This window comes from Mucilaginibacter antarcticus (assembly GCF_042686155.1).
Lineage (GTDB): Bacteria > Bacteroidota > Bacteroidia > Sphingobacteriales > Sphingobacteriaceae > Mucilaginibacter > Mucilaginibacter antarcticus.
On sequence record NZ_JBHUON010000004.1, the window covers coordinates 1 to 196,100 of the forward strand.

171 protein-coding genes, 1 tRNA gene and 1 pseudogene are annotated in these 196,100 nt (G+C 43.4%); 74 read left to right on the forward strand and 99 right to left on the reverse strand.

What is annotated here, in order from left to right; genetic code table 11:
• Positions 1-231 precede the first annotated feature (231 nt).
• From ACFSYC_RS04830 to ACFSYC_RS04860, 7 genes are all read right to left on the reverse strand, one after another.
• Positions 232-993 (reverse strand): YqjF family protein, encoded by a 762-nt coding sequence (locus tag ACFSYC_RS04830; RefSeq protein ID WP_377124101.1) that lies wholly within the window; start codon positions 991-993, stop codon positions 232-234.
• Positions 994-996: 3 nt separating this feature from the next.
• Complete coding sequence (locus tag ACFSYC_RS04835) at positions 997-1,800, reverse strand: M48 family metallopeptidase (RefSeq protein ID WP_377124103.1); 804 nt, start codon at positions 1,798-1,800, stop codon at positions 997-999.
• A gap of 79 nt (positions 1,801-1,879) precedes the next feature.
• Entirely contained in the window at positions 1,880-2,524 is a 645-nt protein-coding gene (plsY, locus tag ACFSYC_RS04840) for a glycerol-3-phosphate 1-O-acyltransferase PlsY (RefSeq protein WP_377124105.1), read from the reverse strand.
• A gap of 94 nt (positions 2,525-2,618) precedes the next feature.
• Positions 2,619-3,464: a carboxylating nicotinate-nucleotide diphosphorylase gene (nadC, locus tag ACFSYC_RS04845; RefSeq protein ID WP_377124107.1), complete on the reverse strand. Its 846-nt coding sequence runs from the start codon at positions 3,462-3,464 to the stop codon at positions 2,619-2,621.
• 150 nt (positions 3,465-3,614) lie between these two features.
• Positions 3,615-4,934: a hypothetical protein gene (locus tag ACFSYC_RS04850; protein ID WP_377124109.1), complete on the reverse strand. Its 1,320-nt coding sequence runs from the start codon at positions 4,932-4,934 to the stop codon at positions 3,615-3,617.
• Positions 4,924-5,523 (reverse strand): RNA polymerase sigma factor, encoded by a 600-nt coding sequence (locus tag ACFSYC_RS04855; protein ID WP_377124111.1) that lies wholly within the window; start codon positions 5,521-5,523, stop codon positions 4,924-4,926. The genes ACFSYC_RS04850 and ACFSYC_RS04855 overlap by 11 nt, the downstream gene beginning before the upstream one ends.
• A 141-nt stretch (positions 5,524-5,664) precedes the next feature.
• Complete coding sequence (locus ACFSYC_RS04860; protein WP_377124113.1) at positions 5,665-6,342, reverse strand: DUF4397 domain-containing protein; 678 nt, start codon at positions 6,340-6,342, stop codon at positions 5,665-5,667.
• A gap of 186 nt (positions 6,343-6,528) precedes the next feature.
• On the opposite strand from ACFSYC_RS04860, the gene gpmI reads away from it, so the two are divergent.
• Both gpmI and ACFSYC_RS04870 read left to right on the forward strand, forming a co-directional pair.
• Positions 6,529-8,049: a 2,3-bisphosphoglycerate-independent phosphoglycerate mutase gene (gene gpmI / locus ACFSYC_RS04865; protein ID WP_377124115.1), complete on the forward strand. Its 1,521-nt coding sequence runs from the start codon at positions 6,529-6,531 to the stop codon at positions 8,047-8,049.
• A complete protein-coding gene (locus ACFSYC_RS04870) occupies positions 8,036-8,629 on the forward strand; it encodes a hypothetical protein (protein ID WP_377124117.1) in 594 nt (197 codons plus the stop codon). Before gpmI ends, ACFSYC_RS04870 begins: the two co-directional genes overlap by 14 nt.
• Here ACFSYC_RS04870 and ACFSYC_RS04875 read toward each other — a convergent pair.
• On the reverse strand, positions 8,626-9,267 hold the full coding sequence (locus tag ACFSYC_RS04875) for a tetratricopeptide repeat protein (RefSeq protein ID WP_377124119.1): 642 nt from the start codon (positions 9,265-9,267) through the stop codon (positions 8,626-8,628). The genes ACFSYC_RS04870 and ACFSYC_RS04875 overlap by 4 nt on opposite strands.
• Positions 9,268-9,631: 364 nt before the next feature.
• Between ACFSYC_RS04875 and lon the strand changes: the two genes are divergently transcribed.
• Positions 9,632-12,109 carry an endopeptidase La gene (lon, locus tag ACFSYC_RS04880; RefSeq protein ID WP_377124121.1) on the forward strand — a complete coding sequence of 826 codons (2,478 nt, stop codon included), beginning with the start codon at positions 9,632-9,634 and terminating at the stop codon, positions 12,107-12,109.
• 120 nt (positions 12,110-12,229) lie between these two features.
• Positions 12,230-13,204 carry a lipid A deacylase LpxR family protein gene (locus tag ACFSYC_RS04885; RefSeq protein WP_377124123.1) on the forward strand — a complete coding sequence of 325 codons (975 nt, stop codon included), beginning with the start codon at positions 12,230-12,232 and terminating at the stop codon, positions 13,202-13,204.
• On the opposite strand, the gene arfB is transcribed toward ACFSYC_RS04885, so the two are convergent.
• Positions 13,201-13,611, reverse strand: a complete 411-nt coding sequence (gene arfB / locus ACFSYC_RS04890; RefSeq protein WP_377124125.1) for an alternative ribosome rescue aminoacyl-tRNA hydrolase ArfB — start codon at positions 13,609-13,611, stop codon at positions 13,201-13,203. The two genes, ACFSYC_RS04885 and arfB, sit on opposite strands and share 4 nt — an antisense overlap.
• A 96-nt stretch (positions 13,612-13,707) precedes the next feature.
• Between arfB and cmk the strand changes: the two genes are divergently transcribed.
• Positions 13,708-14,382 carry a (d)CMP kinase gene (gene cmk / locus ACFSYC_RS04895; protein ID WP_377124127.1) on the forward strand — a complete coding sequence of 225 codons (675 nt, stop codon included), beginning with the start codon at positions 13,708-13,710 and terminating at the stop codon, positions 14,380-14,382.
• 91 nt (positions 14,383-14,473) lie between these two features.
• On the opposite strand, the gene ACFSYC_RS04900 is transcribed toward cmk, so the two are convergent.
• Both ACFSYC_RS04900 and ACFSYC_RS04905 read right to left on the reverse strand, forming a co-directional pair.
• Entirely contained in the window at positions 14,474-14,938 is a 465-nt protein-coding gene (locus tag ACFSYC_RS04900; RefSeq protein ID WP_377124129.1) for a deoxycytidylate deaminase, read from the reverse strand.
• Positions 14,939-15,013: 75 nt separating this feature from the next.
• On the reverse strand, positions 15,014-16,666 hold the full coding sequence (locus ACFSYC_RS04905; protein ID WP_377124131.1) for an MFS transporter: 1,653 nt from the start codon (positions 16,664-16,666) through the stop codon (positions 15,014-15,016).
• Positions 16,667-16,828: 162 nt separating this feature from the next.
• Between ACFSYC_RS04905 and ACFSYC_RS04910 the strand changes: the two genes are divergently transcribed.
• The gene (locus ACFSYC_RS04910; RefSeq protein WP_377124133.1) at positions 16,829-17,485 is read left to right on the forward strand and encodes a LysE family translocator; all 657 of its coding nucleotides are present in this window, start codon (positions 16,829-16,831) and stop codon (positions 17,483-17,485) included.
• 98 nt (positions 17,486-17,583) lie between these two features.
• Here the strand turns inward: ACFSYC_RS04910 and ACFSYC_RS04915 are convergent, their stop codons facing one another.
• The 28 genes from ACFSYC_RS04915 to ACFSYC_RS05050 all read right to left on the reverse strand — a co-directional run bounded on the left by ACFSYC_RS04915 (position 17,584) and on the right by ACFSYC_RS05050 (position 50,909).
• Positions 17,584-19,491 carry an amidophosphoribosyltransferase gene (locus ACFSYC_RS04915; RefSeq protein ID WP_377124135.1) on the reverse strand — a complete coding sequence of 636 codons (1,908 nt, stop codon included), beginning with the start codon at positions 19,489-19,491 and terminating at the stop codon, positions 17,584-17,586.
• Between the two features lie 182 nt (positions 19,492-19,673).
• Entirely contained in the window at positions 19,674-20,981 is a 1,308-nt protein-coding gene (locus ACFSYC_RS04920; RefSeq protein WP_377124137.1) for an ammonium transporter, read from the reverse strand.
• Positions 20,982-21,306: 325 nt separating this feature from the next.
• A complete protein-coding gene (locus ACFSYC_RS04925) occupies positions 21,307-22,800 on the reverse strand; it encodes an NADH-quinone oxidoreductase subunit N (protein ID WP_377124139.1) in 1,494 nt (497 codons plus the stop codon).
• Positions 22,801-22,802: 2 nt separating this feature from the next.
• A complete protein-coding gene (locus ACFSYC_RS04930; RefSeq protein ID WP_377124141.1) occupies positions 22,803-24,410 on the reverse strand; it encodes a complex I subunit 4 family protein in 1,608 nt (535 codons plus the stop codon).
• Positions 24,411-26,468, reverse strand: coding sequence for an NADH-quinone oxidoreductase subunit 5 family protein (locus ACFSYC_RS04935; RefSeq protein WP_377124143.1), 2,058 nt, complete (start codon positions 26,466-26,468; stop codon positions 24,411-24,413).
• Positions 26,469-26,471: 3 nt separating this feature from the next.
• The gene (gene nuoK / locus ACFSYC_RS04940; RefSeq protein ID WP_377124145.1) at positions 26,472-26,777 is read right to left on the reverse strand and encodes an NADH-quinone oxidoreductase subunit NuoK; all 306 of its coding nucleotides are present in this window, start codon (positions 26,775-26,777) and stop codon (positions 26,472-26,474) included.
• Positions 26,774-27,319 carry an NADH-quinone oxidoreductase subunit J family protein gene (locus ACFSYC_RS04945; protein WP_377124147.1) on the reverse strand — a complete coding sequence of 182 codons (546 nt, stop codon included), beginning with the start codon at positions 27,317-27,319 and terminating at the stop codon, positions 26,774-26,776. Before ACFSYC_RS04945 ends, nuoK begins: the two co-directional genes overlap by 4 nt.
• Positions 27,316-27,906 (reverse strand): NuoI/complex I 23 kDa subunit family protein, encoded by a 591-nt coding sequence (locus ACFSYC_RS04950; RefSeq protein ID WP_377124149.1) that lies wholly within the window; start codon positions 27,904-27,906, stop codon positions 27,316-27,318. Before ACFSYC_RS04950 ends, ACFSYC_RS04945 begins: the two co-directional genes overlap by 4 nt.
• 115 nt (positions 27,907-28,021) lie before the next feature.
• Positions 28,022-29,092, reverse strand: coding sequence for an NADH-quinone oxidoreductase subunit NuoH (nuoH, locus tag ACFSYC_RS04955; protein WP_377124151.1), 1,071 nt, complete (start codon positions 29,090-29,092; stop codon positions 28,022-28,024).
• 124 nt (positions 29,093-29,216) lie between these two features.
• Positions 29,217-30,053 carry a glutamate racemase gene (gene murI / locus ACFSYC_RS04960; protein WP_377124153.1) on the reverse strand — a complete coding sequence of 279 codons (837 nt, stop codon included), beginning with the start codon at positions 30,051-30,053 and terminating at the stop codon, positions 29,217-29,219.
• Positions 30,054-30,181: 128 nt separating this feature from the next.
• The gene (locus ACFSYC_RS04965) at positions 30,182-30,694 is read right to left on the reverse strand and encodes an OmpH family outer membrane protein (protein WP_377124155.1); all 513 of its coding nucleotides are present in this window, start codon (positions 30,692-30,694) and stop codon (positions 30,182-30,184) included.
• A gap of 48 nt (positions 30,695-30,742) precedes the next feature.
• Positions 30,743-31,273, reverse strand: coding sequence for an OmpH family outer membrane protein (locus tag ACFSYC_RS04970; protein WP_377124438.1), 531 nt, complete (start codon positions 31,271-31,273; stop codon positions 30,743-30,745).
• Between the two features lie 11 nt (positions 31,274-31,284).
• Positions 31,285-33,834 (reverse strand): outer membrane protein assembly factor BamA, encoded by a 2,550-nt coding sequence (gene bamA, locus ACFSYC_RS04975; protein ID WP_377124157.1) that lies wholly within the window; start codon positions 33,832-33,834, stop codon positions 31,285-31,287.
• 63 nt (positions 33,835-33,897) lie between these two features.
• Entirely contained in the window at positions 33,898-34,638 is a 741-nt protein-coding gene (locus ACFSYC_RS04980; protein WP_377124159.1) for an isoprenyl transferase, read from the reverse strand.
• Between the two features lie 193 nt (positions 34,639-34,831).
• On the reverse strand, positions 34,832-35,599 hold the full coding sequence (gene porG / locus ACFSYC_RS04985) for a type IX secretion system protein PorG (protein ID WP_377124161.1): 768 nt from the start codon (positions 35,597-35,599) through the stop codon (positions 34,832-34,834).
• Between the two features lie 9 nt (positions 35,600-35,608).
• The gene (locus ACFSYC_RS04990; RefSeq protein ID WP_377124163.1) at positions 35,609-36,490 is read right to left on the reverse strand and encodes an NAD kinase; all 882 of its coding nucleotides are present in this window, start codon (positions 36,488-36,490) and stop codon (positions 35,609-35,611) included.
• A gap of 81 nt (positions 36,491-36,571) precedes the next feature.
• A complete protein-coding gene (locus tag ACFSYC_RS04995) occupies positions 36,572-37,234 on the reverse strand; it encodes a CBS domain-containing protein (protein ID WP_377124165.1) in 663 nt (220 codons plus the stop codon).
• On the reverse strand, positions 37,235-37,996 hold the full coding sequence (locus ACFSYC_RS05000; RefSeq protein ID WP_377124167.1) for an alpha/beta fold hydrolase: 762 nt from the start codon (positions 37,994-37,996) through the stop codon (positions 37,235-37,237). It abuts the gene before it with no gap.
• Positions 37,997-38,098: 102 nt separating this feature from the next.
• A complete protein-coding gene (locus ACFSYC_RS05005; RefSeq protein WP_377124169.1) occupies positions 38,099-38,548 on the reverse strand; it encodes a GatB/YqeY domain-containing protein in 450 nt (149 codons plus the stop codon).
• Positions 38,549-38,629: 81 nt separating this feature from the next.
• Positions 38,630-39,388 (reverse strand): SDR family oxidoreductase, encoded by a 759-nt coding sequence (locus ACFSYC_RS05010; protein ID WP_377124171.1) that lies wholly within the window; start codon positions 39,386-39,388, stop codon positions 38,630-38,632.
• An 84-nt stretch (positions 39,389-39,472) separates the two neighbouring features.
• Entirely contained in the window at positions 39,473-40,207 is a 735-nt protein-coding gene (porT, locus tag ACFSYC_RS05015; RefSeq protein WP_377124173.1) for a type IX secretion/gliding motility protein PorT/SprT, read from the reverse strand.
• The gene (gene ubiE, locus ACFSYC_RS05020; protein WP_377124175.1) at positions 40,204-40,935 is read right to left on the reverse strand and encodes a bifunctional demethylmenaquinone methyltransferase/2-methoxy-6-polyprenyl-1,4-benzoquinol methylase UbiE; all 732 of its coding nucleotides are present in this window, start codon (positions 40,933-40,935) and stop codon (positions 40,204-40,206) included. Before ubiE ends, porT begins: the two co-directional genes overlap by 4 nt.
• 376 nt (positions 40,936-41,311) lie before the next feature.
• Entirely contained in the window at positions 41,312-45,106 is a 3,795-nt protein-coding gene (locus tag ACFSYC_RS05025; protein ID WP_377124177.1) for a carboxypeptidase regulatory-like domain-containing protein, read from the reverse strand.
• 61 nt (positions 45,107-45,167) lie between these two features.
• Complete coding sequence (locus ACFSYC_RS05030) at positions 45,168-48,728, reverse strand: carboxypeptidase regulatory-like domain-containing protein (protein WP_377124179.1); 3,561 nt, start codon at positions 48,726-48,728, stop codon at positions 45,168-45,170.
• A 123-nt stretch (positions 48,729-48,851) separates the two neighbouring features.
• Positions 48,852-49,337, reverse strand: a complete 486-nt coding sequence (locus tag ACFSYC_RS05035) for a GNAT family N-acetyltransferase (protein ID WP_377124181.1) — start codon at positions 49,335-49,337, stop codon at positions 48,852-48,854.
• Between the two features lies 1 nt (position 49,338).
• A complete protein-coding gene (locus ACFSYC_RS05040) occupies positions 49,339-49,830 on the reverse strand; it encodes a MarR family winged helix-turn-helix transcriptional regulator (protein WP_377124183.1) in 492 nt (163 codons plus the stop codon).
• A gap of 4 nt (positions 49,831-49,834) precedes the next feature.
• Positions 49,835-50,332: a GNAT family N-acetyltransferase gene (locus ACFSYC_RS05045; RefSeq protein WP_377124185.1), complete on the reverse strand. Its 498-nt coding sequence runs from the start codon at positions 50,330-50,332 to the stop codon at positions 49,835-49,837.
• 82 nt (positions 50,333-50,414) lie between these two features.
• Complete coding sequence (locus ACFSYC_RS05050; protein WP_377124187.1) at positions 50,415-50,909, reverse strand: VOC family protein; 495 nt, start codon at positions 50,907-50,909, stop codon at positions 50,415-50,417.
• Between the two features lie 156 nt (positions 50,910-51,065).
• Here ACFSYC_RS05050 and yihA point away from each other — a divergent pair, with 156 nt between their 5' ends.
• The 6 genes from yihA (at position 51,066) to ACFSYC_RS05080 (ending at position 56,842) form a co-directional block, all read left to right on the forward strand.
• The gene (gene yihA / locus ACFSYC_RS05055) at positions 51,066-51,689 is read left to right on the forward strand and encodes a ribosome biogenesis GTP-binding protein YihA/YsxC (RefSeq protein ID WP_377124189.1); all 624 of its coding nucleotides are present in this window, start codon (positions 51,066-51,068) and stop codon (positions 51,687-51,689) included.
• A gap of 6 nt (positions 51,690-51,695) precedes the next feature.
• On the forward strand, positions 51,696-52,577 hold the full coding sequence (locus ACFSYC_RS05060) for a UbiA-like polyprenyltransferase (RefSeq protein ID WP_377124191.1): 882 nt from the start codon (positions 51,696-51,698) through the stop codon (positions 52,575-52,577).
• Positions 52,578-52,589: 12 nt separating this feature from the next.
• Positions 52,590-53,192 (forward strand): Crp/Fnr family transcriptional regulator, encoded by a 603-nt coding sequence (locus ACFSYC_RS05065; protein WP_377124193.1) that lies wholly within the window; start codon positions 52,590-52,592, stop codon positions 53,190-53,192.
• A gap of 96 nt (positions 53,193-53,288) precedes the next feature.
• Entirely contained in the window at positions 53,289-54,215 is a 927-nt protein-coding gene (locus ACFSYC_RS05070) for an NAD-dependent epimerase/dehydratase family protein (protein WP_377124195.1), read from the forward strand.
• Between the two features lie 126 nt (positions 54,216-54,341).
• The gene (locus tag ACFSYC_RS05075) at positions 54,342-56,042 is read left to right on the forward strand and encodes a M3 family oligoendopeptidase (RefSeq protein WP_377124197.1); all 1,701 of its coding nucleotides are present in this window, start codon (positions 54,342-54,344) and stop codon (positions 56,040-56,042) included.
• Positions 56,043-56,185: 143 nt separating this feature from the next.
• A complete protein-coding gene (locus ACFSYC_RS05080; RefSeq protein ID WP_377124199.1) occupies positions 56,186-56,842 on the forward strand; it encodes a hypothetical protein in 657 nt (218 codons plus the stop codon).
• Between the two features lie 40 nt (positions 56,843-56,882).
• Here the strand turns inward: ACFSYC_RS05080 and ACFSYC_RS05085 are convergent, their stop codons facing one another.
• Positions 56,883-57,569 (reverse strand): phosphatase PAP2 family protein, encoded by a 687-nt coding sequence (locus ACFSYC_RS05085; protein ID WP_377124201.1) that lies wholly within the window; start codon positions 57,567-57,569, stop codon positions 56,883-56,885.
• A gap of 77 nt (positions 57,570-57,646) precedes the next feature.
• On the opposite strand from ACFSYC_RS05085, the gene ACFSYC_RS05090 reads away from it, so the two are divergent.
• Together ACFSYC_RS05090 and ACFSYC_RS05095 are read left to right on the forward strand one after the other, a co-directional pair.
• Positions 57,647-59,338, forward strand: a complete 1,692-nt coding sequence (locus tag ACFSYC_RS05090) for an amino acid permease (RefSeq protein ID WP_377124203.1) — start codon at positions 57,647-57,649, stop codon at positions 59,336-59,338.
• Positions 59,339-59,496: 158 nt separating this feature from the next.
• Complete coding sequence (locus ACFSYC_RS05095) at positions 59,497-59,751, forward strand: SemiSWEET transporter (protein WP_377124205.1); 255 nt, start codon at positions 59,497-59,499, stop codon at positions 59,749-59,751.
• Here ACFSYC_RS05095 and ACFSYC_RS05100 read toward each other — a convergent pair whose 3' ends face one another.
• The gene (locus ACFSYC_RS05100; RefSeq protein ID WP_377124207.1) at positions 59,752-60,552 is read right to left on the reverse strand and encodes a phosphatase PAP2 family protein; all 801 of its coding nucleotides are present in this window, start codon (positions 60,550-60,552) and stop codon (positions 59,752-59,754) included.
• Between the two features lie 80 nt (positions 60,553-60,632).
• On the reverse strand, positions 60,633-62,594 hold the full coding sequence (locus tag ACFSYC_RS05105; protein WP_377124209.1) for a KUP/HAK/KT family potassium transporter: 1,962 nt from the start codon (positions 62,592-62,594) through the stop codon (positions 60,633-60,635).
• A gap of 204 nt (positions 62,595-62,798) precedes the next feature.
• Between ACFSYC_RS05105 and ACFSYC_RS05110 the strand changes: the two genes are divergently transcribed.
• The 10 genes from ACFSYC_RS05110 to ACFSYC_RS05155 all read left to right on the forward strand — a co-directional run bounded on the left by ACFSYC_RS05110 (position 62,799) and on the right by ACFSYC_RS05155 (position 73,496).
• A complete protein-coding gene (locus tag ACFSYC_RS05110; protein ID WP_377124211.1) occupies positions 62,799-63,287 on the forward strand; it encodes a T9SS type A sorting domain-containing protein in 489 nt (162 codons plus the stop codon).
• A gap of 136 nt (positions 63,288-63,423) precedes the next feature.
• A complete protein-coding gene (locus ACFSYC_RS05115) occupies positions 63,424-64,035 on the forward strand; it encodes a fumarylacetoacetate hydrolase family protein (RefSeq protein ID WP_377124213.1) in 612 nt (203 codons plus the stop codon).
• A gap of 124 nt (positions 64,036-64,159) precedes the next feature.
• Positions 64,160-65,875 (forward strand): M23 family metallopeptidase, encoded by a 1,716-nt coding sequence (locus ACFSYC_RS05120; RefSeq protein WP_377124215.1) that lies wholly within the window; start codon positions 64,160-64,162, stop codon positions 65,873-65,875.
• Complete coding sequence (bcp, locus tag ACFSYC_RS05125; RefSeq protein WP_377124217.1) at positions 65,875-66,339, forward strand: thioredoxin-dependent thiol peroxidase; 465 nt, start codon at positions 65,875-65,877, stop codon at positions 66,337-66,339. The genes ACFSYC_RS05120 and bcp overlap by 1 nt, the downstream gene beginning before the upstream one ends.
• Positions 66,340-66,473: 134 nt before the next feature.
• On the forward strand, positions 66,474-67,028 hold the full coding sequence (locus tag ACFSYC_RS05130; RefSeq protein WP_377124219.1) for an RNA polymerase sigma factor: 555 nt from the start codon (positions 66,474-66,476) through the stop codon (positions 67,026-67,028).
• 53 nt (positions 67,029-67,081) lie between these two features.
• Entirely contained in the window at positions 67,082-68,182 is a 1,101-nt protein-coding gene (locus ACFSYC_RS05135; protein ID WP_377124221.1) for a hypothetical protein, read from the forward strand.
• Positions 68,183-68,191: 9 nt separating this feature from the next.
• A complete protein-coding gene (locus ACFSYC_RS05140; RefSeq protein WP_377124223.1) occupies positions 68,192-68,695 on the forward strand; it encodes a hypothetical protein in 504 nt (167 codons plus the stop codon).
• 68 nt (positions 68,696-68,763) lie between these two features.
• Complete coding sequence (locus ACFSYC_RS05145; protein ID WP_377124225.1) at positions 68,764-69,954, forward strand: aspartate aminotransferase family protein; 1,191 nt, start codon at positions 68,764-68,766, stop codon at positions 69,952-69,954.
• Between the two features lie 256 nt (positions 69,955-70,210).
• Positions 70,211-72,490: a glycosyltransferase family 4 protein gene (locus ACFSYC_RS05150; protein WP_377124227.1), complete on the forward strand. Its 2,280-nt coding sequence runs from the start codon at positions 70,211-70,213 to the stop codon at positions 72,488-72,490.
• 1 nt (position 72,491) lies between these two features.
• The gene (locus tag ACFSYC_RS05155) at positions 72,492-73,496 is read left to right on the forward strand and encodes a glycosyltransferase family 4 protein (protein WP_377124229.1); all 1,005 of its coding nucleotides are present in this window, start codon (positions 72,492-72,494) and stop codon (positions 73,494-73,496) included.
• A 57-nt stretch (positions 73,497-73,553) separates the two neighbouring features.
• Here the strand turns inward: ACFSYC_RS05155 and ACFSYC_RS05160 are convergent, their stop codons facing one another.
• From ACFSYC_RS05160 to trxA, 4 genes are all read right to left on the reverse strand, one after another.
• Entirely contained in the window at positions 73,554-73,985 is a 432-nt protein-coding gene (locus ACFSYC_RS05160) for a hypothetical protein (protein WP_377124231.1), read from the reverse strand.
• A 194-nt stretch (positions 73,986-74,179) separates the two neighbouring features.
• Complete coding sequence (locus ACFSYC_RS05165; protein ID WP_377124233.1) at positions 74,180-75,670, reverse strand: glycoside hydrolase family 130 protein; 1,491 nt, start codon at positions 75,668-75,670, stop codon at positions 74,180-74,182.
• A gap of 156 nt (positions 75,671-75,826) precedes the next feature.
• Complete coding sequence (locus ACFSYC_RS05170; RefSeq protein ID WP_377124235.1) at positions 75,827-76,747, reverse strand: DUF58 domain-containing protein; 921 nt, start codon at positions 76,745-76,747, stop codon at positions 75,827-75,829.
• Positions 76,748-76,829: 82 nt separating this feature from the next.
• Positions 76,830-77,150 (reverse strand): thioredoxin, encoded by a 321-nt coding sequence (gene trxA, locus ACFSYC_RS05175; protein WP_377124237.1) that lies wholly within the window; start codon positions 77,148-77,150, stop codon positions 76,830-76,832.
• Positions 77,151-77,366: 216 nt separating this feature from the next.
• Between trxA and ACFSYC_RS05180 the strand changes: the two genes are divergently transcribed.
• Entirely contained in the window at positions 77,367-77,777 is a 411-nt protein-coding gene (locus ACFSYC_RS05180; RefSeq protein ID WP_377124239.1) for an RNA-binding S4 domain-containing protein, read from the forward strand.
• Positions 77,778-77,865: 88 nt separating this feature from the next.
• Here ACFSYC_RS05180 and ACFSYC_RS05185 read toward each other — a convergent pair whose 3' ends face one another.
• Entirely contained in the window at positions 77,866-78,339 is a 474-nt protein-coding gene (locus ACFSYC_RS05185) for a nucleoside deaminase (protein WP_377124241.1), read from the reverse strand.
• Between the two features lie 141 nt (positions 78,340-78,480).
• On the reverse strand, positions 78,481-79,080 hold the full coding sequence (locus ACFSYC_RS05190; protein WP_377124243.1) for an OmpH family outer membrane protein: 600 nt from the start codon (positions 79,078-79,080) through the stop codon (positions 78,481-78,483).
• Positions 79,081-79,338: 258 nt separating this feature from the next.
• On the opposite strand from ACFSYC_RS05190, the gene gyrB reads away from it, so the two are divergent.
• Positions 79,339-81,297: a DNA topoisomerase (ATP-hydrolyzing) subunit B gene (gene gyrB / locus ACFSYC_RS05195; RefSeq protein WP_377124245.1), complete on the forward strand. Its 1,959-nt coding sequence runs from the start codon at positions 79,339-79,341 to the stop codon at positions 81,295-81,297.
• Between the two features lie 86 nt (positions 81,298-81,383).
• Here the strand turns inward: gyrB and ACFSYC_RS05200 are convergent, their stop codons facing one another.
• The gene (locus ACFSYC_RS05200; protein ID WP_377124247.1) at positions 81,384-81,833 is read right to left on the reverse strand and encodes a DUF2059 domain-containing protein; all 450 of its coding nucleotides are present in this window, start codon (positions 81,831-81,833) and stop codon (positions 81,384-81,386) included.
• Between the two features lie 136 nt (positions 81,834-81,969).
• A complete protein-coding gene (locus ACFSYC_RS05205) occupies positions 81,970-83,454 on the reverse strand; it encodes a phytoene desaturase family protein (RefSeq protein ID WP_377124249.1) in 1,485 nt (494 codons plus the stop codon).
• Positions 83,455-83,538: 84 nt separating this feature from the next.
• Here ACFSYC_RS05205 and ACFSYC_RS05210 point away from each other — a divergent pair, with 84 nt between their 5' ends.
• Both ACFSYC_RS05210 and ACFSYC_RS05215 read left to right on the forward strand, forming a co-directional pair.
• A complete protein-coding gene (locus ACFSYC_RS05210) occupies positions 83,539-84,363 on the forward strand; it encodes a phytoene/squalene synthase family protein (protein WP_377124251.1) in 825 nt (274 codons plus the stop codon).
• A gap of 1 nt (position 84,364) precedes the next feature.
• A complete protein-coding gene (locus ACFSYC_RS05215; protein WP_377124253.1) occupies positions 84,365-84,601 on the forward strand; it encodes a cytochrome b5 domain-containing protein in 237 nt (78 codons plus the stop codon).
• A gap of 57 nt (positions 84,602-84,658) precedes the next feature.
• Here ACFSYC_RS05215 and ACFSYC_RS05220 read toward each other — a convergent pair whose 3' ends face one another.
• Together ACFSYC_RS05220 and ACFSYC_RS05225 are read right to left on the reverse strand one after the other, a co-directional pair.
• Positions 84,659-85,576, reverse strand: coding sequence for a PfkB family carbohydrate kinase (locus tag ACFSYC_RS05220; protein ID WP_377124255.1), 918 nt, complete (start codon positions 85,574-85,576; stop codon positions 84,659-84,661).
• A 335-nt stretch (positions 85,577-85,911) separates the two neighbouring features.
• Positions 85,912-86,940, reverse strand: coding sequence for a chemotaxis protein CheB (locus ACFSYC_RS05225; RefSeq protein ID WP_377124257.1), 1,029 nt, complete (start codon positions 86,938-86,940; stop codon positions 85,912-85,914).
• Between the two features lie 286 nt (positions 86,941-87,226).
• Between ACFSYC_RS05225 and ACFSYC_RS05230 the strand changes: the two genes are divergently transcribed.
• Positions 87,227-87,856 (forward strand): MEDS domain-containing protein, encoded by a 630-nt coding sequence (locus ACFSYC_RS05230; protein WP_377124259.1) that lies wholly within the window; start codon positions 87,227-87,229, stop codon positions 87,854-87,856.
• A gap of 15 nt (positions 87,857-87,871) precedes the next feature.
• Here ACFSYC_RS05230 and ACFSYC_RS05235 read toward each other — a convergent pair whose 3' ends face one another.
• The gene (locus ACFSYC_RS05235; protein WP_377124261.1) at positions 87,872-91,297 is read right to left on the reverse strand and encodes a PAS domain S-box protein; all 3,426 of its coding nucleotides are present in this window, start codon (positions 91,295-91,297) and stop codon (positions 87,872-87,874) included.
• Between the two features lie 226 nt (positions 91,298-91,523).
• On the opposite strand from ACFSYC_RS05235, the gene ACFSYC_RS05240 reads away from it, so the two are divergent.
• The 5 genes from ACFSYC_RS05240 (at position 91,524) to ACFSYC_RS05260 (ending at position 96,811) form a co-directional block, all read left to right on the forward strand.
• Positions 91,524-94,550 (forward strand): PAS domain-containing protein, encoded by a 3,027-nt coding sequence (locus ACFSYC_RS05240; protein ID WP_377124263.1) that lies wholly within the window; start codon positions 91,524-91,526, stop codon positions 94,548-94,550.
• A gap of 85 nt (positions 94,551-94,635) precedes the next feature.
• Entirely contained in the window at positions 94,636-95,508 is an 873-nt protein-coding gene (locus tag ACFSYC_RS05245; protein WP_377124265.1) for a glycoside hydrolase family 25 protein, read from the forward strand.
• Positions 95,509-95,651: 143 nt separating this feature from the next.
• Entirely contained in the window at positions 95,652-95,993 is a 342-nt protein-coding gene (locus tag ACFSYC_RS05250; RefSeq protein WP_377124267.1) for a hypothetical protein, read from the forward strand.
• Between the two features lies 1 nt (position 95,994).
• Entirely contained in the window at positions 95,995-96,411 is a 417-nt protein-coding gene (locus ACFSYC_RS05255) for an SH3 domain-containing protein (protein ID WP_377124269.1), read from the forward strand.
• A gap of 1 nt (position 96,412) precedes the next feature.
• Positions 96,413-96,811: a hypothetical protein gene (locus ACFSYC_RS05260; RefSeq protein WP_377124271.1), complete on the forward strand. Its 399-nt coding sequence runs from the start codon at positions 96,413-96,415 to the stop codon at positions 96,809-96,811.
• 178 nt (positions 96,812-96,989) lie between these two features.
• Here the strand turns inward: ACFSYC_RS05260 and ACFSYC_RS05265 are convergent, their stop codons facing one another.
• Positions 96,990-97,187, reverse strand: a complete 198-nt coding sequence (locus tag ACFSYC_RS05265; RefSeq protein WP_377124273.1) for a YtxH domain-containing protein — start codon at positions 97,185-97,187, stop codon at positions 96,990-96,992.
• 291 nt (positions 97,188-97,478) lie between these two features.
• Positions 97,479-97,552, reverse strand: a tRNA-Asn gene (locus tag ACFSYC_RS05270).
• 180 nt (positions 97,553-97,732) lie between these two features.
• Between ACFSYC_RS05270 and ACFSYC_RS05275 the strand changes: the two genes are divergently transcribed.
• From ACFSYC_RS05275 to ACFSYC_RS05290, 4 genes are all read left to right on the forward strand, one after another.
• Positions 97,733-99,187: a TlpA family protein disulfide reductase gene (locus ACFSYC_RS05275; protein WP_377124275.1), complete on the forward strand. Its 1,455-nt coding sequence runs from the start codon at positions 97,733-97,735 to the stop codon at positions 99,185-99,187.
• Between the two features lie 95 nt (positions 99,188-99,282).
• On the forward strand, positions 99,283-99,741 hold the full coding sequence (locus ACFSYC_RS05280) for a GyrI-like domain-containing protein (protein ID WP_377124277.1): 459 nt from the start codon (positions 99,283-99,285) through the stop codon (positions 99,739-99,741).
• A gap of 89 nt (positions 99,742-99,830) precedes the next feature.
• Positions 99,831-100,421, forward strand: a complete 591-nt coding sequence (locus tag ACFSYC_RS05285) for a GDSL-type esterase/lipase family protein (RefSeq protein ID WP_377124279.1) — start codon at positions 99,831-99,833, stop codon at positions 100,419-100,421.
• Positions 100,422-100,532: 111 nt separating this feature from the next.
• Positions 100,533-101,213 (forward strand): esterase family protein, encoded by a 681-nt coding sequence (locus tag ACFSYC_RS05290; RefSeq protein ID WP_377124281.1) that lies wholly within the window; start codon positions 100,533-100,535, stop codon positions 101,211-101,213.
• Between the two features lie 20 nt (positions 101,214-101,233).
• Here the strand turns inward: ACFSYC_RS05290 and ACFSYC_RS05295 are convergent, their stop codons facing one another.
• The 3 genes from ACFSYC_RS05295 to ACFSYC_RS05305 are packed head-to-tail and all read right to left on the reverse strand — an operon-like array spanning position 101,234 to position 103,930.
• Positions 101,234-101,899, reverse strand: a complete 666-nt coding sequence (locus tag ACFSYC_RS05295) for a DNA alkylation repair protein (RefSeq protein ID WP_377124283.1) — start codon at positions 101,897-101,899, stop codon at positions 101,234-101,236.
• Positions 101,899-102,321 (reverse strand): VOC family protein, encoded by a 423-nt coding sequence (locus tag ACFSYC_RS05300; protein WP_377124285.1) that lies wholly within the window; start codon positions 102,319-102,321, stop codon positions 101,899-101,901. The genes ACFSYC_RS05295 and ACFSYC_RS05300 overlap by 1 nt, the downstream gene beginning before the upstream one ends.
• A gap of 37 nt (positions 102,322-102,358) precedes the next feature.
• The gene (locus tag ACFSYC_RS05305; RefSeq protein WP_377124287.1) at positions 102,359-103,930 is read right to left on the reverse strand and encodes a CotH kinase family protein; all 1,572 of its coding nucleotides are present in this window, start codon (positions 103,928-103,930) and stop codon (positions 102,359-102,361) included.
• A gap of 192 nt (positions 103,931-104,122) precedes the next feature.
• On the opposite strand from ACFSYC_RS05305, the gene ACFSYC_RS05310 reads away from it, so the two are divergent.
• Positions 104,123-106,642, forward strand: coding sequence for a beta-L-arabinofuranosidase domain-containing protein (locus ACFSYC_RS05310; protein WP_377124289.1), 2,520 nt, complete (start codon positions 104,123-104,125; stop codon positions 106,640-106,642).
• Positions 106,643-106,736: 94 nt separating this feature from the next.
• Here ACFSYC_RS05310 and ACFSYC_RS05315 read toward each other — a convergent pair whose 3' ends face one another.
• Entirely contained in the window at positions 106,737-109,625 is a 2,889-nt protein-coding gene (locus ACFSYC_RS05315; protein WP_377124291.1) for a glycoside hydrolase family 38 N-terminal domain-containing protein, read from the reverse strand.
• Between the two features lie 234 nt (positions 109,626-109,859).
• Here ACFSYC_RS05315 and ACFSYC_RS05320 point away from each other — a divergent pair, with 234 nt between their 5' ends.
• Positions 109,860-110,009 (forward strand): hypothetical protein, encoded by a 150-nt coding sequence (locus tag ACFSYC_RS05320; protein WP_377124293.1) that lies wholly within the window; start codon positions 109,860-109,862, stop codon positions 110,007-110,009.
• Positions 110,010-110,021: 12 nt separating this feature from the next.
• A complete protein-coding gene (locus tag ACFSYC_RS05325) occupies positions 110,022-110,312 on the forward strand; it encodes a hypothetical protein (protein WP_377124295.1) in 291 nt (96 codons plus the stop codon).
• Positions 110,313-110,376: 64 nt separating this feature from the next.
• Here the strand turns inward: ACFSYC_RS05325 and ACFSYC_RS05330 are convergent, their stop codons facing one another.
• Positions 110,377-110,649, reverse strand: coding sequence for a hypothetical protein (locus tag ACFSYC_RS05330; RefSeq protein WP_377124297.1), 273 nt, complete (start codon positions 110,647-110,649; stop codon positions 110,377-110,379).
• A 170-nt stretch (positions 110,650-110,819) separates the two neighbouring features.
• On the opposite strand from ACFSYC_RS05330, the gene ACFSYC_RS05335 reads away from it, so the two are divergent.
• From ACFSYC_RS05335 to ACFSYC_RS05360, 6 genes are all read left to right on the forward strand, one after another.
• Complete coding sequence (locus ACFSYC_RS05335; protein WP_377124299.1) at positions 110,820-112,019, forward strand: hypothetical protein; 1,200 nt, start codon at positions 110,820-110,822, stop codon at positions 112,017-112,019.
• Positions 112,020-112,025: 6 nt separating this feature from the next.
• A complete protein-coding gene (locus ACFSYC_RS05340; protein ID WP_377124301.1) occupies positions 112,026-113,669 on the forward strand; it encodes a hypothetical protein in 1,644 nt (547 codons plus the stop codon).
• Positions 113,670-114,053: 384 nt separating this feature from the next.
• On the forward strand, positions 114,054-114,671 hold the full coding sequence (locus tag ACFSYC_RS05345) for a DUF1349 domain-containing protein (protein WP_377124303.1): 618 nt from the start codon (positions 114,054-114,056) through the stop codon (positions 114,669-114,671).
• Positions 114,672-115,014: 343 nt separating this feature from the next.
• Positions 115,015-116,967 carry a TonB-dependent receptor plug domain-containing protein gene (locus ACFSYC_RS05350; RefSeq protein ID WP_377124305.1) on the forward strand — a complete coding sequence of 651 codons (1,953 nt, stop codon included), beginning with the start codon at positions 115,015-115,017 and terminating at the stop codon, positions 116,965-116,967.
• Positions 116,967-117,542, forward strand: coding sequence for a YfiR family protein (locus ACFSYC_RS05355; protein WP_377124307.1), 576 nt, complete (start codon positions 116,967-116,969; stop codon positions 117,540-117,542). The genes ACFSYC_RS05350 and ACFSYC_RS05355 overlap by 1 nt, the downstream gene beginning before the upstream one ends.
• 2 nt (positions 117,543-117,544) lie before the next feature.
• On the forward strand, positions 117,545-119,302 hold the full coding sequence (locus ACFSYC_RS05360) for an ATP-binding protein (RefSeq protein WP_377124308.1): 1,758 nt from the start codon (positions 117,545-117,547) through the stop codon (positions 119,300-119,302).
• Between the two features lie 134 nt (positions 119,303-119,436).
• On the opposite strand, the gene ACFSYC_RS05365 is transcribed toward ACFSYC_RS05360, so the two are convergent.
• Complete coding sequence (locus tag ACFSYC_RS05365) at positions 119,437-120,618, reverse strand: glycoside hydrolase family 172 protein (protein ID WP_377124310.1); 1,182 nt, start codon at positions 120,616-120,618, stop codon at positions 119,437-119,439.
• A 221-nt stretch (positions 120,619-120,839) separates the two neighbouring features.
• On the opposite strand from ACFSYC_RS05365, the gene ACFSYC_RS05370 reads away from it, so the two are divergent.
• Together ACFSYC_RS05370 and ACFSYC_RS05375 are read left to right on the forward strand one after the other, a co-directional pair.
• A complete protein-coding gene (locus ACFSYC_RS05370; protein WP_377124312.1) occupies positions 120,840-122,297 on the forward strand; it encodes an arylsulfatase B in 1,458 nt (485 codons plus the stop codon).
• A gap of 43 nt (positions 122,298-122,340) precedes the next feature.
• A complete protein-coding gene (locus ACFSYC_RS05375) occupies positions 122,341-123,168 on the forward strand; it encodes an SGNH/GDSL hydrolase family protein (protein WP_377124314.1) in 828 nt (275 codons plus the stop codon).
• On the opposite strand, the gene ACFSYC_RS05380 is transcribed toward ACFSYC_RS05375, so the two are convergent.
• Positions 123,165-124,727: a glycoside hydrolase gene (locus ACFSYC_RS05380; RefSeq protein WP_377124316.1), complete on the reverse strand. Its 1,563-nt coding sequence runs from the start codon at positions 124,725-124,727 to the stop codon at positions 123,165-123,167. The two genes, ACFSYC_RS05375 and ACFSYC_RS05380, sit on opposite strands and share 4 nt — an antisense overlap.
• A gap of 184 nt (positions 124,728-124,911) precedes the next feature.
• Here ACFSYC_RS05380 and ACFSYC_RS05385 point away from each other — a divergent pair, with 184 nt between their 5' ends.
• The 4 genes from ACFSYC_RS05385 (at position 124,912) to ACFSYC_RS05400 (ending at position 129,498) form a co-directional block, all read left to right on the forward strand.
• Positions 124,912-125,355, forward strand: a complete 444-nt coding sequence (locus ACFSYC_RS05385) for a DUF4395 domain-containing protein (RefSeq protein WP_377124318.1) — start codon at positions 124,912-124,914, stop codon at positions 125,353-125,355.
• A gap of 65 nt (positions 125,356-125,420) precedes the next feature.
• Complete coding sequence (locus ACFSYC_RS05390) at positions 125,421-127,436, forward strand: beta-L-arabinofuranosidase domain-containing protein (RefSeq protein WP_377124320.1); 2,016 nt, start codon at positions 125,421-125,423, stop codon at positions 127,434-127,436.
• A 44-nt stretch (positions 127,437-127,480) separates the two neighbouring features.
• Positions 127,481-128,305, forward strand: coding sequence for an SGNH/GDSL hydrolase family protein (locus tag ACFSYC_RS05395; RefSeq protein ID WP_377124322.1), 825 nt, complete (start codon positions 127,481-127,483; stop codon positions 128,303-128,305).
• 11 nt (positions 128,306-128,316) lie between these two features.
• Positions 128,317-129,498, forward strand: coding sequence for a glycoside hydrolase family 27 protein (locus ACFSYC_RS05400; protein WP_377124324.1), 1,182 nt, complete (start codon positions 128,317-128,319; stop codon positions 129,496-129,498).
• Between the two features lie 11 nt (positions 129,499-129,509).
• On the opposite strand, the gene ACFSYC_RS05405 is transcribed toward ACFSYC_RS05400, so the two are convergent.
• Together ACFSYC_RS05405 and ACFSYC_RS05410 are read right to left on the reverse strand one after the other, a co-directional pair.
• On the reverse strand, positions 129,510-129,746 hold the full coding sequence (locus ACFSYC_RS05405; RefSeq protein WP_377124326.1) for a hypothetical protein: 237 nt from the start codon (positions 129,744-129,746) through the stop codon (positions 129,510-129,512).
• A 46-nt stretch (positions 129,747-129,792) separates the two neighbouring features.
• Entirely contained in the window at positions 129,793-130,446 is a 654-nt protein-coding gene (locus ACFSYC_RS05410; protein ID WP_377124328.1) for a metal-dependent transcriptional regulator, read from the reverse strand.
• A gap of 120 nt (positions 130,447-130,566) precedes the next feature.
• Here ACFSYC_RS05410 and ACFSYC_RS05415 point away from each other — a divergent pair, with 120 nt between their 5' ends.
• Positions 130,567-133,026, forward strand: coding sequence for a TonB-dependent receptor (locus ACFSYC_RS05415; RefSeq protein WP_377124330.1), 2,460 nt, complete (start codon positions 130,567-130,569; stop codon positions 133,024-133,026).
• A 99-nt stretch (positions 133,027-133,125) separates the two neighbouring features.
• On the opposite strand, the gene ACFSYC_RS05420 is transcribed toward ACFSYC_RS05415, so the two are convergent.
• The 7 genes from ACFSYC_RS05420 to ACFSYC_RS05450 form a co-directional block, all read right to left on the reverse strand.
• Positions 133,126-133,587, reverse strand: coding sequence for an SGNH/GDSL hydrolase family protein (locus tag ACFSYC_RS05420; protein WP_377124440.1), 462 nt, complete (start codon positions 133,585-133,587; stop codon positions 133,126-133,128).
• Positions 133,562-133,915 (reverse strand): hypothetical protein, encoded by a 354-nt coding sequence (locus ACFSYC_RS05425; protein ID WP_377124332.1) that lies wholly within the window; start codon positions 133,913-133,915, stop codon positions 133,562-133,564. Before ACFSYC_RS05425 ends, ACFSYC_RS05420 begins: the two co-directional genes overlap by 26 nt.
• A 128-nt stretch (positions 133,916-134,043) precedes the next feature.
• Positions 134,044-136,500 (reverse strand): glutaminase family protein, encoded by a 2,457-nt coding sequence (locus tag ACFSYC_RS05430; protein ID WP_377124334.1) that lies wholly within the window; start codon positions 136,498-136,500, stop codon positions 134,044-134,046.
• A 295-nt stretch (positions 136,501-136,795) separates the two neighbouring features.
• Positions 136,796-138,496 (reverse strand): sialate O-acetylesterase, encoded by a 1,701-nt coding sequence (locus ACFSYC_RS05435; protein WP_377124336.1) that lies wholly within the window; start codon positions 138,494-138,496, stop codon positions 136,796-136,798.
• Positions 138,497-138,575: 79 nt separating this feature from the next.
• Complete coding sequence (locus ACFSYC_RS05440; RefSeq protein WP_377124338.1) at positions 138,576-140,912, reverse strand: GH92 family glycosyl hydrolase; 2,337 nt, start codon at positions 140,910-140,912, stop codon at positions 138,576-138,578.
• 180 nt (positions 140,913-141,092) lie between these two features.
• The gene (gene rpiA, locus ACFSYC_RS05445; protein WP_377124340.1) at positions 141,093-141,773 is read right to left on the reverse strand and encodes a ribose 5-phosphate isomerase A; all 681 of its coding nucleotides are present in this window, start codon (positions 141,771-141,773) and stop codon (positions 141,093-141,095) included.
• An 18-nt stretch (positions 141,774-141,791) separates the two neighbouring features.
• A complete protein-coding gene (locus ACFSYC_RS05450; RefSeq protein ID WP_377124342.1) occupies positions 141,792-142,970 on the reverse strand; it encodes an MFS transporter in 1,179 nt (392 codons plus the stop codon).
• Between the two features lie 119 nt (positions 142,971-143,089).
• On the opposite strand from ACFSYC_RS05450, the gene ACFSYC_RS05455 reads away from it, so the two are divergent.
• The 4 genes from ACFSYC_RS05455 (at position 143,090) to ACFSYC_RS05470 (ending at position 146,946) form a co-directional block, all read left to right on the forward strand.
• Positions 143,090-143,479 carry a VOC family protein gene (locus ACFSYC_RS05455; protein ID WP_377124344.1) on the forward strand — a complete coding sequence of 130 codons (390 nt, stop codon included), beginning with the start codon at positions 143,090-143,092 and terminating at the stop codon, positions 143,477-143,479.
• A gap of 59 nt (positions 143,480-143,538) precedes the next feature.
• Positions 143,539-144,333, forward strand: coding sequence for a carbon-nitrogen hydrolase family protein (locus tag ACFSYC_RS05460; protein ID WP_377124346.1), 795 nt, complete (start codon positions 143,539-143,541; stop codon positions 144,331-144,333).
• A 124-nt stretch (positions 144,334-144,457) separates the two neighbouring features.
• Positions 144,458-146,164 carry a TlpA family protein disulfide reductase gene (locus tag ACFSYC_RS05465; RefSeq protein WP_377124348.1) on the forward strand — a complete coding sequence of 569 codons (1,707 nt, stop codon included), beginning with the start codon at positions 144,458-144,460 and terminating at the stop codon, positions 146,162-146,164.
• A gap of 35 nt (positions 146,165-146,199) precedes the next feature.
• A complete protein-coding gene (locus tag ACFSYC_RS05470; protein ID WP_377124350.1) occupies positions 146,200-146,946 on the forward strand; it encodes a ThuA domain-containing protein in 747 nt (248 codons plus the stop codon).
• A gap of 69 nt (positions 146,947-147,015) precedes the next feature.
• Here the strand turns inward: ACFSYC_RS05470 and ACFSYC_RS05475 are convergent, their stop codons facing one another.
• A complete protein-coding gene (locus ACFSYC_RS05475) occupies positions 147,016-147,552 on the reverse strand; it encodes an RNA polymerase sigma factor (protein WP_377124352.1) in 537 nt (178 codons plus the stop codon).
• Between the two features lie 219 nt (positions 147,553-147,771).
• The gene (murB, locus tag ACFSYC_RS05480; RefSeq protein ID WP_377124354.1) at positions 147,772-148,791 is read right to left on the reverse strand and encodes a UDP-N-acetylmuramate dehydrogenase; all 1,020 of its coding nucleotides are present in this window, start codon (positions 148,789-148,791) and stop codon (positions 147,772-147,774) included.
• Positions 148,792-149,139: 348 nt separating this feature from the next.
• Between murB and ACFSYC_RS05485 the strand changes: the two genes are divergently transcribed.
• A complete protein-coding gene (locus ACFSYC_RS05485) occupies positions 149,140-150,096 on the forward strand; it encodes a sugar phosphate isomerase/epimerase family protein (protein ID WP_377124356.1) in 957 nt (318 codons plus the stop codon).
• A gap of 67 nt (positions 150,097-150,163) precedes the next feature.
• Here ACFSYC_RS05485 and lpdA read toward each other — a convergent pair whose 3' ends face one another.
• Positions 150,164-151,567, reverse strand: coding sequence for a dihydrolipoyl dehydrogenase (gene lpdA / locus ACFSYC_RS05490; RefSeq protein WP_377124358.1), 1,404 nt, complete (start codon positions 151,565-151,567; stop codon positions 150,164-150,166).
• A gap of 147 nt (positions 151,568-151,714) precedes the next feature.
• Between lpdA and ACFSYC_RS05495 the strand changes: the two genes are divergently transcribed.
• The 3 genes from ACFSYC_RS05495 to ACFSYC_RS05505 all read left to right on the forward strand — a co-directional run bounded on the left by ACFSYC_RS05495 (position 151,715) and on the right by ACFSYC_RS05505 (position 156,060).
• Entirely contained in the window at positions 151,715-153,604 is a 1,890-nt protein-coding gene (locus tag ACFSYC_RS05495) for a CocE/NonD family hydrolase (RefSeq protein ID WP_377124360.1), read from the forward strand.
• 35 nt (positions 153,605-153,639) lie between these two features.
• Positions 153,640-155,292 carry a M1 family metallopeptidase gene (locus ACFSYC_RS05500; RefSeq protein WP_377124362.1) on the forward strand — a complete coding sequence of 551 codons (1,653 nt, stop codon included), beginning with the start codon at positions 153,640-153,642 and terminating at the stop codon, positions 155,290-155,292.
• Positions 155,293-155,358: 66 nt separating this feature from the next.
• Positions 155,359-156,060 (forward strand): head GIN domain-containing protein, encoded by a 702-nt coding sequence (locus tag ACFSYC_RS05505; protein WP_377124364.1) that lies wholly within the window; start codon positions 155,359-155,361, stop codon positions 156,058-156,060.
• 68 nt (positions 156,061-156,128) lie between these two features.
• Here the strand turns inward: ACFSYC_RS05505 and ACFSYC_RS05510 are convergent, their stop codons facing one another.
• Together ACFSYC_RS05510 and ACFSYC_RS05515 are read right to left on the reverse strand one after the other, a co-directional pair.
• Entirely contained in the window at positions 156,129-157,166 is a 1,038-nt protein-coding gene (locus tag ACFSYC_RS05510) for a hypothetical protein (protein ID WP_377124366.1), read from the reverse strand.
• An 11-nt stretch (positions 157,167-157,177) separates the two neighbouring features.
• Positions 157,178-158,893: a glycosyltransferase family 39 protein gene (locus ACFSYC_RS05515; RefSeq protein WP_377124368.1), complete on the reverse strand. Its 1,716-nt coding sequence runs from the start codon at positions 158,891-158,893 to the stop codon at positions 157,178-157,180.
• A gap of 98 nt (positions 158,894-158,991) precedes the next feature.
• Here ACFSYC_RS05515 and ACFSYC_RS05520 point away from each other — a divergent pair, with 98 nt between their 5' ends.
• The gene (locus ACFSYC_RS05520) at positions 158,992-159,447 is read left to right on the forward strand and encodes a DinB family protein (RefSeq protein ID WP_377124370.1); all 456 of its coding nucleotides are present in this window, start codon (positions 158,992-158,994) and stop codon (positions 159,445-159,447) included.
• A 110-nt stretch (positions 159,448-159,557) separates the two neighbouring features.
• Here the strand turns inward: ACFSYC_RS05520 and odhB are convergent, their stop codons facing one another.
• From odhB to ACFSYC_RS05540, 4 genes are all read right to left on the reverse strand, one after another.
• Entirely contained in the window at positions 159,558-160,784 is a 1,227-nt protein-coding gene (gene odhB, locus ACFSYC_RS05525) for a 2-oxoglutarate dehydrogenase complex dihydrolipoyllysine-residue succinyltransferase (protein ID WP_377124372.1), read from the reverse strand.
• 15 nt (positions 160,785-160,799) lie between these two features.
• Complete coding sequence (locus ACFSYC_RS05530) at positions 160,800-161,492, reverse strand: hypothetical protein (protein ID WP_377124374.1); 693 nt, start codon at positions 161,490-161,492, stop codon at positions 160,800-160,802.
• Positions 161,493-161,494: 2 nt separating this feature from the next.
• Entirely contained in the window at positions 161,495-164,296 is a 2,802-nt protein-coding gene (locus tag ACFSYC_RS05535; protein WP_377124376.1) for a 2-oxoglutarate dehydrogenase E1 component, read from the reverse strand.
• A gap of 344 nt (positions 164,297-164,640) precedes the next feature.
• Positions 164,641-165,936 (reverse strand): DASH family cryptochrome, encoded by a 1,296-nt coding sequence (locus ACFSYC_RS05540; protein ID WP_377124378.1) that lies wholly within the window; start codon positions 165,934-165,936, stop codon positions 164,641-164,643.
• Between the two features lie 189 nt (positions 165,937-166,125).
• On the opposite strand from ACFSYC_RS05540, the gene ACFSYC_RS05545 reads away from it, so the two are divergent.
• The 4 genes from ACFSYC_RS05545 (at position 166,126) to ACFSYC_RS05560 (ending at position 169,434) form a co-directional block, all read left to right on the forward strand.
• Complete coding sequence (locus ACFSYC_RS05545; RefSeq protein ID WP_377124380.1) at positions 166,126-166,785, forward strand: TetR family transcriptional regulator C-terminal domain-containing protein; 660 nt, start codon at positions 166,126-166,128, stop codon at positions 166,783-166,785.
• The gene (locus ACFSYC_RS05550) at positions 166,775-167,443 is read left to right on the forward strand and encodes an HAD family hydrolase (RefSeq protein WP_377124382.1); all 669 of its coding nucleotides are present in this window, start codon (positions 166,775-166,777) and stop codon (positions 167,441-167,443) included. The genes ACFSYC_RS05545 and ACFSYC_RS05550 overlap by 11 nt, the downstream gene beginning before the upstream one ends.
• A 2-nt stretch (positions 167,444-167,445) precedes the next feature.
• Positions 167,446-168,783 carry an ABC1 kinase family protein gene (locus tag ACFSYC_RS05555; RefSeq protein WP_377124384.1) on the forward strand — a complete coding sequence of 446 codons (1,338 nt, stop codon included), beginning with the start codon at positions 167,446-167,448 and terminating at the stop codon, positions 168,781-168,783.
• A 336-nt stretch (positions 168,784-169,119) separates the two neighbouring features.
• On the forward strand, positions 169,120-169,434 hold the full coding sequence (locus tag ACFSYC_RS05560; protein WP_377124386.1) for a Dabb family protein: 315 nt from the start codon (positions 169,120-169,122) through the stop codon (positions 169,432-169,434).
• A 4-nt stretch (positions 169,435-169,438) separates the two neighbouring features.
• Here the strand turns inward: ACFSYC_RS05560 and ACFSYC_RS05565 are convergent, their stop codons facing one another.
• Both ACFSYC_RS05565 and ACFSYC_RS05570 read right to left on the reverse strand, forming a co-directional pair.
• Complete coding sequence (locus ACFSYC_RS05565) at positions 169,439-170,587, reverse strand: DUF3095 domain-containing protein (protein ID WP_377124388.1); 1,149 nt, start codon at positions 170,585-170,587, stop codon at positions 169,439-169,441.
• Positions 170,588-170,704: 117 nt separating this feature from the next.
• A complete protein-coding gene (locus ACFSYC_RS05570; RefSeq protein ID WP_377124390.1) occupies positions 170,705-172,018 on the reverse strand; it encodes an FAD-dependent oxidoreductase in 1,314 nt (437 codons plus the stop codon).
• A 51-nt stretch (positions 172,019-172,069) separates the two neighbouring features.
• Between ACFSYC_RS05570 and ACFSYC_RS05575 the strand changes: the two genes are divergently transcribed.
• Together ACFSYC_RS05575 and ACFSYC_RS05580 are read left to right on the forward strand one after the other, a co-directional pair.
• On the forward strand, positions 172,070-173,746 hold the full coding sequence (locus ACFSYC_RS05575) for an amidase (RefSeq protein WP_377124392.1): 1,677 nt from the start codon (positions 172,070-172,072) through the stop codon (positions 173,744-173,746).
• Between the two features lie 14 nt (positions 173,747-173,760).
• Positions 173,761-174,297 carry a YfiT family bacillithiol transferase gene (locus tag ACFSYC_RS05580; protein ID WP_377124394.1) on the forward strand — a complete coding sequence of 179 codons (537 nt, stop codon included), beginning with the start codon at positions 173,761-173,763 and terminating at the stop codon, positions 174,295-174,297.
• Between the two features lie 126 nt (positions 174,298-174,423).
• Here ACFSYC_RS05580 and ACFSYC_RS05585 read toward each other — a convergent pair whose 3' ends face one another.
• The 3 genes from ACFSYC_RS05585 to ACFSYC_RS05595 all read right to left on the reverse strand — a co-directional run bounded on the left by ACFSYC_RS05585 (position 174,424) and on the right by ACFSYC_RS05595 (position 177,184).
• On the reverse strand, positions 174,424-175,437 hold the full coding sequence (locus tag ACFSYC_RS05585) for a 2Fe-2S iron-sulfur cluster-binding protein (RefSeq protein WP_377124396.1): 1,014 nt from the start codon (positions 175,435-175,437) through the stop codon (positions 174,424-174,426).
• 6 nt (positions 175,438-175,443) lie between these two features.
• Positions 175,444-176,439: a zinc-binding dehydrogenase gene (locus ACFSYC_RS05590; protein ID WP_377124398.1), complete on the reverse strand. Its 996-nt coding sequence runs from the start codon at positions 176,437-176,439 to the stop codon at positions 175,444-175,446.
• A 133-nt stretch (positions 176,440-176,572) separates the two neighbouring features.
• Positions 176,573-177,184, reverse strand: a complete 612-nt coding sequence (locus tag ACFSYC_RS05595; RefSeq protein WP_377124400.1) for a superoxide dismutase — start codon at positions 177,182-177,184, stop codon at positions 176,573-176,575.
• A 255-nt stretch (positions 177,185-177,439) separates the two neighbouring features.
• Here ACFSYC_RS05595 and ACFSYC_RS05600 point away from each other — a divergent pair, with 255 nt between their 5' ends.
• The gene (locus ACFSYC_RS05600; RefSeq protein WP_377124402.1) at positions 177,440-179,662 is read left to right on the forward strand and encodes an ATP-binding protein; all 2,223 of its coding nucleotides are present in this window, start codon (positions 177,440-177,442) and stop codon (positions 179,660-179,662) included.
• 4 nt (positions 179,663-179,666) lie between these two features.
• Here the strand turns inward: ACFSYC_RS05600 and ACFSYC_RS05605 are convergent, their stop codons facing one another.
• From ACFSYC_RS05605 to ACFSYC_RS05620, 4 genes are all read right to left on the reverse strand, one after another.
• Positions 179,667-180,227 carry a biliverdin-producing heme oxygenase gene (locus ACFSYC_RS05605; RefSeq protein ID WP_377124404.1) on the reverse strand — a complete coding sequence of 187 codons (561 nt, stop codon included), beginning with the start codon at positions 180,225-180,227 and terminating at the stop codon, positions 179,667-179,669.
• Between the two features lie 66 nt (positions 180,228-180,293).
• Complete coding sequence (locus tag ACFSYC_RS05610) at positions 180,294-180,761, reverse strand: nucleoside deaminase (RefSeq protein ID WP_377124406.1); 468 nt, start codon at positions 180,759-180,761, stop codon at positions 180,294-180,296.
• Between the two features lie 4 nt (positions 180,762-180,765).
• Positions 180,766-181,137: an SdpI family protein gene (locus ACFSYC_RS05615; protein ID WP_377124408.1), complete on the reverse strand. Its 372-nt coding sequence runs from the start codon at positions 181,135-181,137 to the stop codon at positions 180,766-180,768.
• Positions 181,134-181,469, reverse strand: a complete 336-nt coding sequence (locus ACFSYC_RS05620; protein ID WP_377124410.1) for a tRNA-binding protein — start codon at positions 181,467-181,469, stop codon at positions 181,134-181,136. Before ACFSYC_RS05620 ends, ACFSYC_RS05615 begins: the two co-directional genes overlap by 4 nt.
• A gap of 113 nt (positions 181,470-181,582) precedes the next feature.
• Here ACFSYC_RS05620 and ACFSYC_RS05625 point away from each other — a divergent pair, with 113 nt between their 5' ends.
• A complete protein-coding gene (locus tag ACFSYC_RS05625; RefSeq protein ID WP_377124412.1) occupies positions 181,583-181,990 on the forward strand; it encodes a hypothetical protein in 408 nt (135 codons plus the stop codon).
• Here the strand turns inward: ACFSYC_RS05625 and serS are convergent.
• Positions 181,987-183,258, reverse strand: coding sequence for a serine--tRNA ligase (serS, locus tag ACFSYC_RS05630; RefSeq protein ID WP_377124414.1), 1,272 nt, complete (start codon positions 183,256-183,258; stop codon positions 181,987-181,989). The two genes, ACFSYC_RS05625 and serS, sit on opposite strands and share 4 nt — an antisense overlap.
• Positions 183,259-183,360: 102 nt before the next feature.
• On the opposite strand from serS, the gene rsmI reads away from it, so the two are divergent.
• Complete coding sequence (gene rsmI, locus ACFSYC_RS05635) at positions 183,361-184,095, forward strand: 16S rRNA (cytidine(1402)-2'-O)-methyltransferase (protein ID WP_377124416.1); 735 nt, start codon at positions 183,361-183,363, stop codon at positions 184,093-184,095.
• A gap of 18 nt (positions 184,096-184,113) precedes the next feature.
• On the opposite strand, the gene ACFSYC_RS05640 is transcribed toward rsmI, so the two are convergent.
• Both ACFSYC_RS05640 and vapB read right to left on the reverse strand, forming a co-directional pair.
• Positions 184,114-184,497, reverse strand: coding sequence for a type II toxin-antitoxin system VapC family toxin (locus ACFSYC_RS05640; protein ID WP_377124418.1), 384 nt, complete (start codon positions 184,495-184,497; stop codon positions 184,114-184,116).
• 2 nt (positions 184,498-184,499) lie between these two features.
• Complete coding sequence (gene vapB, locus ACFSYC_RS05645) at positions 184,500-184,703, reverse strand: type II toxin-antitoxin system VapB family antitoxin (protein WP_377124420.1); 204 nt, start codon at positions 184,701-184,703, stop codon at positions 184,500-184,502.
• Positions 184,704-184,767: 64 nt separating this feature from the next.
• On the opposite strand from vapB, the gene lnt reads away from it, so the two are divergent.
• Entirely contained in the window at positions 184,768-186,390 is a 1,623-nt protein-coding gene (lnt, locus tag ACFSYC_RS05650; protein WP_377124422.1) for an apolipoprotein N-acyltransferase, read from the forward strand.
• 34 nt (positions 186,391-186,424) lie between these two features.
• Here lnt and ACFSYC_RS05655 read toward each other — a convergent pair whose 3' ends face one another.
• The 6 genes and pseudogenes from ACFSYC_RS05655 to ACFSYC_RS05680 all read right to left on the reverse strand — a co-directional run bounded on the left by ACFSYC_RS05655 (position 186,425) and on the right by ACFSYC_RS05680 (position 193,706).
• Complete coding sequence (locus ACFSYC_RS05655) at positions 186,425-187,282, reverse strand: N-acetylglucosamine kinase (RefSeq protein WP_377124424.1); 858 nt, start codon at positions 187,280-187,282, stop codon at positions 186,425-186,427.
• Positions 187,279-187,656 carry a response regulator gene (locus tag ACFSYC_RS05660; RefSeq protein WP_377124426.1) on the reverse strand — a complete coding sequence of 126 codons (378 nt, stop codon included), beginning with the start codon at positions 187,654-187,656 and terminating at the stop codon, positions 187,279-187,281. Before ACFSYC_RS05660 ends, ACFSYC_RS05655 begins: the two co-directional genes overlap by 4 nt.
• Before the next feature lie 29 nt (positions 187,657-187,685).
• Complete coding sequence (locus ACFSYC_RS05665) at positions 187,686-189,008, reverse strand: TolC family protein (protein WP_377124428.1); 1,323 nt, start codon at positions 189,006-189,008, stop codon at positions 187,686-187,688.
• A gap of 3 nt (positions 189,009-189,011) precedes the next feature.
• Positions 189,012-192,134: an efflux RND transporter permease subunit gene (locus ACFSYC_RS05670; RefSeq protein ID WP_377124430.1), complete on the reverse strand. Its 3,123-nt coding sequence runs from the start codon at positions 192,132-192,134 to the stop codon at positions 189,012-189,014.
• Positions 192,135-192,143: 9 nt separating this feature from the next.
• Positions 192,144-193,228 (reverse strand): annotated as a pseudogene (locus ACFSYC_RS05675) (efflux RND transporter periplasmic adaptor subunit).
• Position 193,229: 1 nt separating this feature from the next.
• Positions 193,230-193,706: a MarR family winged helix-turn-helix transcriptional regulator gene (locus ACFSYC_RS05680; RefSeq protein ID WP_377124432.1), complete on the reverse strand. Its 477-nt coding sequence runs from the start codon at positions 193,704-193,706 to the stop codon at positions 193,230-193,232.
• Positions 193,707-193,813: 107 nt separating this feature from the next.
• Here ACFSYC_RS05680 and ACFSYC_RS05685 point away from each other — a divergent pair, with 107 nt between their 5' ends.
• On the forward strand, positions 193,814-195,616 hold the full coding sequence (locus ACFSYC_RS05685) for a M61 family metallopeptidase (RefSeq protein WP_377124434.1): 1,803 nt from the start codon (positions 193,814-193,816) through the stop codon (positions 195,614-195,616).
• 69 nt (positions 195,617-195,685) lie between these two features.
• Here the strand turns inward: ACFSYC_RS05685 and ACFSYC_RS05690 are convergent, their stop codons facing one another.
• Positions 195,686-195,841 (reverse strand): lmo0937 family membrane protein, encoded by a 156-nt coding sequence (locus ACFSYC_RS05690; RefSeq protein ID WP_377124436.1) that lies wholly within the window; start codon positions 195,839-195,841, stop codon positions 195,686-195,688.
• Positions 195,842-196,100 lie beyond the last annotated feature (259 nt).

Below are 196,100 nucleotides of genomic sequence, written 5' to 3' on the forward strand. Positions count from 1 at the left end.
TGGACAACGCTACGCGTTCCCAACATCCTGACACGACAAACAAACAATAATTAATAACTTTATAAAAATAACTGTCAACCTTTTTCAGGACGGGTCAGACGCCAATTTAGGATATATAAAGACAGAAAAATAACCACCACCCTGTTTATCAGGACCTTAACATAATAAACACGAATAAAAATAACAATTTGCTAAATATCTGATTTTCAATTATATACGATAATACCTTAATTATCTCTCACGGATTACCTGCTTTCCTACATCCTGCTTGAACGATAATTTATCGCCCATGCGTACTCCTATTTCAGATCCCCTTGCAAAAAAAACGGAGACCGGCTTACCCGTTAAGTATGGTGTAAACGCATCGCCGTAGAGGCTAGCTATATCGGCCTCAAAAACATAATCGCTTACTTTACTTATCTGCCAGCTAATATGTTCTACCTGGTATTCCATCGTAGTGGTATCGCTCCATGAATTGTAACCCCAGTAATGTTCTAAAATAAATTCCTCGGCGCTACCCGGTTGTATAGGCGTAAGCTTATTGCTTACCGTAGCGCCTAGCTTGTTCCACCGGTTATTAAGTTTCCACTCGTATAAAAAACTGGTTCGGTTATCGCCCAAGTGTTTAACACTGTGTCGCATGGGCAACCTGCGATAATGCTCTTTATAAAGCGCATTCGCTATCACCGCAATAACATGCTTAGGTACTATTTCGCTGATAAAAACCGCGCCACGCTTATGCGCCATACCGTCAAAATATCGGACGTAAAAACGAAGGTTTACCTCTTCAAAATCGACATGAAAGGGCCATTTTATGCCTAAAACCCGGGTGTTATTAAACAAAAAACCCACCATGCTTACCAATGCTTTACCTTCATAAAGGTCAAGCTCGGTGCCGGCGGGTAAGTATGGCTTTAAAATGAATGGATCAACCTCGTAATTTAACATTACCAGGTTGTTCCATTCGGCTTTTAAAAATATGCCTTTAGTCACGTATTACTTTTTGTAATACTTCATAGCCTCAGGTATTGCCTTTTGTATGTTAGCTATACGGGTAGCATCGGCGGGGTGAGTGCTCAAAAACTCTGGCTGAGCGCCTCCTTTGCTTTGCGCGGCCATACGTTGCCAAAAAGTAATAGCTTCGTTAGGGTTAAAACCGGCCATTGCCATAAATGTTAAGCCCAAACGGTCGGCTTCCGACTCCTGATCGCGGGAATATTTCAACATCGCCAACTGGCCTCCAACACCATATAATTGATTAAAGATAGCTTGTGTAGCAGCAGATTTACCACTGGTTGCTGCGCCTACCGCGGCACCACCTGCCTGTGCAGCTAACTGCTGAGACATACGCTCGGCTGAGTGACGCGCAATAGCGTGTGCAATCTCGTGGCCCATTACGGTTGCCAAACCTGCATCTGTTGCTGTAACCGGTAATATGCCCGAATATATGGCCACTTTACCACCCGGCATACACCAGGCATTAACCTCGGCGCTTTGTATTAAATTAAACTCCCACTTAAACTGGTATTGATCGGCATAGCCGTTTTGCTGCAGATACCTTTCAATAACTACGGCTAACTGATTACCTATACGTTTAACACGTTGCGACTCGGTACCGCTGGCTACAACTTTTGTTTTGGGATCAGACAGTAACTGAGAGTAACTGGCGGCTGCTGATTGATTGATCTCTGCATCGCCTACAAGGCTTAGCTGCCTGCGGCCGGTTAAGGGCACTGTTGCGCACGAATATATGACTAAAGCTATAGCCGATACTGCGATTAATGGTTTTGTGAGTTTCATAAAATATTTGTTATAAAGGGGTACAAAAAACTTGTTATAATGACATAACCCGTTAATTGCAAAAATGTTTACAAGCTGTTTAAGCAGTTTTTTTCTTAAAGAGGTTAACCTTAGATTCGGTGCCCTTTAATAAACGCTCAATATTTTTTTGGTGGGTAACCAATATCAGCAAAAACATGCACATGCCATATATAACAACCGAGCGGTTGCTGGGGAAAACAAATGCAACACCTATTAAATAAGTAAAACCGGCACATATAGACCCTAGCGATACATATTTAAATATCAACAACATAGCTATAAACATACATACACAAAGCAGTGCTGCGTGCAGGTGTATAGCCAGCACCATACCAAATAGCGTGGCAATGCCCTTACCGCCCCTAAAGCCCGCAAAAACAGGAAACAGGTGACCCATTACCGCGGCAATGCCTAAGGCTAACATATAATTAGTGTAAGGGATAGAGTTTACACCCCCGGTAGTGGTAACGCCAATAAAAAAAGCAAGATTTGTGGCTGTCCATCCTTTAAGAATATCCAGCAGCATTACCGGGATACCGGCCTTTTTGCCAAGCACCCTAAAGGTGTTTGTGGCGCCGGCATTACCGCTGCCATACTCGCGCACATCAACCCCGTAAAACGCCTGACCTATCCACACCGCGGTAGGTATTGAACCGCATAAGTAAGCCACAATAAGCGCTGCAATTGAATAAGGGGTGATCATATCAACGCAATATTAAAGATTGAATGTTGTACTAACAAGTTTAATACTATTTAAACACTATTAGTGTATATAATTTTTACTTAGTAAAATCGCCTTACTTTACAGCTTTTAAGCTCAAATCTAAACAAGTAACAGAGTGGGTTAAGGCGCCTATTGACACATAATCAACACCGCAATTGGCGTAATCTCTCACATTATCAACGTTAATGCCGCCGGATGCTTCGGTGATGTATCTGCCTTCAATCATGTTTACCGCTTGTTTTAAATCGGCAAAATTAAAGTTGTCTAACAAAATACGATCTACACCGCCGGTACGAATAACTTCCTCTAATTCGTCAAAGTTGCGTACTTCTATCTCTACTGCTAACTTTTTGCCCGTAGTTTCCAGGTACTGATGCGCGTTTTGAATAGCGTTAGCTATACCGCCCGAGTAATCGACATGGTTGTCTTTGATCAGTATCATATCATATAAACCAAAACGATGGTTAACGCCGCCGCCTATGCGCACCGCCCATTTTTCAAGATATCGCATACCCGGGGTGGTTTTGCGGGTATCCAATACCTGGGTATTAGTGCCTTTCAATAAATCAACCACATGGTCTGTATTAGTAGCAATGCCAGACATGCGCTGCATACAGTTTAACACCAAACGTTCGGCTGTTAATATACTTATGGCGTCGCCCTCAACCTCAAAAACAATGTCTTTAGGCTTAACTTCGGTACCATCCTGTATAAACACCTCGACCTTAAGGTTAGGATTAACCCGCTCAAAAATGTATTGAGCAAGCTCGACACCCGCAATGATGCCACGATCTTTCACTAAAAGTTTTGCTTTGCCGGTAGTACCTGTAGGTATAGTTGCTAATGATGTATGGTCGCCATCGCCAACATCTTCCGCAAGGGAATTATCTATAAAAGCGCGTAGTAGTTCTTTGTCCAAATCAGTTATCAGTTTTGAAGCTCCAAAAGTAATAACATTTTTTAGATGTGATAGTTTGGCGATAAGGAAATCTATTGTGAACGTATAAACCTTACATCAGTAAAGAGGAGATTTAATTACTGCCCGCGGTAGCCAGGTAACAAGCAGGCGCTAAAAACCAAACCCGACAGTTACGCCCCCTTGCAGCAATCGTATTTTTTCTGATGATACGGCGCCGAATGGCACACGCAAAAAAGGCCCAAAAATGATATTATTCTTTTTACCTATAGGTTGTTTTTTACCTGCCGATATAATGTAGAAACCCAGGTAGTTGGCAAATTTTTCTTTAACATCTTCGGTTTTTTGTTCTGCAGCAACGCTTAGGTTGCTGTATGCCGATCCCTGTTTATCTATCATAGTGGTGGCCACAGTGCCTTGAGAGATGTAGCTGTACTGCATACTATTGCTTGTTACCGACATACCCATTACACCTGCCGATACATAATAGCCTTTACCAGTTTTGTACTGAACACCTAAAGGTATTTCTACCCCGGACACAGCCAGATTTACGTTTTGCACATTGCCGAGCCTTGTAGATGCTGCAGTGCCCGGGCCTGTAGCGCTCAACGATGAATAACTAACCCCACTGGTGATTGAAAACTTATCGTTTAACTTGTAGGCTACCTGCACACCGGTACCCATATTTATCTTTTGATTGCCAATGCCGGGCTGCACAACTACCGAATAACTTAAGGTTCTATCCTTATCACTTTTCTCAACAGCTGCTACTGCATTATTTGCCCTGCTTTTAACCAAATTATCATAAACAGAATTATTTAAAATTGCTGGTTTGCTGATGGGATTGCCGGCAACCGCTTTGTCCGGCACAGACCCATTTACAGATATACCCGTAGGATCTTTTTGAATTAGCGGGTTTTGAATTACACCATTTATAGCATCCCGTTTTACCGGCGGGAAGGCGTTATTAGCTATCAATGCGCTATCGGGTTTAACTACACCCGTATAATCAAACTTAGCGCGGGTATTAACCGAAGGTACTGGTTTCGCTGTCGCGATGATGGCATTTGTGGGGTCAATTAATTGGATGCCGGTATGAGATGATTGTTTTGTAATTATTTTATTGGCAGCAGCAATTTGCACATGTTGTGTCGATGGCGTTACAGTATTAATTACGGATGGTTGCCCATTTTGTGGCACAGATAAGGGTGAAGATTTGGTTACCGGTTGTTGCACAGGTTTTTTATTTCCGGCAAGCTCAACAGGTGCTGGCGTTTTGGCCCAAAACATAAAGGCAGCATATGACACCAGCAGCAATACAGCCGCGGCGCTGCCAATTTTAAGAAATAGTATACCCAGGGGCTTACGGTCGCGTTTCTTCTGAAAAGCTTCCCAGGCACCAGGTACATACGCGTCCTCATAGGCGTGTAGCGTATCCTCTATCCCCTTAAAAAAATCCTTCTCATTTCTCATAATACGTCATCATGCTTTTTTGGTAAAGCTCAATCAGCTTTACCCTTGCTCTGGTTAAATATACCCTGCTTGTGCTTGCGGGTATCTCAAACTTTTGCGCTATCTCTTCATGCGAAAAACCTTCTATCTGGTGCATATTAAAAATGGTTTGCTGCAAAGGCGGCAACTCATCCAACAGCTTCAAAATTTCATTGTATGATAGGTTATCCGGGGTTTCAACCGCAATGTTCATGGCTATTTCATCGCCTATATCGTCTACATACAGCATCACGCGTTTTGCTCTTATGTTATCAATGGCGGCGTTAGCGGTTACGCGGCCTATCCAGCCTTTAAATACCTTTGGCAGCTCATCAGCGGGGCCGTCAAATTCAAAATCGCCTATCTTTTTAAAAATTTTTACAAAGGCATCATTTACTATGTCGTTAATGGTATTGCGGTCTTTAACATACCTAAAAGCAACGCCGCACAGGTAACCATAAAAGGTTTTGTACAAACGCTCTTCGCACTTGTAGTCCCTTTTTGCGCATCCCTCAATAAGTTGATTTAACGACGGCTCTTTTTTTAGCACCTTTAATAAATTATTAACCATTGCCCTGGTGTTGGGCAATGGCTATAAGTATGTCCTATTATATTGCGGCTGCATAACCGCTTTTACCTCTCCGAAGTAAACCGCTGTTAATCATCTAATAATTATATGATTGTGATGGCTTAAATTGCAGGTGTTGATGCTTTAATAGTTTAAACTAATCTCTGCACCCACAGCTGCACCGTCTGTAGCCGTATAAATACCACGGGTCCAGATAGTATAACTATGGCCAGCCATCAAACCTACCGATGGTAAAGCTATTTTATTAACTGTTGAGCCGGTTTCTCTAATAACAAAAGAGTATTGTTTGTCACCGTCGATAGATAAGTATTTGCTGTTAGCTTTATAAGCACGACCGGTAATAACGTTGGTACCTGTATTCAAAGCCAGATCAAGCGATGGCGCACCGATGCTCATGTTTACAAACCTGATATTTACTTTACCCGCTGCAGGCGAAGTTAAGCTATCCTGTAGTAAAGCAACGTCGGCAGTGCTGTAATTACCTGTTAAAAATGCCGAATAAAATTTGCCCTCGGTAATTGTAATTGGCTTATCAATAGCTTTGGTACCGCCCTTGTAAGCAATGAGCTGGCGGTTACCGGCAGCAGCAGTTACATAAGGGACCTCACCTTTGTATAAAAGCGAATCCGCCTGGATTTTGCTGGTGTTTAAATAAATACTTAAAGGTGGCGCGTCTGGCACAGCGTTATAAACTGCCAAAGCAGCAATGGCAGGTAACGGATCATTCTGAACTTCTTTTTTACACCCCACAGCGCCTAACACGAGTAATCCGGCTGCAGCTAATAGTTTTAAATGTTTCATAGTAATTGATAATGTGTATACTAATTATTTTACTGATAAAACGCAAGCAAGCGGTTATGCGCTACAACGGGCGGTAATTTTAATTGTTAACCTTGTTGGACCTTATGTAGAAGAATTGTTTTTAAGATAACATCGCTACTAACAAATTAATTATAATCTATCCCCCAACCCGGTTATATTTGCGTTGTGGAAAATAACAAGAAAGTAGCACTATTAATATTAGACGGCTGGGGTTACGGCCGTAACGACAATTCAAATGCAATACTGGCCGCAAATACGCCATTTTTTGATTCACTGATAGCTAATTACCCAAACTCAAAGCTTGAAGCATCAGGCATGGCAGTTGGTTTGCCTAACGGCCAAATGGGCAACTCGGAAGTTGGCCACATGAACCTGGGTGCCGGTCGTGTGGTATACCAGGAGCTTGGCCGCATTAACAAAGCTGTTGATGATAATGAGCTGATAAGCAACCCAACCATAAAAACCGCTTTTGAGTATGCTAAGCAAAACGGTAAAGACGTACACTTTATAGGCCTTGTGTCTGACGGTGGTGTACACTCCCATATAAAACATTTAAAAGGTTTATGCGATGCCGCCGTTAACTCGGGCTTAAGCAATGTATTCGTTCACGCTTTTTTAGATGGACGTGATACTGATCCAAAATCAGGCCTTGGTTTCATAACGGAGCTGGAAGAGCATATCGCCGGCGGACCGGTTAAAGTGGCATCCGTTATTGGCCGTTACTTCGCCATGGACCGCGACAATCGCTGGGAACGTGTTAAAAAAGCTTACGATGTGATGGTACATGGCGTTGGCGAAGCTACAACAGACGTGTTGCAATCAATCAAACAATCTTATCTTAAGGAGATTACCGACGAGTTTGTTGAGCCGATAGTTAATACAATTGATGGCCGCCCTGTAGCTATTATTAAAGAGGGAGATGTAGTGTTGTGCTTTAACTTCCGTACAGACCGTGGCCGCGAGATTAGCCTGGCGCTTACGCAAAAAGCATTCCCGGAGTACAACCTGCACCCGCTGAATCTGTACTATGTAACCATGACCACTTATGATGAAACCTTTAACAACGTTAAAGTTGTTTTCACTAAAGATGACCTGACCAAAACGCTCGGCGAAATATTACAGGATGCCGGGAAAAACCAAATCCGGATTGCCGAAACTGAAAAATATCCGCACGTAACGTTTTTCTTCTCGGGCGGCAGAGAAAAGGAATTTATTAACGAGCGGCGCCTGATGGTACCATCGCCGAAGGTGGCTACGTATGACCTGCAACCCGAAATGAGTGCAGCCGGTATTCGCGACGCGATCATTCCTGAACTTAAAAGCGGGTGGCCGGATGTTGTGGTACTTAACTTTGCTAATACGGACATGGTAGGCCACACCGGCGTATTTGAAGCCGTAATTAAGGCTGCCGAGACGGTTGACCAATGCACCCGGGCGGTTGTTGAAACAGGCTTGGCAAACGGTTATTCGTTCATTATCCTGGCAGACCACGGCAATGCTGATTTTATGGTCAACGACGACGGCTCACCAAATACAGCGCATACGACCAACCTGGTACCCTGCATTGTTATTGATAAGGATGTAACCCATGTTAAAGACGGTAAACTTGGTGATGTTGCCCCAACAATATTGCACATTCTGGGAGTAGAAATTCCGCAGGCAATGAGCGGCAATGTACTGGTATAAACAGGTATTCAACAAGACGGTTAACCCTCTTTTCCATTATGGCGAAAGAGGGTTAACTTTGTTATTTTTTGTGGGCGTGTTTGTTTCCCTCCTTCCCTCTTGCAAACCAGACAATCTGCAAAACGGTGCCACTCCCAAACATTTCGATATTAAAGGATATTTTGAGGCCGAGGCCGCGCGTTTAAAAAAGCGTAATCCACTGATCACCAAAACCGTTACTCATAACGGCTTTACAGAAGTTAAAAAGCTAAACATCACTAATTGGAATGCAGAATTAGGGCTTTTCATTCAATCAGACATCAATAAACCAGCCTGGCGAGATAGTTATAATACAGACAGTAGCGCGACGAGCATTATTTACAAAGCAAAAACCTCTGACCTTAAAACGCAGCTGGTAATCATTACTAAAAATGAGGGCAAAATAAAGTGGATAATGATTTATAATACCGGCAACAATAAATTATACCACACCAGGGAAAAATTAAGCTATTTTCCTGACTCTTTATATATGATAGAAAAAGTTCAAAAAGTGCGTCTGCTTAACGAAAACAGCTATTTGATAAAAGGGAAGTTAAATTAGCGGGGAATAGTTGCCGTTGCGGCAGCAATGGATAATTTTTGCTTTGACAATTCAATTAACGCAGCAATATCATCTCTTGACCTGTCAACATCATAGATTTTTTGCAAATCGTTAACCGAGGCTTTCAAAGCGTTGAGACCGCGTGCCCTATCGAAAAACCTCTGATTACTTTGCAACCTGAAAAGGCCGTATTCTCTGTAAGCAATGCCCCTATTTTGGTAAAATACAGCAAGCTTAGCGTTTGATGGGTTAATGCTGATAGCTTTGGTTAGGTCGATGATAGCGCCTAATAAAAATTTCTCCTTTTCGGCTGGTATTTGGCTTTCAATGCCTAAACGATACTGTGCCCGGGCACGGTAATAGTAAGCATGTGCATCGGCAGGCTCAAGTGCTAGCTCCTTAGTAAATGCGGCTATAGATTTTTGATAGTTATCGCTGTGATAATACGAGTATCCAAGCATCCAAAGCGCATTGGCGTTGGTAGAGTCTATCAAACGCCCTTTCTCTAACTGCTTTATGGCAGCCTTAAAATTACCATCGATATAAGCTTGCTGCCCCAATTTGATATAGGCATTTTGCGACACCGCATGCTCAACAGATGATAGAACCAGGAAAGAGACTAAGACCGATAACCTCATTTAAAGTTTAATACGTTAACAAATAAGTATCTAAATAACTCTGTTAAGTGTAATTTATTATGCCGGCCAGTACATTTGTCAAAAAAATACTACCAAACGGTACCATGGCAAGGGTATGACTTTTTTTCATCTTTAGCAATATTTTTAACCACATTTAACAAAAAAGCCTGTAAATTTGTAATCGCCAATAAATCAGTTGTATAACTAACTCCGTCGATTGATATAGTGGCATCGGCCCATGTTGGCATAAGTCTTGAAATATTAAAACAACTAAGTAGTAGCCGCTATTTGGGGCATGTTTAAGCTATGGTTTTATACTATGGGCTGACAACATGGCGTTTATTTTTATTTAAAAAAGGTATTAATGAGTTTTGACCCGTTCGATTTTAGAAATGTTATGCCCGTGATTAACGAAGATTCTGAATTTTTTCCACTGATGTCGTCAGAGGATGAAGAGGAGATGAACAATGAGCTGGTGCCAGAGATTTTACCTATATTACCATTACGCAATACCGTGTTATTTCCGGGTGTTGTTATTCCTATCACCGTTGGTAGAGATAAATCCATAAAACTGATTCGCGATGCCAATAAAGGCAGCCGCATGATAGGCGTGGTTTCGCAAAAAGATGTCGCTGTAGAAGATCCTGCTTTTGGCCAGTTAAATAAAGTTGGTACCGTAGCGCTCATTATAAAAATGCTGCAAATGCCCGACGGTAATACCACTGTAATTCTGCAAGGCAAGAAACGCTTTTATTTAAAAGAAGAGGTACAAAGCGAGCCTTATATAAAAGCCAGCATTGAGCCGTTTCAAGAGCCTAAAAGCACTAAAGAAGATAAAGAATTTAAAGCCATGATATCCTCTATTAAGGATATGGCAATGAATATTATACAGTTATCGCCAAACATCCCCAGCGAGGCTGGTATTGCTATCCGTAATATTGAAAGCACATCGTTTTTGATGAATTTTATTTCATCAAACATGAATGCCGATATGTCGGCTAAGCAAAAATTGCTGGAGATAACCAACCGCCGCAATATGGCGAACGAGGTATTGCAACACTTAACCACCGAGTTGCAGTTACTTGAACTTAAAAATCAGATCCAAACACGCGTACGTATTGATCTGGATAAGCAACAACGTGATTATTTCCTTAATCAGCAGATAAAAACCATACAGGAAGAACTTGGAGGCAGTACACCCGATCTTGAGCTCGAGAACCTGCGCCACCGTGCTATCAAAAAGAAATGGACCATTGAGGTAAAAAAGCATTTTGATAAAGAGATAGAAAAGCTTGCCCGCACTAACCCTGCCGCTGCCGACTACTCGGTGCAAATGAACTATCTTGAGTTAATGCTTGACCTGCCATGGAACGAGTTTACAAAAGACAACTTTGACCTTAAGCGCGCTCAAAAAGTGCTGGATAAAGATCATTTTGGACTTGATAAGGTTAAAAACCGAATTATTGAGTATCTGGCTGTATTAAAGCTTAAACATAACATGAAAGCGCCGATACTTTGCCTGGTTGGCCCTCCCGGAGTTGGAAAAACGTCGTTGGGTAAATCAATAGCAAAAGCTTTGGGGCGTAAATATGTACGTATGGCCTTAGGCGGCATACGCGACGAGGCCGAGATTCGCGGTCACCGTAAAACGTACATTGGCGCTATGCCGGGCCGTATTATCCAGTCGGTTAAAAAAGCCGGCGCGGCCAACCCTGTATTTATTTTGGACGAGATTGATAAAGTGGGCAACGATTTTAGGGGCGATCCGTCATCAGCTTTACTTGAAGTTCTTGACCCTGAACAGAACAGCAGTTTTTATGATCATTATGTGGAGATGGATTTTGATCTGTCGAACGTTATGTTTATCGCGACAGCAAACTCGTTAAGCAACATCCAGCCTGCCCTGCTTGACCGTATGGAGATCATTGAGGTTAATGGATATACTATTGAGGAAAAGATTGAAATAGCTAAACAGCACCTGGTGCCAAAACAGCGCGAGGCCCACGGTTTAAAAACTAAAGACATTACGCTTAAGCCAGAGGTAATTGAGAAAATAATTGAGGATTATACCCGTGAGTCGGGCGTGCGTGGTTTAGAGAAAAAAATAGGTTCTGTAGTGCGTGGCACAGCTAAAAACATAGCTATGGAAGAGCCTTACAACACCTTAGTAAGTAAAAAAGATGTTGAAACCATATTAGGCGCGCCAATTTTCGATAAAGACCTTTATGAAAACAATGACGTTGCCGGGGTAGTAACAGGCCTCGCCTGGACATCCGTAGGCGGCGATATTCTGTTTATTGAAGCAAGCTTAAGCCCGGGTAAAGGCAGGGTTACCTTAACCGGCAGTTTAGGCGATGTTATGAAAGAGTCGGCTACCATTGCGTTAGCTTACCTGCGTGCGCACGCAAGCTATTTTAACATTAATCAAAAATTGTTTGAGCAGTGGGATATCCATGTGCACGTGCCTGCCGGCGCCACACCTAAGGATGGCCCATCAGCCGGTGTCACCATGCTAACGGCCTTAACATCTGCATTTACACAACGCAAAATAAAACCACATTTGGCTATGACCGGCGAGATAACCCTGCGAGGCCGGGTGTTACCTGTCGGTGGTATTAAAGAAAAAATCCTGGCTGCTAAGCGGGCTAATATTAAAGAGATTATTCTTTGTAAATCAAACCAAAAAGATATCTTAGAGATAAAAGAAGGCTATATTAAGGACCTGCAATTTCATTACGTAACAGAAATGCGCGAGGTTATAAACCTGGCCCTGTTAGATGAAAAGGTTAGTGATGCGCTTGACCTGACAGTGAAAGAAGATGTTAAACCAGTTTTAAACTAAAAGATATACTTAACTATTGTTATTTTATTACAAGGGAGAAATCTATATATCTAAGGCAGCCATCTGCAAGGTATAGTTTTCTCCCTTTCATGTAAAGGAGCTTAGTAAATCACCTAACCTATGAGAAAATTACTTTTACCTCTACTACTATTTTCTGTTGTAGCAATCTCAGCGCTGGCGCAAAACCACAGCAGTGAGTTTGGAGCACAGTCTGACAACGACTCTTATCTTGGAGGAGGTTCTGATAGATATTACACCGATGGGTTGTTTCTTTTTTACCGCCATGCTTTGGATGTTAAAACTAGCGCCACATTAAAAAACAAGGTATTGGGTTTTGAAGTCGGTCAGAAAATCTTTAATCCATACGGGGGCAATATTGTATCTGTTTTACAGGTCGACCGGCCTTTTGCCGGATATTTATATGCCGGCGCTAACCTTAACTTTCTACACACAGACGAGAGTAACTTAAAAGTAGGCGTTCAGGTGGGTATTATTGGCCCTGCATCGGGTGCTAAAGAAGCACAGACCTGGGTACACAAAAACTTTGGCTTTTACACACCATCAGGATGGGAGTATCAGATCAGGAACAATCTCCAACTTAACTTATCGGCAGACTATAATAAGCTGTTAGGCCGCGGCGATTTCTTTATCGAAAATACCAAAGCCGACGCTACTTTGGCCACTTATGCTAATTTAGGCACCGGCTTTGCAGGCGTTGGTATTGGCGCATTGCTTCGTGCTGGTAAAGTAAACCAGCTATTTAACAGCGCCAGCACACAAAGCACCACCATTGCTGATAAAAACTTTACCCCGGCCAACAAGCACGAATTTTTTGTATACTTAAAGCCTATGCTAAATGTGGTAGCCTATGATGCTACCATACAGGGTGGTTTGTTTCAAGGCACTGACCCAACTGGCGTAGAGATCAGAAAAACGCCCGAACGCATTATAGCGAGCAGCATGGTCGGCTTAACCTATACCACTAACCGTTGGGTGTTTGATGCAGCCGCGACTTTCCGCAGTAAGGATATTGATCAATTGGCATACAGGCGACACCAATGGGGATCTGTAACGGCGTTGTACCGTTTCAATTAATCCTCGTAGTTTTTTCGGCGACCTTCTTTTTTTACTGACTGGAGCTTTTTGCTGTCCAAACGTTCCGCCTTCGAGCTTCTACTTGGCTTGGTAGCCTTGCGCTTTTTAGGCACGTGCAGCGCTTGTAACAGCAAACTCATTAAACGCTCTACCGCTTTTTCTTTATTCAGATATTGGCTGCGCTCCTCATCACAAATCACCTGCACTAAGCTGTCTTTATTAAAGCGCGATTGTAATTTCTGGTTGATCCTCGTTTTCTCCTCGTCAGTAAACAAAGTCGATTCATCAACAGAAAACAATAACTCAACCTTACTAGAGACCTTATTGACATTTTGCCCACCCTTGCCCCCGCTGCGCGATGTTTTGTACCTGAGTTCTTTTTGCAGGTCGGCTTTATTAATATTCATTGCAATGATAGTATTAGATATTGGATGACAAATTTAACAATATCAAAATCACTCAGCTTATTAAGCACTCACAATAATTTGTACCTTTACAACACAATGAACAACAACATCGTAGTAGCTATTGACGGCTATTCGTCATGCGGTAAAAGTACCCTGGCGAAGGCGCTTGCAAAGAAACTTCATTTCATCTATGCTGATAGCGGGGCTATGTACCGATCGGTTGCCTTATATTTTATACGCAACAACGTAGATATCAGTAACCATAACGAAGTTGTTAAAGCATTAAAAAACATTCACCTTAATTTTCACTCGCGCGATTATCAAACACACATCACGCTGAACGATGAGGATGTATCTGCAGAGATACGCCAAATGCACGTAGCCGACAGCGTAAGCGCTGTAGCCGCCCTGCATGATGTGCGGGTAGAAATGGTACGCCAGCAGCAACGCATGGGCAAATCAAAAAACGTGGTGATGGATGGACGCGACATTGGCACCGTGGTTTTCCCACATGCGCAGGTAAAACTGTTTATGACTGCCGACCCAAAGATCCGGGCCGAGCGCCGCTACAAAGAGTTGCTCCCTACCAACCCTAGTATTACACTCGAAGAAGTTTTTGAAAGCCTTGCGCACCGCGATTACGCCGATACTACCCGTAAAGAAAGCCCCTTGATACGCGCCGAAGATGCTATTATTTTAGACAATACAGATTTGAGCCCCGAGCAGCAATTGGATTTTGCTTTGAATCTGGTGAAGCCATTGATTATCTGATTTTAAAGATTGATTGGTTCTAATATACTGATGTAAAGATACTTAGTAATATTTACCACGGCCAGTTCGGCAATACTACAATCCTAAAATCTTAGTCCAAACTTTCTTCCAACATCACCGTTGGCACCCCAAACTTATTTAAAAAGTCAACACCTTCATCGCTGGGTATCCCTTTGTATTTAGCGTAAGATTTATGATAAAAGACCTGTTTAATCCCGGCCGAAAATATTAGCCTGGCGCAAGCTATACAAGGTGATAATGTGGTGTATAAAGTAGCTCCCTCTAAACGTGCGCCACTTTTAACAGCATATAGTATGGCGTTTTCCTCCGCGTGCAGGGCAAGCGAACAACTGCCTTTCGAATCGCGCGGACAACCGGCTTCGGGCCATTCTTCGTCGCAGTTATGCGTGCCTGCCGGCGGGCCATTGTAGCCTATAGATATAATACGGGTATCCTGTGTTAAAACCGCCCCGACATGAGCCTTAACGCAATGCGAGCGCAAAGCCAGGTCAGTAGCCAGTTTCATGAAAATAGTATCGAAAGATGGTTTGCTCATGGTTATTAAAGATTGAAGATTAAAGATTGGTAAAATCAGACCCATCTTTAACCTTCAATAACTAATCTTTAAAATTTAGTGGCCTCCGCTTTTTTCTACCTGAACATGATCGATATTGATGCCTTGTTTTGCCAGCTCTTGTCTAACTTTCCAGGCGAAGAATACGATATAACCGAAGCCTATAACCGGAACAATATATGACTGGTGGATACCAATAGTATCTGCCAATAAACCATGTACGGGCGGGATGATAGCGCCACCCAGGATCATCATAATTAAGAACGCTGAGCCCTGACCTGTATATTTACCTAAACCGGTAATTGCCAATGAGAAGATTGATGGCCACATAATTGAGCAGCAAAGTCCGCCGCTGATGAAAGCGAAAAGGGCAACGGTACCGGTAGTAAATAAACCTACCAACATAAATATCATACCCAAAACACCTAGTGATACCAGGGTACGTACCGGTTTTTGCTGGCCTATGTAAAAAGCGCCTATCATTACAAATATGCTGATAGCATAAATGTACAAGTTGCTTACATCAACACCTGTAGCACGATTTACAGCCAGTACAATAGCAAACGCTACAAACGGAACCACAAACGTTAAAATGTTTTTGGTTGAGTTAGATAGGTTGAACGCTCCGATAGCACCAGTCCAGCGGCCTATCATTAAGCTACCCCAATAAAGAGAAATATATGGTGACATTTGCGACTCGCTTAAACCACCAAAATCTGGCAGCTTAAGTAAGGCACCCAAGTTACTTTGTATAGTTACCTCAGTACCTACGTAAGTAAAAATAGCTATCATACCTAATATCAACTGTGGAAACTGCATTGCACCCCAACCCTCTTTATTTTTCTTTGCTGATGTTAACGAACCTATTAAGGTTAGCACTATAATAGCCAGGGATGCATATACAATTGTTGCTTTGCTTAAATGGGCAAAAGGTATAAGCTGCGCCAGATATTTATACGCACTTGATACGGCTATCTGGTCTGCCACCATAATTAAGCAAAACGCCAGGAACATAATCAAAATAGGCAATGTTGGTTTGTTGCTGGCTTCAATCTTTTCGTCATTAGTTACAACGGGTAATTTGGCAATGTATAAATATATTGCTACCACTATAAACAATCCCGCCAGGATATAATATAAGTTATTAATGGTTGATAATTGAACAGGCACGCTGCCAGATGCAGAGGTAGCAGAACCGAACAGAATTAAACTTACTGCAATGGGGCCGGTAATACCACCAATATTATTGATAGCGCCCGCAAAGTTTAAACGATTGGCACCGGTCTCTGGTGGGCCCAAAGCAATAACAAACGGGTTAGCCGCTGTTTGTTGCAAAGAGAAACCCAATGCTATGATAAATAACGAACCTAAAATAAAAGCAAACGCGCCGGTAGCCACGGCCGGGATCATAGCCAACGCACCGGCTGCCGATATCACTAAACCTAATACAATACCATTTTTATAGCCCAGCTTATTCAATATATCAACCTTAGTAGCTAACGAAGCAAAGTATAAAATTACAGAACCAATAAAATAACCACCGTAAAAAGTAAAATCAATTAACTGTGATTCGAATTGTGTGAGGTGAAAATGCGCCTTACAAAAGGGTATAAATATACCGTTTGACGCCGCCAAAAATCCCCAGAAAAAGAATACGGTTACCAGCGTATAAAGCGCCGAAGCATAGCTTTTGGTGTTGTTTTGTTTCATTTTATATCGGTTGTATTGTAATTGGTTTTTAAAGCACTAACATAACCATTTTTTTAAATTTCATGGAGGTTATTTAATCAATACACAACATTAAGTTTGTTTAATTAAGAGATAAAAATCGCATCTTCGCATACTTTAAACTAAAGCATCAGCTAAAGATTAATGATAGAAGCTATTATTTCGGGCATTGGTATTGGTATAGTACTTACGTTTTTAACAGGCCCTGTATTTTTTGCTTTGATAAAAACCAGCATCGAGCGTGGCTTTCAAGCGGGCGTATACCTGGCGGCAGGTGTTGTTAGCAGTGATGTGGTTTTTGTAGGCGCAATACTTTTTGGCTCACAATTGTTTGAAGTATCAACCCAAACTAAAACCATAGCTGGGGTTGTGGGCAGCATTATCTTGTTTGTTGTAGGCGTGCGCTATATTGTAAAAAAGGCTAAGCTAAATTACTCCAACGACGCACCTACCGGCCTTAAACGGACCGGCTATTTTCTGAAGGGATTTTTGCTTTGCATATTCAATCCGGCCATATTATTTCATTGGATAACTGTAATCGGCACGGCCAGCACCATATATCATAATGGCGTACATCACCGGGTAGCCAAAATAGCAATCATGTTTTTAACTATACTTGTCGTGCAATTTGGCTTGGATACTATTAAGGCTTTCTACGCTGATAAACTACGTGATAAGATCTCTGAAAAACTGGTACACCGCGTAAACCAATTGGCAGGCATCGCGCTTATTATTGCCTCGATCATCCTTTTAGACAGGTTAGTTACACACTACGTGTTTGAAGCTCCTGCTACTACATAGTAAAAGAAAGCTACCACAACAATTCTAGTTATAGCATAAAACAAAAAAGGGCGAAAGATTTCATCTTTCGCCCTTAAGCTTTGTCCTTCCAATTTAAATTACATGTAAGCTCTTTGGTTTTTTCCTTCCATCCAGTTAACAAAGGCGCGGTTAACCACCTTGTTACCGCCGGGCGTAGGGAAATCGCCTGAGAAATACCAGTCGCCGGTATGATCCGGGCAAGCTTTATGCAGATTATCTAGCGTTTGATAAATAACCTTCACCTCGCACTTAATTTCTTTTGGTGTTATGATCTGCGCAATACGGTCAGATACTTCCTGATCTGTAAATGGCGCATATATTGCCTTTACATAATTAACTACCTCTTCTTTAGGTAGCACCGCGCTGGCCTTGCATTTTTTGTAAACTTCTGCAATAATATCTTCTTTACCTTGCTCTTTTAATAAGCTGATAGCAGCTTCAAAAGCAACAAACTCGCCCATCCGCGACATGTCAATGCCGTAGCAGTCAGGGTAACGTATTTGCGGAGCAGATGAAACTACCACAACTTTTTTAGGCCCTAAGCGATCAAGGATTTTCAGGATACTTTGCTTTAAAGTAGTACCCCGTACAATAGAATCATCTAATACAACCAAAGTATCGGTATCACGTTTAATCAAACCATAAGTGGTGTCGTATACGTGGGCAACCATTTCGCTACGGTCAGCATCCTGCGTTATAAAAGTACGCAGTTTAACGTCTTTGATCGCTATTTTCTCAACCCGTGGCGCCATTGCTAGCACTTCGGTTAATTCCTCTTCGCTGATCTTGTCGTCGCGGTTAAGCAACTTATCCCGCTGGTATTTTTTAATGTACTTGTGTATACCTTCAACCATACCATAAAACGCAACTTCGGCTGTGTTAGGGATGTATGAAAATACAGTATTTTTTACGTCGTTATTTACCGCGTCTAAAATTTGCGGGCATAACAGTCGGCCTAGTTGTTTACGTTCTCGGTAAATAGATGCGTCGCTACCTCTTGAAAAATAAATACGCTCAAAAGAACATGCTTTCTTTTCAGCTGGTTCGCTAAACATATCCTCGGTTACCTTGCCGTTTTTCTTAATAATAAGCGCATGACCGGGCTTTACCTCTTTAATATCTTCAATAGGGATATTAAATGCGGTTTGTATTGCCGGCCGTTCAGACGCAGCAACTACAATCTCGTCGTTACAATAATAAAAAGCGGGGCGGATACCGGCGGGGTCGCGCATAATAAAGGCATCGCCGTGGCCAAGCATGCCGGCAATGGTGTAACCACCATCCCAGTTACGTGCAGATTTGCGCAGTATCTTAGCCACATCCATATCATTGGCTATAAGCTTACTTATCTCCGCGTTATCGTCTAAGCCTTCGCGTTTATATTGATCAAATAAGCCCTGTACTTCGGTATCAATAAAGTGGCCCATTTTTTCTAACACAGTAACTGTATCAGCTTGCTCTTTAGGGTGTTGCCCCAAATCATAAAGCTGCTCCAGCAACTCGTCAACATTGGTCATGTTAAAGTTACCGGCGATAACCAGGTTACGGGTCATCCAGTTATTTTGACGCAAAAACGGGTGACAGCTTTCAATACTGTTTTTACCGTGCGTGCCGTAACGTAAATGTCCTAATAATACTTCGCCTGTAAAACTTACATGCTCCTTGAGCCATTCGGTATCAGCCATTTTTTCAGGCGATTCCTTTTGGATGTCAGCAAACTTTTTCTGGATATACTCAAAAATATCAGCAACAGCATTAGATGCCATTGATCGGTGTCTGCTGATGTAACGCTTACCCGGAGCAATATCCAGCTTAATGGTAGCAACGCCGGCGCCATCCTGGCCACGGTTGTGTTGTTTTTCCATTAAAAGATAAAGCTTGTTTAAGCCATACAGTGCAGTACCGTATTTTTGTTGATAAAAAGACAGTGGCTTTAAAAGGCGGATAAATGCCACACCGCATTCATGTTTAATCTGATCGCTCATGATTTGGAATGAGCCGCAAAGTTATCATTTTAATAAGAAGTATGTTAAATGATTTGTCATTAAATATTAACAATGTTTAAACACATTTATGACGGTTGCAAGCATGAATTTGCGTATTTAAATGCCCTAAAAGGGCCGGTTGCCCGCGCCCTGATTGTATAACAGTATGCTGAATGATTTAACTACAAGCGTTCGCCATGCTGGCTGATATCGAGCCCTATCACTTCATCTTCAGCAGATACGCGTAAAGGGGATATCATATCGGTGATTCTTAATAATATCCATGATCCGCCGAAAGCAAATATGGACGTAACTACCAACGCAAATAATTGGATCAGGAACAGGTGAGTTTCGCCAAAAAACAGACCGTTACCATTTGTAATGGCAGGGTTAACGTTTTTGTGAGCAAAAACCCCGGTTAATAACATACCAACCATACCACCTACACCATGGCAAGGGAACACGTCTAAAGTATCATCAATTGATGTACCGGTCCTCCACTCAACAACCAGGTTGCTTATTACTGATGATATGATACCGATGGCTAATGAGTGTGGTATAGATACATAACCCGCAGCCGGAGTAATAGCAACTAAACCTACCACAGCGCCTATACAAGTACCCATGGCCGATGGTTTACGACCGCGCAGCATATCAAAAAATATCCAAGTAATACCACCAGCTGCCGATGCGGTTGTACTGGTAGCTAAAGCAATAACCGCTAAATGATTCGCCCCCATAGCCGAGCCTGCATTAAAGCCAAACCAACCGAACCATAACAAACCGGTACCAATTAACACATAAGTGATACGTGCCGGTGAGTGGCTTGGCTCGTTACGCTTCTTTAAGTACAAAGCTGATGCTAAAGCCGCCCAGCCTGCAGACATGTGCACTACCGTGCCACCTGCAAAATCTAACACGCCTAATTTGGCTAATAAGCCATTAGGATGCCATGTTGCATGCGCCAAAGGAGAGAATATAAAGATGCTAAACAGCACCAGGAATATGATATAAGAATTAAAGCGGATCCGTTCGGCAAACGCACCGGTGATAAGAGCGGGTGTGATAATTGCGAACTTTAACTGGTACATGGCAAATAACAACAACGGAATGGTTGGCGCATTAACCCAGGTAGAGTCGCCCAGCATGCCTTTCATCATAAAATAGGTTGATGGGTTGCCTATAATACCGCCAATGCTATCACCAAAGGCTAAACTAAAGCCAAATATGCCCCATAATACGGTAATAATTACCATACATACCACACTTTGGAGCATAGTTGAGATAACGTTCTTTTTATTCACCATACCACCATAGAAAAATGCCAATCCCGGGGTCATAATCAAGACCAAGGCTGTTGACATTAGCATCCACGCAATATCGCCGGTATTAAAATGCGATTTCCCTGTGTTTTTAAATTCGACTGAAGGGAACATGAAAGTTAATGCCAATATAAAAACGACCAACAAAAAAGGAAAATAACGTTTCATATGATTTTATAGATGATAATTTTAAAAAACGGCTGAATTTATGATTAAAATCATAAATAAGTGAAATAAATGTTCATTTTTTGTTAAAATAAAGCATAAATCATTTCAAAAAACCTAAAATAAATTTAATGCAAGCCATTTTTTTCGTTAATCTTAAAATCAATGGTGCTTAGGCGCTTATTTTTAACATTTTCGCAAAAGCACAAATGGAATTAGCTGAACAATTGTTCAATTAAATGGCGGCAAACGCTAACAGAAAAATACAAATTGCACTAATTACCGTCTAGATTAACTGGGATCGCTAACCCTTAAAAGAACGGGTTGACTAATGAATTAGAAATTGAGGGAAGATGCCCAGGAAGATTACCAACACGGCAATAATCAGTGCGGTAATTAAAAGCTTTTTAGAAGTATCGACAGTTTCAATTACATTATCAGTACGCCTTAAAAACAGATTAAGCGGGATTTTAATATAGTAAAATAGGGCCACCACGGTGGTAAGTGCGCCGGTTATGGTTAGTAACAACAACCAAATATTGTGATTTGCCTGATAAACGCTGTAAACAGCCGAAAACACAAAAACTTTACCCGTAAAGCCCGCGCTAATAGGCAAACCTGTTAGGGATATGAGGATAATTACGAAGCTTATTGATGCAGTTGGATATTTCAAACCCAAACCTTTGTAGGTATTTACATCGGCAGAGCCGGTTATGTCTTCAAAATAAGTTACGAGCATAAGGGCACCAATATTAGCCAGTACGTATACAGCAAGGTAGTACTCCAGGGCTTTAATACCTTCGGCACTAAAAGTAACTACAGCCATTAAGGCAAAACCCGTATGGCCTATGCTTGAGTAGGCCAGCATACGCTTGGCATTGTTTTGCATCACTGCGGCGAAATTACCTACTATCATAGTGATAATACCTATTACAGACAGGTAGGTCCCCAGGTTTAAAGCTTTCCACTCGGGGCTGATAATAAAAGGCGTCAGGAAATTAATCAGCAACGCAAAAGCAGCTACCTTCGGTACGGTTGATAGAAAAGCGGTAATGGGTGTCGGCGCGCCCTCGTATACATCGGGTACCCAAAAATGCATGGGTACAAATGATAGTTTGAAACCTATCCCTATAAATATCAGCGTTAACGCTAAAGCAGATGCCCCCGAATTAACCTGATTTAGTCCATCAATAAATTGGATGGTAAATATACTGAGCGTGCCCGTAAATCCATAAAGTAGCGATATTCCATAGAGCATCATGGCTGATGCCGCCGCGCCGAACAGGACATATTTCAATCCGGCTTCGGTACTAAAGGCGTTTTCTGAGCGGTAGGCCACCAATAGATACGAGGCCAGTGACACCATTTCAATAGCCAGATAAACGGATAGCAAATTAGCCGCCATGGTCATTAAATGCAGACCGAAAATTGCGGCGATGCTTATAGAATATAAATCTGATAACCTTTTGCTGTGCGATTTAAGCTGCTTATCCCAGGCAAAATACAGCAATAATAAAAATGCCGTACAATCAATAATCAGCCTGAATATTAATGATGTATGATTTTGTAGCAGCATGCCGCTAAATAGAAAGGTCAACTTATCGCCAGTAATTGGCAACAGCTGCAAATCGGCACCGATAATAAGTACTATGCCAACGCAAGCCACAATACGGCAAAACTTCTCAGAGTTTCTGGCAAATAGTAAATCGGTAACTATAACCAAAATAAACAGCGCGGCAAGGTATAGCTCGGGGATAAAATATTTGATATCGCCAATGATGCCGGTTAATTGCTGACTTATGTTTGGGATTAAATAATGCATGGCTATTTGGCGATAGATAAAAACTGCACCAAGGCAAGGACAGAATCATTGATCTTGCCAAACACAAGTGATGGCATGATACCTAATATAAGCACCAATACTGCCAATGGCACAAGGGTGATGATCTCGCGGGTGTTTAGATCTGTCATAGCGGCCTTCCAGGCTTCGCCGCCTTTTAGTGATAACGTACCGAAGAACACGCGCTGCAAAGTCCACAAAAAGTAGCAGGCACTCATTAATATACCAACAGCTCCGCAAACCGCCATCCAGTAAGGCAACAGTCCGTTAGTAGTTGGCGATTTAAACGCGCCGGCCAATGAAAAGGCTTCGGCGATAAAGGCCGAGAAGCCCGGCAAACCCAATGAAGCAAAAAATGCTATCATGATAAATACGGTGTACTTAGGCATAATGGAAGCTAAACCGCGGAAATTGTACAGATCCCGGTCATGCACCCTATTGTAAACAACACCTACCAGGAAGAACAACATGGCGGATAAGAAGCCGTGGCTTACCATCTGGAAGATACCGCCACTTATACCTTCCGCAGTATGCGATGCTATACCCAGCAACATAAAGCCCATTTGCGAAACGGATGAATAGGCAATGATCTTTTTAAGATCGCGCTGTGCCAAAGCATTCAATGCGCCGTACAAAATAGATATTACGCCCAACAACCCTAACCAGAAAGCGCTGCTGGCAGCAGCATCGGGGAATATGCTTAAACAAATTCTAATGATGCCATAGCCACCTATTTTTAATAGTATAGCCGCAAGTATGATAGATACCGGCGTCGGCGCTTCAACGTGCGCATCGGGCAGCCAGGTATGTAGCGGGAACACCGGTACTTTAATAGCGAAAGCGATAAATAAAATAACAAAACCTAAAATACGGGCGGGTACGCCAAACAGCGTGTAATTACTGGCAGCTGCAAATATCGAACCTGTGGTGTAGTTGGCCGGATTCATCATGTGTATCATGTTGAAGGTATGGCTGCCTGTTGTTGGATCTATTACAGACAGATACAAACCTATCATCACCAGCAACATAAACACCGAACCAAACAGGGTATATAAAAAGAATTTAATAGCCGCGTATTCTCTGCGTACACCGCCCCACATCCCTATCAGGAAGTACAAAGGCAGCAACATCAGCTCGTAGAAGATGTAAAACAAAAAGAAATCCAGCGAACAGAACACGCCCATTACGGCCATATCCAGTATCAAAAACAAAACGAAGTACCCTTTAAAATTGCTCTTTATTTCCCATGATGCCAGCGTGGCTATTACCATTACTAATGATGACATAACCAGCAGGGTGATGGATATACCATCTATCCCCACAAAATAATCCATCTGCATGCGACCCATACTGCCAAGATCAAGGTTTATCCAGGGCAGTTTTTGCACAAACTGAAACTGGTTTTCGGTAATTACGCCCGCGTAATCTGCGCCGGTTTTAAAATTAATGTACAACCACACGCTTATGCACAATTGCACCAGCGTTGCCGCCAGCGTAATGTATTTAAAACTACCGCGAGCGCTGGCAGGCATCAGTGCAATGATGAGCCCAAAGAATAACGGGATAAAAATGAGTATGGTTAAACTGTTCATTTAAACTGTTAAATAAATAATTAGCACCAGCACTACGGCCAGCATGCTAAACAAATAATATTGAATTTTGCCACTCTGAAAACGGCGCACAAAATTACCGGTAATTTTAACGATAAAAGTAAGCAGGCGCGATATACCGTCGATAACATAATAATCAAACCAGGCCACGATTTTTGATACCGATATCATCAGGCTTGACAAGCCATTAACCACGCCATCTATAACTTTACGGTCAAACCATGACAGCGCCCGGCTCAGCATCATCACGCCACCAACAATTATCTTGTTGTAAAACCTGTCAATATACCACTCGTGGTAAGACAACCTGAACAAAAAGCCCGTTTGCGAAAAAACCAACAACTTACGACCGGTGTACGTGGCCCATGCCCAATACATTAAAAACAAGCTCAATATGTTTACCCCTACCGGGATGATGGTATGAAAAACGTTTACCCTGCTCAGGTGAGTAGCACCAAAGCCCTCGAACACCCAGGCATGCTCGTAAAGCGCCGGGGTTAAGGAGAAGATTGGAAACAAGGAACACGCAGCCAAAAACACTAATGGCAATTTATACTGTAGGCCACCATCGTGGATATGGCATATCGCATCCGGGTGGAATTCAGTCAGCCTGAATTTACCGAAGAATACTTTGGCAATTAAGCGGCTTACATAAAACGCCGTAAGTAATGTGGTAATGAGCGCCATTATGGGCACAAGCTTAAACGCTGGCGATTTGGTTTCGGACCAATCTACCGCCTGGATCAGAATACCGTCTTTGGACAGGTAACCCGATGTAAATATGATACCTATCAGTGCCAAACTGGCAATAACAGCCACCGCAAAAGTAATCGGCAACCTTTTACGCAGGCCGCCCATATATAGTATATTTTGCGGGTCTATGTCGAGCTTATTCTCTTCTTTAACATGCTGCATCTCGTGTATTACCACACCTGCCACCAAAAACAAGGCACATTTAAAAAACGCGTGCGTAACCAAATGGAACAACGACGAAGCGTACGCCCCTACCCCCATAGCCATCACCATAAAACCTAATTGCGATATGGTTGAATAAGCTAGTATACGTTTCAAGTCGTTTTGTGTAAGCGCTATGGTTGCGCCCATAAAAGCGGTAAAGCAACCTATAATGGCTAATACATCTAATTCTGCCGTAGTAAATAATGGATAAACCCTGCCTAGCAAAAATACACCGGCAGCCACCATGGTAGCAGCATGAATTAATGCAGATACGGACGTCGGACCTTCCATAGCGTCGGGCAACCAGGTATGTAACGGAAACTGTGCCGACTTAGCTGCCACACCTAAAAATATCCCCGCGCAGGCTACATATTGCCATAAAACCGGCATAGTATTATTAGGCGATAGCCATTGTCCGTTTTGTATGGTAGATTGGCTGATTAAGCCGTTTTCGCCGAATAGCTGAACCAAGTCGAAAGTGCGGTACTGCGCGAAGAGAATAATCATGGCGGTTAGTAAGCCAACGTCGCCAATACGGTTCATCAAAAATGCTTTTTTGTTGGCAAACACTGCTTTGTCGCGCGTGAACCAAAAACCTATAAGCAGGTATGATGAAAAACCGACCAACTCCCAAAAAGCATACAGCAAAACCATGCTGTCTACCACCACAAGGGCAAGCATGCTAAAACAAAACAAACTGAGGTAAATGAAATAACGATCGTAATTCTCGTCATGCTTCATATAAGCGGTGGAGTATATATGCACCGGCAAGGCAATTGCTGTTACCAGCAACAACAATATCGCCGACAGGTTATTTAGCAATACACCGGCATATAACTCTGTAGCGCCAATGGTAAACCATAATTGCTGCACATGTACCTGCGGAGCGTTCCAGGTTTTGACAAACACCATAGTGGCCAACACTGTGCTTAGTAAAATTGCACCGGTAGCTATCCAGCCCGACAATAAGTTACGCTTACCCGGCAAACAGCAGTTTACCACACAAGCAAGCAGCGGCAATAATACTGCTGCTATGGCGTAGTAAACGGTTGTTAACCCTTGATATGGTAATACAGCTTCCAAGTATTAATCTTTCAACTGATTGATCTTACCCGGATCAATCGTTTTGTATTTTTTGTAAACGTTCAATATAATGGCCAACGCCACAGCGGTTGTAGCAGCAGCCAGCACTATGGCAAACAGCGCGAAGATCTGTCCGCCATTATTTATCTTATCATATTTGCCAAATGCCACCAGGTTTAATATGGCTGCATTAAGCATCAGCTCAATACCTATTAAAATTTGTATGGCGTTTTGCTTAACTACAATCATATACAAGCCAATGCAAAATAGGGCTGTGCTTACCAATAAAAAGTCTGTTAGTGATATCATACCGTACCACGCTCCTTTCTGGCTAAATGTGCCGCGCCCACCAGCGCCATCATTAATAAAATTGATATAGCCTCGAACGGTAACAGGTAACGGGTCATTAAATTAATGCCTATGTTGTCCGTCATCAGGTCGGTCGGCTGTATGGTATTGTTTGTAGCTTGTCTTATCCAGGTCAGTCCGTCCGCGTTGGTTTTTAGGATGACGTTTACCATCACCACAAAAAACAATAGGGCCAATGCTACAGCGGGCAGGTTACTAAGGCTTATAAATTTGCTTTTTTGGTGTTGTATCACATCTAATGTTTCTTTGCCCGATAGCATAAAGGCAAACAATATCAGCACCAATACACCACCTACATAGATCACTATTTGCGTTACGGCCACAAAATCGGCAAGCGCTAAAACGTACAGGCCGGCCAGTGCAAACAAGGTGATAAAGAACATAAAAACAGAGCGCACCAAGTTTTTAGAGTAAGCTACAAACAAAGCCGACCCAACCACTATGGTAGCCATTATATAAAAAAGCACCTGGGCTAAGCTCATGCGTCGCCCTCCTTTTTGTTCATGGCAGCTAGTTTAGCCGCTTGCCTTTCGGCTAACTGGTTCTCTAATAGCTGACGTTTTTCGGCAGCGTCCTCGGTTGTCATTTCTCCAAACTCGTAGTTCAGGTCTTTTAGCTCGAATACGGTCCTGTCGTACTGGTTAGTCATCACAATGCATTCAGTAGGGCAAACTATGGTACATAAGCCGCAATACATGCACTTGGCCATGTCTATATCAAACTGTGCCGCGTACAATAGTTTCTTTGAACCGTCAGATGTTTCGCCAATGGAACCGGTGGTAGATTTTATTGATTCGATAGTGATACAATCCACCGGGCAGATTTTGGCGCACAAGTCGCACACAATACAGTCATCAATTTCCACATCCAGCTGGTAGCGGCCCACTTCGGGCACAGGCAACTCCTGGTGCGGATACTGAATAGTATTGGTGCTCTCTAAGTTTTTAAAGTAGTTATCATTACTTACAGACACAACCTCGCGCTTCGCGTTTGACGCAAAGAGGTGCCCAAGGGTGATGCTTAACCCTTTCCATGCAGTTGTAAATCCGTTTAACGCTTTATCTAACACTCGTTTTTATTTCACTGATTTTTTGTTTGGTTTTACAGATCCTCTTGACACTAATCTTAAACCTTAACACCCCAACTATAAACTAATCTTTAATCTCAATCACTAACCTTTAAAGCTACATCAACCACAAACGCCATACACCCGATATCAACATACAGAAAAAGGCCAGCGGGGTTAAAACCTTCCAGCATAAGTTCATTAACTGATCTACACGCAGGCGTGGCAATGTCCAGCGTATCCACATTTGTACGGCTATAAGGCTTAATGTTTTGGTTGCTATCCAAAATATGCCCCAGGCTGTTCCGGTTGTCCACACGGCCAATTGCGCTGCTCCAATGTTGGGCAGCGGTGTATTCCAGGCACCTAAAAACAATAGAGCGCCTACCATTGATACTAAAAACATCATAGCATATTCTGCTAAAAACACTAAGGCAAATTGTAAGCCCGTAAACTCGGTATGAAAACCGGCAACCAACTCTGATTCTGCTTCGGGGATATCAAACGGCGCACGGTTACTTTCGGCTAATGACGCTATAAAATAAATCCCAAAAGCAATGATCAGGTGCGGTGCTCTAAAAATGTTCCATGACAGTATGCCGCCGGTTGTCGACACATCCCAAAAACCTAAAAATTTTGTTTTTTCTGGCGATAAAATGCCTTGCTGTGTAGCTATGGTTTGCAGATCAAGTGTCTGTGCTATCATTACTACCGCTATTAAAGCAAAACCAGCCGGTATCTCATACGATATGATCTGAGCTGCCGAACGCATAGCACCTAATATAGAATATTTGTTATTGGAACCCCAGCCTGCCATCAAGATACCCAGCGTCTCGATAGAAATAATGGCGAGGATGTAATATAGGCCGATATTGATCTTTGCCGGTACTAAGCCAGGCGCCCAGGGCAGGGCAGCAAAACCTAAGTAAACCGCTATAAAAATGATTGCAGGCGCCATCAAAAATAACACTTTATCAGCAGCGGCCGGAATAATCAGTTCTTTTTGGACCAGCTTTATCACGTCGGCCAGCGTTTGCAGCAAACCAAACTTACCTACCTCGGTAGGGCCCAATCTATCTTGTATAAAGGCTGACAACTTGCGCTCTGCATACACGCCAAATAGCGTAAACACAGCTACGAAAGTAAATAAGCCTACTGCAACAAGTATATATGTAAGATAAAAGTTCAACCGGTTTGCTTTAGCTGCAAACTTAATAAATTTAGAGATAATAGAATGGGACTACCGCAACAAAGTTGACCAAAACAGTAGGATTTATTAAAAATGAGATGAAGCTGAAGAATCAACTTTAACGCTATTTGCAACTAAACTCGGTAACTGACACATAGGACGATGTTACCGGCGCCGAAAAAAACCGCGAAGCGTGATGATCAAAATCTTTAGTGTCATCGGTAGTGGTAAAAAACCTGCGTGAGCCTTGTTGGCTTAGGTTCTGCTCCAATTCCGGATGCCGTTGCAGATAATTAGCCAGGCTTTTGGCAACTATATCGCCTTGGGTAACTACGTTGATGTTGGCGGGCAGATGCGCTTTGATCTTGTCCTGTAATAAAGGGTAATGCGTGCAAGCCAATAGTAAGGTGTCAATATGTTCAGACTGTGCCATAATCTGATCCAGATATTCCTGGATAAAATAATCAGACCCGGGTTTTTCGTATTCGCCGCTCTCAACCAATGGCACCCAAAGCGGGCAAGCCTGTTGATATACTTTCAAATCAGGAAAAAACTTTTGTATCTCCAGCAAATAAGATTGCGACTGCACAGTGCCGGTTGTGCCCAACACGCCTATTTCCTTCGTAGTTGAATACTCACCGATTACCTCGGCCGTTGGCCTGATAACGCCCAGCACCCTTTTAGCAGGCTCTAAGCCCTGCATATCCTTTTGTTGAATGGTGCGCAACGCTTTAGCCGATGCCGTGTTACAAGCTAGTATAACAAGCGGACAATCCTGCTTGAATAACCATTGCACACACTCCCAGGTATACTGATGGATAGTATTAAAAGACCGGTTACCATATGGTGCGCGGCTATTATCGCCAAGGTATACATAGTCGTACTGGGGCAAAACTTCCGCAATTGCCCTGAAAACGGTTAGCCCGCCTATGCCAGAATCAAATATACCTATGGGTTGCATCTTGGTGATTAGTTAATGGGTGATTAGCCTGACAGCAGTAAAATTCAAAGATAAGCAGTGAAATCATATAAAAACAAAAAGCGCCCTGTTTTACAGAGCGCTTCCTGAAATTATTATTTAAGGCTATATTATTTTACGCCTAATTTAACTTTTACAGCAGCTAACAAATCGTCAGCGGGCGGAGCAACTAATAATGCAGTAGTTGATGAGTCGATTACATAAGTGTAACCTTTTTCTTTAGCAACTGCACTGATAGCGCCGTTAACTTTGTCAATTAATGGTTTCATTAATTCAGCACCTTTAGCCTCAACTTTTTGAGAAGCCTCTGTTTGATAGGTCTGAGCACGTTTTTGTATGTCGCTCAATTCGCCTTGTGCAGCAAGTTTTGCGGCATCTGTCATCGTAGCTTGTTTACCCTGGTAGCCGGCTGCTTTATCTTGCAACTCTTTATCCATCCCTTGTAATACATCAAGAAATTGTTTCTTGAAAGCATCTATAGCAGTGTTAACAGTTTTGTAGTCTGGTAATTGTGGTATAAGCTCGTTGGTGTTAATATATCCAATTTTTGTTTGCGCGTTGGCAAAGTTGCCCATAAATACCATGCATAATGCAACTAAAGCAACTTTCATCAATTTTTTCATTGTTCTTTATCCTGTTTTTAATTTTGTACGATTATATATATAAAATTTTTATTTAGCAAATACTCCGGGTTTCAAACCCAGGCGGGTTATCACATCCGCGCTTTTATCATAACGTGGATTTGCGTATAACATTATCACCTCGCTATTTTTATCAAATATCATATCCATGTTTTCGGCTTCGGCAACTGCCTGCACGGCTTTTGCTACTCTATCCTGTATTGGTTTCATAACCGCGCTGCTTTTAGTCTCCAGCTCGCCGGCCGGGCCAAACTTTTGACGCTGAAAATCTTTCGCCGCCTTTTCTTTGGTGACTACCTCTTCTTCACGGCGTTTTTTAACATCGGCCGACATTAAAACCTGGTCTGCCTGGTAAGCCTTGTACATACGGTCAATTTCTTGAAAGCGGCCGTCAACCTCTTTTTGCCATTGATCAGACAAAGCGCCCAACTGCTTTTGCGCCGAAACATAATCGGGCATGTGTTTTAAAATGTAATCAGAATCGACATATGCAAAACGTTGTGCAAATGACGCCGTGAAAGCTAGGAACGTAAAAGCTAGTACTAAAATTACCTTTTTCATCATTTTTATGTTTATTGGAAGCCACCGCTTAAGCTTTGTGCTATAGAGAAGTGGAACTGTCCTTTGTTAGCTGATGGTATACCCGGGATAGGATCATAACCGTAACCGTAGTCAAGACCAAGCATACCAAAAATAGGTAAAAATATCCTTGCACCAATACCTGTTGAACGACGTACGTTATATGGATTAAATTGCGAGAACTTATCCCAAACATTTCCGCCCTCTGCAAATGCAAGCAAGAATACGGTTGCTGTACCGCTGGCTATTACCGGGTGGCGCAATTCTAGAGTGAACTTATTGTAGATAGCACTGCCCGGGTTGTTGGTAGCATTGTAGTTTGATCCTACCGGAACTATCGAGAAGTTTTCATAACCACGTAAGCCTATGATATCACTACCCTGTAAAAACTGGTAACTCTGCATACCGTCGCCGCCCAGTTTGAAGCGCTCAAAGGGTGAAGCTGGGGCTGCTGAATTGTATCTACCCAAAAACCCAAACCTAACCTGCGACATAACGGTAAACTTGCCGGCTAAGTGTATAAACCACTGTGCATCAAATTTAACCTTAAAGTACTCTACAAAATGGTAAAGCTCTTGCTGCGTTGGTGGCAATTTGTAGTTAAGGCCATTAAATAACGAGTATGGCGGCGTGCCCTGCAACGTAAACTTAATGTTTGAACCACCGGTAGGGAAAATTGGCGAACCGTCTAACGAGTTACGCGAAAGCTCCTGGGTTAACTTAATATTGTATGACGTACCGTTAGAGAACAAATAACCCGGATAGTTATCCAAATTGTAATGGTCAAGGTTTAACGAGTAATTTAACTGGAAGCGATTATCCGGCCAGCCCAAACGTCTGCCCAACGTAACGCCAATACCGTTTATGCGTAAGAAGTTATAGTTAGGATCTGTTTTAGCAAAATACTGACCAGAAGAACTTAACTGCGTATAAGCAGAAACCGAGAAATAGATAGGTTTTTTACCACCCAACCACGGCTCAGAGAAAGTGAAAGAGTAGTTTTGATAAGTACGACCGCTTGACTGCCCCCTGATGCTCAGCTTTTCGCCATCGCCTTTAGGTAAGGGTTTGTAATCTTTTAAATGGAAAATATTACGGATAGCAAAGTTATTGAAGGTTAAACCTAAGGTACCAACAAACTGGCCACCACCAAAGCCACCCGAAAGCTCAACCTGGTCGGAAGGTTTTTCAACAACCTGATAGATCAAATCAACCGTACCGTCGGCAGCATTTATGTTAACCGGCTTAGGCTCTGTCTTAGTGTCATCAAAGTTACCCAACTGGCCTATAATACGTGTACTTTCAATCAAAGCAGCTTTGTTGAATTTCTGTCCCGGCAGGGTTTGTAATTCACGTAAAACCACTCTGTCATTTGTCACATCGTTACCCTTAACAGTAACGCGGTTTATGGTATACTGAGGGCCCTCATAAATCCTGATATTAAGATCAACAGTATCGCCATGTATACCAGTTTGCACAGGGTCTGAATTATAAGTCAGGTAACCATCGTTTAAGTATAACGAAGAGATATCATCGCCACTTGGCCCGCCACCGCTTAAACGTTTGTTTAACAGGTCCTCGCTAAATATGTCGCCTTTTTTTATGCGTAATATTCTATCCAGGTAATCATTAGGATATTTGGCGTTGCCAGTCCATTTTATATCACCAAAATAGTACTTACGGCCTTCAAAAACATTGATCTTAATATCAACAGTTTGATAATCATGACGCATAACCGTATCGCTTATGACCTTAGCATCACGGTAGCCCCGCTCCTGCATCTGATCAACCATGGCTTGCTTGTCCTCAATAAACTGAGTTTCCTTAAACTTTTTTGAGCCAAACACATTGTAAAACTTACGGGTACGCGTTTTAGGTAAAAGCTTTTTAAGCTTTGCGTTTGAGAAATCTTTATTGCCTTCAAAAGTGATGTCATTGATCATCACCTTGGTTTTTTTGTCAATAACAGCATCCAATATCAAACTGTTAGGATCACCCGGATCCGGCCTTTGTTTGATATCAATAGTGGTATTTAAATAACCTTTCTCGGCAAAGTATTTTTTAATGATAGACGTAGTACGGTTTATTAAATTGGTGTTTACAATTTTACCTTTATCATCTAATTTTTTATTAAGGTCTTCTATTTCGCTTTTGCGTATGCCCACTAAACGAAGGTTTGACAACCTGGGTAACTCTTTAATAGCTATCTCCAGGTAAACGGTATCCATGTTTAACCGGGTAACATATATCTGTACATCGTCAAACAGGTTCTCTTTGTAAAGATTTTTAACAATGTTAGCGCTGGCTTCGCCCGGCAACAACAATCTGTCGCCTTTATTAACCTTTGTAATTTGCAGCAACACTTCTTTGTCTAAATGCTGTGTGCCTGTAATATCAATACCACCAATAATATATTCTTTTGGATTTAAGTAGCTTAAGGTATCAGTGCTTGACGGCCTAAACGAAGGCTGGCCCTGCCTTATCTGGGCAACGGCAGAAACACTTATTACAGAGAAAATTATAGCAAACAGAAATTTATTCATTCGGATATTTTAGTGGGCTAAAAATAATTTATACAGTTGTTAAAAAGTGTTAAACGGAAAAATTTAGTTCACCTGCTCGCTTGTTTTACCAAAACGGCGCTCACGTTTTTGGTAATCCAAAATCGCTTCGTACAAATCTTCTCTCCTGAAATCAGGCCATAGTTTAGCTGTAAAATACAGCTCGGCATAGGCAATTTGCCATAACAGGTAATTGCTTATACGGTACTCGCCACTGGTTCTTATCAACAACTCCGGATCTGGCATATCGCCGGTATACAAGTTACTTTCAAACAGTTTTTCGTCAATGTCATTTATATCAATTTCGCCATTTTTTACTTTCAGCGCTATGCTTTTAGCAGCGTGCACAATTTCGCGGCGCGAACTATAGCTTAATGCAAGTGTGAGCACCAAACCAGTGTTTTGCGCTGTAGTTTCCATGGCTTTAGTTAATTCTTTGTGGCAACGATCGGGTAGCTGATCAAGATCGCCAATAGCGTTAAGCCGGATGTTGTTATCCATAAAGGTTTTTATTTCCTTGTGGATAGTAGCAACCATCAGCTCCATAATAGCGGTAACTTCTAATTTTGGGCGGTTCCAGTTTTCTGATGAGAAGGTGTATAGTGTAAGATATTTTACCCCTATTGCTGTAGCAGCTTCAACTACATCCCGTACGGCAACAACGCCGTTATGATGACCAAATATTCTTAATTTGCCCAGGCCCTTCGCCCACCTGCCATTACCATCCATAGTAATGGCGACGTGCTGCGGTAACTTTGACAAATCAATCTGATCCTTATAACTCATTTTATTTACCGGCCAACAAAAGCTTTTTGCATAGTGCAAAAGGCGCCTTTATTACATAAAGCCTACTTTTTTTCAGGTGACAAAGGTAAAACTTCCTTTGTACTTTTTTAGTATGCTGACAAAAGAAAGTTTGCACAAAAAATGGTTAAGCTTAGCCTATCGTTTTGAGTACCTGTAAATTGATTTTGCAATGTTAGTAATAACACTTCGGGCTGATGAAAGTATAAGAGATGGTAAAGCCGGCAAACATATAAGTATCGCGCGGGCGCAGATCGCCACGCTGGGCACCGGCCACCCCGCTGCCTACCAAAGACCGATCGGAAAAGGCGACAGACAGTGGCGACGATAAGCTAGTTTTATCGGCATATAAACCGCTTACGTCATCTAAATAATCTGTAAATGCTACGCGATAGCCCAACTCTAAACCAAGCGAAATCCTACCCGCCACGTTATATTTCATCCCAATGCCAAAAGGTGCGGCAATGGTACTGCTTTTGTATGCTTTGCCTTCGGTTTCTAGCGTTCTTAGCTCATAAGTTTGGCCCTGGTAGGTAGCTTTAGGGGTATATTCTGTAAACGCAATTCCAGCAAAAATATAGGGCGTAAACATATTTTTTGATACAGAGGGCACATACTCCAAAAAGTTAAATTCGCCCATAAGGCTCGCTTCAGTCATAGATGTCTTGAAACTCAGGTTGCGGTTTCTGTCTTGAGCGTTGCTTGAAAGACTATCGGCACCTTGGATTATGCTATAATTATAAGCAGCTTTTAGCCCCCAATAAGGATTAAAATTTCGCTTGACAAAAATACCGCCGCCAAGCCCCGAAAATTTGAATGGATTATGTTGATTAAGATCGCCCATGTAGCCTGCACCGCCAAAGTTGCCGCCAATCTCCCAGGTTTGGGCCCGGGCGCTTAAGCACAGTAAGGTTAAAAGTATAGCCGCTAAATATTTAGCCATCCGTAAAAATTAGTAATTGCGGGCATCAAGGCCCCACATTAGTTTGTTTCTTAACGTTGATAAATAGCTTTCATTATTTAGGCGAATAAGATTAAGCTCAAAAGGGGCCTTTTGTACTTTAAAACGCATCAGCTTATTGATAACCTCGGTACGCGAATCGCAGGAAAGGATATAATTTGAGCTGCGCGATTCGACTTCGAAAGATAACAAGGTGGTATCAGGCAAAATGATTGGTCTTACGTTTAAATTATGCGGCGCTACGGGTGTAATCACTATACTGTTTGCGTGCGGAAATATAATTGGACCACCACAGCTTAAAGAGTAGGCTGTAGAGCCTGTTGCTGTTGCGATTATAATCCCGTCGCCCCAGTACGAATTCAGGAACTCGCCGTCAATAAACATGTTGGTGGTAATCATTGCCGAATCATCGCGCTTGTGGATGGTAATATCGTTTAAAGCAAAGTTATGAAGCCCAAGAATATTAAGCTCAGATTCTACCTTCAACAACCCCCGTCCGTCTAACGTATATTGGCCATAAACAACTGCCTGAATAGCCGCTGCTATATCGCTTTTATTAACACTGGCCAAAAAGCCCAACCTTCCGAAGTTGATACCGATAACAGGCACGCCAGAGTCGCCTATAACGCTTACCATGTCCAGCAGTGTGCCATCGCCACCTAAAGTGATAAAGGCATCAATTAAACCTCTAATGGGTTCTTTTTCCTGCAATACATTAAATGCGTTGGTATCTATCTTGTCTCGCAGGTAATCAAAAAGCTGATGATGAACAAACACCTGCACCATGTGAGATGATAAGCTATCAAACACCTCTTGTATAAAAGGTATCACTGCCTCATCATTAAAGGGCCTGCCGTATACTGCTATATTCATTTAGTTGTTGGTTCATGGTTATTAGTTCATGGGCTGAAACGGTGATAGCTATGAACTATCAACTATGACCTATGAGCCAAACTACAAATTAAGATAATTCATTAGCGACGCATAACGGTCCATTGCGCCGTCATCGTGTTCACTGTGGTTAAAGCTGGCTTTAACGTCGTAATCATAACGCATAAAGGTGGCCACTATGTTTGATATGTCTTGCTTATTTACCTTTAATGTAACCTCCATCCGAGTCGAATCCGGGAAGGTGCGTACATATGAGCTTAAAATCTGCGCATTGTCCGACTCGACCACTTGCGCCATGTGCGCCAGCGAGTTATTTTTATTACTGATATCTAACACGATGATACCGCCGGGCTGCGCTACCGACGTGATAGTGGCAAAGTACTCGTTCATGCGGTTGAGGGGTATCAATCCTAAATAATTCTTTTTAAGATCCAATACCGGCACAACGCTCAACTGCTGCTCAAAAAACAGGCGAATGACGTCGTAGACATGCTGGTCTTCGCGCACATACGGATTTACCAAAGAAAGTCCCAGCGCGCCTATTGGCGTTTGCGGATCAACCTCTGCCTGAATATCAGTTTCGGACAGCAGGCCTAAAAACTGGTCTTCGTTTACAATGGGCAAATGGCGCACACGAAATTCTACCATACGATCAAGCACTTTCTGAACAGTGTCAGAAGTGTGTACCGGCGGTATCGCGTCAGCTATCAGCTCAAATGCAACCATTTATGCTCCTATTTTTTGTAAAAATATTTTCAACAACCTGTTAAACTCCTGCGGGTGCTCCATCATAGCAGCATGCCCACAATTATCAATCCAATGTAGTTCAGAATCTGGCAATAACTCATTAAACTCCTCGGCCACCTCGGGCGGAGTAATTTTATCATTACGACCCCATAATAAAGAAACCGGCATGTGTATTTTATGCAGATCTTTTTTCATGTTATGGCGTATGGCCGATTTTGCCATGGCCAGCAGGCGAATAACACTATGGCGGTCATTCACTAATTTATAAACCTCGTCCACCAACTCTGGCGTAGCAATTTTTGGGTCGTAAAAAGTGTACTCAACTTTCTCTTTTACAAAATCCATACTTTCCCGGCGGGGGAAAGAGCCGCCAAAAGCGTTTTCGTATAAACCAGAGCTACCGCTTAATACCAGCGCCCGTAACTTTTCGGGATGCGTCAGCGCGTATATTAATCCAACATGACCACCCAGCGAATTACCCAACAAAATGACATTTTGGAGCTGTTTGTACTTAATAAACTTATGTACAAACTTTGATAACGTTTTAACACCGGTTGTTATTACAGGCAGTTCATAAACCGGCAATAAAGGTAATATCACCCTATACTTGTGTCTAAACTCTTCAATAACCTCTTCCCAGTTGCTAAGGCCGCCCATTAAACCGTGCAGCAGCAACAAAACCTGTCCTTCGCCCTCATCGATGTACTTAAAACCACGTTCTTCTTTAAGCGCGAAACTCATATATATCTTTAGTAAATTTTATCTTCATAAGGGTTTTACCCTCGACTATCTGCCTATAAAAATAGGTTATTGTGATGTACCTGCAACAATAAAACAAATAAATTATCCTAGAAGTTGTTTTACTACTTCTGATATTGTCTTACCATCGGCCTGCCCGGCAAGCTCTTTATTAGCCAAGCCCATAACGCGACCCATGTCTTGCATAGAGGTTGCGCCAATTCGGCCTATAAGCTCCTGCACAAAACCTTCTACCTCAAAACGAGTCATTTGCTGTGGCAAATATGGTTCTATGATCGCTATCTCACCAATCTCTATCTGGTAAAGGTCATCACGTCCCTGAGTTTTGTAAATATCAGCCGACTCCTTGCGTTGCTTTACCAGCCTTTGTAAAACCTTTATTTCGGCATCCTGCGTTATTTCTTCTGCAGCACCTTTTTCTGTTTTGGCTAATAGCAAAGCCGATTTGATAGCACGCAGGCCCGCTAAACGCTCAGCTTGCTTAGCCAGCATGGCTAGTTTTATATCCTGATCTATTTGAGTTATAAGAGACATACGGTTTAATTTCTGGTATCGAATTTAATTAATTGATATTTATCATTTGTGCAGCCGCATAATGCACCTCTGCACATTAACTTACTTTCTTACAATATTGGTTGCCGTTGCCTGCGCGGTCGGCATAATCACCAGGTCATTAATGTTAACATGCTTGGGGCGCGACACTACGAACATAATGGTTTCGGCAACATCATTGGCTACCAAAGGTTCAAAACCAACGTAAACCTTTTTGGCCCGCTCTTTATCGCCTTTAAAGCGCACTTCAGAGAACTCTGTTTCAACTGCGCCGGGGTGTATTGCCGTAACCTTTATGCCATGCTGTACCAAGTCGATACGCAGACCCTGATTCAGCGCGTCAACAGCGTGTTTGGTGGCGCAGTACACGTTACCATTTGGATAAACCTCTTTACCTGCTATTGAGCCTATATTAACAATATGGCCTCTGCCATTGGCAATCATCCAGTTCGACACCACCTTGCTTACATACAGAAAACCTTTAACATTGGTATCTATCATCGTATCCCAATCGTCCACATTGCCGCTTTGTATAGGGTCAAGGCCCTGGCTAAGGCCGGCATTGTTTATTAGCACGTCAACCTTTTTCCACTTGGCAGGCAGGTTTTCAAAGTTGCTGATCACTTGCTCGCGGTCGCGCACATCAAAGGCGCATACGGCAACTTCGGTGTCGTACTTCTTGTTTAAACTGGCAGCTAGCTTTTCAAGCCTGTCAAGCCTGCGGCCGGTTAGTATCAGGTTGTATTTTGCGCTGGCAAACAGTTTAGCGCATGCCTCGCCGATGCCTGCGGTAGCGCCCGTTATTAATGCAATTTTAGCCATATCTATAGTGTAAAATCGCCACGAAATTAGGGTTTTTGATTGGTAATTGCAGGTTTTAACAACAAAAGCCTGATAAAACTCATATCACTCAAATACAAGGCTGAAAGTAAGCGTATGCAAACCCAGCTTGTTAATAGGCGATGAGTAGGCGTTGTTTTCATGTCGCATTACATCGCCGAAGGAGTTTGACAACTTCACCTCGGGCGATAGTTTAAAGAACTCGAAATAGATATCGCAACCAAAGGCGGCCTCGTACGATGCAAACCCGCCGATGTTCTTCACCAGTTTGTCTATTGGCGCCTTGTCAATGTCGGCATTGGCTTTGCCTGATATGGCTTTTGAGTATTTGACGCCACCCAGCACGTACAGCCTGATGTCATGTATCCGGTCTGACTTGAGCTTTAGCGACAGCGGCAAATCAAACTGGGTTGCCTGTACAGATTTTGTAACGTTTAGCGAGGAGTTCGAATAGGTATAGGTGATCTGCCTGTCGGCGAAGAGCAGGCCAGGGTTTACGCGTGCCTCCAAATGTTCTGTAAGCATACGGCGGTACAGAAAACCAACGGCAAATCCCTGTGAGTTGGGCGAATTGATGCTGTTCAGGCTATCGGTAACTTTAGTACCATCGGTATCATAAAATGGATTGCGCCAGTTGGCGTTCTTGTCTATCTTGAAGTAGCTGCTAACGTAACTGAAGCTAAACCCAAAGCTGTAGTCTTTTTGGTCTGCGCCCCCACCCCATTTAGGTGCCGATTGCGCGAATATGGTATCGGCACAAAGCAGCAGACTTAAGGTAAGCAGGTAACGGGTTTTGATCATTTAACGCCGGTGTATATGGAACAGATACCAAACGCCAAAGGGCGGCATTTGGTATGCGTAAAGCCTACCTTATCCATTACGGCTACAAAATCCTGGCCTGCCGGGAAAGCGGCCACAGACTCCGGCAAATACGAGTAAGCTCTTGAGTCTTTAGAGAACAGCTTGCCTATGCCCGGGGTTACGTAGTTGAAGTAAAACTGATACAGCTGCTTTACGGGGAATACCTTAGGTTTAGAGAACTCTAACACGACCACCTTGCCACCCGGTTTAAGCACGCGGTTAATGTCGGCAAGGCCCTGCTCCAGGTTCTCAAAGTTGCGTACGCCGTAGGCTACGGTTACGGCGTCAAACTCATCCGCTTCGAAGGGCAGTTTCTCCGAGTCGCCCAGCTTAACCTCAAACTTGTGGCCCAGGTTGCGTTTGGCTATCTTTTGCTTCGCTATGTCCAGCATGCCCTGCGAGATATCAACACCTACTATCTTATCCGGATTAAGGATAGACAGCGCTTCAAAAGCGAAGTCGCCGGTGCCGGTGGCTACGTCCAGGATCAGTTTTGGCTGATGTTGCTTTAACTCGTTGATAGCTATCTTGCGCCAGATGATATCGATACCTAACGACATGAAATGGTTCAAAAAGTCATAGGTTTTTGAGATGTTGTTAAACATATCGGCCACCTGCTCTTTTTTGGTGCCCTGCTCTTGGCTGTACGGTATTACGGTTTTGCTCATAGTGTCAAGGGCAAAGATAGGTATTGAAGATTGGTTATGGAAGATTGCCGGCTAAAGATTAAAGGTTAGTGTTTAACCGTCAATGAAGTACTGCATGTTTGTTTCACGCGTGTGTGACACAAATGAAACAGATGAAACAAGATTTTAACCTAAGCAACTAATTATAAGTAGTTTACAAAAAACGCGTGAAACAAAATAAAACACGAATTACCTTTAAACTGCTGATAGTAAGCTCATTATAAATATCATTTTTTGTAAAAATTGAAACAACTTTAAAGTCAGTATTTTTATACATAAAATTACTTTAATAAATTGATTATCAAAAACATACAGATACATCGACTTTCGCCGAACAAAAGGATATTTGACCATAAAACTACTCCACCTTATAACGATATACCTGCCTGCCCAACTCGCCATCGGCATTGATTCCTTCAACAATAACTTTATAGTTGCCCGGGCCGTCGGCATTGTAAAAGTCAAGTGTGGCCTTACCATTAGCATCTGTTTTTAGGTACGGATTCCAGTAAATAGTGCTGCGTAGATCGGGTAATTTCGTGTCATTTCCGGGTTGATCGTATTTGGGATGATAAAACTCGCGCACTTTATTAAAACCTTTTGGGCTGATATTAGCTAAGTTAGGAGTATAAAATTTCTTATTCATGCCACGCGTGGTATGTATCATTATTGCCGCCCCCCCTATAACGCTTATTGCAGCGGTGTTGGTAGTAACCACCTCTATCTTTAACACATCCTGCGGATCAAGTATATTGTTATCAAAAATGTCACCGATCTGCATCGGATCACTAATTAGTGTTCCATCCACAATGAGTTTCATAGGGCGCAAACCATTTGCCTGCCTGCAATAGGGATAATAATAGTAGTGGTATTCTATACTGTCATTGTCGCTCCGCCTAACCTTGTAAACAAATTCCTTAAAAACTACCCCCGGCAGTTTGCCTTGTAAACAATTACCCAAATTGGCGCATTTGTCGGCCTCCGGAATAACATAGGAATGATCAACACTCACATCCCGAATCTGGATGCCATAATTTGGTTGTCCTATATCCTTTTTCCGTGCTCTAATCCTCACCTCCCTCAGTCTATGTACCTTATCCAGTAGCCCTGCTTTCTCATAAATATCATCTAATTTTTTACCGTTGTCTATATAAGTTTTAAGTGTTTGAGCAATATTGGTACTCACATCACCCAGGTTTGGGTTCTTGTTTACTTTTAATGTAGGTATGGTGTCTAGCATTAGCCTTACCTTATCGCTGGCCTTGCTGCGTGCCGCTATGGTAAGTTTGACACTATCCGTTAGGAACATGCCGTCAAAGCTAAAATTTCCATTCGCATCGGTATTGGTTACTTTGGCCAGTTTAGCCCTTGGCGATATCAGGTTAACAGTAGCGTTGGGCAATAACTTGTTTGCTAGCGTGGTTACTTTACCTGTAATGTTTGTACCCAAACCCTCGGCTTTAAACTTAGGTTTAGTGTTTACGGTAGTTGACAGGTCCTTCCAGGCAAACCTGCGGTAGCCCTGTGTCAGCATCAGGTTATCTAATGCTTTATTTACTTCTTCGGTTGCTGCGGTAAAATAATAGTTAGGCTGTTCTACGTAGCCTTTCAAATCTGACGTTAACAGTATATTGGTGAAAATAGTACTTTCCTTGTTTTCATTCACCGGCAGCTTACTTTCATCAATTACCGACACCGAGAAATTACCAAAGGTAGGCTGGCCGTCGCTGTCTCTGGCGTCAAGGCCTACTTGTATCTTTTCTTTGCTTCCATAGGTGGTTTTATTGGTTTTTAAAACCAACTGCATTTGATCGTTATTCTTGATAAATGCAATTCTTTCACTCAAGGGTTCGCCATTAATGTTAAACAGCGTAAACTGGGTTATACCCGTACGGAAATCTTTTTTATCCAGCCATATCGCGCCATCTTTAACAGGCGAAGCAAAGATGATCTCGCCATTGGTTTGCGCTATGAGGTATACCGGCATTTTTAGCAGGGAAGCCGACGCGCTGATCCTCACCAGTAAACTGTCTTTATTGGGTTGATAAACACTTAGGGTATATCCCTCATCGGCTGCCTTGGGTAAATCAATAGTTTTGATGGTGCCATCTGCAAAAGTAATGTTGGCTTTATAGGTTTTACCTGTTTGCGGCCGTAACGTAAAACTGCCCATACCTGCCTGCAGGGTCTCTATAGCTGTTATTTCATTATTTTCATTATCTGTTATCTTCCCCTTAATGTTTACGCCTAAACCATCTACGCCAACAGCCTTAAAGGCTATCCTCGAAGTAATGCCATTTACCAGGTTGCCGCCTTCGGGGAAAAACTGCACATCGCTTTGCGACAAGGCAGCCTTGATAGCAAAATCTCGCACCACAGGGTATTTGTCTGCTCCCTCTAACGTGGTATGGATGTAGGCCCCGGCAAGGTTAACCTTGTTGTCATTGTTTATGTTTATGCTGATACTGCCCAGGGCATCTGTCTTAACGTTTTGTGACCATACTATTTTTTTATCGATCACAATCTGGTACCTGACATTCTGCCCGGCTACCGCCTTCCCTTCGTCGTTGGTAAAGTTGAGCAGGGCGGTGAGCACCTGTTTGCCATCTATATCCTTATACCGGTAATCGGCCCTGGTAACTACATCCCGATTGCCAATATCGCCAACGGTAAATGTATGGTCAAAAAAATAGACGGGCCCGGCATTACGCATCCATTGGGTATACGCCCTGATACGATAATTGCCCTCGGTATATTCATCGCCTAAAATAAAATTGCCCATCGCCATGCCAGAGGTTACCGGCAACTTTAAATTTTTCACTACCGAGTCTCTTTCATTGATCAGATCGACATGAACTGCGCCGCTTATGGCGGATAGCTGATGACTGCTGCCGGTAGTTAAATACCCCTTAAACCATATCGTGTCGCCCAGGGCGTAATAAGGCTTGTCCATGTGCAGGTATACTTTTTCCTGCGGAATGCTGTCTGTCCACTTTTGAAAAGCAACAACTAAGGGATTGACAGGTACGCTTCCACGCGGAATATCGGGCACCGGTGGTTTGTATTCCACCGGTAATTGGTCGCCTACCCGGGCCCTTGCCCAGTTACCATGAATGTAAAAATCGCGGTAATCAGTGTAACTGCCCTTTTCGTCGATGATGGCCTGTTCTGTGGCCAGTTTTAAAATGGATGTTTTACTGTCGCTATACTTATTCTTCTTAGCATCAGATCTATTTAAAGCGAAGGTAGCGGCCTTTTGAGGTGCATAATTAACGTACAGCATGCTAAATTTAAACGACATAAAACCCGTATCAATGACAGTGATCAGCGAATCAAACTGTACGAGCCGATCCTTTATCACGGCCATATCCGGGTCTATGGTATAGCCATCTACCTTAAGCCGTTTGTAACCATACATTGGGCGGACGATGAAACCATTCTCTAATGTATTGTTTGCATATACGGAGCGTAAAAAGTGCATAAAGGAACCCTGGTAGGTTTGCAGGCGGTTTTTGGCCCATTGGCTTTTTTGCTCGCCGGTACCCTCCATTTCTTCAAAACTAAATTCGCCATGGTATAAGGCAATATCCTCGGCTTTGTTATAACCAAAATCCTGAAGAAGGTAGTGTATGCGGTACCCTAAACTGCGATTTTCTATAATCAAAAAAGCGTCGGCATCGGCCAATAAAAGGTTTTTTTTGGTGCTGAAGTTGATGACCTGGGGATTAAGGATGACACATTGCCTGGCATTGTCTGAGGTACCCAGAAAGTTCTGTTTAAACAACTCCAGGTTAGCATCCGTTTTAGATCGCTTTCCGATAGTTACCTTGGCAAGGGCTATATATTTTGGCTGTAGTATAAACCCAACCTTTACGGTTGCGTTGTTTACAATAATGTTTTGTGTAAGCGACTCATAACCCAGCATCTGCGCGGAAAGCTTAAATGTACCCTGGGGGACGGATGCAAAATTGAACAGACCGTTTTCATCAGTTAAGGTTACGCGTTCTGAGCCGCCTATAAATACAGTAGCGCTGTTAAGCGGTTGGCCTTTATCATCAGTAACGCTTCCGGACAGATTATAAGTCTGCCCGGCAACCATAGTTGGCAAAAGCAGTACCGTCCAAAATAGCAACAATTGTAAAAAAGGTTTCATTAAACGGTATTGGTTTTCTAAAGATAATACTTTGTGGTAGAAAACATTTACGCTGTTACCTCTACTCCACTTTATATCTATACACCTGCCTGCCCAGTTCACCATCGGCATTAATACCTTCAACCACTACGCGATAAGTGCCTGCGCCATCGCCGTTGTAAAAGTCAAATTTTACTTCGCCGTTAGCATCGGTATTTACGTACGGGTTCCAGTAAATGGTGGTGCGTAGGTCTGGTATGCGCGCGTTAACCTTAGGATTATCATACTTTGGCGAATAAAACTGGCGCATTTTATTATACCCTTTTGGCATTATATTGGCCACATTAGAATTGTACTGTTTACGTAGTGATGGGGCTTTAAGGATGATGTTGATATAGCCAGCCGGCGGCGGACCATCACCAGTTCGGGCGATGCGCGATTTGGCAGGTAAGCTTGTACGGATCACTTGTATCCTGTCTACGTCTTGAGGCAAAAACACATTGCCGTTTAATATCTCGTCCACCGTGTAACTTCCAAGTCCTCCATTTACCATAACTGATATTGTTCTACCGTCGGGCGTAGACCCGCCTGCAACGGATATTGATGGCCGCATGTCGACTAATTGTGTAACACCCGTTGGGCCAACCTCAACGGTAACGCCTGGTACCCTGGCTAATAAAAATGTCCCGATATCTTGAAACTGCTCAGGATCTTCAATCCTGATTACCTTATCAACAGAGATGTCTCTTTGAGTGCCCATCCCCTGCATCATGGCATTCTTATTTTCATTCTCGATAACCTTCACAGCATTAACCTTTACCTCTTTCAGATTATGTAAACCGGTAAGCTTGGCAGGTTTACCTTCTTCAGCAGCATCTTGCAATTTATTTGCGATGAGCTGCACCTCGGCCAAATTTGTTTTTTGGTTGATCGCTAGCTCAGGAATAGTATCAATGGTGATGATTGTCCCGTTAGTACTTTCAGGGATTTTAGAACTAACTGCAAACCTGGCGCTGTCTGCAAATACCAAACTATCAAACCTAAAGCGGCCATTGGCATCGGTATGTGTCATTTTATAATTTATCCGCGCGTTTAACGAAACCAGTATTACCGCAGCACCATCCACTGGTTTACGCTGCAAGTTTGTTACAGTGCCTGATATGACCGTGCCTTTCTTCTCGGCCGCAAAAGCGGGAGGATTACCTATGGAATTTTGCAAGGTCTTCCACTCAAACCGGCGGTAACCCTGGGTTAGCATCAGGTTGTCAAGCGCCCGGTTAGTATGGCTTGTATCAGCAGTTGCTGTAAAATAATAATTAGGCCGCTCTACATAGCCTTTAATATCTGATGTAAGCAGCAGGTGCGACAAGATGGTACTTTCGGCACTTTCATCAACCGGCACCTTGTTTTCGTCTATTACGGCTACCGAGAAGTTTGCCGCGGCAGCGGCACCGTCGCTGTCTTTAGCCTTTAATTTTAACTGCACCCGGCCCCGACGGTTGTAAATGGTACTATCGGCGTTTACGGTCAGCTGCATCTGATCTTGATTTCTGATAAAGGCTATCCGCTCAAGCAAAGGTTCGTTTTTAGTATTAAATATAGTGAATTGCGCTATCCCGCTTGGAAACAAGGCCTTGTTAAGCCACACATTTGTAATAGGTGTTTTTATGGATATTGGCGATGAAAATAATACGCGACCGCTGCTATGCGCCACCAAATTAATATTTGACGGCTGCAACAGATCTGAGGCATTGATACGCACCAATATGCTGTCTTTACTGGTTTGGTAAACACCTAATACATAACCCTCTCTTGAAGCCGTGGGCAGCGGGATACGCTTGATCGTACTATCAGCAAACTTAATGTTAGCGGTATACGTTTTGCCCCGCTCGGGCATCAACAAAAAGTTACCCATGCCGGCGTGGCGGGTAAAAATTGGGGCCACTTGCTTATTGTCGCTATCTGTTACGTAGCCGCCAACAGGCACACCAAGGCCATCTGTACCGGTGGCCTTAAAGGCCACACGCGACGCTACGCCGGTAATAAGGTTACCACTCTCCGGAAAAAACTGAATGTCGGTTTGCTGCAGATTGGCCTTTGTCAGGCCACCCTCAGGTACAGCTTTATTTTTATCATTCAGCGGATCGCCGACGGTGATGGTTTTATCAAAAAAGTACGCCTCGCCTGCGTTACGCATCCACTGGGTGTAGGCGCGCACGCGGTAATTGCCTGTTTTAACTGTATCGTTTAAAACCAGATCGCCGGCAATGGTGCCTTGGTTTACGGGTAGTTTCAGCCTTTGCACCAACCGGGCCTGGTCATCAACTAACTCTACATAAGCGGCGCCGCTTAATAGCGACAGCTCATGATCGGCGCCACTGGTAATGTATCCCTTAAACCACATGGTATCGCCCTGCGCGTAATAAGGTTTGTCCATGTGCAAGTGTATTTTTTCTTGCGGCAGGCTGTCTGTCCAGTTATGCAGCAAAGCCAGCAGTTGGTTAGTGGGTACAGCCTTACGCGGTATTTCAGGCAAAGGTGCTTTATACTCTATTGGCAGCTGGTCGCCCACGCGTAATGAGCCCCATTTACCGGTGATAAAGAAGCTTTCATAATCTACATAACTGCCCCGGCTGTCAATAACGGCCTGCTGGTTTGCCAGCACTAAGATAGACTCGTTGACACCTAAAGACATGGTTGATTCAAACGTCGCAGGCTTTTTATTGGCAAATTTTATGGCCCTTTTAGGATCATAAGTTACCACCATTTTCTTAAACTTAAACGATGTCAGGCTGGTATCAATAGCAGATATAAGCGAATCGAATTTTATAGGGCTGTCTTTTATGGTGACCCTATCCGGATCAACCAAACGGTTATTTACAGTAAACCTGCGGTAACCATACAATGGCCGGGCTAAAAAGCCGTTTTCGGCGACGGTATTAGCATAAACAGATCGTAAAAAATGCCTGAACGAACCCTGGTAAGCCTGCAAACGCATTTTAGCCCAATAATCCTGCATCTCAAATGTTCCCTCTATCTCTTCAAAGGTAAACTCGCCGTCGTGCAGCTCTAACCTTTGCGCTTTATCATAGCTAAAGTGTTTAAGCATGTAACGGATACGATAGCCGAGGCGCTTGTTTTCGATCACCAAAAACTCGTCAGCATCTGCAAATAACACACCTTGCCGGGTAGAAAAATTTAACACGCCGGGATTAACAATAACACATTGTTTGCCGTTAGCTGTGGTACCCAAAAAATTGTCTTTAAAAATATTGTAATTAGCTTCCCAGGCTTTATTGTTACCTATAGTTACCTCGGCAAGGCCTATGGCTTTGGGGCTTAATTTAAGTTCAACTTTTATGGCTGCGTCTTTTACGATAATGTTTTGCACCAGCGGGGCATAGCCCAGCATTTGTACCGAAAGTTGAAAGGTCCCGGCCGGAACTTTAGCGAAATGGAAGCGCCCATCGTCATTGGTAGCCATAACACGTTGCGAACCACCAATAAAAACGGTAGCGCTTTTAACAGGTTGGCCCTTTTCGTTACTTACTACACCAGACACGTCATACCCATTCTGCGCAAACGCAGTGACATATAGCAGCAACAAGGCTACAGAAAGCAATAATTGGCGAAGGCTCCTCATCAGAATATTTTAGGTGTAGTAAATATATTGATTTAAAATGAGTTGCCTAATAAATGGACAAGTTTCTGACGAAGAAGTAAGTATAGGCGAAATTGGTATCGGAAAGCTAATAGCAGTAACCTTCTAAACCTCCTTCACCATCCAAATAGTGCAGGCAAAGTGCCCCGAATTGCCCAGGGCGCCATCAAGGTGTTTGTAGCCGGCTTTTTCATACATACTAACCGCCTTAGCCAATTGCGGAAAAGACTCAAGATACAAATGCGTATAGCCCATTTGCTGAGCGGCTTCGTTGCATTTATCCATCAGCAATTTGCCAATGCCGCGGCCGCGCGTGGCGGCGGTTAGGTAAAGTTTTACCAGTTCGGCATACCCGATGGGCAGGCCATCGGTAGGAAAGATGCCGCAGCCGCCAATGAGTTTTCCATCCTCTTCGGCTACAAAATAGCAGCTGCCCGGGGTTTCGGCAAATAGCTGGTACAAGCGGTCGGTATCAGGGTCTGAGTATACCGTGCCTTGCTTAGGTACATCAAATTCAACCAGCGCCTGGCGGATGATGTGGGCCAATTGTTCGTTATCTTCTGGTTTTATGTTGCGGATGTTGATAGCCATATTAGTTATTGGGTTGGGTAGCGGCCATAATTACCTTGGCGCGCTGGTAAAAGCTCTGTAATTCCATTTGCTGTTCTACTTCGGCAATGGCTTTCATCAGGTTGTTTTGGGTGTTGATAAGGTCTGTCGCGGCGGTAATCATAATTTGCCAAACGGGTTTCATTTGTTCTATCAGCGCTTTACCCTTGTCGGTTAATTGTACCCGCCGTTTGCGTTCGTCGGTTTTGTCTTTTGATGATTTTACCAACTTCAGCTTTTCAAGTTCCTTTAACAAACCTATTGTTGATGGGTGCGTGTAGCCAATTTCGGTAGCCAGCTCAACCACGCTTAATAGCGGCTTAAGGTGTAGCGTATAGATAACCGGGAACCACTTGGGCTCAAAGTCGATACCGTGGGCCTTGTATATCAGTAAGCCGTCCTTGCGCATTTGCTCGCTCAAGCGTTGCAGCCGGGTGGCAAGAGCCAGTATGCCCGATTCGTCAATTACGCCCATGTGGCTATTTATTTAAGTGTAAGCGATAAAACATACTGTCGGCCGCCATTCGCGGGAAATGCAACGGCAGATCATCAGCGCGGGTTGATAAAAAACCGTTACGCTCATAAAACCTGTGCGCTGCCTTTAATGGCGGCACCGTGCCCAGGTAAAAATCGGTAAAGTTATTATCCCCGCTGTATTGCAGCAATGTATTTAACAACTGCTGTGCAACGCTTAGCGCTTTGCCCCGGTATGCCTGTTTTACAAACATCTTGCGGATAGCACCTAAGCCCTGCCCGCCATTGATGAGCGCTATGGTGCCTATCAATTCATCGTCTAAAAAAGCGCCCCAGAAATTACCCCCACCCTGATGATAATTTGCTTCAATATCGCGCAGATCCGGCTGATCTTCAATAGTTATTGGCAGGCTAAACTCCACCTGTTGTATGGTTAAAACAATGTCTATCACCTGTGGGCAATAATCATTGTTAATGGGCCTTATGGTTACTATATTTTGCATAGCTAATAATTTATATACAATAATACGTAGCTGACTACATATATTTCATCTATTTATCAAAAACTGACAAATAGATGAAATATTATTGTTCTGAATTTAGCGCCAGCAAACCTTCCATATCAAGCCTGCGGGTGTACATTTCTATCTCGCCGTTAGCGTCTATCGGCCACTCTTCGCGCGGTCTGTCCCAGTATAATTCTACACCGTTATGGTCGGGGTCGTCAAGGTATATCGCTTCTGATACGCCATGATCAGATGCGCCGGTAATAGAATATTTAGCTCCTATCAAACGCTTTACTATCGCCGCCAGGTCTTTACGCTCGGGATATAAAATGGCGGAATGAAACAAGCCCGGCGTGTTTTGCGGTGCGGGTGGCGCACCCTTGCTTTGCCAGGTGTTTAAACCAATATGATGATGATACCCGCCTGCCGATATAAACGCGGCCTGGTCGCCATACATTTGCATCACCTCGAAACCCAGCAGGCCGCAGTAAAAGTCCAGCGACTGCTGGATATCACTTACTTTTAAATGGATGTGTCCAATACGGGTCTGCGCGGGGATTTTATAATCACTCATAACAAAATGTTTAAACATCAAATTTACGGATTTTTGTAATTTACCGCAATTTACCTGTTTAATTGTGGCAATATGCTGATAGTTTAGCGTACGGTAGCTGCGTTTTCACTACGCTGTTACTACTAATTACCCCTTACTAATTCCTATCTTTGCAGCATGATTATTAAATCAGCAGATTTTATTTGCAGTAACACGCAGGTATCTAAATTACCACCACCGGTTAAGCCAGAGTATGCTTTTATTGGTCGCTCAAATGTGGGCAAGTCATCGTTGATCAATATGCTTACGGGTAAAAAGGGCTTGGCTAAAACTTCGCAAACTCCAGGTAAAACGCAACTGATCAACCACTTTTTGGTGAACGAGAACTGGTACATTGTAGATTTACCGGGTTACGGTTATGCACGTGCCTCCAAAACCAAAAAAGCCGACTGGAATAAGTTTATCCAAATGTATTTAGACAAGCGCGAAAGCCTGCAATGCGTTATGGTACTGATAGATAGCCGCCTTGAACCCCAAAAAATAGACGTTGAATTTTGCAACTGGCTCGGCGAAAAAGGTTTGTCTTTTGTATTGGTGTTTACCAAAGCCGATAAGCAATCATCTTTAAAAACAGACCAAAGCGTGGCCAAATTCAAAAAAGCGCTTTTAGAGACCTTTGATGAAGTGCCGCAAATTTTTGTTACATCTGCCGAACTACATGCAGGCAGGGATGAGATACTGAGTTTTATTAGTGGGATAAACCAGGATTTTGAAATACCTGATTATAAGACGTTTGATTAACCAAAAATGAAAAAATACCTCTCATTAGTCACCTTCTCGCACACCATATTTGCTATGCCGTTTGCCTTTATCGGCTTCTTTTTGGCAATTACGACCACGACGCATACGTTTGAGTGGCCAAAGCTGCTGATGATGGTGTTGTGTATGGTATTCGCACGTAACTCGGCTATGGCGTTTAACAGGTATTTAGACCGTAACATCGATGCCAAAAACCCACGCACCAAGGTGCGCGATATACCTGCGGGCCGTATTAGTCCTGCATCGGCATTGACGTTTACTCTTGTTAACTGCTTATTGTTTATAGGCATTACGTGGTTTATAAACCCATTGTGCTTTTACCTATCGCCTGTTGCGTTGCTGGTGGTGCTGGGTTATAGCGCTACCAAACGTTTTACCGCACTGTGCCATTTAGTATTGGGTTTGGGCTTATCGCTTGCTCCTATCGGTGCTTATTTAGTGGTTACGGGCGAATTTGCCTTGTTGCCGATATTCTTCTCGTTAGCGGTACTTTGCTGGGTTAGTGGCTTTGATATCATCTACGCCCTGCAAGACGAAGACTTTGACCGCAACGAAAAGCTGCACTCCATCCCTGCTTATTTGGGTAAAGTAAACGCTTTGCGCTTATCTACTTTTCTGCATGTACTGTCGGCTATATTTATTGTACTGCCGGTGTTTTATACCAACGTTGGCCTACTGTATTATGTGGGCATCGTGTTTTTCTGTGTGATGCTTACCTACCAGCACCTGTTGGTTAAACCTAACGACCTAAGCCGTGTAAACTTTGCCTTTATGACTACTAACGGCCTGGCAAGCGTGGTGTTCGCGGTTTTGTTTTTGTTAGATAGGACCTTGTTAATGCATGGTATGTTTTTGGGCATGCATCTGTAAAAAAACGATACAATGGATAGTTCTGCAGCACTCATCATTTTTAGGAAAAGCTTAGAAAAATTTGTCCATTTTAACGAAGCCGAGTGGATTGTTTTTACCCAGCACCTAACCTTTAGCACCCTTAAAAAGAAACATTACTTTGCAGAATATGGTAGGGTTTGTGATAAGACGGCGTTTATCGTTTCCGGATCGGTACGTTATTTTCACATAAAAGATGGTGTAGAATTAACCGGCTATTTCAGTTTTGAAAACGAGCTAACCAGCTCATACAAAAGCTATCTCACCGGCCAGCCCAGTCTGACTTATATACAGGCCTTGGAAGATACCCGCCTTATTAATATCAGCAAGAACGATATGGAACTGATGCTGAATAATCCGCTGCTCGCCTACAAAATGGAACGCTTTGGGCGCATGGTTGCCGAACATTATTTATGCTGCTATGAAGATAGGGTCGCGTCGTTCATTACACAATCGCCAGAGGAGCGCTATCTTCAATTACTCAGTACCGGCAAACAAGTGTTGCAAAGAATGCCGCAGCATTATATTGCCAACTTTTTGGGCATCACTCCTGTTTCGCTTTCGCGGATTAGAAGGAGATTAATCGTATCCCGGTAACCACCGTGCTTTCCAAAACATTACTTTCTTATCTTTAGTTAACGTTTTGAAACTGAGGCTTGATCTATTTTTGTATCACACCAAAACAAAAAGATCATGCATACCATATTAGGAGCCGGCGGGCCAGTAGCCAACGCATTAACCCTCGAATTAGAAAACAACAACCAAACTGTCCGTCTTATCAGCCGTAAGCCTATCATCCCGGCCAAAGCAAATACTACGTGGCAAAAAGCAGATTTGCTGAACTATGACGAATTATCTGCAGCTGCAAAAGGGGCAACCGTTATTTATTTATGTGCAGGCCTGGTTTACGATAAAAATATTTGGCGCGAGCAATGGCCCATATTAATGCAGAACGTTATTAATGTAACTAAACAAAATAATGCCCGTTTGATATTCTTTGATAATGTTTATATGTATGGCCTGGTTAACGGCCCGATGACTGAAGAAACTCCTTATAACCCGATAAGTGAGAAAGGAAAAATTCGCGCTGGTATAGCTGATATGTTAATGGATGAAATTAAAGCCGGAAACATACAGGCAAGCATAGCGCGTGCAGCCGATTTTTATGGCACCAACTCTATGAATAGCTTTTTTGATATGATGGTGCTGGATAAGTTTTCAAAAAAGCAAACGGCGCAATGGATGGGGGATGTTAATAAACTGCACACCTTTAGCTATATACCAGATATGGGCAAAGCCATGTATCTGTTAGGTCAAAACCCGGACACCGATAACCAGATATGGCACCTGCCAACAGCAAAGCCAATTACCGGGAGGGCATTTATTGAGCTGGCGGCCGCCATTTACAACACCAAACCCAGCTATATGAGAATCAATAAGTTGATGCTTTTCATGATTGGCTTGTTTGACAAGCTAATTATGGGTACCGTTGAAATGTACTACCAACATAGTAACGATTATGTATTTGATAGCAGTAAATTTGAAAAGGCGTTTAATTTTAAACCAACCAGCTACCGGGACGGAATTAAACATATGGCTGAGACTTTGTATAAAGGTTAAGGTAAATCTCTGTGATCGTGTTCCACAGTTTTATGTCAAGATGCTGAAACTAGTTTATCATCACTTTAGTTTATTCCCAACTAATTTGCACATTTGCATAGCTACACATTCGCACATCAAACAATCATGATCCATAAAAAAACACGCACCTATATACCTGCCGACCTTGAAATTAAATGGGAAACGCTTGAACCGCTTTATAAAGATTTGGTGGAGCGCCCAATAAACTCGGTTGAAGAATTAGAGCATTGGATGCTTGACCGCAGCGAGCTGGAAGCCGCGCTTGAAGAAGATTTTGCCTGGCGCTATATCCGCATGACCTGCGATACCAATAACGAGCAACTATTGGCCGATTTTCAGTATTTCGCTACGGATATTGAGCCTAAAGCAGCCCCTTACAGCAATGAGCTGAACAAAAAACTGGTTGCCAGTGAGTTCTTTGATAAACTGGATGGCGATAAATACTTTGTCTATTTGCGCGGTGTAAAGCGATCGTTAGAGCTTTTCCGCGAGGAGAATATCCCGATACAAACCGAGATACAGGTTGAACAACAAAAATACCAGTCGATAAGCGGCGCCATGTCGGTACATATTGGCGACAATGAATATACGCTAGAGCAGGCCGCCGTATTTTTGAAAGACACTGACCGCAATAAGCGTCAGGAAGCCTGGGAAAACATCACTGGCCGCCGCCTGCAGGAAAAAGAAAAACTGGATGACCTGTTTGATCACCTGCGCGTATTGCGCCATAAAGTTGCCCTTAACGCCGGCTTTGAAAACTACCGCGATTATATGTTTCAGGCTATGGGCAGGTTTGATTACACTCCGCAGGATTGCTACGCTTTCCATGAGGCTATCGAATTGGAAATAGTACCCATACTGCGCGAACATGCGGAACAACGTGAACAGGCTTTGGGTCTTGACAGCCTGCGCCCCTGGGATATGGAGGTTAACACATCAGGCAAACCGGCGCTTAAGCCTTTTAATAACGGGGCGGAACTAATTGAGAAATCGATTCAGTGTTTCCGCAACATCAATAGCTACCTGGGCGAGCGATTAGAAATTATGAAAGACAACAACCTTTTTGATGTAGAAAGTCGCAAAGGCAAAGCACCGGGCGGTTATAATTATCCACTGTCTGAAACAGGCGCGCCGTTCATTTTTATGAATTCGGCCAACACCTTCCGCGATTTGACTACGATGGTACACGAGGGTGGCCACGCGGTGCATACTTTCCTTACTGCCGACCTGGAGCTAAATGATTTTAAGCATTGCCCGTCAGAGGTTGCCGAGTTGGCTTCGATGTCTATGGAGCTTATTTCCATGGATAAATGGGACGTTTTCTTTGATAATGAGGAAGACCTGAAACGCGCCAAACGCGATCAGCTGATAGACGTGTTAAAAACGCTGCCATGGGTAGCTGTGGTAGATCAGTTTCAGCACTGGATCTATACCAACCCTGATCACCTTGCTTCAGAACGCGCTGAGGCATGGTTAAAGATCTATGAGCCATTTGGTGCCGGCTTTGCGGACTGGAGTGGCTTAGAAGAAGCCGAAAGAAACCTGTGGCAGAAGCAGCTACACATTTTTGAGATCCCATTTTACTACATAGAATATGGCTTTGCTCAGTTGGGCGCCATAGCTGTGTATAAAAACTATAAAGAAAACCCCGAAAAAGCGCTGGAGCAGTACCTGGCTGCCCTAAAATTAGGTTACACCAAAACCATTAAAGAGATTTATGAAACGGCCGGCATCCAGTTTGATTTTAGTGCCGGGTATGTTGCAGAATTAGCTGCTTTTATTAAAGAGGAAATAGCTAAACTATAAAGACAGGCTGCTCTTTATCAGCAAAATATCATTAAAATAAAACATTATGGCGGCACCTTAAAAGTGCCGCCGTACTTGTCTATACCATTGTCATAAAATTGTTGTAACAGCCATTTTGGTACGGTTTTAGGGCATTAGTTAGTATGAAAAAGATCCTAACAATGTGCGCGGCGCTTGCCTTAACAGCGTCTGCAGGCTTTAGCCAGGACCTAAAGCCGGTACAAATAGATAGCTTAGTTACCGTATCCATGCCTGCTGAATATGCAAAAGTTGATACATTAGGTCAGCAGATATATTCTTCAAATTCAGACCTAGGTTATGTAGTGGTATTACGTACCCCGAACCCTAAAGGCACTGAACCATTGCCAAAAGAACGCGACCTGGATGCCAAGCTCAAAGAAAGCGTTAAAAACATTCAAAAGGAATCAAGTTATGCGAGTGCCCAGTATGTGCGGGATACTACTATTGGAAAACTAAAGGCTAAAACATTCACCTTGCAAACAGACAATGGCGGCGGCGACATACAGTTCAGAAACATTGTATTGCTTTACACGACCGGTGCTAACTACATTTTCGAATATGTATATCCAAATAATAGAAAAGACATGATTGCCGGTGAATACAAAACGTTTGTTAACTCTATCAAATTGTCGCCGGAGTTGAATCGTACGGACCAGTATATTTCAAACGCTAAGGGTATGTCGCCTACGTTGCTTATTGTGATGATTGGCGGTTTGATTCTATTAGCGATTGCGGTGGGATTATATATCCGCAGAAGAAATACAATGCAACTAGAGTAAAATTCAAATTACCCTAGTTATTTCCAACGATAGGAGAAATCTATAGATCTCTCCTATCGTTTTTTTTATGGTATCCGATCAATCCCTTATTCCATTTAGGCGATTTTAAAAACTCCCGGTTCTCGCACCAATACAGCCACATGGTACTAACCACTACGCCTACAGCAGAACCAGCCGTAACGTCCTCAAAAAAATGCTGGCTCAGGTACATTCTTGAAAAACCTACCAGCACGGCCAATAAAAACAACGGCAAACCCCATACCTTATCCTTAGCCCAATAGGCAATAATTAAAGTGGTAGAAAAAATGGTAACCGTGTGCCCGGATGGGAAACTATGCAGGCTTAATTGGTTAGTGCCTTCTATAAGATGTATTCCATTTAGCTTATCCTGAAAGTAGAGTTTAGGTCTCGGCGAATCAAACAAATGCTTTAAAGATTGTGCTACAATACCCGAACTTAACGCATAGCTACCTATCAGGATAAACGCTTTACGGTAGCTAAATAATAAAAGCATCAAGGCTATGGCTATGGTTGTCAGGCCGTCGCCAATATCGGTAACGTAGGCGGCAATGCCGTCTGCCCAGGGCCAGTTGCGGGCGTTTACAGCAAAGTAAATCTCCTCGCGGCTATAAGTTAGTTTAATGATCAGGCATACTGCTATCGACACTAGGTAAGGAATGAAAAAATACCTCAGTTTGTATAAAATAGCCTTAATTCCGATATTCATGGTGCAAAGTAAGCATATCCTTATATCCCAAACAAAAAAATGGTTATGTTTGGTTTTAGCACAGCAAATATTAAAGCATGTCGAGTAGCATATTCCGTAAAAAATCCATCAAAAAATTATTGGCAGATGCTGCCAGCGGCTATAGTGATGCCGAACACCAGGGCACACATTTAAAAAGAGAATTAAACGTACGCGATCTGACATTAATGGGCATAGCTGCCGTTGTTGGGGCGGGCATATTCTCAACTGTCGGTGTTGCTTCGTTTGAAGGCGGCCCCGGCGTTACGCTGCTGTTTGTGGTAACAGCTATTACCTGCGGATTTTCTGCCCTTTGCTATGCTGAATTCGCGTCACGGATACCGGTAGCCGGCAGTGCGTACACTTATGCTTACGCGTCGTTTGGCGAATTAATTGCGTGGATAATTGGTTGGGATCTGTTAATGGAATACGCCATTGGCAACATAGCGGTAGCTATATCGTGGAGCGAATATTTTGTTAACCTTTTAGAAGGTTTTAATGTTCATCTGCCCGAGTGGAGTACGATGGATTACCTGAGTGCTTCGCGAGCGGCAGAGAAAGTGGCCCGGCTTACGGCCGGCGGACAGGTAGCTGATATTACCGAGAGTATGAAAAATGGCGCGGCGGCTTGGGCCAACGCTCCAGTGTTTGGTAATTTTAAGCTCATTGCTAATTTTCCGGCTTTATTGATCGTGGTATTGATAACCTACCTGGTTTACATCGGTATACGCGAAACAAAAAAAGCCACCAACGCCATGGTATACCTAAAAATTGGTGTGGTGCTGGCGGTTATAGCCATTGGTTTCTTTTACGTTACGCCCGCCAATTGGCACCCGTTTTTGCCTAACGGATTTAGCGGGGTAATGAAGGGCGTATCAGGTGTTTTCTTTGCTTACATTGGTTTCGACGCCATATCTACAACCGCCGAAGAATGTAAGGACCCTCAACGCGATCTGCCCCGTGGAATGATATACTCGTTGATAATTTGTACTGTTTTATACGTGCTTATTGCTTTGGTACTAACCGGCATGGTGAGCTATAAAGATTTAAACGTTGGCGATCCGCTGGCTTTTGTGTTTAAAAAAGTGGGGTTAACTAATATCAGTTATGTAATATCTGTTAGCGCGGTAATTGCTACAGCAAGTGTATTGCTTATATTTCAGCTTGGCCAGCCACGTATCTGGATGAGCATGAGCCGCGACGGGTTGTTGCCAAAGGCCTTTTCGCGTATCCACCCCAAATATCATACACCATCTTTTGCTACTATTATTACCGGTATTGTGGTAGCGGTACCTGCCTTGTTTATGAACCTTACAGAGGTTACTGATTTGACCAGCATAGGTACCTTATTTGCCTTTGTATTGGTTTGTGGTGGTGTATTGTTACTACCACAGGAGGAAGCGCATAAAGGCCGTTTTAAACTGCCTTATTTTAACTCGAAATTTATTGTGCCGGTATTATTTATAACCGGTGTTATAGTTTTCAGAACAGCTATAGCTAACCTGTTTTCCGGCGATGCTGCTCACGAGAATTTCCCCATGTTTTTGTTCCTGATACTGGCAGCAGTGCTTACCGTATTAGCCTTTATAAAAAACCTGTCGCTGATACCCGTTTTGGGCCTGATGAGCTGCTTTTACCTGATGACCCAATTGGGTTACACCAACTGGCTGCGCTTTTTGGTATGGCTGGCAATTGGCTTAGTGGTTTACTTTACTTACAGCTATAAAAACAGCAAGCTGGGCAAAGCGTAACGGACATCCAATTGATTGATGTACAGATAATCTCGGTGCAGTATATTGCAGTACAGATATTTAGGCGATAAAAAACTTAGTGTAAATTTTACACTAAGCATATTGAAATATTCAAATTAATTTGCACATTTGTACAACCGCATATTTGCACATTAACAATGAACTACATTGATATCATCGGCTTTGCAGCCGCTTTTAGTACTACTGTTTCTTTTCTCCCTCAAGCAGTTAAAACCATCCGCACTAAAGATACATCGGGTATATCGCTGTCTATGTACGTGGTATTTACAATCGGTACCTTTTTATGGCTGATGTATGGTTTGCTAACGCCAAGTGCGCCAGTGGCGGCTGCCAACGCTATTACCTTTTTGTTTGCCGCAACCATATTGGGCTACAAGCTTAGGTACAAGTAACTATAGTTGCAGAGCAAAGTTAAAGCCAACCACGCCGTCCTGGTAGGTAGGCATAATCATGGCCGATTTTCCGTTTTTACCTTTGGCGGTCAAAAAATCGCGCATGTATGGGTATATAAAGTATGCCGCTTTTACCGATAGTATACCAAAGCCGGCGCCTGCCACGATATCACTAAACCAGTGATCACGGTTATACACTCTAAAAATACCTGTACCTGCGGCCACCGTATAGCCCGCCACGCCGTACCAAACAGATTTTCCGGAATACTCTTGTGCCAAAAACTCGGCCCCCATAAAAGCGGTAGCTGTATGGCCTGATGGGAAAGAAACGCTGTTCTCGCCATTGGGCCTTAGCCTATGCGTAGCATTTTTAACAACACGGATGGAGCCGCCCATGATTGCTGATGAAATGCCCAACAAAATAGTACGGTCTAAAAACCTGTTTTTGCCGGTAACACCTGCAAGGTTTAACACATAAACAGCAGCAACCGGAGAAAACTGGGCATAGCTATCAACGACCGTATGGAAAGTAGGCTTACTGTCCTTAACACGGGTTTGTACATAATAGTCAAGCTGCCGCAGGGGTTTAACATAAAACGAGGCAGCGCCATAGCCTATCAAAAGGATAGGCGGCACAAAAGTCAATGCTTTACTCCGCAGTTTGGGCACCGTGTCCGGCGCGGTAAAAAGGTCCTTTTTAATGGTATCTACCAAGTCCTTTTTGGTTGTATCAACCGTTATTTCCTGGGCGTTAACCTGTAGTGCGAGTAATAAAAAAAGTGGGGCTAGGAGTTTTTTCATTAGGTCAAAAACGCAGATTGTCATTATATCTTACCGCTGCGTTACTAAGAAATGAATATTAGGTTAAAATGTTTTAACAATTAAATGTTATTGATTGGGGTTACGCGGGTAAGTTCAACTGTCTCTGGCGCTGCCAGCATAAGCGGCACACGCTCAATGGTAACAAAGCTCAAGTCTAAACCAAAGCCCCGCTCTTCTGACAAACTTACTTTTTTAAGCTGGCCGTAAATCGCCATAATTACTTTCTCGTAGAAAGTAAGGTTGTGCGACCGCGAAAGCATTTTCTCAATAACCACAAACCTAAAATCGCCAACAATTTTGTGTTTGTTTAGTGATTTGTATCTGCTGGTGATATCAACCTCGCCATTTTTAACCAGGTCCTCAACCACACGACGGAACAATAAATTGATCTGCTGTTCAACCCGGAAACCTAATTTAAAGTCGATACGGATAACCTTATTCGGAACCAAAAAATCAACCTCGTATTCAGTTTTATAAGGCTCGTCAACCACGTCAACGTGTACCAGCCAGTAAACATCGGCACGCTTGGGTTGCTTTTGTAGTATAGAGTAAATGATCTTTGATTCAACCTCTGAGTTAAAGTTGGCGCTGGTAAGATACACCAGTTGCGATGCGTATTTGGGCACCGTATCGTCGTCGCTCAGCTCTTTTAGTAGGCTGTAATAATCCTCTATCTCGACAAATTTAACGTAGCGATTACGGATTCGGCGGGCGGTATGCCAGGCCCACATCACCAGGAACAGCACAAAACCAATTGACAGTGTAAACCAACCACCATCTTTAAACTTGTTTAAGTTACCAAACAAGAAAGTACCTTCAATTAAAAGATAAAGTAGTAAAAATAAGTTTACAATGTAGCCAGGTACTTTTTTACGGATTAAAAAGCGCGATACCAGAATAGTGGTCATCAACATCGCTACAGTGATACTTAAGCCGTAGGCAGCCTCCATTTTGTCTGACGACTCGAACAATAAAACTACCCCCACACACCCAACAAATAAAAGCCAATTCATGCTAGGTACATAAAGCTGCCCTTTTTCTTCGCTTGGATAATTGATTTTAACTTTAGGCCACAAGTTTAAACGTACGGCTTCTGCTATAAGTGTAAACGAGCCTGATATCAATGCCTGGCTGGCAATAACAGCTGCAATGGTAGCTATGCCAATCCCGAAATTCAAGAACCACGCTGGCATGATTTGATAAAAAGGATTCAAAAGGTGCAGATCAAGCACTTGTCCCTTGTGCTGTAAGAGCCAAACCGCCTGCCCCAGATAATTTAATATTAAACAGCTTTTAACGTAAACCCAGCTTACTTGTATATTTTTACGGCCACAATGGCCAAGGTCAGAGTATAAAGCTTCTGCCCCCGTGGTACACAAAAATACCGCGCCTAAAATTATAAAGGCCTGGTAATTGGCACTTGTTAGCAGCTTAAACGCATAATAAGGATTTAGCGCTCTAAGAATTGTAGGATCTTTAACAATAAAGCTTATACCCAACACACCCATCATGGTAAACCATACAAACATAATAGGGCCAAAAGCCTTACCTACGGTTGATGAACCAAACTGCTGGATGATGAATAAAAAGCTGATAATGGCTAATACTATTGGAACAGTGTACAAATGCGGAAACTTGGGTACCAACCCCTCGATAGCAGATGATATAGTTATCGGTGGGGTAATAATGCCGTCGGCAAGTAAAGCGCACCCACCAATTATTGCTGGCACTATTAACCATTTGGCTTTGCGCCGTACCAGCGAAAATAAGGAGAAGATCCCCCCCTCACCTTTGTTGTCGGCGCGTAAGGTTACCAGTACGTATTTTACAGTGGTTTGAAGGGTTAGCGTCCAAAAGATACACGAGACACCCCCTAAAACTAAAATATCTGAAATGGCTTGAGTTCCAACAATGGCTTTGAAAACGTATAGCGGGGATGTGCCAATATCTCCGTAGATAATTCCTAAACTGATTAGCAGCCCGGCGGCTGTCAGCTTTTGTAGATCTTTATGTTCTGACACGTATTATGTGATTTAAAATCCCGACAAAATTATTAAATATTTTGCTAACAACTTAAAAATATTACAAACGTATAAGTATTTTAATTGTTAGGCATAAAATATGCTTTTGTTAAAATTTGTTAAAAAGCTAATAAATGCGTTTCAATCACAAATTGATGAAAGGTTTATTTATACTTTTGTAAAATAAAAAGCTGGTTATAGCGTATGAGGCAAAAATTTACAAACCCATTTTCATGGATAATACTAATCGCACTAGCGATGACCATGAACTATGAGCTTGCCACAGCTATACCCCAACAACAGCACGACACCATTATCTATTCGCCTTTTAAGAAAAAGCTCAAAAAGAGCCCGCTTAATTTTAGCTTGCCGCCTATAAAACCGGGCGTAATATCAACCGCTAAAGTTGTAGTACCAAGGGTTAATGATAAGTTGCTTAGCGAAGTAGAGGTTTACCCAAACCCTATTACCGACCAGATAAATATGAAATACTATTTGTCGCGCAACTCAAGCGTTACCATTAAAATGGTTGATGTGTTGGGCAACAATGTACAAACGCTATTCTCGCAAAGGCTTGAGCCGGGCGAGCAAGTACTTAACCGCACTGTAAGCGCCAAGCTTAACAAAGGTTTTTACTTTATCCGCGTAGTAGCCGGCACCGAATCGGTAATCAAGAGAATTTCCATCCTTTAGTTTACTGGCTGAATTAGCGATTTGAGTGAGTTAGCGATCATTCATTTGCAATTGATCGAATGAATGTTATCGTTAACAATTCAATTACTAAAACATTATTTAATTTAGCCCCAAGTAAATTTGACTCATTACCTATATGAAAATCATCGCTATCGGCCGCAATTATGCAGAGCATGCTAAAGAACTAAATAACCCGGTGCCAACTGTACCTGTTATTTTTTTGAAGCCCGATACTGCCCTGCTAAAAGACAACAAGCCTTTTTACCACCCTGATTTTTCTGAAGATGTACACCACGAACTGGAAGTTGTGCTTAAAATCAGCAAAGAAGGCAAGCATATTGGTGAGAAATTTGCGGCTAATTATTACGAAGAAATTGCCTTGGGTGTTGACTTTACCGCCCGCGATATTCAATCAAAACACAAAGAAAAGGGCTTACCCTGGGAACTGGCCAAAGCCTTTGATAACTCAGCACCTGTAAGCAACTTTGTAGGTAAAACCCAGTTTGCTGATATTTATAATATCAACTTTCATCTTGATGTAAACGGGCAAACCCGCCAAACCGGCAATACGCAAAATCTGCTGTTTTCGTTTGAGTATATCATTGCTTTTGTATCCAGGTACTTCACCCTCAAAAAAGGCGATTTAATATTTACCGGCACCCCTGCAGGAGTAGCCAAAGTAAATGTAGGCGACAGGTTAGAGGGTTATTTAGAAGAGCAAAAGCTGATCGACTTTTTGGTGAAGTAACTCTTCCCAGCGCGCTCATTTTGGAAGGCGAGCTTTAGGAAAGATGTATTAAAGTGCTCTTCCTTAACGATGATTTAGGAGAGGTTTTTAAAACCCATCGCCCTAAAAACTGTATTATACCTTGATGAATAAATTATTTGCTACCCTCCTACTTATAATCTGTCACCAATATAGTTTACACGCACAGGCGCTTATACAAAGCAAACCATACCCAAAAGGCTATTTTAGGTATCCGTTAGATTTGCCACCGAGCACGGCCGGTGGTTTTGGCGAGATAAGACCCAACCACTTTCACTCGGGTTTAGATTTCAGGACCAATCAGCGTAGCGGTTACCCTGTATACGCTGCTGCCGATGGCTATATCTCGCGCTTACGGGTGCAATTTGGGGGTGGCGGCAATATCGTGTATGTAGATCATCCTAACGGATACACCACGGTTTATATGCACAACCAAAGCTTTGCCCCGCAGCTGGCCAAAGCCCTAAAAGATTACCAATACAAAACACAGAAATTCGACGTAGATTTTAACCTGCCTCCTAACCAAATCAAAGTGGGCAAGGGCGATGTGATCGCTATTTCTGGTCAATCGGGCGCTGTAGCCGGCCCGCATGTACACTTCGAAATTCGCGACACAAAAACGGAACAAACCATTAACCCGCAACTTTTCGGGCTTACTATCCCCGATCAGATAGCACCTGCCATAAGCACCATGGCCGTTTATGAATTAGACGGCAAACCTTTTAGCGAAAATACGGTTCACCAGTTTTTACCAGTGAGCGGGGCGGAAGGTAATTATCATCTTACCCAAGCAAAAGTGTTGACGCTAACCGGCGCTGTGGGTTTCGGCCTGTCTGTTATTGATCAAAACAGCGCATCGGCAAACAGGTATGGTATCTATTCGCTTGAGCTAAAGTTAGATGGGGTAACGGTTTACACCTTCGCATTAGAGCGTTTTGGTTTTGACCAAACTAAGGCGATTAATGGCTATATAGACTATCCTACCTTTGCAACTACAGGCCGCTTTATACAAAAATGTTTTATCCCGCCGGGTAATAAGTTACCGCTTTACCCGCAAGCTATTGATAGGGGTATTATCAATTTTATCGACGACGCCATGCATACGGTAGAATATGTGGTTAAGGATGTAGCCGGTAATACATCGACATTAAGCGCTAGGGTACAATCAAAATCGCCCCCACCCCCACCTGCGGCCATTATTAAAGGGCCAGAAACCATCATGCATTACGATAACCGGAATGAGTTTAATATGGAGAAGGTAAAGATTGCCATAATGCCCGGCAATTTGTACGACGACGTTGATTTCAGGTATGCGCTATTGCCTAAAAAACCGGGGGCATACTCAGAAACACACCGCATTCATAACCGACTTACACCTATACACGACAAGTTTGATATTTGGATAAAGCCGGATGTTAACCTGGGCCCATTGGGCAACAAAGCAGTAATAACCGGTGCCGGTTTATGCGACAGTAGTTATTATGATAACGGCTACGTTAAAGCCCGCGCCCGTGTGTTTGGCGAATATTATATCCGGGTTGACACAGTGCCGCCGGTGATTACCCCCGTTAACATCCGTAAGGGTAGCAATTTGGGTAAAACTAAAAAGATCTTTTTCCGCATGAGTGATAATCTAACTGGAATAAAAAACTACAATGGCCGTATTGACGGCAAGTGGGTTTTAATGGAGTGGGATTACAAAAGCAAGCTGTTAAGTTATACCTTTGATGATGGCGTTAGCGATGGTAAACACACATTTGAACTATCAGTTGGCGATGGTAAAAACAACGTTTCAACATTTACAGCAGAATTTACAAGATAATGGCAACAACACTTAAGGCCGGCGATATAGCCCCGGCATTTACCGCTAACGATCAAAATGGAAACAGACTATCACTTACAGACTTTAAAGGTAAAACCGTAATACTTTATTTTTACCCTAAAGATGATACCCCGGGTTGCACTGCCGAAGCTTGCGATTTCAGGGATAATTATCAATCGTTAGCTGGTAAAGGGTTTGAAGTAGTTGGCGTTAGTACCGATGACGAAAAATCACACAAAAAATTCGAGGCCAAATACAACCTGCCGTTTCCGCTTATTGCCGATACTGACCAAAGCATTGTTGAAGCCTACGGCGTTTGGGGCGAAAAAAACATGTACGGTAAAAAATATATGGGCACCATGCGTACCACTTTTATTATTGATGGTGAGGGCGTGATCAAGGAAGTAATAGACAAGGTTGACACCAAGGCTGCAAGCCAGCAGGTGCTGGATTTGCTTGGGTAATCGTAGGAGCGGGAAATGATCTAGTCAACTGCCTTGCTCAGATATTGTCATCCAATAAAATAATAATTACTTTAGCGGAAATAGTTGTTCAAAACAAATGCCTTTAATAACTATTATACTAAAAAAATAAAAACATGGCCACACAGGTTGAAGATGCAGAGATACTAAGCAAGTTTAGGGACGAAAAAACCCGGAACGAGGCTTTTAACCTGCTTCTTGCTAAATATCAGCAAAAAATTTACTGGCACATACGTCGTATGGTTATTGACCACGACGACGCTGATGATCTGGCACAGGATGTATTTATTAAGGTTTGGAAAAACCTAGCCGGTTTCCGCAGTGACTCACAATTATACACATGGATGTATCGTATTGCCAGTAACGAGTGTATCACTTTCCTCAACAAAAAGAAACAGCGTAACAATATATCTATTGAGGACGAAGCTTATAACCTGGCTGATACGCTGGCAGATTCGAGCTACTTTAACGGAGACGCTGCACAGGCAAAATTGCAGAACGCTATACTCACCTTGCCCGAAAAGCAACGCCTTGTATTTAACATGAAGTATTATGACGACATGAAATATGAGGAAATGTCTGAAGTGTTGGGTACCAGCGTGGGTGCGTTAAAAGCATCTTTTCACCTGGCAACTAAAAAAATTGAAGCAATATTACTGGCGCAAGATTAATTTTCAAAATAGTGATTAAACCTTTTCATCTAAATTTCATCTATTAGGTAATCATGGCAAGGGATATAGAAAATAAAGAGTGGCTAAATGATTACTCACAGCTAAAACGGATAAGCACAACAAATCCGTTTACTGTGCCTAATGGCTACTTTGAGGAGTTGGATGAGCGCATAAGATCATCAGTTAAACTGGACGAAATGAAAAGCACTATTTCTCCGGACAGCTTAACTTTGCCCCAAAATTACTTCGAAAATTTAACCGAAAATATCAAAACCCGTATAGCAATAGCTCAAGTTGTGGATATTGAAAATACCGGTTTCACGGTACCTACTAACTATTTTGAAGCACTAAGTAGTAACATCACGGGAAGAATTGCTGTTGAGGCAGTTTTAAATACGGGAAACACTGGGCTTACCGTGCCTCAAAACTATTTTGAGAATCTGAGTAGCACTATTAACGGCCGCATAGCGGTTGAAAATGCGCTGAATGCAGAAAACATAGGTTTAACCGTTCCGCTAAATTATTTTGACGATCTGAGCAGTAAAATACACAGTCGCCTGGCGATAGAGAGTTTTACTAGTAGTGAAAACAGCGGCTTAACCGTACCGGCAAACTACTTTGAAGAGTTAAGCCACAACATACAAAGTCGTATTGCGGTTGATGAGTTGCTTAACACTAAAGAGACCGGCTTTACTGTACCGGCAAATTATTTTGATAGCCTAAGCAGCAAGATACAAAGCCGTTTGGCAGTGGATCAAGCGGTAGAAAAGTCGGCTAATACCTTTACCGTTCCGCCTGCATATTTTGATCGTTTAAATAAAGAGATCCTTAATAAAACGGTTACCCAGGATGCTGTAAAACGCAAAGGGGCGGTTATCAGGATGCTATCAACCCGGGGATTTAAATATGCCAGTGCGGCTTGTGTTATTTTAACGGTAGGCGCGGGTTTATTTTTCCAAAAACAAACACCACAATCTACACATGAGCAATCTTTCTTGCATCGCCAATTGGCGGATATACCAGTGAACGATATACAAACTTATCTGAAAGAGAACGTTGATGGCGGCGATACACAAAATGCAATTACATCAGAAAATTTGCACATTAGCGCAGAGGAGTTAGAAGCTGTTCTAGACGATTATACCCAGGAATAAGAAATGGCAATGACTAAGTTGTACAAATACGTTTTCGGTATAATTCTGCTATCTGCTATCAGCTACGGCGGTTATGCGCAAAATTTGCGCTCGAACCAACAGCGTAAGCTACAGCAAAAAAACTTTGCTGCGCCGGCGGCAACAAAAGTAACGCGGCAACAAAATTTAGGGTTAAGCAAAATACAAGTTGTAAAAGAAGCTTTTTTAAAAGAGGAGTTAGGACTTACTAAAGAGCAGGACACACATTTTTGGCCCGTATACCGCAAATACCAGTCGGAACTTTTTGAAATTAGACGATTAAAACGATTGAATAATTCTGACGCGCAAGCTAACGGTGCCGAACAGGTTAAAAAAGATATGGATTATGATGCCCAGCTGGTAAACATCCGCAAGCATTATAATGAGGAGTTTTTAAAAATTCTGCCATCAGAAAAAGTGAGCCAGCTGCTAAAAAGCGAACGCGCCTTTAACGATGAACTATTGCGGAAGCTGCACAGCGAAAAACAAGAATAATAATATTTTAAACATACAATAAAAAGGCTTACCGCATAAAGTGGTGAGCCTTTTGTATTTTTGGTGATATGTTAACGCTTCGCCAGTTATTTTTAGCCAACAACGCCCAAACCACTAATTTCCCCCTGCTGCTTGAGTTTGAGCGTGCGCAAGGGATAAACCTGTATGATGTTGAGGGTAAAGCATACATTGACCTAATTTCGGGCATTGGTGTTAGCAACCTGGGCCACAGTAACCTGCGGGTTATAGCAGCCATAAAAAACCAGGTTGATAAATACATGCACCTTATGGTGTATGGCGAGTACGTGCAAACACCTCAGGTGCGTTTCGCAGAGAAACTGGTATCTGTATTGCCCGACAATCTGCAATCGGTTTACTTTGTAAACTCGGGTGCCGAAGCGGTTGAGGGCGCATTAAAATTAGTCAAACGTTTTACCGGCCGCAGTCAGATATTGGCTTGCCAAAACTCTTATCATGGCAGTACCCACGGGGCTTTAAGTGTTATGGGTAACGAGGATTTTAAACAAGCATACCGCCCGTTGCTACCCGGTATAAACTTTATTGAATTTAATAACACCAGCCATCTTGATAGCATAACAGATCAAACCGCCTGCGTCATTATGGAAACCATCCAAGGTGAGGCAGGGATCCGCGTACCTGATTTCGCTTACATGCAGGCCCTGCGTAAACGCTGCGATGAAACCGGTACCTTGTTGATACTAGATGAAATACAAGCCGCTTTTGGCCGCACCGGTAAACTATTTGCTTTTGAACATTACGGCATTGTGCCCGACATTTTGTTACTGGCCAAAGCACTTGGTGGCGGCATGCCAATTGGCGCCTTTGTATCCTCAAACAATATTATGGACGCTTTTAAAGAAAATCCCATTCTTGGGCACATTACCACCTTTGGGGGCCACCCCGTATGTTGCGCAGCAGGACTGGCCGCTTTAGAAGTTTTATTAGACGAAAACCTGGTAGAAGGTGTAGCTGAAAAAGAAGCAATAATGCGCAGCCTACTCGTTCACCCGGCAATAAAACAGATCCGTGGCAAAGGCCTGATGTTGGCTCTAGAGTTGGAAAACTTCGAGCTTAATAAAAAGATAATCGACCGCTGCATTGTCAATGGCGTAATAACAGACTGGTTTTTACATTGCGACAACTCCATGCGGTTAGCGCCGCCGCTTATTATCTCTTCTGATGAGATCAGGCTTGCTTGCGGTGTGATTGTTGAGGCGATAGGCTTTTATTGTAATTGATTTTTTTCACTTGGTTTTTGTCATCCTGCCATAACGACTAGGTTTTAGCTTATATCTGCTTGATTCGCTTTCCCGAGTTTTTGACTTTTTAAAACTTGGTATGATTTGTGCAAATGTGGTGTAAATACTAAAAACGTGTAATTTATACGTAAAAACAACGCTGTTTTGAACAATAAGTATACTTTTTAGTTAGTATAGTATACACTACCCAAACCTCCATTTACATATGGAACACAGTAATACACTACGAAGAAACATGAAAATAGCTTACATCTCGACTTATCCGCCACGCGAATGCGGCATTGCTACGTTTAATCAAAATCTTGTTAAGGCTATTGGCGCTAACTATCCTGAAAAGGGAGGCCAGATCAAAGGTGATTTTGTAGTAGCGTTGACGGACTCTGATGACTTCCACGAATACGAGTATCCTGCCGAAGTAAAATATATCATCAGGCAAAACCATCAAAAAGACTATATCCGTGCGGCAAACTACATTAACACCAGCACTGCCGACGCGGTTATTATGGAGCATGAGTTTGGTATTTATGGAGGCGAAAGCGGTATTTACATATTGCCTTTACTAAATAGATTAGAGAAACCGCTGATATCTATTTTACATACCATATTAAAAAATCCAAGTTACGTACAGCGGATCATTATCAGAGAAATTGCCGAGCAATCGTCAAAAATAATTGTAATGAGCCACCGTGCAGTTGAGTTTTTAACGACTATTTACGATATCCCTAAAGATAAAATACAAATTATTGAGCATGGTGTGCCTGATTTGGAAGCACCGGAAGATAACCCGATTAAAAACTTAACACCGTTTAAAAACCGCCGTGTACTATTAACATTCGGTTTAATAAGCCGCAACAAAGGGTTAGAAACGGTAGTGCGCGCCCTGCCAAAAATTGTAAAGAATCATCCGGATGTGATGTATGTCATATTAGGCAATACGCATCCCGGGGTAATTAAAAACTCGGGCGAGGAATACAGGGATCATTTGAAGACCCTTGCTACCCAATTAGGGGTATCGCAAAATCTTGCCTTTGTAAACAAATTTGTGGCCGAAGAAGAGCTGATACAATACCTTACTGCCTGCGAGGTATATGTTACCCCATACCTCAACGAAGCTCAAATTACCAGCGGAACATTATCATATGCCGTGGGTGCGGGTGCTGCCGTAGTGTCAACTCCATATTGGCATGCAACAGAGCTACTTGATCATAATCGTGGTCGCTTGTTTGATTTTAAAAACTCTGATGCGCTGGCAGACATTGTGAATGAGCTTTTAGACCAGGAGCGTGTAATATCAGAATTAAAAGAAAATGCCTATCAGTACGGCCTGCACCTGCGTTGGCCGGTAGTTGGTGCCGAGTATATAAAAGTGGCCCAGGAAGCGTCATATGAACATGATTTTCGCGATAAGATACTTAAGAACAGCATCGTCGACCCCGAAATTATGCCTAAGTTTAGCTTGGCGCACGTGTTGCGTTTAACCGACGATACAGGTATCGTGCAGCATGCTAAGTACGGTATCCCTAACCTAAAAGAGGGTTATTGTTTAGATGATAACGCACGCGCACTGATCATGGCTATTATGGCCCATAATCGCAGCGATAGCAAAGAGGCTTTTAGGTTATTGCCTATTTATTTAAGCTATATCCATTACGTACAAACCGACGATGGTAACTTCCGTAATTTTTTAAGTTTCAGCCGACAGTATTTAGACGACATCGGTTCAGAAGATTCATTTGGCCGTACCATCTGGAGTTTGGGTTATCTAATAGCCTATGCATCCAGCGACTCGTACAAAGAGTTTGCTACAGAATTATTCCAACGCTCTATCCCGCATTTCGGCGCTTTAAGATATTTACGGGGCATGGCCAATAGTGTTATCGGCATAGCTTTATATTTGCAGGTTCACCCTACAGATGAGGGCATGGTAGCCGAAATGGTGAAACTAACAAAACCGTTGGTTGATGCTTACGAGAAAACCCGTGCTGACGATTGGGAGTGGTTTGAAGCCGAAATGACCTATGATAACGCCATTTTACCCTTAGCACTGCTACACTCAAGCCAGATAACCGGCGATGAACATGTGAAGGAAATTGCGCTTACGACAATGGCGTTCCTTGACGAACTTACATTGGCTAACGGTTACCTGATTCCAGTTGGCAACGAAGGCTGGCACCACCGTGGGGGCACAATGCCAATGTACGATCAGCAGGCTATTGAGACTATGGCTATGGTGTTAATGCATTTCCAGGCTTACCAACTATTGCGTAAACCGGAGCATATTGAAAAAATGTTCTTATGCTACAAATGGTTCCTGGGCGAAAACTCACTGCGTGCCCCTTTATATGACCACGAAACCAAAGGCTGCTGCGACGGTTTGTTACCAACCGGTATTAACCGTAACCAAGGTGCCGAAAGTACGCTGGCGTACCTCATATCGCACTTAACGGTATTGCAAGCATTCGAGTTAGAGTACGAGTATAACCGTTATCCCCAGAGATTAGTTAGTGCTAAATAATATGAAGGTAGCAGTATTATCTCCCGTTGCCTGGCGCACACCGCCCAGGCATTACGGGCCCTGGGAACAGGTGTCGTCAAACATTGCCGAAGGCCTCATAAAACTTGGTGTTGATGTTACCCTTTTTGCTACCGGCGATTCGATAACCGCAGGCAAGCTTGAATCAGTCTGTGAAAAAGGATATGAGGAAGAACGTGGACAGGATGCCAAGGTTTTAGAGTGCCTGCATATCAGTAACCTGATGGAAAAGGCCGGCGAGTTCGATATCATCCATAACAATTTTGACTTTTTGCCCCTCACCTACTCTGGTTTAATTAAAACGCCGCTGATAACTACCATCCACGGTTTTTCATCAGAGCGAATTGTCCCGGTGTATAAAAAGTATAATTCAAGAGGGCATTATGTGTCCATCAGCAATAGTGACCGCAGTCCGGAACTAGAATATCTGGCAACTGTTTATAATGGGTTGGATACAAAAGATTTTATATTTAATAACAACCCCGAAGATTACTTACTTTACTTCGGACGTATTCACCCGCATAAAGGCACCGTAGAAGCAATTGAGATAGCGAAGAAAACTAAGAAAAAGTTATTGATTGCGGGAATTGTGCAGGATGAAGGGTATTTTAAAGAAAAAGTTGAGCCTCAACTAAACGACCAGATACAATACATAGGCAGTGCGGGACCCGACAAACGAAACACGTTATTAGGCAATGCCTTGGCGCTGCTACATCCTATTAGTTTTGATGAGCCTTTTGGCTTAAGCGTAGCCGAAGCAATGCTATGCGGCACGCCGGTAATAGCATTTAACCGCGGATCAATGCCTGAATTAATAAAGGATGGTGAAACCGGCTTTTTGGTTACAAATGTAGATGAGGCGGTAAGTGCAGTGGAAAGCCTGAAAAGCCTAAACCGCCAGGATTGCCGCGAGTGGGCCAACACCCAATTTTCGTGTGATAAAATGGCGGCAGATTATTTTAAGTTATATCAGAAGATATTGGGCTAAATGCCCTCCTTTAAGGATAACACTTACGAAGGTTTTATTACCTCGTAAGTGTAACCATTAGGCGGTCAACTCAATATTGTTGCCTAAGTTATTCCCTACTTCATTTTCCACATGGGGGTCATAGTTCATTAATGGCCTTAGTTTAATCTCTTGTGCGTTATCATTTTCCGTGTCGGCGTGCTGGTAAGTTTGCACAGGGACATGCTCCGCGTATTTATATCCTAAGCGTTTATTCTCCTCTTCTATAAAACCAAACAGTTCTCCTAAACTGGCATGCACTGCCTGCAGATATTTATAGTTGGTAGAGGTAAGGCATTTGCCTACATCATCGGGGCCCTGTCCGGGTTCGCAAAAGTTCAGTTTCGTAATTATGCCATTAATTAACTCTACCTCAAACTTACCCTCGTTATGCCAGATAAGTTGATTTTTTATTTCTCTGAAATGATCCATAGGTTTGATAAGTTTAGCCTCATACACATATTGTAACATACAGGTTAGTAAACAATTACAACCGTAAAATCTATCGCAATGGATATGCCAAAATTTTTAATATTTCTAAATATCCGTTTAGAGATATTAAATATGGATTTTTAATATTTGAGGGAAGCCCATTAGGCTTTTTCGGGGCAATTGGCGTATATTATTTGCTACATAACCCTTGAGTTATGTAGCAAATAAGTAGGTTATTTCTTTTCGGCGGCGGCTGTTATCAGCGCGTCTTCTTTAAACTTGTCTATCAGTTCGGCCAGGTCAATTTCGGCAAACGATGTCGAATAATCCGATAAGCCGTAAGGAATGATCAGTTTACCATTGTTGATGATAGATCCGCAAGAGTAAATTACATTTGGAACGTAGCCTTCGCGCTCGTCGCTGTTTGGTATCAGTATAGGCTCCCTTAAACGTCCAATCTCTACTTCAGGGTCTTCAAGTTTTAGTAAACTTGCACCCAAAACATAGCGGCGCATTGGGCCTACACCATGGGTTATTACTATCCAGCCATGCTCGGTCTCAATTGGCGATCCGCAGTTGCCTATCTGTACAAATTCCCAGTTAAATTTAGGTTTTTGCAGTAGTATAGGTTTCTCCCAAATATTGATCTTGTCAGAATACATGATGTAGTTGTTACAACCATCAATGCGGGATATCATGACAAACTTACCATTGATTTTTCGCGGAAACAGGGCCAGATTTTTGTTCTGAGCGCCGGCACCATACAAAGGCATTATCTTAAAATTATAAAAATCAGTTGTTTGCAATAGTTTGGGCATAATCAATGCGCCATCATAAGCTGTATATGTTGAATAATAAACGCGGCTCCCGTCTTCATTCTTAAACTCAACAAAGCGGGCATCTTCAATACCCTTACGTTCGTACTCTGATATCGGGAAAATTACACGGTCTGATATATCGGTATCCAAAGAGAACACAATTTCATAATAGGAATCGGCCAGCCATAAAACTTTATCATACTCCAGCTTCATCATATCACTCTCTTGCAACTTTTGCGAGTCGATTATGATACGACGGAGGTTTGAATACTCAAAATGATGGTCGAGCTTATCTTCCAGCTCCTTCAAAACGCCGATATTTATCTGCGTAATAGCTGCTTTATCAAAAAATAGCTTTTTGTTGTACACCGCGTTACGTACAATTTCGGCCTCATCAATATAGTTACCAGCAGGTAATACAGTGATATTGTTGTTTTTATCAATCAACGCACGGCGGAAGGTGATAGAAGAAATATGCCCCTCGCCCACGGCTCTGAAACTCATAATTACGCGGCGTTCGCCCACAGTTAAGTCGCTTTGATCCGGATCTTCAACAATTGATGGATTGAAAAATGCAGCCGACTCAATTGAATATTCGTGGGTGAAATATGACCCTATTAACAACTTACGATAAACGGTAAGTGTATCAAAATCGATATTTAGTTCGCTAAAAAATGGTTTTAATTTGCTGCAATGGCGGTTTAAAACACGCGTTATGTTACGGTGGCGTTTAGAATATTCTTGCAAAAGCGGCGATATGATGCTGAATGCTTCTTCTTCGCTTATGGCCATTACACGTTCTAAAACCTCTTTTGCCCTGTCGTTTCCGTTAAAAAAGAACCTTGCTATTACACGTTTCGAATCTGGATTTACTCTTACTGGTTTACGTTCTACGGCTAACTTCATATATATGTATAGTGCGTTTTATAATTAACACAGCTTTAAACAAATTGATTTGGGTTTTTATAAATAATGATTGAAGCGCGAATGGGTGAATGAGTGAGCTTTTTTATACATATCAGTCGGCATTCGCTCATTCAAAATTCACTTATCCACTTACTATCATATCATACTATTGCGTTTAATCAAATACGATTTTAATAAGTTGTAAAAGCCATCCTGTATGGGCGCATCTACTATGTCGATATGATATTGGGCACATTTTAACTCAAGTTCTCGTTTGTAGCGTTTCAACTGGGTTTGGTAAGCTTCACGGATCTTTCCGGGATGCACTTTAACTTCGTCGCCGCTTTCAATGTCAATAAAATGATGCGGCCGGTTATCAAAAGCGAAGTCTAGCTCTTTTTGCTTGTCGTTTACATTGAAGATTACCACCTCATGCTTTTTAAATTTCAAGTGCTGAATTGCGGCAAACAATGCATTCATTTTTTCAGAGTCGAGATTATTCTCCAGCATATCACTAAAAATAATAACCAACGATCGTTGATGCACCTGCTGTGCTACCTGGTGCAATACATTGGTAATGCTGGTGCTGGTGTTCTTTTTAGGTTCGCTGTAAAGCTTCTCCAGCTCGGCATACAGGTAAAACAAATGGGCCGAGGTTGACTTTACCGGGCTCATCCAATCCAGCTTGTCGGAAAATAAGCCAAGGCCAAAAGCGTCGCGCTGTTTTTTAAATAAGTACATCAGCGACGCAATGGCGTAGATAGAAAACTGCAGCTTATCAGTGCCTTTGTCCGGAAAATTCATCGATGATGAACAATCCAACAATAGATAGCAACGCAGGTTGGTTTCTTCTTCAAACTGTTTAACAAACAACTTTTCGGTACGGGCCATTAGTTTCCAGTCGATATTTTTAACCGACTCACCATTATTGTATAAACGATGTTCTGCAAACTCTACAGAAAAGCCATGGAACGGGCTTTGGTGCAAGCCGGTTATAAAACCTTCAACTACCTGGCGTGCCAGCAACTCAAGGTTTGCCAAATAGCGTATTTGCTGATCATCATTTAATTGGCCCATAATAAAACGAATGTAATTAAAAGCCCATAAAAAAAGCGCTACAAAATTGTAACGCTTTAAGACTATCTATTGTATCTGCCTATTAAGCCAGTTGCTTGTCTAATTTACCAGCTAAAACTGATTTTGGCACAGCACCAATCTGTTTGTCAACAATTTCGCCGTTTTTAAAGTATAATAAGGCAGGGATATTACGAATGCCGTATTTAACCGAAATGCCGGGGTTATTGTCAACGTTAACTTTACCCACTACTGCTGTATCGGCATATTCTTTTGCTATTTCCTCAACCACAGGGCCAACCATTCTACAAGGGCCACACCATTCTGCCCAAAAGTCAACCAATACGGGTTTATCTGATTTAAGCACAAGCTCTTCAAAGTTTGCGTCTGTTATTTCTAAAGCCATGATTTTTTTATTTATAGTTCAACAAATATGAGTATTCAAATAGCTTGCCACAAGTACCACCATGACAAACTGACAAAGAAATTACTAACATACAGCGGTTTTAAACACTTTGATGTTGGCTTGACAAAATTCGGGCTAAAGTCGGCCTAAAAGGCAGGGAAGGTTTTGTCAAATGATGGACACTAAAGATATAATTTCTTAAATTTGCTACTAGTTATGGCCGAAAAAGAAAAACTTCGTATTGATAAATACCTGTGGTCTATCCGCTTGTTTAAAACCCGGACGCTAGCGTCCGACGCTTGTAAAGCCGGACGCGTAAAGCTAAATGGAAGCAATATTAAACCATCGCACGAAGTTAAACTGGGCGAGGTTTACCAGGTATCAAAAGGGCCAGACCGTAAAATAGTTAAAGTAACGGGGCTGCTTGAAAGCCGCACGGACGCTAAAACTGCGGTCGGATTTTACGCAGATATTACCCCTGTTGAGCAAACACCTGCTTTTAAATCAATGTTTCATGCCCCAATGCTAAAACGAGACAGGGGCACTGGCCGCCCTACTAAACGCGACCGGCGCGAGATTGATGATTTGAAGGATGATTTGATGGAGAATAAAGCAGAAGAGAACTAAAAAGAAAACAGCGCCAGGCGGAGGCCCCCACGCACGTAGGCCGACACTTCGAGAGCTTCAGGGTGACACCCTACACTTATTATTGGTACTAATACGCCGTTTTACCTTCCGTATCGCTCCATAACTTAAATACGCCCAGCGCTTCGTCACGCATTAGTTGTACCACCGGCAGGTTACGCTTATCCATAGGTAGCTCAAGTTCATCGTAAATAAACTTATCGTCAAACCCTATAGCGGCAGCATCAGTCTTGGTGTTAGCATAGTAAATTTTATCAATTCGTGCCCAGTAGATAGCACCAAGGCACATAGGGCATGGCTCGCAGCTGGTGTATATCACACAGCCCGCTAAACTAAAAGTACCCAGCTCGCTGCAGGCCAGCCTAATGGCAGACACCTCGGCATGCGCGGTAGGGTCGTTAGTAGGCACAACCCTATTGGCACTACGTGCCACCACCATTCCGTCCTTAACTATTACAGCGCCAAATGCCCCCCCCTGCGCCTCCCTTACGTTATGCTCGGACAGATCAATGGCCATCTGAATAAACTTTTCATGGTCAGTCATTTTTAAGAATCAAGTGTTAAATGCAAGAGCAAAGATTTTGATCCTGCTTATTACAAAAAGAAACCCCAGCTTATGGCCGGGGTTTTTATTATTTTATTTAGACATCCATTTTGCACATACGCACGGCTGCATATACACATATTATTTTTTGTCTTTAGCGTAAGCGTCATTCAAAAGTTTAACAGCATCACTAGTGATATCAAGGCTTGGGTCAACAAACAATACACCCGGAGCTGTTTTTGAGTAAGTCAAAATTAATTTGTAACCTTTTTCTTTAGCGTGCGATTTAGCAAAATCGGCAAGTTTATTAAATAACCTTTCAGTCTCTTCTGCCTGGTATTTTTGCAACTCGGCAGATTCTGATTGCTGATATTGACCAAACTCTTGTTGTTCGCGTGCTAAACGCTGTTCAGTTTCCTGGCGTTTATCAGCAGCCAAAGTAGCGGCAACTTTTTGATAATCGGCAATCTCGCGTCTCAAAGCGTTTTCTTTTGATTGTACAGATCCCTGAGCGGTTCTGCTTTTTGCGTTTAAACGATCCTGCATATCTTTAGCATAATCGTATTTAGCAAGTAGCGAATCGGAGTTTATATATACCGTTGTACCTTTATTAGGTGCAGCAACAGTAGTTGAAACAGCAGGAGTAGTTGCGGCAGGTTTGTTGTTATTGCAGGCAGCAACCGCGGCTGTAACGGCCAGGCCTAAAGTAACTTTGGCAAAAATAGAACCAGTGATTTTCATTTAAATTCTGTTTGTAGTTTGAGTGATTGTTGACGACCTCCCTTGCGAAACAATCATCAGCATTTAATTAAAAAAATTTCACAAATATAAACTTTCATAACAAGTATCCTAATCATTTCAAAACCTGACTTTGTTGTTGCTTTTGCCGCTTCATATCGTGCGTTTACGCAACTCTTTCAACACTGCTCCATTTTATCAACACTAGTGCTTATATGGGTTAATTTGCGTATTTTTGTGAGTTATTTTTTTAACCAAAATATGAGCGAAGAAAATATTGACAAATCGAATTATTCGGCAGATAATATACAGGTTTTAGAGGGTTTAGAGGCAGTGCGCAAGCGCCCTTCCATGTACATTGGCGACACAGGCGTTAAAGGCTTGCACCACCTTGTTTATGAGGTTGTAGATAACTCTATTGACGAGGCTTTAGCCGGTTATTGCGATACTATAAATGTTACTATTCATCCGGGTAACGCTATAACCGTAGTTGATAATGGCCGTGGTATCCCAACAGGGATCACCAAAAAAGAACAGGTATCGGCCTTACAAATTGTAATGACCGTTTTACACGCCGGTGGTAAGTTTGATAAAGACACTTACAAAGTATCCGGTGGTTTGCACGGTGTGGGTGTAAGTTGCGTTAACGCGTTATCAATCCACATGAAAACCGTTGTTGAGCGCGAAGGCAAGATCTTTACCCAGGAGTATTCTGAGGGTAAGCCGCTGTTTGAGGTTAAAGAAATTGGCGTGTCAGACCGCACAGGTACTACCCAAACTTTCCAGCCTGACTCGACGATATTTACCTTGACTACCGAGTATAAATTTGATACACTGGCTGCACGTTTACGCGAGCTTGCTTATTTAAATAAAGGTATCAGGTTGACATTAACAGACGAGCGCGAGCCCAACGACGATGGTTCTTTTTTAACAGAAGAATTTTATTCTACCGGCGGATTAAGCGAGTTTGTTAAATTTTTAGATGGCACCCGTACCTCTATTATCCCCGAGCCTATTTACGTTGATGGTATTAAACAAGGTATACCCGTTGAACTTGCTTTGCAGTACAATGACACCTATACAGAAAACGTACACTCTTATGTAAACAATATCAACACGCACGAAGGTGGTACACACGTTGCAGGTTTCCGTCGTGGTTTAACCCGTACTTTAAAAAGCTACGCTGATAAAGAGGGTTTATTAAAAAACCTCAAAGTTGAAATTACAGGTGATGACTTTCGCGAAGGTTTGACTGCTGTAATATCTGTAAAAGTACAGGAGCCACAGTTTGAGGGCCAAACCAAAGGTAAGTTGGGTAACAACGAAGTAATGGGCGCGGTAGATCAGGCAGTGGGTGAAATTTTGGGCAACTACCTAGAGGAGCACCCTAAAGAGGCCCGCATGATAGTGAGCAAGGTAGTATTGGCTGCTACGGCCCGTGCTGCTGCGCGTAAAGCACGCGAAATGGTTCAGCGCAAAAGTGTTATGGGCGGATCTGGTTTACCCGGTAAACTGTCTGATTGCGCCAACAGCGATCCGGCATTGTGCGAAATCTATCTTGTCGAAGGTGACTCGGCGGGTGGTACTGCAAAGCAGGGCCGTAACCGCGAGTACCAGGCTATCCTTCCGTTACGAGGTAAGATCCTTAACGTAGAAAAAGCCATGGAGCATAAAATCTACGAGAACGAAGAGATAAAAAACATGTTTACCGGTCTTGGCGTAAGCCGCGGTACGCCAGAGGATGATAAAGCCTTAAACATAACTAAGCTACGTTACCACAAAATTGTGATCATGACGGATGCTGACGTGGATGGCTCGCACATTACTACGCTGATATTAACTTTCTTCTTCCGTTATATGAAGGAGCTTATTGAGGCTGGTTATGTGTACATAGCATCGCCACCGTTATACCAGGTTAAAAAAGGTAAGGAGTTTGAATACTGCTGGACCGAAGACCAGCGCCTGGCTGCTATACAGCGCCTAAAGGGTGCCGGTAAAGAAGACAGCGTACACGTACAACGTTACAAAGGTTTGGGCGAGATGAACGCGGAGCAACTATGGGAAACTACCATGGACCCTGCCCGCCGTACACTTAAAAAAGCCAGCATTGAAAACGCTGCAGAGTGCGACCATACTTTCTCTATGTTAATGGGCGACGAGGTTGCACCACGCCGCGCATTTATTGAGAAAAACGCTAAATACGCCAGGATCGATACATAGTAGATTTCTGGTGTCGTCTTTTCGACATCAGGTTTATAGGAAACAAAGAAGCCGCTCAATTGAGCGGCTTCTTTGTTTTAAGGCAATTATTTCTTCTTTGTTTCCAGCATTTTGGCGGCCATTCTCTTTTGCATTTCAGGAATGTATTTCGTCATCATACTGCTCATCATTTCTTTTTGGAGAACCGGCCCTAAGTTTACCATTTTCTGTCCTTCGGGAGTACTATAAAAGTCAATGTATTTTTGAAGTTCCCGGGCTGTGAAATGTTTTTCATAAATGGGCACCATGTCAGCTATTAGTTTTGGTGCTAAAGTTTTGATCTCGCTTGCCATGATTGCAGACATCTCCTGCGCCCTTTTTGGATCAGCCTTTGCCATGGTCTGACTAAACATTGCTTTCATATTATCAGCCATAGCATTGGCATTTTTTTCAGTGCCCATAAGCTTAAATAACTTTAAGGTGTTGGCGTGGCTGGTTTGTGCCGAAGCATTAAGGCCTAAGCCCGCTAAAAGGACAATCAGTAATGTTTTTTTCATTTTGTAAGGTTTAAAGTTTGTTTGGAGGGAGCAATATAGAACTCCTGTCATACATAAGCAAATTATGTATGGAATAATTCGCATGAATAAGCAAACAGCAGCTAGTGAGCACCTATTAAAAGTTTCGCGTTGATTATTAGGCACCCTTAAAATAAGCTATAGCCTCTTTAGCTACTATTTGCCCGGATATAATAGCAGGCGGCACACCAGGACCCGGTACAGTTAACTGACCGGTATAAAGTAGATTACTAACGTGCTTGTTGCGCATGGCAGGTTTAAAAAAGGCGGTTTGGCCAAGCGTATTGGCTAAACCATACGCATTTCCCTTGAAAGAATGATAATCGGTTTTGAAATCATTAAGCTCATAGCTTCTTTTAACGACGATATTATTGCGGATGCTTTGGCCGGTAATGCTTTCAAATCGCGACAGCAATAGTTCAAAATACTTTTCGCGAATGGTATCATCATCATCCAGGCCCGGAGCAACAGGCATTAAAAAGAACAGATTTTCGCAACCCTCGGGTGCTGCGCTGCTGTCCGTTTTTGATGGTGCGCAAACATAAAACAGGGGCTCATCGGGCCATTGCGGCGATTTATAAATCTGCCGGGCATGCTGCTCAAAGTCCGCATCAAAAAACAAATTGTGATGCTGTATGCCCTCCACCTTTTTGTTCAAACCGATGTAAAACAGCAGGCTCGAGGGTGACATTACCCTGCTATCCCAATATTTTTTATTGTAGTTACGGTGCGGCTTGTCCAGTAAATGCTGATCTACGTGATGATAATCTGCACCGGCGATAACCATATCAGCGGTAAAATCGCCCCTATCAGTTTTAACATAACTCACCTTTTTATCGGCGACTTCAATTTTAACAACTTCGGTATCTAATTGAATTTCAACACCCAAGCTTTTGGCCAGGCTTATCATAGCTTTAACAATTTCGCTCATACCGCCCATCGGGTACCAGGTGCCCAACGCAAGATCAGCATAGTTCATCAGGCTGTACATGGCCGGGGTATCCTGGGGTGCAGCGCCTAAAAACAACACGGGAAACTCTAAAAGTTGCCTTAGTTTGGGGTTTTTAAAATTGCTGTAAACATGCTTACGCATACTGCTAAGCAACTGCAAGCTGAAGCTTTTTTTGATGAGGTTAAAGTCGATAAACTCTGTGATGGAATGCGAAGGCCGAAATGCATACTCGCCCATGCCTACCATGTACTTATGTTTTGCTTGCTTTAAAAATTTGGCTAGTTGTGTGGCGCTACCAGGTTCTATGGATTCAAAAAGTTGGTCAAGATCATTACGATCAGCGGGCACGTCAACTATATCATCTGCAGCAAAATAAACACGGTACCCCGGGTCAATCCGTTTAAGCGTGTAGTAGTCAGCCGGCTTTTTATCAAACAAGGCAAAAAAATTCTCAAAAACATCAGGCATCCAGTACCAGCTAGGGCCCATATCAAAAGTAAAACCATTTTGCTGCCAAACCCGCGCGCGGCCACCAGGTTGGCTATTTTTCTCCAAGATGGTAACCTTGTACCCCTCTTGGGCCAAAACACAAGCAGCCGACAGGCCGGCGAAGCCCGAACCAATAACGATGATATGTTTTTGACCAGCCATATTTGAGCTGTCTAAAGTAAGCAAAATGTTTTGCGGGCGACCGTAAATACGTACTTTTGAAGCCTAAGCGCTTTTGTGTAGAAAATGGATTTGTATGATGAAGCCTGTTTTGAATGCAGTAAGGTAATTACCACAAAATACAGCACCTCATTCAGCAAAGGTATTAAGAAATTTAATAAGCAATTCAGGTATCCTGTTTATGCCATTTATGGCTTTGTGCGCTACGCGGACGAGATCGTTGATACCTTCCACAACCATAACAAGGCACAACTTATTAAAGATTTTGAGCAGGACACATTTAAGGCAATTCATCAAAAAATAAGCCTTAACCCTGTACTGCACTCTTTTCAGCTGGTGGTAAACAAATACGATATTGATCATCAATTAATAGAAGAATTTCTGCGATCGATGGAAATGGATTTGACCCATAAAAAATATACGGATGCAGATTACCAAACCTATATTCATGGCTCGGCAGGTGTTATTGGGCTAATGTGTTTGCAAGTGTTTTGTGAGGGTGATAAACCCACCTATCAGCGGCTTACCCCTATGGCACTGAGTTTGGGCTCGGCGTTTCAAAAGATCAATTTTCTGAGAGATGTTAGATCTGACTTTGAAGATCGCGGACGCACTTATTTCCCCGAGGTAGATTTTAATAATTTTACGCTACAAAACAAACAAACAATTGAGGCTGATATCAGGCGGGATTTTGAGAGGGGACTTGAGGGTATTAAACTGTTACCACGCGGCGTGAGGCTAGGCGTTTACACTGCGTATAGCTATTACCTCGAGTTGTTTAATAAGATTCGTCGGCTGCCTGTGAGTGAAATATTAAACCATCGCGTGCGGGTGTCAAACACCACCAAAGCGGCTTTGTATGCAAAAGCTCTATTAAAAACACAATTTTAGAATGAGCGAACTGCCTATCTACACCAAATCGCAATTAGCCCTACGTAACGGGCAAGACAAGCCCGAGGTATGGATTGCCTACAAGGGCCTAATTTATGATGTTACCCGAAGCCGCCTATGGCGCAATGGAAAGCACTACGAACACTGGGCCGGCCAGGATTTAACTAACGAACTAGGTGACGCACCGCATGACGAATGGGTGTTTAAAAATTTTGACGCCATAGGGAAATTGGCCTAAGCAAAAAAGGCGAGATTAATGTCCCGCCTTTTTTTGTAATTATATTTCTGGGCTCGGTTAGCCTATCTGAAAAGATGAGAGCTGTACAAATTCTTGTACCCTTGCGGCGACTTCTGTTTCGGTAAGATTTTTGATCTTTTCGGTTCCGAATTTTTCTACGCAGAACGATGCCAGTGCGGATCCAAAAATGATTGCGTTTTTCATATTATTGAAGTTAACCGTACCTACTTTAGCCATATAACCAATAAAACCACCTGCGAAGGTATCACCAGCACCGGTTGGGTCAAACACTTCCGCCAGTGGCAATGCAGGTGCCGAGAATACTTTATCCTCATGGAATAGCAACGCGCCGTGCTCGCCTTTTTTTATGATTAGGTACTTAGGGCCCATGGTTAATATTTTACGTGCTGCTTTAACCAACGAATACTCGCCCGATAGTTGGCGTGCTTCGGCATCATTAATGGTCAATACGTCAACCATTTTAATGGTAGTCAGCAAATCGTCCATAGCAATGTCCATCCAAAAGTTCATGGTGTCCATTACAATTAGTTTAGGGCGATTTTTAAGGCGGCCAATAACCGTTTGTTGTACTTGCGGGGTAAGGTTACCCAACATTAAATATTCGCAATCCTGGTAATTTTCGGGGATTATAGGGTCAAAATCAGCCAACACATTAAGGTCGGTAATTAATGTATCGCGGCTGTTCATATCGTTATGGTATTTTCCGCTCCAAAAAAACGACTTTTCCCCTTTTTTAATTTGCAGGCCTTCGGTATCAATGCCGTGCTTATTAAAGTCAGCTATCTCGCCTTCAGGAAAATCATCGCCAACAACAGCAACAATTTTTATTTTATCATAAAAATATGATGCAGCCAAACCCGCGTAAGTAGCAGCGCCACCAACAATTTTATCTGTTTTACCAAAGGGTGTTTCAATCGCGTCAAACGCTACCGTACCAATAACTAATAAACTCATTTAATATATTAATTTTTATGGCGCAAATATCACTAATTAAACGCATTTATCATACAAGGTTTTACATGGTTATTCTGGTATAATCCACCGTGCTCCTACTTACCACTAATTTTCCCTTAACGAAAGTTTCTTACCAAAAAACAACTGTTCGCATAATATCAGTTTCAGCGGCCAAATAGCTGCGGAGAGTGGGCTTTGTATGATGCACTAAATGAGCAATACAAGCTTATTAACCATTGATAATGATGATCCAACTTTTCAGTATGTTACTGATAGCTGCAAGCTAACTTACCGGGCATCTTTCTTGCTTCTAGCTCATGCGTATATTAGCAAGGTTAATTTGGCAAGTCGCTTTTTGTACCTTTGTCATCGGCTAATAAAATGGCACGAATCCGTTCAATATGCACTTGTGAGGCTTCCGCTCTTTCGCTGGCAGACTTGGCTATCGCTCCCTTGCTATCCACTGCCATAGTTGTCAACAAGTTCTTTCTTTCCTCAAACATGCGGAGGGCAACCCACATAGTTTCTTCCAGTTTTTTTGTTTGTTCTGCTAATAAGGCTGCCGCAGTATACGAATGCCCGGTATGGCATCGATAACGTTTTGCAGCACCTATGGCCACTTTCCATAACACACCGCCACAGTTTGGACAATTAAAAGGCACTTGATCCCCCAGTGCGTTTACTGATGGCAAATCGCTTAGTACCCGCTCTGCAATAGCCGATTCAATCAAAATATCTTTTGGCACCGGTTTTCGCTTAGCCGCCTTTTTGCTAACCAACTGATATAGTAAACCACCCATTTCTGCTACGGGCAGGCAATGATCCGGTTTTAGTTGATTAAGTGCATTTTTTGGCATATCGGGGTAGGGAGCATCGGATGGGTCTTGGATTATGCAAATGCCGCCACAACGCTGAATCGCCATAAGTCCTGCTGTCCCATCGTCCAGATATCCGGTTAACAAAATACCAATCACCTTGTTGCCAAAAGCCACGGCAGCCGAACGGAATAAGGGATCAATTGCCGGGCGTGAACGATTTTCGGTAGCCCCTTTAGTTACAAGTATCGTTAGTTCTTTATCAATAAGTAAATGATGATCAGATGGTGCAAGGTAAATGTGTCCATTAACAAGTGCGTCTCCGCTGGTTGCATGACTGCACTGTAATTTACCGCTTCTATTAATGCCATCCAACAAAACGTCACCCGTCGCATCCGATGATATATGTTGAACGATTAATATGGGTGCAGGAAAATCGCTTTGTAACTGGCTAACAAGTTGAGATATAACTTCTAAACCACCGGCAGACGCACCGATTACAATAACATAGGGTATCGGTTGATGCTTAATCTTTTTAGGTTTCAACATAGTAATAGATAGTTACTCAAACCTACAAATTCCTATTGAATATAGGTACCGTCCCATTAAAATATAGGGCAAACAGTACTCCTGCATTAGTAAATTCTAAGGAAAAGACTGTAAATTTTGGTGTATTAACGTTGAGTTTAGCGTGGCTATTGTTGGCCTAAAGACGTACCTTAGACGCACAAACAGAAAATCTTTGTAATCAACAATTAAATCAAACAAATCGCCTAGTGAACCGTTTTGTTCTTGTTACCGATCCGGTAGCGGTTTGATAAGAATACAAATAAGAATGGAAAGTCCCGCGAATGCCCAATGGCAAATGGCTGATCCCCATGTTTTTTGGGGTGAGATAGCTCCGACTGAGCATGTGGTACAGATCTATGAAAACGATGAATCTTTTTTAAACGTTTTGGGAGGCTTCGTAAGCAGCGGCCTTACAGCTGGGGAATGTGTAGTTCTTATTGCGACCACGCCCCACTTGAACGCCTTAACGGATTTGTTAAATAAAGATGGGTTTTGTGTCGCCGAGCTAGCCGCCGACGACCAGCTGATTTTGTTGGATGCTGAACAAACTTTAGCACAATTTATGGTAAATGGCTGGCCAGAGGCGCAACTCTTTAACACGTGCGTGTCAGGCATCATCAAGCGGGCAAAGGACAGAAACCGTCCGGTACGTGCTTTTGGAGAAATGGTAGCGCTTTTATGGGCCAAAAAAGAAGCGGCTGCCACCGTGCACTTAGAGAACTTGTGGAATCGTTTTTGCGAAACACAAGCTTTTTGCCTGTTTTGCGCTTATCCAAAAATCGGATTTACTCAAGATGTAAACACCTCCGCTCATACTATCTGTTGCGCGCATTCTAAAATGATCTCGGGCGAACAAAAGTCGGCAACCAGAATATTTTATAAAACGGCCGTATAGGCTAAGTGAGCGTAGTTAAACCGGCAGTTCTATCGTAAACACGGAGCCTTTTCCTTTCTCGCTTTCTACCCTTAACTGGCCATTGTGTCGGCTAATAATCTCTTTACTAATATACAAACCAATACCAAGCCCCGATATATGCTCGTCTACCTCCTCTACGCGGTAGAACCGAGAAAATATGCGGCCCTGTTGTTCTGGCGCAATGCCCATTCCAAAATCTTGTATCTTTATAATAGCGCCTTCGGCGTTTCCTGTAACGGATACCTTGACCAGATCTGCCTTCGGCGAATATTTGATGGCATTACTCAACAGGTTGATTACCACCTGCTCTAAACGCTGACGGTCGGCCGCTAAAACGAATGAACCAACCTCACTGTGGAAAGCTATATGGTGTGATCGGGTAGTATACTGCATTTGTTCAATAAGGTCTCGCACCAAGCTAACCAGATCAAATGAGGTATAAGTGAGCGGCAATTGGCCGGACTCGATTTTGGTCACATCCAGCAAGTCGCTTATCAGCGCGGATAGCCTGCCGGTTTGTTTTAACGCTTTTTCGACAAAGGATTTGTTTATATCACTTTCCGGCATTCTTAGGTTGATGATTTGCAAAAAGCCGCTTAAGCTGGTAATGGGTGTTTTAAGTTCATGACTTGCCAGCCCTATAAATTCATCTTTTTTAGCATTTAGGTTGTGTATCTGCTCATATAGCTTAGCATTATCTAACGCTACACTAGCTTGGCTGGCAATACCAGCCACCAATTTTTCATGTTCTTCCGTAAATTTGTCTGCCTCGGGGTGTCCGTAAAAAAGCCCCCCAATCACATCGCCGGATTTGGAGATGACCGGGATTGCCAGGTAGCTAACAACCGGCAAGTGACTTTCGGGCATGCCGTGGTGTGGATGGTTGTGCCCATAACGTGGGTCTTTAGTGATATCCGCTGACCGTACAATCTCTTCGCCGCTAAAAGTTGGGTGAAAAATTGCTGTGTTACGGGGCGTACCAAACTTTTCAAACGCCTCCCTGGGAGCGCCTGATAAAGTATAGAGCATATATGATTCTCCCCGTTCGTCAAGCTGGTTGTAGAAAAAGGCGCCAAAAGCGGCACCCGTTATTTGTGTGGTTGCATCCGTTACCCTTTGTAATATCGACTCAATGTCAAGGCTTTCTGCCACTAACTTCCCTACGGTGTTCAATATCTCCACATTGCGGGTATAACGCTGTAGCTTTTCTTCAAAATCCTTCTGCTTTGAAATATCGCGGGCGATCTTAGAGGCGCCGATGATATTCCCCTTGCTATCCTTAACCGGTGACACGGAAAGAGAGACATGCACCTCACTCCCGTCCTTAGCAACACGCACGGTCTCAAAGTGGTCTATTCGGCCCCCGTTACTGATCTCGCTGATGATCACTTCTTCTTCCTTTAATCGCTCTGGCGGAATAATTAGCGAAATATGTTTACCCAATATTTCTTCTTCTGTGTAGCCAAACATGCGTTGCGCCGCAGCGTTCCAACTGGTGACTATGCCCTGTAAGGTCTTGCTAACTATAGTGTCATCAGAAGTGCTAACAATAGCGGCCAGCCTGGCTTGGCGTTCCGCGCTTTCTTTTAACCGAGTTTCGTTCAGCTTCTGTTCGGTAACATCAAGTACAGAACCTATAAAACGCACCGGGCTTTCTTCTTCATTAAAATAGACCTTACCTTTCGCGCGCACCCATCGTATTTGTTCGTCAGCTACGCCCACAGTACGGTATTCTATATCGTAATCGCCATTGCTGATTGCTTTCACCATCGCGTTTGCAATAACTTTCAAAACCCTATCACGGTCATCCGGATGCAGGCCTGGTACAAAATCATTTTCGTAAGTGACTACACTTTGGTGGTTAATCCCGAACAGTGACCGGCAGCGTTCGTCCCATTCCATAGTGCCCCTCAATAGGTCAAGATCGAATGTGCCTAGTTGGGCGGCCTGTTTTGATAGCCGCACCTGCTCGTAAGCTGTTTCGAGTTCCTCAATGGTCGCGCGCAGCTGGTCCTGAGTTTCCGTTAACTCTTCATTGGTTACGGTTTGTTCTTCATTTACTGCAGCTAATTCTTCATTGGTCGCAGCTAATTCTTCATTGGTCGCAGCTAATTCTTGGCTTGCTTCGGCCGATTCCAGGCCGGCGATCTTTTGTTCATGAATATCTGTGCTCGTGCCTACCCAAAGAACAATTTCTCCGAATTCGTTTTTATGAGCGGCGAATCGGCTCAAGTGCCAGCGATACATGCCGTCATGGCGACGGAAGCGGCCTTCCACTTCCATGCCTTCGCCCCGCTGTAATGCCAGGGGCCATTGTACAGCAGCTACCCCGCGATCATCGGGGTGGAGTATGTGCCATATTTGCTCCCTTAATGTTTCAAAGTCGGTGATGCCTGTATAATCATACCAGCCCTGGTTATAGTAGGTGGCCCTGCCGTCAGGGCCAGAAGTCCAAAGTTTGTGCGGAATGGCATTTGTCAGGAAACGAAATTGCGCTTCACTTTCCTTTTTACGCTCCAGTTCTTCGCGGGCTGCTTCGTTCAAGCTAGCGTTTTCAAGCGCCAACCCGATGTGAATGGCAAAATTGCGCGCGAAAACCAGGTCTGCCTCATCGAAATACCGATCTGCTTCTGCAGAGACAAAAGTGACCACCCCAGAGATCTTATCGTGGCCACCCAATGGCACCGTAATGGCCGACTTTATGTTGATTTGCTGCAATGCTTTGAGTTGAACCGGGTCACTAATGCTATTGGTAATTATCGCTTCGGATACAATCGGTACAAAACTGGGCTCGCCCGTCTTTAGCACCCGTGCAGTACCTGTATCACTACTCAGATCCGTGGGAAAATGGTTGCGATATTCCAACGCCCATTTTATTTTCTCAGGGTCCTCGTGTTTTAATAACAAAAGTTCAAGGTGATCACCTTTTAGCAGTTCGATGGTAAACCAATTAGCAAATCGCGGAACTATGTATTGTGCTATCTGTTCTAACGCAGTAGCGGTATCACGGGCTTTCGCAAGCTCTTCTACCGATTTGTTTAAATAGGCAAATAAACTTTCCTTTTTTTTCAGCGTAGAGATGTCCTGGATAAACAAATAAATTTGAGCCTCTCCTTGCTCATCGCTGTGTACATGCGAGCTGACCAGCACGTTTTGCTTCCGCTCCGGAAAAGTATTCAGCGAAAATTCCTGGTCGCTAAATGCTTCAAGTGATAGTAATTTTTGATTGGGTTCTTCGCCAAATGCGTCATAAAAAAAATTGAATACGGACTGGCCTAGCAGCTGTCTGTCTTCCGCGTGTAGGAATTTTACGACAGCATTGTTAGCGTACATGATCACCCCGCGGATATCGATACCTATAACAGCCATGCTATTTAAATTGTATACCCGCCGGATGTCTTTGTGCGTAAGTGATTTCATAGATGATCAAAAATAGTAAAAAAATGTTTTTTGTGAAACTAATCGCCTGCTTAGGTATTTACAATTTAATTTGACTTCTCTTGAATCAAGAACCATCCTGAGGTTTGTTATTGACTACAAATTGTGGTCATTTAGATATCCATGTGCCTTAATTAACTATCAGCGTGAATAAAACAATATTTAAGACAGGCCATAAACTTTAAGTTGAATTTTTTGTATTATAACAATGTTTATAGAACGCCCAGATTCTTCTATTCCAATTTATGCGCAAGGTATAATGGCAGATTTGGTGCGTCAGTACAAATGGCACGCTACAACACTGGGGCCTATAGCCACTTGGCCTAAACCATTATTAGTTCAGGTAAACCAAATATTAGATTCCAGCTTTCCAATGTTTATCTGGTGGGGCGAGGACAAAATACAGTTTTATAACGATGCGTACTTACGTATTCTTGGTACGGACACCAATAGCAAACATCCTAAAGCATTGGGACAAAACGGTGCTGAATGCTGGCCTGAAATATGGCCCACGATTAACCCACTGTTGCAGCTTGTACTAGATACCGGCAAGCCTGTCTACTTGGAAGATCAACTCATCCCGATTTACAGACAAGGGAAGCTTGATAATGTATTTTGGACTTTTAGCTATAATGTCATAAGAGAAACCGACGGCACAGCCGCCGGAATTTTGGTCGTATGTTTTGAGACTACCCAAAAGATGCTTTTTCAGCGCGACCTTGCTAATGTGAATGAAGAGCTTGCAACTTCAAATGAAGAACTGTTAGCATTGAACGAAGAACTAAGTTCATCTCAGGAGAACTTACAACAGTTAAATTATAGCCTTGAAGCAGGGGTGGCCGAGCGGACCACAGAATTAACCGAGGCCAAAAATGCTAGTGACAAACATGAACTGCGCCTGGCATCGGTTGTAAGCAAGGTTCCTGCAGGTTTGGCCATCCTCTCTGGAAGAGAGATGAAATTAGAAATGGCCAATGCATATATGCTGAACTTATGGGGCCGTAAAGAAAATGCAGTAGGTAAACCGCTGTTTGATATTCTCCCTGAACTAAAAGAACAGGCATTTCCGCAAATACTCGATGATGTATATACATCAGGATTTCCTTACTTTAGCTATGACGCACCGGTGCAACTTATTCGTGATGGCACTGACGTCCGTGTTTATATGGATTTTTCTTATACACCACTCGCCGATCAGTATGGTACAGTGAACAGCATATTAGTGTTGGCGGAAAACGTAACAGAGCGGACACTGGCACGGCAGCGTGAACAGCAACTGACCGAAGAATTAAGCGCTGTGAACGAGGAAATGGCCGCAGCTAATGAGGAACTTACATCCATTATTGAGGAGTTGGGGTCAGCGCAGAAGACTTTAGAATTCAATTTTGCCATGCTGGAAGTGAGTGACACGCGCTTTCAAAACCTGGTGCGCGAAGCCTCAATAGGGATTATTGTGGTTACTGGCGAAGAGATCGAGGTGATCATTGTTAACGACGCCTACGCCAGACTCATTGGCCGCACCGCTGCCGAACTTTATCATAAAAGATTATTTGATGTTATACCCGAGGCAGAAAAAGATTTTAAACCGATTATTGACCAGGTAAGGCAATCCGGCGAACCACTTTCTTTATACGAAATTCCTTATGCCGTCTCTGCTGATAACCTCAAAATAGAAGGGTTTTTAGATCTGGTGTACCAGCCGTATCGCGAAGCAGACGGCGCTACTACGGGGACAATGGTTCTTTGCCAGGATGTGACAGAGCGTGTAAAGGCCAGGAAAGAACTGCAGGAGAATGAGCAGCGGCTTCGCTTTACGTTGGACGCAATACCCCAGCAAGTATGGACAGCCTCGCCAGACGGAGCGCTTAATTATGTGAATCATAATGTTAGTCGCGAATTTGGGAGAAGTGGCGAAGAAGTAGTAGGCGACGGTTGGCAAGCGTTTATTCATCATGACGATTTACCGCTTGCCATAAAGGCATGGCAATACTCCCTGGCATCTGGTAAAGAGTACCAGGCAGAGTTTCGCCTGAAATTTAAAGACTCCCAATATTATTGGCACCTGGCACGTGCCCTGCCCTTAATTGAAAATAATGAGATTAAACTGTGGCTGGGAACAAATACAAATATTGACCTGCAAAAAAATAATGAACAAAAGAAAGACGAGTTTCTATCTATCGCCAGTCATGAACTAAAGACTCCGTTGACCAGTATTAAAGCATTTAACCAATTGATGAAAAGAACGGCCGACCCGGTAAAGCAGGAGGCCTTTGTTTTAAAATCAGCTCAACATATAGAACGATTGGAGCGTTTGATAAATGACCTGCTCGATGTGACCAAGATAAACGCCGGTAAAATGAATTACGATCTGCAGCCATTTGATTTTAAGCAAATGCTGATTGAGAGCATAGAGAGTGTCCAACAGGCGTCGCCGGTACACCGTATTATCTTAGAGTCAGCAGTTGATATCACCTATACAGGGGATAGGTTCCGGCTGGAACAAGTAATTAATAATTTTTTAAATAATGCGGTTAAGTATTCACCTGGTGGAAACAAGGTTCTGGTCAACTTCAAAATAGAGGATGACAGCATCGTGCTATCCGTTCAGGATTTTGGCATCGGCATTGCCGAAGATAGCCTTGATAAGCTGTTTGACCGGTATTACCGGGTTGATAATACGGCTATGCGTTTTGAAGGTCTTGGGTTAGGTTTATTTATATCATCAGAAATTTTGAAACGGCACAATGGCAGCTTCTGGATAGACAGTAAATTGGGCAAAGGTTCGGTATTTAATTTCCGCCTGCCGTTAGCATCAGAAAGCATAAACGCTGCTGTTGCCGATACTGACAAATATTATAAGGACGACAGGATAACTATACAGTATAACGCTGCATTAGAGAGGCTGGATGTAGACTGGACGGGGTACCAAACCTTTAGCTCGGTACAACACGGCGGAATGATGATGCTGGATAAACTTGCTAAAAATAATTGCACAAAGGTATTAAATGATAACAGACATGTATTGGGTACATGGTCTGATGCTGCTGATTGGGCAGGAACAGTATGGTTCCCGATGATGGAAAATGCGGGATTAATATACTTTGCGTGGGTGTTTTCACAGAGTGCGTTTAGTCAGTTATCAGCCAAAAAAAGCGTAGACATAATGCAAGGTACCGTAACAGTTCAGTTCTTTACCGAAATTAAGGATGCGGAGGCATGGATAAACAATTGCTAATCTCCCGTTGGTAGAAGCACTAATTAAACATAGAAATCATCTAAACTACCCTCCTTATATATCCAAGAGTTATTAATTTCGCTTCGTGACCGCCAAACGACCAACATCCAAAAGAAAACCTTCAACGCCAAACCGCAAACCCTCTAGAAATAGCAAACCAACAAACAGAGCTAAACTTAATTGGAAGCTATTTGGAATTGGTGTACTGATAGTATTACTATCCCCATTTTATTACGGCTATGTATTAAAAATGTTTAGCGCGACCTGGCAATGGATTGGAGGTATTGGAGAAAACCCAAATTACAGAACTTACAAGAGCTTTGACATCTCGATACCGGCAAAGTATTTGATTCATGGCATCGATGTATCATACGCTCAAGGAAAAATAGATTGGCAAAAAGTAGCAAAGATGAAAGAGGATAGTGTACATGTTAGTTTTGCATTTATTAAGGCTACCGAGGGCCTGCTTACTGTTGACCCCTATTTTAAACGTAATTGGAGGGAAGCTCCTAAGGTTGGGATTGTTTGCGGTCCTTATCATTTCTTTCGCGCAAATAAAAATGGATTATGGCAGGCCCGGTTCTTCCTGCAAAATGTAAACCTTGAACCAGGTGACTTACCCCCTGTGGTAGATATTGAACAGCTTGACGGTACTTCTCCCGAAAGAATGCGTAAAGAATTAACAACATTTCTAAACAAGGTTGAAGACAAGACAGGTGTTAAGCCAATAATTTACACGGGCTTGAGCTTTTACAAAGATTACTTATCCGGCTACTTTAAAACATATCCTTTGTGGATAGCGCATTATCATCGCGAAGATCTAAATGCAGGTAAAGGAACAAATTGGTGGTTTTGGCAACATTCAGACCGGGCAAGAGTTAATGGAATAAATCATACAGTTGATTTCGATGCGTTTAAAGGTGATAGTATTGCTTTTGAGCGCTTTCTATTACGCTGATTTTGTTTTGCAGATTCCATATATGAATTACGAATCGAACCGATACATCAGGCTAACTTGGCCGTCACCCTTTGGCTTATCATTGAGTTTTTCTTAAAACATAATTCAGTTAATATAGTTTCTTCTAAAGAAAATCTATATCAATGAAAAGAAAACTTATAACACCACTACTGTATGCATCTTTGCTGCTAGCGGGGACACAGTTTCCGGCCTGCAAAAGTAAATCTGCCGAAAACCAGGCGGCTGATTCTGTGGCAAGAGACACCACCGTCAATTCTGCGCCCGTTGAAATTGCTCCTGATGACGAACTAACTAAAAACACTAAAGATGCCACCAAGGACTTCCCTGGCGTAACTGCGGACGTAAAAGACGGCGAGATTACCCTGAGCGGGAGTATCACCCGTGAGAGATTACAGCAACTTATGATGTCGTTAAACACGCTACACCCAAAGAAAATCAACAACAATCTAACCATTACTCAATAATATGGCACTACAAGAAAAATATGGAGAATTGGTAGCTGCTGCCAAGGCTGGCGGGATAGCCAACTTACAAGTTAGAGAGCAAGGGAATGTATTATATATAGATGGGTCTACCTCAAGCGGCACTTTGAAGGACGCTCTTTGGGATATCTATAACAAAATTGATCCAGACTATCGCGCAGGAGACCTTATCCTGAACATAGATGCCTCGGCCGCGCCGGGTACCAAAGCAACGGTAACCACTGAAACATCAAACTTAAACATTCGCAAGGGGCCCGGCACTGATCAACCCATAGCTGGTAAAGCTGCGCATGGTGAAATTGTTGCTGTCATTAGCCGTGCTAATGAGCAATGGTCGCTTGTACGGACAGAAAGTGGTGTAGAAGGATATGCTTATAGTCAATATTTAACCCAACAATAATATGTTTGAAGAAATATTAAAATTGGTCAAAGACCATATTGGCAGCAACCAACAAGTTGATTCGGCACTACCTGCAGCTCAAAAAGACGAAGTACATGAAGAAATTGCAAGCCATATAAACAGTGGTTTAAAAAACGAAGCTCAGGCACAAGGAGGCGTAGGTGGCTTGCTTGGTTCTCTTGTAAGCGGCCTATCTTCTGGTAACCCAGTCATTACTGCCATTGAGGGCGGCCTTGTAGGTAGTTTAGGGAGCAAATTTGGCCTGTCACCCGCGGTTACAGGGGCAATATCGGCATCATTGCCGGGATTACTTCGAAAATTTGCGCACAAAGCAAATGATCCCAACGATGAAAGCGTTACTCCTGATAGTATTCAAAAATCATTGGATATTTTCAGGTAGCAAAATTTGCTTTACGGCGAATTACGTCAACGTTAAACCTGACATCGCTATAGAGAAAAAATGTCCCTAAAACAAATGGCTAAGCGGACATAGGACACCTTCGCTACTGATAAGGACTATCCTTAACAAAAAACGCCAGACTAGTAGCCTGGCGTTTTTTTGTTAAGGGTTAAAAAATTTAAGAGGTTGGTTGTTTTCCATAACCTGATAATTGGTCCATCGCTTGGTTGGCAAAGCCTTTAACTTTGTCTATTAATTCAGGCGATTGCTCTGTCAAGTCATCAAGTACTGATGATCCGTCTTCCCTTTTCTTAGTTAGTTGTTTAATACCAAATGCAACTGCTGCCCCTAGTATTGCGTATTTTAATATGCCCATGTTTTTAGTTTCGAAGTAGAAAGCAACTATGATGCCAACTGCATAAGGCAACCGTAGCAACTAATGTTGATCTAGCTGTTTCCTGACTTCACAATTAAAAAAAGTGTCGGGCGTTGTAATGGTTTATTAGTAATTGCAAACTTACCATCGATTGGGTGTTGCCATTTGACAACAAATTGTGGGTCATTTAGCAATTCAAGTTAGCAAACACTTAGTAAGCTTAGTAACTAATTAAAAACACTTGCAAACAAAAAGAGCCTTTAAGTTTGAACTTAAAGGCTCTAAGAGCTGCTCCTGAGCCTGGACTCGAACCAGGGACCCTCTGATTAACAGTCAGATGCTCTAACCAGCTGAGCTACTCAGGAGTGTTTTCCGGTTTGGAGTGTGCAAAAGTAGCATTTCCCTGTATATTTCACAATCTTTTTTTAAAAAAAATGTAACGTATTAATTATGAGCATATTTATTTTTTATTGTTAAGGTTGGGTGCTTGATAAGGCTGAATAAATTAATAAATTTATAGCACAAACCATCACACCTATTAACGTATGCTAAAAACACCTACCCTTGTCATAACGTTGCTCGCATTCCATGTATGCACCTATGCTCAAACAATAAAAGCCGGTAAAGATGTTGCTAAAACCAATCAGTTAGCTAATGCGGCGCCAAATAAAACCAGCTCTATAACCTTTCACCTTGAAACCGTGGCTGGTATTGGCCCCAGCGGCTTTAGCAACAGCGTTATAGCCAACACCGATATGTTGAAAAACAGTAAAGACCCATTTTATCGCGAGGAATATAAGGCCTACCCACAAATGAAAAATAAACCGGCTTTGGATAGTTTGGTTGAGTATCTATACATTGTAAACGATCCACAGTTTTTCTTTCAAAACTATGTGGCCGGCATATACTCGAAGGAGTTTATGATCAAAAAAATGGGCCACCTTAAATATGAACTGGCCGATACCATTAAACTATCACGCAAGCCGTTGTTATGCTACATCGCTGTTATAGCAGGGTTTAATAGCAATAAGCAACCTGTTTACATGGTGGATGCTAATAACAATGGCGACTTTTCCGACGATAAAACGTCGCCGGTATTAAGCCGCATAATGGACGAAGAATTGATGGTGAATTCATCACAAACTGCGGATATTACCTATATGTATAAAGGGCAGGTAAAAGGCGGCACAAAAAAGATCACTGCCCAGGCGGCTGTTTACGATAAAAAGTTCGCGGTCAGCTTCTCTTTCCCTGAGTTTAATTATTTGAAGTTTGATTACAAGGGTAAAAAATACATAGCTATTAGTCAGCCCCGCTCATACGAACCTTTTTATACCATAGTGCCAGACAGGCCTTATTTTACAGGTTTGGGTAAATCAAAATCTGTAAAAAACGGACAGTTTGTCAAAATTGGCGATGACACCTTCGGCTTATCATCCGTTGCGGACAATGGGAACGAGTTAACTTTAATTGGCGATGACATCGAAGGATTCAGGTCAGACAATACCGTGAACAGAACCTATATCAAAAGTAAACCCCGCAATACAGATGGGGTGGTTTCAAGGCAAACCGGCTTTAAAGCACCGGAGATAAAGGGCATTGATGTAAACGCCAACGCTGCAAAGTTGAATGCTGCAGTGTCGCTGGCCAAATTAAAGGGTAAATATGTTTTCATTGATATTTGGAGCACCACGTGCATTCCCTGCATTGAAGAGTTTCCGAACATTAAAAAAGTTTACAACTTGTATAAAAACAAAAACTTCGAGATCATAGGTATTGTAGACGAGCGCAGCCCTAACGCGACAGCCCGGTTACTTAAACTGCATAATGTAAACTGGCCAAACATTATTATGGGGAAGAGCGCCACTCAAATTAAAGGTTATGAGGATATTAACTCGTATCCAACCACTTACCTGATAGACCCTACAGGAAAGATCATAGCAATTGACCTGAGAGCCGAGGCGCTGATGAATAAACTGAAGACGCTCTTGGGCGTTTAAAACCAAAATCCCCGTTAGCTTACCTGTTGAGACGGGGGTTTTGATGGCAATTTTTATACTATCTTCGCCGCAAATAAATATCTGGACCTTGCATTATGGCTAGTCAACAAATTGCAGCATTTAACGTTATTGGCGTTGCCGTACGCACCACGAACCAAAATAGCCAAATGGCTATAGACATACCTTCACTTTGGGGAAAGTTTATGAGCGAGGGCATATTGTCCAAAATTCCTAACAAAGTTGATGATACCATTTATTGTATTTATACAGACTACGAAAAGGACCACACCCTACCTTATACTGCTATAATAGGCTGCAAAGTTGCCGATTTAAGTCAAATACCAGAGGGCATGGTAGGCCACGCGATAGGCGAAACCAGCTATCAAAAATTTATTGCCGAGGGTGATTTATTGGAGGGCGCGGTTTATTATGAGTGGACCAGGATCTGGAGTTTAAACATTTCAAGGAGTTATACTTCTGATTTTGAGGTTTATACCCAGCGCTCTCAAGACCCAGTAAATCCCACGGTTGATATTTTTATCGCACTAAAATAATCAGATACGTTAGGCGAAATAATAACTTCAAAAACATTTGCTTTTAAAATCATTTAAATTAGGTTTGAAAGCAGATAACCCTCTGAATTATGTTTTGGTACGAAGATGATATAAAACGACTGGAAAAGCTCCGAACGGAACTTAGCATCGAACCTGAAACCTTGTTTTATGGCAGCTCTTCAATCCGTTTGTGGTCCACACTCGTCGAAGATTTGAATGATCTGAAACCAATCAATCTGGGTTTTGGCGGCTCGAGCCTTGCGGCCTGTACTTGGTTTTTTGATAGGGTGATGGATGGTTATCAACCAAAACGCTTGGTAGTCTACGCCGGTGACAATGACCTTGGCGACGGCAGGCATCCCGAAGAGATTTTCATTTTTTTTCAACAATTTGCTGCCAACGTTATGGCACGATTTGGCGCCTTACCCTGCTATTTCATATCACTTAAGCCCAGTGTTACCCGGTGGGGTATCATTAATCAGTTTCATTACACCAACAAAATTATAGCCGCCGATATTACCGACAACCACCCAAACTGGCATTGGATAAATGTTTACGACGCGATGCTTAACGCCGACGGTTGGCCCGACAGGAAATATTTTGTGGGCGATGGCCTGCATCTAAGTGAGAAAGGTTATCAATTATGGACTAACCTGATTAAAAACGCTATCACCATATAATTAATCATTCGTTGATTAATAGTTAACATACATCCTTAATATTTCTGCCAAATTTGCAGCACAATGAATAGAGAATACTACAAATGGTGTAGCCCACAATTAAACAGAGACATGGAACTGCTTATTTTTGGCCACGCAGGTCAGGCAGTTCTTTTCTTTCCACCGCGCGTGGGGCGATTTTATGACTATGAAAACTGGGGGACAGTTTATGCATTGTCAGACCGTATCAACGCCGGCGAAATACAGTTGTTTTGTGTTGACAGCATAGACGAAGAAACTTTTTATAATAACTGGGCAGAACCGCAAGGCCGCATGGAAAGGCATTTGCAATATGAGCGATATATATTACAAGAAGTACTACCCTTTATTAAAACCAAAAACGATAGTATTGAGATTGAAGCAGCCGGATGCAGTATGGGCGCTTACCATGCTGCCAATATCGCTTTAAGATCTCCTCAATTATTTAATAAAATCGTGTGCATGAGTGGCAGATACGACCTCACCCAGCCGGTCACTCATTTTAAAGATCTGCTTGACGGCTATCGTAGCGAAATAGTCTATTTAAACATGCCGCGCCAGTACATGACCAATTTGGAGGACGAGGAATTGCTTGCCGAGATCCGAAAGATTAAGATAGTATTAGTGATAGGGCAAACAGACCCTTTCTTTGATGATAATTATGCCTTTAGCGAAACATTAGGCTGGAAAGGCATGCAACATGAGTTTCATATCTGGGGTGGCTACGCGCACTCCGCACGTAGCTGGAACCGAATGGTTCATCTTTATCTGTAATATATTTATTTCGATCTGCCTTACCCCTGCCTTTTCACCATCTCATTGATCCAAATCGGGGCAAAGGGCGATGTGCAGCCCTTAGATGTAGGATAGTCACGAAAGACTCCTAGTCTTTCGCCAATAGCCAAGGCACGCTCGCGGAATTGCGGATGATTGATGCCTATTTGGGCCAACGTGGTGTTCATAGTCCACTGCGTTTCTGTTGGGGCGATGGGCATCTCTTTTTCAATACGGTCAAGCAATGCGGTGATATCAATACCTTCGTGGTTGCGGGTTACACGGCCTGCGGTAAGGCTCCAACCGGCGCGGGCGGCCATGGCGTCCTCAGATTTCATCCAACGCTCACGCAACTCCTCTTTGTCAGGATGTTCTTTTATCACATAGCTCGACAGCCAGTCAGCTACATGCGCAAAACGGTTTGTGCAAACGATGCTGTCTACCTCGCCAATTGACAATTGTTTTGGATTGATAATTAACGCGGCAAGAAAACGCGCGTCGATATTACCCGTTTCCCAAAGGGCTAAACCCAACTCGTGATCCGTTTTTATTTTGTTAGCGATGTTGCGGATATCCCCCATCTTTACGCCAAACTGATTATCGCCGGCCCCGTACTTCTTGTTGTGAAGACGCATTTTTTCAGAGCCTGCGGCTTCTAACTGCTTTAATACTTCGGCAATGGTCATTAGGCTTCGCTTAGAGCTTTTATATCCAGCTTGGTCATCTTCATCAATGCAGCCATAACACGCTGTGCTTTGCCGGGTTCTGACATTAAACTTTTTAATGCCGTTGGTACAATCTGCCATGATACGCCAAACTTATCGCTCAACCAGCCGCACCGGTCGTACCGGCCGTCTTTGCCCAGTTGTTCCCAGTAGCGGTCAATTTCTTCCTGCGTATCACATTCTACCACAAATGATGTAGCCGGGGTAAATTGGTATTGCGGGCCGCCGTTTAGCCCCATAAACTTATTATCATTTAATTCAAACATCACCACTACCGGGTTTTCCGAAAGGATCTTTGAGTTTTTAAATATCGAACAATAATAATCTGCTGCTGCCTTGGCCTGCCCATCAAACCATAAACATGGGTACATTTCGTTTGTCATTAACCTATTTATCTTAATCACCTAAGATAATATTTATCTATTGATACTCGGCACTGTTAAATTTACTGTCAAGCCAGGTAATATGGTTAGTCATGAATGTTTTCAGGTATTGGATTTCTCCGTCGTATGATCCGTTTACCTGCAGCTCCAGGTACGATTTCTTTTTTAGGATATCCCACATAGTGAAATTGTAAACCTGCGAGTAAGCCAGCTTTTTAGCCAATGGGACTATAGCCCCTGGCACTGCCATTATCTTTGGTTTCAACTCGTTCCACCGGCTTCTTATTTTTTGGCGGAAGTTTGGATCTTGCATCATACGTTTTATCCAGATCTTAGGCTCAAAGGCCGATGTCAGCATTAACCCGTTTACCTGGTCGCCAAGGCGGTTATCGTTGTTGGCGGCTTTATCAAAATCCCATATTGGGCCTATATACACCTTGTCGTCATTACGCTTTTTGTACATATAAGTACTCCTAAACACATCAGGGTTTCCAATAACTTCGTTGATAAGGTAATAATCAACGTAACCATCAACATCAAAATACTTGCGGTAGCCATTTACCGGGTCGGTAAAAGTGGTGGCAAACAAGGCATCTTCAATTTTCTGGAAATGCGCTTTTATGTAGTCCTTTTGTTGCTGATTTACATCCTCATCAGGATATTTTACCACAAAGGGCATATTTTTGGCAGTTCTAAAATATACTGGCTCAGCTGTTGGGAAAAGATCCTGCTCAATTAAATATCCGCCCGAAATGTCCGGCAACGTAGTCGATGTCGATTTCTGATCTTCAATACCCACTATACCTTCTTTAACCTGTTGCGCCAACTGGTAACTACCACGATACTCGCCATTTAAAAAAAGTTCAACATAGCGCGAGTCTACCGTATGTGGCCTGCCGATGCTGCGGCTTAAGGCTAATGCCAACTCATTGCGAATTAAACTCTTGTCCGCCGCGTTTGCAAGTAATATCCAGCTTTTAGTTGCCGGCATACCAAGTATACTAGTCTTTTTATCAAGCTTTATTTTGTAAGGTTTTTTAGCGAAATCGCCCCAGGTTGAGTTACCGTGCCCCTTTACTTCCATCGCCAACGTGGCCGAAGACACATTAAAGTTGCTTACAGTTTTTATAGTACCGGTTAAATAAACTTCTTTACTGGTTACAGCCACTCCGTTTGTGGTATTTACATAAAGGGCTGGTATACCGTTGTCGGTAAATTTAATAAAGTAGTTTTTAATGCGGCCGTCTTCGCCTACTACAGTGTAAGTTAGTATATCGCTAAAATTAACCGTAGTAACGCCGCTTTGTTGTGTTTCGCCGTTTACAGTAACCTTTTGGCCTTTAATACTAAAATCAGCTACCAAAGCTTTAATATTAGTGCCGGCGAAAGCGTTTACAAATATGGTATCGCCTTTTATATCGCCAATAAGATCAGTTAACAAGCCCGGGTTATTGCTCATTTTAAATGAGAGAGACTGCACCTCCTTCGTTGTTTCCGGCGTCGGCTGTTGCGCATTCTTTTTACAAGCCGACAACGAGACAAATGTCGCCAAAAACAAAAATATCTGAAAACGGCGCGTAGCACGTTCTACATAATAGAAAGCATTCATGGTAGACTTATTAGATATAAATTGGTATAAAGGCAGCAGGAAGCCTTCGGTTAGTTAACATTAACTTAACGTTAAGGTATACAATTTGTTTTACACTACAAATCTGTCTTATCGTATCAAATGCTACCAACCAATTAGTGCAATCAACACATATTTTATTAAGTTTGTTATCTGAAAGTTTTTACCAATTATATGAGATCCTACAAGCTACTAACCCCCATTTTAACAGGGTTACTACTCAGCGCCAATTCGTTTGCGCAAACCACTTCTAAATATAATTTTAACCGCGCACCTTTAAAGCCCGGCGCATACGTGCAATTGCCTTTGGGAAGCATTAAAGCAAAAGGGTGGTTACTTAAACAGTTAGAGTTGCAAAAGGAGGGCTTTACCGGCCACGCCGAAGAACTTTACCCCGGCAATAACGATTTGGGTTCAAACTCAGACTGGCTGGGTGGTACAGGCAACGGCTGGGAAAAAGTGCCGTATTATGTAAAAGGACTGACTGCTTTGGCTTATACTTTAAATGATACCGAGTTAAAAGCTAAAGCCAGTAAATGGATAACCTATACCTTAGAACATCAACAGGAAAACGGCTTGTTTGGCCCGCCAAAAATGAAAGACTGGTGGCCGAGAATGCCTTTTATGTACGCAGCGCAAAGCTATTACGAGGCTACTAATGACGCACGTGTAGTTCCTTTCCTTTCAAAATACTTTAAATACGAATTGGCTAACCTTGATACTGACCCCCTAAGCAGTTGGGGCAGGTCTCGCGCAGGTGACAACATTGAGCTGGTACTTTGGGTATACAACAAAACCGGCGAATCTTTTTTGCTTGAGTTAGCCAACAAACTAAAAACGCAAGCATACCAATGGCAGGATATTTTCAGCCAAAATCTATTTCATTATTATGGTAATGATTACCAGCCGCGCCACATGGTAAACGTTGCGCAGGCCCTGAAATTTCCGGCTGTAGTGGCACAGTTTGCCGCCGAGCCTGTTTACGCTACCGCGATGCAAAAAGGCATTGCCCACATGATGCATGATAATGGGCAGCCCGAAGGTTTGGCTGCCGGCACCGAGCATATGTCTGGCAATAGCTCAGTAGAAGGCGTGGAGACCTGTACTGTTGTTGAGTGGATGCAAAGTTTGGAAACAGCGTCAAGAAACATCCATGATGCTAACATTGGCGACCACCTGGAGCGTGTTGCTTTTAACGCCCTGCCGGCCCAATACAGCCGCGATTTAAAGAATCACTCCTACTATACCCTACCCAACCAAATAAAAGCAGCCAATGGACAGCATGGTTTTTACCAGGATTATGGTAATGGTTTATTGTTGAGTCCTTACTCAGGTTTCCCTTGCTGCCGTTACAACTTGCACATGGGCTGGCCATACTTTGTAAAAAACAGCGCCCTTGCCACACCCGAAGGAGGCGTAGCCATTAACACCTATGGCCCAATGGAAATTAGTGCTTTTGTAGCCAAAGGCACCGCCCTTAAAATTACAGAGAGCACTAACTATCCTTTTGAAGAGCATATTTATTTAAGCTTAAGCTTGCCCGCGGCAACCACCTTCCCGCTGGTGTTAAGAATCCCGGCATGGTGCGCAAGCCCTAAGGTGTTAGTAAATGGCAAACCAGTTGCAGGTGTTAAACCGGGCCAGCTTTACACTATTAACCGCAAATGGAGCAGCGCTGATAAAGTGACGCTAAACTTCCCGATGCAGATCAAGATCGAAAAACAGGTTAACAACGCCGTAAGCATAGTACGCGGTCCGCTGGTTTACTCGTTAAAAATTAAACAAACAGCTACCACCATAAAAGAGCATAAGGTTGCCGGTTTTGTTGATACAGAGATTGTTCCGGCATCGGCCTGGAATTATGGCTTAACTTTGAACAATACGCTTTTGGCTAACCAGTTTGTTGTGGTTAAATCAGCTATGCCGGCTAACCCGTTTGAGGGCCAGCAAAGCCCGGTAACCTTAAAAGCCAAAGCAAAACAGATACCGGCATGGACGCTTGATTATCGCCAGACATCCGCCTTTGAGGTACCGCACAGCCCGGTTGCATCTACACAGAAAACAGAAGATATTGAGCTGGTGCCGTTTGGCTCGCAAAATATCCGCTTAAGCATTTTCCCTACTATTGGATCGCCTAAATACATTACAGATCGTTTTACCGAAGATTTTACGAATAACACATCAGAGGGTTGGGTAATATACGGCGGCCGTTGGTTTTATAAAGACGACGCTGTTAACTGCGGCGAACTGGAGAACAAATCTTCAGGCACTTACGGTTCTAAAATTGTAGCTACCAATACCAAATTTGATGACTTTACCTTCGCGGCTGACATTACCACTACCGGTGCCGGCGATGCAGGTTTAATATTCAGAGTAAGCGACGCTGCCATTGGCGCTGATGCCTATAAAGGTTATTACGTAGGCATCAACCCAACTAATAAAACTCTGGAGTTTGGCAAATCAAGCGACAATAAATGGATGCCGATAGCATCGGTAACCCGTACCTTATTTAAACTTGACCAAACCTATCGCATTAAAGTAAAAGCCAAAGGCACCCGTTTTGAGGTTTATATTGACAACGAAACCACCCCGGCTATTGCTGCCAGCGACGGCGAGTACAAAAGCGGCAATGTCGGTTTACGCACCTACCGGGCTATGGCTAAGATAGACAAGGTAGAGGTTATTAAATTGTAAGTGAATCCCACGCACACCCCTGTCATTTCGAACGAAATGACAGGGGTGTTTAATCCTATGAGGACGAGGTTATTCTGCTAATCCTGTTAACCCCCTACTGCTCTACCCTTAACGTCATAATCCCTTTGCCGGGTAAAACAAAATTGCTATTGAGCTGGGTTTTCTTATCCTCGGTCAAATTGCTTTCCCACAATTTTAAGGCAGACACGCCTTGCGGGCTCATGTTAACACGGCTGTTGTCTGCACCAGCGTTTACCAGTTGAACGATTACGCCGTTACCGTCGTCGGCTGGTTTTATAGATTCAACATATATGTTGAAGCCGTCAACTTTGAAAAACAGCTTATCTGCGTCTGTAGATGCAGCACCGGCAATTAAGGGCTGATGGTTGTTTAAGCCAATCTGGTTGGCCTTAAAACTGTCGTAACCACTGTCATGCGCCTGCAGGTAATAATGAAACGTTGCCACGCCATCCTGATCAGCCTTGAAATTGGTGTGCCACAAATTATTCATTACCCACGAGTAAATTTGCGACGATTGCGGCGTATAACTTGTCCAAAGTGGCGACAGGCGCAGGCTACCTAATAAACCACCCGTTGTTATTTTACCTATCTCAAACAAAGGCGCATCCGGGCTTGACCATGTGACTCCGAAATTAGCATTTGATACATCAACCCAGCGCTGCATGGTATACCAGTTGTGGTTAGCGTTAGGCAACTGGTCAGACTCGGCCGTTATACTACCCCATGGAATACTATAACGCACCTGTGCGCCGGGTACTTTAAACGGAAAACTAAAATGCACGCTCTCTTTTCTGCGAATGGCTTTTTTGTCGATAGTGTTAATGATCTCTACCCTGTCTATACCATTAATCAATCGTATTTCGCGAGTTAACCCGTTGGTGCCTGGGGCTGCCGATTTAACTAACAGACTGCTAACTACCGGCCCATTTTCTTTTATGCTGATGCTTGCCGCACCGCTACTCTGTATTTTGGCTAACGAGTCGCCCGGCATGTAGGTATATTTATTGAAACCAATGGTATCAACCACGGTAAGGCTGCGGCCATTGGCCGTCTTGGTTATTTTGGTAATATCACCCGATTTATTATCAACATCAACGGTGTAAATGCCGTTAGTTAAACTACCGCTGACAAACTTTGACAAACCTTTACCAGACCCTTTTCCGGCCGCCACCTCATAGGTTTTCTTTCCAAAAGCAGGCACATCTGCAGCTACAAAAACAAGCTCACCAGTGCTTAAACGTTGCGACGGAACAGTTTTACCTGATGCGTCTTTTACCATATCACCGGCTTTGCTTAACGCAGCAGAAACATACACCACATCCGTGCGTGGCCATGACAGTGTATTATAAACATCAACCGCATTTATTTTTACCGCCGCTGATGATAAGACCTGGCTTGTTAAAGTGTCGGTAAGTCCTTTTGCATGTAAAACGTAGCCTTTCTTCATATTCCACTGGCTAATTACTTTTGGATCTTCGGGCGCGCTAACGCTGTTGAATGCGCCCCAAGTGTGCTCGTTGTATAATAACAGATTCTTCCAGACGTCGTTAAACTTATCCACCGGGAAAGCAGGCTTGCCTTTAATGGCCCAAAGGGCTTCGGCTTGTTTTATTCGGTCGGATGTTGTGCGGCTTAAAGCAGTTTCTTTAGCGCCTGATGATACGCCATCCGTCCAGTACTCTGTATAGTCGCCCCTGTAACTTGGTATCACATTTTTGTATGATGTTTCAAAATCGTCAAAGAATTGTTTAGTTGACGTAACAATCATTTTTGGCGACACATAGCGATCGTTCCAGGCCTTTACTGCATCAGGCAACTCCGGGTCTATCGGCGCGTTGTCACTCATGGCCCAGGTCAGTATCGTCATGTTATAGGGGAAAGCCTTTTCTTCCAGTCCGCCTAAATATTCAAATAGGTATGGGTTCAGAAAATTCTCTGTCGGCTTGCCTGTGTAAAACGGCTTAGGGTCCTCAATAGTAAAAAAGTTAGGGATCTTGGTGCCCTTTAAAGCGTAACCAATAGAGTAAGGCTGGCATTGCCAAAACAGCAATTTCTGCTTGCCCGACGGTGACAACCAGTAAAACGGCTTATCCTGCCATTGCGCCAGTTTGCCTATCCTGTCCGAAGCATTGGGACCGGATAAAAAGTATTTGATACCTGTCTGCTCGCTTTGTGCAGCTAAACCCCACGAAGCACCGGGTACATCGCCCTGAAACATGGTGTGTATTTCAATGCCCTGCTGTTTGGCCAGCTTCTGCCCTTCGGCAAACATCTTCATTAATTGGCGGGAGTCGGTGAGGCTGGTGTTAGTATTTCCGTAAGCGCCATCAAGGCTTATCCAGCCTTTTTTAACGGCATCCCAAAAGCGTTGTTTTTTAGCAGCGTCGGCTTGTTGCAGGTAATTTTCAACCACCCATATGGCTTCGGTCGTCCATTTAAACTGTGCCTCCTTAGGGTAACCAACCGTCTTCTTGGCCAATTCTATCGACTCATCAATATTTTCCATATGCAGCTTTAAAACTTTTGCTTGCACATTGGTATACCCAATATCCACGTGCGAGTGTGGTAACACGTATACCTTCCAATCCGGACGGGCGGGGCTTACAATACAGGTAGCTGTATAGGTTTGTCCATTGGCATTTACTTCTACCTTAGCTTGGGTGTTAATTTTTATAGGTGCGCCGGGTAAGGATATTTCAAAGCTCTCTAAACCGGCATTATCAGCCGGGATGTTTATTTTCTCTATTTGGCCGTTAAAGTTTACGGTGCCCGTGAGGCCATTAAAACTTTTGCCGTCTTTAAATACTATGCGCAGTATACGGCGGTTGCCATCAGTAGCTTTTACATAAGCTACAGTAGGTTGTAAAACAATAGCGCCAAAATTTGAATTTTTATCTTGTGCATATGTATGTACATAATTTAACAAGCAAATGAAGCATAAAATAGCAAAGTGTTTCTTCATGATGTTTAGTTTTTATTGCGCGGGGCTAAGCGACCGGGCCTTGGATATTTTTCATAGGTTTATAGTTATAAAAGTAGTGGTAAAATTTTAAAGATCAACATTTACAGCGCCTTTTTATATGCTGTGGCCATTTATTGCATTTGATTACCTAACGGTTGTATATACCTGTTAATTTGTTCCTTTTGTAAACTTTTACAATGAACAACTGTTTACTATTTACAATCACTTTAAATCATGACTACTACCCTGACGAGGATATCGTCGACAATTGTTACAAAGGTGCAGGCTGAGCGCCTGCATAAAAACGCTCAAGAAAACGATACTGCAGAACCAAAAACAAGCAACGCACCAAAAGGCCATTGTCATTATATTTATAAAGCCTAAAAAATAACAACCATGAATGAGATCGTTACGCTTGCAGTGCCAGCCGTGCGGACTTTAACTGCCGACGTTATCCGCCTGCTTAAAACAGAAATTGGCGACCAGGGTACAGTTGCCGCCCTGGATAACCATGTTTTGATCAGTTTTAATCAGCCTGATTTCGAGCTGCGTATGGGTAATATCCTGCAGCAAATATACCGGGTTGTCGAACAACACTTTCCAGTCCGCAATGAGCATGTAAACATTATCATGCGCGATACAAACTCAACGTACGAAAACGTTTTTAAGATCTGGAAATCAGCTTAATGTAACTTTATAACAAAAAAGGGGATACGTGTAAAACGTATCCCCTTTTTTCTTGTGCTTATTGTTACCCCACATGGTCGGCAACAGCATTAGCCGCGCTTTTAGACAGATTAGCTTTTTCGCTTATAAAACTAGCCGCCAAGTCTTTAAAAGTGGAGCCAAAGCTTTTAGCCAGCTTATCCACCTCTTTACTAACCGAGTCTGATATCTTGTCGCGGGTGCTGTTTCCGTTATCAGTTAAATATAGATAAGCAATGGCAGCTGCTGCTGCTGCCCCGGTAATGCCTAATGCAATTAAGGCCACGTTGTTATTTCTTTTTTCAAATGGATTTTTCATAGTAGTATGTTTTATAGTCTAACATCCTCAATCCGTTTTAGTTTATTTATTTATCAGTTTTCGCTATTCCGATAGCCATTAAAACCATTTGCTCAATATCGGGCGTTGAGTGTTAGCTATGGAATACGTATATTAGTAGTCGTCACTTTCCTAACTATTTGATACCAATAATGAGTACCATCACCTTAACGCAAAATCAAATTTCTAAGCAAACGCAAGTAGGCACTACCGTTAGCCAGTCGCTGCCCTTTTACATTTACGCGGTAGTATTTGCGTCGTTTGCCATTGTTGTTGGGTTAATATGGGATATATCCTGGCACACCAGCATAGGGCGCGACGGGCTTTTTTCGCCTCCTCACCTGGCTACGTATATTGGTGCTGTAACCTCAGGTATCTTTTCGGGCTATTACGTTTTACGCATCAGCTTTGCAGGTAGTACCGACGAAAAACAACGCTCCATTAATTTCTGGAATATCTTTTACGGATCATTAGGCGCTCTGTTTTGTATTTGGGGAGCCTTTACCATGATCACCTCTGCCCCCTTCGATGATTGGTGGCATAATACCTTTGGGCTTGATGTTCAGATCCTTTCGCCGCCGCATACTGTATTACTATTGGGCATGGTCACCATTCAGTTTGGCGCTATGATCAGCGTAATTGCCCTGCAAAATCTGGAAAATATCCAACATCAATATTCGGCGAAAGCTATTAGCTGGTGCTTTATACTGTCCGCTGGCTTTCTACTGGTGATGCTATTTACGATCGCGTCTGAATATCTGCACCGCCATGATATGCACAACACGCTATTTTACAAGGTGGCGGGCGGATTGTTTCCGCTATTTTTAGTGGCAGTTTCCAAAGCGTCTAACAGCAAATGGGGCGCTACCGGTATGGCCGCCGTTTACACGATTTTTATGGCGATGATGGTGTGGATACTACCCATCTTCCCGGCCGAGCCTAAGCTGGGGCCGGTGTTAAATCACATTACCAATTACCAAAGTTTCCATTTCCCGCTGCTGCTTATCTTCCCGGCTTTGGCTATTGACCTCATCAACCATCGGCTGCAAAACTTAAACAGCGCTGTAAAAGCCTTACTGTTAGGCATAGTGTTTATAGTAGTGTTGGTTACTGTGCAGTGGCCCTTCGGTACGTTTTTAACTACTGACTACGCACGTAATTGGTTCTTTGGCACAACGTCTTGGTATTTTGGAGCTGATCCTGATTACCCTTTTCGTTATGCTTTCCGCCCGGAGAGCGTTGCACATGGTGTTGCCTTGTGGCAAGGCTTGGGTTATGCCATTATGTTCGCCTTTTTATCGTCATGGTTAGGCTTAAGCTGGGGCCGTTGGATGAGATCTGTTAAACGTTAAGCTACAATGAAGAAATTAATACTTTGCTTATTACTGCTATTAGCGGCCTCTACAGGCCGCGCCCATGTTGGCAGCCCCGGCGTTACTTTTGAAGGTAATGCAGGCCCCTATAAACTACTGGTAAACATCACACCACCCGACGTTATACCCGGAACGGCCGCAGTCACTGTCTTTTTAGAGGATGCCTTGCAGGGCGTGCAAATTAGCGCGAAGCCGGTATACTGGTCGGTTGGTGCAGATGGTACGCCACAAGCAGATGCAGCCACGCCCTCCGTAACCCAACCCGGTGCTTATGAAGTAAAGATCTGGTTTATGAGCGTGGGTACCTCAAGTATCGAGGTTATTGTTAATGGCCCCAAAGGCAAAGCCAGCGTAATTGTACCGGTTATGGCGGTGTCTACCGCCAAACGGAGCATGCCTGCGGGTTTGGGCTGGGGTTTGTTTGCTATGGCTGTATTTTTGGTGGTCCTAATGGTTACCATCATCAGCGCCAGCACCGGCGATAGCCAGCTTAGCCCCGGCCAGCAAATGGATAAGCCCTTACGTGTTCGCCGTTTTATTGGGGGCCTTAGCGGCCTGGTGATCTTGATGCTGATACTTTGGGGCGGATGGAGCTGGTGGACAGCTGCTGCCAATAACTATAACCGTTACCTGTATCAGCCTATACAGGCTACAACTAAGGTTGATGCGCAAACAGGTGTATTGACGCTTTCTGTTGACGGCAACCAGTTAGCCAACATCGCGCAAAACTGGCGCATGTCGGTATCGCGTAAGATGAATTACGTGGTGCCGGACCATGGCAAGCTCATGCACCTATTCCTGATCAAGGCGGGCGACCTCGATGTGTTTGCGCACCTGCACCCACGCCGGGTAGACTCGGTTACCTTTGTGGCTAAAGTACCTGATATGCCCGCAGGCAGGTACTTCGTTTATGCTGACATCACCCGCCTGAGTGGCTTTGCAGAAACTATTGTCGATACATTGGTGATTGCCGATAAGGTGTCGACAACGCTTGCTACAACCCTCCTGCCTGACCGTGACGACGCCTACTACATCAGCAACCCTATCAACAGCAAAACAGCTACCCGTACGGGCGCGGCTATCTGTGGCTCGCCGGGTATTGAGACTAAACTGAATGACGGCTCGACCGCCGTGTGGATGCAAAACCCGGGTGACCAGCTGAAAGCCGGCGAGTTGACTCAACTTAGATTTGAGATACTTGGACCCGACCGTAAGCCGGCTTTGCTAGAGCCGTACATGGGCATGATGGCCCACGCCGTTATTTTGAAAGACGATGGCAGCGTGTACATACACCTGCACCCGCCGGGCAGCTTCTCTATGGGCTCGCAAAAAGCGATGTTAGATCGTTTGGCGCAGCATACCGCCTGGGATAAATACCTGCCTTCGTCGACCGCTTTTGCGGATAGCATTAACCGTTTCATGACTAAGCTTGATGCCATGGGCGAGACCGAACGCAATGAGTTGCTTATGGCCGACATGCCACATAAAGCCACCGGGGATACTGGCCACAAAGCCCATCAAATCAGCTTCCCTTATACCTTCCCCCAACCCGGCAAGTACCGTATATGGGTACAGGCCAAACGCAACGGTGTCATTTTGAACAGCGCCTTTGATGCAACGGTTAAATAGTAGTAGGCGGTGCTTGTGTCACGCGCGTGTGTGACACAAATGAAACAGATGAAACAACATTACGACTTAAATAATTGTAAATAAGGCATTTGCAAAAATCGTGTGAAACAAAATGAAACAAGATTTCACCTCAAATACCTGATTTTAAGAACTTTATAAAATATGCGATTTTAAAAGTTGCAACAACTTTTATGTCAGTAGTTTCATACATAATATTAGTATTTAAAGATGATAATCAGATACTTGTAAAATACGGATTTTGGCCTTGAATCGCTGAAAATAACGGCTTAAGCCTACTCCAACTGAGATGAATTGCAGCCACAGCACTCAAATATTAAGCATCAAGCCCGGATTTTATTATGTTTGTTTATCTAATAATATCTCATGAATAATATAAATAAGCCATTAATGGTGCTGTTTCTTACCGTATTTACAACTATCTGTAACGCCCAAACAACGAAAATGAATTGGTTAAATATGCCTAAACAATGGAAAACCGGCAAAAACTCGGTAACCATGACCGTTGAACCTTCGACTGATTTTTGGCGCATTACACATTATGGATTTATACGCGATAGCGGACCGTTTTACTACCGCGAAGTTGCCGGAGATTTTGAGGCTACTGTAAAAATAACGGGCCAATACAAAGAGCTTTTTCACCAGGCGGGTTTGATGATACGTACCGATAACAAAAACTGGATAAAAACCGGGATTGAGTATGTAGACGGTGTTCAAAATGTAAGCGCTGTGGTTACACACAATACTTCCGACTGGAGCGTTGCACCACGTAATGACAGCCCAAAATCAATATGGCTAAACTTATTGCGCAAGGGCGATTTTGTACAAATAAAATATTCGTTTGACGGGGTTAAGTTTGATATGCTGCGCCTGGCTTACTTTCAGCCCAACGTGAAAGTACAAATAGGCATGGTGGCAGCCGCTCCCGGCAAGTTGAAGTTTGATGCTTTATTTGAAAACTTTACTGTTAAACCGGTTAAATAAACACCAGGTCGCTAAACAAGGAAACGCCTTTCAACAGCAATGTCGAAAGGCGTTTCCTTGTTTATATAGATGTATGAGGGAAGCTAAGCCAGAAGCCAAAAACTCGACGCACAGTAAGCACTTGTTACCATAAAGCGGTATTTTCATAAGCACATATATCAGCCTTAACAGGTGTTGTTAGCTTCAGGGTAGTAGTTAAAATAAAAGTTAAGCAATTTGACTGATTTATAATAGGTTTATTATTTTCGCCATACCATATCTATTCAATTTTATCACCACTTAACTTTAAAACTAAGTAAACAATTGTTTGTTAAACTTAAGTTACGTAAGCCGATTCCATAACATGATGCGTTTTTACAAGAGGTTTTTATTATCTGCTGTACTGAGCATGGTAGCGCAGTTACCGCAGGCAATCGCACAAGATTCCAAAAACGTTTACGGTGACAAGCCCGACTTATCTGTTTACAGGGCAAAGAAACTGTCTGTCGAAGAATTGATGGATATAGAAATTACTTCAGTTTCTAAACGCCCGGAAAAGCTGTCAGAAGTAGCATCGGCTATACAGGTTATCACACAGGAAGATATTCGCCGTTCAGGTGCCACTAGCCTACCCGAGGCATTACGGCTGTCGCCTAATTTGCAGGTAGCTCAATACAATGCCTATGCCTGGATAATTAGCGCGCGGGGTTTTAACAACGTTTTTTCTAATAAATTATTGGTGATGATTGATGGCAGGACGGTTTATAGCCCGTTGTTTGCCGGAGTATATTGGGATGCACAAAGTGTAGTGTTAGAGGATGTAGAGCGTATAGAGATAATAAGCGGCCCCGGTGGTACCCTTTGGGGCGCCAACGCAGTTAACGGCGTAATTAACATCATCACCAAGAAAGCTAAAGACACTAAAGGCGTATACGCCTCGGCCGCTATCGGCAAACAATTACATGATCAGTTTACAGCGCGCTACGGCGGCAGTATCGGCTCAAACATAAACTACAGGGTTTACGCTCAACGGGCCGAATATAAGAGCAGTTTAAACGGCCTGTATCAACCAAATACCGATAACTGGTACCTTAACCAGACAGGGTTAAGGCTAGATTATGATGCACAGAAGGCAGACAGATTATCTTTTCAGGGCAATTTACAGTGGGGTACCGAGCGTACCAATCCCGGCCCTAGTAGTTTTGACCACCAGGACGGTATGGCGCAATGGAGCCACACTTTTTCTAATCAGTCTAACCTTCAGGTACAAGCTTATTACGACAGGATGTGGCGACGAGATGTACCGGGCACTATCAATGATCAATTAGAAACTTATGATATTGATCTGCAACATCAGTTTAAGCTAAGCAAAACCCACAATATGGTTTGGGGCGGTGGCTACAGGCATATGATTGATAACTCGCAAAATACTACCACGTTTGTGGGCTTTGTTCCTGCAGTACGTACGCTGCATTTATTCAGTGCTTTTTTGCAAGACGAGATACAAATTGTGCCAGACCGGTTTAGACTAACGTTGGGTACCAAATTAATGCATAATGATTACACCAGGTTTGAACTGCAGCCCAGCGCCCGCTTTGCGTGGACACCAGGCAATGAACAAACTGTTTGGGCAGCAGTATCTCGTGCGGTACGTACACCCAGCCGGATTGATGTAGATTACCGCATACCAACCTATGATTTGCCACCCACCGTAGCGCACGTTGGCGGAGGGCCAAACTTTGTTTCAGAAAAATTGATTGCCTATGAGTTGGGTTACCGCGTTCAGGCCAACCAAAAGGTATCGCTGTCGCTGGCAGCATTTTATAATACTTATAGTGATCTTTATAGTGTTGAGCCGCAACCAGGCACGAAAGCTTACTACATACAAAATGGCATGGAGGGCAATGGTAGTGGCTTTGAGCTAAGCGGTTTGTACCAGCCTTTTCAAAATTGGAGGCTACGCGGCGGTTATACCCTGTTTAATAAAAACATCCGCGATAAGCCCGGCCATACGTTTGATGCCACCCATACCGGTACAGACCCTAAACACCAGGTGGTAATGCAATCTATCCTTAATTTGCCGGCCAATTTTCAATTTGATGTTGTCGGCAGGTTTATTAGTGGCCGGCCATTGTCTGTAACTGCAAACGTGCCCAATGTAAATGCGTACGCCAATTTTGATGCGCGGCTGGCATGGCAATATAAATACCTTGAGCTTTCTGTAGTAGGGCAAAATATTGCTAATCCAAGCCATGTCGAGTTTGCTGTTAATCGCATTCAACGAAATTTTTACGGAAAGCTAGCCATTAGGTTTTAATGATAAAAGCCCTACATAGCACAGCCAAAATAAAAGGCCTTAAAATACCCAAAGTGGGTATGCTCTTTATTTTGCTGCTTTGCATTACCTGCCAGGCGCTTGGGCAACGCAAACTGCCACTTGAGTACCAGGTTAAGGCCGCTTTCTTGTTTAATTTTACCAAGTTTATTACCTGGCCGACAACCGCTTTTAAATCTGTAGATGCGCCTTTTGTGATTGGCATTATTGGCGACGACCCTTTTGGACCCTACCTGGACGAATTGGTAAAAGACGAAAAAGTTGAGGCACACCCCATCATTGTAAAACGATATACCGACGTAAACGATGTTACCGGCTGTCATTTACTTTTTGTAAATTCTGCACCTGCTATACAAAAGCAAATAATAAGTAACACTGCAACACTAAGCACACTTACCGTAAGCGATGCTATTGGATTTGCCCAACACGGCGGCAACATTTCGTTTTTTAAACAAGACAACAAGGTACGACTGGAAATAAATATTGCCGCGGCAAAGAGTGCCCGGCTTGATATTAGTTCGAAGTTGTTAAATATAGCCAAGCTACATAATAATTAAATATGAGCTATAAAGACATACCTATCCGGCGTAAAATAATGGGTGCCATTATGTTCATCAGCTCCATTTTGCTATTGATAATGTGTGGGGTATATATGCTGTTTGAGTACACCAGCTATAAAAACACTTTAAAGAGCAGTGTATCGTCATTGAGCACTGTAATAGCTAATAATAGTTCGGCTGCGCTTGCTTTTCAAAGCCATGCCGACGCTACCGAAATATTAAGCGCTCTAAAAGCAGACAAGAACGTTGTTGCAGCATGTTTATATAATAGCGATGGTAGTTTATTTGCAAGCTATCCTGCACATGCGCCGGCAGATCTTTTCCCCGCTAAACCAGGCAAAGAAGGTTCCGGGTTTGAAAACGATTATTTTATCGTTTTTCAACCGGTTTATCAAAAAGACACTGTGTTGGGTACGCTGTATTTAAAAACTACCATGTCAGTCATTTATGAGCAAATAACAAACTTCATGATGGTAGCAATTATTATGATAGTGGGGTTATTGCTTATTGCCTATATATTGTCATTACAAGTACAAAAAATTATTTCTGAGCCAATAATGTCGCTTAAAAGCACGGCTACCGTTGTATCTGAAGACAATAATTACACCGTTCGTGCTGTTAAAGCCAGCGATGACGAGTTAGGGGCGCTGACGGATACGTTTAACAAAATGCTTGACCAGATAGAGATACAGAATATCGAGATTAGCGACGCAGCTGCCGAAAATGCAAAATTAGCGGCCATTGTTGAGTCGTCTAGCGACGCCATAATTGGGATGACATTAGATGGCATGATAAATAGCTGGAATGAGGCCGCAGAACGCATGTTTAAATACAAGGCTGATGAAGTAATTGGACATTCCATCATGACGCTTGTGCCGGCAGAGTTGCAGGCAGAACAAAGGGCCATACTATCAGGCTTACGAAACGGCGAGCCTGTATCGCAATTTGAAACCCGGCGTTTAAGCAAAGATCAAAAGCTGCTGGATGTATCCTTGACTATATCGCCGGTTAAAAATTCGCAGGGAAACATCATCGGGTCTTCAAAAATAGCTCGGGATATCAGCGAAAAGAAACGTGAAGAGCAACGTAAAAATGATTTCATAGCAATGGTTAGCCATGAACTTAAAACCCCGCTCACATCGATCAGATCATACATACAGGTACTGCTTGCCAAGGCAAAGACAGAAGACGACAGCTTTAAGTTGAGCGCGCTTACCCGTGCGGATGTGCAATCAAAGAAAATGACCACGATGATCAATGATTTTTTAAACCTTACCCGGTTAGAAGAAGGCAAGATCCAGTTACATAAAGAAGTATTTGAACTGCATCCGCTAATTGCCGAGGTTACGGACGATGCTCAGTTTTTAAATACAGGCCATAAAATCACTTTCGCAGGCTGTATGGGCGTTAAAGTATGTGCCGATAAAGACAAAATTGGCCAGGTTTTAATTAACCTTATTAGCAATGCCGTAAAATACTCGCCCGGTAATGGTTTAGTTACCATTGATTGCATCATCGGCGAAGGCCGTATCAAGATATCTGTTACCGACCAGGGCATTGGCATTAGCCAGGAAGATCAGAAAAAGCTATTTGACCGCTTCTACAGGGTGCAGAACGTAAAGGTTAAAACCGTATCAGGTTTTGGCATAGGCTTGTACCTTGTATCAGAGATACTGCGTTCTCATGACAGCCGGGTAATGGTCGAGAGCGAAGAGGGTAAGGGATCATCGTTTTCATTTTCGTTATCGCTCGAATAACAAGACACCCCCCGGTTTCCCAGAAGGCGTCTATGACCATTTGAAACCGATATCAAGAAATGTTGACAGCGGCAATAACTCTTTAGTATAGGTAGCTGCCTTAATTTTAAAGGCACCGGCCTGCGCAAAAGCCCTTAATTAATTTCCAACTCGTCTTTAGACGGTAGTTTAGGAAACGCGCCATGCGGGCCATTTTGGTACCAGAACGCTACAGATAAAATATCAGAATTTTGCGCCAGGTAGCGACCGCCTGATTTCCAACCCAAATCCTGGATCGTTATTTTCAGGTCTTTATCAAATCTAACCGGGTCTTGAATATGCCAGCGGTACATGCCAAAACGCTGACGTACCTGGTAGTGTCCGTCGCCTTTAATAACCTGCGGCATACCGGCATAGGCAGTAGAGAACTCCTGATAGTTAACTTCTTCTACCCCCGCCGCGTTTTTCTTACGGGTATCAAAATCGTATGATCCGCAAAAATAATCTTCGGTGCCGGTACCAACTATGGTTGCGTAGTCTGTATCGCCATCCATATAAAATTTGATCTCCCCTTCGCCCCACCAGCCATTATTATTTACGGTAAGCCCCATGTAAACACCAACGTATTGGCCCTTGCCCTTAACGCCATCTAATATGGTATAAACAGAATTATCTTTAGGCGTTGATTTACGGAACTGCGCATGAAAATAGCCTTCATCCTCGGGTACTTTGGTCAGCGTATAATCTATTTGATAGTATAAGCTCATCGCACGGTCGTCTATATTTTCCATTGTAACGCGGCATTTTTTGCGGAAAGGCATTTTCCAGTAGCTGTTAAAAGCGCTGCCCGGATTTACTGTTATCGGCAGAGAATTGATTGGCGAATAAGCATTCAGGCCCATCCCGAAGAAAGCACCTACCGGCACTTCGACAGATGGTGTTGTTTCATCATCCCAATAAAAACGCAGAATAGACAAGCGCCAATTTCCGGTCGGTGTCATCCAGATGTGTTGTATAGCGCCCGAGCCGTTAATTTCGGCAATGGTAATGGTTTGCCCGGGTTCAATAATAATGTAAGGGTTAACCTTCCAGCCTATACCCAAATCTCGGGCGGCGCTGGTGGCATTGGCTACGTTGCGTTTGTTTTTATCTTTTACCGGGTCGGCCATGCCGCCTTTACCCTTTTCGCCGGTGAAGTTCTCGGGGCTAATAGAGCGGGTTTTAGCATCTGACAGCCTGGATAATGTGCCTAAATTCATATCCAGGCCATTAAATTGCTGCGCGTAACCATTGAAAGCCAGCATGACAGCCGACAGTACAAAAAGTAACTTTTTCATCGTTTTTAATTAAGATTGATTAATTGGTTTATAATCGTAATACAAAGAAAGCAGCATTTGGTATAAAAACAATAAATATAAATGGCCAACATCATAGCCATCTTTAAGTCGTCCTAGCCGTCCAAATGTTCGCCGATGCTAATCGATTTCTAAATAGATTAATATAACCCTACATTTATGACATTAAAACCTGCCGGACACCACCGGCCTAGCCAAATTGTATGAGAAAAAGGAATAATCGTTTGCTATGTTCAATTATGGTGTTTGCCGCTGCAATAGCAGGGTTACAAACATTCGCCCAAACCAAACCCACCAAAAAACCAAACATCATTATCATACTTGCCGATGATTTAGGTTGGGGCGATGTAGGTTTTCATGGCAGCGAGATAAAAACGCCCAATATTGACGGGCTGGCCAAACAAGGTGTTGTTTTAAACCGTTTTTATACTGCGCCGGTTTGCTCACCTACCCGAGCGGGTCTTTTAACCGGCAGATATCCCAATCGTTTTGGTCTGCGCCAAACCGTAGTACCGCCATGGAGTAGTTTCGGGGTTGATTTAAGTGAGAAATTCCTGCCCGAACTGTTAAAAAATGCAGGTTACCAAAACAGGGCAGCTTTAGGCAAATGGCATTTGGGCCACGCCAAAAAAGACTACCTGCCGCTTAATAAGGGCTTCACCCATTTTTATGGCCATTACAATGGGGCAATAGACTATTTTACCCATGAGCGCGAAGGTGAGCTGGACTGGCACAACGACTGCAACACATCATTTGATAAAGGCTACAGTACCGACCTGGTGACAGACGAGGCGGTAAAATGTATTAAAGATTACGTTAAACAAGCGTCGCCATTTTTACTATACGTTGCTTACAATGCGCCGCATGGCCCGCTACAGGCTAAAAAGTATGATCTGATAGCTTACGGTTACGACGAAACCAAACCCAAATTTGGCAATGGCGTTGCTGTTGATGATGCCATAGGTGGCAGCAACGGCCGGGGGAATACGCCAAGGCAAACCTACTCGGCAATGGTTACTTGTTTAGACAGGGGGATTGGACGAATTTTGGAACAGCTAAAACAACTGCATGTTGACGATAATACAATGGTGCTTTTTTTTAGCGATAACGGCGCAGCGCCGGGTGGCGGCAGCTCTAGCGGCGAGTTACGTGGCAACAAATTCCAGGAATGGGATGGTGGTGTAAGGGCACCAGCTATTGTAAAATGGCCTGCCGTACTAAAGGGCGGCACCCAAATTAACCAGCTAATGGGCTATGTGGATGTAGTGCCAACTTTGTTAAACATTGCAGGCGTAAAAGATGCTGCGCACAAACCTTTTGACGGCCTGGATATGTCGGCAGTATTTTTGGGACAGACAAAGGAGATAAAACGGGAGATTTACCTTGGCTACGGTAGTTTAGTGAGTAACCAATGGAAATTGGTTAAAGCCAATGCCGGCAATGATGCCATGAAACAAACCGAAGACCAGCTATTTGACATTGTGAATGATCCGGCAGAAAAGAGGAACGTTAAAGCCACCCATGCCGATGTCTACCAACAGCTGCTTAAAGTTATACAACCATTTGACGCCATAACCTCTGAGTTTTCCGTACCGCCGTTTGGGCAGGGCCGTAAAGGCTTTAAGGCGCCCAAGAATTGGGTAATAACTGATGAGAAATAGCTGCAACTTGTTTAGGTTCTATACTGACGGAAATTAACCATCTATGAAAAAACTGATTGTATTGCTGCTTACTGCAGTTGTGCTTTTCGCCTTCGCCCCGCAAAAGCAATTAAAGTGGATGGCTATTGGCGACTCGATAACCTACCATAATAATCACCTGGAAAGCACTAAAGGCATCCTGACCAAAGGTTATATGGACCGTGTGGTTGATAAACTACCGTATGTAAAGTTTGCTAACCACGGCTACCCTGGCTGGACAGCGCAAGGCATTGCAGAGAATTTTGATAACCTGCATCTAGAAAAGGCTGATGTATACACCCTCTTTTTAGGCACCAACGACTGGTGGGTGGGCCTGCCTATTGGCACCGGGGACGATTACCGCGACAACACCGGGCCCAAGTCCGTTTACGGGGCGTACCGCGTAATCATTGATAAAATCCGCCAGCAAAACAGCGAGGCCAAAATTGTATTATTAACCCCATTACAGCGTACTGATTTTATTGACATTAACAACGTGCGCAGTATCATTCACGGGTCGTACAAACCCAACCGTCAGGGTGTGGCCTTATCGGCCTATACAGACGCAATTAAAAACATCGCGCAAGCAGAGAAACTGGAGCTGGTTGATCTTTACTACAAAAGCGGTATCACGGTAAAAAACGCTGTGAAATATAAACGCCTGCGCAAGGTGGATAGCTCTTACCAAAACTATGTCTACCCAAAATATATCGACCTGCCGTTTAACCCGGATGAAGACGAATATCCCTACCCTACCGAAGCCATCGACTGGACCTACGACGGCTTACACCCATCAGATAAAGGGCATCAAAAAATTGCCGATATGTTAGTGAAACTAATGAAGAAATACTAGTTAAATACGATAGTAGTTACCGACCGTGGCTGCAGTTCAATAAGCCCTGTAAACTTTTGGTCTGCAGATGGTTTAAGATCATCCGTTACAGACGTGGTATAGCTGCGGTATTTTTTGATGGACTTCAAATTTTTTATAACCGGTGCAATAATGCGGCTTTGCTGCGTATAATTTATCACCACCATTACCAGTTTATCTGTACCGCCGGTAAATGCCGACACCATCACATCCTGCGCTACCTGCGTGGCCGACAGTGCATCGTTACGGGTAGTTAATACGCGTGTCATGCCGGGGCGTATAAAGTGGCTGTAGTTGCCCAGCGTCCAAAGGTTTTTTGTTACCGTAAACTCACCATCGGTATGGTTGGCGTTTGGTTTTAAGGCGATAACGTAATAGCGGGTGTCCCACTCGGCACTGCCGGGTTCCCACACGTTCCATAATTGCCAGGCGGCGGCATTGCCTACGGTTAAATCCTGGTTAATTATCTTGGCTAAAAACAAAGCACAATCTATCTGGCTGCGGCGGCCTTTAGTGCCCTCTTTGTAACCATCGCCTAGCATGGAGTATTCGGACTGCCAATAATCAACCTTATATTTTGCAGCCGTGTCTGCAACAAGCTGGCGTGTGTCGATGATGTTTCTATCGCCATGATCAGTAAAATAGCTATGCCCCGCTACAACGCGGGGCAAGTGTGTTAGCTTGTTTAAGCTATATTTTCCATCACCGGCAAATAGCTCTTGAATTTGCTTCGACGCATGGTTGTTACCACTATACAAAAAGTTAAGCTGCCCTGCTTCGGGAGCTAATATTTGAGTGCTCAGTTTCTTTTTAGTAAGCGATGCATCAACATTATTCATCACTTTATAGATGTCGGCATTGCTCCATGGGCTGCCCTCCTGGCTGGCTTGCCCTGGTTTGTTAGACCAATCCCACTGCGGCTCATTAACCGGGCTCAGGTAATTAAAATGCAGGCCTTCTTTATCAAAGTGTTTTACCACCTCTATCAAAAAATCAGCGTAGGCTTCATATTTATCAGCCTTCAAATTGGCTTTATAGTCTTTATCTGTTTTATAACCCAGTCCATTTTGGGTAAACTGCACCGGCGGGGTGTTAGAAAAAGCTATCAGGTTTTCAACTCCATAATCCTTCGCTTTGCGTACAAACCATTGGTAGCCGGCTTGCTTGCTCCAGTCGTATGTACCATCGGGGTTTAAAAAACATTCTACCCGTTTTCTGAAATCAACTATTCCGCTTTGATCGCCTTGCTCTGCCGTGCCGCCGCCAATGTTAAAGCGCCAGGCTGAAAGACCGATGCCTTTGGGCGTCCCATCTGCTAAAAGCTTTTTGCTGAATAATAGTTCGGCCATTTTTTCGCGTTTTTCCAGCGGCCAGTATTTGCCTATCCCCTCAGAAAACCAACAGCCCGAGGCGCCAAAATTAGCAATGGTTTGGGCCGTTTGTTTGGCATCAATAGTGACAGTAAGCGTTGTGTTATTTTGAGCCTTTACTGTCAATACTGGAAACATAAGTCCGGCTATAACCAAGCAGATTTTTATCATTTTCACAAAGGCAATTTATAAAAAAGGCCCTATATATTTAAGGCGATTGCTAAGGGATATTTGCTTGTTGTTTATATATCTATTCAGACAAATTGCAAAAGCCAACTCTTAAATATTTAGCTCGTTTGTTTAAATTTCCATAGACTTGCAATCAAACAACAACAGCGGTAGTTTGCAGACTTAGATGAGGAATAACCTTGATTGCCCCGTAGATTTTGTAAAAGTTAACGAAAATCGCGTGCGCCTGGTAGCGACTATGGTGCTTACCCTGGCCTTTATTTGCTCTATAACCGCTAATTGGTTAATACCAGCTTTTTTGTTTATTGACTTTGCCTTGCGGGCGTTTAACCTAAACACATATAGTCCATTAGCCATTATTGCAGGCATGATTATTAAACTGTTCGACATAAAAAACAAACCGGTAGACCGCGCGCCTAAACGCTTTGCGGCCTTTATTGGCTTAGGTTTTATGGCGATGATCCTGTTGTCGCTTTTTGGCGGATTTACTACTATCGCAAAGGTATTGCTTATCATTATTATGGTGTTTGCCGCGCTCGAGTCGCTTGCCGGGTTTTGCGCGGGTTGTTACGTATATACTTATTTAAAGCGTTTGGGGTTGACAAAATAGGGCTAAGCTTCAGGAAATTTTAAAAATTCTGACTATGTTTAACTCACAATTTATAACCCGCCCCAATGAAGCCTTTTTATCTGTTAGCAACGCTTGCTATTTTTTCATTAGCGCCTAAAAGCGGCCAAAGTCAAAATTATGTAGAAGCCAAAGCGCCTTTGCGCCAAAACCCATACATAGAGCTGCCAATCGGCGCCATTAAACCCCAAGGTTGGCTGCGCGAAATGTTGATCAAACAGAAAAACGGCGCTACCGGTAACCTTGATAAATTATACCCGCTGGTTATGGGCAACCGCAACGGTTGGCTTGGTGGCGATGGCGATCAGTGGGAACGGGGCCCCTACTGGATTGATGGCTTGCTGCCTTTGGCTTATATTTTACAGGACAAGGATTTAATAGCCAAGGTTAAACCATGGGTAGAGTGGTCTATAAAAAGCCAGACGGCGGATGGTTATTTCGGCCCGTCGAAAGATTATCCGGGCGAACCTGGCATCCAACGTGATAACAGCCGCGACTGGTGGCCTAAAATGGTGATGCTAAAGGTGCTGAAGCAATACTATGACGCTACCGGCGATAAACGCGTTGTTACGCTTTTGACCAACTATTTTAAATACCAGTTAACAGAACTGCCTAAAAACAAACTGGGCCATTGGACCTTTTGGGCTGAGTGGCGCGCCGGAGACAACCTGGCCATAGTTTATTGGTTATACAACATAACCGGCGACAAGTTTTTACTTAACCTGGGCGACTTAATGCACCAGCAAACGTTTGATTTTACCGGCGCCTTTTTAAAGGGCGAAATGCTTAGCCGTGTTGGCACCGCGCATGGTGTAAACCTGGCACAGGGCATAAAAGAACCACTAATTTATTACCAGCAACATCCCGAAGAAAAATATATTGCGGCCATGAAAAAAGGCTTTGCAGACTTGACTAAATATAATGGAATGGCGCATGGCTTGTATGGTGCCGATGAGTCAATGCACGGCAATAACCCTACGCAGGGGTCTGAGCTTTGCACGGCGGTAGAGATGATGTTTTCATTGGAAAGCTCATTAGCCATTACCGGCGATGTTGATTATGCAGATCGACTGGAGAAGATCGCATTTAATGCCCTGCCTGCGCAAGCTTCTGAGGATTACATGACCCGTCAATATTTTCAACAGGCTAACCAAGTGAGCCTAACCCGCGCCACCCATAACTTTAATGTTAACCACGCCGGCACAGATGTGGTTTATGGCTTGCTTTCGGGCTACCCTTGCTGCACTTCAAATATGCACCAGGGCTGGCCCAAGTTTACCCAAAACCTATGGTACGCAACGCCGGATAAAGGTGTAGCGGCATTGATCTACTCTGCCAGCGAGGTAAACATCAAGGTAGCCAACAACATTCCGGTTACTTTTAAAGAAGAAACTAACTATCCGTTTAACGAAAACATAAAATTCACTTTGTCTACAGACAAGAAGATCAAATCTGTTTCTTTCCCGTTTCATCTGCGGGTCCCGGCCTGGTGCCGCAACGCGGTGATAAAGGTTAACGGCCGGCAACTGCAGGAAGCAAAAGGTAATCAAGTGGTAAAAATAAGCCGCGAATGGAAAAGTGGCGACGTGCTTGAGCTGCAACTGCCCATGCATGTTTATAAAAATACCTGGTACGAAAATTCGATCTCGGTTGAGCGTGGTCCATTAGTATACGGGCTTAAAATTGGCGAAGAAACCAAATTGGTTAAAAACGACCGCGACCCTATTGCCTATGGTGCCGAGTACCTTGAAGTGCGGCCTACAACACCATGGAACTATGCGCTGATTGATGCGCGTCGTGCTGAATTTGAGAAAGCATTTACCGTACAAACTAAGGCCGGGTTAAAAGCCTACCCATGGACCGCTGACAATGCGCCCTTGCAATTAACCGTAAAGGCCCGCAAACTGCCAAACTGGAAAATGTATAACGACATGGCCGGCCCGTTACCGTTCAGTGTTACTTATAATGAAGGTACAGGCAAACAGCCCGATGAAGATATTGTGCTATTGCCATACGGCTGCACACGTCTACGGATATCGCAGTTTCCGGTGATAGCAAAGTAAATGTGGGGATTTGCAATATGAAGATGTGTAATTGATTGCCTAAGATGAAAAAGATAACGCTCCTATTATTAATAGTTTGCATGCTAAGCGCTTTCAGGAAAAAAGAACTTACCTGGGTAGCAATAGGCGATTCTATCACTTATTTAAATGACCATAAAAACGAAACCCAAGACCGTTTATCCCGCGGCTACCTCACACAGGTTATCGAGCAATTGCCCAACATCCGCTACGTAAACAAAGGTTATAATGGCTGGACGTCCGGCGGCATAGCTAACCGTATTGATAGCCTGGGATTAATTAAAGCTGATATATATTCTGTGTTTTTGGGAACGAATGATTGGTGGCAGGGCCGACCGATTGGTAAACCGGATGACTATGTAAATAGTACCGGCAACAATACCATTTATGGGTCGTTCCGTATTATAATCAATAAATTAAAAGCTTTGAACCCACAAGCTAAGATCATCCTCATCACCCCTATGCAGCGGGTTGATTTTGTGTATTTGTTTGATAAGCGCAACAACGCCTTTGGCTCATACAAAGCTAAAAACAACCAGACTCTAGAAGCTGTGGCTAACGCAATTGCCGCCATTGGCAAGCTTGAAAACATCCCCGTAAGCGACCTTTACCACAATACAGATCTGCCCATGGCAAAACTGGTGAAGTTTAAAAAATTAAAGGATGGCAACACGGGCAAGTATGTTAATTATCCATACCCAAAATTTATTGACGTGCCATTTAACCCGGCTACCGACGAGTACCCTTACCCAATAGAAGCAACTGATTTGACTTACGACGGCCTGCATCCATCAGACAGGGGTTGCGAGGTGATTGCCAAAAGTTTGGTGAAAATTATGAAGAAGTTTTAATTTGAAATAAAATGAAAAAAACCGTTATCCTGGTAGCGTTTGTTGCCGGCCTAAGTTTTACAGCAAAGGCACAATACAAAGTAGTAACAACCAGGCCGCCTATGGGTTGGATGAGTTGGTTTCCGTTTATTGATAAGATAGACGAGAAAAAGATAATGGAAGTTGCCGATGCGATGGTTAAAAGCGGCCTTAGAGATGCTGGCTACAAATTGGTACAGTTGGATGATGGCTGGATGGCTGCTAATCGCGACGCGCAAGGAAGACAATATGCAGACACCGCCCGTTTCCCGCATGGAATGAAGTTTTTGGCAGATTATGTACACGCCCGCGGGTTAAAAATTGGTATCTATTCATCAAACGGAATGAAAACCTGCGCCGGTTATCCGGGCAGCTATGATCACGAAGAAACAGATGCTAAAACCTATGCCGGCTGGGGGATTGACTATTTAAAATATGATGCCTGCGGCGAAAAAGAAAAGCATACCGACCGCGAACTGCATACCCGCATGAGCAAAGCTTTGCAAGCAACCGGCCGGCCAATAATGTTCGAGATCTGCATCTTCTCGAGCGGCGAAACGCATTTATGGGGTGCCGAAATTGCCGACATGTGGCGCACCGGCGGCGACATTGTAAAGTTTATTGAACGCACGCCCGAAGTAACCTACAAAAACTGGTACACCAACCTAAACCAGGTTGTAGGCAAAGAAAACTATGCCGGTAACGGCCACTGGAATGATCCGGATAATTTGATTGTAGATTACCCACGCAACAACAAGCAAACTTATGAGGAACAGAAAGCACAATTTAGCCTATGGGCCGTGGTATCTGCCCCGCTGATATTGGGCAACGATGTGCGTAGCATGTCTGGCGCTACGAAGGCTATTTTGATGAATAAAGAGATCATCGCTATTGATCAGGATGCTGCAACCACACCTGGCGCAAGGCTACTAACAGATGATAAGAGAGAGATATGGGTTAAGCGGTTAAAAGATGGTTCAAAGGCAATAGTACTATTTAACAAACAGGACACGGATGCCACTTTAACGCTAAATTTTAAAGACATTGGCGCAGTCGAAAAAGTCAAGATACGAGACCTGTGGGCACATCAGGACAAAGGATTGTTCAGCCGGTCATACAGCGCTAAAGTAGCATCGCATGGTGTAACTATGATAAAACTGAAGGAAGTTAAGTAACCAAAGATTAGTTAGGCTGTCATATTAATATCTACGCCGCCATAATTTCTGATTACATCAACTGCTTCCTGCATTTCACGGGGCGAATCTGCGTGAGCTTTCAACAGCACATTTTCTTCGCCCGGCGTTAAAGTAGTGATAATGATATCGCCATCAGTAAACTCTAATTCCTGGGCCAGAAGGTATTCCTTAGCATCTTCTGCCTTAGCTATGTTTTCAAAAACGCCGCTTGCTGTGTGTAACTTCATCCCTCTTCAACAACAGACGCTTCAAACTGTTTTAAGTAGAGAACTATCAATCAACCAATATATTTTCGCCAAATTTTTGGGACACAGTGGTATTTCCTTTTCCACCAATGCTGATCACTAAAGAATTATCGAAAGATATTTTCTCAATTAATTTAATATCTGTACCTATACCGATGTTGAGTTTAAGCAGGTATTGCAAAAAAGCGCTGCTCGTATCTTTAACTGCAGCAACACGATAGCTTTGCCCCTCTTTAACATTGGCAAGGGTAACCGAGTATGATTTTGGCACCTTGCCGTTGGCCTTTGGTATTGGGTCGCCGTGCGGGTCGTATTCCGGGAAACCCAGGAACTTATCCAGTCTATCAGCCAATGTATCATCCTGTATATGCTCCAGTTCTTCGGCAATAGCATGAATCTCGTCCCAATTATAATTAAGCTTTTCCAGTAAAAAAACCTCCCAAAGGCGGTGCTTACGTACTATTTGGATGGCATCATTTAACCCACTGTCAGTAAGCTTAACCCCTTCGCGTTTGTCGTAATCTATCAGCTTTTTCTCTGTCAGCTTTTTAATCATATCAATAACCGAGGCCGGGTTGTTGCCCAGTGCTTCAGCAATTGCGGTTGGCGTGATCTTGACATCCACGCTTTGCGAGATGCGGAAAATAGCTTTTAGATAGTTCTCTTCGGTAAGTGTATGCACAGTAAAATTGATCTTGTAACAAACATAATAAAATTTACCTTGTTACAGAAATTAGGTTAGTCTAATTTTATTTACTTGATTAATTAAATATTATTTATACGTTTGTTAAAATTAAGCGCGGTGAAATTATCATATACTATTTATTTGTTACTCCTAAGTACGGTAATCTGTTTGGGGCAAAACTTATCAGTAACGGGCATGGTTCGCGACCGCGAGACCCGCCAGCCTATAGTTTACAGTACCATATCTATTAAACCCGCGCAAACCGGCACTGCCACAAATAGCAAAGGGGCATTCACTTTGGCTATCCCACAAAACACAGTTAACCCTGCGCTGGTGATCTCATCCATAGGTTATCAAACTGATACCGTGGCTATAGTAGCCGGCAAAACCAACTATGAGATATCCCTTAATCCCGATAAAAAGTCATTGAACGAGGTTGTGGTTACGGGCGTATCGCGCGCTACTTTGGCGCGCGAAAACCCTATCCCTATCATTGCTATATCGACAAAAAAAATGGAGCAGGCTACAGAAAGTAATGTTATTGATGTGCTGGTAAAAAACGTACCGGGCTTAAATGCTGTTAAAACCGGGCCCAATATCTCAAAGCCTTTCATCCGCGGATTGGGCTACAACCGGGTGCTTACCCTGTATGACGGCATACGCCAGGAAGGCCAGCAATGGGGGGATGAGCATGGCATTGAGGTTGATGCTTATAACATTGACCGTGCTGAGGTAGTTAAAGGCCCGTCGAGCTTAATTTATGGTTCAGATGCTGTGGCAGGGGTGGTAGGGTTAATGCCTGCTATGCCTATTGATACCGACCGCAAAGTGCATGGTAAGTTTTTCAGCGAATATCAGGGTAATAATGGACTGATAGGTAATGGTATCCGGCTTACGTATGCTGCGTCAAACTGGAGTTATGCGCTGCGCGGATCGTATCGCATAGCAAAAAATTACACCAATGCGATCGATGGCAGGGTTTACAACACCGGCTTTCGCGAAAGTAATGCCTCGGCAACTATAAAACATACAAGCGATAAAGGCTATTCATCGCTAAATTTTACATTATATGATAACCTGCAAGCTATCCCCGATGGTAGCCGCGATTCGCTTACCCGCCGTTTTACTTTCCAGGCGGCAGAGGGTAATGACGATAATATCTTGAACCGCCCGTTAGTTAGTGAGGATGCTTTGAATAGCTATCGGTTAAGCCCACTGTTACAGCATATTCAGCATTATCGTATTTATACAAAAAACCATTATCAATTAGGTAATGGTGACATTGATGCCATACTGGCCTGGCAACAAAATACCAGGCGGGAGTTTACGCACCCTACCCTACCTAACCAGGCTGGGTTGTATGTGCAACTAAATACAGTTAATTACGGCCTTAACTATAACACGCCAATTTTCTCGCACACAGATTTGTCGGTGGGTATTAATGGTATGTACCAAAACAACCAAAGTAAGGCAGCTACCGATTTCCCGATACCTGATTATAGCCTGTTTGACGTCGGCGCTTATGCCTTTGCCAAATGGAAATACGGCGGCTGGACCATAGGCGGCGGTTTACGTTACGACCAGCGCTACCAAAAAAGTGATGACTTTTATACCAAAACCGACCCGACCACCGGCTTTAGCCGCCATGCGCAGGGAGGTGACGTTACCGGGGCTTACCTGCAATTTCCGGCCTTTAGTAATACTTTCCACGGCTTGTCATTAAGTTTGGGTACTACCTATGCTATAAATAACCAGCTTACTTTTAAAGCTAATATCGCACGTGGCTATCGCGCACCCAGCATAACAGAGTTTGCCTCAAATGGGTTAGATCCCGGTGCCCATATAGTGTATTTGGGCAACAGAAACTTCGGACCAGAATTTTCTTTGCAGGAAGATATTGGCATAGAGCTAAACACGGAAACGGTATCTGCTACGGCGAGTATATTTAATAATAATATTTCAAACTACATCTACCTGACTCAATTGCTTGATGGCTCGGGTAATCCTATCGTTGATGCTCAAGGCAACAAGACCTATCAGTATCAGCAAGCAAAAGCACAATTATATGGCCTTGAAGCCACCTTTAGCCTGCACCCACCAGCTTGGAAAGGTTTTGCTTTTGACAACGCCTTGTCCCTAACTTACGGCTTTAACCGCAACGCCGCTTTTAAAGGCACTAAAACGCAAGGCGAATATTTGCCGCTGATACCACCATTACATCTAGTAAGCAGTATTGGGCAAGAAATACAATTTAAATCGGGTATCATTAAATCGCTCAACTTAAAAGCCGAGGCGGATATTAACAGTGCGCAAAACAATTACCTCGCGCTTAACAGTACGGAAACCTTTACGCCGCGTTACGCGCTATTCAATATATCAGCAGGTACCAACATCAGCTACAGTGCTAATCGCAGCTTTCAACTACAGTTTCAGGTTAATAATCTGTTTGATAAGGCTTACCAATCAAACCTGAACAGGTTAAAGTATTTCGAATATTACAACGCATCTCCAGGTGGATCAATGGGTATTTATAATATGGGTAGGAATTTTTGTGTTAAAGCGATTGTGCCATTCTGATAAAATTCAAATCACTCCTTTATGCGGAGCAACGAAGCATCTGCAAAGCGGCTCAGCATCCTTCGCAAGTTAGCTAACAGCTCAAGTTGAAAGTATTACTTAGCTATACTTCTTTAAAAACTTTATTCGCTTACTTACTTGTTTTAACCATTCGCGGGTCATTAGCTTGTGGCCGGCATAGGTTGGGTGTATGTTGTCCCATATCCAATACTTTTCAGGGGCTTTGCTTAGTGCTTTGTTAAACACGTGCTGGTAGGGTACTAAAATAGCGTCGTACTCTGTCACTAACCTTTTCACCACGTTTTGGCGGGCAATTACATCGCGGCACATGGGTGTTTGGTTGGCTTCAATAGTCGTGTAAGGCAGCGCAAATGTTTCGCCTAATACAAACAATATATCTGGGTTTTGAGCTTTGGCCTGATCCAATATACTGCGGTAATATTTCTCGTAGTTAGCAATCGAGTGTTTCTCGTCCTTATCGCGCAGGTAGGCATTACAATCATTTATCCAATTAATATACTTAACACATCCGGTTTCAGATCCAGTACATCTTTCTGCCAGCGGCTTGCCATGCTGTTAATATCGCTACCGGCATTGCCTCGGTTAAAAAGGTAAGATTGCGGTCGGGGAAATCAGCACCCAAACGTGATGTGATGCTGAAAGCATAACCGTGGCCTATATTATTGTTCAAATCGCCATTACGAGATCGCTGCCCGTCGGTTATAGAGTCGCCCTGGAAAACGAATATTAGGTCGCGCTCTTTAACCGGATCTGCTGTTTTTGGTTTACCAGTAGGTACCGCCGCCATTAGTTTTGCTTGCGTAAGCACCCCAAAGGCAGTTAGCGTTGCAATATCTCTTATAAATCCCCTGCGGTCGCGGTTAGGCATATAGATACTATAATTGGTTATCCCAAATAAAGAAACAAAACTGACTTGCTGCAAGCCGGACCAGATCTAATAAAAAAAGCGCCGCCGGTATTAAACCAGGCGGCGCTTTACTCATCGGTATAAACCAATTATTTCTTTACGATCATTTTATCGTGCAGGGTTTTCATAAAATAGCCTCCGATAACACTACGTGCCTGAAAACCGGTTTGCTTACCGCTTTTGGTGTCGTGCCAATCGCTTAGTGGTACGCGGGTTGGGGTTTCTAAAGCGTATTTGTAAACCGGGTCAACCAGTTGATCAAATTGAGCACGGGTCGGGGCAAAAGTAGCGGTCCATAATATCCAGTCAGATTTTGTGTACTCTTTGCGGCTATCTAACGGTAAACCGTATTTGTTTGATACGCTGATGTAGTACTTAGTCTCTGTATCATAAACCGACTGCGGGAACAGGTTCAATTTCAACACTTTATCCCAAACCAAGTTATATTTTTGGCTCCAGGTACCCGGGTTTTCAAAGGTCAGGGTGTAATGATCTTTGTCGCCTGCCAATTTCATCCAGCGGCCTACCATGTCTTTTGCAATAGCGCGGTATTTTGTCGCAATAGCTTTTTCGCCAAGGGCATCGGCCAGTTGCGCGTAGCAGCCAATACCGACGATAGCTTTTACAGATAAGTTTGCATTACGTGCCAAATGGCCCGCAAAATCATCAGTACAAAGTTGGTTAGCCGGGTCAAAACCTTCTTTGGTTAAATAGTTTACCCAGGTGCTTAAAGTCTTCCAGTGCTTTTTAGCGTAAGACGGGTTGCCCTCGGCTTTTGCAATAGCAGCCGTAAGAATAATCATGTTACCAGATTCTTCAACCGGCATGCCTTCGCCGTAAGTTTGGCCATTGGCGTGCGGATAGGTACCTAAATCATGCGCAGCATAGTCGCGGCCATATTTACCGCTTTCGCTGAAATAGAAAATCCCGTTAAGCATACCTTCCATCAATTTAGGATTGTAAATCAGGTATAACGGCGCAGATGGGTAAGTAACGTCAACCGTGTTAACAAAGCCACCGCTAAAGTTTTCTTTAGAGAACCAAAGAATCTCGCCCTGAGGGCTTTTCACTAATATGTGCGCTGCTATACTTTGACGATAAGCTAATACGCATAACTCAGCATAGCTTTTACCGCCAGATTTGATGGCGTCAGCATACATACTTTTGTTGAATGCAGCACATCTTTGTAAAGTAGTAGTATAATCTGCAGCAGCTTTGGTTAGCTGGCCTTCAATAGTTTCTTTGCCAGAGTTATTCCACCATGCACGCAGCCTGGTGTTAAAATACTCCATCGCATAGATATCGTCATAGCCAACCTCTATAAATTTAGCTACAGATGTAGGGCCAACTTTACCAAATGGTATGATGGTATTTAAAGCCAATTTAGTGCCCTTAAATACCGTGTTTGATGCAACTCCATTACGGAACGCATTAACAGCCTCTTTCTCGGTGGTTACAAACTGTGTTGCTTTAGCTGCTTTAGGAGCCGCTACATACATATAACCCCAGTCAATACGTACACCGTCGCCTGCTTTTTTCAGGATAGCCTGCTCATCAGTACCTGCTTTTAGTATATCTAAAGCGCTAGTGCTGTATTTAGTTGCAGTAACCGCTTGTTTAGGCTGATCCACAGCCATATCTGTCGAGGCGCTGAAGAATACCTTAACGTTATGCGTTTTGTTATCGTTTGATCTTACACGGTAAGTAATATACGTTACCGGGCGAGACAACATATTCAAATCGGTTAACAACAATGGCGATGTGAAGGTTACAGCCAGATCAATATCCCCCGCTTTAAAAGTGTAGATAGTTTGTGTAGCATTAATGTTTACGCTTTTCTGATCGGCAACTTCCAGCGCCTTAGTAGTCAACTTTTCTTTATCAACCAAACCAATGTCGGCGCGGGCGCCACCACCAGAGTTTACTACGTGCATGGTAATGACATTCTCGCCAATTTTAAGGCGGTCTTTATCAAGGGCCATCATTTCAAAACCTTTGCTAACGCCTACACGGTCAAATATTGGCTTGCCGTTAAGGCTTACCTCAACATCATCATCCCAGGTTAATTTCACGAATAGCTTATTGATATCATCCGTTTTAGCAAGGCTAAATGCTCTTCTTACCCAAATGTCTTTAGTGCGCCATTTAGTTTTATCGGTACGGGCATCACCAATTGGCGATGAGCCTTCCTTCCAATCAGCAGCAGCGTAATTAACTGCTGTCCAGTCGCCTTCAGGCTTGGTGAAAGTATATTTTACAGTGTAATCTTTTTCATCTGATGCAGGTAATATGGTGCGATACTGCTCAGCATCTTTACCCATAAAACGGTAGTCGGTACCATCAACATTGATAATGCCTATTAATGATTGGTCGGCACCGGTCCAATGGGTGGTGGTCGATTCGGCCAGTTTATCAGAATTTGACCAAACACTTAGATAAGTGTTGTGCGTAATTAACGGGTAAGACGGCGCTTTCCTGTCCTGAGCTTTTGTGATCTGGATACTTGATACAAGCACTACCAGTCCAAACAGCAAATGTTTTTTCATTGATTGATTTTTGAATTATATACGAACGTTGGTTTATTAGGCATTACAGTCGGTTTAACGCCGGAATGTAATAATTGCTAAATTAACGGCATTTTATGCTAAAATCGCTTATTTATTTTCAAATCGTCGTGCTTGCAATCGTTACCGGTGTTATAATCGCAATTTAAATCCGCCAGTAAAAATTTGCCATCATTGGCGCTATATCCTCTAAGGCACGGAACGGCTTCCGAAGATCGCATATCTATGTCCCTATATCGGCTATTCTACTGTCACTAAGTGTAAAACTTATAAAGCCTTACAACGCAGGCGCCCAACTATCTGTGCGGAAAGGCCTTGCAGGCAAACCATCTTTATTATACAAATTACCCGGCGGATTATCGGCCCAGTTGTAGCGTACCGCTTCCGGGATGGTAATACCGTCAGCATACACGATGATCTTGTTACCCTTCATAACCGCTTTAGCCCATACAAATTTATGGTCGGCTCCGGCTATGCCGAAACCTTTGAGCTCTGCGGGTGAATTATTAACAATACCGTCAGCGTTCGGCCGGCCAATGATTAGTCCTTTATGAATGTCATCAAAACTAATAATGATCTTATTACCATCAACTTTCATCGACTTATAAACAGGCCCTGATGCTACCACCTTTTTACCATAAATATCGTGCAAGGCAACCAGTCCCAACCTGTTACCCGGGTCGCTTTTATCAGACGGGTGGATATCCATCGCTTCGCCGGCATCGGTAATTACAGCCATGCCGGTATTAGGTAGACTCAAGGTCTTCTCTTGCGCTTCGCGGAGCCATGGCCAGTTGCCGCTTGATGGCGTTATGGCCGCCGCTCTAAAGTTTGGCAACTGCACATACAGGAACGGGAAATCGCCTTGCCCCCACTCATCGCGCCAGTTAGTTATCATTCTGGGAAATAGGTCTTTATATTCAACCGCGTCTTTAAACGAATCGGCATTACTTTCGCCCTGGTACCATATCACCCCTTTTATGCCATAGCCAACTATAGGCGCAATAACTCCGTTGAAACACACCGTTGGCGCTTGATAACCCCCTAACGGGTCAGCGGGGTTTGCTGGCATAGGGCGCGATGGTTTTGGCCTTACCGGAGCCAATTGGCCGTTAGTGCGTGCAGCGACCACATCCGCATCCCATTGTTTAACAGTCTGATTATAAATAGGTTCTACCTCTTCCTTCCATAACTTTAAGCTGTCGCGATATAATGCCTGGCGCTGTGGATAGCTGGCTTTGGCAGTTTCATAATTCTTTGCCAGATAGTCGTACCTGTTTACATATTTGGTGAATGCCGGGTCTTTTGCTAAGCCCTCCCTGGTCATCCAGCTTTCAGCGGGCGTGCCGCCGCGATAGCTGCCTATCATACCCACCGGTACGCCGGTTGATTTACGGATTTGTTGCGCGAAGTAGTAACCAACAGCCGAAAACCCATGCCAGGCAAACGACTTTGTATCAAGCACTTCCGGCGAACAAACTACCCAGCGGGCATTTACCATATCGCTCTCATTTAGCTTAACCATATCGTCCTGGCGGGTTAACGATAGCATCATCGGCACATAAAATAAATGTATCTGATTATCAGTGGCTTTAGCAATGGCATCTTTACCATTCTTGTCAGTCTGTATACCAAACTCCATGTTTGATTGCCCGGATGCCAGCCACACCTCTCCTATAAGTATATTGCTGTAATTCAGCACATTACTTTTGCCATTAATACGCATTTGGTAGGGGCCGCCGGCTTTGTATTTGCCTAGTTTTAGCTTCCACTTACCATCCGTGCCTGCAGTTGTGGTATAGGACTTGTCCATAAAGTCAATGGTCACCTGCTCACCCGGGTCGGCCCAGCCAAAAACAGGTACAGCCATGCCGCGTTGCAACACCATGTTGTCGCCAAACATTTTTGATGTACGTACATCCGCAAATGCTGGGTGAAAACGTACTAAAAAGAGGGTAAAGAGCAAGAAAATCCGCATAAAAACTGTGTAATTGGTCACTAAAAATACAGTAAAAGCAGTGTAAAACACGGCTTTTAAAATACTGCTTAATTAAAATTTATTGGGCGGCCGACATTGATGGTGGAACATCTGCCTGGCCGCTGGCCCAGCTTTTATTTGGTCGGTTGCCCATTTGCAAAACCAGCCTGCCACCTTTTACAATATCGTCATTGGTGAACCAAGCCTTATTATGCGGCTTGCCGTTTAACGTGGCCGACTGGATGTATTTGTTTTGTGCCGAGACGTTCTTAGCCTCAACCACGAAGGTTTTGCCGCCGCCAACGTTTATCACGCTTTCTTCAAATATTGGGCTGCCAATGTCAAATACGGGGCGACCCGGGCATTGCGGGTAAAAGCCCATTGCGTTAAATACATACCAGCTCGAGGTAGCGCCGCCGTCTTCATCGCCACTAATACCCTGCGGCGTTATGTCGTACCAAAGATCCATCAGCGTCCGCAGGCGGCTTTGGGTTTTCCATGGCTGGCCCGAGTAGTTGTACAAATACGGGATATGATAAGCCGGCTCGTTACCCTGCGTATACATACCTACCAAACCTGTCATATCCGGAAACTGGCCCAGGAAGGCAAGCTTATCCATTGTATGACCAACTATGAACAGCGAATCGAGCTTAGTATTAAACTTATCGTTTCCGCCCATTAGGTTTATCAGGCCCTGCACATCATGCTGTACGTGCCACGTGTAGGTCCATGAGTTGCCTTCGGCAAAATAGCCCTCGCCGGCAAATCCGCCAGAGAAACGCGGATCGAAAGGCTCAACCCATTTGCCATCGGCAGATTTTGGGGCCATCATTCCTATTGATGGTTTATACAAATTTTGATAGTTGTGCGCCCGTTTCATAAACAGGTTATAGTCGTCTGTTTTACCCAATACTTTAGCCATTTGTGCCAGGCACCAGTCATCATAACAATGCTCAAGGGTTACAGATACGGATTGCCTGCGGTGCCAGCCATCAACCTCTTTTACGGTCTCTTCGACACCAACTTCGGGCAGCCAACGTGCCTGGTAAGGCAGCTTTTCGTATTTCCCTACGTCATCTTTAGCGTTTGCACCGGCTTTTCCAGGTAAGGCCGGGTAAAAGCCTTTTTCAAAGTATGTTTTTTCTAATTCGGTTAACGGCGCTTGTCCACCATCTTTCCATGGTATCATGGTAGCTTCCATGTGGTTTTTGCGCATACCGGCATAGGCTTTCTCTATATCAAAGCCACGCAAGCCTTTCAAATAAGCCTCGACAATTACCGATGTAGAGTGATGTCCAATCATTGCGCCCGAGCTGGTTAACCAGCCGGTATTATCGTACGCCCTGATAAAGTTATTAATTGCTTTAACAGATTCATCAGGCCTGATCAGGTTTTGCAGTGCGTAAGCACTGCGGTAAGTATCCCATACGTTGCCCATGCGCAGTGCGCGGGTACGATAAAGAGTGCTGTAAAATATGCCACGTTGACGCTCGGTACCACCTTTAACCTTTATCAGGTTAAGCTCGGTATCCCAGCGTTGTTTGGTTTTAGCTTTAACCTGGTCGAAGGTCATTTTACCAATTTCGGTGTCAACTGTCTTCCTGGCATCGTCAATACTGGTTTGCGAGATCCCTATCCTAAGCTCAACAGTTTGTGGACCAAGCGTTGCCGGGTAACTGGCGTAAACACCAATACCGTTGCCCTCTTGCTTTGTAGATCCGGGGTTAAGTGTTTCTCCCTGCCAGGTGCCGCCCTTTGCCATGGGTTTACTTAACTCGGCATAAAAATAGTTTCTACTAGTGGTTGGCGCGTTACGGCCCCCGCCCCTGCTGGCACCCCAGCCTTGTATAATTTTATTGTCCTTAACTTCTATAGATGGCGCATTAATCTGCGTTGCTGCGGCGGTTTGTTGCCCACGTTGGCCACCACCGCCCTGTAGGTTTAACAATAAGTTTGATGTTTTTTTGGCTGGTAATGTAAATCTAAAGATCAAGGTATTATCCGTCAGCGTAAATTCTGTGTTGATATCTGGATCTTCTAATAGTGCCTGGTAATAATATGGCTTGGCGGTTTCCATATCGTGATCAAACCTCGAGGCATTGGCGCCGTTACCCAATTTAACATCGCCCACGCTGGCCATCAGGCTACCTATACCGATAGGGAAACCCATGATCTTGTCTGACAGGTAAAAATCTTCTATCGCCGGGTTAAAAGTTGGGAAGATGCTGATGTTACCATCGGGTGTCTTTATAACCGGCATAGTACTGCGGGTTTTAGGGTTGATAGAGCCGATATACATATCAACATAATCTGAAGGCGACTTGCCTGCAGCGGCAGGTTTGGCCTTGTTGTTTTGTGCAAAAGTGGCAGTGCCGCCCAGCATGAAACATGCTAAAAGAGTATATTTTACTTTCATAACGAGGGATACCTTATTTACTAATAATAAGGGCGTTTAATTGGTTTATCAATACTATGAAAATAAACTAATATTAAGAATAGGGCGCGGTAATTGTTTTGATACAAGGCGTACACTTGTCCGCAGCGTCGACTGCCCGGACATCGCCGGGGTTAAGTCAACCGCGCGCCAGGTCGCCATTTAAACCGATAGCACCTTTACACCGCCCTCGCCGGCAATAATTGCTTTTTTTGCAATGCCTAAAAACAACGAATGCTCAACAACCCCCGGCACCATTTTAATAGCATTGATACGGTCAAGCGGCATAGTTTGAGCAAAATACACATCAAGTAAATAGTTGCCATTTTCGGTGATTACCGCCCCGTCTTTTTGGGTGCTAAGGCGCATGGTAATTCTTGCCGTTGGGACATTTTTAGCGAGCCATTGTTGCACCAATTGCAGTGCCGACGGTAATACTTCAAGCACCAGCGGATAGGTGGTATCCAGCTTTTCGACGGATTTGCCGGCATCGCCCAATAAAATAAACTCATGTGCTAACGAGGCCATAATTTTTTCAGAAGTATGGATTCCTCCGCCGCTTTTAAGTGCGTTTAACTGGGCATCAAACTGATCGCAGCCGTCAAAGTAAATATCCAGGTAAGTAAGATGTTCGATAGCTTTGATATTAAGTTTATGCTCGATAAGCAATTGCGCGGTTTTGAATGACGACGTCGCAAAGATTAGTGTGCCCGCAAATTCGGCATCCGCAGCCAGAAGATTGATCAAATTGGCAATGGTCGAACCCGCGCCAAGGCCGATGATCTGTCCGGTTTTTATAAAGGGGATGGCGGCTTTTGCGGCTTCAAGTTTGTAGTCTGTCATGGTTGTTCGGTATAATGTTTAATGTCCTGCGGTAGACTCACCCCGCTCCCGCCTTAACACCAATAACCCCAGCACAGGCCCTATAGCCAGCAGCATGTAAATATAGTAAGCATTAGCGGGTGTGCGCAACGCGTTTATAAATTGTATGCTGATGATGGTGATGGCAAAGCCGATGCTATTTACAATAGTTAACGACGAACCACGTGATGCCACGGGCGCGTTTTGCGCTATCAGTGTAGAAAATAACGGCGAGTCGGCAGCGACAGCCATTCCCCAAATAAAAATGAAGACAATGAATGCCCATTGCATATTGCACACTAAAAACAATGGCGACATTAAACAGCATAAGCAGGATATAAACAAGGCAATGGTAGCGACCGGCTTAGCGCCGAAGCGCTGCGATAAGACCCCGCCTAATGCACAAGATAAACTACCCGAAGCTATAATAGCAAATGACCATAGCGGCACGTTTAAATCAATTATTTGATGCTGTGCCTGGTATGTACCAATCATTAATGGTATAAAGGCCCAAAACGCATAAACCTCCCACATGTGGCCAAAATAGCCAAAGGCGGCGGCTCTGAATTTGCTATTGCGAAAGCCGTGTAAGAAATTAGCGACGTTTAACTGTTGCCCTTTAGCATGTCCCGGCCCGTCTGGCACTAAAACCAACATAGCTATGCCGCCGATTACGGCCAATGCAGAGGTGGCGTAGATCACGTACCGCCACGGCAAGGCAGCGGTCATGCTTTTGAGCAGGTGCGGAAATGCGGTGCCCAGCACCAACGCGCCAACCAGAAATCCTAATGAGCGCCCAAGGCCCTGCTGGTAATGGTCGGATGCTATTTTCATCCCTACGGGATAAATGCCAGCAAGGAAAAAGCCGGTCGCAAAACGGAAGATGAGCAGCGTGGTTGCTGTATTATCATTAATAGATGCACCCAGATTAATTGCCGCGGCTATCATCGCGCAGCAAAAGAAAACCTTTACCGGCGAGAACCTGTCTGCTACACTTAATATGGCAAAAAGAAGCGTGCCGCTTATAAAACCCAATTGTACTGCACTGGTTAGGTGCGCCAGGTAACCGGCATCTAAATGGAGTTGCCGGGCTATGTCGCCCATAATGGCATTACCCGCAAACCACACCGAGGTGCAAAAAAATTGCGCGATAACAATTACTGGCAGTATTCGTTTCATAAATGGGTAGCGGGCAAATATCACAGTATTTTAAAACATAGGCAAACTAATTACAAATACGCACTGTTACTACAAACACACTACCCTTATAACCAACCTATCAACTTAAAAACGAAATTATGTTACAGCAATCAAAAGCATTCGGCAGTTTCTCTACCAATGATCTGGCAAAAGCAAAACAGTTTTACAGCGAAATATTAGGGCTGGAAGTAAAGGACAACCCTATGGGGATACTGGAGCTGATAACATCAGGCAATAATCATATCATGATCTATCCCAAGCCTGATCATCAGCCGGCAACGTTTACCGTATTGAATTTCCCGGTAGCTGATATTGACGATGCTGTTGATGCGCTCATTGCAAAAGGGTTAGTATTTGAGCAATATGACAGCGAGTATTTAAAAACCGACGGAAAGGGTATATCGCGCGGTAACGGCCATGGACCAAACATTGCCTGGTTTAAAGACCCGGCGGGTAATATATTGTCGGTGTTAGAGGATAAAGATTAGATTGGTGATTAAGACTACAACACCTCGCCAAATACCCTTTAATCACTAACTTAGCTATCATGAAAATCGCGATAGCCTCCCCACCCTTCCCAAAATCTATAGCTGACGGTTTATACTGGCTGGAAAAAATGACAAAAGAAGCGGCGGTGAAACAGGCATCGCTGGTGTGTTTCCCCGAATCTTTTATTCCGGGCTACCCCCTGCCCGAGCTGAGCATTGAGGAAACATCGCCCGAAAAATTGACTGACGCTTTAAACACAGCCAGCGCTATTGCTGCAGCCAATAATATTACCATTATTTTACCAATGGACTGGTATACCGATAAAGGTAAATTTAACATAGCACACGTTATTGACAACACCGGCAAAGTGCTTGGCTACCAGGCAAAAAATCAACTTGACCCGTCCGAGGATACCTTGTGGCTGCCCGGCACTGATCGTCATATTTTTGAGGTTGATGGACTAAAATTTGGCATAGTGATATGCCACGAAGGGTTTAGATACCCCGAAACCGTAAGGTGGGCAGCACGCAGAGATGCAGCAATAGTTTTCCACCCGCATTGTAGCGGCAGCGATGTAAGCGGCACTGAGCTTACCGAGTTCAGGGATAAAAACAACCCATATTATGAGCAAGCCACGATGATGCGTGCGCTTGAAAATACCATTTACTTTGCGAGTTCAAATTACACTTCGCGGTTCTCTGAGTCGGCCTCTTGCATTATAGCGCCTGATGGGTCCTGCCTGGCTAACCAGCCTTACGGCAAGGTTGGCGTAATTGTAGTTGATATTGATTCTGCTAAGGCCACTGCATTACTTGCAAATCGATTTAAGCATGAGGCGTTAGACGCTGTATAATAACGCTTTACTATGGTATTGGTGGCAAATATTTTTGTAAAGGCTAAACTCATTTTGATTTTTACTGTCTCAAAATCAAAACCTTTATAAATTATTTTATATTTATCACACCAATTACCTGACTATGTTATCACACCTAAAGCTTTTTACAGGCAGCGTTGCCCTCATTTTTGGTTTAATATTAAATCAAAATGCAGTTGCGCAAAAAACCACCATTACCATTAAGGGAAATATCCACTTAACAAAAGAGAATGAATGGGATATTGATGAGTGTTGCTTTTATTATGACGATATATTGTCGGCGAAACCTGTTGTTATACCAATTAGACGGGACACAGCCGGAAACTATGAAGTAAGTTTTTCTATAGAACATTACCATCAGGTATATTTTGGCAAAGGGCAGAACAGACAAGGCTTATCTATATACGACACCCACATGCGGTATTTTACGTTTTTCGTCAAGCCAGGCCAAAAGATGGGTATTAATTTCGTGCAAACTCCGCGTAAGCTAAAATTTTCCGGAGATTTTGCCATGGAGAATCAACAATACCAGGCTTATGAAGACGCTAGAGATTTGGGGGTAAAAAATATTTATCAGGGTGTTATCAATAAAAAGTTAAGCCCGGATGAAATAAAACAACATGCTCTAAACGCCTTTAAAGAGCAATTAAAATTTAATAGCCAATATTTTAAAACCCATCCGGCTACCAAGTTTGTTAAAGATCAGGCTTACTATCAAGCATTGTATGAACCTCAAAGCGTTGCTATTAATTTCAACTTCAGTTCAGGCAATAATATAACTGAGGCCATGGTGACGGACTTTTATAAAGCGATGAAGATGACCGGAAATACTTTTGCAGACAGACCAGGCCTATCTGTAGCTGCTACAGATGCCAATCCATCATTAAAAAACGCGGCGGCGTTAGGTAACGACAGGTATAAAAACTTTTTAAACAGCTACTATTTTACCTTGCAGAAAAATCTGGTTCGGCCTAAAACGATGGGCGCCTCTAAAAACGAGATCGCTACTTTTGTTCTGGAAAAACACCCTGACGTTAAAGACGATTACCGGGCAGTTTTAAACAAGGTACAAGCCAAAACTGACCTTGATGCCGCTGATACCAAAACCATGGATAAAATAGAGCAGCTATATATCCAGGAAATTTTAACCATCAAATCAAATCAAATTGCGCTTGACCAACTATTGGAGATTAAAGACCCTGCCCTACGCGATATAAACGCCACCATGTATTTGTACAGAAAACTAGAAATAAACAAATTAGGTGAGATTGAACCTCTAATTGAATCGTACAAGAAAAAAGTACAGAATACTTATCTTAAAAACACCTTTTTAACGGCTTATAACGCGCAGTTAGACAGACTACATAATAGTAAGCTGTCGCTGCTGTCAGTAATGAATTCGGCTGAGGGATGGACCGGGCCTGATTTACTAAAAAATCTGTTGGCTAAATATAAAGGCAAAGTGGTGTATCTGGATATTTGGGCCACCTGGTGCGTACCCTGTATTGCTAATATGCCACCATCGGCAAAGTTGCGGGAGAAATTTAAAGGCAAAGATGTGGTATTTATTTACGCCTGCTTAAACTCACCCAGCCAAACTAACTGGAAGAACCTGGTTGCAGAGCAAAAGATTGAAGGCGAGAACTACTTTTTTGATCAAATCCAGTCGGCCAGCATTGGCAAGGCGCTAAATATAAAAGCCTTTCCAACTTACGCTTTAATTGATAAAAATGGCAATATCGTTAATAAGGATGCAAACAAACCCGGAGAGTTGAAAACGATTGAGGAAATCAATCTACTACTTCAATAGTAGGCCTCTTATTTTTATACACTCAAATCAAATTTATGAAGGCTTATTACAGGTTATTATTAGCTGTTACGTTGAGTACAACTGCCTTAGGCGGTTGCATATCGCACTCAAAAACAGCAAATGTTAAAGCAGACCAGCGCGATATGCCGATTAGGGTGTTAATGGTTGGCGGCGGTACATCTCATGATTTTAACCGTTGGTATAAGCAGGCAGATGGCAATACACTAAGCATGGATAATCTTTGCCGGGTTATTTATACCAACAATACCGATTCTATACCTTACTATTTGGCTGCCGCCGATGTGCTTTACCTGGCTACAAATCAGCCTATAACACTAGCGGGGCGCAATGCCATATTTGAGTTTGCAGCCGCCGGCAAGGGCCTGATACTGGGCCACCCTGCCTTATGGTATAATTATAAAGACTGGCCCGAGTATAATTTAAAACTGGTAAGCGGTGGCGCCTCGTCTCATGACAGCTATGGTAGTTTTGACGAAGAGCTTGTTAACATCAAGCATCCAGTGACTGTCGGGGTAGCGCACCAATTTACGTTAAAGGATGAGCGGTATCATTACATTTTAGATCCTGCAGGCCCAGGCATTGAAGTGCTGGCAAACAGCCGTGCGGCAAACAACAGTAAAGTCTATCCATCTGTATTTGTTGTTAAAAACCCAAAAGCGCGCATTGTAGGTATAGCCCTGGGCCATGATGCCGCGTCGCATGATATTGCTGATTACCGGCTAATGCTGCGGCAGGCGGTAAAATGGGTAGCCGACAGATAAATTTTGCAATAAAACAAGAAGCCCGCTCTTTACAGGAGCGGGCTTCTTTATATATGTTGAGTTAATATCTTAGTTTTCTGCGTAGATAGGTTTTTTAACACCGCTGTCATAAGCTTTCAGATTTTTCTTCAATAGCTTACGTGCTACGTGGATGCGGGTTTTAACAGTACCTATTGGGATAGTTAAATGATCAGCTATCTCGTGGTATTTGTGGCCCTCAAAGTACATGGTAAATGGTACATAATAATCTTGAGGCAAACGCTCTAAGGCTTTTTTAATGTCATCCATTACAAATTTTGATTCGCCTTGATTTTTTGTTGAGCTGAAAACAAGGTTCGGAGAAGAGATCTCGTCAGACTTGGTAACAAACGTGCTCATTTTAACAAAACGACGATAGTTGTTTATAAAGGTATTTTTCATGATGGTATATAACCATCCTTTTAAATTTGTGCCTTCTTTAAACTTATTGTAATAAGTTATGGCTTTCAACATTGTGTCCTGGACAAGGTCGTTAGCATCGTCTGCATCATGTGTAAAGTGTAAGGCGTATGACCTCAATGAACTTGCTTGACGCAATACTAGGGTGTTAAACTCAATCTTTGTCATGTAGTTAATGTTTTGTATCAGGATATAGACAAACGCCATACCACTGTCTAAAAAAACTACACTGGCCTTAAACCCACTATTTACAAAACCCAGCTACAAACCAGCATTGTCAGCAGATCGTAATATTATGACAATCAACTAGTTATGATAAAAATTAACGTAAAAACAATGCATGACAATCGCATTACAATTGTTTTATTTTCTATAAACGATAAAAAATTAACTAATAATATTCACCTCGCGTTGTAGTAAAACGCCAAATTTGGAGTACACACTGTCTATAATTTGCGACGAAAAGTTGTACACTTCTTGCCCGGTGGCACCGCCGTGGTTCACCAAAACAAGCGCCTGATCTTTCCAGGTGCCGGTATTACCAACTACTTTACCTTTCCATCCGCATTGCTCTATTAACCAGCCCGCAGCAAGTTTCACCATACCATCGGCTGTTGGATAGTTAACAACATTTGTGAACTTTTGTTTAACAGACTCAAAATCAGCAGCGGCAATAACCGGATTTTTAAAAAAACTACCCGCATTACCAATAGTAGACGGATCGGGCAGTTTTGCCACGCGGATGTGCGAGACTACCTGCGATACATCCTTAATAGTAGGCTCTGTAACACCCCTTGCGGCCAATTCCTGTGCTATTGCGCCATAGCTAAGGTTAAGCCTGGGCGTTAGCGACAGGTCATATTTTACCGATACTATAATATATTGTTCTTTAAGGTCGCTCTTAAAGACACTTTCGCGGTAACCAAAGTGACAATCGGCATTGGTAAAGGTTTTAAATGTTCCGGTAGCTATCTCAAAAGCTTTACAGCTATGAAAAACGTCTTTAAGTTCTACGCCATAAGCGCCAATGTTTTGTATGGGCGACGCGCCGACAGACCCCGGGATAAGGCTCAGGTTCTCTATGCCTGCGTAACCATGCTGCACGCAAAAATTCACCAGATCGTTCCATACTTCCCCTGCACCGGCTTCTACCGTTACGTCATTATGATTAATGCGATGCTCGATGCCGCGGATATTCATGCGAATAACCAGACCGTCGAAATCATTGATAAGCAACATATTGCTGCCCCCGCCAAGTACCAGGCGAGGTGTCTGTAGCCATTGCGGGTCTAAAAACAGTTCCGTTAAATCATCGGGGTGACTTATCTCGGCAAAATACCGTGCGTTTACATCAACCCCAAAAGTGTTAAAATTTTTAAGCGAAACGTTTTCCTGGATTTGCAGCATGAGGGCGAATTTCGGAATTTAATTGGAATAAATCGTGCTTTATCAAATCAACTAATGGCTCCAAACTATTTTCAAAATACTACATATGTAGTATTTCAACACCAAACCGTATACCTGAAATTTGCATCAAAGCAAGTCCCGGGTAAGTTAACTCATCCCCGGGCATAAAGCGATTAAGTTATTAGCTAACGGCCGGCTGCTCAGCCGGCTCAAAATGAGCTATAACTATAAACGGATACGTTTGGGTTCGTACCGTAAAAAGCCTCAGGCGCGATGCGTGAGGCTTTTTTTGTGGATATCCTATTCGCTTATTTTGTAGATTTGGCTAACCAATAGCGCAGTAACCATATGGCTGACAACATCTCTCGCAAAAACTTTCTTAGAAGCACGGCCATCGCCCTGGCTGCTGCACCAATTACTAGTTCTGTATTCGGACAGGCGCTGTCGAGCACCAAAGGGATTGACAATAATGTAAGCGTTAGTATATTTTCAAAACATTTGTCGTGGCTAAACTATAACGACCTGGCCGAGCGTGCGGCCAAACTTGGTTTTGACGGAATTGACCTTACTGTGCGCCCAAAAGGGCATGTATTGCCAGATCGTGTAAAAACTGATCTACCCAAAGCTGTTGAAGCGATTACCAAAGCGGGCTTAAAAGTTTATAATTTAGCTACCGATATTAAGGATGCTAACCACCCTTATACAGCCGACATTTTGGCAACCGCTGCGCAGTTGGGTATCAAAAGCTACCGTATGGGTTGGTATGGTTATGATACTAAACTGGATACACAAGCAAACCTTGCCGGCTTTAAAAAACGCATGGCCAATTTGGCGGCTATTAACGAGCGATATAAAATACACGGCGATTACGAGAACCATACGGGCCTGTTTGGCGGCCCGTTGTGGGACCTGTGGGAAACCCTAAAGGACCTAGACCCGCAATGGATAGGTTGCCAGTTTGATATCCGCCATGCCACGGTTGATGGTGCCGAAGCCTGGCCGGTAAACCTTGACTTGCTTAAAAAGCATATCGGCTCCATCACTATCAAAGATTTTGCCTGGCAAAAGCCTAGGGACAAATGGATCATCGCCGACGTGCCATTGGGCCAGGGCATGGTTGATTTTAAGAAATACTTTGCGCTGTTGAAAAAGCATGATTTAAAACGCCCTATTTCTTTGCATTGTGAGTATCTGCCCGGCGAGATCAGCGCTGACAAGCTGCCGGTGCCGCAGCAGCGGATATTTGATGCTATACAGGCCGATCTAGTTACTTTAAAAGGTTGGGTAAAGGAGGCGGCATTATAAAAAAGGCCTTACAAAGTTTGAACTTTGTAAGGCTTAAATCTTATACTCCGATATCCGAAATCCTATCTTAAATATGTATCGGCCTATTCTCCGTCGCGGCTAAACAAGCTTCACGCATAGCTTCGGTGTAAGTTGGGTGAGCGTGGCTCATGCGGCTAATGTCTTCGGCGCTGGCGCGGTACTCCATGGCTACAACGGCTTCGGCAATCATATCCGCGGCGCGTGGGCCAATGATGTGCACACCAAGAATTTCGTCGGTAGCTGCATCGGCTAATACCTTAACAAAACCATCCAAGTCGCCACTGGCTACTGCCCTGCCGCTGGCACGGAACGGAAATGCACCTGTTTTGTACTTAACGCCTTTCTCCTTCAGTTGCTCTTCAGTTTGGCCTACGGCAGCAACTTCCGGCCAGGTGTAAACAACGCCTGGTATCAGGTTATAGTTGATGTGTGGTTTTTGGCCTACTATGCTTTCGGCAACAAAGGTACCTTCGTCCTCGGCTTTGTGGGCAAGCATGGCACCGCGCACTACATCGCCTATGGCGTAAACACCCGGCACGCTAGTTTGCATATGCTCGTCAACCGTGATCTTACGGCCACGCTCCTCTACGGTAATACCAATTTTATCCAAACCTAAACTATCGGTATAGGCTACGCGGCCCACAGCTACCAGGCAGTAATCGCCTTTTAATTCTTTTTTATCGCCGTTAGGTGCATCAAAAGTTACGGCAACTTCTTTGCCTTTGGTAGTAGCCCCTGTTACTTTGTGGCCCAGGTAAAACTCCATGCCTTGCTTTTGCAAAACCTTTTGCAGCTCTTTACCCAAAGCCTTATCCATAGTTGGTATAATGCTATCCATAAATTCAATTACAGACACCTTTGCACCTAAACGTGCATAAACCGAACCCAATTCTAAGCCAATAACACCGCCACCAATCAATATCAGGTGTTTGGGTACCTCGGTTAGGTTTAATGCTTCGGTTGATGTGATGATCCGTTTTTTATCAAGCTTAATAAATGGCAGGCTTGACGGCTTCGAGCCGGTAGCAATGATCACGTTTTTACCGGTGATCTCTTGCGTGGTACCATCAACTTTGGTTATAGTAACCGTGTTTTTATCTTTAAACGACCCCACACCCTGGTAGCCGTCAATTTTGTTCTTTTTAAACAAAAAGCTAATGCCCGCAGTGTTCTTAGCAACCACTTCGCCTTTACGTTTTATCATCTGGCCAAAGTCAAGCTTTAGGTCTTTGATATTGATACCATGACCGGCAAACGCGTGGCCGGCATTGTAAAAATGCTCAGACGAGTCTAACAAAGCTTTTGAAGGGATACAACCAACGTTTAAGCAAGTACCGCCGTAAGTGGCATATTTTTCAATACAAGCTGTTTTTAAACCAAGCTGGGCACAACGTATAGCGGCTACATAGCCACCCGGACCCGAACCTATAACGATAACATCATATTGCATAGTAGTGTATTTTTTTGGTGCCGCAAAGTTAAGGATTTTGCTAATTGGTGGTTAGTTAATTGGCGATTAGTTGAAGGTAAATTACCGTTTTTATACATTCTGCGGTCTTTTGCTTAAATTAGCTTCCTAACTGAGCTCATTATTACCATGAAAAAACTTTTACCGGCATTGCTGTTGGCCTTTATTGCCTTAAACAGTTGTGCACAAAGCGCCACGCAGCAAGCCGCTGACGATGCTGCTTACATTAAGACAAACTATACGAAAATGGAAAAGCAGGTTACCATGCGCGATGGTAAAAAACTATTTTGCTCCATTTATACGCCTAAAGATCAATCACAGAAATACCCTTTTATTATGACGCGTACGCCGTATAATGCTGCGCCTTACGGCACTGATTTTAGGGCCACACTTGGCCAAAACATGCTGCTGGCACGCGAGGGATTTATTTTTGTTTATGCCGATGTACGCGGCCGCTGGATGAGCGAAGGCGATTACGTTAACGTGCGTCCCTTTAACCCCAAAAAGAAAAGCAAAAACGACACCGACGAAAGCACCGACACTTACGACACGATTGACTGGCTGATAAAAAATGTGCCTAACAATAACGGCAAAGTAGGTATTGAGGGTATCTCTTACCCCGGCTTTTACTCGGCTGCTGCTTTACCCAACGCGCACCCCGCATTAAAGGCGGTATCGCCACAGGCACCGGTTACCGATTGGTTCATCGGCGATGATTTTCACCACAATGGCGCTTTCTTTTTGATGGATGCATTTTCGTTTTTGACCGGTTTTGGTGTACCAAGACCGAAGCCTATTACACCTGCCGAATTTAAAAACGGTATTAAATACACGCAAAAGGATAACTATAAATTTTACCTGGAGATGGGCGCACTGCCCAACTTTACCAGCAAATATTTGGGCGACAGCGTAACATTTTGGAACGATATGATGTCTCACCCTAACTACGACGAATTTTGGAAAGGGATGAACATCAGGCCACATTTAACTAATGTAAAACCTGCGGTATTAACCGTAGGCGGTTTCTTTGATGCCGAAGACGCCTTTGGCGCGCAGGCCGTTTACAAAGCGATCGAAAAACAAAATCCGCAAAGTGTCAAAAACATGCTCGTGCTGGGGCCATGGTACCACGGGGGGTGGGAACGCGCAGAGGGCGACTTTTTAGGCGATATCAATTTCGGCACAAAAACAAGTGTTTGGTTTCGCGAGAATGTGGAGCTGCCATTCTTTAACTATTACCTTAAAGGCAAAGGCAGCATGGACCTGCCAGAGGCTACCGTGTTTATAACAGGGGAAAACAAATGGCATAAGTTTGATACCTGGCCGCCCAAAAACACTAGCGAAAAAACACTGTACCTGCAACCAGGCGGCAAACTTGGTTTTGAAGCAGCAAAAGGCGGTGCATCGGCATTTGACGAATATGTGAGTGACCCTGCTGCACCGGTACCATACCAGGAAGGTGTGCAGCAAAACCGTACGCGCGAGTATATGATAGATGATCAGCGTTTTGCATCGCGCAGGCCTGATGTTAAATCGTACCAAACTGATACGTTAACACAAGACATTACCCTTGCTGGCCCCGTTATTGCAGACCTGTTTACCTCCATATCAACCACCGATGCTGATTTTGTGGTGAAGCTGATTGATGTATATCCTGAAGATGAACCTAACCCGGCCGTTAATCCTAAAAACATTACTATGGCGGGCTACCAGATGCTGGTACGCGGCGAGCTATTTAGAGGCCGGTACCGTAACTCGTTTGAAAAGCCCGAGGCTTTTGAGCCCGGTAAAGTAACTAAGGTTAAATATGATTTGCCGGATGTTGGCCACACCTTTAAAAAAGGTCACCGCATTATGGTACAGGTGCAAAGCTCATGGTTCCCGCTGATTGACCGTAATCCGCAGAAATTTGTTGACATCTACCATGCTAAAGATTCAGATTTTCAAAAATCGACCATCAGGATCCATCATCAGGGTGCAGCAGTGTCAAACATCAAAATAACTGTGCTTGATAATTAACTAAACGAAATTTAGATCATCAAACAAATAATAGAATGAAATCACTCCGGCTGATCGCTGCAATTGCTTTACTCCCCTTGTTTAGTCAAGCCCAGCTAATGGTGCAGAAGGAAAAATTTATGCGTGCCGACTCATTACGTGGTAACCTTACGCCTTTGCGTACTTGCTATGATATCAGTTACTATCATCTGGATGTGAAGTTTGATATCGACAAAAAGTATATCAGCGGCAGCAATCAATTTAAGTTTACTGCCACGCAGAATTTCACCAAACTGCAGTTTGATTTGTATGCTAACCTAACTATAGACAAAGTTGTTTATAAAGGTAAAAATCTACCGTTTACACGCGAGGCGGCGGCTGTATTTGTAACGTTCCCCAAAGCAATAAAAAAAGGCGCTAAAGATGAGTTTATTGTTCATTATAACGGCAACCCTACTATAGCTAAAAACGCGCCCTGGGATGGCGGTGTAGTATATACTAAAGATTCGCTGGGTACCGCATGGGTTGCTACTGCTTGCCAGGGCGCGGGTGCAAGTATCTGGTGGCCTACTAAAGATCATCAGGCCGACGAGGTGGACAGTATGCTCATCAGCATAAGCGTGCCTAAAGGTTTAAAAGATGTTTCTAACGGTCGCCTGCGCAAAACCACAGAGTTAAAGGACGGCTATACCCGTTTCGATTGGTTTGTTGGCAACCCAATAAATAACTATGACGTTGCCGCTAACATAGGCGATTACGCCCATTTTGGCGGTGTTTACCCCGGCGAAAAAGGTAAACTGACCACAGATTTTTGGGTATTAAGCTACAACGTAGAGAAGGCTAAAAAACATTTCGACCGGGACGTGCCGCGTATGTTAAAGTCTTTTGAATACTGGTTTGGCCCCTACGCCTGGTACGAAGACGGTTATAAGTTGATCGAGTCGCCACACTTGGGTATGGAGCACCAAAGTGGTGTTGCCTATGGCAATAAGTATAAAAGCGGCTACCTGGGTCGTGATCTATCAGGCACCGGATTGGGCTTAACCTGGGATTATATCATTGTGCACGAAAGCGGGCACGAGTGGTTTGGCAACAACATCACCTCAAAAGATATTGGCGATATGTGGGTGCACGAAAGCTTTACTGATTACTCAGAATCGCTGTTTATTGAAAGCACATCTACAAAACAAAAAGGTCAAGAGTACGTGTACGGCCTGCGCAGAAGCATTGGAAATCGTACGGCGGTTGTAGGCCCTTACAACGTTAATAAAGAAGGATCGGGTGATATGTATAACAAAGGCTCGGTTATATTGAACATGACGCGCACAATTATCAACGATGACGAAAAATGGCGAAACATTTTACGCGGCCTCAATAAAACCTTTTATCATAAAACAGTTACGTATGATGATATCACGGGGTACATTACTAAGCAAGCCGGTATAAACCTATTGCCATACTTCGATCAGTATTTACGTTACCCTAAATTACCAACTATTGAGTTTAGCACTATAGAGGGCAAGTTAGCTGCCCGTTGGAAAGCAGATGCCAAAGATTTTACTATGCCGGTAAAAGTGCGTGCAAAAGGCGGCGAATTTAAGTTCATCAGCTTTGGCGATACTTACACGCCGGTAAATATTGAAGGCATTAATAAAGACAATGTAGAGGTAGACACTTTTAATTACTATTTAACGGTAGCTATAAACTAATTTCAGTTTTTGTGTAACGCTACCGGTTAAACTAGCGTCATATATCAAACTAAACAAAATTCAACTATGAAATTATCTAAAACCTTTATCACACTGCTACTATTTACAGCGGGCAACGTAACGCTTGCAAAAGCTAATAAGGTTGACCGCCATTTAAGCAGTTTCCACGCTGTCAACGTAGCCGGATCATTTGATGTGGTGATTAAGCAGGGATCAACAGAGTCTGTTGTAGTTGATGCGCCTGCGGATGTGATCAACTACGTTATAACTGAGGTTAGTAATGGCAGCCTTAAAATATATACCAGGAACAACCAGGGCTGGAAAAACCTGTTCAGCAATAAAAGAATTGTAGTGTATGTAAACATTAAAACGGTGGACGCGATCTCATTAACAGGCTCGGGCGATGTGTCATTTAAAGATGGGGTAACTGCAAATTTACTTAAGCTTGCGTTAACCGGCTCGGGCAATGTTATGGGCAAAATAACAGCCAAATCGCTTGATGCAAGCATAACCGGATCAGGCGATGTAAATGTATGGGGTCATGCTAATGATTCTAAAGTAAGTATAACCGGTTCGGGCGATTACTCTGGTGATAAGTTAACCACCGCCAGCACCTCGGCATCAATAGGCGGCTCCGGCGACATCACAGTGCATGCCAGCGAGAACCTGCAGGCCCGTATCTCCGGATCAGGTGATATACATTACTCCGGCAATCCTAAAAATGTTATCAAAAGCAAATCAGGCAGTGGCGATATTAGTAGCAACTGATATTCGGCTTTTCTTATAAACAAGAAAGGAGATGCCATGCATCTTCTTTCTTGTTTATACCGTTTTGCTTAATCTCTCTCGAATCGCTTCAACACTTTTCGCCCCAAATCATAACTCACCCTAAACACCTGCTGGTTATCATTTAAATTACCGGGCGAGAAATGGAAGCTAAAGATAAACTGTCCCTTCACTCTGTCAGTCAAAAATGGTGTGTAGATCAGATCTACACGATTATACGTGGGTTTAGAATAATAAGAGTCGCCGTAAACAATATTGCTGCCCTGGCCTTTATAAAACTCCTCGTACAAAGCAAACTTGTGGTAGCTTAAAAAGGCTTTAAAAACAAATCCCTTCGGGGTACGAAAGCCGTCAACGCCGCGAGAGCGCTCTAATGACATCAAACCCCCAGCCTCAACAGTTAAGGAGTCAAAAACGGTTTTGTGGCTAAAATCCATTCCCAGTTTGATCTCGGCGCCGCCATTATCTGTGATATGGTCAGTCGGCAATAATACCTCTGCTCCTGCATCATGCATCAGCAAGAAATAATGCGACACATAAAACGGACCATAAGGCTGTGGCTTATACTTACCCGATAAACCGAACAAAAATTGCTCGCGTTGCGTCAATGTCTGGCGGCTCACCCAGTCAATCCAGGCCGTTTCAGTAAAATGCTCGTTTTGATAGCGTGCCATCAAACCCTCAACGTTGGGGCGATAGTAGCGCAGGGTATCATTTAATAAAGCACGCGGGTAATCGGTTAGCAGCTCTTCCCGCGGGAAAGCGCCGGCATAAAAGTTCCAGTTGGTAGTGCTGTTGCCATATTTATAATAGGCTATTGGGTCAACCTTGCGAAAAAAAGGCACTGCGCCAAACTCGTGCAAAGCGTTAGCGCCGACAATAAAATGGTGAAGGCTATCCAGATTAAGGCCAAAGTCTAAATCGGTACGTGTACCCGAATAGGTTCGCGATCGTGGGATAAAAGCTTTATACTCGCGGTTATCCAAAAAGGCCATGCCGTTAAAGTTCACGTCTAAACTTTGCTGTGCAAATGCCGACGTGGCGGTTATAGTAAATAGCGAAACGATGAGGTATAGTTTTTTTAACATAGACTGTAAGATTATTCAACTTCAAGATCAATGATCCTGCTGTTTTTGCTTCCTTCAAAAGGTTGAGTGCGTATTGAAAAAATGGTTTCGTAGCTGCCTTTCATGTTCGGCGCGGTTAGTTTAAATGTGTAATGCGCGCTTTCGCCGGGTTTTAGGCTGATGTTGTTAAAATCATCCCCGCTTTTGGCGGCCTGTATAAAACCATCGTGCCTGAAAAACACGGCACCCAGCGTTACTTTATTTTGCACACCTGCATTACTAAAATTAACGGCGTAAGGATATGGATTAATGATGGTTAAATCAATATCCCGTTTCTCACCCGCGCGTAATTTTAATGAAGTATAGGGCGCTGTAATCTGTATTTTTTGATAGGTACGTACATCAGCTATCCACGCAGCATACCACTTACCCCCTTTAACATTTATGGTATCGGTTACCGGGCTATCCGCAGTATCAATTAAGTGGTAAGCCCGTTGGTGCTGCAGCTGCTCTTCCATTGGCCAAATATCAAACTGCGTCCGGCGGTAATACCGCGAATCGTATGAGAAACATTTTAAACTGTTGGTATAGTAATTATACTTGGCCGGATTTTGAAAGCCGTTATCCATAATTACATAGTTGTCGCCCACTTTTTGTTTAACGGTTTGCGCCCATTCTTTAAAACCGTAATAGCTTTTAATTTGCCCAATGTGTGTAACTAGGGGAAGCTCAAACAGCATCCCTAATCGCAGTGCGAAAATCAATACAATATTAATCAGTGCCAGGGTATTGAACCATTTCGGTACGCTCCCCCACTGTTTAAACCGAATCAGCGCCAGCATAACCAGCGGCGCAAAAGCAATCAAGGTCCAATGCGGTTGTGCTTCGCCCCTGAAAGTAGTAAAAAAAAAGAAAGCGAATATACCTATCCCATTTACCATCAGGCAGCGTATAAAGGTATCTTTAATTTTAGTGGTAAAGGCAGCGTAAAACAAAAACCAGCCAACCAACGGGCCTGCCATTAACAGCTGACCGGGGACGTAGAGGTAGCTGTTTTCGGGATTATAAACTTTAACCGCACGCTCATACAAGTGATAATTTACAGACGGATACCCATGTTGTACCTGCCATAAAATATGCGGGATAAATAATGCAACTGCAATAGCGGCAATGGCCCAAAATGTAGGCCGTTTAAGTAATTTAATATTGCTGATAATCGTAAAGGCCACCAGCAACACCGCATGATATTTACTGTAAAGCATACAAGCTATCACTAACCCAAGTATAATAGCCAATAGCCAGCTGTCCTCCTCAATATATCGCTGATAAAAATAGTAGAACAGCACCGCGAAGAAAAACAGTGGCGCATCCGGCGTTGTGGTAAAGCCGTAAATGTGTAATATCAGCGTACCCGATACTACTAGTATAAACGCCCATACATCTACAGCATACTTTTTAAGTATCAGCCACAAAATATAAATAGCGGTGCTACTGGTTAATACCGTAATAAGGCGCAAGCACAGCTCGTTATGCATTAAACTATCGCCGATGCGGATAAATAGAGCAACCATGGGCGGATGGTCAAAGTACCCCCAATCCAGGTAGCGCGAGTACATCCAGTAGTAAGCTTCGTCGGCGTGTAGCTCTAACGTGCCGGCCTGTAAGGCGTTAAATATCGTCCAACCTAACAAAAAGTACCAAATCGGTTTATCAGAAGTTTGTATTTTTTGTGCGGGCGATAACGTCATTTAAACGGATATATACTTTTTACAAAGTTATATAAATATTGCAGAGCGGCTACAATTGTAATTGCCTATAGCTTTACATTAGCAGAAAACTTAACACCATGACCAAAGCAATTGAAATAATAAAAATGCCCCGCCTGCATGTGCTTAAAGCTATTGAAGGGTTAACGATAGAACAGTTGAACATAATACCTGCCGGCTTTGCTAACAACATTATCTGGAACCTGGGCCATATGGTAGCTGCGCAGCAAGGCGTATGTTATCGCCGTGCAGGCGAGGCCACTATGATTGACGAAGACTTTTGGAACACTTTTAAACCGGACAGCAAACCCGAACGTTTTTATGATGAAACAGACCTTGAAAAAATAAAGGAACTGTTTATTTCGACATTAGATCAGTTAGAGCTTGACCTGGTAAGCAAAACTTTCCCTAATTACACACGCTTTACAACTCGTTACGGCGCGGAGCTAAGCAGTATACAGGATGCCGTAAGCTTTTTACCTTTCCATGAAGGTTTCCATATAGGATATATTTTTGCCTTAAAACGGGCGTTATAGCGGCTGATCAAGTTGATGTCATTGCAAATAATGACCGAAGTAATGACAAACATATAAAAGCAAAGAGGCCCGGAATTTCCGAGCCTCTTTGCTTTTATATGTGGGAGTAGTTACACCCCTAATAACAGTCTAGCAGGGTCTTCCAGCAATTGTTTTACCCTTACCAAAAAGCTAACCGACTCGCGGCCGTCAACAATACGGTGATCGTATGACAGAGCTACGTACATCATGGGGCGAATAACCACCTGGCCTGCTACAGCTACCGGACGCTCAATGATATTGTGCATGCCCAAAATAGCCGACTGCGGCGAATTAATGATTGGCGTAGATAACATAGACCCAAACACACCGCCGTTGGTAATAGTAAAGGTACCGCCGGTCATTTCCTCCAGTGATAATTTATTGTCGCGGGCTTTGCCGGCTAAAGCAACAACAGCCTTTTCAATTTCGGCAAGGCTCATGCTGTCTGCATTACGGATAACCGGAACAACCAGGCCTTTAGGTGCAGAAACCGCGATAGAGATATCAGCAAAGTTGCTGTAAATAACTTCTTCGCCCTCTAAACGTGCGCCAACAGCAGGCCAGTCTTTCAACGCCTCTGTAACCGCTTTAGTGAAGAACGACATAAAGCCCAAGCCCACGCCGTGTTTCTCTTTAAATTTATCTTTGTATTTGCTGCGGATCTCCATAATTGGCGACATATCGACTTCGTTAAAAGTGGTCAACATCGCTGTTTCATTTTTAACCTGTACCAAGCGCTTAGCCACGGTTTTACGCAATGGCGACATCTTTTCGCGACGCTCGCTGCGTTCGCCGGCTTTAACCGGGGCTGCGGCAGGGGCAGGTGTCGCGGCTGGCGTTGAAGATTTAGCTTCAGCTGCTTTTGCAGACTGTGCATCTTCTTTAGTTATACGGCCGTTTACGCCACTACCTGCTACGGCAGTTGCTTCAACGCCTTTTTCGGCCAATATTTTAGCTGCGGCAGGTGATGGTGTGCCCGACGCATAAGTAGCTCCTTTATCGGCAGCAGGGGCAGCTTCTACTTTAGCAGTAGCCGGTGCAGACTCATCTGCTTTGGCAGCATTTATGGCTGCAGTGGCTCCGCCTTCTTCAATGCTGCAAACAACAGCACCAATGGCTAAAACATCACCCTCCTGGGCTATGGTTTTTAATACACCTGCTTTTTCGGCAGTAAGCTCAAAGGTTGCTTTATCAGATTCCAGTTCGGCAATGGCTTCATCCATAGCTACGGTATCGCCGTCTTTTTTTAACCAGCTTGATAAGGTTACTTCTGTGATCGACTCGCCAACCGGCGGAACTTTAATTTCTAAACTCATATTTCTGTAAGTATGTTATTTATAGTCATGGCTATCAGCCAATCTAAGCATCATTATTTTTGTCCATAACACATCAGCAACGTTATGCATCCCCTTGTTGCCTGGGTGAGCCTGTATACCCGGATGTGAATATAAGCCGTATGAAAAATTTGAACTATCAGCTAAAATTTTTTTAAGTGATACTGCTGGTTTATGATTGATCATTAAACTATCAGCAGCACTACCCCAAACAGATGTGCCTGCCAGTATAACAACTTTAGGGTTATTGATCCTAAAATAATTTAATAATGCTACATAACGCATTTCAAACATATCCAGATCAACATCTGGCGGTACATTTTCTCCAATCCTCATTATTACCAGTTCAGGTTTGGTGTCGCGCAAATTTTTTAGTTCAAGATCAAAATCATAATGCTTCGCATCCATTTCAAACCAACTAATGTTTTTAGCTGTAACATTTACCCTTGGATTTTTTGATAAGAAACGGCTCGTCAAAATATGCACGTAGTCCGAATCTGGCACAGTCGCGGCCATCCCCCAGTTTCCGTCCCATCCTATCGCAGGATTTTGTGGCGAATAAGTAATACTATTACCCAATATTACTACGTTATTAAACATTAACGTACTTTCAATGGGTTTAGTGGCTTGTTTTTTACAACAAAGTAAAAGCGACCATACCGAAAGTACACAAAGCAAGCGCCACTTCATTGCTAATCAGCACCCGCAGTAGCCATTTTCTTGGCTGTTTCTTTTACCGCTTGTTTTTCTTTTTCACCTACCGGTGCTTCAAAAGCTTTTGAAATAATGTACAATTGCTGCGCGGCATGCTGTTTAGCAAAACCGGTGGCAGTACTAGCGCTCTCATTACGAGAAATCACGTTATCAAATCTTAAAGCCTCTTCAGTACGAGATTTACGGTATAGGTATGGCCAGGCGCCCATATTCTCCGGCTCCTCTTGTACCCATATAAAATCAGCCGCCTTATTGTATTTTGCCCTGATAGCGCCTATTTGCTGCACCGGGGTTGGATACAATTGCTCTAACCGTACAATAGCTACATCTTTACGATCATCAGCCTGTTGTTTCTCTAACAAATCATAATAGATCTTGCCAGAGCAGAACAATACGCGTTTTACTTTTTTAGCATCCGCATAAGTATCGTCAATAAGTTCTTTAAAACCACCTTCGGTAAAATCTGGAAATGGCGATACACATTTAGGGTTTCGCAATAAGCTTTTAGGTGTAAATATGATCAATGGCTTACGGAATTCTCGCGCCAATTGTCGACGCAGTACATGGAAGAAATTAGCAGGGGTAGTACAATTAGCTATCTGGATATTATTATCAGCACAGAGCTCCATAAAGCGCTCAATACGCGCTGACGAGTGCTCAGGTCCCTGGCCTTCATAACCATGTGGCAATAACATCACCAGGCCATTACCACGCTGCCATTTAGTTTCGGCGCTGGCTATATATTGGTCAATAATAGTTTGTGCCCCGTTAAAGAAATCACCAAACTGTGCTTCCCAAATGGTTAAAGCGTTAGGGTTGGCCAAAGCATAACCATATTCAAAGCCTAAAACACCATACTCAGAAAGTAAGGAGTTATAAATGCTGAATTTCTCACCTTCAATACTGTCCATCGGCGCATACTCTTCTTCAGAATTTGCCAATGTTAGTACCGCATGACGGTGAGAGAAAGTACCCCGCTTAACATCCTCGCCGCTTAAGCGTACCCTATGTCCTTCGCTCAGTAATGAACCATAGGCCATTAATTCGCCCATTGCCCAGTCAAAGCTTTGTGTCTCGTTAACCATTTTGGCACGATCTTCAAACAGCTTCTCAATCTTTTTGAAGAAAGTCTTGTCCTTAGGTAGCTCGGTTAATTTTTTACCGATAGCTAACAAATTTTCTTTGCTTACCGCTGTAGTTACAGATGTTGTGAAGTCGCGCTCGGTAGCCAGGTGTAAACCCTCCCAAGCGCCTGCAAACATGGGTATCGACTCTGTAAAGCGATCTTCTGCTTTAGCTTCGTCTAAATCTTTCTGTAGCCTGGCGCGAAAATCGGTTTCCATCTTTTTAACGTCCGCGTCGGTAACAACACCTTCGGCCATTAATTTCTTGAAATAAACCTCGCGTGGGTTAGGGTGGGCCTCAATCGCTTTGTACAAAACCGGTTGGGTAAACTTGGGCTCATCAGCCTCGTTATGCCCGTAACGGCGGTAGCACAGGATATCAATAAACACGTCGTCATGGAAAACCTGACGGTACTCCATTGCCATGTTAACCACATAAGCAAGGGCTTCTACATCGTCGCCATTAACATGGAAAACCGGCGATAATACCGTTTTAGCTATGTCAGTACAATAGGTACTTGAGCGAGCGTCAATAAAGTTGGTGGTAAAACCTATCTGGTTGTTAATTACCAGATGTATGGTACCGCCCGTGCGGTAACCATCTAATTTTTCCATTTGCAATACTTCGTAAACAATGCCTTGTCCGGCTATCGAAGCATCACCATGTATTAATATAGGAGCGATCTTGGTATGATCGCCATTGTATTTAAAGTCTATTTTTGAGCGCGTCAAACCTTCAACAACAGGGTCAACCGCTTCTAAATGCGATGGATTTGGGCAAAGGCTAAGGTGAACTTTTTTACCGTTCTCGGCCTCAACATCGGTACTAAAACCAAGGTGATATTTTACGTCACCACCGGCTGTAGAATCGGCGTCATAGTTTTTACCTTCAAACTCAGAGAAGATCTCTTTGTACGTTTTTTTCATGATGTTGGCCAACACGTTCAAACGTCCGCGGTGTGCCATGCCAATAGTAAACTCTTCAATACCCAGGGTACTACCCTTTTGTATTACAGAGTCCATAGCAGGTATTAGGGCTTCAGCGCCTTCTAACGAAAAACGTTTTTGACCAAGAAACTTGGTACCCAAAAAGTTTTCGAAAATTACGGCCTCGGTAACCTTGCGCAGCATCAGCTTTTTATCATCGGCAGAGAAGGACGGCTTATTGCGCGCACTTTCCATACGGCTTTGAAACCACTTGGTTTTTATTGGGTTACGTATGTATAAATACTCAACACCGATAGTGCCGCAGTAAGTTTGCTCCAACATTTCGTAGATATCGCGCAGCTTTGCGGGGCCAATGCCCAGCTCGACACCAGCATTAAATACGGTATCAAGATCAGACTCGGCTAAACCAAAAGTCTCAAGCTCCTTACCGGGAAAATATTGACGACGCTCCCGTACCGGGTTGGTTTTAGCAAACAGGTGTCCCCTGCCGCGGTAACCGTCGATCATGTTTAGAACATTGATCTCTTTTAAAAAATGCTGCGGCGTTTCTGCGCTTACAGACGGGGCATTAGCGCTGCGCCCGAAATCAAACCCTTCAAAAAATTTTTGCCAGCCAAAGTCCACCGATTGGGGGTCTTGTTTGTAGGCTTCGTACAAAGAATCAATAAAAGCGGCGTTATTACTATTTATATAATTGAGGCTATCCATGGTAAACCATTCTTAAGATTGTGCAAAGCTAAGCATAACCTGTTGTAAACTTTAAATAAAATGTAAATGATTTTATACTTTTTCAATAACAAAAACGCACAAACAAGCCACCAATTGTCTGTTTTAGAAAATCATTACGTCAATTAAACAAAATAATTTATTGTAAATGTTTTTGCAGATAAACCTTTAGATAGCCTAAGCCCTCAAAAAGTACGGCCAATAAGCCAATAATGATAGTAAATTGCTCAAAACTGTTCATAATATTAAATGTACCATATTTTAGGGCCGAAAGTATCATACTTTCGCAATATCTATCAGCTAGTAATTATTGGGGTACGAGTTTGCTAAACCGCTGCCTCGGCAGAGAGCCATTTGCAAATAAACTCGCTGTTAATGTCCAGCTCGCTGGCTTGTTTGGCAAGGTTAAAGTATTTGTTATCGCGTGGATCATGGCCTAAGCCGGCCACATAGGCCCAATTACCCCAGTTGCTGGCAGGCGAGTAATCGATCAACCTTTCTTCAAAGTATGCAGCTCCTTTTTTCCAATCAATCTCCAGATCGCGCACCAGGTAGCCTGCTACCATTTGGCGGTTAAAATTGGGGATGTATCCGGTAGCGTTAAGCTTGCGCATGCTTGCATCAATAAATGGCACACCCGTTTGGCCGGCTTTCCATTTTCTAAAAAGGTCTTCTTTCTCAGGCGATGTAGCTTCGGCTTGCTCGTCGGTAGTAAAATATTGCTTACCGTGCTTTTTAAACATAAAGCGAAAATAGTCGCGCCATAGTAGTTCTAAGTGCAGCATACCTGTGTTATGCGCATTATTGGCCTGTTCGTGTCTAATCACCGCCCAATACACCTGGCGCATAGATATGCAACCTAAGGCTAACCATGGTGCCAGTTTTGACGAACGATCAACCGTTGCACCATTGCGGCCTTTGGTAGGCTGTACCTGGGTGTTGTTTTCAAAATATTCATCCAGGCGTTTTAGTCCCTCAGTTTCGCCCCCGGCAAATTTTACGCGGCTTCGGGTATCGACTGCAGGTTCAATAAGCCCAAGTTGTTCAAGCGTCGGCAATTCGCCGGCGTCGGTTATTTGTGGGGTGACGATACTTTCGGGCGTAGCTATGGTAGGGCGCACATTGCTATCCCGCTCAACCTTTTTCTTAAATACGGCAAAGCTATCGGGGATATCTTTTATAGGGAAAGGCAAATCCTCTTTATGATATAAAGTGTGACCAATAAAGTGCTTAAGATTTAGCCTCAGCTTCCATAACGCGGTTTCAACCTGCTCAGATATATTAGTTTCCTCGTACGCTACTTCGCGGTGATGATATACTTCGTTCACGTTGTACTCTTCGGCTAATTGAGGGATAACTTCTGCGGGATTACCGATGCGGACAATTAACTCGCCACCCAAATGCTGCAACGTATTGCGCAAGTCTCCCACCGATTCTAACAAAAATTTAGCTCTTAAAGCCCCGGTTTTAGGAGAGCTATTGTTAACGGCATGAAAATAAAAGGGATCAAAACAATAAACCGGTAATATTTTGTCAGCCTTGCGTACAGCGTCCAACAGTATTTCGTTATCACGGATACGCAAATCATTTCTAAACCAAACCAGTATTATTTTTTCACTCATAATTGGCACCTACAAATTTGCGATTTATTTAGGGCAATACCCAGTTTCTATCTAATATTTGACATATGCCCAACATTTAAGCGTCGCCACATACAAAACATCCGGAATAAACAATGCATTCAATTTCTATACTTAGATGACATAACTAAGCACTTTTACACTTAACTTTATCCTGTAAATTAAATGATTATGGCAACGGTTGAAAGCATACAGAAAGGATATATTGATTACGTACTCACCGAGGGCGAACAGCCAAAATCGGTATACGTTTTCGCCAAGAAAAATGAAATGGCTGAGGAAGAGTTTTACAAATACTTTGGGTCGTTTGATGCTATTGAGCAGTTTATTTGGGATGATTTGGCAAAGCGCACACTTACAGAGATCAAAACTCAGGAAGTATGGGGCCAATATTCTGCAAGAGAAAAGGCGCTCTCTTTCTATTACAGCTTTTTTGAGTTGCTAAAAAGCAATCGCAGTTTTGCCGTTTACAGCGTTAAGAAGCAACCAAAAAGTTTAAGCACACCGGCAGTATTTAACGACCTGAGAGCAACTTTCGAGGACTTCGCCGAAGAGATCCTTAAAGAAGGCATTGAGTCGACGGAGTTGACTGACCGTAAATTCTTCGCTAAGCGATATAAAGACGCACTTTGGGTTCAGTTTGGTTTTGTGCTCCACTTTTGGATCAACGATAACTCTGCCGGGTTTGAAAAAACAGACGAGGCTATTGAGAAGGGCGTTAATGTAACGTTCGATCTTTTTCAACGCTCACCTATTGATAATTTGTTCGAATATGGCAAGTTCTTAGCTCAAAATAGCGGTCTAAAACAAACCATGGGCTTTGGCAAGTAAGCAGTTCGCAGTAATATTTGATATGGATGGTACCATGGTGGATAACACCCAGTACCATTTTAAGTCATGGCAAGTGTTATTTAAGAAGTACGACAAGGGCAACCTTACCGAACAAACCTACAAAGGCGAAATAAGCGGCACCCCTATTATCGATACCGTAACCCGCATTTTCGCAGAAGCGGATGTGGCCACCCGCCAGCTCCTGCTGAAAGAAAAGGAAGGCCTGTACCGTAAGTTCTATTCGCCCTACATAGGCCCCATTAATGGGTTGGAGAACTTACTGATTGAACTGAAAGATGCCGGCGTCAAACTGGCCATAGCATCATCAGCAACGGTAGATGACATTGACTTTGTGCTCAACCATGTTAAGGTGGCGCAGTATTTTGATGTGATTATCGATGGCAATCGGGTTAGCAAAGGCAAGCCGAACCCGCAGATATTTTTGAAAGCCGCTGCTGATTTGGGTGTGCTACCCAAAGACTGTATCGTTTTTGAGGATTCTATAGCAGGCATTACTGCAGGCCATGCCGCGGGGATGAAAGTAGTAGGCATAACCACCGCCCACCCTGCAGAGCGATTGCAACCTACCGATCTTGTCATCAATGACTTTACAGAACTGAATCCGCAGCGCTTAGCTGCATTGTTTACTAACGATTAGTGATGAGCGACAATAAAGAACAAAACAGCATACCTACCTCAAAGGTTGAACGATCTGCCAAGTTTGTAAAGACGGGCTTTAAGGTTGGCGGCAACTATATCAAGCATTACTCTAAGAAACTGTTTAACCCTGACCTTGACCGCACCGAGCTAAACGAAGACAACGCGGCCGACATCTACCAGTCATTAAGCGAGCTGAAAGGCAGCGCCCTAAAGGTTGCGCAGATGCTGAGTATGGATAAGAACCTGCTGCCGCAGGCGTATGTTGACAAGTTTACACAATCGCAGTACAACGCGCCGCCACTGTCGGGGCCGTTGATTGTGCAAACGTTTAAGAAGTACTTTGGCAAGTCGCCCGAGCAGATCTATGATAAGTTCAACATCCGCTCTAGCAACGCTGCCTCAATAGGCCAGGTACACCAAGCCGAGCTGAACGGCAAGAAACTGGCCATCAAGATCCAGTATCCCGGTGTTGGCGATTCGATATCGTCTGACTTGAAGCTGGTTAAGCCCTTCGCGTTCAGGTTACTGGGGATGAGTGAGAAGGAGCTTGACGTGTACATGCGTGAAGTGGAAGAGCGCTTGTTGGAAGAGACTGACTATGAGCTGGAAGTACGCCGTTCTATCGAGTTTAGTACTGCTTGTGCTAACTTGAACAACGTTGTGTTCCCTAGCTATTACCCTGAGCTTTCGGGCAAGCGTATTATCACTATGGACTGGCTGGAGGGCAAGCACCTGCGCGAGTTTTTGGCTACCAACCCATCGCAACAGCTGCGCGACAAGATAGGCCAGGCGCTTTGGGATTTTTACAACTTCCAGCAGCATGAGCTGCGTGCCGTGCATGCCGACCCGCACCCCGGCAACTTCATGATCACCGGGGATGACAAGCTGGGGGTGATTGATTTTGGCTGCATTAAGGTGATGCCCGATGAGTTCTACTACCCGTTCTTCTCGTTAACGGCGAGCAACCTGCTTGATAATAAGGACGAAACCATCAAGGCCTTCCGTAAGCTGGAGATGATATGGCCCAATGATACGCCTGCGCAGGTGGAGTTCTATTATAGCTTCTACAGGCAGATGATCGTTCTGTTTGCCAAGCCCTATATGTCAAGCGAGTTTGATTTTGGGCGTACCGAATTCTTTGAGGAGCTGTTTAGCTTTGGCGAGAAGTTAGCTAAGATGCCCGAGTTTAAGCAGGCCCGTGGCGTTAAGCATTTCATCTACGTTAACCGCACCAACTTTGGCCTGTACAACATACTGCACGAGTTAAAGGCCAACGTTAAAACGGATACCTACAAGCCCCATGTGGTAGACAGGTTTGAGGCAGATGCTGTGGTTTAACGGCGCTTGTTTCACGCGTGTGTGACACAGATGAAACAAGTGAAACAACATTTTGACTTAATACACTAAAAATCAGATAATTACTAAAATTGAGTGAAACAAAATGAAACAAAATTTTGAATTAATTGTCTGATTATCAATTGGTTAAACAATCACCGGTTGCAACAACGTTTTCGTCAGTAAATGTAGGTTCTAAACATTATTAATCATCTTATAATCAACAATTTGCAGTCCTGTTATTTATTGGATGAAACACGAGTATCTGGCACATAATTTAAGTCATCATTTGGCTATTTTCGATCTTTGCACACTATATTTACGGCAAAAAACAACACTATGCAATTAAAAAACACTTTTGTACACCAGGTATATTTTTGGCTGCATAATAAAGCCGATGTCCCTAAACTGATAGAGGGCCTTGAAGTAATGTTACCTATAACTTCTATCCGCGATATACATATTGGCGCACCTGCACCCAGCGAAGAGCGCGATGTTATTGAGCGAAGCTATGATGTATCTTTATTGGTAACCTTTGCTAACCTTGCCGATCATGACCATTACCAGGTCGACCCGCTGCATGATATCTTTCGTGAGCAATATGCAGGTCCGCTTTGTAAAAAGGTGATGGTATTGGATAGTGTGGATGCATAAGCATCTACACAACTAATTTCTTCTTTAACATAATGGCTGCTTGCGTATAGCCACCCTCAGATCCGTCAACAAAGTGGATATGATCGTCGCGCAGGTCGCGTACGTAGCATGACATTACCGATGCGCTGCTGATATAGATTCCGTAATAGATTTGCCCTGCCGTTTCCATTTCGTCTAAAAACTGTTGCAAGGCGGTGCGTTGCCGGGCATTACCGGATATTACCGTATTTATCCGCCCATCAATAACCAGTGTGTCAGACATTTCTACCAAGTTTTTCAGGTAATTTTTGCCATCACGGGTTCTGAAATAAATGTATCCATATAGCATCAGCAGCCAGGTGTTTATCAGCTCCACCCATCGTATTTTACCCAGCCGCGCACGCATTTCTTCACCTAATTTATTAAAAGTGCTTTTCAGTTTTAGTTTAGCTATTGATATAGGCTGACGTTTTGATAACGAGCCATACAACTCATCAATTTTGTCCATCACCTGCTTAAACGCGTCAGATTGTTGCGTATCCCCGGCCGTGATCACTAGCAGGGTAACCACCTCTTCCTTATCCTCGGGCGGCGGTATCCGGTCCCAGCGGCATTGCATTCCGGTAAGGTCAATATCGTTGGCAGGTGTTGCATCGCTAAAAATATAGTCATCGCCTTTTATTATTTTTTCGGCATAGTGCAGTCCTTTGCCCAGTACAATAGGTACCGTAAAAGCGCGCGAGCTACTAAACTTAGCCAGGTGAATATGGTGCCCGCCCTCATAAATATCTTTAACCGAAACCGTACCACTGCGCAGTTCCAGATCAAAATTTTCGAACGTATTTTTGCGATACAAACTCAGCGCCTGCATTACATCATCAACAATATCGGGCGGAATAATAAAGGTGGCACCATCGCCCCCAAAAAAGAAGGGGATGCTGATATTTTTGCTAAAAGCGATATTTAACACCGTAACTATACTGCCGGTGGCAATTAAGTTTACATTTTGATGCCTGCCATTTAAAACAGCATCCGTAGAGTTTTTAATGTCGGTTATTACAACATGCCAGTCGTTAGGTACGTCTTTAAACAAATCAGCTTTTACCAACAACTGCCCAAGTGGCATGCGCTGGGCAGGCAGTTTAGCATAAAAAAGACTGGTATTTTGCGACATACTTAGTGAAACTGTTATTTACAACAACTTTACGTACGCTAAAAAGTTAGGGAGAGTACTTATTATTTGTCGATCAGCTTTCCGCCAAGCGGATCGGAGCGAGACTCGCGCCCTATCCTAGTTAATCACCCGCCCATTCAGATCAACTGCGCGGGAAAATGGATTGATATACTGATTCGCAAGTATGGCAAATTCGCGGCGGGTTACTGCGCGCTCGGTATCAAATTCGGTGCTGAACTTATATTTATTCTTCCAGTCGCGCAGCATAATTGATTTCAGGTTTTTAGGCTCGGTCAGGGTAATTTCGCTTATAAACGACAAAAGATTAGCTACAGTAAACTGCCCGGCTGGCTTATTATTGGCAAACCAGATAAAGGCCCGGCTATAAAGCTCACTAAGCACCGGTTTAATTTCGGCAGTGGTAACGGCAGAATCCGGCATAAATAAAAACTGCGCCCGGCCGTCTGCTATATTTTGTTTGCCCTTTAACAGCCCCGTAGCAGCAATTTGCTGTATGGCTTTGAAGTAACTGTCTGTCGGATTAATATCGTCAAAAGGTAATAGATACCCTTTAAAATCCAGCAACTCGCCTTGTATTATGCGTACATGTAGTTTTTTTGATGTGGTTTTAAAAAAAGCGCAGTAAGCCGCCATGGTACCCGCGCCTTGCCCAATAGCCATTTGCACCGGCAAACTGGCATCTGCTAATAAGGCCTTATCGGTAATAAAAAGGTTGTCAGCATCTTTAACTACCAAAGCGCTCATGGGTATGTAATAAGCAGGTGTCTCCGGGTAACTGGTTTTATCACTGCTAAGCGCCAGCCCCCCCAAGTCATCGGCCGTGGCTATTGATGTACGGTACAAATTGTCGGCATAAGTTACCGGCGGTGGCAATGTCGCCCCTGCCGCCCCAACCACTTCGGCACCCTGGGTAGCGTCGATCAGTGTCTTGGCTTTGATATTATCTACCCGGCCATTATGGCTATAGGTTACTTTCCAGCCCGTGCCATCTTTTTCAACCGTAGCAAATGCCGCGTTTAGTTTAATGGTAAGCAATTTGGTGGTGTCGGCTATTTGTTTGAGGATGCCCGCCGCGGCAAATGATTCGAATTTTAAAGGCGCGAAATTAGTAGTATCATGGCCGGGCATCCCCTTATAAAGGTGATTTACCTGTTTACGAAACTCGCCCCAAAAGCCTGATGGTAATTTGTTATTGGCCGCAATAGTTACCATCTCTTTACCCTGCATACTTTGCAGCCAGTCGCCCTTTACCAGCAGTACAGTTTTTAATTTGCTGCGCGAGCTTTGAATAGCGGCCGTAACTGCGCTTGCGCCATTGCCAATTACAAGGACATCAGTTTTGATCGTCTCGGCAAAAATGGCATAGGTATTCAGTAAAAGGGCTAAAATTAGGGTAAATAACTTTTTCACAACTTGGCTATAACGCACTTAAAACGCTAAATTAGTGCAAACCTTTTACTTATGGTGAAAAAATCTACTATTAAGCAAGTTACTTTAGCGTTTTGCCTGTTTGGCAGCTTTGCTTTAGGCGCTTTTGCATGGCCTAAAATAGCCGCAAGCCCAATTACTGTTGGCATTGTAGCGCAGGCCCAAAAAATCATCGGTATTGAATTTACCCCTGCACAGGGCGATTCGATGTTGAACACGCTGGATAGCAGGGTTAAACAATACCAGGAGCTGCGCAATTTAAAGATGCCCAACAGCGTAGTACCGGCCTTAAACTTTAACCCTATCCCGGTGGGCTTTGTCAATCAGGATAATACCAATGGTTTTAAGCTGTCGAAAGGCGGCGCTGTAAAGTTACCTGCAGATAAAAACGAGCTGGCCTTTTACACTGTTCGCCAACTGGCAGAATTACTGCGTACTAAACAGATCACCTCTGTTGAGTTGACCAAATTCTTTTTAGACCGACTTAAAAAATACGATCCCAAACTACTGTTTGTTATCAGTTATACGGAAGACCGCGCCTTTAAAAACGCCGCTAAAGCCGATGACGAAATAAAAGCCGGGAAGTATCGTGGGGTGCTGCATGGCATACCTTTCGGGATAAAAGACCTGCTATCAACGGCCGACTCAAAAACTACATTTGGCGCCGGGCCTTATAAAGACCAGGAACTGCACATTGACGCCACCGTTGTTAAGCGGTTGGAAGATGCGGGCGCCATCTTAATTGCAAAACTCACTTTAGGCGAACTAGCCCAGGGCGATAACTGGTATGGCGGCATCACCAAAAACCCCTGGGATGTTACACGCGGATCAAGCGGCTCATCGGCAGGGTCGGCATCTGCGGTTAGCGCAGGGTGTTTGCCTTTTGCTATCGGGTCTGAAACATTGGGGTCTATTGTTTCGCCGGCTACCGAGTGCGGCGATACCGGGTTGCGCCCGTCCTTCGGTCGCGTTAGCAAATATGGGGCAATGGCCCTTAGCTGGAGCATGGACAAGTTGGGACCAATAACCCGCAGTGTAGAAGATGCGGCCATTGTTTTTAACGCTATACAGGGCACAGACAGGAACGATTTGAGTACTATAGCCGCACCCTTTAACTACGATGGCACGGTTGCCGGCCTTAAAGGCTGGAAGATTGGGTATATCAAAGCACCATTTAACAACCGCAATATTAGTAATGTAAATGACTCACTTACCCTGGCTAAGCTTAAAGAACTGGGGGCAGAATTGATACCGATAGAAATGCCTAAAACCCCTTCATCAGCCATACAATTTGTGTTAGAGGCCGAAGCCGGTGCGGCTTTCCAGGAATTGGTGTTAAATCATAAAGACGATATGCTGGTACGGCAGGGTAAAGGTGCCTGGCCAAACACGTTCAGGGCCGCGCAGTTTATCCCGGCGGTGGAGTATATACAAGCTAACCGCGCCCGCACGTTGCTTATACAAGAGTGGTATCAAACCCTAAAAGGACTGGATATTTATATAGCACCGTCTTTTAGTTCGAACTTAAGGCTAACCAACCTTACCGGTAACCCCTGTGTAGTTTTACCAAATGGTTTTAATAAAGACGGCCGCCCAACCAGTATTACCTTTATGGGCCAATTATTTGGCGAAGGCAAAGTGCTTGAAGCCGCCAGAATTTACCAGCAGGCGACAGACTTTCATACCAAACACCCTACCTTGAACTTTTAATTCGCAAAACATTTATGACAACTACACCAACCGTTAACCCATTGCAATATCCTATTGGTAAATTTGCTATTCCTGATGTTTATACGCCCGAAGCTATACAAGAGTGGATACAGGATATAAAAGCATTACCGGCACAAATTCACGAAGCGACAAACGGCTTAACCGATGAGCAACTAGATACCCCTTATCGCCCCGAAGGTTGGACATTGAGGCAAGTAGTTCATCATTTAGCTGATAGCCACATGAACGCGCTGATCCGTTTTAAGTGGACGCTGACGGAAGACGCACCAACCATAAAAGCTTATGACGAAAAAGGCTGGGCCCTACAAGCGGATTATAAATTGCCTATAGCACCATCTTTACCAATGCTGGAAGGTATACACCTGCATATGGTAGCTTTGTTTGAAAGCTTTACCAATGAGCAATGGGACCTGTACTTTATCCACCCGCAAACCGGCAAGGATATGACACTGAAGAGGACTTTGGCAACCTACGCCTGGCATGGTAAACATCATTTGGCCCATATAACTAATACTATAGCTACGTTTTAGCGGCTAAGGGCAAAACCTCTGATAATGATATCTTTTCGATCCGTTGGCTAACGGATCGAAAAGATAATAGCTAAAGCTATCATCTTCTTTAAACGCGCTACGGGTATTTTAGAACCTGACTTCTTATTATAAAAACTCAATCACCACATCATCGCTCACAGCATGGCCGGTACATGTTAGTATGTAGCCTTGTGCCAGATCGAGATCCGTCAGCACGTCATTAACCGACATAACTACTTTACCATTGGTACATTTAGCGGTACAGGCAGAACATATTCCGGCCCGGCAACTGTAAGGTAGGTCGATATTATTTTGCAACGCCGCCTGTAAAATGGTTTGATTTTCGCCCACCATCAGGTCATGCAACTCGTGGTTGTGTTTTATGCGGATCTTTTTGGGTGGATAGTTAATGTAGCCTTCGGTGACGGGCACGGTCTCCAACACAAAGTTTTCCTTGCGGATATGTCCGGCTGATATACCCATGTAAAGCAGTGTAAGCCTGATCATCCGCATATAGTCAAACGGGCCGCACAGGTAAAACTCAGCATTGCCTGGACCAAATCCTATATTCTGCTTTACCAATTGCTCGACGAGCACGTTATTAAGCCGGTCGCCCTCACTGCTTAACAAGTGTATGACTTTTAACCGCTGTGGATGGAGCACTTGTAACTTTTCTACCTCGTTAGCAAACAACACAAAGGGCCTGCTCTGGCTGCTGTATAATACGGTAAGCCGGCTGTCCCCCGGTCGGGCCAAAATATATTTAAGCTGCGCAAATACAGGGGCTATCCCGCTGCCGGCGGCAAAAAATACAAGATCCTTAGGGTTATTAAAATCGGGTACGGTAAAACGTCCCGCAGGTTCGACAGCGTTAATGAGATCCCCTTGCTTTACTTTGCTGAGCATAAAGCGCGAGATCTCTCCGTTGGCGACCCGTTTAACGGTAATGGCCAGCATCTCCTCGTCGGGCGACGAGCTTAGTGAGTACGACCGCCTGATCTCCTCGTTATGATGTGTAAACACTAAGGTGATAAATTGCCCGGCATGGTACCCCACCCTTCTGCCTGTCACTTCGGCCAGGTAAAAGGTCGCCGCGTCGGCAGTTTCGCGTTGTATATGCTCAACCTTTAATTGAAGCATTGCGCTTTAGGCTTTTAAAATAATATTGCCAAACTGGGGCGAACTGCTCATCTTTTCAATAGCCTGCGCTGCGGCCGACAAGGGGAAAACTTCGTCTATAACCGGGATTACCTGGTTGTCGCCCATAAAATTCAGCATCGCCTTAAAATCCGCAGCTGTACCCATGGTTGTGCCTAATATTTGAAGCTGTTTCCAAAATATTTTGCGGCCGTTTATGGCAGGCATATCACCGGCAGTGCCGCCAAAAAATACAATGCGGCCACCGGGTTTACACAAGTCCGGGAACTTAGCGAATCCCTCGCCCAGCGCACTGTCAATAATTACATCAAACCCGCCCGACAGGTGCAGCAGTTCTTCGGCCCAATCTTGTGCCTTGTAGTTTACACCGGCTAACGCACCTAGTTGTCTTGCCAGCTCTATCTTCTCGCCGGTGCCCGATGTTACAAACACGCGGCACCCTGCGGCAACCGCCCATTGCAAAGCAAAGGCCCCGGTGCCACCGCCAACACCCGAAATCAACACGGTATCGCCTTTCTTTATTTTGGCTTTTACAAACAAGGCCCGGTAAGCCGTTACGCCCGCTAACGGGAATGCAGCAGCCTGCTCCCAGTTTAAATAAGCAGGTTTATCGTATAGCTGTCCGACAGCAACTTTAACATATTCTGCGAAAGTGCCATCATCCGGCAGGCCAAGAATCTTAAAATCTTTGCCTTGAAAATTATCATCATCGCCCCAATTACTACCGGGGTGGATAACTACCTCTTTATTAAGCCAGGCGGTATCAACGCCCTCACCTACTTCGGTAACAATGCCGGCGCCGTCTGAGCCCAAAATAACCGGATACTTTAGTCCGGCGTATTTGCCGATAGCTATCCAGTAGTCGCGGCGGTTTAAGCCCGCTGCTTTTATTTTAACTAAAACTTCTCCGGGGGCGAGCATTGGGGTTTCAACTTCTTTCCAGGTAATGGGTTTATCGGGAGCTTCGAGTACGTTGGCTTTCATGGTGGTAGTTATGCGCAATGACTAATTATAATATTATATCAACTAAAAGGGCAGCAAAATGTTACCACTTTGCTGCCCGTTAGTTAGTTTTAAATTAAATCAGATATCGAAAGTCCGACATCCGAAATCAAAATTAAGCTATCGCTTTAGTATATAACTCAGACACGTGTGCCCAGTTGATAACATTCCAGATTGCCGCTAAGTAATCAGGGCGACGGTTTTGATATTTTAAGTAGTAAGCATGCTCCCAAACATCAATACCTAAAACTGGGGTACCTTTAACTTCGGCAACGTCCATTAGAGGATTGTCCTGGTTAGGAGTTGAAGTAACCGCCAGTTTCTTATCAGCAGTAACAATTAACCAAGCCCAGCCTGAACCAAAACGGGTAGCACCAGCTTCTGATACTTTAGTTTTAAAATCGGCAAATGAACCAAAAGTGCTGTTAATTGCAGCCGCTAAAGCGCCTGTTGGCTCGCCACCTGCGTTTGGCGCTAATAGCGTCCAAAACAAAGAGTGGTTGTAGTGGCCACCGCCGTTGTTACGTACAGCAGCAGGGTATTTTGAAATATTTTTAATGATGTCTTCAATATTGCCATCAGCTTCTGGTTTACCTTCTAAAGCTTTGTTTAGGTTGGTAACATAAGCCTGGTGGTGCTTGCCATGGTGAATTTCCATGGTTAGTTTATCAATGTGCGGTTCTAATGCATCGGTAGCATAAGACAACGCCGGTAGTGTAAATGCCATAATTGCTATTTTAAATTTTAATGAATTGTTGTGGAACAAATATAATGAGCCAACGGGGTTTTTGTTCTAATTTTATGTCATGTTTTTTACTTTAACTATTAAATAACTGTAATTAGAAAAACACAAACTATTTTATCCTGCCAGCGTTTAGTAATACAACATTAATTTATAACACCGGGCTTAACAGCCATTCTTTGAAAATACATTTCGTTCTTAGAACGAAATTATCAGTAGTATCACCACTATCTACTTTAAATGACATTGACCACAGACCTTAGTAATTGCGATAACGAACCCATTCATATCCCCGGACAGATACAATCGCAGGGATTTTTGATAGCGGTGGATGCGAACTGCATTATTAAATACCACAGCGAAAACATTACAGATTTTTTGCCCGGTTTACCTGCCGACCTGTTAGGCCGGTCGGTTACTGACATTGAGCCTTTTTTAGGCACTAATGAACCGCCTGATTTTATTAACCAATTGTTAAGCTTTGGGCGCAGCAATAAAAGCTTTGATCAAACCAATCCGTTTAATACTGATATACAGGGCAAACCCTATTTTTTAATCATTAACATATCGGGCCCGCTGTTTTTGCTTGAGTTTGAGCCCGCGGTGTCTGACCTTAAGACTGATCTTCAGCGTCAGATAGGCCGCACAATTTCAGAGATGCTGGCAGATAAAGACCTGGCCAACTTGTTAAAAAACACAGCCGCGCAGGTTAAAAACATTATAGGCTATGACCGGGTTATGATTTACCGCTTTGCGGAAGATGATCACGGTGAAGTGATATCCGAATCAAAAAATGATGACCTGGAGCCGTGGCTGGGTTTACACTACCCCGCATCAGACATACCGAAACAAGCACGCGAATTGTATAAGGCCAACTTAACGCGCCTGATAGCTGATGTCAATACCAGCAACTCAAAAATTGTAAGCACCAAACAATGGAGCGATGACAGCCCGCTGGATTTAACACACTCGCAACTCAGGGCGGTGTCGCCTATCCATATTCAGTATTTAAAAAATATGGGCGTGGCTTCAAGTTTCAGCATTTCGCTTATTTACAAAAAAGAGCTTTGGGGTTTAATTGCCTGCCATAACTACTCTCCCCGTTTTATTGATTACAGGGCAAGAGATTCTGCAAAGTTAATTGGGCAGATATTATCATCGGCATTAGAGTTTAGGCAGGATGAAGCCAACCAGATTTTTAAGGAAAAATTTAAAACCATAGTAGACACGCTGTCTAAAAACATGCTGAAAAACAACAGCATTGAGGATGCGCTTATCCTGCCCGAGGTAAATGTAATGCACGCAACTAACGCAGGCGGCGCTACCTTAATATTTGAAAACAGCATTACAAATATAGGCACCACGCCTAGTGAGGTTCAAATTAAGCAACTTATAGACTGGGTAAAAATTAATGTAAATGAACCTTTGTTCTATACAAATGAGCTGCCTTATGTTTTTGCTGAAGCAGATGCTTATAAAAAGGTAGCCAGCGGTTTAATGGTGCTTACTTTATCGGCAGAGCTGTCTGAATATATTTTGTGGTTTAAGCCCGAGCATATTGCTAGCATAAACTGGGCCGGCAACCCCGATAAGCCTGTTGAAATAGCTACTGATGGCAGCATGCAAATATCCCCCCGACACTCCTTTGATGCCTGGGCGCAAGAGGTTTCGGGCAAATCTGAGCCATGGGTTGACGAAGAAATTAAATCAGTTGCACGTTTACGTACCGAAGTTACCTATGCGATTAATCAAAAAGCGGGTGCTATACGGATGCTTAATGAAAGGCTTAAACAAGCCTACGAAGAGCTGGATACCTTTAGCTACACCATATCGCACGATTTGAAAAACCCGCTGTCGACCATTAAAGGTTACGCGCAGATGTTGATCAAGACGTCAACTCTAGAATCAAAAACGCGTGATGTGTTGTCAAAGATTAACAGCAAGGTTGATAAAATGAACGAAATGATTAACGAGGTATTGGAATACTCGCGCATAGGCAGGCTTGATTTAAAGCCGGTAAATGTTGAAGTAGCTGCCATGATACAGGAACATATTAAAGACCTTAAGCTGGGCTACAACGCAGCACATTTAAAAGTAAACATTGGCAATACACCAGCTATCCAGGGCGATCCGACCATGATATCGCAAGTGTTTGCTAACCTGTTGAGCAACGCCATTAAATACAGCATACCAAGAGGCGCGCCCGAAATTTTTATTGACGCAGAAGATAACGAGGATGAGATTGTTTACACCATACGCGATAACGGGGTAGGTATAGATATAAAACAACTGCCCCTAGTGTTTGAGCTGTTTAAACGCATGGATAACGTGCAGAACATTGAAGGTACGGGTGTCGGCCTTGCCATTGTGAAACGTATTATAGAGAAACATAACGGCAAGATCTGGGTGGACAGTCAGCTGGGCGAAGGCTCGACTTTTTATGTCGCATTCAAAAAGATCTAGCCGCTTATTTTTCGAGCCAGTTTTTAAACCTGGCGAATGTTTGGTTAGCTGCTTCGGCCATAGTTTCTTCGTCGGCCGGGGTCATTGCTGCCTTATTTAGCAGCTCTTTAAAGCTGGTCCACATTTGCTGCATATTATCGCCATAACCGTTAAAGAACGATAAACCTGCGCCATTTTGGATAGGCAAATGATTTTGTATCATTTTACTGATGATTTGCCCGCCAAGCGTTGATCCCTCAATTACATATAACGCACCAAAGGCCTGCAGGCAGTTTTCTATCCGGGGCAATTCATCGCCGGTGGCAACTGCAGGCACTGTTCCGCCCAAAACCTTAATATCATCAGCAATGGCTGCTGTTTTACGGCGCTCTTCATAATCAGCCATATTTGATGGGTTGAGGTAGCGCTCAATCTGTTTTTCAAGACCACCAAAGTATCCGTAAAACGAAGACAGGATAGTTATATAATCTTGCACGGAGCGCATGCTTTTCAGTTTACCAACTAATATTTTCTCTGTTTGCTGGTGATTGGCTAACGTTACCTCTTTGAGTTTTTCTGTAAACATAATTTATTTTGTGCGATAGCCTCTCTATGCTCGCCATGACAATAAACCTTGCCAACAAGTATTTGTTTACCGCTTACTTTTAAAAAAGTCCTTTACCAATTGTGAACACTCATTCTCGCGGATGCCGCCGGTAATGATTGTTTTAGGATGAGTAATTTTTTGATTAAGCCTGCCAAAACCCAAACGGGTATCATAAGCGCCAAAAACTATTCTCCCAATTTGAAACCAGTACGACGCGCCGGCGCACATTACACAAGGTTCGAGCGTTACATACAGCGTGCAATCTTTTAAATATTTGCCGCCCATAAAATTTGCAGCGGCTGTAAGCGCCTGCATTTCGGCATGGGCCGATACATCGTTTAAACGCTCGGTAAGGTTGTGGCCTTTACCTATGATCTTGCCCTGGCAAACCACAACGGCGCCAATGGGTATCTCATCTTCAGCTAAAGCCTGACGAGCCTCTTTGAGGGCCTCATTCATGAAAAAATCATCAGGCGATATTGCAGGTTCATCACCAAAAGTTACGTATCTCATTATATTATCTATCGCCGAAAATTTTTGTTAAATGTTTTTCTGTTGCTACTATAACAAACACCGCAGGCAATAAGCCCGAAACCGTCATACTGCCTATACTTAAACCAGCCCTTATATCATCTGTAGTTTGCATAGTAGCCAGCAGGCCTGCTATTACTATGCCAATAATTGTGGTAACCAGCCCGGCTTTAACCATGTAAGTAGCCGAATACCGGTTAGCTTCATCCCAGGTTTGTTGATTTTTCATGAATGATGGCATGCGGTAACCGTAATAACCATTGATTTGCTTAGGCGGAAACCGCGACATAACCAACCCTAAAATCAGTAGAATGATGCCTGTAAGTTGCGGTCCGATGATCCATTGTTCCATCCTCATATCAATTTACTGCCGTTGGGCACCGGCTTGTCAACGGCTGTTAAAACAATGTCGCCATTCTCGTCTGCGAAGCCGGTAACCAAAAACTCTGACATAAAATTAGCTATTTGCTTTTTAGGAAAGTTTACCACGCCTACAATCTGCCTGCCCTGCAACTGTTGCTTAGTATAATGCTTTGTTATCTGCGCACTAGACCAGCGTATTCCATACTCACCAAAATCGACCTTAACCTTATAAGCAGGCTTTCGTGCTTCAGGGAAGTCGGACACTTCCAGTATGGTTCCTACCCTTAGTTCTACTTTTTCAAAATCGGCCCAGGTGATGTTTTCCATAGATAATATTGGCTTGTACTCACAAATATAATGTTTTGAAACAGGGCCTTAAATATGATGCAACAATTTGAATTTGATTATCGTATAAAGCAACATCACATTTATTAATGACGATGCAAACCCAACCCCAACCAAAATCGTTACTTGTAGTAGCCGAGGCTAATACTCAAATTGTAGTACCAGCGACTAAAAATGCTGTACGGGTAACAGATATTCACCGGATATTCCCGGTTATACATGAGTGGCAGCCTACTGTTATCGTACTTGACTACGATTTTTTGGGTAACGATACCGAGAAAATTTTGCGACGCCTTACCTCAAATCCCTTTTACAACAAAATAAAGATCTACTGCTACAAATCGCGACCGCATACTAAGGTTGACGGTTTGTTAACCGCTTTGGGTGTACAACAGTTTATTTATTCACCGGTTGCAAAAACACCAAAAACAAGTGTTACCGGCAAAATATTAAACTATATATCCAACGCTACCATCAGCGTCAAATTAGCCAAAGCTAATTAATCTATTACATCAAAACCCAGGTAAGGTATCAATACCTCGGGTACTTTAATGCCATTTTCGGTCTGATTGTTTTCTAAAAGTGTTGCCACTATACGGGGTAAAGCCAAAGCACTACCATTAAGCGTATGCGCCAATTGTGTTTTACCTTCGGCATTACGGAAACGCAGCTTTAGACGATTGCTCTGAAAAGTCTCAAAGTTTGATACGGAAGATACCTCTAACCAACGCTGCTGGGCCGCGCTCCAGGTTTCCATATCATAAGTTAGGGCAGATCCAAAGCCCATATCCCCACCACAAAGGCGCAAAACACGATATGGCAAGCCTAGTTTTTGTAATAAGCCCTGCACGTGCAGGCTCATGTCTTCTAATACACTGTATGATGTTTCGGGATTAACAACCTGCACAATTTCTATCTTATCAAACTGGTGCAAACGATTTAAACCACGCACGTGTGCGCCATATGAACCAGCCTCTCTGCGGAAACACGGAGTATGGCCGCAATTTTTCACCGGCAGTTCATCAGCCTTTAAAATAACATCGCGGTATAAGTTGGTAATGGGTACTTCTGCAGTCGGTATCAGGTATAGTTCGTCCTGGGTAACGTGGTACATCTGGCCTTCTTTATCTGGCAACTGGCTGGTACCAAAGCCAGATGCTTCGTTAACCATTAGCGGCACGCCCACTTCTTTATAACCGGCTTTTTCAGCTTCGTCAATAAAGAAGTTGATCAGCGCGCGTTGCAGCTTTGCACCCTTGTTCATATAAACAGGGAAACCAGCACCAGTGATTTTAACACCCAGTTCAAAATCAATCAGTTTATATTTTGCGGCAAGCTCCCAGTGCGGCAAAGCGCCAGCAGGTAGCTCAGGGATAGCGCCATGTTCTAACACCACCTCGTTCTCCTCGGGCGTTAAACCTTTGGGTACAGATGAGTGTGGTAAATTAGGCAACAACACCAGTTTTTGATACAGGTTGTCTTCTATTACCGCTAATTCTTCGTTATATTTTTTAATATCTTCTTTCCAAACGCCCGTTTTAGCTTTAATGGCCTCGGCCTCTTCTTTTTTGCCGTTGCGCATCAGCTCGCCTATTTGTTTAGCGGCGGCATTTGCTTCTGCAGATGTGTTATCCAGTTTAACCTGAGTTTGGCGGCGCGAGTCGTCCAGTTGGATAACTTCGTCAACCAATTGGGGCTGTTTGAAATTTTTTACAGCCAAACGTTCTAAAACCTGTTCCCTGTTATCGCGGATATAACTAACTTGCAGCATTGTATTATTTTTTGGCAAAGATATTTTTTAAGTAGCAGTATTAAGTAGCAATAGCAGATTTTTTTCGTCTGAGCAAATAACTGCAACTGTTATACACCAACCATGAGCGCAACCGGCAAACTATACTTAGTACCCACCCCCATCGGCAATTTGGAGGATATTACCTTTAGGGCCTTACGTGTTTTAAAAGAGGCCGACCTGATATTGGCCGAAGATACCCGCACGTCTGCACCCTTGTTAAAGCATTTTGATATTCAGAAAAAGGTGTTTGCGCATCATCAGCATAATGAGCACCAGTCATCAAACGAGATCATTAAGTTTTTGTTGATGGGGCAAAACATAGCCCTGATATCTGATGCCGGCACGCCGGCAATATCTGATCCGGGTTTCTTTTTGGTGCGCGAAGCTTTGAAGTTCAACATCGCAATTGAATGTTTGCCGGGTGCTACCGCTTTTGTACCGGCGCTGGTTAACTCTGGTTTCCCTACAGACAAGTTTTGTTTTGAGGGATTTTTGCCGCTAAAGAAAGGCCGCCAAACGCGTTATAAATTTTTGGCCGAAGAAGAGCGGACCATTATACTGTACGAGTCGCCGCACCGTTTATTGAAAACGCTGGACGAAATGGCCACCCACTTTGGTGCCGACAGGCTTATATCCGTATCGCGCGAGCTGACGAAAATGTTTGAAGAAACCGTGCGTGGTACCGTTACCGAGATTAAAACTTATTATGAAACCCACCCTGCTAAAGGCGAGTTTGTAATTTGCGTAGCTGGCGCCCCGGCATCCGAAGAAAAGAAAAAGAAAAAGAAGTACAAGGACGATGAAGACGACGAATAAACCCAGAGCGGCAAAGAGTTACCCCCACTGAACATTAATGGGATATAATTTAAATTTAGTGTCAACTGTCAAAACCACCGCGCTTTCGGCAATCGATTGCGAAATAATCAATCTGTCAAATGGATCATTATGATTATAAGGCAGCTTGATGAGTTGCTGAATGTGTTCTAAGGTAATGGGCAATACCTCAATATTATTATTACTCAAGATACTTGCAATTTCATCGAAACCAGCTGCCATAGTTAATTTTCCTAAGCTTGATTTAATGGCAATTTCCCAAATGCTTGCAATGCTGAGAAAACATCGGTTATTGATGTTCTTAATTTTGTCTTTTACTGCTTTTGGCAATGCTTCCCCGTTGATGAACCATATAAAAGTATGGGTGTCCAATATGAAGTCCATCCTTACATGTAGTCTTTAAAATCGTCAAGCGGCTCGTCAAAATCAGGTGACACTTTAAAAAAACCTTTTGCGTAGCCAAACTGGCGTTCTTTCACGTCATGCTTTTTTTGAGATTTAGACTTTAAAAACTCTACAAAATCAGACACCTCCTGTTTCAAATTGTCAGGCAGTGACGCTATTTCTGTATATAGTTGCAAATCGCTCATTACTATAAAGGTATGAAATCATTTATAAATATCTAATTTTAACAGCGCATACAAACCAAGTTTAATGAAAAAAAACATCCTTATATCGCTACTTTCAGGTCTGTTACTTTGGTTGGCCTGGCCGCCTATGCAATACACCACCATCTTTTTGTTTTTTGGGTTGGTGCCTATATTGGTGGTGATGGAGAATATCATCAAATCAACCGCTACAAAAAAAGGAAAACTGATCTTCAATATCACCTTCCTGGGCTTTTTTGTGTGGAACGTGCTTTGTATATACTGGGTATATAACTCGCTTAAAATAGTTGGCGAGGTAGTAGCCATACCGATATCGTTGATACCATATGCCTTAGGGCCGCTATTAATGGCCTTTGCCTGCTGGTTGTACTACAGATTACGCCTAATAGCTCCCCGAAGCTGGAGTTTAGCGGGGCTGGTTTGCTTTTGGATAGCTTACGAATACCTGCATCAAAGCTGGGAGCTCAACTTTCCGTGGATGACGCTTGGCAATGGCTTTGCCACCGCTCACCAATGGATACAGTGGTATGAATACACAGGCGTGTACGGTGGCACAGTCTGGATTTGGGCAATTAACATCCTGATGTTCTTAGTATATATAGGTTTACGCGAGGCACAGCCTAAACCGGTTAGGTTGAAGTTGATAGTTACGCTAAGTGCCGTTTTAATATTGCCATTGGGCATTTCGCTGTATCGCTACAGCAATTACATAGAACAGGTTAATCCATCCAACGTGGTGGTGGTACAACCTAATATTGATCCCTATGCAAAGTGGAGCGAGTTTCCGCCGGCGCAGCAAATTGATATTTTAACTAAACTATCTGACTCTGTGGGCCAGGTTAACACCGAGTTTTTTTTATGGCCCGAAACTGCTATTGCTGATGAAATAGATGAGGACCATGTACGCAGCAACAATTACTATATGCAGGCACAGCACTTTTTGTCTAAGTACAAAAATGGCAACCTGATAACTGGCACCGGTTCATATAAACGATACGATGCCCCTAAAACAAAAACAGCCAGCCCCCTGCCTGACGGTACCTTTATTGATAATTACAGTACAGCAATAAATATTGAAAACTCGGGAACGGTGCAATTTTATCATAAGAGCAAGCTGGTTCCGGGTGCAGAGTCGTTACCGTTTGAAAATACATTATCATTTTTGAAACCTGTCTTTGCACATTTAGGCGGTGTAACAGGTACCTATACCAAACAGGAACAACCGAGCGTACTGTATTCTGCGAGCGGTATTGGCGTAGCACCGGTGATTTGCTATGAGTCTATCTGGGGCGAATGGGTAGCCAAATCGGTTGGCAAGGGCGCACAGTTCATCGCCATCATTACTAACGATGGTTGGTGGGAAAATACATCAGGTAAAGATCAGCATCTGGACTATGCCAAGCTGCGCGCCGTTGAAACCCGCCGTTGGGTGTGCCGGTCGGCCAATACTGGGATATCGGCTTTTATTAATCAGCGCGGGGATATTGTGCAACAGTCGCAATGGTGGGTTAAGGCTGCTTTAAAGCAAGACATTAACCTCAACTCAGAGCTCACGTTCTACGTTAAGCATGGCGACTATATACCTAAAACGGCAAGTTTACTAGCGGTGTTAGGTATGTTGTTTTTGATAGTGAGGGTAAGGATTAAGAAGAAAATAGTAAAAGCATAAAGGGCGACAGTAGTGAGCTGTTGGGATACAATATCTACTCCGCTGTTTCCCTGCTTAGAATAAACGCCAGCAGGTCATTTATGGGTTGCTTAATGATTTTACCTACATGAATTTCCTGCGCCTCGCAAAGCGCTTTCAACTCATCGGCAAACACAAAAGCAATTGAACCTACAAAGTGGGTTTTGTAGGTATGATATTCGGGGTATGATTTGATGTTGGTATCAATAAACTCTTGCAGGCCTTTTCTTATCAACTCTTTACCATAATCGGTTTTGCGTATTACGTTAAGTATCCGTGCGAAAGATGCCAGGTAAGAGTTTGGTGCCGGGCGCTGATATACGTTTGTTATCACCTCTTCCTTGGTTAAAGGATAAGTATTATAAAATACCGTCTGTATGTCTTCCGGCATCAGGCCGTATAAAAAATCGGTGATCAGTGTGCGGCCAAACCAGGTACCTGCGCCTTCATCTCCCAAAATAAAACCAAGGCCGTGCTTACCATCATGGATGCTTTCGCCGTCAAAAAAACAGATGTTTGAGCCTGTACCTAATATACAACACAAGCCTTTTTCGCGTCCGCAGGTTGCGTAGGCAGAGGCATACAAATCGCTGTCTACACTAATATAGGCTTTAGTGAATATTGCAGTCAAAGCGTTTGAGATGATTTCGTGCCTGTCCGGACTGGAGCAACCGGCGCCAAAAAAATAAATTTCTTTTATCTCGGCACCAAAGGCTATCATATCCGAGGCCTGATCTTGTAAGATCTTTACAATCTCTTTCTCGGTTAAAAAGTATGGATTTAGTCCGGGTGTTCTGAAAGCTACGGCATCTTTGCCGGGCTGTTTAAGTAACCAATCTGTTTTTGTTGATCCGCTATCGGCAACTAAGATCATGGTAGCTCCTCAAGTATTTTATAGGTAAGCGGTTTGTGGACAAAATGCGTAATGTATTTGTTGTCATCCGAACGCTTGATATCTGTAGGATCGAAAGACGACGACAACAAAAATATCTTAGTATCAGCCTTGTTGAAATCAAGTTTATCGTAAGCGTCCAGAAACTCGAAGCCGCTCATTTGAGGCATTCTTATATCCAGAAATATTACATCTGGCTTCACTGTGCCGTCTTCCAACATTTGAATCGCTTCGGTTGGCGACTCGGTGACAATGATATTTTGGGCAAAGTTGCTGCTCTCCAATAGCCTGCGCGTCACGAAATTATCGATATAATTATCGTCAACCAGTAAGCAGGTATGATAAGATGCAGCCATTTACACCCAAAAGTAAACTAAATATTTAATTATTGAATATTTAAGTTATTAGTAATTTGCTTTAGTGTTACTTCGGCCACTTTGGATTGGTACACGGCAGAGGAAAACGTGTATTGGGCATCAAGGAAGTTTCTTTGCGCCTCGCGTATCTCTAAAGGTGTTATGGTACCAATTCTATATTTATCCAACGTTATTTCAAGATTGCGCCTTGCTGCTTCTACGCTTGAACGCCCCACCTTTACCAGGTCCATGCCCGACAGATACCTTGCATACAGGTCACTTATCTGCGCCTCCACATTTAGCCGGGTTTGCTTAACATTTATACCTGCATTGTCTATCTGAATTTTAGCATTCCGCTCCCTGCGGCTTTGATTAAAACCATCAAAAATATTGATGGATGCCGTGAGCCCGTAGTTTAAGCCGCGCGCCTGCTGTGTACGGGTAAAGCCTGCCGGGGTTTTATTGTTTGTCCAGGTATAGCCGCCTGTTACACCTATTACAGGATAACGTGTTGATTGCACCTGTTTTAAGCTGATATAGGCAATACGCTTATTTATTTGCGCCGATAAGATGGACGGGTTTTGTGTTTGAGCGGTTGCTAAAATATCGCCCAATACAATCTTATCGTCCACTATGATAGTGTCACTTACGGTGAAATCGGTTTGCAGATCGCGCACCAGCAATTGATTAAGCCTTATCTTGCCCGATTTATAGCGCTGCTGCAAAGCAATAAGATTAGATGTATCGGTATTTAAAGCTACCTGCGCGTTTAATACCTCTAAGCGAGATACAGTGCCCACGCTAAATTTATCGCTGGCCAAACGCAACTGCGTGCGCGATATATTCATGGCCCCGCTTTGTGCCTTTATTTGTTGCGATTGATTGATAAGATCATAATAAGTCAGTATCAGGTCGCCGGTGGTGCTCACGATAGTATCGCGCAGGGTTACGCTCCGCAGCTCGTTCAGTTGCTTAAGCTGGTCGTAGTTGGCAAACATGGCAAAGCCGTCAAAAATTGTCCAGATAAGGCTTGGGCCGTAGTTCAGGTTGCTGTTGTTAGCATTAGGGATGCTGTTCACAGTCCCGTCAGACCGCGTTTGCTCAACACGCTGACGGCTGTAATTTTGCGTTATATCAGCGTCTACCACTGGTAAAAAACCGGCGTTACCAATAGTGGTGTTATTTTGGGCTATGGTTTTATTGTTTTTTGCCAGTACAATATTATAGTTGTTTTTCAAAGCAATTTCAACCGCCTCCTGCAAAGTAAGCAAGGGCGCCTTTTGGGCTTTTGTAGTAAATGCCAAAACCATGCAGCAACAAAGCAAACAAGCTATTTTATGTAGTTTTATCATCGCTTATTCGTTCTCAATTAATAAAATCTTCTTTTTCTTTTTAACAGGCTCTTCGGGATCTTCAACATCAGGGTCTTTACGTACTCTGGACGCTATAAGCAGATACATGGTTGGGATAACATATAATGTTAATACCAACGAGAACAGCATACCGCCTATAATAACAATACCCAGCGATACCCGGCTTTTTGCACCTGCGCCTAATGCCAGGGCAATAGGTACAGAACCAAGCACCACCGCCAAACTAGTCATTAAAATGGGGCGTAAACGTGCTGTAGCAGCCTCTACAACAGCTTGATATTTCTCCATGCCGTGTTCCATTTTTTGATTAGCAAATTCTACAATCAAAATACCGTTTTTGGTTACTAAACCCACCAGGGTGATAATACCTATCTGGCTAAATATATTCAGCGACTGATCAAACAACCACAGCGATAGAAATGCCCCTGCTACCGCTAACGGTACTGTTAGCATAACAATGATCGGGTCTTTAAAGCTCTCAAATTGAGCGGCCAGTACCAAGTAAACAAGTAACAGCGCGAAGATGAAGGCAAACAAAATATTTGATGAGCTCTCGGCAAAATCCCGGGAGGCACCGCTTAAGGTGGTACTGAAAGATTCGTCGAGGGTTTCTTTGGCAATACGGTTCATTTCGGCAATACCATCGCCAATAGTATGGCCCGGCGATAAGCCTGCCTGAAAGGTTGCAGATTTAAAACGGTTAAAGTGATAAATAGAAGGTGGCGTTGCATCTTCGTCGATCTTTGCTACGTTATCTAACTGTATAAGCCCGCCTTTGTCGTTACGTACATAAATAGTCTTCAAATCAAGCGGCTGGTCGCGGTTTGCCCGGTCTACCTGTGCTACCACCTGGTATTGCTTACCGTTGAGTAAGAAGTAAGCTACACGGCCTGCACTATAATAGAGCTGTAGTGTTTGGGCGATATCTTGTACGGACACCCCAAGATCGCGCGCACGTTCCCGGTCCGTAATAATTCGTATTTCTGGCTTGGTAAACTTTAAGTCAACATCCGGGGTAACAAAAACTGAGCTTTTACTTACCTTATCAAAAAAGTCAGGTAATACTTTGCGTATTTTTTCAAAATCCTGATTTTGTACCACAAATTGAATGGGTTGAGAGCTGCGGCCGCCACCACCGCTAATGGTCTGCTCTTGTGATACATTCACGCGGACATCCGGAAACTTTCCTACTTTTTTTGTCAGCCAGTCAGCAATTTCCTGCTGAGAGCGCTCACGCTCATCCGGCGGTACCAACCCTATGCGGCCAAAACCATTGTTTACAGCGCCGCTACCACCACGGCCGGCAGCCACAATTTCTATGTTGACATTCGCTTCCGGTATCGAGTCGGCTACCAGGTTCGAAAAATCGTCCATGTTTTTCGTCATAAACTCGTACGATGCGCCCTCTGCTCCTGTTACGTTATAGCGCAGTTGGCTTTTGTCGTCAAGCGGCGCCAGCTCTGAAGGGATTAAGCCATTTAAAACCCAGATAATGCCTACCGACCCAAAAAGTATCACGATAGCTATCCAACGGTGCTTCATGAAATTGACCAACGATTCGCTGTAAGAGTTGGTCATATTTACGAAGAACGGCTCCGTCTTTATATAAAAATTTGATTTCTTTTGATCTTTGCGGATTAGCTTAACGCTTAGCATAGGTGTTAATGACAGCGATACAAAAGCCGATATCAGCACCGAACCGGCCACTACTACAGCAAACTCGCGGAACAAACGGCCAGTAAAACCCTGTAAAAACATAATGGGTAAAAACACCGCTGCAAGTGTAATTGAGGTTGATACAACAGCAAACAATATCTCGGCAGAGCCCTCAAAGGCAGCCTTGCGTACAGCCATGCCCTCTTCTATCTTTTTATAGATATTTTCTGTCACTACTATACCGTCATCTACCACCAGGCCTGTAGCCAGCACAATACCAAGTAAGGTTAGGATATTGATAGAATATCCGAAGATATACATCAGGAAAAATGCGCCAATCAATGAAACCGGAATGTCTATCAGCGGGCGGAAAGCGATCAGCCAGTCCCTAAAAAACAGGTAGATTATAATGACTACCAGTATAAAAGATATGGCCAAAGTCTCTTCAACTTCGGTGATGGATTGCTTGATAAATTTTGTATTGTCCGTCAACACCTTAACATGTATATCAGGCGGAAGATCTTTTTTTAGCTGCTCAAATCTTGCATAAAAATCTTTAGCTATTTGCACATAGTTAGCGCCCGGCTGTGGTACAATAGCCAAAGCCACTTGTAATGAGCCCGACTCTTTAAAGGCCGTTTGCTCATTTGCGGAACCTAACAGCGCGTAGCCCACATCGCGTAAGCGAACAACGCGGTTACTGTCTGAGCGGATGATGAGATCATTAAACTCCTTCTCGGTGCTCATTTTACCTATTGCACGGATGATGAGCTCGGTGCTATTACCTTCTATTTTACCGGCAGGAAGCTCCACGTTCTCGCGGTCCAAGGCTGCAGTAATGTCCGATGCGGCTAAGCCAAGGGAAGACAGTTTTGCGGGGTCTATCCATAAACGCATAGCGTACTGACGTTGGCCGTGTATGTTAATGGCACTTACCCCGGGGATGGTTTGCAAGCCTTCCTGCAACACATTTTCGGCATAATCATTCACCTGGTTAATGTTGCGGGTATCGCTGGTTACAGATATGGTGAGGATGTTGTCGGCATTGGCGTCGGCTTTAGTAACTACCGGCGGCGAGGTAATATCCTGCGGTAGCTGGCGCTGGGCCTGGCTTACCTTGTCGCGCACGTCGTTCGCAGCGGTTTCCAAATCTGCATCCAAATCAAACTCTACGGTAATATTGCTTGATCCTACGGAACTTGTGGACGATATATTACGGATGCCCGGCACACCATTAATAGCTTTCTCTAAGGGCTCGGTAATCTGCGACTCAATTACGTCTGAGTTGGCACCTGCATAGCTGGTACTTACAGAAATGATAGGCGGATCTACCGAAGGGAAATCTCGGATACCTAAAAAGGTGTAACCAATTATACCGAATACCACAATAACAACAGACATTACCGTTGTCAATACCGGTCTTTTTATACTAACTGAAGATAAACTCATGGTAGATGCTTAGTTTATTACTTTAGTAATTTTTAGTGGGACCTTAGGACGCATTTGTATAATGCCCGATACCACTAAACTATCGCCGGCTTTAAGGCCTTCTATTACCTGCACCCTGGTATCGGTACGCACGTCGGTTTTAACATCGCGGGCCACCGCCATACCGTTTTGGTAAAGGTAAACTTTGCTGCTCTTTATATCCGGAACCACGCATTGGGTAGGCACCATAATCGTTTTATTAATACGGTCAAGCTGTAAATTGATCTTGGCGAAGCTGCCCGCGGTTAATGTCCCTTTTGGATTAGCAGCCCGGGCCCTTACAGTGATGGTCCTTGACGATACATCAATAGACGGTTCAATTGCATAAACCTCTGCCTTAAATTTCTCTAATGAGCTGGTTACCGTAAAAGCAACCTTTGTGCCTTTGCTTATAAGCGACAGGTATTTTTCGGGCACAGAAAAAGTAAGCTTTGCCGGGTCGATATTTACCAGCGTAGCGATAGATGTATTAGGCGACAAAATCCGCCCGGGCTTACATTACGCAAACCAATAGTACCCGAGAATGGCGCACGGATCTCTGTTTTGGCAACCTGCGCCCTCAACACGTCTGCCTGTGCCTTTAAAGTATTTAAACCTGATAACGAAGTGTCATATTCTTGTTGGCTTATTGCTTCCTTTTGTAACAACAGCTTGCTTCTGCCCTCGTTTTGTTTTGCTAACGCGATCTGGAATTGAAGCTGCTTTTGCGCCGCTATCTGATCAAGGTTATTTACCTTAACCAGCAGTTGCCCCTTGCTCACTCTTGCACCCTCGGTAAAATATATACCGGTAATATTGCCCGCTGTCTCACTGATCAGGTTTACACGTTCGTTAGCGTCAATGGTGCCGGTAACGTCAATGTAGTTATCAAGCACCGTGTCTTTTACTATCATTACTTTAACAGCAACAGGGCTGTTGCGCCCACCGCCTTTGCCGCCCTTGCCTTTAGTATTCTTAGCTTCAAGCTTTTTGGCACGCGCGCTAAAAAACTTGTTGTAAATTATTAAGCCTATTACTAATGCCAGCAAAGCGTATATGATATGCTTGGTTTTCATGTTATTTAGATAGTATTTTTCTGTTTTCTGTATTCCTAAACTCGCTTAAATTCATTTTCATTTTACCCAGGACGTTTTCAAATATCTCCATCTCACTGACAGAAATACCTTTGGCGGCCGAACGGTTCATGCGTTCAAATTCGGCAATAATTAGGGGTACTGCTTTTTTAGCTTTGTCGGTTACTACCAAAAGGTGTTGCCTGCGGTCAGCGGGGTTTTTCTGACGGTTTACAAAACCTTTACCGGCCAGGGTGTCAATTATTTTAACAATAACTGATTTATCCTTGCCCAATATTCCGGCCAGCGCGTTTTGGGTAAGTCCGCCATCATGGTGATAAATCACCGTCAGGGCATAATAATACTTATCCATGTCAAGGTGTTCCATGTGGCTGCTCAATACATCCAGGTACGCCTTGCCTAACACAATTAGCTTGCGCGAAACAGGTTCAATTAACTTCACCTTCATAAGTAGCGACATAAATGTAAAGAGTTAAAAAGCCAAATAGTTGCATGTATCAACCATTTTACAACACCTGCGGGGAATGTCCTCTTTACTAAAAGTGTTAAATTTATTACCTTGCACTTATGAAAAAAATTGAACTAAAAGTTATTTTATTCCTAACCATATTATTTTACATGACTACTACTACCAGCGCAGCCACCGCAGCTTCTATATCCTACAGCATTTCTTTCCCCGAGGCGCAGGCGCATTATGTTGATGTAGAGATGAAAATAACCGGGCTTAAACAAAATAGCCTTGAGCTAAAAATGCCTGTTTGGACGCCCGGCTCATACCTGGTGCGCGAGTTTGCAAAAAACATCGAATCGTTAAACGTAACGGCTGATGGTAAAACATTGGCGGCTACCAAAACACGCAAAAACATTTGGAACCTGAAAATTACGGGCGTATCATCTGTAACCGTTACCTACCGTGTATACGCCTTTGAGATATCTGTACGTACCAGCTTTATTGACAATAAATACGCGTTTTTATCATCTCCTGATATTTTTCTTTATCCGGGGAATATGTTAAACTCACCAGCCACTATTCACATAAAACCTTACAAAAAATGGGATAAAGTAACAAGCAGTCTTGAAAAAGTTAACGGTGATCAGTTCACCCGTTACTCGCCTAACTTTGATATTCTGTTTGATTCGCCTATTGAGGTTGGCAACCAGGAGGTATTTAATTTTGATGTTGATGGCGTAGCCTACGAAGTAGCCATGACCGGCGGCGGAACTTATGACGACGAGCGCATTAAACAAGATTTTACCAAGATTATACGTGAACAGGTAGCCATATTTGGCGAGAACCCTAACAAGCATTATACTTTCATCGTCCACAATTATTTGAAAGGTGGCGGCGGTTTAGAGCACCTAAGCTCTACTGTCCTTGGCGCTTCGCGCGATGCTTATTCGACAGAAAAAAATTACCAAAGCTTTTTAAGCCTTGCATCGCATGAGCATTTTCATTTGTGGAATGTTAAGCGTTTGCGACCGATAATTTTAGGTCCCTTTGATTATGATAACGAGGCTTATACCACTAACCTTTGGATAGCCGAGGGCTTTACAGCCTATTACCAGGATGTTATTGTACATCGTACAAAATTGTACCCGACCGATAATTTTTTAGCGTTGATGGCCGCGCAAATCAGCGCACTTGAAAACCAGCCCGGTTTGAAAGTACAAACACTTTCAGCTTCAAGTTATGATGCCTGGATAAAAGCTTACCGCCCTAACGAAAATTCAAATAACACAGGCATCTCTTACTATACCAAAGGTGCTTTAGTTGGCTTATTGCTTGACTTAGAGATCATCAACGACAGCAAAGGCAAGCATGCTTTAGACGATGTGATGAAGTATATGTACACTGAGTATTACAAAGTAAAAAAAAGGGGCTACACCGATGCCGAGTTTAAGCTGGGCCTTGAAAAGTTTGCCGGTAAAAAGCTGACTGATTTTTATAACAATTACATTAACGGGCTGACCCCGCTACCTTACAACAAATACCTGGCTTATGCAGGCTATAAAATAACCGACTCGCTGGCCAACAGTAACAATGCCGAACTAGGCATTACCCGCCTGGAAAAAGTAGCAAGATTGATCGTTACCGGCGTTAGCCGTGGTAGCGCTGCATGGGTGGACGGCATTAACGTCAACGACGAAATTTTGTCAATAGATGGCGTACCTGTACCTGAAAAAGGCGACCTGATACCGGGCAAAAAACCGGGTGATAAAATTATGGTGAAACTGGTACGCGATGGTTTGACGCTTGATTTACCTATTAAACTATTGAAGAGCAACAGGCAAAAATTCAAATTCGAAGAATTGCCCAACCCTACTACGGAGCAATTAACTGTGAGAAAAAAATGGTTGAAAGTAAATTAATTGGCAACTTAAAAAGCAAAAAGGCTCACCGTTTAGAGTGAGCCTTTTTGCTTTTATATTATCGAATTATTAGATAGCCGTTGGCCTTCTTATAAAACCTAATATTAATGCGATGATTGCTATTACCAGCAATACGTGGATAATACCACCTGCTGAGTACATGAAGAAACCTAGTGCCCATCCTATGATCAGGATAACTGCAACGATATACAATAGTGAGTTCATAATAGTGTTGTTTTAGTTAATGTTTTTCAAAGTATACATGGTGTTATCCAAAACTTGTGCCAGTGGTTTCTTTTGGATAAATTATGTGTAAACACTCCTGATAGGGGTACAATTAATGTCTACTTTTCCATAAATTTGACATAAAAAAAAGGCGCTTTAGGCCACGAATGGTCGGAAGAAATTCCGACCATTTTTATGTTTTGAAAAACAAACCCGGGTCTCCGCCGCATTGCACAACGATCAGGGCTATAGCGAGGTT

What these genes read in the sequence shown, in the direction of transcription:
- ACFSYC_RS05280 (WP_377124277.1), top strand. Translation starts at nt 99,283, where the DNA reads ATGGCTAGTCAACAAATTGCAGCATTTAACGTTATTGGCGTTGCCGTA.
- ACFSYC_RS05305 (WP_377124287.1), bottom strand. Translation starts at nt 103,930, where the DNA reads ATGAATGCTTTCTATTATGTAGAACGTGCTACGCGCCGTTTTCAGATA.
- ACFSYC_RS05585 (WP_377124396.1), bottom strand. Translation starts at nt 175,437, where the DNA reads ATGCTTCAATTAAAGGTTGAGCATATACAACGCGAAACTGCCGACGCG.
- ACFSYC_RS05050 (WP_377124187.1), bottom strand. Translation starts at nt 50,909, where the DNA reads ATGAGTGATTATAAAATCCCCGCGCAGACCCGTATTGGACACATCCAT.
- ACFSYC_RS05230 (WP_377124259.1), top strand. Translation starts at nt 87,227, where the DNA reads ATGGAAAGTCCCGCGAATGCCCAATGGCAAATGGCTGATCCCCATGTT.
- murI (WP_377124153.1), bottom strand. Translation starts at nt 30,053, where the DNA reads ATGCAACCCATAGGTATATTTGATTCTGGCATAGGCGGGCTAACCGTT.
- ACFSYC_RS05085 (WP_377124201.1), bottom strand. Translation starts at nt 57,569, where the DNA reads ATGAATATCGGAATTAAGGCTATTTTATACAAACTGAGGTATTTTTTC.
- ACFSYC_RS05265 (WP_377124273.1), bottom strand. Translation starts at nt 97,187, where the DNA reads ATGGGCATATTAAAATACGCAATACTAGGGGCAGCAGTTGCATTTGGT.
- ACFSYC_RS05335 (WP_377124299.1), top strand. Translation starts at nt 110,820, where the DNA reads ATGAGTACCATCACCTTAACGCAAAATCAAATTTCTAAGCAAACGCAA.
- ACFSYC_RS04995 (WP_377124165.1), bottom strand. Translation starts at nt 37,234, where the DNA reads ATGGTTGCATTTGAGCTGATAGCTGACGCGATACCGCCGGTACACACT.
- ACFSYC_RS05180 (WP_377124239.1), top strand. Translation starts at nt 77,367, where the DNA reads ATGGCCGAAAAAGAAAAACTTCGTATTGATAAATACCTGTGGTCTATC.
- ACFSYC_RS05260 (WP_377124271.1), top strand. Translation starts at nt 96,413, where the DNA reads ATGTTTGAAGAAATATTAAAATTGGTCAAAGACCATATTGGCAGCAAC.
- ACFSYC_RS05690 (WP_377124436.1), bottom strand. Translation starts at nt 195,841, where the DNA reads ATGAACTCACTATTGTATATCGTTGCAGTTATCCTGATCATAGGATGG.
- ACFSYC_RS05005 (WP_377124169.1), bottom strand. Translation starts at nt 38,548, where the DNA reads ATGTCTCTTATAACTCAAATAGATCAGGATATAAAACTAGCCATGCTG.
- rsmI (WP_377124416.1), top strand. Translation starts at nt 183,361, where the DNA reads ATGAGCGCAACCGGCAAACTATACTTAGTACCCACCCCCATCGGCAAT.
- bcp (WP_377124217.1), top strand. Translation starts at nt 65,875, where the DNA reads ATGGCAACAACACTTAAGGCCGGCGATATAGCCCCGGCATTTACCGCT.
- ACFSYC_RS05515 (WP_377124368.1), bottom strand. Translation starts at nt 158,893, where the DNA reads ATGACGTTATCGCCCGCACAAAAAATACAAACTTCTGATAAACCGATT.
- nuoK (WP_377124145.1), bottom strand. Translation starts at nt 26,777, where the DNA reads ATGATATCACTAACAGACTTTTTATTGGTAAGCACAGCCCTATTTTGC.
- lon (WP_377124121.1), top strand. Translation starts at nt 9,632, where the DNA reads ATGAGTTTTGACCCGTTCGATTTTAGAAATGTTATGCCCGTGATTAAC.
- ACFSYC_RS04835 (WP_377124103.1), bottom strand. Translation starts at nt 1,800, where the DNA reads ATGAAACTCACAAAACCATTAATCGCAGTATCGGCTATAGCTTTAGTC.
- ACFSYC_RS05035 (WP_377124181.1), bottom strand. Translation starts at nt 49,337, where the DNA reads ATGGCTATCAACATCCGCAACATAAAACCAGAAGATAACGAACAATTG.
- ACFSYC_RS05575 (WP_377124392.1), top strand. Translation starts at nt 172,070, where the DNA reads ATGGTGAAAAAATCTACTATTAAGCAAGTTACTTTAGCGTTTTGCCTG.
- ACFSYC_RS05295 (WP_377124283.1), bottom strand. Translation starts at nt 101,899, where the DNA reads ATGACCATTGCCGAAGTATTAAAGCAGTTAGAAGCCGCAGGCTCTGAA.
- ACFSYC_RS05600 (WP_377124402.1), top strand. Translation starts at nt 177,440, where the DNA reads ATGACATTGACCACAGACCTTAGTAATTGCGATAACGAACCCATTCAT.
- ACFSYC_RS05535 (WP_377124376.1), bottom strand. Translation starts at nt 164,296, where the DNA reads ATGGATAGCCTCAATTATATAAATAGTAATAACGCCGCTTTTATTGAT.
- ACFSYC_RS05190 (WP_377124243.1), bottom strand. Translation starts at nt 79,080, where the DNA reads ATGAAAATCACTGGTTCTATTTTTGCCAAAGTTACTTTAGGCCTGGCC.
- ACFSYC_RS05405 (WP_377124326.1), bottom strand. Translation starts at nt 129,746, where the DNA reads ATGAAGTTACACACAGCAAGCGGCGTTTTTGAAAACATAGCTAAGGCA.
- ACFSYC_RS05610 (WP_377124406.1), bottom strand. Translation starts at nt 180,761, where the DNA reads ATGAGATACGTAACTTTTGGTGATGAACCTGCAATATCGCCTGATGAT.
- ACFSYC_RS05135 (WP_377124221.1), top strand. Translation starts at nt 67,082, where the DNA reads ATGGCAAGGGATATAGAAAATAAAGAGTGGCTAAATGATTACTCACAG.
- ACFSYC_RS04870 (WP_377124117.1), top strand. Translation starts at nt 8,036, where the DNA reads ATGTACTGGTATAAACAGGTATTCAACAAGACGGTTAACCCTCTTTTC.
- ACFSYC_RS04850 (WP_377124109.1), bottom strand. Translation starts at nt 4,934, where the DNA reads ATGAGAAATGAGAAGGATTTTTTTAAGGGGATAGAGGATACGCTACAC.
- ACFSYC_RS05225 (WP_377124257.1), bottom strand. Translation starts at nt 86,940, where the DNA reads ATGTTGAAACCTAAAAAGATTAAGCATCAACCGATACCCTATGTTATT.
- lpdA (WP_377124358.1), bottom strand. Translation starts at nt 151,567, where the DNA reads ATGCAATATGATGTTATCGTTATAGGTTCGGGTCCGGGTGGCTATGTA.
- ACFSYC_RS05340 (WP_377124301.1), top strand. Translation starts at nt 112,026, where the DNA reads ATGAAGAAATTAATACTTTGCTTATTACTGCTATTAGCGGCCTCTACA.
- ACFSYC_RS05425 (WP_377124332.1), bottom strand. Translation starts at nt 133,915, where the DNA reads ATGCCTAACCGCGACCGCAGGGGATTTATAAGAGATATTGCAACGCTA.
- ACFSYC_RS05375 (WP_377124314.1), top strand. Translation starts at nt 122,341, where the DNA reads ATGAAAAAACTGATTGTATTGCTGCTTACTGCAGTTGTGCTTTTCGCC.
- ACFSYC_RS04990 (WP_377124163.1), bottom strand. Translation starts at nt 36,490, where the DNA reads ATGAATATAGCAGTATACGGCAGGCCCTTTAATGATGAGGCAGTGATA.
- ACFSYC_RS04925 (WP_377124139.1), bottom strand. Translation starts at nt 22,800, where the DNA reads ATGCATTATTTAATCCCAAACATAAGTCAGCAATTAACCGGCATCATT.
- ACFSYC_RS04905 (WP_377124131.1), bottom strand. Translation starts at nt 16,666, where the DNA reads ATGAAACAAAACAACACCAAAAGCTATGCTTCGGCGCTTTATACGCTG.
- ACFSYC_RS05250 (WP_377124267.1), top strand. Translation starts at nt 95,652, where the DNA reads ATGAAAAGAAAACTTATAACACCACTACTGTATGCATCTTTGCTGCTA.
- ACFSYC_RS05505 (WP_377124364.1), top strand. Translation starts at nt 155,359, where the DNA reads ATGAAATTATCTAAAACCTTTATCACACTGCTACTATTTACAGCGGGC.
- ACFSYC_RS05320 (WP_377124293.1), top strand. Translation starts at nt 109,860, where the DNA reads ATGACTACTACCCTGACGAGGATATCGTCGACAATTGTTACAAAGGTG.
- ACFSYC_RS05640 (WP_377124418.1), bottom strand. Translation starts at nt 184,497, where the DNA reads ATGGACTTCATATTGGACACCCATACTTTTATATGGTTCATCAACGGG.
- ACFSYC_RS05555 (WP_377124384.1), top strand. Translation starts at nt 167,446, where the DNA reads ATGAGCGACAATAAAGAACAAAACAGCATACCTACCTCAAAGGTTGAA.
- ACFSYC_RS05685 (WP_377124434.1), top strand. Translation starts at nt 193,814, where the DNA reads ATGAAAAAAATTGAACTAAAAGTTATTTTATTCCTAACCATATTATTT.
- ACFSYC_RS05435 (WP_377124336.1), bottom strand. Translation starts at nt 138,496, where the DNA reads ATGCGGATTTTCTTGCTCTTTACCCTCTTTTTAGTACGTTTTCACCCA.
- murB (WP_377124354.1), bottom strand. Translation starts at nt 148,791, where the DNA reads ATGCTGCAAATCCAGGAAAACGTTTCGCTTAAAAATTTTAACACTTTT.
- ACFSYC_RS05200 (WP_377124247.1), bottom strand. Translation starts at nt 81,833, where the DNA reads ATGAAAAAAACATTACTGATTGTCCTTTTAGCGGGCTTAGGCCTTAAT.
- ACFSYC_RS05360 (WP_377124308.1), top strand. Translation starts at nt 117,545, where the DNA reads ATGAGCTATAAAGACATACCTATCCGGCGTAAAATAATGGGTGCCATT.
- ACFSYC_RS05065 (WP_377124193.1), top strand. Translation starts at nt 52,590, where the DNA reads ATGGATAGTTCTGCAGCACTCATCATTTTTAGGAAAAGCTTAGAAAAA.
- ACFSYC_RS05220 (WP_377124255.1), bottom strand. Translation starts at nt 85,576, where the DNA reads ATGAGTTTATTAGTTATTGGTACGGTAGCGTTTGACGCGATTGAAACA.
- ACFSYC_RS05625 (WP_377124412.1), top strand. Translation starts at nt 181,583, where the DNA reads ATGCAAACCCAACCCCAACCAAAATCGTTACTTGTAGTAGCCGAGGCT.
- ACFSYC_RS05450 (WP_377124342.1), bottom strand. Translation starts at nt 142,970, where the DNA reads ATGAAACGAATACTGCCAGTAATTGTTATCGCGCAATTTTTTTGCACC.
- ACFSYC_RS05620 (WP_377124410.1), bottom strand. Translation starts at nt 181,469, where the DNA reads ATGGAAAACATCACCTGGGCCGATTTTGAAAAAGTAGAACTAAGGGTA.
- vapB (WP_377124420.1), bottom strand. Translation starts at nt 184,703, where the DNA reads ATGAGCGATTTGCAACTATATACAGAAATAGCGTCACTGCCTGACAAT.
- ACFSYC_RS05150 (WP_377124227.1), top strand. Translation starts at nt 70,211, where the DNA reads ATGAAAATAGCTTACATCTCGACTTATCCGCCACGCGAATGCGGCATT.
- ACFSYC_RS04920 (WP_377124137.1), bottom strand. Translation starts at nt 20,981, where the DNA reads ATGAAACGTTATTTTCCTTTTTTGTTGGTCGTTTTTATATTGGCATTA.
- porG (WP_377124161.1), bottom strand. Translation starts at nt 35,599, where the DNA reads ATGGCTAAATATTTAGCGGCTATACTTTTAACCTTACTGTGCTTAAGC.
- ACFSYC_RS04945 (WP_377124147.1), bottom strand. Translation starts at nt 27,319, where the DNA reads ATGAGCTTAGCCCAGGTGCTTTTTTATATAATGGCTACCATAGTGGTT.
- ACFSYC_RS05520 (WP_377124370.1), top strand. Translation starts at nt 158,992, where the DNA reads ATGACCAAAGCAATTGAAATAATAAAAATGCCCCGCCTGCATGTGCTT.
- ACFSYC_RS05090 (WP_377124203.1), top strand. Translation starts at nt 57,647, where the DNA reads ATGTCGAGTAGCATATTCCGTAAAAAATCCATCAAAAAATTATTGGCA.
- trxA (WP_377124237.1), bottom strand. Translation starts at nt 77,150, where the DNA reads ATGGCTTTAGAAATAACAGACGCAAACTTTGAAGAGCTTGTGCTTAAA.
- ACFSYC_RS05155 (WP_377124229.1), top strand. Translation starts at nt 72,492, where the DNA reads ATGAAGGTAGCAGTATTATCTCCCGTTGCCTGGCGCACACCGCCCAGG.
- ACFSYC_RS04875 (WP_377124119.1), bottom strand. Translation starts at nt 9,267, where the DNA reads ATGAGGTTATCGGTCTTAGTCTCTTTCCTGGTTCTATCATCTGTTGAG.
- ACFSYC_RS05045 (WP_377124185.1), bottom strand. Translation starts at nt 50,332, where the DNA reads ATGCAAAATATAGTAACCATAAGGCCCATTAACAATGATTATTGCCCA.
- ACFSYC_RS05510 (WP_377124366.1), bottom strand. Translation starts at nt 157,166, where the DNA reads ATGTTAAAAAAACTATACCTCATCGTTTCGCTATTTACTATAACCGCC.
- ACFSYC_RS05595 (WP_377124400.1), bottom strand. Translation starts at nt 177,184, where the DNA reads ATGGCATTTACACTACCGGCGTTGTCTTATGCTACCGATGCATTAGAA.
- ACFSYC_RS05130 (WP_377124219.1), top strand. Translation starts at nt 66,474, where the DNA reads ATGGCCACACAGGTTGAAGATGCAGAGATACTAAGCAAGTTTAGGGAC.
- ACFSYC_RS05235 (WP_377124261.1), bottom strand. Translation starts at nt 91,297, where the DNA reads ATGAAATCACTTACGCACAAAGACATCCGGCGGGTATACAATTTAAAT.
- ACFSYC_RS05255 (WP_377124269.1), top strand. Translation starts at nt 95,995, where the DNA reads ATGGCACTACAAGAAAAATATGGAGAATTGGTAGCTGCTGCCAAGGCT.
- cmk (WP_377124127.1), top strand. Translation starts at nt 13,708, where the DNA reads ATGAACAACAACATCGTAGTAGCTATTGACGGCTATTCGTCATGCGGT.
- ACFSYC_RS05205 (WP_377124249.1), bottom strand. Translation starts at nt 83,454, where the DNA reads ATGGCTGGTCAAAAACATATCATCGTTATTGGTTCGGGCTTCGCCGGC.
- ACFSYC_RS05680 (WP_377124432.1), bottom strand. Translation starts at nt 193,706, where the DNA reads ATGTCGCTACTTATGAAGGTGAAGTTAATTGAACCTGTTTCGCGCAAG.
- ACFSYC_RS05145 (WP_377124225.1), top strand. Translation starts at nt 68,764, where the DNA reads ATGTTAACGCTTCGCCAGTTATTTTTAGCCAACAACGCCCAAACCACT.
- ACFSYC_RS05380 (WP_377124316.1), bottom strand. Translation starts at nt 124,727, where the DNA reads ATGATAAAAATCTGCTTGGTTATAGCCGGACTTATGTTTCCAGTATTG.
- ACFSYC_RS05160 (WP_377124231.1), bottom strand. Translation starts at nt 73,985, where the DNA reads ATGTTACAATATGTGTATGAGGCTAAACTTATCAAACCTATGGATCAT.
- plsY (WP_377124105.1), bottom strand. Translation starts at nt 2,524, where the DNA reads ATGATCACCCCTTATTCAATTGCAGCGCTTATTGTGGCTTACTTATGC.
- ACFSYC_RS05390 (WP_377124320.1), top strand. Translation starts at nt 125,421, where the DNA reads ATGAAGCCTTTTTATCTGTTAGCAACGCTTGCTATTTTTTCATTAGCG.
- ACFSYC_RS05120 (WP_377124215.1), top strand. Translation starts at nt 64,160, where the DNA reads ATGAATAAATTATTTGCTACCCTCCTACTTATAATCTGTCACCAATAT.
- ACFSYC_RS05545 (WP_377124380.1), top strand. Translation starts at nt 166,126, where the DNA reads ATGGCAACGGTTGAAAGCATACAGAAAGGATATATTGATTACGTACTC.
- ACFSYC_RS04855 (WP_377124111.1), bottom strand. Translation starts at nt 5,523, where the DNA reads ATGGTTAATAATTTATTAAAGGTGCTAAAAAAAGAGCCGTCGTTAAAT.
- ACFSYC_RS05040 (WP_377124183.1), bottom strand. Translation starts at nt 49,830, where the DNA reads ATGGGCGTAATTGACGAATCGGGCATACTGGCTCTTGCCACCCGGCTG.
- ACFSYC_RS04980 (WP_377124159.1), bottom strand. Translation starts at nt 34,638, where the DNA reads ATGAGTTATAAGGATCAGATTGATTTGTCAAAGTTACCGCAGCACGTC.
- ACFSYC_RS05030 (WP_377124179.1), bottom strand. Translation starts at nt 48,728, where the DNA reads ATGAGGAGCCTTCGCCAATTATTGCTTTCTGTAGCCTTGTTGCTGCTA.
- ACFSYC_RS04885 (WP_377124123.1), top strand. Translation starts at nt 12,230, where the DNA reads ATGAGAAAATTACTTTTACCTCTACTACTATTTTCTGTTGTAGCAATC.
- odhB (WP_377124372.1), bottom strand. Translation starts at nt 160,784, where the DNA reads ATGAGTTTAGAAATTAAAGTTCCGCCGGTTGGCGAGTCGATCACAGAA.
- ACFSYC_RS05365 (WP_377124310.1), bottom strand. Translation starts at nt 120,618, where the DNA reads ATGAAAAAGTTACTTTTTGTACTGTCGGCTGTCATGCTGGCTTTCAAT.
- ACFSYC_RS05325 (WP_377124295.1), top strand. Translation starts at nt 110,022, where the DNA reads ATGAATGAGATCGTTACGCTTGCAGTGCCAGCCGTGCGGACTTTAACT.
- ACFSYC_RS05330 (WP_377124297.1), bottom strand. Translation starts at nt 110,649, where the DNA reads ATGAAAAATCCATTTGAAAAAAGAAATAACAACGTGGCCTTAATTGCA.
- ACFSYC_RS05370 (WP_377124312.1), top strand. Translation starts at nt 120,840, where the DNA reads ATGAGAAAAAGGAATAATCGTTTGCTATGTTCAATTATGGTGTTTGCC.
- ACFSYC_RS05605 (WP_377124404.1), bottom strand. Translation starts at nt 180,227, where the DNA reads ATGTTTACAGAAAAACTCAAAGAGGTAACGTTAGCCAATCACCAGCAA.
- bamA (WP_377124157.1), bottom strand. Translation starts at nt 33,834, where the DNA reads ATGAATAAATTTCTGTTTGCTATAATTTTCTCTGTAATAAGTGTTTCT.
- ACFSYC_RS05215 (WP_377124253.1), top strand. Translation starts at nt 84,365, where the DNA reads ATGAGCGAACTGCCTATCTACACCAAATCGCAATTAGCCCTACGTAAC.
- ACFSYC_RS05060 (WP_377124191.1), top strand. Translation starts at nt 51,696, where the DNA reads ATGAAAAAATACCTCTCATTAGTCACCTTCTCGCACACCATATTTGCT.
- ACFSYC_RS04900 (WP_377124129.1), bottom strand. Translation starts at nt 14,938, where the DNA reads ATGAGCAAACCATCTTTCGATACTATTTTCATGAAACTGGCTACTGAC.
- ACFSYC_RS05165 (WP_377124233.1), bottom strand. Translation starts at nt 75,670, where the DNA reads ATGAAGTTAGCCGTAGAACGTAAACCAGTAAGAGTAAATCCAGATTCG.
- gyrB (WP_377124245.1), top strand. Translation starts at nt 79,339, where the DNA reads ATGAGCGAAGAAAATATTGACAAATCGAATTATTCGGCAGATAATATA.
- ACFSYC_RS04915 (WP_377124135.1), bottom strand. Translation starts at nt 19,491, where the DNA reads ATGAGCGATCAGATTAAACATGAATGCGGTGTGGCATTTATCCGCCTT.
- ACFSYC_RS04860 (WP_377124113.1), bottom strand. Translation starts at nt 6,342, where the DNA reads ATGAAACATTTAAAACTATTAGCTGCAGCCGGATTACTCGTGTTAGGC.
- ACFSYC_RS05275 (WP_377124275.1), top strand. Translation starts at nt 97,733, where the DNA reads ATGCTAAAAACACCTACCCTTGTCATAACGTTGCTCGCATTCCATGTA.
- ACFSYC_RS04930 (WP_377124141.1), bottom strand. Translation starts at nt 24,410, where the DNA reads ATGAACAGTTTAACCATACTCATTTTTATCCCGTTATTCTTTGGGCTC.
- ACFSYC_RS05070 (WP_377124195.1), top strand. Translation starts at nt 53,289, where the DNA reads ATGCATACCATATTAGGAGCCGGCGGGCCAGTAGCCAACGCATTAACC.
- ACFSYC_RS05310 (WP_377124289.1), top strand. Translation starts at nt 104,123, where the DNA reads ATGAGATCCTACAAGCTACTAACCCCCATTTTAACAGGGTTACTACTC.
- ACFSYC_RS05080 (WP_377124199.1), top strand. Translation starts at nt 56,186, where the DNA reads ATGAAAAAGATCCTAACAATGTGCGCGGCGCTTGCCTTAACAGCGTCT.
- ACFSYC_RS05430 (WP_377124334.1), bottom strand. Translation starts at nt 136,500, where the DNA reads ATGAAAAAACATTTGCTGTTTGGACTGGTAGTGCTTGTATCAAGTATC.
- ACFSYC_RS05475 (WP_377124352.1), bottom strand. Translation starts at nt 147,552, where the DNA reads ATGACAAAGATTGAGTTTAACACCCTAGTATTGCGTCAAGCAAGTTCA.
- ACFSYC_RS05350 (WP_377124305.1), top strand. Translation starts at nt 115,015, where the DNA reads ATGATGCGTTTTTACAAGAGGTTTTTATTATCTGCTGTACTGAGCATG.
- ACFSYC_RS05580 (WP_377124394.1), top strand. Translation starts at nt 173,761, where the DNA reads ATGACAACTACACCAACCGTTAACCCATTGCAATATCCTATTGGTAAA.
- ACFSYC_RS05500 (WP_377124362.1), top strand. Translation starts at nt 153,640, where the DNA reads ATGAAATCACTCCGGCTGATCGCTGCAATTGCTTTACTCCCCTTGTTT.
- ACFSYC_RS05560 (WP_377124386.1), top strand. Translation starts at nt 169,120, where the DNA reads ATGCAATTAAAAAACACTTTTGTACACCAGGTATATTTTTGGCTGCAT.
- lnt (WP_377124422.1), top strand. Translation starts at nt 184,768, where the DNA reads ATGAAAAAAAACATCCTTATATCGCTACTTTCAGGTCTGTTACTTTGG.
- ACFSYC_RS05485 (WP_377124356.1), top strand. Translation starts at nt 149,140, where the DNA reads ATGGCTGACAACATCTCTCGCAAAAACTTTCTTAGAAGCACGGCCATC.
- ACFSYC_RS05285 (WP_377124279.1), top strand. Translation starts at nt 99,831, where the DNA reads ATGTTTTGGTACGAAGATGATATAAAACGACTGGAAAAGCTCCGAACG.
- ACFSYC_RS04970 (WP_377124438.1), bottom strand. Translation starts at nt 31,273, where the DNA reads ATGAAAAAGGTAATTTTAGTACTAGCTTTTACGTTCCTAGCTTTCACG.
- ACFSYC_RS05460 (WP_377124346.1), top strand. Translation starts at nt 143,539, where the DNA reads ATGAAAATCGCGATAGCCTCCCCACCCTTCCCAAAATCTATAGCTGAC.
- ACFSYC_RS05315 (WP_377124291.1), bottom strand. Translation starts at nt 109,625, where the DNA reads ATGAAGAAACACTTTGCTATTTTATGCTTCATTTGCTTGTTAAATTAT.
- ACFSYC_RS05185 (WP_377124241.1), bottom strand. Translation starts at nt 78,339, where the DNA reads ATGACTGACCATGAAAAGTTTATTCAGATGGCCATTGATCTGTCCGAG.
- ACFSYC_RS05670 (WP_377124430.1), bottom strand. Translation starts at nt 192,134, where the DNA reads ATGAGTTTATCTTCAGTTAGTATAAAAAGACCGGTATTGACAACGGTA.
- ACFSYC_RS05440 (WP_377124338.1), bottom strand. Translation starts at nt 140,912, where the DNA reads ATGAAAGTAAAATATACTCTTTTAGCATGTTTCATGCTGGGCGGCACT.
- ACFSYC_RS05170 (WP_377124235.1), bottom strand. Translation starts at nt 76,747, where the DNA reads ATGGGCCAATTAAATGATGATCAGCAAATACGCTATTTGGCAAACCTT.
- rpiA (WP_377124340.1), bottom strand. Translation starts at nt 141,773, where the DNA reads ATGACAGACTACAAACTTGAAGCCGCAAAAGCCGCCATCCCCTTTATA.
- ubiE (WP_377124175.1), bottom strand. Translation starts at nt 40,935, where the DNA reads ATGAGCAAAACCGTAATACCGTACAGCCAAGAGCAGGGCACCAAAAAA.
- ACFSYC_RS05025 (WP_377124177.1), bottom strand. Translation starts at nt 45,106, where the DNA reads ATGAAACCTTTTTTACAATTGTTGCTATTTTGGACGGTACTGCTTTTG.
- ACFSYC_RS05465 (WP_377124348.1), top strand. Translation starts at nt 144,458, where the DNA reads ATGTTATCACACCTAAAGCTTTTTACAGGCAGCGTTGCCCTCATTTTT.
- ACFSYC_RS05290 (WP_377124281.1), top strand. Translation starts at nt 100,533, where the DNA reads ATGGAACTGCTTATTTTTGGCCACGCAGGTCAGGCAGTTCTTTTCTTT.
- ACFSYC_RS05665 (WP_377124428.1), bottom strand. Translation starts at nt 189,008, where the DNA reads ATGATAAAACTACATAAAATAGCTTGTTTGCTTTGTTGCTGCATGGTT.
- ACFSYC_RS05470 (WP_377124350.1), top strand. Translation starts at nt 146,200, where the DNA reads ATGAAGGCTTATTACAGGTTATTATTAGCTGTTACGTTGAGTACAACT.
- ACFSYC_RS05495 (WP_377124360.1), top strand. Translation starts at nt 151,715, where the DNA reads ATGAAAAAACTTTTACCGGCATTGCTGTTGGCCTTTATTGCCTTAAAC.
- ACFSYC_RS05345 (WP_377124303.1), top strand. Translation starts at nt 114,054, where the DNA reads ATGAATAATATAAATAAGCCATTAATGGTGCTGTTTCTTACCGTATTT.
- ACFSYC_RS05095 (WP_377124205.1), top strand. Translation starts at nt 59,497, where the DNA reads ATGAACTACATTGATATCATCGGCTTTGCAGCCGCTTTTAGTACTACT.
- ACFSYC_RS04965 (WP_377124155.1), bottom strand. Translation starts at nt 30,694, where the DNA reads ATGAAAAAATTGATGAAAGTTGCTTTAGTTGCATTATGCATGGTATTT.
- ACFSYC_RS05140 (WP_377124223.1), top strand. Translation starts at nt 68,192, where the DNA reads ATGACTAAGTTGTACAAATACGTTTTCGGTATAATTCTGCTATCTGCT.
- ACFSYC_RS05300 (WP_377124285.1), bottom strand. Translation starts at nt 102,321, where the DNA reads ATGACAAACGAAATGTACCCATGTTTATGGTTTGATGGGCAGGCCAAG.
- ACFSYC_RS05210 (WP_377124251.1), top strand. Translation starts at nt 83,539, where the DNA reads ATGGATTTGTATGATGAAGCCTGTTTTGAATGCAGTAAGGTAATTACC.
- serS (WP_377124414.1), bottom strand. Translation starts at nt 183,258, where the DNA reads ATGCTGCAAGTTAGTTATATCCGCGATAACAGGGAACAGGTTTTAGAA.
- ACFSYC_RS05010 (WP_377124171.1), bottom strand. Translation starts at nt 39,388, where the DNA reads ATGGCTAAAATTGCATTAATAACGGGCGCTACCGCAGGCATCGGCGAG.
- ACFSYC_RS04910 (WP_377124133.1), top strand. Translation starts at nt 16,829, where the DNA reads ATGATAGAAGCTATTATTTCGGGCATTGGTATTGGTATAGTACTTACG.
- ACFSYC_RS05455 (WP_377124344.1), top strand. Translation starts at nt 143,090, where the DNA reads ATGTTACAGCAATCAAAAGCATTCGGCAGTTTCTCTACCAATGATCTG.
- ACFSYC_RS05385 (WP_377124318.1), top strand. Translation starts at nt 124,912, where the DNA reads ATGAGGAATAACCTTGATTGCCCCGTAGATTTTGTAAAAGTTAACGAA.
- ACFSYC_RS05115 (WP_377124213.1), top strand. Translation starts at nt 63,424, where the DNA reads ATGAAAATCATCGCTATCGGCCGCAATTATGCAGAGCATGCTAAAGAA.
- yihA (WP_377124189.1), top strand. Translation starts at nt 51,066, where the DNA reads ATGATTATTAAATCAGCAGATTTTATTTGCAGTAACACGCAGGTATCT.
- porT (WP_377124173.1), bottom strand. Translation starts at nt 40,207, where the DNA reads ATGATCAAAACCCGTTACCTGCTTACCTTAAGTCTGCTGCTTTGTGCC.
- ACFSYC_RS05660 (WP_377124426.1), bottom strand. Translation starts at nt 187,656, where the DNA reads ATGGCTGCATCTTATCATACCTGCTTACTGGTTGACGATAATTATATC.
- ACFSYC_RS05000 (WP_377124167.1), bottom strand. Translation starts at nt 37,996, where the DNA reads ATGAGTTTCGCGCTTAAAGAAGAACGTGGTTTTAAGTACATCGATGAG.
- ACFSYC_RS05240 (WP_377124263.1), top strand. Translation starts at nt 91,524, where the DNA reads ATGTTTATAGAACGCCCAGATTCTTCTATTCCAATTTATGCGCAAGGT.
- ACFSYC_RS05075 (WP_377124197.1), top strand. Translation starts at nt 54,342, where the DNA reads ATGATCCATAAAAAAACACGCACCTATATACCTGCCGACCTTGAAATT.
- ACFSYC_RS05540 (WP_377124378.1), bottom strand. Translation starts at nt 165,936, where the DNA reads ATGAGTGAAAAAATAATACTGGTTTGGTTTAGAAATGATTTGCGTATC.
- ACFSYC_RS05100 (WP_377124207.1), bottom strand. Translation starts at nt 60,552, where the DNA reads ATGAAAAAACTCCTAGCCCCACTTTTTTTATTACTCGCACTACAGGTT.
- ACFSYC_RS05655 (WP_377124424.1), bottom strand. Translation starts at nt 187,282, where the DNA reads ATGATCTTAGTTGCCGATAGCGGATCAACAAAAACAGATTGGTTACTT.
- ACFSYC_RS05110 (WP_377124211.1), top strand. Translation starts at nt 62,799, where the DNA reads ATGAGGCAAAAATTTACAAACCCATTTTCATGGATAATACTAATCGCA.
- ACFSYC_RS05400 (WP_377124324.1), top strand. Translation starts at nt 128,317, where the DNA reads ATGAAAAAAACCGTTATCCTGGTAGCGTTTGTTGCCGGCCTAAGTTTT.
- ACFSYC_RS05615 (WP_377124408.1), bottom strand. Translation starts at nt 181,137, where the DNA reads ATGAGGATGGAACAATGGATCATCGGACCGCAACTTACAGGCATCATT.
- ACFSYC_RS05355 (WP_377124307.1), top strand. Translation starts at nt 116,967, where the DNA reads ATGATAAAAGCCCTACATAGCACAGCCAAAATAAAAGGCCTTAAAATA.
- ACFSYC_RS05395 (WP_377124322.1), top strand. Translation starts at nt 127,481, where the DNA reads ATGAAAAAGATAACGCTCCTATTATTAATAGTTTGCATGCTAAGCGCT.
- ACFSYC_RS05590 (WP_377124398.1), bottom strand. Translation starts at nt 176,439, where the DNA reads ATGAAAGCCAACGTACTCGAAGCTCCCGATAAACCCATTACCTGGAAA.
- ACFSYC_RS05530 (WP_377124374.1), bottom strand. Translation starts at nt 161,492, where the DNA reads ATGAAGTGGCGCTTGCTTTGTGTACTTTCGGTATGGTCGCTTTTACTT.
- ACFSYC_RS05565 (WP_377124388.1), bottom strand. Translation starts at nt 170,587, where the DNA reads ATGTCGCAAAATACCAGTCTTTTTTATGCTAAACTGCCTGCCCAGCGC.
- arfB (WP_377124125.1), bottom strand. Translation starts at nt 13,611, where the DNA reads ATGAATATTAATAAAGCCGACCTGCAAAAAGAACTCAGGTACAAAACA.